The sequence below is a fragment of the Streptomyces sp. SP17BM10 genome (assembly GCF_036322405.1).
Taxonomy (GTDB): domain Bacteria; phylum Actinomycetota; class Actinomycetes; order Streptomycetales; family Streptomycetaceae; genus Kitasatospora.
This window is the reverse complement of sequence record NZ_JAQYXB010000480.1, coordinates 1-227,154: the sequence shown is the minus strand read 5'-3', so window position 1 is coordinate 227,154 and position 227,154 is coordinate 1. Positions and strand designations below refer to the sequence as shown.

General features: G+C 73.1%; 205 protein-coding genes and 4 pseudogenes (1 of these 209 only partly in view). 99 read left to right on the top strand and 110 right to left on the bottom strand.

The annotated features are described in order from the left end of the window. Positions 1-290, bottom strand: partial view of a cupin domain-containing protein gene (locus PUR71_RS08655; protein WP_329925792.1) — the 5' portion only. Its footprint begins 193 nt before the window's first position; the window shows 290 of its 483 coding nt (coding positions 1-290); its start codon is at positions 288-290; its stop codon lies beyond the left edge, outside the window. A gap of 149 nt (positions 291-439) precedes the next feature. Between PUR71_RS08655 and PUR71_RS08650 the strand changes: the two genes are divergently transcribed. The 9 genes and pseudogenes from PUR71_RS08650 to PUR71_RS08610 all read left to right on the top strand — a co-directional run bounded on the left by PUR71_RS08650 (position 440) and on the right by PUR71_RS08610 (position 7,638). Then, positions 440-859 carry a RidA family protein gene (locus tag PUR71_RS08650; RefSeq protein ID WP_329925791.1) on the top strand — a complete coding sequence of 140 codons (420 nt, stop codon included), beginning with the start codon at positions 440-442 and terminating at the stop codon, positions 857-859. Positions 860-968: 109 nt separating this feature from the next. After that, entirely contained in the window at positions 969-1,856 is an 888-nt protein-coding gene (locus PUR71_RS08645) for a fumarylacetoacetate hydrolase family protein (RefSeq protein WP_329925790.1), read from the top strand. Positions 1,857-1,932: 76 nt separating this feature from the next. Next, positions 1,933-2,778: a PaaX family transcriptional regulator gene (locus tag PUR71_RS08640; protein WP_329925789.1), complete on the top strand. Its 846-nt coding sequence runs from the start codon at positions 1,933-1,935 to the stop codon at positions 2,776-2,778. A 317-nt stretch (positions 2,779-3,095) separates the two neighbouring features. Next, positions 3,096-3,560 (top strand): winged helix-turn-helix transcriptional regulator, encoded by a 465-nt coding sequence (locus tag PUR71_RS08635; RefSeq protein ID WP_329925788.1) that lies wholly within the window; start codon positions 3,096-3,098, stop codon positions 3,558-3,560. Positions 3,561-3,618: 58 nt separating this feature from the next. Then, on the top strand, positions 3,619-4,473 hold the full coding sequence (locus tag PUR71_RS08630; protein ID WP_329925787.1) for an alpha/beta fold hydrolase: 855 nt from the start codon (positions 3,619-3,621) through the stop codon (positions 4,471-4,473). A gap of 5 nt (positions 4,474-4,478) precedes the next feature. Further along, positions 4,479-4,880, top strand: coding sequence for a nuclear transport factor 2 family protein (locus PUR71_RS08625; RefSeq protein WP_329925786.1), 402 nt, complete (start codon positions 4,479-4,481; stop codon positions 4,878-4,880). Positions 4,881-5,122: 242 nt separating this feature from the next. Next, positions 5,123-5,359, top strand: a pseudogene (locus tag PUR71_RS08620) (hypothetical protein); the annotation flags it as partial. Between the two features lie 63 nt (positions 5,360-5,422). Continuing rightward, on the top strand, positions 5,423-6,793 hold the full coding sequence (locus PUR71_RS08615; protein ID WP_329925785.1) for a DUF2254 domain-containing protein: 1,371 nt from the start codon (positions 5,423-5,425) through the stop codon (positions 6,791-6,793). A 101-nt stretch (positions 6,794-6,894) separates the two neighbouring features. Then, a complete protein-coding gene (locus tag PUR71_RS08610) occupies positions 6,895-7,638 on the top strand; it encodes an AfsR/SARP family transcriptional regulator (protein WP_329925784.1) in 744 nt (247 codons plus the stop codon). Positions 7,639-7,644: 6 nt separating this feature from the next. On the opposite strand, the gene PUR71_RS08605 is transcribed toward PUR71_RS08610, so the two are convergent. The 19 genes from PUR71_RS08605 to PUR71_RS08515 form a co-directional block, all read right to left on the bottom strand. Then, positions 7,645-8,535: a DUF2268 domain-containing protein gene (locus PUR71_RS08605; RefSeq protein WP_329925782.1), complete on the bottom strand. Its 891-nt coding sequence runs from the start codon at positions 8,533-8,535 to the stop codon at positions 7,645-7,647. 61 nt (positions 8,536-8,596) lie between these two features. Then, on the bottom strand, positions 8,597-9,976 hold the full coding sequence (locus tag PUR71_RS08600; RefSeq protein ID WP_329925780.1) for a DUF6519 domain-containing protein: 1,380 nt from the start codon (positions 9,974-9,976) through the stop codon (positions 8,597-8,599). Positions 9,977-9,997: 21 nt separating this feature from the next. Continuing rightward, on the bottom strand, positions 9,998-12,130 hold the full coding sequence (locus PUR71_RS08595; protein WP_329925779.1) for a hypothetical protein: 2,133 nt from the start codon (positions 12,128-12,130) through the stop codon (positions 9,998-10,000). Next, complete coding sequence (locus tag PUR71_RS08590; RefSeq protein WP_329925778.1) at positions 12,127-15,396, bottom strand: putative baseplate assembly protein; 3,270 nt, start codon at positions 15,394-15,396, stop codon at positions 12,127-12,129. Before PUR71_RS08590 ends, PUR71_RS08595 begins: the two co-directional genes overlap by 4 nt. Beyond that, complete coding sequence (locus PUR71_RS08585; RefSeq protein WP_329925777.1) at positions 15,393-18,257, bottom strand: putative baseplate assembly protein; 2,865 nt, start codon at positions 18,255-18,257, stop codon at positions 15,393-15,395. The genes PUR71_RS08590 and PUR71_RS08585 overlap by 4 nt, the downstream gene beginning before the upstream one ends. Next, positions 18,254-18,616: a GPW/gp25 family protein gene (locus PUR71_RS08580; RefSeq protein WP_329925776.1), complete on the bottom strand. Its 363-nt coding sequence runs from the start codon at positions 18,614-18,616 to the stop codon at positions 18,254-18,256. Before PUR71_RS08580 ends, PUR71_RS08585 begins: the two co-directional genes overlap by 4 nt. A gap of 3 nt (positions 18,617-18,619) precedes the next feature. After that, entirely contained in the window at positions 18,620-18,925 is a 306-nt protein-coding gene (locus PUR71_RS08575) for a hypothetical protein (protein WP_329925775.1), read from the bottom strand. 48 nt (positions 18,926-18,973) lie between these two features. Then, positions 18,974-19,504 (bottom strand): phage baseplate assembly protein V, encoded by a 531-nt coding sequence (locus PUR71_RS08570; RefSeq protein WP_329925774.1) that lies wholly within the window; start codon positions 19,502-19,504, stop codon positions 18,974-18,976. Next, positions 19,501-20,622, bottom strand: coding sequence for a hypothetical protein (locus PUR71_RS08565; protein ID WP_329925773.1), 1,122 nt, complete (start codon positions 20,620-20,622; stop codon positions 19,501-19,503). The genes PUR71_RS08570 and PUR71_RS08565 overlap by 4 nt, the downstream gene beginning before the upstream one ends. Continuing rightward, positions 20,615-20,932 carry a LysM domain-containing protein gene (locus PUR71_RS08560; RefSeq protein ID WP_329925772.1) on the bottom strand — a complete coding sequence of 106 codons (318 nt, stop codon included), beginning with the start codon at positions 20,930-20,932 and terminating at the stop codon, positions 20,615-20,617. Before PUR71_RS08560 ends, PUR71_RS08565 begins: the two co-directional genes overlap by 8 nt. Before the next feature lie 22 nt (positions 20,933-20,954). Beyond that, entirely contained in the window at positions 20,955-21,587 is a 633-nt protein-coding gene (locus PUR71_RS08555) for a hypothetical protein (protein WP_329925771.1), read from the bottom strand. Further along, positions 21,584-23,629, bottom strand: a complete 2,046-nt coding sequence (locus PUR71_RS08550; RefSeq protein WP_329925769.1) for an eCIS core domain-containing protein — start codon at positions 23,627-23,629, stop codon at positions 21,584-21,586. The genes PUR71_RS08555 and PUR71_RS08550 overlap by 4 nt, the downstream gene beginning before the upstream one ends. After that, positions 23,619-23,867, bottom strand: a complete 249-nt coding sequence (locus PUR71_RS08545; RefSeq protein ID WP_329925768.1) for a hypothetical protein — start codon at positions 23,865-23,867, stop codon at positions 23,619-23,621. Before PUR71_RS08545 ends, PUR71_RS08550 begins: the two co-directional genes overlap by 11 nt. After that, the gene (locus PUR71_RS08540) at positions 23,864-25,864 is read right to left on the bottom strand and encodes an ATP-binding protein (protein WP_329925767.1); all 2,001 of its coding nucleotides are present in this window, start codon (positions 25,862-25,864) and stop codon (positions 23,864-23,866) included. Before PUR71_RS08540 ends, PUR71_RS08545 begins: the two co-directional genes overlap by 4 nt. Then, positions 25,861-27,051 carry a DUF4255 domain-containing protein gene (locus PUR71_RS08535; RefSeq protein ID WP_329925765.1) on the bottom strand — a complete coding sequence of 397 codons (1,191 nt, stop codon included), beginning with the start codon at positions 27,049-27,051 and terminating at the stop codon, positions 25,861-25,863. The genes PUR71_RS08540 and PUR71_RS08535 overlap by 4 nt, the downstream gene beginning before the upstream one ends. Next, a complete protein-coding gene (locus PUR71_RS08530) occupies positions 27,048-27,740 on the bottom strand; it encodes a hypothetical protein (RefSeq protein ID WP_329925764.1) in 693 nt (230 codons plus the stop codon). The genes PUR71_RS08535 and PUR71_RS08530 overlap by 4 nt, the downstream gene beginning before the upstream one ends. A gap of 141 nt (positions 27,741-27,881) precedes the next feature. After that, positions 27,882-28,652, bottom strand: coding sequence for a T4 family baseplate hub assembly chaperone (locus tag PUR71_RS08525; protein ID WP_329925763.1), 771 nt, complete (start codon positions 28,650-28,652; stop codon positions 27,882-27,884). 2 nt (positions 28,653-28,654) lie between these two features. Then, complete coding sequence (locus PUR71_RS08520) at positions 28,655-29,179, bottom strand: phage tail protein (RefSeq protein WP_329925762.1); 525 nt, start codon at positions 29,177-29,179, stop codon at positions 28,655-28,657. A gap of 37 nt (positions 29,180-29,216) precedes the next feature. Beyond that, positions 29,217-30,869 (bottom strand): phage tail sheath family protein, encoded by a 1,653-nt coding sequence (locus PUR71_RS08515; RefSeq protein ID WP_329925761.1) that lies wholly within the window; start codon positions 30,867-30,869, stop codon positions 29,217-29,219. 190 nt (positions 30,870-31,059) lie between these two features. Between PUR71_RS08515 and PUR71_RS08510 the strand changes: the two genes are divergently transcribed. From PUR71_RS08510 to PUR71_RS08480, 7 genes are all read left to right on the top strand, one after another. Next, positions 31,060-31,728 carry a hypothetical protein gene (locus tag PUR71_RS08510; protein WP_329925760.1) on the top strand — a complete coding sequence of 223 codons (669 nt, stop codon included), beginning with the start codon at positions 31,060-31,062 and terminating at the stop codon, positions 31,726-31,728. 116 nt (positions 31,729-31,844) lie between these two features. Further along, a complete protein-coding gene (locus PUR71_RS08505; protein WP_329925759.1) occupies positions 31,845-33,062 on the top strand; it encodes a cytochrome P450 in 1,218 nt (405 codons plus the stop codon). A gap of 298 nt (positions 33,063-33,360) precedes the next feature. Continuing rightward, a complete protein-coding gene (locus tag PUR71_RS08500) occupies positions 33,361-34,254 on the top strand; it encodes an endo alpha-1,4 polygalactosaminidase (protein ID WP_329925758.1) in 894 nt (297 codons plus the stop codon). A gap of 243 nt (positions 34,255-34,497) precedes the next feature. After that, positions 34,498-35,220 carry a molybdopterin-dependent oxidoreductase gene (locus PUR71_RS08495; RefSeq protein ID WP_329925805.1) on the top strand — a complete coding sequence of 241 codons (723 nt, stop codon included), beginning with the start codon at positions 34,498-34,500 and terminating at the stop codon, positions 35,218-35,220. Further along, a complete protein-coding gene (locus tag PUR71_RS08490; protein WP_329925757.1) occupies positions 35,204-35,809 on the top strand; it encodes a cytochrome b/b6 domain-containing protein in 606 nt (201 codons plus the stop codon). Before PUR71_RS08495 ends, PUR71_RS08490 begins: the two co-directional genes overlap by 17 nt. A gap of 214 nt (positions 35,810-36,023) precedes the next feature. Next, positions 36,024-36,236, top strand: coding sequence for a cold-shock protein (locus PUR71_RS08485; RefSeq protein ID WP_329925756.1), 213 nt, complete (start codon positions 36,024-36,026; stop codon positions 36,234-36,236). A 352-nt stretch (positions 36,237-36,588) separates the two neighbouring features. Then, positions 36,589-37,098 carry a hypothetical protein gene (locus PUR71_RS08480; RefSeq protein WP_329925755.1) on the top strand — a complete coding sequence of 170 codons (510 nt, stop codon included), beginning with the start codon at positions 36,589-36,591 and terminating at the stop codon, positions 37,096-37,098. A 227-nt stretch (positions 37,099-37,325) separates the two neighbouring features. On the opposite strand, the gene PUR71_RS08475 is transcribed toward PUR71_RS08480, so the two are convergent. Beyond that, complete coding sequence (locus tag PUR71_RS08475) at positions 37,326-37,721, bottom strand: cupin domain-containing protein (RefSeq protein WP_329925754.1); 396 nt, start codon at positions 37,719-37,721, stop codon at positions 37,326-37,328. Between the two features lie 52 nt (positions 37,722-37,773). Between PUR71_RS08475 and PUR71_RS08470 the strand changes: the two genes are divergently transcribed. Continuing rightward, positions 37,774-38,766: a GlxA family transcriptional regulator gene (locus PUR71_RS08470; RefSeq protein WP_329925753.1), complete on the top strand. Its 993-nt coding sequence runs from the start codon at positions 37,774-37,776 to the stop codon at positions 38,764-38,766. 106 nt (positions 38,767-38,872) lie between these two features. Here the strand turns inward: PUR71_RS08470 and PUR71_RS08465 are convergent, their stop codons facing one another. Together PUR71_RS08465 and PUR71_RS08460 are read right to left on the bottom strand one after the other, a co-directional pair. After that, positions 38,873-39,814 (bottom strand): hypothetical protein, encoded by a 942-nt coding sequence (locus PUR71_RS08465; RefSeq protein WP_329925752.1) that lies wholly within the window; start codon positions 39,812-39,814, stop codon positions 38,873-38,875. Then, positions 39,814-40,149: a hypothetical protein gene (locus PUR71_RS08460; protein ID WP_329925751.1), complete on the bottom strand. Its 336-nt coding sequence runs from the start codon at positions 40,147-40,149 to the stop codon at positions 39,814-39,816. The genes PUR71_RS08465 and PUR71_RS08460 overlap by 1 nt, the downstream gene beginning before the upstream one ends. A 334-nt stretch (positions 40,150-40,483) precedes the next feature. On the opposite strand from PUR71_RS08460, the gene PUR71_RS08455 reads away from it, so the two are divergent. Next, a complete protein-coding gene (locus PUR71_RS08455) occupies positions 40,484-44,317 on the top strand; it encodes a CHAT domain-containing protein (RefSeq protein WP_329925750.1) in 3,834 nt (1,277 codons plus the stop codon). A gap of 259 nt (positions 44,318-44,576) precedes the next feature. Here the strand turns inward: PUR71_RS08455 and PUR71_RS08450 are convergent, their stop codons facing one another. The 8 genes from PUR71_RS08450 to PUR71_RS08415 form a co-directional block, all read right to left on the bottom strand. Continuing rightward, positions 44,577-45,704, bottom strand: a complete 1,128-nt coding sequence (locus PUR71_RS08450; protein WP_329925748.1) for a glycine amidinotransferase — start codon at positions 45,702-45,704, stop codon at positions 44,577-44,579. A gap of 62 nt (positions 45,705-45,766) precedes the next feature. Beyond that, positions 45,767-47,701 (bottom strand): methyltransferase domain-containing protein, encoded by a 1,935-nt coding sequence (locus PUR71_RS08445; protein ID WP_329925747.1) that lies wholly within the window; start codon positions 47,699-47,701, stop codon positions 45,767-45,769. Next, complete coding sequence (locus PUR71_RS08440; RefSeq protein ID WP_329925746.1) at positions 47,698-49,170, bottom strand: hypothetical protein; 1,473 nt, start codon at positions 49,168-49,170, stop codon at positions 47,698-47,700. The genes PUR71_RS08445 and PUR71_RS08440 overlap by 4 nt, the downstream gene beginning before the upstream one ends. Then, on the bottom strand, positions 49,167-50,465 hold the full coding sequence (locus tag PUR71_RS08435; RefSeq protein WP_329925745.1) for an MFS transporter: 1,299 nt from the start codon (positions 50,463-50,465) through the stop codon (positions 49,167-49,169). Before PUR71_RS08435 ends, PUR71_RS08440 begins: the two co-directional genes overlap by 4 nt. Further along, the gene (locus PUR71_RS08430) at positions 50,462-51,727 is read right to left on the bottom strand and encodes an ATP-grasp domain-containing protein (RefSeq protein ID WP_329925744.1); all 1,266 of its coding nucleotides are present in this window, start codon (positions 51,725-51,727) and stop codon (positions 50,462-50,464) included. The genes PUR71_RS08435 and PUR71_RS08430 overlap by 4 nt, the downstream gene beginning before the upstream one ends. Positions 51,728-51,737: 10 nt before the next feature. Further along, positions 51,738-52,382 (bottom strand): 2OG-Fe(II) oxygenase family protein, encoded by a 645-nt coding sequence (locus PUR71_RS08425; protein ID WP_329925742.1) that lies wholly within the window; start codon positions 52,380-52,382, stop codon positions 51,738-51,740. Next, positions 52,379-53,464: a tRNA pseudouridine(13) synthase TruD gene (gene truD / locus PUR71_RS08420; RefSeq protein ID WP_329925741.1), complete on the bottom strand. Its 1,086-nt coding sequence runs from the start codon at positions 53,462-53,464 to the stop codon at positions 52,379-52,381. The genes PUR71_RS08425 and truD overlap by 4 nt, the downstream gene beginning before the upstream one ends. Further along, positions 53,457-54,935, bottom strand: a complete 1,479-nt coding sequence (locus PUR71_RS08415) for a hypothetical protein (RefSeq protein WP_329925740.1) — start codon at positions 54,933-54,935, stop codon at positions 53,457-53,459. Before PUR71_RS08415 ends, truD begins: the two co-directional genes overlap by 8 nt. A 183-nt stretch (positions 54,936-55,118) precedes the next feature. Here PUR71_RS08415 and PUR71_RS08410 point away from each other — a divergent pair, with 183 nt between their 5' ends. The 7 genes from PUR71_RS08410 to PUR71_RS08380 all read left to right on the top strand — a co-directional run bounded on the left by PUR71_RS08410 (position 55,119) and on the right by PUR71_RS08380 (position 62,356). Then, on the top strand, positions 55,119-56,201 hold the full coding sequence (locus PUR71_RS08410) for an aminotransferase class I/II-fold pyridoxal phosphate-dependent enzyme (RefSeq protein WP_329925738.1): 1,083 nt from the start codon (positions 55,119-55,121) through the stop codon (positions 56,199-56,201). Positions 56,202-56,341: 140 nt separating this feature from the next. Next, the gene (locus PUR71_RS08405) at positions 56,342-56,968 is read left to right on the top strand and encodes a 2OG-Fe(II) oxygenase family protein (RefSeq protein WP_329925737.1); all 627 of its coding nucleotides are present in this window, start codon (positions 56,342-56,344) and stop codon (positions 56,966-56,968) included. Between the two features lie 2 nt (positions 56,969-56,970). Beyond that, entirely contained in the window at positions 56,971-57,645 is a 675-nt protein-coding gene (locus PUR71_RS08400; protein ID WP_329925736.1) for a hypothetical protein, read from the top strand. A gap of 22 nt (positions 57,646-57,667) precedes the next feature. Next, positions 57,668-59,044 (top strand): B12-binding domain-containing radical SAM protein, encoded by a 1,377-nt coding sequence (locus tag PUR71_RS08395; RefSeq protein ID WP_329925735.1) that lies wholly within the window; start codon positions 57,668-57,670, stop codon positions 59,042-59,044. Continuing rightward, on the top strand, positions 59,041-59,829 hold the full coding sequence (locus PUR71_RS08390; RefSeq protein ID WP_329925734.1) for a tyrosine-protein phosphatase: 789 nt from the start codon (positions 59,041-59,043) through the stop codon (positions 59,827-59,829). The genes PUR71_RS08395 and PUR71_RS08390 overlap by 4 nt, the downstream gene beginning before the upstream one ends. Further along, positions 59,817-61,094 (top strand): acyl-CoA dehydrogenase family protein, encoded by a 1,278-nt coding sequence (locus tag PUR71_RS08385; protein WP_329925733.1) that lies wholly within the window; start codon positions 59,817-59,819, stop codon positions 61,092-61,094. Before PUR71_RS08390 ends, PUR71_RS08385 begins: the two co-directional genes overlap by 13 nt. Next, the gene (locus PUR71_RS08380) at positions 61,091-62,356 is read left to right on the top strand and encodes an ATP-grasp domain-containing protein (protein WP_329925731.1); all 1,266 of its coding nucleotides are present in this window, start codon (positions 61,091-61,093) and stop codon (positions 62,354-62,356) included. Before PUR71_RS08385 ends, PUR71_RS08380 begins: the two co-directional genes overlap by 4 nt. On the opposite strand, the gene PUR71_RS08375 is transcribed toward PUR71_RS08380, so the two are convergent. The 4 genes from PUR71_RS08375 to PUR71_RS08360 form a co-directional block, all read right to left on the bottom strand. Beyond that, entirely contained in the window at positions 62,281-62,877 is a 597-nt protein-coding gene (locus PUR71_RS08375; RefSeq protein WP_329925730.1) for a hypothetical protein, read from the bottom strand. The genes PUR71_RS08380 and PUR71_RS08375 overlap by 76 nt on opposite strands. A gap of 182 nt (positions 62,878-63,059) precedes the next feature. Further along, positions 63,060-63,710 (bottom strand): class I SAM-dependent methyltransferase, encoded by a 651-nt coding sequence (locus tag PUR71_RS08370; RefSeq protein ID WP_329925729.1) that lies wholly within the window; start codon positions 63,708-63,710, stop codon positions 63,060-63,062. Continuing rightward, positions 63,707-64,192, bottom strand: a complete 486-nt coding sequence (locus tag PUR71_RS08365) for a hypothetical protein (protein WP_329925728.1) — start codon at positions 64,190-64,192, stop codon at positions 63,707-63,709. Before PUR71_RS08365 ends, PUR71_RS08370 begins: the two co-directional genes overlap by 4 nt. Further along, complete coding sequence (locus PUR71_RS08360; RefSeq protein WP_329925727.1) at positions 64,189-64,542, bottom strand: ATP-binding cassette domain-containing protein; 354 nt, start codon at positions 64,540-64,542, stop codon at positions 64,189-64,191. The genes PUR71_RS08365 and PUR71_RS08360 overlap by 4 nt, the downstream gene beginning before the upstream one ends. On the opposite strand from PUR71_RS08360, the gene PUR71_RS08355 reads away from it, so the two are divergent. Together PUR71_RS08355 and PUR71_RS08350 are read left to right on the top strand one after the other, a co-directional pair. After that, positions 64,541-65,893, top strand: a complete 1,353-nt coding sequence (locus PUR71_RS08355; RefSeq protein ID WP_329925726.1) for a sensor histidine kinase — start codon at positions 64,541-64,543, stop codon at positions 65,891-65,893. The two genes, PUR71_RS08360 and PUR71_RS08355, sit on opposite strands and share 2 nt — an antisense overlap. Continuing rightward, positions 65,890-66,576: a response regulator transcription factor gene (locus tag PUR71_RS08350; protein WP_329925725.1), complete on the top strand. Its 687-nt coding sequence runs from the start codon at positions 65,890-65,892 to the stop codon at positions 66,574-66,576. The genes PUR71_RS08355 and PUR71_RS08350 overlap by 4 nt, the downstream gene beginning before the upstream one ends. Before the next feature lie 358 nt (positions 66,577-66,934). Here the strand turns inward: PUR71_RS08350 and PUR71_RS08345 are convergent, their stop codons facing one another. After that, entirely contained in the window at positions 66,935-67,516 is a 582-nt protein-coding gene (locus tag PUR71_RS08345; RefSeq protein WP_329925724.1) for a TetR/AcrR family transcriptional regulator, read from the bottom strand. 62 nt (positions 67,517-67,578) lie between these two features. Then, a complete protein-coding gene (locus PUR71_RS08340; protein ID WP_329925723.1) occupies positions 67,579-68,604 on the bottom strand; it encodes a saccharopine dehydrogenase NADP-binding domain-containing protein in 1,026 nt (341 codons plus the stop codon). 102 nt (positions 68,605-68,706) lie between these two features. On the opposite strand from PUR71_RS08340, the gene PUR71_RS08335 reads away from it, so the two are divergent. Then, positions 68,707-69,660, top strand: coding sequence for a helix-turn-helix domain-containing protein (locus PUR71_RS08335; protein ID WP_329925722.1), 954 nt, complete (start codon positions 68,707-68,709; stop codon positions 69,658-69,660). Here PUR71_RS08335 and PUR71_RS08330 read toward each other — a convergent pair. Continuing rightward, the gene (locus tag PUR71_RS08330) at positions 69,650-70,684 is read right to left on the bottom strand and encodes a PucR family transcriptional regulator (RefSeq protein WP_329925721.1); all 1,035 of its coding nucleotides are present in this window, start codon (positions 70,682-70,684) and stop codon (positions 69,650-69,652) included. The genes PUR71_RS08335 and PUR71_RS08330 overlap by 11 nt on opposite strands. A 118-nt stretch (positions 70,685-70,802) precedes the next feature. On the opposite strand from PUR71_RS08330, the gene PUR71_RS08325 reads away from it, so the two are divergent. Then, positions 70,803-71,696: an alpha/beta hydrolase gene (locus PUR71_RS08325; protein WP_329925720.1), complete on the top strand. Its 894-nt coding sequence runs from the start codon at positions 70,803-70,805 to the stop codon at positions 71,694-71,696. 53 nt (positions 71,697-71,749) lie between these two features. On the opposite strand, the gene PUR71_RS08320 is transcribed toward PUR71_RS08325, so the two are convergent. Further along, positions 71,750-72,403, bottom strand: a complete 654-nt coding sequence (locus PUR71_RS08320; RefSeq protein WP_329925719.1) for a LuxR C-terminal-related transcriptional regulator — start codon at positions 72,401-72,403, stop codon at positions 71,750-71,752. 189 nt (positions 72,404-72,592) lie between these two features. On the opposite strand from PUR71_RS08320, the gene PUR71_RS08315 reads away from it, so the two are divergent. Together PUR71_RS08315 and PUR71_RS08310 are read left to right on the top strand one after the other, a co-directional pair. Then, the gene (locus tag PUR71_RS08315; RefSeq protein ID WP_329925718.1) at positions 72,593-75,829 is read left to right on the top strand and encodes a bifunctional cytochrome P450/NADPH--P450 reductase; all 3,237 of its coding nucleotides are present in this window, start codon (positions 72,593-72,595) and stop codon (positions 75,827-75,829) included. 195 nt (positions 75,830-76,024) lie between these two features. Beyond that, the gene (locus PUR71_RS08310; RefSeq protein WP_329925717.1) at positions 76,025-76,159 is read left to right on the top strand and encodes a hypothetical protein; all 135 of its coding nucleotides are present in this window, start codon (positions 76,025-76,027) and stop codon (positions 76,157-76,159) included. A 13-nt stretch (positions 76,160-76,172) separates the two neighbouring features. On the opposite strand, the gene PUR71_RS08305 is transcribed toward PUR71_RS08310, so the two are convergent. Then, on the bottom strand, positions 76,173-76,541 hold the full coding sequence (locus tag PUR71_RS08305; RefSeq protein ID WP_329925716.1) for a hypothetical protein: 369 nt from the start codon (positions 76,539-76,541) through the stop codon (positions 76,173-76,175). A 159-nt stretch (positions 76,542-76,700) separates the two neighbouring features. Beyond that, positions 76,701-77,273, bottom strand: a complete 573-nt coding sequence (locus tag PUR71_RS08300) for a TetR/AcrR family transcriptional regulator (protein ID WP_329925715.1) — start codon at positions 77,271-77,273, stop codon at positions 76,701-76,703. A 118-nt stretch (positions 77,274-77,391) separates the two neighbouring features. Between PUR71_RS08300 and PUR71_RS08295 the strand changes: the two genes are divergently transcribed. Continuing rightward, a complete protein-coding gene (locus PUR71_RS08295) occupies positions 77,392-77,832 on the top strand; it encodes a nuclear transport factor 2 family protein (protein WP_329925714.1) in 441 nt (146 codons plus the stop codon). On the opposite strand, the pseudogene PUR71_RS08290 reads toward PUR71_RS08295, so the two are convergent. Next, positions 77,827-78,054: pseudogene (locus tag PUR71_RS08290) on the bottom strand (IS982 family transposase); the annotation flags it as partial. The gene PUR71_RS08295 and the pseudogene PUR71_RS08290 sit on opposite strands and share 6 nt — an antisense overlap. Positions 78,055-78,067: 13 nt before the next feature. Further along, positions 78,068-78,943 carry a hypothetical protein gene (locus tag PUR71_RS08285; RefSeq protein ID WP_329925713.1) on the bottom strand — a complete coding sequence of 292 codons (876 nt, stop codon included), beginning with the start codon at positions 78,941-78,943 and terminating at the stop codon, positions 78,068-78,070. A gap of 149 nt (positions 78,944-79,092) precedes the next feature. Here PUR71_RS08285 and PUR71_RS08280 point away from each other — a divergent pair, with 149 nt between their 5' ends. The 7 genes from PUR71_RS08280 (at position 79,093) to PUR71_RS08250 (ending at position 85,506) form a co-directional block, all read left to right on the top strand. Further along, the gene (locus PUR71_RS08280; protein ID WP_329925712.1) at positions 79,093-79,788 is read left to right on the top strand and encodes a ribonuclease H family protein; all 696 of its coding nucleotides are present in this window, start codon (positions 79,093-79,095) and stop codon (positions 79,786-79,788) included. Positions 79,789-80,060: 272 nt separating this feature from the next. Beyond that, a complete protein-coding gene (locus PUR71_RS08275; protein WP_329925710.1) occupies positions 80,061-80,663 on the top strand; it encodes a hypothetical protein in 603 nt (200 codons plus the stop codon). Then, positions 80,591-81,688: a YncE family protein gene (locus tag PUR71_RS08270; RefSeq protein WP_329925709.1), complete on the top strand. Its 1,098-nt coding sequence runs from the start codon at positions 80,591-80,593 to the stop codon at positions 81,686-81,688. Before PUR71_RS08275 ends, PUR71_RS08270 begins: the two co-directional genes overlap by 73 nt. A gap of 59 nt (positions 81,689-81,747) precedes the next feature. Then, positions 81,748-82,473 carry a hypothetical protein gene (locus tag PUR71_RS08265; RefSeq protein ID WP_329925708.1) on the top strand — a complete coding sequence of 242 codons (726 nt, stop codon included), beginning with the start codon at positions 81,748-81,750 and terminating at the stop codon, positions 82,471-82,473. 73 nt (positions 82,474-82,546) lie between these two features. Then, a complete protein-coding gene (locus PUR71_RS08260) occupies positions 82,547-83,743 on the top strand; it encodes a phosphodiester glycosidase family protein (RefSeq protein WP_329925707.1) in 1,197 nt (398 codons plus the stop codon). 308 nt (positions 83,744-84,051) lie between these two features. Beyond that, positions 84,052-84,501, top strand: coding sequence for a hypothetical protein (locus PUR71_RS08255; protein WP_329925706.1), 450 nt, complete (start codon positions 84,052-84,054; stop codon positions 84,499-84,501). A gap of 417 nt (positions 84,502-84,918) precedes the next feature. Continuing rightward, on the top strand, positions 84,919-85,506 hold the full coding sequence (locus PUR71_RS08250) for a hypothetical protein (protein ID WP_329925705.1): 588 nt from the start codon (positions 84,919-84,921) through the stop codon (positions 85,504-85,506). A gap of 275 nt (positions 85,507-85,781) precedes the next feature. On the opposite strand, the gene PUR71_RS08245 is transcribed toward PUR71_RS08250, so the two are convergent. Beyond that, positions 85,782-86,168 (bottom strand): hypothetical protein, encoded by a 387-nt coding sequence (locus tag PUR71_RS08245; RefSeq protein ID WP_329925704.1) that lies wholly within the window; start codon positions 86,166-86,168, stop codon positions 85,782-85,784. A gap of 206 nt (positions 86,169-86,374) precedes the next feature. Here PUR71_RS08245 and PUR71_RS08240 point away from each other — a divergent pair, with 206 nt between their 5' ends. After that, positions 86,375-87,220 (top strand): polysaccharide deacetylase family protein, encoded by an 846-nt coding sequence (locus PUR71_RS08240; protein ID WP_329925703.1) that lies wholly within the window; start codon positions 86,375-86,377, stop codon positions 87,218-87,220. A 281-nt stretch (positions 87,221-87,501) separates the two neighbouring features. Then, positions 87,502-88,377, top strand: coding sequence for an SGNH/GDSL hydrolase family protein (locus tag PUR71_RS08235; RefSeq protein WP_329925702.1), 876 nt, complete (start codon positions 87,502-87,504; stop codon positions 88,375-88,377). Here PUR71_RS08235 and PUR71_RS08230 read toward each other — a convergent pair. The 4 genes from PUR71_RS08230 to PUR71_RS08215 form a co-directional block, all read right to left on the bottom strand. Continuing rightward, positions 88,374-88,796: a hypothetical protein gene (locus PUR71_RS08230; RefSeq protein WP_329925701.1), complete on the bottom strand. Its 423-nt coding sequence runs from the start codon at positions 88,794-88,796 to the stop codon at positions 88,374-88,376. The two genes, PUR71_RS08235 and PUR71_RS08230, sit on opposite strands and share 4 nt — an antisense overlap. 42 nt (positions 88,797-88,838) lie before the next feature. Further along, a complete protein-coding gene (locus PUR71_RS08225; RefSeq protein WP_329925700.1) occupies positions 88,839-89,306 on the bottom strand; it encodes a GreA/GreB family elongation factor in 468 nt (155 codons plus the stop codon). 122 nt (positions 89,307-89,428) lie between these two features. After that, on the bottom strand, positions 89,429-90,016 hold the full coding sequence (locus tag PUR71_RS08220; RefSeq protein ID WP_329925699.1) for a TetR/AcrR family transcriptional regulator: 588 nt from the start codon (positions 90,014-90,016) through the stop codon (positions 89,429-89,431). A gap of 44 nt (positions 90,017-90,060) precedes the next feature. Further along, complete coding sequence (locus tag PUR71_RS08215; protein ID WP_329925698.1) at positions 90,061-90,951, bottom strand: SDR family NAD(P)-dependent oxidoreductase; 891 nt, start codon at positions 90,949-90,951, stop codon at positions 90,061-90,063. Between the two features lie 62 nt (positions 90,952-91,013). Between PUR71_RS08215 and PUR71_RS08210 the strand changes: the two genes are divergently transcribed. Continuing rightward, positions 91,014-91,841 carry a nucleotidyltransferase domain-containing protein gene (locus tag PUR71_RS08210; protein ID WP_329925696.1) on the top strand — a complete coding sequence of 276 codons (828 nt, stop codon included), beginning with the start codon at positions 91,014-91,016 and terminating at the stop codon, positions 91,839-91,841. 216 nt (positions 91,842-92,057) lie between these two features. Here the strand turns inward: PUR71_RS08210 and PUR71_RS08205 are convergent, their stop codons facing one another. Next, positions 92,058-92,642 carry a helix-turn-helix domain-containing protein gene (locus tag PUR71_RS08205; RefSeq protein ID WP_329925695.1) on the bottom strand — a complete coding sequence of 195 codons (585 nt, stop codon included), beginning with the start codon at positions 92,640-92,642 and terminating at the stop codon, positions 92,058-92,060. Positions 92,643-92,749: 107 nt separating this feature from the next. Between PUR71_RS08205 and PUR71_RS08200 the strand changes: the two genes are divergently transcribed. Continuing rightward, positions 92,750-94,132: an MFS transporter gene (locus PUR71_RS08200; protein WP_329925694.1), complete on the top strand. Its 1,383-nt coding sequence runs from the start codon at positions 92,750-92,752 to the stop codon at positions 94,130-94,132. A 48-nt stretch (positions 94,133-94,180) separates the two neighbouring features. Then, positions 94,181-94,774 (top strand): HD domain-containing protein, encoded by a 594-nt coding sequence (locus PUR71_RS08195; protein WP_329925693.1) that lies wholly within the window; start codon positions 94,181-94,183, stop codon positions 94,772-94,774. A gap of 1 nt (position 94,775) precedes the next feature. Here the strand turns inward: PUR71_RS08195 and PUR71_RS08190 are convergent, their stop codons facing one another. Then, a complete protein-coding gene (locus PUR71_RS08190; RefSeq protein ID WP_329925692.1) occupies positions 94,776-95,237 on the bottom strand; it encodes a MarR family transcriptional regulator in 462 nt (153 codons plus the stop codon). Between the two features lie 65 nt (positions 95,238-95,302). On the opposite strand from PUR71_RS08190, the gene PUR71_RS08185 reads away from it, so the two are divergent. Further along, positions 95,303-95,893, top strand: a complete 591-nt coding sequence (locus PUR71_RS08185) for an SMI1/KNR4 family protein (protein ID WP_329925690.1) — start codon at positions 95,303-95,305, stop codon at positions 95,891-95,893. Positions 95,894-95,915: 22 nt separating this feature from the next. Here the strand turns inward: PUR71_RS08185 and PUR71_RS08180 are convergent, their stop codons facing one another. Together PUR71_RS08180 and PUR71_RS08175 are read right to left on the bottom strand one after the other, a co-directional pair. Further along, a complete protein-coding gene (locus tag PUR71_RS08180; protein ID WP_329925689.1) occupies positions 95,916-97,031 on the bottom strand; it encodes an ABC transporter substrate-binding protein in 1,116 nt (371 codons plus the stop codon). A gap of 387 nt (positions 97,032-97,418) precedes the next feature. Beyond that, on the bottom strand, positions 97,419-97,910 hold the full coding sequence (locus tag PUR71_RS08175) for a flavodoxin family protein (RefSeq protein WP_329925688.1): 492 nt from the start codon (positions 97,908-97,910) through the stop codon (positions 97,419-97,421). A 366-nt stretch (positions 97,911-98,276) separates the two neighbouring features. On the opposite strand from PUR71_RS08175, the gene PUR71_RS08170 reads away from it, so the two are divergent. From PUR71_RS08170 to PUR71_RS08145, 6 genes are all read left to right on the top strand, one after another. Then, positions 98,277-98,636 (top strand): hypothetical protein, encoded by a 360-nt coding sequence (locus tag PUR71_RS08170; RefSeq protein WP_329925687.1) that lies wholly within the window; start codon positions 98,277-98,279, stop codon positions 98,634-98,636. Positions 98,637-98,725: 89 nt separating this feature from the next. After that, a complete protein-coding gene (locus PUR71_RS08165) occupies positions 98,726-100,243 on the top strand; it encodes a carboxylesterase/lipase family protein (protein ID WP_329925686.1) in 1,518 nt (505 codons plus the stop codon). Between the two features lie 400 nt (positions 100,244-100,643). Continuing rightward, positions 100,644-101,927 (top strand): family 2 encapsulin nanocompartment cargo protein terpene cyclase, encoded by a 1,284-nt coding sequence (locus tag PUR71_RS08160; protein ID WP_329925685.1) that lies wholly within the window; start codon positions 100,644-100,646, stop codon positions 101,925-101,927. Between the two features lie 149 nt (positions 101,928-102,076). Then, positions 102,077-102,958 carry a geranyl diphosphate 2-C-methyltransferase gene (locus PUR71_RS08155; protein ID WP_329925684.1) on the top strand — a complete coding sequence of 294 codons (882 nt, stop codon included), beginning with the start codon at positions 102,077-102,079 and terminating at the stop codon, positions 102,956-102,958. Positions 102,959-103,447: 489 nt separating this feature from the next. Continuing rightward, positions 103,448-105,343, top strand: coding sequence for a putative Ig domain-containing protein (locus PUR71_RS08150; RefSeq protein WP_329925683.1), 1,896 nt, complete (start codon positions 103,448-103,450; stop codon positions 105,341-105,343). A 178-nt stretch (positions 105,344-105,521) separates the two neighbouring features. Continuing rightward, positions 105,522-105,977 carry a hypothetical protein gene (locus PUR71_RS08145; RefSeq protein WP_329925682.1) on the top strand — a complete coding sequence of 152 codons (456 nt, stop codon included), beginning with the start codon at positions 105,522-105,524 and terminating at the stop codon, positions 105,975-105,977. Between the two features lie 203 nt (positions 105,978-106,180). Here PUR71_RS08145 and PUR71_RS08140 read toward each other — a convergent pair whose 3' ends face one another. Continuing rightward, positions 106,181-106,774, bottom strand: a complete 594-nt coding sequence (locus PUR71_RS08140; protein WP_329925804.1) for a DUF4291 domain-containing protein — start codon at positions 106,772-106,774, stop codon at positions 106,181-106,183. Between the two features lie 53 nt (positions 106,775-106,827). Beyond that, the gene (locus PUR71_RS08135) at positions 106,828-107,262 is read right to left on the bottom strand and encodes an SSI family serine proteinase inhibitor (RefSeq protein ID WP_329925681.1); all 435 of its coding nucleotides are present in this window, start codon (positions 107,260-107,262) and stop codon (positions 106,828-106,830) included. A gap of 120 nt (positions 107,263-107,382) precedes the next feature. Between PUR71_RS08135 and PUR71_RS08130 the strand changes: the two genes are divergently transcribed. After that, the gene (locus PUR71_RS08130; RefSeq protein ID WP_329925680.1) at positions 107,383-108,501 is read left to right on the top strand and encodes an alpha/beta hydrolase; all 1,119 of its coding nucleotides are present in this window, start codon (positions 107,383-107,385) and stop codon (positions 108,499-108,501) included. A 233-nt stretch (positions 108,502-108,734) separates the two neighbouring features. Here the strand turns inward: PUR71_RS08130 and PUR71_RS08125 are convergent, their stop codons facing one another. After that, entirely contained in the window at positions 108,735-110,372 is a 1,638-nt protein-coding gene (locus tag PUR71_RS08125) for an alpha/beta hydrolase (protein WP_329925679.1), read from the bottom strand. Positions 110,373-110,564: 192 nt separating this feature from the next. On the opposite strand from PUR71_RS08125, the gene PUR71_RS08120 reads away from it, so the two are divergent. The 5 genes from PUR71_RS08120 (at position 110,565) to PUR71_RS08100 (ending at position 116,509) form a co-directional block, all read left to right on the top strand. Beyond that, a complete protein-coding gene (locus PUR71_RS08120) occupies positions 110,565-111,926 on the top strand; it encodes an MFS transporter (protein WP_329925678.1) in 1,362 nt (453 codons plus the stop codon). 55 nt (positions 111,927-111,981) lie between these two features. Next, positions 111,982-112,845, top strand: coding sequence for an SAM-dependent methyltransferase (locus PUR71_RS08115; protein ID WP_329925677.1), 864 nt, complete (start codon positions 111,982-111,984; stop codon positions 112,843-112,845). 466 nt (positions 112,846-113,311) lie between these two features. Next, positions 113,312-114,925: a purple acid phosphatase family protein gene (locus PUR71_RS08110; protein ID WP_329925676.1), complete on the top strand. Its 1,614-nt coding sequence runs from the start codon at positions 113,312-113,314 to the stop codon at positions 114,923-114,925. 485 nt (positions 114,926-115,410) lie between these two features. Continuing rightward, positions 115,411-115,944, top strand: a complete 534-nt coding sequence (locus PUR71_RS08105; RefSeq protein WP_329925675.1) for a pyridoxamine 5'-phosphate oxidase family protein — start codon at positions 115,411-115,413, stop codon at positions 115,942-115,944. A 37-nt stretch (positions 115,945-115,981) separates the two neighbouring features. After that, positions 115,982-116,509 (top strand): transcriptional regulator, encoded by a 528-nt coding sequence (locus PUR71_RS08100; protein ID WP_443077407.1) that lies wholly within the window; start codon positions 115,982-115,984, stop codon positions 116,507-116,509. A gap of 65 nt (positions 116,510-116,574) precedes the next feature. Here PUR71_RS08100 and PUR71_RS08095 read toward each other — a convergent pair whose 3' ends face one another. The 5 genes from PUR71_RS08095 to PUR71_RS08075 form a co-directional block, all read right to left on the bottom strand. Further along, positions 116,575-118,032 carry a cytochrome P450 gene (locus PUR71_RS08095; RefSeq protein WP_329925674.1) on the bottom strand — a complete coding sequence of 486 codons (1,458 nt, stop codon included), beginning with the start codon at positions 118,030-118,032 and terminating at the stop codon, positions 116,575-116,577. Between the two features lie 80 nt (positions 118,033-118,112). Next, positions 118,113-118,727, bottom strand: coding sequence for a GTP-binding protein (locus tag PUR71_RS08090; RefSeq protein ID WP_329925673.1), 615 nt, complete (start codon positions 118,725-118,727; stop codon positions 118,113-118,115). Next, on the bottom strand, positions 118,708-119,073 hold the full coding sequence (locus PUR71_RS08085) for a DUF742 domain-containing protein (protein ID WP_329925672.1): 366 nt from the start codon (positions 119,071-119,073) through the stop codon (positions 118,708-118,710). The genes PUR71_RS08090 and PUR71_RS08085 overlap by 20 nt, the downstream gene beginning before the upstream one ends. Positions 119,074-119,092: 19 nt before the next feature. Beyond that, positions 119,093-119,500 carry a roadblock/LC7 domain-containing protein gene (locus PUR71_RS08080; protein WP_329925671.1) on the bottom strand — a complete coding sequence of 136 codons (408 nt, stop codon included), beginning with the start codon at positions 119,498-119,500 and terminating at the stop codon, positions 119,093-119,095. Continuing rightward, a complete protein-coding gene (locus PUR71_RS08075) occupies positions 119,497-121,191 on the bottom strand; it encodes an ATP-binding protein (protein WP_443077409.1) in 1,695 nt (564 codons plus the stop codon). The genes PUR71_RS08080 and PUR71_RS08075 overlap by 4 nt, the downstream gene beginning before the upstream one ends. Before the next feature lie 538 nt (positions 121,192-121,729). Here PUR71_RS08075 and PUR71_RS08070 point away from each other — a divergent pair. After that, complete coding sequence (locus PUR71_RS08070) at positions 121,730-122,662, top strand: class I SAM-dependent methyltransferase (protein WP_329925669.1); 933 nt, start codon at positions 121,730-121,732, stop codon at positions 122,660-122,662. Then, positions 122,649-123,224 (top strand): GNAT family N-acetyltransferase, encoded by a 576-nt coding sequence (locus PUR71_RS08065; protein ID WP_329925668.1) that lies wholly within the window; start codon positions 122,649-122,651, stop codon positions 123,222-123,224. The genes PUR71_RS08070 and PUR71_RS08065 overlap by 14 nt, the downstream gene beginning before the upstream one ends. A gap of 49 nt (positions 123,225-123,273) precedes the next feature. Here the strand turns inward: PUR71_RS08065 and PUR71_RS08060 are convergent, their stop codons facing one another. After that, the gene (locus PUR71_RS08060) at positions 123,274-124,797 is read right to left on the bottom strand and encodes a hypothetical protein (RefSeq protein WP_329925667.1); all 1,524 of its coding nucleotides are present in this window, start codon (positions 124,795-124,797) and stop codon (positions 123,274-123,276) included. A 54-nt stretch (positions 124,798-124,851) separates the two neighbouring features. Then, a complete protein-coding gene (locus PUR71_RS08055) occupies positions 124,852-125,229 on the bottom strand; it encodes an ArsR/SmtB family transcription factor (protein WP_329925666.1) in 378 nt (125 codons plus the stop codon). Between the two features lie 115 nt (positions 125,230-125,344). Here PUR71_RS08055 and PUR71_RS08050 point away from each other — a divergent pair, with 115 nt between their 5' ends. From PUR71_RS08050 to PUR71_RS08030, 5 genes and pseudogenes are all read left to right on the top strand, one after another. Next, positions 125,345-127,327, top strand: coding sequence for a heavy metal translocating P-type ATPase (locus PUR71_RS08050; protein ID WP_329925665.1), 1,983 nt, complete (start codon positions 125,345-125,347; stop codon positions 127,325-127,327). Positions 127,328-127,331: 4 nt separating this feature from the next. Further along, positions 127,332-127,714, top strand: a pseudogene (locus PUR71_RS08045) ((2Fe-2S) ferredoxin domain-containing protein); the annotation flags it as partial. A gap of 101 nt (positions 127,715-127,815) precedes the next feature. Beyond that, positions 127,816-128,502 (top strand): hypothetical protein, encoded by a 687-nt coding sequence (locus tag PUR71_RS08040; protein ID WP_329925664.1) that lies wholly within the window; start codon positions 127,816-127,818, stop codon positions 128,500-128,502. 116 nt (positions 128,503-128,618) lie between these two features. Beyond that, a complete protein-coding gene (gene murJ / locus PUR71_RS08035) occupies positions 128,619-130,187 on the top strand; it encodes a murein biosynthesis integral membrane protein MurJ (RefSeq protein ID WP_443077408.1) in 1,569 nt (522 codons plus the stop codon). A gap of 75 nt (positions 130,188-130,262) precedes the next feature. Beyond that, positions 130,263-131,021: an AAA family ATPase gene (locus PUR71_RS08030; RefSeq protein ID WP_329925662.1), complete on the top strand. Its 759-nt coding sequence runs from the start codon at positions 130,263-130,265 to the stop codon at positions 131,019-131,021. A 442-nt stretch (positions 131,022-131,463) separates the two neighbouring features. Here the strand turns inward: PUR71_RS08030 and PUR71_RS08025 are convergent, their stop codons facing one another. Beyond that, a complete protein-coding gene (locus tag PUR71_RS08025) occupies positions 131,464-131,637 on the bottom strand; it encodes a hypothetical protein (RefSeq protein WP_329925660.1) in 174 nt (57 codons plus the stop codon). On the opposite strand from PUR71_RS08025, the gene PUR71_RS08020 reads away from it, so the two are divergent. From PUR71_RS08020 to PUR71_RS08010, 3 genes are all read left to right on the top strand, one after another. After that, positions 131,618-133,102: an LCP family protein gene (locus PUR71_RS08020; protein ID WP_329925659.1), complete on the top strand. Its 1,485-nt coding sequence runs from the start codon at positions 131,618-131,620 to the stop codon at positions 133,100-133,102. The genes PUR71_RS08025 and PUR71_RS08020 overlap by 20 nt on opposite strands. Positions 133,103-133,335: 233 nt before the next feature. After that, positions 133,336-134,337: a GlxA family transcriptional regulator gene (locus PUR71_RS08015; protein WP_329925658.1), complete on the top strand. Its 1,002-nt coding sequence runs from the start codon at positions 133,336-133,338 to the stop codon at positions 134,335-134,337. A 44-nt stretch (positions 134,338-134,381) separates the two neighbouring features. After that, complete coding sequence (locus tag PUR71_RS08010; protein ID WP_329925657.1) at positions 134,382-135,134, top strand: MBL fold metallo-hydrolase; 753 nt, start codon at positions 134,382-134,384, stop codon at positions 135,132-135,134. Between the two features lie 10 nt (positions 135,135-135,144). Here the strand turns inward: PUR71_RS08010 and PUR71_RS08005 are convergent, their stop codons facing one another. Further along, positions 135,145-135,459, bottom strand: a complete 315-nt coding sequence (locus PUR71_RS08005) for a DUF6980 family protein (protein ID WP_329925656.1) — start codon at positions 135,457-135,459, stop codon at positions 135,145-135,147. 26 nt (positions 135,460-135,485) lie between these two features. Continuing rightward, a complete protein-coding gene (locus PUR71_RS08000) occupies positions 135,486-136,094 on the bottom strand; it encodes a hypothetical protein (RefSeq protein ID WP_329925655.1) in 609 nt (202 codons plus the stop codon). A gap of 240 nt (positions 136,095-136,334) precedes the next feature. Here PUR71_RS08000 and PUR71_RS07995 point away from each other — a divergent pair, with 240 nt between their 5' ends. Continuing rightward, positions 136,335-137,891, top strand: a complete 1,557-nt coding sequence (locus PUR71_RS07995) for an ATP-binding SpoIIE family protein phosphatase (RefSeq protein WP_329925654.1) — start codon at positions 136,335-136,337, stop codon at positions 137,889-137,891. Positions 137,892-137,972: 81 nt separating this feature from the next. Here the strand turns inward: PUR71_RS07995 and PUR71_RS07990 are convergent, their stop codons facing one another. After that, on the bottom strand, positions 137,973-139,355 hold the full coding sequence (locus PUR71_RS07990) for an amino acid permease (protein ID WP_329925652.1): 1,383 nt from the start codon (positions 139,353-139,355) through the stop codon (positions 137,973-137,975). Between the two features lie 184 nt (positions 139,356-139,539). Continuing rightward, a complete protein-coding gene (locus PUR71_RS07985) occupies positions 139,540-140,547 on the bottom strand; it encodes an NADP-dependent oxidoreductase (protein ID WP_329925651.1) in 1,008 nt (335 codons plus the stop codon). 78 nt (positions 140,548-140,625) lie between these two features. On the opposite strand from PUR71_RS07985, the pseudogene PUR71_RS41180 reads away from it, so the two are divergent. Further along, positions 140,626-140,916: pseudogene (locus PUR71_RS41180) on the top strand (Uma2 family endonuclease); the annotation flags it as partial. Positions 140,917-141,245: 329 nt separating this feature from the next. Here the strand turns inward: PUR71_RS41180 and PUR71_RS07980 are convergent. Next, positions 141,246-141,653 carry a hypothetical protein gene (locus tag PUR71_RS07980; RefSeq protein ID WP_329925650.1) on the bottom strand — a complete coding sequence of 136 codons (408 nt, stop codon included), beginning with the start codon at positions 141,651-141,653 and terminating at the stop codon, positions 141,246-141,248. 9 nt (positions 141,654-141,662) lie between these two features. Continuing rightward, entirely contained in the window at positions 141,663-148,745 is a 7,083-nt protein-coding gene (locus PUR71_RS07975; RefSeq protein ID WP_329925649.1) for an RHS repeat-associated core domain-containing protein, read from the bottom strand. Between the two features lie 331 nt (positions 148,746-149,076). On the opposite strand from PUR71_RS07975, the gene PUR71_RS07970 reads away from it, so the two are divergent. Then, positions 149,077-153,042, top strand: coding sequence for a LamG-like jellyroll fold domain-containing protein (locus PUR71_RS07970; protein ID WP_329925648.1), 3,966 nt, complete (start codon positions 149,077-149,079; stop codon positions 153,040-153,042). Between the two features lie 53 nt (positions 153,043-153,095). Here PUR71_RS07970 and PUR71_RS07965 read toward each other — a convergent pair whose 3' ends face one another. From PUR71_RS07965 to PUR71_RS07945, 5 genes are all read right to left on the bottom strand, one after another. After that, positions 153,096-154,148, bottom strand: coding sequence for an LLM class flavin-dependent oxidoreductase (locus PUR71_RS07965; protein ID WP_329925647.1), 1,053 nt, complete (start codon positions 154,146-154,148; stop codon positions 153,096-153,098). Positions 154,149-154,322: 174 nt separating this feature from the next. Beyond that, a complete protein-coding gene (locus tag PUR71_RS07960; RefSeq protein ID WP_329925646.1) occupies positions 154,323-154,712 on the bottom strand; it encodes an SCO5389 family protein in 390 nt (129 codons plus the stop codon). 209 nt (positions 154,713-154,921) lie between these two features. Continuing rightward, a complete protein-coding gene (locus PUR71_RS07955) occupies positions 154,922-156,466 on the bottom strand; it encodes an MFS transporter (protein ID WP_329925645.1) in 1,545 nt (514 codons plus the stop codon). 100 nt (positions 156,467-156,566) lie between these two features. Then, complete coding sequence (locus PUR71_RS07950) at positions 156,567-157,340, bottom strand: bestrophin-like domain (protein WP_329925644.1); 774 nt, start codon at positions 157,338-157,340, stop codon at positions 156,567-156,569. Positions 157,341-157,369: 29 nt separating this feature from the next. Next, complete coding sequence (locus PUR71_RS07945) at positions 157,370-157,549, bottom strand: hypothetical protein (protein WP_329925643.1); 180 nt, start codon at positions 157,547-157,549, stop codon at positions 157,370-157,372. Positions 157,550-157,868: 319 nt separating this feature from the next. Between PUR71_RS07945 and PUR71_RS07940 the strand changes: the two genes are divergently transcribed. Beyond that, positions 157,869-158,072: a hypothetical protein gene (locus tag PUR71_RS07940; protein WP_329925642.1), complete on the top strand. Its 204-nt coding sequence runs from the start codon at positions 157,869-157,871 to the stop codon at positions 158,070-158,072. 771 nt (positions 158,073-158,843) lie between these two features. Then, positions 158,844-159,344 (top strand): thiol peroxidase, encoded by a 501-nt coding sequence (tpx, locus tag PUR71_RS07935; protein WP_329925641.1) that lies wholly within the window; start codon positions 158,844-158,846, stop codon positions 159,342-159,344. 58 nt (positions 159,345-159,402) lie between these two features. On the opposite strand, the gene PUR71_RS07930 is transcribed toward tpx, so the two are convergent. Beyond that, positions 159,403-161,559 carry a bifunctional polysaccharide deacetylase/glycosyltransferase family 2 protein gene (locus tag PUR71_RS07930; protein WP_329925639.1) on the bottom strand — a complete coding sequence of 719 codons (2,157 nt, stop codon included), beginning with the start codon at positions 161,557-161,559 and terminating at the stop codon, positions 159,403-159,405. A 46-nt stretch (positions 161,560-161,605) separates the two neighbouring features. Continuing rightward, a complete protein-coding gene (locus PUR71_RS07925; protein ID WP_329925638.1) occupies positions 161,606-162,235 on the bottom strand; it encodes a hypothetical protein in 630 nt (209 codons plus the stop codon). A gap of 235 nt (positions 162,236-162,470) precedes the next feature. On the opposite strand from PUR71_RS07925, the gene PUR71_RS07920 reads away from it, so the two are divergent. Continuing rightward, positions 162,471-162,851 carry a VOC family protein gene (locus tag PUR71_RS07920; RefSeq protein WP_329925637.1) on the top strand — a complete coding sequence of 127 codons (381 nt, stop codon included), beginning with the start codon at positions 162,471-162,473 and terminating at the stop codon, positions 162,849-162,851. Between the two features lie 27 nt (positions 162,852-162,878). Here the strand turns inward: PUR71_RS07920 and PUR71_RS07915 are convergent, their stop codons facing one another. Next, positions 162,879-163,847 carry a helix-turn-helix transcriptional regulator gene (locus tag PUR71_RS07915; RefSeq protein ID WP_329925636.1) on the bottom strand — a complete coding sequence of 323 codons (969 nt, stop codon included), beginning with the start codon at positions 163,845-163,847 and terminating at the stop codon, positions 162,879-162,881. Between the two features lie 283 nt (positions 163,848-164,130). On the opposite strand from PUR71_RS07915, the gene PUR71_RS07910 reads away from it, so the two are divergent. Further along, positions 164,131-165,078, top strand: a complete 948-nt coding sequence (locus tag PUR71_RS07910) for a hypothetical protein (protein WP_329925635.1) — start codon at positions 164,131-164,133, stop codon at positions 165,076-165,078. 89 nt (positions 165,079-165,167) lie between these two features. Here the strand turns inward: PUR71_RS07910 and PUR71_RS07905 are convergent, their stop codons facing one another. Continuing rightward, entirely contained in the window at positions 165,168-166,433 is a 1,266-nt protein-coding gene (locus PUR71_RS07905) for an NAD(P)/FAD-dependent oxidoreductase (protein ID WP_329925634.1), read from the bottom strand. Positions 166,434-166,626: 193 nt separating this feature from the next. Beyond that, on the bottom strand, positions 166,627-167,472 hold the full coding sequence (locus PUR71_RS07900; RefSeq protein ID WP_329925633.1) for an alpha/beta hydrolase: 846 nt from the start codon (positions 167,470-167,472) through the stop codon (positions 166,627-166,629). 117 nt (positions 167,473-167,589) lie between these two features. Here PUR71_RS07900 and PUR71_RS07895 point away from each other — a divergent pair, with 117 nt between their 5' ends. Beyond that, on the top strand, positions 167,590-168,522 hold the full coding sequence (locus PUR71_RS07895) for a LysR family transcriptional regulator (protein WP_329925632.1): 933 nt from the start codon (positions 167,590-167,592) through the stop codon (positions 168,520-168,522). 617 nt (positions 168,523-169,139) lie between these two features. Here the strand turns inward: PUR71_RS07895 and PUR71_RS07890 are convergent. Continuing rightward, a complete protein-coding gene (locus tag PUR71_RS07890; protein WP_329925631.1) occupies positions 169,140-169,829 on the bottom strand; it encodes a C40 family peptidase in 690 nt (229 codons plus the stop codon). 238 nt (positions 169,830-170,067) lie between these two features. Here PUR71_RS07890 and PUR71_RS07885 point away from each other — a divergent pair, with 238 nt between their 5' ends. Then, complete coding sequence (locus PUR71_RS07885; RefSeq protein WP_329925630.1) at positions 170,068-171,243, top strand: hypothetical protein; 1,176 nt, start codon at positions 170,068-170,070, stop codon at positions 171,241-171,243. Positions 171,244-171,291: 48 nt separating this feature from the next. On the opposite strand, the gene PUR71_RS07880 is transcribed toward PUR71_RS07885, so the two are convergent. Then, positions 171,292-172,314, bottom strand: a complete 1,023-nt coding sequence (locus PUR71_RS07880) for a serine hydrolase domain-containing protein (protein WP_329925628.1) — start codon at positions 172,312-172,314, stop codon at positions 171,292-171,294. A gap of 818 nt (positions 172,315-173,132) precedes the next feature. Between PUR71_RS07880 and PUR71_RS07875 the strand changes: the two genes are divergently transcribed. Then, complete coding sequence (locus tag PUR71_RS07875) at positions 173,133-174,686, top strand: Na+/H+ antiporter (protein ID WP_329925627.1); 1,554 nt, start codon at positions 173,133-173,135, stop codon at positions 174,684-174,686. A 234-nt stretch (positions 174,687-174,920) separates the two neighbouring features. Continuing rightward, positions 174,921-175,055 carry a hypothetical protein gene (locus PUR71_RS07870; protein ID WP_329925626.1) on the top strand — a complete coding sequence of 45 codons (135 nt, stop codon included), beginning with the start codon at positions 174,921-174,923 and terminating at the stop codon, positions 175,053-175,055. A 9-nt stretch (positions 175,056-175,064) separates the two neighbouring features. Here PUR71_RS07870 and PUR71_RS07865 read toward each other — a convergent pair whose 3' ends face one another. Continuing rightward, the gene (locus PUR71_RS07865; RefSeq protein WP_329925625.1) at positions 175,065-176,315 is read right to left on the bottom strand and encodes an MFS transporter; all 1,251 of its coding nucleotides are present in this window, start codon (positions 176,313-176,315) and stop codon (positions 175,065-175,067) included. A 312-nt stretch (positions 176,316-176,627) separates the two neighbouring features. On the opposite strand from PUR71_RS07865, the gene PUR71_RS07860 reads away from it, so the two are divergent. Next, the gene (locus PUR71_RS07860; protein ID WP_329925624.1) at positions 176,628-177,455 is read left to right on the top strand and encodes a HEAT repeat domain-containing protein; all 828 of its coding nucleotides are present in this window, start codon (positions 176,628-176,630) and stop codon (positions 177,453-177,455) included. A 356-nt stretch (positions 177,456-177,811) separates the two neighbouring features. After that, positions 177,812-178,798, top strand: a complete 987-nt coding sequence (locus PUR71_RS07855; RefSeq protein ID WP_329925623.1) for an Acg family FMN-binding oxidoreductase — start codon at positions 177,812-177,814, stop codon at positions 178,796-178,798. Between the two features lie 47 nt (positions 178,799-178,845). On the opposite strand, the gene PUR71_RS07850 is transcribed toward PUR71_RS07855, so the two are convergent. Further along, entirely contained in the window at positions 178,846-179,697 is an 852-nt protein-coding gene (locus PUR71_RS07850) for a LysR family transcriptional regulator (protein WP_329925622.1), read from the bottom strand. An 80-nt stretch (positions 179,698-179,777) separates the two neighbouring features. Here PUR71_RS07850 and PUR71_RS07845 point away from each other — a divergent pair, with 80 nt between their 5' ends. Together PUR71_RS07845 and PUR71_RS07840 are read left to right on the top strand one after the other, a co-directional pair. Next, positions 179,778-180,260 carry a cupin domain-containing protein gene (locus tag PUR71_RS07845; RefSeq protein WP_329925621.1) on the top strand — a complete coding sequence of 161 codons (483 nt, stop codon included), beginning with the start codon at positions 179,778-179,780 and terminating at the stop codon, positions 180,258-180,260. Positions 180,261-180,277: 17 nt separating this feature from the next. Continuing rightward, complete coding sequence (locus PUR71_RS07840) at positions 180,278-180,625, top strand: hypothetical protein (protein ID WP_329925620.1); 348 nt, start codon at positions 180,278-180,280, stop codon at positions 180,623-180,625. A gap of 1 nt (position 180,626) precedes the next feature. Here the strand turns inward: PUR71_RS07840 and PUR71_RS07835 are convergent, their stop codons facing one another. The 5 genes from PUR71_RS07835 to PUR71_RS07815 form a co-directional block, all read right to left on the bottom strand. Beyond that, positions 180,627-180,839 carry a hypothetical protein gene (locus PUR71_RS07835; protein ID WP_329925619.1) on the bottom strand — a complete coding sequence of 71 codons (213 nt, stop codon included), beginning with the start codon at positions 180,837-180,839 and terminating at the stop codon, positions 180,627-180,629. A 12-nt stretch (positions 180,840-180,851) separates the two neighbouring features. After that, positions 180,852-181,571 (bottom strand): hypothetical protein, encoded by a 720-nt coding sequence (locus PUR71_RS07830; RefSeq protein ID WP_329925618.1) that lies wholly within the window; start codon positions 181,569-181,571, stop codon positions 180,852-180,854. Beyond that, entirely contained in the window at positions 181,568-182,734 is a 1,167-nt protein-coding gene (locus PUR71_RS07825) for an NAD(P)/FAD-dependent oxidoreductase (RefSeq protein WP_329925617.1), read from the bottom strand. Before PUR71_RS07825 ends, PUR71_RS07830 begins: the two co-directional genes overlap by 4 nt. Continuing rightward, positions 182,734-184,674: a LodA/GoxA family CTQ-dependent oxidase gene (locus PUR71_RS07820; protein ID WP_329925616.1), complete on the bottom strand. Its 1,941-nt coding sequence runs from the start codon at positions 184,672-184,674 to the stop codon at positions 182,734-182,736. The genes PUR71_RS07825 and PUR71_RS07820 overlap by 1 nt, the downstream gene beginning before the upstream one ends. A 381-nt stretch (positions 184,675-185,055) precedes the next feature. After that, a complete protein-coding gene (locus tag PUR71_RS07815) occupies positions 185,056-185,949 on the bottom strand; it encodes a LysR family transcriptional regulator (protein WP_329925615.1) in 894 nt (297 codons plus the stop codon). 102 nt (positions 185,950-186,051) lie between these two features. Between PUR71_RS07815 and PUR71_RS07810 the strand changes: the two genes are divergently transcribed. From PUR71_RS07810 to PUR71_RS07785, 6 genes are all read left to right on the top strand, one after another. Continuing rightward, positions 186,052-187,140, top strand: coding sequence for an alcohol dehydrogenase catalytic domain-containing protein (locus tag PUR71_RS07810; RefSeq protein WP_329925614.1), 1,089 nt, complete (start codon positions 186,052-186,054; stop codon positions 187,138-187,140). Positions 187,141-187,229: 89 nt separating this feature from the next. Next, positions 187,230-188,060, top strand: coding sequence for an isocitrate lyase/PEP mutase family protein (locus tag PUR71_RS07805; protein WP_329925613.1), 831 nt, complete (start codon positions 187,230-187,232; stop codon positions 188,058-188,060). Between the two features lie 207 nt (positions 188,061-188,267). After that, positions 188,268-188,432, top strand: coding sequence for a hypothetical protein (locus tag PUR71_RS07800; RefSeq protein WP_329925612.1), 165 nt, complete (start codon positions 188,268-188,270; stop codon positions 188,430-188,432). A 239-nt stretch (positions 188,433-188,671) separates the two neighbouring features. Next, a complete protein-coding gene (locus tag PUR71_RS07795) occupies positions 188,672-189,121 on the top strand; it encodes a hypothetical protein (protein ID WP_329925611.1) in 450 nt (149 codons plus the stop codon). A gap of 137 nt (positions 189,122-189,258) precedes the next feature. Then, positions 189,259-189,612 (top strand): hypothetical protein, encoded by a 354-nt coding sequence (locus tag PUR71_RS07790; RefSeq protein ID WP_329925610.1) that lies wholly within the window; start codon positions 189,259-189,261, stop codon positions 189,610-189,612. Positions 189,613-189,794: 182 nt separating this feature from the next. Beyond that, positions 189,795-190,523: an SDR family oxidoreductase gene (locus PUR71_RS07785; protein WP_329925609.1), complete on the top strand. Its 729-nt coding sequence runs from the start codon at positions 189,795-189,797 to the stop codon at positions 190,521-190,523. Between the two features lie 13 nt (positions 190,524-190,536). Here PUR71_RS07785 and PUR71_RS07780 read toward each other — a convergent pair whose 3' ends face one another. Further along, positions 190,537-190,926 carry a hypothetical protein gene (locus PUR71_RS07780; RefSeq protein WP_329925608.1) on the bottom strand — a complete coding sequence of 130 codons (390 nt, stop codon included), beginning with the start codon at positions 190,924-190,926 and terminating at the stop codon, positions 190,537-190,539. Positions 190,927-191,445: 519 nt separating this feature from the next. On the opposite strand from PUR71_RS07780, the gene PUR71_RS07775 reads away from it, so the two are divergent. The 3 genes from PUR71_RS07775 (at position 191,446) to PUR71_RS07765 (ending at position 194,475) form a co-directional block, all read left to right on the top strand. Continuing rightward, on the top strand, positions 191,446-192,267 hold the full coding sequence (locus PUR71_RS07775) for an SDR family NAD(P)-dependent oxidoreductase (RefSeq protein ID WP_329925607.1): 822 nt from the start codon (positions 191,446-191,448) through the stop codon (positions 192,265-192,267). A gap of 356 nt (positions 192,268-192,623) precedes the next feature. Continuing rightward, complete coding sequence (locus PUR71_RS07770; RefSeq protein ID WP_329925606.1) at positions 192,624-193,898, top strand: competence protein CoiA family protein; 1,275 nt, start codon at positions 192,624-192,626, stop codon at positions 193,896-193,898. Between the two features lie 307 nt (positions 193,899-194,205). After that, positions 194,206-194,475, top strand: a complete 270-nt coding sequence (locus PUR71_RS07765; protein ID WP_329925605.1) for an SH3 domain-containing protein — start codon at positions 194,206-194,208, stop codon at positions 194,473-194,475. A gap of 132 nt (positions 194,476-194,607) precedes the next feature. Here PUR71_RS07765 and PUR71_RS07760 read toward each other — a convergent pair whose 3' ends face one another. Together PUR71_RS07760 and PUR71_RS07755 are read right to left on the bottom strand one after the other, a co-directional pair. Further along, positions 194,608-194,946, bottom strand: coding sequence for a hypothetical protein (locus tag PUR71_RS07760; RefSeq protein ID WP_443077406.1), 339 nt, complete (start codon positions 194,944-194,946; stop codon positions 194,608-194,610). Between the two features lie 62 nt (positions 194,947-195,008). Continuing rightward, the gene (locus PUR71_RS07755) at positions 195,009-195,746 is read right to left on the bottom strand and encodes a VOC family protein (RefSeq protein WP_329925604.1); all 738 of its coding nucleotides are present in this window, start codon (positions 195,744-195,746) and stop codon (positions 195,009-195,011) included. Positions 195,747-196,160: 414 nt separating this feature from the next. Here PUR71_RS07755 and PUR71_RS07750 point away from each other — a divergent pair, with 414 nt between their 5' ends. After that, positions 196,161-196,901 carry a class I SAM-dependent methyltransferase gene (locus PUR71_RS07750; RefSeq protein WP_329925603.1) on the top strand — a complete coding sequence of 247 codons (741 nt, stop codon included), beginning with the start codon at positions 196,161-196,163 and terminating at the stop codon, positions 196,899-196,901. Positions 196,902-196,973: 72 nt separating this feature from the next. Here PUR71_RS07750 and PUR71_RS07745 read toward each other — a convergent pair whose 3' ends face one another. The 4 genes from PUR71_RS07745 to PUR71_RS07730 all read right to left on the bottom strand — a co-directional run bounded on the left by PUR71_RS07745 (position 196,974) and on the right by PUR71_RS07730 (position 202,676). Beyond that, positions 196,974-198,449 carry a hypothetical protein gene (locus tag PUR71_RS07745; protein WP_329925602.1) on the bottom strand — a complete coding sequence of 492 codons (1,476 nt, stop codon included), beginning with the start codon at positions 198,447-198,449 and terminating at the stop codon, positions 196,974-196,976. An 11-nt stretch (positions 198,450-198,460) separates the two neighbouring features. Further along, on the bottom strand, positions 198,461-199,450 hold the full coding sequence (locus tag PUR71_RS07740) for an alpha/beta hydrolase (RefSeq protein WP_329925601.1): 990 nt from the start codon (positions 199,448-199,450) through the stop codon (positions 198,461-198,463). A gap of 251 nt (positions 199,451-199,701) precedes the next feature. Beyond that, entirely contained in the window at positions 199,702-201,759 is a 2,058-nt protein-coding gene (locus PUR71_RS07735) for an eCIS core domain-containing protein (RefSeq protein ID WP_329925600.1), read from the bottom strand. 176 nt (positions 201,760-201,935) lie between these two features. Beyond that, the gene (locus PUR71_RS07730; RefSeq protein WP_329925599.1) at positions 201,936-202,676 is read right to left on the bottom strand and encodes a TetR/AcrR family transcriptional regulator; all 741 of its coding nucleotides are present in this window, start codon (positions 202,674-202,676) and stop codon (positions 201,936-201,938) included. A gap of 147 nt (positions 202,677-202,823) precedes the next feature. On the opposite strand from PUR71_RS07730, the gene PUR71_RS07725 reads away from it, so the two are divergent. From PUR71_RS07725 to PUR71_RS07715, 3 genes are all read left to right on the top strand, one after another. Beyond that, positions 202,824-203,951: an FAD-dependent oxidoreductase gene (locus PUR71_RS07725; protein ID WP_329925598.1), complete on the top strand. Its 1,128-nt coding sequence runs from the start codon at positions 202,824-202,826 to the stop codon at positions 203,949-203,951. Positions 203,952-204,232: 281 nt separating this feature from the next. Next, positions 204,233-204,652 (top strand): peptidase inhibitor family I36 protein, encoded by a 420-nt coding sequence (locus PUR71_RS07720; protein ID WP_329925597.1) that lies wholly within the window; start codon positions 204,233-204,235, stop codon positions 204,650-204,652. An 89-nt stretch (positions 204,653-204,741) separates the two neighbouring features. Further along, positions 204,742-205,722 (top strand): hypothetical protein, encoded by a 981-nt coding sequence (locus tag PUR71_RS07715; RefSeq protein ID WP_329925596.1) that lies wholly within the window; start codon positions 204,742-204,744, stop codon positions 205,720-205,722. 258 nt (positions 205,723-205,980) lie between these two features. On the opposite strand, the gene PUR71_RS07710 is transcribed toward PUR71_RS07715, so the two are convergent. After that, positions 205,981-206,421 carry a VOC family protein gene (locus tag PUR71_RS07710; protein WP_329925595.1) on the bottom strand — a complete coding sequence of 147 codons (441 nt, stop codon included), beginning with the start codon at positions 206,419-206,421 and terminating at the stop codon, positions 205,981-205,983. A 281-nt stretch (positions 206,422-206,702) separates the two neighbouring features. Here PUR71_RS07710 and PUR71_RS07705 point away from each other — a divergent pair, with 281 nt between their 5' ends. Then, the gene (locus tag PUR71_RS07705) at positions 206,703-209,234 is read left to right on the top strand and encodes a collagenase (RefSeq protein WP_329925594.1); all 2,532 of its coding nucleotides are present in this window, start codon (positions 206,703-206,705) and stop codon (positions 209,232-209,234) included. Positions 209,235-209,385: 151 nt separating this feature from the next. Here PUR71_RS07705 and PUR71_RS07700 read toward each other — a convergent pair whose 3' ends face one another. The 9 genes from PUR71_RS07700 to PUR71_RS07660 form a co-directional block, all read right to left on the bottom strand. Beyond that, entirely contained in the window at positions 209,386-210,399 is a 1,014-nt protein-coding gene (locus PUR71_RS07700; protein WP_329925593.1) for a hypothetical protein, read from the bottom strand. Next, the gene (locus PUR71_RS07695) at positions 210,396-210,995 is read right to left on the bottom strand and encodes a SigE family RNA polymerase sigma factor (RefSeq protein ID WP_329925592.1); all 600 of its coding nucleotides are present in this window, start codon (positions 210,993-210,995) and stop codon (positions 210,396-210,398) included. The genes PUR71_RS07700 and PUR71_RS07695 overlap by 4 nt, the downstream gene beginning before the upstream one ends. A gap of 144 nt (positions 210,996-211,139) precedes the next feature. Further along, entirely contained in the window at positions 211,140-211,652 is a 513-nt protein-coding gene (locus PUR71_RS07690) for a dihydrofolate reductase (protein ID WP_329925591.1), read from the bottom strand. A gap of 20 nt (positions 211,653-211,672) precedes the next feature. After that, positions 211,673-212,470, bottom strand: coding sequence for a thymidylate synthase (locus tag PUR71_RS07685; RefSeq protein ID WP_329925590.1), 798 nt, complete (start codon positions 212,468-212,470; stop codon positions 211,673-211,675). A gap of 236 nt (positions 212,471-212,706) precedes the next feature. Next, the gene (locus PUR71_RS07680; RefSeq protein ID WP_329925589.1) at positions 212,707-214,170 is read right to left on the bottom strand and encodes a SulP family inorganic anion transporter; all 1,464 of its coding nucleotides are present in this window, start codon (positions 214,168-214,170) and stop codon (positions 212,707-212,709) included. Between the two features lie 44 nt (positions 214,171-214,214). Then, complete coding sequence (locus PUR71_RS07675) at positions 214,215-214,805, bottom strand: carbonic anhydrase (RefSeq protein WP_329925588.1); 591 nt, start codon at positions 214,803-214,805, stop codon at positions 214,215-214,217. A 192-nt stretch (positions 214,806-214,997) separates the two neighbouring features. Continuing rightward, complete coding sequence (locus PUR71_RS07670) at positions 214,998-215,348, bottom strand: hypothetical protein (protein WP_329925587.1); 351 nt, start codon at positions 215,346-215,348, stop codon at positions 214,998-215,000. A gap of 427 nt (positions 215,349-215,775) precedes the next feature. Beyond that, a complete protein-coding gene (gene ptsP / locus PUR71_RS07665; protein ID WP_329925586.1) occupies positions 215,776-217,434 on the bottom strand; it encodes a phosphoenolpyruvate--protein phosphotransferase in 1,659 nt (552 codons plus the stop codon). Then, on the bottom strand, positions 217,431-217,703 hold the full coding sequence (locus tag PUR71_RS07660; RefSeq protein WP_329925585.1) for an HPr family phosphocarrier protein: 273 nt from the start codon (positions 217,701-217,703) through the stop codon (positions 217,431-217,433). Before PUR71_RS07660 ends, ptsP begins: the two co-directional genes overlap by 4 nt. Before the next feature lie 338 nt (positions 217,704-218,041). On the opposite strand from PUR71_RS07660, the gene PUR71_RS07655 reads away from it, so the two are divergent. The 3 genes from PUR71_RS07655 to PUR71_RS07645 all read left to right on the top strand — a co-directional run bounded on the left by PUR71_RS07655 (position 218,042) and on the right by PUR71_RS07645 (position 221,854). Further along, positions 218,042-218,803, top strand: coding sequence for a DeoR/GlpR family DNA-binding transcription regulator (locus PUR71_RS07655; protein WP_329925584.1), 762 nt, complete (start codon positions 218,042-218,044; stop codon positions 218,801-218,803). Further along, positions 218,800-219,744, top strand: coding sequence for a 1-phosphofructokinase (gene pfkB / locus PUR71_RS07650; protein WP_329925583.1), 945 nt, complete (start codon positions 218,800-218,802; stop codon positions 219,742-219,744). The genes PUR71_RS07655 and pfkB overlap by 4 nt, the downstream gene beginning before the upstream one ends. A gap of 106 nt (positions 219,745-219,850) precedes the next feature. Further along, positions 219,851-221,854, top strand: a complete 2,004-nt coding sequence (locus PUR71_RS07645; RefSeq protein ID WP_329925582.1) for a PTS fructose transporter subunit IIABC — start codon at positions 219,851-219,853, stop codon at positions 221,852-221,854. A gap of 179 nt (positions 221,855-222,033) precedes the next feature. On the opposite strand, the gene PUR71_RS07640 is transcribed toward PUR71_RS07645, so the two are convergent. From PUR71_RS07640 to PUR71_RS07620, 5 genes are all read right to left on the bottom strand, one after another. Then, the gene (locus PUR71_RS07640) at positions 222,034-222,807 is read right to left on the bottom strand and encodes a hypothetical protein (protein ID WP_329925581.1); all 774 of its coding nucleotides are present in this window, start codon (positions 222,805-222,807) and stop codon (positions 222,034-222,036) included. Continuing rightward, positions 222,804-223,334 carry a SigE family RNA polymerase sigma factor gene (locus PUR71_RS07635; RefSeq protein ID WP_329925580.1) on the bottom strand — a complete coding sequence of 177 codons (531 nt, stop codon included), beginning with the start codon at positions 223,332-223,334 and terminating at the stop codon, positions 222,804-222,806. The genes PUR71_RS07640 and PUR71_RS07635 overlap by 4 nt, the downstream gene beginning before the upstream one ends. Before the next feature lie 131 nt (positions 223,335-223,465). Continuing rightward, positions 223,466-224,434: an expansin EXLX1 family cellulose-binding protein gene (locus PUR71_RS07630; protein WP_329925579.1), complete on the bottom strand. Its 969-nt coding sequence runs from the start codon at positions 224,432-224,434 to the stop codon at positions 223,466-223,468. 257 nt (positions 224,435-224,691) lie between these two features. Next, complete coding sequence (locus PUR71_RS07625; RefSeq protein WP_329925578.1) at positions 224,692-225,696, bottom strand: LacI family DNA-binding transcriptional regulator; 1,005 nt, start codon at positions 225,694-225,696, stop codon at positions 224,692-224,694. A gap of 243 nt (positions 225,697-225,939) precedes the next feature. Then, positions 225,940-227,154: cellulase family glycosylhydrolase (locus tag PUR71_RS07620; RefSeq protein WP_329925577.1), on the bottom strand; the 1,215-nt coding region annotated here is incomplete at its 5' end.

The following is a 227,154-nucleotide window of genomic DNA, read 5'->3' as shown; positions in this document are numbered from 1 at the left end:
CCGAAGTAGATCCGGCCCCGGCCCTCCAGGACGTAGCCGCCGGTCTCGGCCTCGCCGTGGTGGTGGGTCACCGAGCGGTAGCCCGGCTCGTTGCTGACCTGGCCGAACCAGAGCCGCCGGGCGGGGGTGTGCTGGATGCTCACGCCCGAGATCCGCACGGCGCCACCGGAGTCGGCGGTGCCCGGGTCCTCCATGCCGCGGCGGGTGACGACGGGGGCGACCAGACCGCTGGGGAGGCGGTACATCGAATTGTCGCCGTCTAGCTGGTACTTGCTGAGATCGGGCTCCATGCGGACGGCTCCGTTTCGTGGGGCGGAGGTTCCTGTGGCAGGGGTTCGCGGCAGAGGGTTCCGGCGGACGTCGCGATCGGTATCTCGTTTTTTTCACGACCGTCATCTAGTGTCAATACATCTCGCCGCGACACCATGATGGAGGCCGCATGACGCCGGTGCCCGTGAACCCGAGCTCCCTGCCGAAACCGAGCGGCTACTCCCACGGGACCCTGGCCGGCAACACCCTCCACCTCGGCGGCCAGACCGCCCTCGACGCCGACATGCGGATCGTGCCGGGCGGTATCGTCGAGCAGTTCCGGCAGGCCTTCGGCAACGTCCTCGCCACCCTGCGCGAGGTCGGTGGAAAGCCGCAGGACCTGGTCAGCGTCACGATCTACCTGACCGACATCCCCGACTACCAGGCGCACGGCAAGGAGATCGGCGAGGTCTGGCGCGAGCTGGCCGGCCCGGTCTACCCGGCGATGGCGGGCATCGGCTGCACCGCGCTGTGGCAGCCCGAGGCGCTGATCGAGATCCTCGGCGTCGCGGTGATCCCGGACGAGCGGCTGGTGCGCCCCGAGGCGTGAGGCGATCACCGTGCGTGGATCGCCGTCGATCGGGCACCTGAACCGGGCACCGTGGCGCGACCACGGTGGATCGATCCTTCCTGACGGTCGCAACGGAGGTACCGGAACGATGAAGCTCGCAGCCCTGACGGTCGACGGCCGGCCCCGCGCCGGAGCCGTCGACGAGGACGCGAAGGCCGTGGCCCTGTTGCCGGAGTGGCTCGGCACGGTCGACGTCATCGTGCGCGGCGGGCCGGACGGCCTGGCGGCGGCGCGGGCCGCGGTGGCGGACGCCCACCGCGTCGCGCTCGCCGACGTCCGGCTGGAGGCACCACTGCAACACTTCAACCGCGACATCCTGTGCACCGGCTGGAACTACTGGGACCACTTCGAGGAGTCCCGGGGCAAGCGCGGCGGCCAGGAGCCGACCGAGCGGCCCGTCCGTCCCACCTTCTTCACCAAGGGCCCGGACACCGTGATCGGCCCCGCCGACGACATCGCCTACGACCCCACGCTCTCCGGGCAGTGGGACTACGAGGCCGAGATCGCCCTCGTCATCGGCCGCGAGGGCCGCTCGATCCCGGAGTCCGAGGCCCTCGGCCACGTCTTCGGCTACCTCGTCGCCAACGACGTCTCCCAGCGCGACCTCCAGCGCGCGCACGGCGGCCAGTGGCTCAAGGGCAAGAGCATCGACGCCACCATGCCCCTCGGTCCCTGGCTCACCACCGCGGACGAGGTGCCCGACCCGGGCGCGCTCCGGGTGCGCTGCGAGGTCAACGGCGAGCCGCGCCAGGACGCCTCCAGCGCCCAGATGGCCTTCCCGGTGGCCAGGTTGATCGCCGAACTGAGCCAGGGGATGACGCTGCGCGCCGGCGACGTCCTGCTCACCGGCACCCCGAGCGGCATCGGCAGCGCCCGCGAGCCGCAGGTGTTCCTGCGGGACGGGGACGTCGTCGTCACGCGCGTCGACGGGCTCGGCGAGCTGCGCAACCGGGTCGTGCGGACGTCGCTGATGTGATGATCCGCAGAGGCGATAGGCTGCCCGCGGATGGGCTTGATCCACGAGGCCGGCCCGAGACGAGGAGAGCACACCAGTGACGGCCGGGCACGAGGAGTCCCCCGCGGCGGGTCGCGACGCGCGGCACGGCCCCCTGATCACCACGACCTTCGGCCTGTACGCGCGCGGCGAGGAGAACTGGCTCTCCGTCGCGTCGGTGGTCCGGCTCATGGGCGACCTCGGCGTCGAGCCGCCCGCCGTCCGCTCGTCGGTCTCGCGCCTCAAGCGGCGCGGCGTCCTGGAGAGCGGGCGGCACGGCGGCGCCGCCGGGTACTCCCTCGTCCCGTCCGTGCTGGAGACGCTCGCCGAGGGCGACGTCCGGATCTTCGAGCGCGTGCGCGCCGTGCCCGAGGACGGCTGGATCGTCGTCGTGTTCTCCGTCCCCGAGTCCGAGCGCCAGAAGCGCCACGAGCTGCGCACCAGCCTCACCCGGCTCGGCCTCGGCACCGCGGCGCCCGGCGTCTGGGTCGCGCCCGGCAACCTCGCGGCCGAGACCCGCCGCACCCTGGAGCGCCGCGGGCTCGCCGCCTACGTCGACATCTTCAGCGGCGACCACTACGCCTTCGGCGACCTGCGTTCCAAGGTGCGCAGCTGGTGGGACCTCGACGAACTCGCCGAGCTGTACGCGGAGTTCCTCGCCCGCCACCGCCCGGTCCTGGACAAGGTGAAGACCTCCGGCGTCACCCCGCTGGAGGCCTTCCGGGTCTACGTCCCGATGCTCACCCAGTGGCGCCGCCTCCCGTACCGCGACCCGGGCCTGCCGCTCTCGCTGCTCCCCCCGGGCTGGAACGGGGTCAGCGCCGGCGCCCTGTTCGACGAACTCAACGCGCTGCTGAGCACGGGCGCGCGGGAACACGCGCTGTCGGTGATCCACGCCGAGTAGCGACGGGCGCTCGACATGGCCACGGTCCTGCTCCTGTGCACGACCCCACGTGCTCGTCCGCACGTTCGATGGTGCCGGTGGCCCGGCAGGTCGGCCACGATCGACGGGAACACCGGTTCCTCCGATGACCACCGGGCGAGTGATCATCCGTTTCGCCAAGCGGCTCCCCCTGCTGGCTGGTCATCCCTGTCGCTGCGGTGGTCGTCGCCACGTTCCTCGGCCGGCGCTTCACCATGGCTCGGACTGCCGGAGCCGGCGGTGTCGTCTTGCCCGGTAGCGTGGTGAAACCAGTCTCGAAATGCAATCGGGGAAGCACCATGACGAACGACTCAAAGCCCGTCGTGTTCCAGCACGGCCAGGCGTTTCTCGCGACGATCTCGGAGCGCTGGAACTACCAGATCTTGCGCGAGGTCTTCTTCGGCACCGTGCGGTTCGGCGAACTCAAGCGGGCACTGGGCATCTCGACGAACATCCTGACCACCCGCCTGAACACCCTGACCGAGCTGGGCTTGCTCACGCGGCGGGTCTATCGCGAGGACAAGCAGTGGTTCGAGTACGAGCTCTCGGACACTGCTCGCGAGCTGGTCGTGCCGGCGATCGTGGCGATCACCCGCTGGGCGGAGGAGCACGGGCCGGACTCGCAGGCCGTCGGCGCCGGCCCGCGTCGGCCGCTGTTGCACACCGTGTGCGGCAAGGAGACCGAGCCCTATCTGGCGTGCGGTGTCTGCCACCAGCCAATCCAGGCGTCAAACCTGGTCCCAGTAGTTGCAGAGGAGAAGTAGTTGCAATACGCTCCCAGTTGAGAGTGGCAGAACGACCCTCACTGCGAGAGGAATCGCCATGACCGCGACCTGGCTCGACGGCGTCACCGAGCGGCTCGTCCCCACCTCGCTCGGTTTGATCAACGTGCGCGACGGCGGCAACGCGGACGGCTCGACCCTGATCTTCTGGCCGAGCTTGATGATGGACGGCACCATGTGGCGCTACCAGTACGAGCACTTCGCCCCCACCCACCGCGTGGTGCTCGTCGACAGCCCCGGACACGGCAAGTCCGACGCCCTGCGCCGGATCATCGACCTCAAGCAGTGCGCCGACGCGCTCGTCGAGATCCAGGACGCACTCGGCATCGACAAGGCGGTGCTGATCGGCAACAGTTGGGGCGGCATGCTCGCCGGCGTCTTCCCGGCCTATCACCCGGACCGCTCGGCCGGGGCGGTCGGCATCAACTGCACCGCCTCGCTCCCTACGACCTTCGAGAGCATCTGGGCCACCGCGCTCGTCGGCTACCTGTCGCTGAACTCGAAGATGCCGCAACTGGCCCTGAAGGCGGCCCGCGGCGCCTTCGCCGGGCCGACGGCGGAGGCCGAACGCCCGGAGTTCGTCGAGTTCCTGAAGTTCGTACTCACCAACGACCCGAAGTCGGTCGCCTGGGCGCTGCGCAGCATCCTGATCGGCCGCCGCGACGAACACCGCCTGCTCGCCACGATCAAGGACGTGCCCGTCCTCGTGATCGCCGGCGAGGAGGACAGCCAGTTCCCCGTGCACGCCGTGCGCCGGATGGCCGACGCGATCCCCACCGCCACCTTCAAAGTGCTGCTGCACACCGGCCACCTCGCCGCTCGCGAGAACCCGCAGGCCGTCAACGCCGAGATCGACGCCTTCCTCGCCGAGCTGCCCGCGCTGGAGAGGATCTGACGACCATGACCGCCACCGACCGCGGCGAAGCCCCCGTATGGGTCAACGACTTCCTGCACGAGATCGACACCCTCGAGTTCGCGACCGCGTTCGCCACGAACCTCGACCAGGACACCGAGATGATCTTCGGCACGGCTCGCGTGCAAGGGGTCGAGGCCATCAAGGACTTCTTCGTGAAGATCGACGCCCCGCTCATCACCACCCACGAGGTGATCGAGACGTGGACCGTCGGGGACGTGCTGATCCTTCGGGGCGAGGCGACCGTCGCCAAGAGGACCGAGCCCGACAACGTCGTGTGCGCCCCGTTCACGCACATCTTCTACCTCGACCGGCGTGACGAAGCGGCGCCGCGGATCCGCCGCCTGCACATCACGGCAGGGCCCGTCCACACCGACGCCCTGCTCTGAGCATCCCGTGGGCGTGGTTCCCCCCCCGGCAAGGGCGGGCAACCCGGACGAGCAGACCTGGGCGGCAGTGACGAACCGTCGTCGGTCCCACAACGGGCGCAGTCCGTGAGAAGTGACCTCCGGCCCGGGTCCGCCGGCGACTCTCCTGCCGCCACTGACGGCCTCCTCCTGCTTTGCTCCGGGAGGAGGCCGTCAGCAGTAGGTTGGCCCGATGACCGAATCCCTGCCGCCCGGCGGCCGAGAGCCTGCGGCTGCCGTACGACGCCATCATCGAACGGACGGCGGACGGCATCCCGTACCTGGTGCCCGAGGTGGTGCTGCTGTTCAAGGCGAAGGCGGCCCGCCCCAAGGACCGGGCGGACTTCGACGGCGTGCTGCCGCTGCTGGACCGCAGGCGGCGCGACACCCTCGGCGGGTGGCTGGGACGCGTCCGCCCCGGCCACCCGTGGGTGGAGGGGCTGGCGGCTCCGGCCGGGTGATACCGGTCCGTTCACTTTAGGGTGGAAATGTTCCGCTGGGCCGGGCGTCGGGAGGTGGGCGAGGTGATCCGCGGGGTCCACCTGGAGGCGCAGTGGCGGCAGGAGGCCCTGCGGACGAACCTGTGGGTCGTGCCGATCCTGGAGGTCGGGCTCGCCGGGCTGCTGTTCGTCGTCACGTTCGCGCTGGACAAGGCCGCCTACCGGGGCGACGTGGAGCTTCCCACCTGGGTGATCAGCGGGACGGCGGACGCGGCGCGGCAGATCCTCGCGGCCATAGCCGCGGCGCTGATCACCGTCGTCGGCGTGGTGTTCTCCATCATGATCGTCACGCTGACGCTGGCCTCCACCCAGTTCGGGCCGCGCATGCTGCGCACCTTCATCCGGGACCGGACCACCCAGCTCACCCTCGGGACCTTCGTCGGGACGTTCTTCTACGCGATCCTCGCGCTCGTCGTCATCGGGCCGGGTTCGCACGGCGACTTCGTGCCGCACCTGTCGATCACCGTGTGCATGGCGCTCGTCATGGCGGACCTCGCCGTACTGATCTTCTTCATCCACCACATCGCCACGTCGATCCAGCTGCCCCGGGTCATCGCCAGCATCGCGACCGAGCTGTCCGAGGCGATCGAGGCGAGCACGGGCGGGCCCGGGCCGGCGGCGGGGGTCACGGCGAAGGGGCCGACGGTCGAGGAGCTGAACGTCCGGCTGGACACCTCGGGGGCGGCCGTCCCGGCGCCCGCCAGCGGGTACCTCCAGTTCGTCCGGCACCGCACGCTCGTGCGGATGGCGGCGGGACTGGACGCCGTCATCCGGTTGGACCACCGGCCCGGCCACTTCCTGGTGCAGGGGCACCAGCTCGCCACCGTCTGGCCCGCCGAGGCCGCGCCCGAGGTGGCCCGCAGCTTCGCCCGCGCCCACATCACCGGCTCGACCCGCACCCTCGCGCAGGACATCGCCTTCGCCGTCGACCAGCTCGTGGAGATCGCCATCCGGGCGCTGTCCACCGCCGTCAACGACACCTTCACTGCCCTGACCTGCATCGACTGGCTCGGCGAGGGCCTGTGCCGGATCGCCGCCCACTGGAGCCCGAACCCCGTCCACCGGGACGAGGACGGCTACATCCGGGTGATGACCGCCCCCGTCAGCTACGAGCGGCTCGTGCAGCGCGGTTTCGAGAAGATCCGCCAGGCCGCCCCCGGCATGCCCGCCGTCCTGATCCGCCAGCTCGACGCGCTCGTCGAGATCATGGCCGAGACCAGGACCGAGCAGCAGCGCCGGGTGCTGATCGCCCAGGCCGAGATGATCGAACGCCTCAACCAGGAGTCGGTGAGCGAGGCCGCCGACCGGGACGACGTCCGCCGCCGCTACCTCGGGGTCCTGGCCGCGTACGGCGAGGCGCGGGCCCGGCGCGGGCCCGACGTCAGCCCGGAGTGACGCGATCGCTCGAAAGGGTGAATTCGTGGCGTCCGGGGTGAGGGCGCCGCAGCGGGGCATGATCGTACGCGGAGTTCCGTGCCGGCATGAGGGGGCGGTGTATGGGCGGTTCCGCTCGGCTGAGGCTGCTCGACGGCTTCGCACTCGACTGCGGGGCGAAGCCCCTCCACCTGACCAGGACGCTCCAACGCCTCCTCGCCTTCGTCGCGCTGCGCCGCGAGGCCCACCGCTCCCTGGTGGCCGGCACGTTGTGGCCGGAGTCCGACGAGGCCAAGGCGCTCGGGCGACTGCGGACGGCGCTGTGGCGGCTCCAGCAGTCCGGCGCGCCCGTGCTCCCCGCCCCGGTGCTCGCCGCCGCGGGCGAGACGCTGCGGCTGCACGCCTCGGTGCGCCTGGACGTCGACGACCTCCTCGGCAGCACCGGTGCCGCCGGAACGGCCGACCGGCGCGTGCTGCTCGCCGGCGGCCCGCGCGAACTGCTGCCCGGCTGGTACGACGACTGGGTGCTGCTGGAACGCGAACGGCTGCGTCAGCTCTACCTCCACACCATGGAGAAGCTCGCCGTGCGCGACCTCGGCGCCGGCGACTACGGCGGCGCCCTCGAAGCCGTCCACGCCGCGCTGCGCGCCGAGCCCCTGCGGGAGAGCCCGCACCGGCTGCTGCTGGAGATCCACCTCGCCGAGGGCAACTACAGCGAGGCGATCCACACGTACCACGCCTACCGCCTGCTCCTCCGGAGGGAGCTGGGCGTGAACCCCTCCCCGGGGATGCGGCGCCTGCTGGACGCGGCGGTGGAGGCGGCCCCGGGCGCGGACGACGGGACCGCCCGCGCCCGGTTCCACTGACCCGGGCTACGCGGTGGTCGCCACGCCCGCGTTGCGGAGGACCTCGCGGGCCGGCAGGGCGACGCTCTCGGCGGCCGTGAGCCCGGAGGCGGCCAGGTGGGCGTCCACGATGCGCAGGCCCGTGCCGTAGCCGGCGAAGTCGGGCAGGCCGACCGGCTCGTGGCCCATGAGCTCGGCCGTCGCGTCGCCGAAGACGTACGGGAGGAGGTTCCGCATGCCGGCCACGTCGATCCCGGCGGTGACCTTCGCGTAGGCGGCGTCCAGCTCGGGGCCGGTGAGCGAGGTCGACCACGGGCCGAGGGCCTGCTCGCCGGCGAGCTCGCGGACGAACGCCTCGGCCAGGCCCTCGGCGCCGACCTGCTCGCCGACGGTGACGGTCGCCGGGTTCCAGACGACGTTCGCGTAGCGCACGTTGTGGTGGAGCTCGTGCGCGGCGGCGTGGCCGATCTTCGCGAGGCTCGTCTCCGTGGGCCACATGACCAGCTGGATCGCGCCGGGGAACCCGCCCGACCCGAAGTAGCCGTGGCTGCGGACGGTCAGGTGCTCGTCGTCCGGGTTGCCCAGCACCAGGACGACGTGCACCGTGTCGGCGTGCCCGACGCCGGGGGCGGAGGCGGAGATCCGCTCCCACGCGGCGTCGAGCGACTGCGCGACCCGCTCCCACACCCGGGCCTCCCGCATCCGGTGCAGGGCCGGCGCGTGGCGCTCGTCGTCGTGGTCGAGGCGGAAGCCGCTGCCCATCCGGTGCATCTGCACGAGGTCGACGTCGCCCATGACCCTGGACATCACGCCGTGCAAGGAGCCGTACAACTCCCGCAGGGCGTCGGGTCGTTCGTCGATCGGTCGCTGGAGGAGGTCGAGCATCGCGCTCGCCGTGTCGTGTACAACGATCTGCATGCGCAGGACGGTAGGGCCTCCCGTTGCGTGAGGGTCAACGGCGTTCGAAGGGGGTTGCCGCTCAGCTCCCCAGGGGCCGGAAGGTCTTGCGGGGCGACGCGTCGATGGTGGCGCCGCTGACGAAGGCGAGCGGGGCGTAGTGGTACTGCACGCCGGCCGGGTCCTGGGCGGCGGGGCCGTCGGCGCCCTGGGGCCACAGGACGTCGCCGGTGGCGGTGCGGGCGGGGACGAGCCAGTGGTCGCCCTGTCGGTAGGTGCCGGTCTTGGCGCCCCGGGCGGGCTGGAAGCGGACCTGTACCCCGTCCTCCAGGTCGAGCCAGGTGTTCTCGACCAGCGGGAGCGCGCCGTCGTCTGCCCCCGAGAGGTGGTCCCAGCGGCGCAGGAACGGGTGCGGGCCGAGGCCGCAGTCGTCGTCGCCGTCCCGCTGGTCGAGGGTGACGAGGAGGGCGACGGCGTCGATCGCGAGGACCTGGCGCAGGCGGGGCGCCGGCCGGGGCGGGTCGGTGAGGACGGTGTCGTCGGCGACGTGCCCGGCGGTGGTGTCGTCGACGAGTTCGACCCAGTCGCCCACCTCCAGTCCGAGTTTGCCGTCCCGGCCGAGGGCGGTGACGGTGGCGACCGCGCCGTGGAGGGTCGTGACCGGGAACACCACGGAGGCGTTCTCCCGGGACCACTTGAAGGTCGCGCCGGGCAGGTGGCCGCGACGGGCCTTCGGTGCGTCGGTGGTGCTCGCGGGCCAGGCGCGGCCGCCGGTGTGGACCTCGATGCGGTAGAGCTGGTTCTCCGGGCCGCGGAACCGGCTGTCCGGCGGCAGCTCGCAGCGCCCCTCGGGGACGGCGGGCGGATGCCTGACGCCGGCGCGCAGCTGTCCGGTGGGGCGGAAGGTGGCGAGGCGGGTGGCGAACTCGGTCAGTGCGTCGGCCGTCGTGGTGGCGGCCACGGGGAGCGCGGCGACCTGCCAGACGGTCTTCGCGCGGGCCGCCGTGTCCGGTCCGGGGTCACCGAGGGCGACCTCGCGGATCGCCGGGTCCTGGAGGGAGGTGATCAACCGGTCCCACACCCGCAGGTACACCACGAAGGGCTTGTCCTGGGGGAGTCGGGCGGTGGGGTCGGTCGGGTCGAGGTGGAGGTCGGGCTGGGTCCAGTAGGTGGTGTCGAACTCGTTCTCGACCAGGGCGCCGTCCACGTACATCCGGCCCGCCGGGATCTCGAGGTCCTCCTGCGGTTTCCTGCCCGTCACCGCGTCGATCGCGAAGCCGCCGCCGGTGGCGGGCGCGACGGCGGGGCCGAGGAGGTCGGCGATCGTCGTGCGCAGCTGGTGCAGGAGGAGCGCGCCCTGCTCGTTGAGGTCGGCGTCGAGCTGGACGCGGCCCTGCTGCGTGAGGACGGCGCAGTAGTGCTTGCGCGGGTCGAAGGTGGCGCGGGAGAAGTCGCCTTGCATGGACGGGCTCCTAAAGGGCGGTCACGTGACGATCACGAGGCCGGCGTCGCAGCCGGCGGGGGTGTACTCGGCCAGGCGCAGCCGGAGGTTGTCCTCTCGTTGGGGCTGGAAGAGGTCGTGGAAGGCGCCCGGTTCGGAGCCGTCGTCGGCGCCGCGCCGGATCGCGTCCGGGCAGTCCAGGGCGAGTTGGGCGTAGCCGGGGGTGCCGTAGCGGGTGCTGGTGAAGCGGGGCAGGGGCGTGCCCTCGAGGCAGTGGAAGCGTCGGGGCGTGCGGGAGCCGGCGCCGAGCGAGGTGAAGCGGACGCAGCCGGACTGGCGGTGGTCGACGTGCAGGCGGCCCGTGATGATCGTGTTCTCGACCAGGCCGACGGCGTGGGAGCGGACCGAGCCGAGGACGGTGGTGCGGCGGAGGTCGACGACGGCGTGGGCCGGGCGGAGGTCCGGGGCGGACAGGGCGGCCAGGCCGTGGGTGGTGGCGTCGAGGACGCTGTCGGACAGGAAGACGCGGTTGGGCTCGGCGTGGACCTCGTCGGCGTTGACGACGACCGGGCCCAGGACGCTCTGCTCGATGCGGAGGCAGGCCGGGGTGTCGGCGAGTTCGACGCTCGCCTCCTCGACGTGCTCGGGGTTGCACTCCTGGTCGAGGGACCAGCCGGGTACGAGCGTGCAGTGCCGGATGACGACCGCGCCGACGTCGCCCGAGACGCGCAGGCCGCGGCCGGCGATCAGGAGGCCGTCGAAGGTGATGCACGGGGGCTTCCCGCCGGGTGCCGGGTCCGGGCCGACGACGTGCAGGGCGTCGGGGCGGTTGCTGCTCCGGTCGAGGACGCGGACGAGGGGGCGGGTCCGCTGGGCGGCGCGGACGGTGAGGCGGTCGCCTGGGTCGAGCGTGACGGCGAGGTGTTCCAGGTAGTCCCCGTTGTCGGTGATCTCGATGACGGCCTCGTGGCGGCCGCCCGGGTCGGCTGCCTTGTCGGCCTGCCAGCGGCGCAGCGCGGCGTCGAGGCCGGTGAGCTCGCGCCCCTTTCCCACCTGGTAGAACGCGGGCGGGCGGCGGAGGTCGAGCGGGCGGACGTACTCGCCGCCGCCGAGGTCGGCGCTGAATCCGTAGTGGTAGTCCACCCAGACGCCCTCGGTGGGCGCGCGGCGGACGGGGAAGGCGATCCGGCCGAGGACCGGGTCGACGGCGACCTGGTCGTTGGCGGGGTGGTGGCGCCAGCCGGTGAGGTCGGCGGGCACGATCCGGTGGAGGGGCACGGGGTCGTCGCCGACGTAGACGCACAGGCTCTTGCCGGGGCCGTAGAACTGCGCGGTGCGCTCGGCGAAGGCGCGGCGGCGGATGAACGCGGGCACGGCGCTCTCGTCGGCGAGGCGTGCCCCGGGAGCGGCCACCGGGCTGACGATCAGCGGGGCGCTGTTGCCGAGCACACTGAAGGTGAAGTGGGTGCGGGCGCGGTCGTCGCAGTGGGCGGGGGCGCGGGTGAGGGGGTACGGGCGCAGCCGCCACAGGAACAGGCCGACGGCAGGGATGCCGTAACGGCCCTGGGTGCGGGCGGAGTCGATGCGACGGACGTCGACGGTGCGGGCGGTGCGCTCGAAGGGGCCGCCCAGGCGGTCGAGTTCGTCGACGGCGTGGAGGTCGGCGGTGCGGCCGCGGGCCAGCCGGCGGCGGTCGGCGCGGGGGTCGCGGCCGAGGGGGCGGACGGGCTGGGTGAGGCCGAGGAGCGTGCGGAACTCCACGGCGTGGGCCGGCCAGGCGGCGACGTCGGCGGCGAGCTGCTCCAGGAGGGCGAGGGTGCCCTTGCGGCGGCGGTTGGCGACGGTGTGGGCGACGTCGCGGCGGCCGGCGACGGCGGCGAGCAGGCGGCGGGCGGCCTCGGTGGGGGTGCTGCCGGCCGGGGTGATGAGGGCCTCGGCGGAGCCGGGAAGGACGCGGTAGCCGACGAGCTCGCCGAGGTAGGGGGTGACCCAGTCCTGGCAGGTCTCGATGAACCAGTCGTCGGCGAGCTGGTCGATGTCGGCCTCGATGAGGTCGGCCTGCTCCTGGATGACGCCGATCAACGCCCGGAGCGGCCAGCCCTGTTCGGCGTCACGGGAGCGGACGACGGCGGGGAGGAGGTCGTAGAGGCGGGCGGCCTGGCGGTCGGCGGTCACGGGAGCCTCCGGAGGGTGAGGGCCTCGGGGACGTCGGCCGGGAGGACGGCGAGTTGGGCGGGGCGGATGCCTCGGTGGATCGTGAGGTGGCGGCCGGTGTGGAGCTCGGGCGAGTCCAAGGCCGGGTTGAGTTCGGCGAGTTCGGCGAGGCTCAGGCCGTAGCGCTGCGAGATCGTGGTGAGCGTGTCTGTGCGCGCGATCCCGTGCTCGATCTGCTCGAAGTGGGCCGGCAGCGCGGGCAGACAGGCTTTGGCCGTGGTCAATCCGGCGGCTAGCTGTGCGAGTTGGATCGCCGTGACGTCCCCCGGCACGTCCGCGAAGACGTGCACGTCCGTGTAGTCCACACCCTCGACGCCCTGGATCGTCGCGATCGCCTCGCTCAGGTACGCGGGCCGTCCGAGCGTTCGCGCGGCGAAGCCGAAACGGGCCGTCAGCGCTGCCCGGACGGCGGGTTCCACGAGCTCCCACGCGTGGTCCGCCAGCACCTTGACGCCCGCGTCCAGCACGATCAGCCGCAGTTCCCGGGTGGCCACCCGGACCGGGACGCCGATGTCCCCGAAGCCCAGCAGAGACCGTTCGAGGGTCGTGAGCAGGCCGGACGGCGGATCGATCGGCGCGTCGCCGACCGCCGCGACGGTCACGTGCACGACCTCCCGGGTGCCGTCGAAGAGCTTGACGGCGCTCGCCTTGCCGATGCCCGCCCGGGCCCGGGTGAAGTCCTCGTAGTCCTGGACGGACACCAGCCGGTCGAGCGCCCGCAGCCGCAGCGGGATGACGCTGCGCGCGTCGTCGGGGCCGTCGCCGTCGGTGCCGCCGGTGGCGGGCAGCGGGTTGGTGACGGCGCTGACGCCGAGCGGGCGGGCGGCGAGCTGGTTGACCTTGCCGGGCGGGAGGTTGCCGGAGGCGCCCGCGCCGGTGCGGTAGCGGGCGGTGACGTTCTGGGTGCCGGTGGGGAGCCGGGCGCCGTGCTCGCCGTCGCCGAACGTGACGGTGGCGCCGCGCAGTTCGTAGGCGTGGTCGTTCGGGCCGTTGAGCGCGAGGGCCGGGGTCTCGTGCCAGGCGACGCCGTTGACGCGGGTGGTGAGGGAGCTCTGCGCACCGAGGGGGTTGTCGGCGGCGGTCCGGGTGAGCGGAGTGGCGTCGGAGACGAAGTGCAGCGGGAACGCCTGGCCCGGGACGCTCGCGTCGCCGCTGCCGAGGACGTCGTCGCGGGTCTCGCCCTGGGTGGCGGCGACGACGTTGCCGAAGATCGCGACGCCGGAGCGGCGGTAGGTGTACGCGAGGTCGTTCGCCAGCAGGAGGCGGGTCTGCGGGCCCTGGCCGCGCTGGAGCACCGGGGAGCCGTCTACCGTCCGGTCCAGCCGCTGGGCGACGCCGGCGATCAGGGCGAGTTCGGCGGCCTGCACGCCGCTGGTGTGCGGGACGTCGGTGCGCTCGCCGGAGACGACGATCCAGCGGCCGGGCTTGAGGCCGTCGTAGCACTGGGCGAGGTCGATCGCGGCGCCGCCGACGTCGTCGGTGACCGGCGCGCCGACGGGGGTGAGCGGCTCGCCCTGGGCCCGGAGCGGGGTGCCCCCGGCGAGCTTGGACCCGTCGACCGGGGTGTCGAACTCCAGCATGGTGACGGTGACTTCGCCGATCTTCCGGCCGCTCGGGTCGGTCACGTCGAGCTGGGCGGGCAGGACGCGGTCGGGGAAGAGGACGAGCGTGTCCGTTCCGTCGCCGGTGCCGACGAGGACCGGGCGCCCGGGGAGGATCGTGTCGTGCAGCGAGTCGAGGAGGATCTGGTCGACGCGGTTGTCGGAGGCGGGTGTCTTCCGCCGGGCCAGCGCGACGGCGGCGCGGACCCGCAGGACCACGAGCGCGGCGAGCGGCGGCGGGTCGGTGATCCGCTCGCGCCGCCAGGCGTCGTACAGCCGGGTGAGCCGGAGGTCGGCGGCGGCGAGCAGCCGCAGGTGGGCGTCCGAGTCGGGCTGGAACAGCTGCTGGACGGACGTGTCCAGGGCGCGCGCCGAGGCCGGCGGGCGGGACGGCGGGCGGCGCAGGGCCGGGAGGACGGGGGTCAACGCGACCAGCCCGATGGCCTGGTACGGGTCCGGGCAGGTGTCGCCGCCGTCGTCCGCGATGTCGGCTTCGCAGCTCACCGGGCAGACCGACGAGCGGGCGAGCGAGCGCAGTCGGGTGAGCTCCGGGTCCGTCCGGCGGGCCAGTCGGGCGGCCAGGACGAGCAGCGCGGCGCCGTCCCGCCGGACGGTGGCGAGGTCGCCGTCGAGCCAGTCGGCGAGTGCGCAGGCGGCGCCGCCGGCCGCCAACGCGACGGCCTCCGTGAGGCGTTGGAGCTCGGGTGCGACTTCGAAGAGTGCTGCGGCCGGGGTGAGTGTGGGCAGGAGGAGGGCCGCCAGGGGGGTGAGGACGTCGGCGACGATGCGGCCCGCCGCCGGGTCGGTGCGGGTCACCGCGTCCCCGGTGGCGGTGCGCACGGCGTCGGAGAGGGTGGCGACGGCGGCGGAGAAGGTGCCGAGCGGCGTGGTGGGGGAGACCAGCGTGACCTGGGTCCGTCCGGCGGTGAAGTCGACGGCGGACTCGGCCACCGTCCGGGCGTGGACGTCGGGGGCCAGTCCGCTCGGCGCGAAGGCGAACAGCAGCCGGTCGCCCTGGCGCAGGTTCGCGGTCGTCCCGTCCACGGCGAAGGTCACCAGTGTGTCGACGTTGTCGCGCGAGATGTCCGGCGGGTCGGTGAGGCGGACGGCGAGGGTGTTCCACTCGGCGCGGGCGACGAGGTCCTCGCTCGTCTCGAAGGTCTGCGGCAGCTGCCCGGCCGCCGCCTGGCTCTTCACCCCGGACCCGGCCGGGATCAGGGTGTGCGCGCCCGGGTCGAGCGTGTACGCGAGGTGGGTACCGGCCCCGAGCGGCGGGCGGGGACGGTGGCCGGCGAGCAGGCCGAGGTGGCCGAGGGACTCCGGTTCGGTGGCGGTGCGCAGGTAGCCCTCGTTGGCGATGCGTTCCTGGTAGAAGGTGAGCACCTCGCCGACCACGGCCCAGCAGTCGAGCAGGGCGATCGCGGGGTCGTCAGGCTCGCGGGTGGTGAGCGGGTCGAGGGCGCGGCGGCTGGAGAGGCGGGCGAGCATGGACTCGCGGAAGGTCGCGTAGGTGCCCGCGCGGTAGGCGAGCGCGGGCTGCCCGGGCGGGTTGAAGACGGGCGTCGGGGTGACGGCTGCCACGCCCGTGCAGCAGGTGTCGGCGCAGGAGCCGGACGCGCAGGTCATCGGCCGCCCTCCACGTCGAGCGCGAGGTGGCCGTGTTCGGGCCGGGACGGGTCGTTGTCGAGCTGGGCGACCTCCAGCGGCCCGATCGGCAGCACCCCGGTTGCGAGCGCGTCGCCGCGGTCGGCCGGGCCGGCGAACAGGCGGCGCAGGCGGGTGACTTCGGCGTGCTGGACGCCGGGCACGGACACCGCGGCGGTGACCAGCCGGCTCACCCGGACGGGGTCGCCGAAGACGAGCGCGTCCGGGGCGAACAGGGCGGCGAAGGCGGCCAGCAGCCCGGCGCGGACGTGCCCGGCGACGTGGTCGGACTCGACCCGCACGCGGAGCGCGACGTCGAGCGGGACGAGCGCCGCCGTGAACTCCGCGAGGTCGTGGCCGATCCGGCGGAAGCGGAACAGCGCCGCGCGGACGGTGTCGAGCAGGGCGTCGGGGGCCGTCTCGGTGCCGAAGGCCTCGACGGCCACCTGCGCCTCGTACCAGCTGCCCGTCCAGCGGAGGTCCGCCGCCGCCCGTCGGACGCCCGGGACGGTGGCGGCGAGCGCCGCGTAGTCGTCCGCGGTGATCGCGCGCAGGAGCCGGGTGGTCGGCACGACCGGCGCGAGGCGGCGGACGTCGTCGACGGGTTCGGGGTCGAGACCGCCGGAGGCGGGCAGCGGGTTGCGGACGACGCGGATGCCGTGCCGGTGGGTGGCGCAGAGGACGATCCGGGCGATCGCCTCGGGGCCGACGTTGCCGGGCGTGCCGTTGCCGACGCGGTAGCGGGCGGTGCACTGCACGCCGGGGGCGTCGGAGAGGGGGAACGCGGCGCCGTTGAGGCCGTCGCCGAAGCGCAGCCGCAGGACGCCGTCGTCGTCCGTCTCGCCGACGAAGTGGCGGTCCGCCGGGCCGCTGTCGAGGAGGTCGCGGCGGGGGTGCCAGTCCTGGCCGTCCTGGTCGGTGAGGTGGACGGCGGGCAGGGCGGTGTGCGGGTCGGGGGCGGTGGCGAGGGCGGCCGGGCCGCGGAACGCGGGGTCGTCCTCGCGGAGGCGCCCGGCCTCGTCCTCGCCCCAGCTCTGGCCGAGCTCCCAGCCCTCGGCGTCGTGCCGGAGGACCTGGCCGGCCCGCGCCCGGCGGACGAGCTCGCGCCAGCGCGCGAGCTTGGGCGTGAGGAGGTCGTCGAAGCGGGCGAGCAGGGTGCGCAGCGCGTCGCGCGGGTGGTCGTCGGCGCCGAGGCGCCGGAGCACGGCCTCGCCGAACAGGACCCCCAGGTAGGCGCGTTCGGCGGTGGTGAGGGTGCCGCCGTTCGGGGGGAGGCGGTGCCAGACGGCGGTGAGGCGCTGCCGGGCGCGGTCGGGCAGGCCGAGGAGGCGCGCGGCCTGGGCGGCGGCGATGACGGCGGCGGTGGGGAAGGGGGCGCTCTGCGCCACGGGGACCTGGCGCAGGGCGGGGGAGAAGCGGACGGGCAGCGGCGGGTGGGCGGGACGGCCGGGGGCGGTGCCGGAGGCGCACGAGGAGCAGCAGGAGAAGCAGCCGGGCTCCTGCGGCGGTGCGACGGGCACGTCGATCGGCTCCGCCCGCTGGTGGCACCAGGTGATGCACGCGCCGTGCTCGACCAGCACGGTGTTGCCGCGGGCGACGCCGACCTCCAGATCCGCGCAGTCGGGGCCACCGCGCGCGCTGACGCAGAGGGGGAAGGTCAGGGCGTCCCCGGTCGCCCAGGTGACGTGCAGGAGGGGCTGGTCGTAGAGCGGGTCGTGGTCCTCGGTGACGGAGACGAGCCGGACGGCCTGGCGGTGCGTGCGGTCGGCGTCGGCGGGGGCGCCGGTCCGGGCGCCGAGGACCTCCTCGAAGACCAGGACGTCGCCGGGGCGCAGGCACAGGGCCCGGCCGTGGGCGTCGCCGTCGACGAGGGCGGCCGAGGTGGTGCCGGCGGGGAGGCAGCACTCGGCGTCGCCCCACGTCCACACGTGGATCAGGTTGTGGGCGGGGCGCAGTGGCAGCGCCTCGGCGTGGACGGGCTCGAAGACCTCGTACGGTGGCAGGTGGCGGCGGTGCTGGAGGTCGCTCGCCAGTAGGGCGGCGCCGAGCTCGGGCAGGACGGTGGGGGCGAGGGTGAGGAAGCGGAAGTCCCCTGCGGGCAGGGTGAGTTCGTCGTCGGTCGCCAGGCAGACCCAGGCGCGGGCGGCGCAGCCGTCGTGCATGGCGTAGTCGACGAGCCGGGCGTGGCGGCGAACGGAGACGCGGTGGCGGGCGGTGTCGAGGTAGGCCTCGGTGGCGGCGGCGTCCTGGCGGTAGCCGAGGCGGTCGGCCTCGTAGGCGAGGAGTTCGACGAGGGTGGTGCCGAGGTCCGGCACGTGCCGCTCGGTCCACGTCGGCATGGTCAACGCGAGACGGTCGAGCATGAGTCGGCGGAAGCTCGCGTAGTCCTTGGCGAGGTAGTCGATCTCGGGCGCGGGCGGGTGCACCGGCGGGCAGGCGTCGGTGGGGGCGCAGTCGAGGGTGGCGCACTCGGGCCGGAAGGTGAACGCGGCGCTCGCGTGGCGCGGGTCGAAACCGGGGTACGGCTCGGTGCCGGGGCGCCCGTGGGGGTCGGCGCGGACGATGCTCAGGCGGTAGGCGGAGAGGTCGCCCTGACGGTCGACAGTGAGGATCAGGCGATCGGCCGACTCCCGTTCCGCGTCGGCCTCCCGGCACACCGCGGTGACGGTGACGCCGGTGATCCGTTCACCGCCGTCGATGCGGAAGTTGGCGGGCGCGAGGCCCTCGGGGGCCTTGCCGAAGAGGACGACGACGAGGGCGCCGTCGAGGACGTCGACGCTGTCGATGCCGTTGAGGTCGCAGGCGCGCAGTTCGGCGCGGCGCCGTCGGTCGGAACAGCTCACCGGGCCACGCTCCCTTCGAGGACCTCGGTGCGGACCTCGCCGGTGGCGATGAGCAGGTAGCGCAGCTCGATGCGCAGGGTGCTCTCCTCGGCCGTCACCCGCAGCGAGTCGACGACGATGACGTCGCCGAGCCAGCGGTGCAGGGCGCCCTCGGCGGAGACCTGGAGGGCGGCGGCGAGTTCGACGCTGTCGGGCTCGAAGACGAGGTCGAGCAGGCCGCAGCCGAAGTCGGGGCGGTTGACGCGCTCGCCGGGGGTGGTGAACAGGACCTGCTCGATCATGTCGCGCACGTGGTCCGGGTAGGCGGCCTCGGCGGTGCGACCGCGGCCGTCGACGCGGAACGGGAAGGCGAGGTCCATGGCTCACAGTCCCGTGACGAGGATGTGCATCGCGAGGACGAGCGGCGGAGCGGGCGTCGGCGATCCGATGCACACCCCGCCGCCGGGCACTGGCGGCGGGGTCGGCGGCGGTGCCTGCACCAGCAGCGGCGCGCCGTTGACGAGCACGGAGGACACGTTCGCCCACTGCACGGTCGCACACGGCGGCGTCACGGGGCACCCCGCGACCACGATCCGGTTCGCGCTCGTCGCGACCGGCATGCCCTGGACCAGCGCCCCGGGCGCCCCGGCGGGCAGGATGGTCACGGTGCCGCCGTGCGGGCAGGTCATGGTCGCTCCGGTGTGGAGGGCGAGGCCGGGCATGTGGTCCCCCAAGCGCTACTGCGGCACGACGAGCGTGCCGTTGTTGATGATCACGGAGGTGCCGGCGAGCCGGATGCTCGCGAGGCCCGGGCCGCAGGAGAGTTCGATCCCGGCCTCGCTGAGTTTGATGTACGGCCCCGCGGCGCCGTGCAGTTGGAGCCGGATGCCGTCGGTGGGCTCGGTGGCGTCGGTGAGCAGGACGAAGTTGCCGCCCGGGGTGCTGAGTACGACCTGCGGCACCTCGGGCGGCACGAGCGCGGCGACCGGCGGCTGCTCGATCGTGCCGCCGCGCCAGAACCCGGTCCACACGGCCCGGTTGACGTCGCCGTCCTCGAACGTGACCCACACGCCGGACTGCACGGCCGGCACGACGTGCATCCCGGCGGTCGCGTACTGCGGGACGGCCCAGATGCACGGGTCGCCGCCCAGGACGTCGTCGACCCGGACCATGACGCGGTTCTGCTGCAGCGGGTCGACGTTGGAGACGACGACGCCGCGGTAGAGGTCCCGGAAGTCGGGCTGCTGGTTGGCGCTGGGCGCGGTCACGTGGCCACCCGGTCGGCGAAGGGGACGAAGCCGTCCCGGGCGAGGGTGAAGCCCTGGGTGTACTCGCCGCGCTTGATGTCGTGGGTGACGCTGCTGACGTAGTACAGGCCGTCGTACGCGGGGCCCGCGCCGCGGACGCCGACGAGGCCGCGGGCGGCGAGCACCCGGCCGTAGCGCAGGACGTCGAGCTTGCCCTGACCGGACACGGCGTCGGCGGCCTGCGACGTGACGCTGACGGCGCGCAGCATCGCGTCGGTGAGCGAGCGGTCGGTGACTTTGACGAGCGGCTCCTCGCGCAGGGCGACGGCCGGGCGGGCGGCGAGCGGCGGCTTGAGGAGGCTGAGGCTCGGGATCGGCACCGAGACGCCGACCTTGGTGGTGGGTTCGGTGATCCGGACGGTGTACCGGGTGCGCGCGAGCCCGTCGAAGGAGAAGGACAGCTGCTCGACGTTGTCCGCCGCACCGGAGTTGACGGTCAGCGCGGGCTGCGGCACGCCGACGCGCACCTCGGGCCCCCAGTAGGCGATGGTCGTGCCGGGGGCCGGCCCCGGCACGAGGTAGAAGGTGTACCCGACCTCCTCGCCGAGGCTGCGCAGGTACGCGAGATCGGTGGAGGACTGGACGGGGATCTGGTCGAGCGGGTTCGGGATCGTCGGGATGACGGGCGGGACGGCGACCGGGACGACGCCGTACAGCGCGTACTTGAGCAGGACGAGCGTGGCCCGGACGTGGTGCGGCATGGCCGGGTAGCAGGCGTGCTCGGTGCGCAGGTCCATGAGGAGGGTGAGGTCCTCGCCGGTGACGGTGAGCGTGCCGGTGCCGGGCGCGTCGCCGGGGTTGAGCTCGTGCCGGGTGATCACGCCGTCCATCAGGACCTCGGTGGAGCCGGCGACGATCACGGAGATCACGACCCGGGCGGGCGGGTCGAGCAGTCCGGCGGGCAGCAGCGTCTGCGTGATGACGGACTTCTTGCTGACGGCGAAGGTGAGTTGGAAGCCGCTGCGGGCTCCGGCGCTCGACGTCACCCGGACGGACTGCAGCGCGTCCATGAGTGGCTGCGGGGCGGGGGCGGTCACGATGTCCCCGATCCGGAGAAGGAGTTGGATACTCCTAGCCATTGAGTGCTCCCGGGAGGAGCGTGGGAGTGGCGGGCAGCGTCACGCGCAACCTGCGCCCGGCGACGGCGAGTTCGTGCGGATCGTCGGCCCGGTTGGCGTCCGCGAGCTGCCAGGCGAGCTCGGCGTCGCCCAACTCGGCGAAGGCGATCCGGTCCGCCCGCTCGCCCGCCGTGACGACGTGCTCGCGCAGGAGGGTGAGGTCCTCCGGGTGCGGAAGGAAGCGCCGGCGGACGTACGTCACCGTCCGCCCGTCCGGCAGGCGGTGGGTGGCGGTCGGCAGGGCGCGGTAGCGGCTGGTGAGGGCGAACACGGCTGTCTCCTGGTGGGATTGGTCAGACGCGCGGGGTGCCGACGTCGGAGACCGGGTTGCGGACGGACTGGGCGAAGCCCTCCTTGCGGCCCTGGTAGGTCAGGTAAAGCACCCCGCCGTGGTGCTGGTGCCCGAGGTCGTCGACGGTGAGCACCCGCACGCCGATCCCGACCTTCGCCCGCACCGGGTTGAGCGCCTGGTCGAAGAACTCCTCGGTGACGGTGAACTCGGTGATCCGCACCGGCACCACGCGCTTGGGCCCGAGCACCAGGACCAGCAGCGGCGACTCCATCGGTGCCACCTCGATCTGCCCGGCCCTCGCGAGCGCGTCCTCGTGACGCAGCTGCTCGACCGTCGGGTACATGCTCAACTCCAGTGCGGAGAGCACCGGGTGGAGCCCGTCCGGGTACTTCTCGGGTGCGTCGGCGGCGTCGAACTCGGCGTCGAAGCGGAACTGCTCGTGCGCCGGCCCCTTGAGCCGCAGCACCTCCAGCCGATCGCCGGGCTCGGCGCCGATCCCCTGCGGGGTGAGCGTGCGGGTGAGCGTGTCCGGGTTGTACTGGAACGGGATCGTGCGCCGGACGGTGCCGCGATCGGGGTCGACCAGCACGAAGCCGCCGCGCACCGGGTTGAACGCCTCGGGGAACGCGGTCACGGCCCCTCCTCTCCCGGCAGGAAACGGATCCTGGACGTGCCGACGAACGGGATCTCCAGGGTGGCCTGGGAACAGGCCCCGCCGCGGAGGCAGGTGTCGAACAGGGCGTCGCTCCAGGCCGTGCCGAACGCGATGTCCGCGGAGACCGTCGCGTCGACGGCGCGCAGGGCGGTCAGCGTGGTGTCCAGGGAGTTCCCGATCCGTTCGAGGTCCACCGAGGCGGCGAAGAGCTCGGCGAGCTCGCCGGTGCCCTGGGTGGCGGTCGCGATGGCCGCGCTGGCCGACTGCGACTCCAGGATCGCGACGGCCGCCCGGTGCTTGGCCCGGACGGCGGTCAGGGCGCCCTCGACCTTCGCGATCCGGGCGGGCAGGTCCCAGCGGGACGAGGTGAGCTGGTCGACCCGTTCGGAGAGGCGGCCCGCCGTCCGGCCCGCCGAGGCGGGATCGGCCGCCGCCCCGAGCAGCCGGAAGGACTCGCCCTGGAAGCGGCCGGAGAAGTCGGCGGCCGCGTCCCGCCAGGCCTCCGCCTCCTTGGCCATCCGGGCCGCCGCGGCCACCTCGTTGGGCAGGACGAGGCCCTGGCCGGCCAGTCCGCGCTGGGCGATGGCGGTGAACTTGTCCAGCAGGTCGAGTGCGCCCTTGACCTGGAGCACCTGGGGGGCGATCACGAAGACGCGGGCGGCGGCCAGCAGGCGCAGGTTGGTGCGGGCGGTCCGGCCGGTCTCGGCGGCGAGTTCGAGGGCCTCCGCGGACGGGGCCGTCGCCGCGCGGCCGGCCGGTGGCACCCGGCCCGCGCCGGTCGCGAGGACGGTGCGGGCGGCCGCGGTGGGCCCGCCACCGGCAGGGGGAGGCGTGCCACCCGGCGGAGGGGTGCCACCGGCGGGAGGCGCGCCGCCGCCCGGGGGTGTGCCGCCGCCCCGTCCGCGGGTGATCGTCCCGGTGAGCGAGATGTCCACGGGCTGGAGGTTCAGCAGCTGCCGAGCCACCCGGTAGTCCTTCGCGCCGGCCACCAGGGGCACGCTCGTGCTCTCGGGCGCGACGCGGACCCCGACGGGCTTGAGGTTGCCCGGGTTGTTCCGCACCACGCGGTCGAAGCTCCACAGCTCGCCCCCGCCCGCCACCGCCTCGCCCGCGATGATCGCGTCGGCCGGTGCGATCGGGACCTTGGCGGCCTTCACCTGCCGGAGGAAGGACTGTGCGCCCCCGGCGGGCAGCGCGGGCGCCCGGCCGATGCCGAGTTCGTCGAGGAGCAGTTGGTTGGCGACGGCCTGGCGAGGGATCGCCCGGTTGACGATCAGCTCCTGGTAGGCCTGCTCGGAGATCAGCACCCGGACCCCGGACGACAGCATCGACCGCAGGGCGCCCGCGGCCCCGGTGTTGCCGCGGGCGATCTGGTCGAACACGCTCGGGTCGAGGAAGACGGTGCGGGCCGGGGCCGGGCCGCCGGGCTGGGTCTGCCGGGCCACCACCCCGACGGTGCGCGCGGTGCTCCGTACGGGCGCGGCCGGCCCGGTGGTCACGGCGTGCGCCACCTGCTCGGCCTCGCGCTCGGCCGGGGCGTCCGCAGCGCCCACCTCCAGCGGCGCGGCGGCGAGCCCAGGACCGGCCTGGCGCTGCTGGACGACGTGCGCGAGCTCGTGGGCCAGCAGATGACGGCCCTCGCCGGTGTGCGGCGCGTAGTGGCCGGCGGCGAAGACGATGTCCGGGCCGACCGTGTAGGCCCGTGCCCGGACGGCCTCCGCCGAGGCCGCCGCGCGGTCGTCGGTGTGCACCCGCACGCCGCTGAAGTCCTGGCCGAAACGTGGTTCGAGCAGCTCGCGGACCTCCGCGTCGAGCGGCGCCCCCGGGGATCCGAGCACCGCGTGGACCTCCGGCGGCGCGAGCGCCGGGCCGCCGCCGGTGGCGTGGCGCCGCAGCTGCGGTTCGGCGCTCTCGCACTCGCACGGGTCGGGACCGCAGCGCCGGAGGAGGGGTGCGCGGTCGGCGGGCCCGGTCGTCTCCCGGGCCGGGGCGGCGGGGCCGTGCACGTGCTCAGCGCCCATCGCGCACCGCCCGGTAGACGGCGTCTGCGAGGTCGCGCCCGGTCGCCGCCGGGCCGGTGACGGTCACCTCGGGGCCGCGCAGCACGGTGGCCCGGGCGGGGCGCCAGGTCGCCGCGGGGGTGGACGCGAGGAGGCGGGCCAGCTCCGCGCGCAGGGCGGCGGACAGCGCCCGCGGATCGCCGGCCGCGCCGTCGAAGCCGTCGAGGACGAGGTGGTCGATGTGCAGCTCGATCGTCACGGCCGCTCTTCCTTCCAGGCGAAGTCCCGTTCTGTCATGGGCAGTTCGAGCTTCTCGAACTCGCTGCGGGCGGCCGACAGGACGTGCGGCATGGTGATCGGCGTGCCCGCCGACGCGGCCAGGAAGGCGGCGTTGACGGCGATGTTGCGGATCATGCCGCCGCTCGCCTGGAGCCGGGCGAGCCGGTCGAGGTCGAGGCGGCCCCGCGGGGCCGGGTCCGGGAACGCCTTCGCCCAGATCGCCTGCCGCTGCTGGGGGCCCGGGAACTCGAACTCGACGACGAACCGCAGCCGCCGCAGGAACGCGCCGTCGAGGGCCGAGCGCAGGTTGGTCGCCAGCACGGCCAGACCCCGGTAGGCCTCCATGCGCTGGAGCAGGTAGTTGACCTCGATGTTGGCGTAGCGGTCGTGCGCGTCCCGCACCTCGCTGCGCTTGCCGAACAGTGCGTCCGCCTCGTCGAAGAACAGGATCGCGCCGCCGTCCTCGGCCGCGTCGAACAGGCGGCGCAGGTTCTTCTCCGTCTCCCCGACGTACTTGCTGACGACGGCGGACAGGTCGATCCGGTACAGGTCGAGGTGCAGGTGGTGGGCGAGGACTTCGGCGGCCATCGTCTTGCCGGAGCCGCTCGGGCCGGCGAACAGCGCCGCCACGCCGAGGCCCCGGGTGACGCGCTCCCCGAAGCCCCAGGTCTCGTAGATCGTGGTGCGGTGCGCCACCTGGTCGGCGATCCGCTCCAGGGCGCTGCGGCCGGCCCCGGGCAGCACGATGTCGTCCCAGGTGACCTTGGGTTCGAGGCGCTGGGCGAGGGAGTCCAGGCGGGGCCGGGTGCGGATCCGGCAGGCCCGCCAGGCGGCGGCCTGGTCCCCGTCGGCGACGGCGGCGGCCGCGCGGATGGCGGGCAGCTCCAGCCCGAACTGGGCGGCGAGGGCATCCGTCCCGGGCCCCGGGCCGTAGTACTCCCGCCAGACGCGGGCCCGTTCGGCCGGGGTCGGCGGGGCGACGTCGAGCAGCCGCGCCTCACCGTCCGGGTCGGGGCGGCCCTCGCGGGCGGCGAGCAGGCGGGCGCCGCCGGCCCGGGCGAGGAAGCGCTCGGGCAGCGGGTCGGCGGGGTCGGCGTCCTCGGCGTCGAGGTAGAGCGCGAGCGGCAGGAGGGCGGCCTCGCGGCGCCAGAGCCGGGCGAATCGGTCGAGCGCGGTGGGGTCGGCGGGCAGCAGCGCGGCGGGCAGGCGGTAGACGAGCAGGCCGCTCTCGGCGGCGGCGCGGACGGCGACGAGCCGTTTGCCGGGGACGTCGGCGCCGGCCAGTTGGACGACGGGCGCGCCGGGCCGCCGCCAGGTGCGGGCGATCTCGTCGGCGACGGCCTGCTGGGAGGGCGGCAGGTCGGCGGGGGAGCCGGGGCGCAGGCGCTCGACGAACGGGGTGAGGCGGTCGTCGAGGTCGCCCAGGCCCTTGAGGTGGTTGACGATCCGCTCGTCCGCGCGCAGGGCGCTTCCGACCAGGCTCTGTCCGGCCGGGCGGGCTATCTCCACCAACTGCCAGTATCGCAGGCCCCCTTGCGGGGAGACGACGTCCCAGGCGGGGGCGGGGAGGATGGCGAGGGCGAGGCCGAAGGTGGGGTGGGCGAGTCGGTCGTCGCCCTGGGCGAGGGCGTAGAGGCGGGAGATGGAGGGGTCCAGCTCGACGGCCGCGCACAGGAGGAGGGTGTCGCGCTCGAAGCGGGTGAGGCCGAGGCGGTCGGCGAGTGCGGCGAGGGGTGGGGTGAAGGCGGCTTCGGCGTCGCTCACCTCGGCTGCGGCTGCGTCGAGTTGACGGTCAGTCACTTTGGCGACGGGGGTCGGAGTGGCCGCGGCGCGGCGGAACCCCCGGGTGCGCGGGGGCTCCGTCCGCGTCGGACCGTCCGCGAGCGCCCGGTGCAGCAGCAGCCGCAACCACGTGAGCGACGCGGCGAGGAACCGCCCGTTCGCGGCCTCCTCCTCTTCACCGGTCCCACGGTTCACCGGACCGTCACCGCCTGGCTGGGGTCGAACACCGGCCGGGCGCCCGAGCGGTCGACGAGGAGGCTGTCCACGCCCGCGACCCGCAGCCGCACCAGGTGCCGCCCGGGGGCGGCGTCCGGGACGGTGAACCGTGCGTGGCCGGGCGGGCGCGGCACGGCGTGGGCCGGCGGGTCGGGCGGGACGGCGCGGCCGTCGAGGACCAGCAGCACCGGCTGGCCGGGCAGCGCGGCGGGGGAGTAGCGGACGTCGATCTGCGCGCTCCCGTCGGCGTGCCGCTCGACCTGAGCGGGCAGGTGGGCGATCCGGGGCGCGACGGCGAGCGGGACCTCGTTGGTGACCTGCCCGGAGAGGGAGAGCCCGGCCGACCAGAGCCCGGCGGCCGTGCCGGCGGGGACGGTGAACCGCACCTGATCACTGGTGAGTCGATCCGGGGCGACGGCGACGGGCGCCGGGAGCAGCGGGTGGCTCAGCCGCACCTCGGCGGGGGCGGTGAGCCCGCTGCCGCGCAGCACGACCGCCTCGCCGGCCCGCACGGCGGGCTGTCCGCCCGGCGGCACGGCGGCGTCGAGGGAGGGCGGTCCGAGCGGGAGGAAGCCCTGGGCGACGGGCCCGCGGTCGTCCGCCCCCCGGGTGAGCACCGGTACGGGAACGGTCGGCGGGCGGCGGCCGTCGATCAGCACCACGCCGACCTCGTAGGCGACGGACATCCGGTACGGGGTCTGGAAGGCCGTCCAGAGCGAGTAGACGTCCTTCTCGCCGAACGGCTGCCAGGTGATCCGGATCCGGTCGAGTTGCTCGGCGACGTCGCTCTCCGGCGCGAACGCGGCGAGTTCGCCGCGCTGGAGCACCGGGTTGTCGTTGAGGACGCGGACGGCGCGGGCCAGCAGCCGCTGGGCGTCGAGCCCGGGGTCGCGCTTGACGAACGGTGTGACCAGGTAGTGCAGGGTGAGCGGGACCGGCGGCCCGCCGCTCTCGCCGGGGGCGAGGTCGGTCCGGTCGGCGTTGCGCAGGGCGCCGTCGACGTCGGCCTGGAAGAGGTAGAGGTTGACGAGCTTGTCCCGGGTGCCGTCGGTGAGCTCGTCGAGCGGACGGGTGTCCACGCCCGCGCCGGGCACGTCGGCCAGGGCGCCGAGGACGAGTCCGCTCAGGGTCTTGGTGACGGCGGCGATGGCCTCTTCGTCGCTCATCTCGCGCCGCCTCCCCCCGCACGGGTGCGCAGGTAGTCCTCCAGGCTCATCGCCGGGCGCCGCCCGGGGATCCGGCGCGGCGGCTGCGGGGTGGGCGGCTGGTGCCCGGCACGGACCTCGACGCGGCCGATGGTGATCCGCACGTCCGGCGCAGCGGAGGCGCGCTCGCGCCGGGGGACGAGGAGCGGGTCGACGATCGAAGCCGGTACGGGGTGCGCGCGGACGGGGTCGGGCACGGGCGCCGTCGGGACGTCCTCCGCCGGGGGCTCCGCGGACGCGGCGTGCTCCTCCTCGGGCACCGTCCGCCCCGTCGGCTCCTCGGGCGAGGCGTCCGCGCGGCGGGGCTTCGGGAGGGCGACGGCGGGTTCCGCAGGCCGCCCGGGGCCGGTGGGGGGTTCCGTCCGGACGGCCTGCGGAGGTTCGGGTGCGCGCCCGGCAGGCGGTGGGAGTTCGGCGGGTTCGGGTGACGGTGGCAGCAGGCCCGGCGACTCGGCGGCGGGGAGCTCGTGGCCGACGGCCGGGGGGCTGCTGTCCGCGGACTCCGCGGCAAGAGGCGATGGTTCGGTGGGGGGAAGCCCTACCTGCATCCGCCGCCGGGGCTCGAAGAGCGACCCGATCAGCGGCCGGACCGGCGGCCCGTCCGCGCCGCCGGCGCCCAGCAGGCGGTTCACGAAGTCGTTCTCGCTCATGCGCCCACCTCGCTGCGCTCGGCGGTCGCTTCGCGAAACGCGCACCTCTTGATGATTCTCTCGCTTCGCTCGCTCATGCGCCCACCTCCCTGCGCTCGGCGGTCGCTTCGCGAAACGCGCACCTCTGCATGATTCTCTCGCTCATGCCGTCACCAACTCCAGGTACAGCTGCCGCCGTTCGGGCCCGACCGCGAGCACCTCGGCCTCCGTCCAGCCGTAGGCGGTGGCGAGGGCGTGCACGTCGTGGAGCAACCGCCGGGCCTGGGCGTCGAGTTCGGCCCACAGGTAGCCGGAGGCGTCGAACGGGGACGTCCAGGCGTGGCCGCACTCGGCGCAGTCGAGGTCCAGCCGGACGTCCGCCTGCGGGTCCCGTGCGGCCAGGGCGTCGGCCACGGCCTCCAGGACGTCCGCCGGGAGCGCCTCGGCTGCGACCGGCAGTCCGTCCGCGACCGCCGAGGTCACCACCCGCCGGAGCAGCGCCCGCCGGGCGGCGGCGCGCGGCGCGCCGCGGACGGCGAGCAGGTCCCGGGTGGTGACCAGGCGGAAGGCGAGCTCGAAACCCCCGGCCCGCGCGACGCGTTCGCCCTCCGGTGCGGCGGCCGTCACGTCCGCAGCGGTCAGTTCCAGCTCCAGTTCCGTCCGGCAGGACGGGCAGGTGACGGCGCACGGCAGGCCGGGGCCGAAGCACCGCACGCGCAGGCCGAGGACCAGTTCCTCGCGCCGCCCGACGGCCAGGTCGGCGACGGCCGCCGGGTCGCCGCCGCCCGCCGCGGCGAGCACCAGGGCGCGGCGGAGCGGGTCCTGCCCGCGCCCGGCCTCCCAGACGGCGAGCAGGCCCTCCTCCGTGAGCGGACCGACGTCCGCGAGCAGGCCCTCCTCCGCGAGCGGGCCGGCTTCGGTGAGTGCGTCCATCGTCAGGCCGGGTCCTCGAAGGACGGCTCGACCGGCTCCGGCAGGTCCTCGCGCACCCAGCCCTCGTTCTCCAGCCTGATGTGCTGGATGGCGACCGCGTTGGCGTTGGCGTCGAGGTCGGAGACCGGCTGGTACTCCGACACCCAGCAGTTGAACACCTGGTAGGAGAGCACCTTCTGACCGGCCTCGTTGAAGACGTCGACGATGAGGTCCCGCCGGAAGTCCTTGAGCGAGGACTCCAGCCCGCCGCTCGCGTTGGTCAGGCTCCAGACCCGGTTCGCCCACTGCTCGAACACCTTGTCGCTCGTCACCCCGCGCTCCAGCGTGATCGCGTCGTACTCGGTGCGCCCCGGCAGCTTGGTGCTGGTGGCCGGGTCGCCGCCGCTGCGGTGCTTGATCACCTCGGTGCTGCGCTTGAACCCGGTGACCTTGCTGACGCCCGCGATGTAGTCGGTGCCGCCGCCGAACTTCACCCGGAAGCGGAAGTTCTTGTACGGGTCTCGGCGCTTCGTCCTGCTGTCGGCCATGGCCTGCCTCTCCGCGGAGCTCTCTTCGAGGGTGCGCTCAGACCTGGATCTGGCCGGCGAGCTGCTGGATGTGGATGATCACGAACTCGGCGGGCTTGAGCGGGGCGAAGCCGACCTGGATGTTGACGATCCCGCGGTCGATGTCGTTCTGCGGGTTGTTCGTCGCGTCGCACACCACCTGGTAGGCGTCCCTGGGCGTGCGGCCCTGGAACGCGCCCTGGCGGAACAGCGTGTTCATGAACGCGCCGACGTTCAGCCGGATCGAGGACCACAGCGGCTCGTCGTTGGGCTCGAACACCACCCACTGGGTGCCGCGGAACAGGCTCTCCTCGATGAACAGGGCGGTCCGGCGCACCGGGACGTACTTCCACTGGTCGGCCAGGACGTCGGCGCCGACCAGGGTCCGCGCGCCCCACACGAGGTTGCCGAACACCGGCCGTTGACGCAGGCAGTTGACGCCGTACGGGTTGAGGATGCCGTTCTCGGGGTCGGTCATCGGCACGAGGGGCGCGACGACGCCGGCGAGGCCCGCGTCGGTGCCCGCCGGGGCCTTCCACACGCCGCGCGCGACGTCCGTGCGGGCCCACACCCCGGCGACGGCGCCGCAGGGCGGGAAGTCGCGGACGTGGTTGTGCTGCTGGGTGTCGGCGAGCAGGACGCGCGGGAAGTACACGGCGGCGTTGCGGGCGGCCGGGTCGCCGGCGAGCGGCAGGCCGGTGCCGCCCGGGGCGGCGGCCCTGGCGACGTCGGCCACGTCGTGCCAGGCGTCGGGCGGGTCGACCACGAGCATCGCGCGGCGGTCCAGGCACAGCTTGGCGGCCTGGGGGAGGATCCCGGCCGCACCGGCCTGGCCGGGCGGGCCCGGCAGGCAGAGGATGGTGAAGATGTCGGTCTTGAGCAGCTGGTAGATGCCCTGCTTGCCGTCCTTGACCGGGGAGCTGTCGCCCAGGTAGTCGGCCACGACCGGGGTCGCGGTGCCGTCCAGGCCGTCCGTGGCGGTGACGTACCAATTTCCGTGGCCCGGGCCCTTGTCGTCCGGGAACGGGTCCCGGCCGGCCGGGACGTCGGCGTCGGCCGCGGGCAGCTTGCCGTCCGCCGAGGCCGGGACGGTGACGAGGGCGGAGGCGGCGAGGGCGACGCTCAGCCGGTCGGGGCTGCCGGGCGCGGTGCTGACGTTGAGGTAGCTCTCGGTCGCGCCGGTGGCGGCGTCGCGCAGGGTGAGGTTGAAGCTCTTCTGGTCGGCGGCGTCCGGGGCCTTGTCGCGCGTCTGGTAGTCGACCCGGGCGCGCAGGTGGTTGCCCCAGTCGCCGGGGCTGAGGGCGGTGAGCGTGACCGCGTCGGCGGCGACGCCGGAGGCGGCGGGCAGGACGAGCGCTGCGGGCGCGGGATAGGTCGGCCCGTCGGCGGGCGGGTTCTTCGGCTTCACGGCGGCGATCCGGACGATCTCGGCCTCGGCGCCGCCGTTCTGGAAGAACTGGTGGACCGCGTAGCTCATGTCGGAGGTGCGGTCGAGGCCGCCGAACTCCCGCTCGTAGTCGGCCCAGCCGGTGATGTGCACCGGGTCCGTGACCGACCCGCGTGGCGCCGTCCCGACGAACGCGGCGATCGACGTCGGCACGCCGACGATCGTGCGCACGGCGCTCGGCAGCTCGTCGATGTACACGCCCGGATTGGTGGGGCTGATGGGCATCGTGGCTCCCTTCGCGAGGGCAACGGCTGCGCCCGCGGACACCGCCCAGCGTCCGGGCCGGCCATCACGGCGGCGTCACGCCCGCAGTTCGCTACCGTGCGGGGACGGTGACGCCACGGTGACGCCGGGAACCTCCGCCCGCGCCGGGACGTCTGTCGGGCGGCAACGATCACGCGACGAAGGAGCGTTCATGGCGTACTGGCCGCCGAGCCCGCAGGAGTCCTGGCTCATGGGCGGGGTGATGGCCGTCGTGCAGAGCGGCATCACCCACCAGTTGGGCTACTGGGTGGACGCCAGGGAACTCAGTCACGACGACGGCAGCAGCAACCACTGGCAGCTCCGGTGGGTCGACGGCGGCCGGGCGGTGCTCACCGGTTTCGACGTCGACTACAGCACGGAGCGCGCGCTCGACGAGCTGCTCCAGGGCGCCCCGGACTGGCTGCCGCTCGGCTGGTACGGGCTCACCGACCGGATCGCCTTCTGCTTCTGGTGGGAGCGCGGCGCGGCCGACTGGGACTGCGCCCCCGTGGAGGACGACGGGGTCCGGATCACGGGCTCGGTCCACGGGGCCGAGGACCTGCTGACCGACCGGGTGATGGAGCGGATCCCGGAGCCGGAGGACGAGGACGACGAGGAGGTGGACGAGGGCGAGTACCTGGAGGAGTTCGGGAGGAAGCTGGCGGAGCTCGTCGAGGCGGCCCGGGAGCACCGGCTGACCGAGCGCGAACTCGCCCCCGTGCTGGGCTTCCTGGAGGACCCGGGGCGGCTGAAGCTCGCCGCGGCGCTCGACACCGCCCGGGAGGCCGGGTTCACGCCGGGCGGCTCGCACCCGTGGGAGCGGCCGGCCGCGCGGGCGTGACACGGACCCGGTGTCGAATGCGCATGTGGGCGCCTCGCGGAGGTGACGGGTCGGTGCTGGTGAAGGACCGGCGCGCCCCCTCCGCCCGGCGAGGAGGGGCGCGCCGCCGCGCATCCGTGACCGGCTGTATCCGGTTACGTCATATTTGGGGGAAACGCCCGGACCTGGAGGCCCCCATCACCCCCGCCCTGCCCCCGCTGCACCGGCTCCCCTTCGCACCGGCCCGCCCGCCGCGGCCGACCACGCTCGCCGACGGCACCCCGGCCTGGCTGGTCACCCTCTACCACGACGTCCGCAAGGTCCTGACGGACGCGCGGTTCACGCGCGACGACCTGCACGCCGTCGGCAACGGCGGCGGCAACGCCGAGATCACCGGCAATCCGGCGTCGATGTTCAACCTCAACGGCGCCGACCACCGCCGACTGCGCCTCACCATCCAGCGCGCCTTCACCCCGCGCGCCGTCGAGTCCTGGCGCCCGTGGGTCGCGGAGTCCGTCCGGCGCGCGGTGGACGACCTGGCGGCCGGCGGACCGCCGGCGGACCTCGTCGCCGCGTTCACCCGGCCGGTCCCGTTCGCCGTCACCAGCCGGCTGATGGCCCTGGACGGCGTGGACGAGGCCCGGCTGCACCACTGGTCGCGCGCCATCGTCGCCGAGGACGAGTACCGGGACGACGCCGCGATGGCCGAATTCACCGACTACGCGGCCGAGTTGATCGCTCGACGGCGCAGGGCGCCCGGCGACGACCTGGTCAGCGGCCTGGTCCGCGCCGCCGACGAGGACGGCGGGCTCCCCGAGGCCTGGCTGGTCTACCTGGTCTGCGGTCTGGCGGGCAGCGGCAACGACAGCGTCACCGGCGCCCTCGGCAACGCCTTCGTCCACCTCCTCGGCGACCGCCCCTCCTGCTGGCCCCGCCTCGCCGACCCCGCCGTCGCCGAACGCGCGACCGAGCGACTCCTGCACCACATCCCCCTCGGTGACGACGACGTCACGACCCGGCGCGCCGTCGAGGCGGTCGACCTCGGCGGCGTGCCGATCCCGGCCGGCGCGGTCGTGGCCGTCAGCCTCAACAGCGCCAACCGCGACCCCGCCGTCTTCCCCGACGGCGGCCTCGACGCCGACCTCGCCGCGCCGCTCGCCGCTCCCACCCTCGCCTTCAGCGCCGGCCCGCACTACTGCCTGGGTGCCTGGCGGGTGCGCATGGAGATGTGCGAGGCGCTCCGGCATTTGGCCACGGCGCTCCCGGGTCTTCGCCTCGCCGACCCCGGAGCGCCGATCGGCTGGCAGCTCGGCGGCACGACGCGCAGCCCGTCCGGCCTTCCCGTGGTGTGGTGACCGGATGGTGGAATCGCGGGCGGGGGGTCGGCGGACCGTCGTAACGTCCGCAGACCGTGGGCACCGCCGCCGCCGCGCCTTCTTCGGCGTCGCCTCCGTGGCCGCCGAGCTCTCCGGCCTCGGCCCGTTCCAGCGCTTGGCCGACGGTCTCGCCGCCCTCTGCGGGGAAGGGGATCGGGCGTGAACGGAGCATTAGGCGATCGTTGGGATTTCACCCGAAGGCCGTTCGCGGGGCGGTGCGTGATCCACCGGCCGGTAAGGTGAACCTCAGTGCCACCACCCCGCTTGGAGAGCGCCGATGTCCGACAGCCCTGCCCGTGACGGCGGTTCCCGTCGTCGCCTCGCCGCCGCGCTGGCGGTCTCGGCCGCGGCCGCGCTCGTGCTGTCGTCGTGCAGCTCGTCGTCCGACGGCGGGGACGACTCCGGCTCGGACACCTCCACGACGGCCCCCGCCCCCGGGCCGTCCCTGCCGCCGCCCACCAGCGTCACCCTGCCGCCCGAGCACGCGGGCTTCGACTACCAGATCTCCTCGCCCTACCAGCCCCCGGCCGGGGTGCAGGTGGTCAGCCGCGACCACGACGCCGCGCCCGCCGCCGGGATGTACAACATCTGCTACGTCAACGCCTTCCAGGCCCAGACCGGCGCCGAGAAGGAGTGGGAGCCGGACCTCCTCCTGCGGGACGGCGGCGGCAAGGTCGTCTACGACAAGAACTGGAACGAGGCCCTCCTCGACGTCCGTACGGAGGCCAAGCGCCAGCGCATCGCGGCGAAGGTGAACGGTTGGATCGACGAGTGCGCGGCCAAGGGCTTCAACGCCGTCGAGCCGGACAACTACGACAGCTACACCCGCTCCGACAACCTGCTCACCGCAGCCGACGTCGAGGCGTTCCAGACGGTGATCGCCGCCCACGCGCACGAGAAGAAGCTTGCGATCGGCCAGAAGAACACCGTCGAGCTGGCCGGTGACCGCCAGAAGGTCGGGCTGGACTTCGCCGTCGCCGAGGAGTGCGGCGAGCAGGACGAGTGCGGCGGCTACGTCGACGCCTTCGGCAACCGGGTCTACGTCATCGAGTACACCGACAAGGGCCTGTCGAAGGCCTGCAAGGGCTGGGGCGACAAGCTGAGCATCGTGCGCCGGGACAAGAACGTGCTGCCGGAGGGCAAGTCCGGCAATGTCCGCAAGACCTGCTGAGTGACCAGGAAGATCTGCGCAGGGCCGGGGGCGACGGCTCCGTCGTCGGCACCGTGGAGTCGTACAATCCCCTGACCAACCCGGACGACGCTGTGACCGGCACGCTGGAAACCCTCGATCCGCCGGAGGCGCCCGGAGAGACGGCCGGATGACCACCGAGCGGGCCCCGGTCGGCGGGCGGAGATGACGAAACCCTGACGGATCGGCTCCGGCCCTGGTCAAGACGGGGGCGGGCCTGGTCGAATCGGCGGCGTGGACAGTACAGCGCACACCAGGAAGGGCACCCCGGTCGGCCGCCGGGTCGTGCTCGGGCTGCTCGGCCTCGGCGCGGCCGGCGTCGCCGCCGGGCCGTACCTGCAGAAGGCCCAGGACACCGTGGCCGGCAAGGACCCGACCGGCCTGACCGGGCTCCTCCCCGGGGGCGGCGGCTTCCGGTACTACTCGATCACCGCCTCCGTCCCCGAGCGGACCGCCGACACGTACACCCTGAGCGTCGACGGCCTCGTCGACCGCCCCGGCACCTTCCGCCTCGCCGACCTCCAGGCGATGCCCCAGCGGCGGATCGTCCACGACGTGCAGTGCGTGACCGGCTGGCGCGTCCCGGACACGCCCTTCGAGGGCGTCCCGCTCGCGCACCTGCTCGACGCGGCCGGCGTGCGGGCCGGCGCCCGGGCCGTACGGTTCAGCTGCTTCGACGGCGCCTACACCGAGAGCCTCACCCTCGACCAGGCCCGCCGCGACGACGTCCTCGTCGCCCTGCGCATGCAGGACGCCCCGATCTCCCACTCCCACGGCGGGCCGGCCCGGCTCTACGTCGCGCCGATGTACTTCTACAAGTCCGCGAAGTGGCTCTCCGGCATCACCGTCACCGAGGCGGTGCAGCCCGGCTACTGGGAGCAGAACGGCTACGACGTCGACGCCTGGGTCGGCCGATCGAACGGACGCGATGATGCACCGACCTCCTGACCTCCTGCTCCGCTTCACCCGCGCCGAACGCTGGGTCCACCGCGTCACCGCCGCCCTGATGCTGATCTGCCTCACCACGGCCGCGTTCCTCTACGTGCCGCCGCTGGCCGAACTCGTCGGCAGGCGACGGCTCGTGGTGACCGTCCACGTGTGGTGCGGCCTCGCCCTGCCCGTCCCGCTGCTCCTCGGCCTCGCCTCCCGCGCCCTGCGCGCCGACCTCTCGCGGCTGAGCCGCTTCACCCCGACGGACTGGGCCTGGCTGCGGGCCCTGCGCTCCCGCGCCGACGACCGCCCGGCCGGCAAGTTCAACGCGGGCCAGAAGCTGTACGCCCAGTGGACGCTCGGCGCGATCCTCGTCATCGTCGGCACCGGCCTGCTGATGTGGCTGACCCACCTCGCCCCGCCGTCCTGGCGCACCGGCGCGACCTTCGTCCACGACTGGCTGGCCGCGGCCATCGCCGTGGTCACGGTCGGCCACATCCGGATGGCCGTCCGCGACCCCGAGGCGCGCCACGGCATGCGCACCGGCCTGGTCGACCGGAGGTGGGCGGCCCGCGAGCACCCGGAGTGGGATCCGGAGCGCCCGTGAGGTCGCGGTCAGGGCCCTGAACCGTCCCTCCGGCGGCATCCACCAGGTGGAGCCGACGGCCGTCGTGGTGTTCCTCTCGACGCTGCCCGTCCCCCGCTGACCCGTCGGGTTCACCTGGGCCACCCGGATGGCTCAACTACCGTTCGTGTTTGCGGACGCGCTCTGCGTGAGAGGATCGCGGGGCAAGGCGATCCGCGTGCGACAAGGAGAAGACATGGCCGAGCGTCAGAACGGCACCGTGAAGTGGTTCAACGAGGAGAAGGGCTACGGCTTCATCAGCCCCGAGTCCGGTCCGGACCTCTTCGTACACTTCAGGGCGATCGAGGGGCAGGGCTTCAAGTCCTTGATGGAGGGCCAGAAGGTCTCCTTCGAAGCCGTTCAGGGCCAGAAGGGCATGCAGGCCGACAAGGTCCGCGTCGAGCAGTAGGGGGTTCCCGTCCGCGGGCCGCGGCGCTGGCGTGACGGCATGGACCATGACGAACGGTCGGTTCACGCCTCGTCGTTCGACGCGGCCGCGGCCGCGGAGCCGTTTGATCTCCACGTGTTGACCCGAGACGGATCTCCTGCTGCTGCCTCCTCTTCTCTGTGCTGGTGACGGCCGATCGAGGACTGCGGGCCTTCTTGCCCTCGGCGCCGGAGGTCCGGACCCGAGGTAGTGCGTGGCTGTCAGTAGCTCGACCGTGCTGTCGCCCGCATGGGGGTGAAACTGCGCTTCAGCAGCCGTTCGCCGTGCTGGAGCGGTACGTTGACGGCTGCCAACCGTGGGAAGGATCGCCGACGTGACCATCGACAAGGCTGCCCTCGGCAGCGCGGTGAGGGCGGTCGCCGCCGCCGCTCATGCCGATGACGTGGCAGCGCTGTACCGGGCGGTGATGCCGCCGGCGGGTACGGACACGCCTCCGGCGGAGGCGGCTGCCTGGTTCGGTTCGCTCGTCATTCACCTGGCGCTCACTGCCGCGACCGCTTCGGACCTGGAGCGGGGCTGCTCCCGGGAAGCGGTCTCGGAGTGGATCGGGGAGGTGCTGGGCCCGGTGCCCACGCCGGCGCTGCTGCGCGCCGAGGACCCCGGTCGCATCGACCACGTCGAAGCGGTGAGCGCCGCGGCGGACTGCTCCCGGCTCCGCGAGCACGCCGTCGACCTGATCCGGGTGGGCCTCATCGAGCCGGACGAGGACCCGGATCAGCGAGCCGTCGACGCCCACTGCGCGGTGACGAACGACAAGCACGCGCGGATCGTCGTGATGGCGATGCTCGGCCGCCTCGCTGCCGATCCCGGCGGGCGAGGCTGACGTGCCGCCCCGGCGCACTGGTTCCCGGCCGCCGCCGGGCTGTTCGGCGCGGTGGCTCGGAAGCGGCCCGATCCATCGCAGCAGCGCCGAAGTGCAGGACTGCGGCACAAGGGCCTCCTGATCTGCCCGTTGCGAATTCGACAGTCCCGAACCGGCCAGGAGGCCCACCGTCATGTCTGGATCAGGGCGGGATCACCCGTGGGTGATCCCGGCCTCTGTCTGCCCGCTCACGGGTTGAGGATGTGCCCAGCCGTCGCGTCCACGTGGGCGGGGATCTCATCGTGGCGGTCGCCGACGGTCGGCGTCCCGGTCGGCTCGAACATGAGGATCGCGGCGCCGGACGGCGCGGACGGCTTGTGCTCCGTACCTGCGGGAACGGTGAAGACCGCCCCCCGCGGCAGCAGGACCGTGCGCTCGCCCTCGGGCTCGCGCAAGGAGATGTGCAGCTCACCGTCGAGCACCAGGAAGAACTCGTCGGTGTCGTCGTGGGCGTGCCAGAGGTGTTCGCCCTCGACTTTGGCGACCCGGACGTCGTAGTCGTTGACGCGTGTGACGATGCGTGGACTCCACAGCGTGTCGAAGGAGGCCAGTGCCTGGGAGAGGGAGATCGGCTGGTTGTTCATGGCCCCATCCTCGGCCGCTTCGCACGGGCAGTGTGAGTGCTAGGAATTGCACATGGCGAAAGAATCCTCGCACCGAGCTCGCGCGGCGGGCGTTCACCGGGTGGTCGTGATCGTGGACGAGAACTCGAATCCGTTCGAGCTCGGCTGCGCGACCGAGATCTTCGGCCTGCGCAGGCCGGAGATCGGGCGCGAGCTCTACGACTTCCGGCTCTGCTCACCCGAGCCCTCCATCCCGATGCGAGACGGATTCTTCACCCTCACCGCAGTTGCCGACTTGGTGGCGGCCGATACGGCGGACACCCTGATCGTCCCTAACCGCCCCGACGTTGAGGTGCCCCGACGGCCTGCGGTGCTCGACGTCATCCGCCGGGCGCACGCTCGCGGCGCACGCCTGATCGGCTTCTGCAGCGGCGCGTTCACGCTGGCCGAGGCCGGCGTTCTCGACGGACGCCGGGCCACGGCCCACTGGCAGTGGGCGGATGCCTTCCGCGCCCGTTTCCCCGCCGTCCACCTCGAATCGGACGTGCTGTTCGTGGACGACGGCGACATCCTCACCGCCGCGGGAAGCGCGGCCGCACTCGACCTCGGGCTGCACGTCGTCCGCCGCGACCACGGTGCCGAGGTGGCCAACTCCGTGAGCCGACGGCTCGTCTTCGCGGCGCACCGCGACGGCGGGCAACGGCAGTTCGTCGAACGTCCCATGCCCGACCTGCCCGACGAGTCCCTGGCGCCCGTCATGGCCTGGGCACTGGAACGGCTCGATTCACCACTGACGATCGCCGACCTCGCAGCGCGCGCGGCGGTCAGCCCGTCGACGCTGCACCGCCGCTTCCGAACGCAGCTGGGAACGACTCCGCTGATGTGGATCACGGCGGAACGGCTCGCCCTGGCCTGCCGGCTGATCGAGCGCGGCGAATCACGCTTCGAGGTGGTCGCACGGCGGTGCGGGCTGGGCACGGCGACCAACCTGCGCGCGCTGATGCGCCGCGAGACGGGCATCACGCCGTCGGCGTACAAGCGCCGGTTCGGGTCCGAGACGACCTGAGGACAAGGCGTCCATCCTCGCCGACCAGCCGGAAGGTCACGCGATCGCATCCGCGGAGTCGAGCCCGTTGCTGGCGGCGACGTTGAGGCCCGCAGGGGCACTGAACCTACGGCGCCCCGGTGGCAGGTGCCGGAACCGCGGGGTGCTGGGGGCGGGTCAGGCGTTCGGCGATGGCATGTCCGGTCTCGAAGGCCGAAAGAGTCGCGGTGGGAACGCCGAGTCCGCCCGCCAGGTCGACCAGGTGCAGATCGGTGGCGGTGTCGATGAGATCGGCCAGGACACCGGCCGAGGTGCGGGCTCGCGTGGTGGCGGCGGCGACCACGACGGCACCCGGCAGAACGGCAGGCCACCAGAGGAGCCCCAGGGCGGCGTACAGCAGGCCCCAGCCCGCGAGGCGGGCGGCCGAGGCGTACGCGTCGCGGGCGGCGGTGACGTCGGCGCGCAGTCCGTCCGGCAGGACGCTCCACAGCCGGGGCCACGCCAGGATCAGGTCCAAGCCGTACAGGGCGCGGGACCGGGCGGCGCTGACGTCGAAGCGTTCGGCGATGCTCGTCGGCCGTTGCGGCGGTCGCGGCGGCCCGGCCAGGCGGCGGCGCTGGGCCCGGCGGGCCTGGGCCCGGGCGCGGGTGAGTGCGGTGCCGGTGCGGCTCGGGTTGTCGGCTTCGGCGATCCAGAAGCGGGCCGAGGCGCGCACCGCGTTCCACCGCCGTTGGCGGGCGCGCACGATCCAGGCCAGCGGCGGGCGGGTTCCCGGGGCGGCCCACAGGTGCTCCAGGGCGGAGCCGAGGCCACCGGCGGCGAGCCCGGCTCCCGCCGAGACCAGGACGCCGACGGCGCCGGCGACCGCGAGCCAGGTGGTGCGGTGCTCCGCCGGCTGCGCGGCGATGCTGCGGAGCCAGTCCACCAGCGGCTGCGGATCGAAAGCGTCGGCCTGCCCCACTCGGGAGGCGGCGGCCGCGGCGGCGGCCCACAGCATGCCGGGCAGAACCAGCAGGGACAGCCACCGGTCCGCCAGGCTCGTGCCCAGTTTCGCGAGGAAGCCGGTCATCACAGGACCCGGGTCGCGGCCATCGGCAGTCCGGCCGCGGCGCAGGACGGGGGTTCCGTGACCTCGTCGTCGAAGACGGTCCGGCTGCAGCGGCGCAGCGGGCAGGTCCAGGTGACCGGCTCGTCCCGGCCGGACTCCGCGAAGCCCGCGGGGAGGGGGGTGTACTGCTTCGAGGAGGTGGTGATCCCGGCCAGGCCGTCCCGGCTACAGGCCTCCTCGATCTCGTCCAGCAGCACGAGCAGCCGGTCCTCGTCCGGCGCCCGCTCGGAGACGACGGCGTCGAGCAGTTCGGCCAGTTGGGGCCCGGCGCCGGCGTCCCCGATGGCCTGACGCATATCGTGATGCCTGGCGACCTGGTCGCACAGGGCGGCCAGACGCCCTCGAACCGCGCTCACCCGTCGTTCCTCCCACAGCCTCGTGCCGGCAGGACCGACCATGCGAAGTCGCAGTCACGGCAGGCCCATTGAGGCGATCCTACGTGAGCGGCAGGCTGCAACGGATAGGATCCGCGGAGCCCGGTGCGCTGCCAGGGGCGCCGCGGCGGACCGGCTCGCGGCGGCACCGCCCGGTGGGCTCGAGGGGGTCGTGGAAGTGTTCCGCAAAGACGGATCGGACGGGTCGAGGCGGGGCCGCGCGGTGGCGGCGCTTCAGCGGCGCATGCTGAGGGTGATGAGCGAGGGTGAAGACCCGGTGACCCTTCTCACCGCCCAAGCCCTCCGGGAGGCAGCGGAGTTGGCCGAGGTGGGTGGCCCGGACGAGGACCTGCGGGTGGCCCACCTGCTGGGCACGTTCCACTGGTACCGGTACCAGCTGCTCCCCGAGGGCGAGGACCAGGAGGCGTTCGGCGAGGCTGTGCGCTTCCTGTACCCCGTGTACCGCTCCCATCCGGAGGTCGTTCCGGATGCCCTGCGCGCCCTGTTCGCCCAGGCCGGCACGCCGAACGCCCGTCGTCTGGCGGCGATCGAGTCGGCGCTCGCCACCGCGCGGGCACTGTTCGTGTCCTACCAGCGGAGCCGGAGCCTTCCCCGACTCGACGAGGCCATCGCACTGGTGCGTGAGGCGGCGGCCGATACTCCGCACGACGACCCCGACTACCCAGGGCGCCTGAGCAATCTGGCCCTGATGCTGCGCGCCAAGTCCGAACACACGGATGACACCGGGCCGTTGGCGGAGGCGGTGGAGCTGGGCCGACAGGCCGTGGACGCTGCCTCGAACGACCGCGCCGACCTCCCCAAGTACCTGGCCATGCTCGGTCTCGCGCTCCGCGCCCTGTACGAACGGACCCACGACGCCGGGGCGTTGGCCGAGGCTGCGGACGTGGGGCGCCGGGCGGTCACCGCGGCCCCGATCGGCCACCCCGACCACCGGTCCTGCCTGAGCAACCTCTGCATCACCTTGCGCTTCCAAGCCGGATCGCTGCAGGACGCCGAGCTGTTCGGTGAGGCGGTGGAGGTCGGCCGACGGGCCGTCACGGGCGGCCGACCGGGTACGTCGGAGCGTGTCGCCCACCTGGTCAACCTCGGCCTCGCCCTGGAGGAGACGTCCCGATTCACCGGAGAGGGCGCCCTCCTCGCCGAAGCCGTGCCCGTGTGCCGCGAAGCCGTCGCCTCGGCCCCGCACGACCACCCGTACCACGCGGACGTCGTGCGGCTGGTCTCCGCTGTCCTGGAATCGCTGTGCGTGGTGTCCCAGGCCGCCGATCTGCTGGGGCTGCGGGGTACCGGGCTTCAGGAGTCGTTCGAGCGGACCGGAGGATCCGGTCCGCTGGCCGACGCTGTGGAGGTCGCCCGTCTGGCCGTCGCCGCGATGCCGCACGGCCACCCTCGCCGCGCCGGGCTGGCGGCGCTGCTGGGCACCTCGCTCCAGGAACTGTTCAAGCGGACCAGAGGACCCGGCCTGCTGGCCGAGGCCGTGGAGAGCTGCCGCGAAGCCGTCGCCGCGACGCCGGACGGCAGTCCCGACCTCGCCTCGTACCTGGTCGGCCTCGCCGCCGCGCTGAGCGCGCACGCGGAACAGACCGCGGACCGGCGCCTGCTCGCCGAGGCCGTGGAGGTGGGCCGTCGGGCCGTCGCCGCCACGCCGGACGCGAGTCCGGAGCGGGTGACGCGGAAGAGCAACTTCGGCCTGGCCCTTCGGATGTCCGCCAGGCGTACCCGAGACATCGGTCAGCTGACCGAAGCGGTCGAGGTCTCCCGCCAGGTGGTCGCCGAGGCGGCGGACGGCGACCCGTTCCTCCCGTCGTACCTGAGCAACCTCAGCCTCGCCCTGCTGGCCCTCTTCGAAGAGACCGGGGACACGGCCCCACTGGTCGAGGCGGCGGCGGCCGGTCGCCGGGCCGTTCTCGCATCGCCGGCCGAACACCCGCACCGGGCCGGGCATCTGAGCTACCTCGCGACCGTCCTGCTGGCGCTCGCCACGCGCACCGACGACGTCGAACTCCTCGTCGAGGCGATGGACGTCGGCAGCCAGGCCGTCGCCGCGCTGCCGGAGGACCATCCCGACCGCGCCGGGTACGTGAACAACCTCAGTGCCGTGCTCCGGGTCAGCACCCCGGAGATGCGTGCCCGGGCGCTCGACCTGAGCCGCGAGGCCGTGGCCGGCACGCCGCACGACAGCCCCTATTACGCGCGACGCGTGAGCAACCTGGGAGCCCTCCTCCAGGAACACGCCGAACAGACGGGGGACCAGGGCCTGCTCGCGGAAGCCGTGGAGGCCGGCCGCAGGGCCGTCGCCGCCGTGCCCGAAGACCACCCCCACCACGCCTCGTTCCTGAACAACCTCGGCTACGCGCTGCAGGCCCTGGCCGAACAGGCCAAGGACCCGATGCTGTCAGCCGAAGCCCTGGAACGGTTCCGGTCGGCCGGACGAAACACCACGGCCGAGGCACTCGTGCGGGTCCGGGCCCTGCGAGAGGTCGCCGTCCTGGCCGGCGCGACGCCCTCCGGCAGCGCAGTGGCACTGGCCGCGATGGAGACCGCCGTCGGCCTGCTTCCACGGCTCAGCCCCCGGACCTTGGCCCGTCACGACCAGCGCCACCAGGTGGGCCGCCTGGGGTCGCTGGCAAGCGTGGCAGCGGCGGCCGCACTGGACGCAGGCCGTCCCGAGCGCGCGGTGGAACTCCTGGAGGCGACTCGCGGGACGCTCGCCGCCGGAACCATCGACACCCGCGGCGACGACCTCACACGGCTGGGCGAGCAGCACGAGGGGCTCGCGCGGGAGTTCAGGGATCTCCGGGACCGCCTCGACGCTCTCGACGACCCCGCCCTCGTCCCCGGGGCGGACATCGTCCTCGCCCGCAGGCTGGCCCACGAGGAATGGGAGCGCCTCGTCGAGCGGATCCGCGAGCTGGACGGCTTTGAGGGCTTCCTTCACCCGCCGCGGCTCGTCGACCTCATAGGGAAGGGCGACTCGGGTCCCATCGTGTACCTCACCGCCGGGCCGGGCCGCTGCGACGCGCTGGTGCTCGACGGCACCCAGCCGGACACGGTACGGACCGTCAGACTGGACGAACTCACCGCACACGACGCTGCCGCCCGGGCCGAGCAGCTCGCCAACGCCCGTCGGGCGGCCACCGATTCCGACCTCTCACCCAGGACGCGCAAGGACGCCCAGCGCGAGATCCTCGACATCCTGGCCTGGCTGTGGGACACCGTCGCGGGGCCGGTGATGACCGCCATCGGCGCCGACGGCACGCCGGACGACGGGGCGCCGCTCCAGCGGATCTGGTGGTGCCCGGTCGGCGTCATGTGCGACCTGCCGATCCACGCGGCAGGCCACCATCGTGACCTCGACAGCGCCGATCCACTCCTCGTGAGCAATCCGCGCACGGTCCTGGACCGGGCGGTCTCCTCCTACACCCCGACGGCACGCGCTCTGAACTACGCCCGTTCCCACCCGTCGGCGGCGACGGAGCGTGCGTTGATCATCGCGGTTCCCGACGCGCCCGGCACGAAACCGCTGTACGGCGCGCGTTTCGAAGCCGACACCGTGCACGCACTGATACCCGACGCCCTGCGGCCCGACCACCCAGCGCGCTCCGACGTCCTGGCCGCACTCCCCACGTACCCGGTGGCGCACTTCTCGTGCCACGGCCTGGCCGATGCCCGGGATCCGGCGGCGAGCCGACTGATCCTCCACGACCACGAAACCGCCCCGCTGACGGTCAGCGACATCAGCGCCCTGCGATTGACCGGCTCGCTGGCCTTCCTGTCGGCCTGCGACACCTCCGCCACCACCCTCCGACTGGCCGATGAGGCAGTGCATCTGACCGGGGCGTTCCACCTGGCCGGGTACCGGCACGTCATCGGCACGCTGTGGCCGGTCGACGAGCGTTCCGCCGCCGAGGTCGCCGCCGACTTCTACGCCCGCCTTACCGCGGGCGGCACGACCTCTCCAGACACCGCCGAGTCGGCTCGGGCCCTGCACCACGCCGTCCACTCACTCCGCGCCCGCTTCCTGCTCTCACCGACCCACTGGGCGGCACACACTCACACCGGGCCGTAGAGGAGCGAACACAGGCTCGGATGCGCCGGTAGGTGATCACGCAGCAGGGGGCGCCGGCGCCGACCGCGGCGTTCGCGGGCGGTAGGCCGGACAGCGTCCAATCGCGCCCGAACGCGCTGGTGAAGGACGACGGCCTGCCCGCCGCGCTGGCCTCCGTCAAGGGCCGCGAAGGCCACACCCACACCTACACCCTCTTTCCACGAGCGCGCGGGCCCCGGCAAACCGGGTGCACCCCCGACGAGCCCGTGCTGTCGTCACGTCAGACCAGCGGCCGGTAGGCGATGTTGGGGAAGTAGTCCTCCCGGACGCCCTCGCGGTGGATGTCCCAGGTGGCGCAGTGGAGGGAGCCGCCGTACTCGAAGACGTTGCGGAAGGGGACGGTGAGGACCTCGAAGTCGAGCTTGTCGAGGAGGTCCTGGAGCGGTTTCTCCTGTTCCTCGCAGACGACCGTGGTGGGGGAGAGGCTGAGGACGTTCATCGAGAGCCACTTGGAGGACTGGCAGAAGTCCGGCATCTCGTCGTTGCCGGTGGTGGGCTGCGGGGCGTCGACCAGTTCCCAGTCGTTGTCGTGGAACAGCCGCGCGTCCCGCTCCAGGAGGGGGCGTTCGGGGTTGGTCAGGACGAGGCCGGGCCGCAGCGGGACGAACGTGCAGTCGACGTGGGAGGGGAAGTAGTCGAGGGGGAAGTGGACCGGGTGGACGCGGAAGCCGCGGGGTTCGAGGTGGCGCTTGAGCCAGGTGATGCCGGTCCGGTTGGTGGTCATCGACTCCTGGACGATGAGGTCGCGCCCGAAGCGGCTGATGTCGGCGGCGTCGAAGACGACCTCGTCCTGGGTGATGCAGAACTCGAAGGAGTGCATGCGGCGGTGGCGCTCCTCGACGGGCCAGTCCCAGAACTCCTGGCGGTACATGTCGTCGTCCATGGACGGTTTGGGGGCGGTGGTCCAGGTGACGCGGGGGTCGGCGTTCCAGTACTCGTAGACGAGCCTGCGGTAGGGGCGGTACTCGAAGTAGCGGGCGCGGCGGGACATGGGGGCCTCGATGATGTCGTGGCCGACGGTGATCATCACGTCCCGGGGGCAGACCGCGCAGTACTGGTTGGGGACCTCGAAGTCGGGCGTGCGCACGGGGGCGCCGAAGTCGTGCGGGTCCGGGCGGCGGACGGTGATGCCGCGGGATTCGAGGAGGGCGACGAGGCCGGCGAGTTCCTCGTTGGCCCGGTCGATGGCCTCGGGCGATTTGGGGCCGGTGGGGAAGGGGGTGCCCACCGGGGCGTTGCGGATGGTGGGGCGGTTGCCGGGTTCGGTGGGCTCGAAGTGCGCGCCGTCGGCCGAGCCGACCACGATCTCGCGCAGCGGGTCCCACTCGTTCCACGAGTTCACGATCATGGTGGTGTTCCCTGGTCCTTTCGTCTGGGGCATGGCGGCATGGCGGTACGCGGGCCGGGGCACTAGGCCGCGCGGGCCAGGATGTAGGTGCGCCGCTCGTCGAGGAAGCGGTCGAAGCGCAGCCCGGAGGCGCCGAGGACGTCGGGGAGTTCGTCGTCGCCGAGACGGTGGAAGACGCCGGAGAAGGTCCAGGTCCGATCGCCGACGCGGTACTCCTTGGTGCAGGCCACGATGCCGTCGTCGAGCTCTTCGACGTCGTAGTTGCGGAAGCGGGTGCCGCGGTTCTCCCATTCGGCCGGGCCGACCTTCTCGAAGAAGGCCGGGTCGGTGCGCTGGACGATGACGGCGCCGTGCGGCGCGAGGTGGCGGCGGCAGGCGTCCAGGAGCGGCTTCCTGGACACGTAGTTGATGAGCGAGGAGAGGAGCACGACGGCGTCGAAGGTGCGGTCGAGCCGGAGGTCCTCGATGCGGGACAGCACGGTTTCGACCTCGGTGGTGGCCGGGGCGCCGCCGGTCAGGCGGGCGAGCATCTCGGCGGACTCGTCCACGGCGACCACCGGGTGGCCCAGGGCGGCGAGCGGGTGGGTGACCCGGCCGGCGCCGGCGCCGAGTTCGAGGACGGAGGCGCGCTCGGGGATCGCGCCGTGGACGGCGGCGGCCGTTCCGGTGCCCGGGGGCAGGGTGGCGAAGAACTCCACGGCGGAGCCGTCGGGGGCGATGGTCCCGGGGCCGGTGCCGCGGGGGGTTCGCGGGCCCTCCGGTTCCACCGTCATCCGGAAGTCCGCCGCGGTGGCGCGGATGCCCGCCTCGACGGCGTCGCTGGACGGGCCGCGGAAGCGGAACCGGCCGCCGACGTGCTGGTGATAGGGGTCGGTGCGGGGCAGCACCCGGCCGACCGGCAGGAACGTTTCTGCGTACGGCCCGCCCTCGCGGCCGAGCATCGAGCTGCTGCCGGTGATGCGGCACGGGCGCAGCCGGGGCGCGGGGACGATCAGCCAGCCGCCCACCTCCCCGTCCTCTCCGCTCGCGGAGGTCTGGTCGACCGGCAGGTCGAGCTGGGTCCGCGCGAGCGTCTCCAGCAGGTCACCGCGGCCCGACTCGCGCCACAGGACCGGGATCTCGGCCCCGCCGGCGCGGGCGGCGACCTCCAGGAAGGCGCAGTCCCCGGTGGCCCGGTCGACGAAGAGCTCCAGGTGGAACACGGTCGGCCGGTCGGTCAGCGCCGCCAGGACGCGGGTGGCGAACTCCCGGATGCTGCGCAGGAGTCGGGAGTCGTCCTCCTCGACCGAGCCGAGCGGGATGCCGTCGGCGCGGAAGGCGAGGCAGTTGTTGACGTAGCGCGAGACGCGGTGGTCGGCCAGCCGCTCGCCGGTGAAGAGGCCGTCCACGTGGTAGGTCGGGTGCGGGTTGAACTGCTGGACCAGGTACGGCTCCTGGAAGGACCCGTCGGAGGCGGGGGCGGCGGCGTCGAGGTCGGCCGCCCCGGTGAGGAGCAGGACCCCGCTGGCCCCGCGGCCGGCCAGCGGCTTGAGGACCACCGGCCAGCCCGTGGACGCGGCGAACGCGCGCACCGAGGCGGCGTCCGTGACCCGCTCGAACCGGGGCACCGCCAGACCCGCGCCGGAAACCCGGCCGGCCATCGCGTACTTGTCGCGGAACGGGACCACCTGGTCGGTGCGCGGGCCCGGACAGCCCCACTCCTCGCGCAGGGCCGCGCCGGTGAGCAGATCGAGTTCCTGCATGGCCACGATCCGGTCCGGTGCGCCGTGCCGGCGCGCCAGGGCGGCGACCGCCGTCCGCACCTCGGCGAGGTCGTCGAGGTCGGCGACCTGGACGACCTCCGCCGCGTCGGCGGGCACCGCTGCCCGCCCGGCCGCGCTGGTGACGTAACCGACGCGGTGCGCGCGGTGGTCGAGGTAGCGCGCATAGTCCGCGAAGTCCGTGCGCGACCAGCGGTTGACGATCACGACGTGCGCGGAGTCCGGCAGCCCGGTCATCGGGGACCTCCAGGAGGGGATTGGTCGGCGGGGCTTTCGGGGCGGTCTGCGGCGGGGCTCGCCGGAGCGCTTTCGGTCGGGCTTTCGAGGTCGGGCCGGCCGAGCCGTCGCGCGAGCGCGGCCGTGCCCGGCCCGTAGAGGCCGTCCGCGGTCGGCGGGTCGAGGACGATGAGCCGCACGCCGTGGCCGTCGGACCGGAAGGACGCGACCTGTTCGTGTCCCCGGGCGATCACCTTCGCGCAGCTCCCCCGGTCCGCTTCGACGGGGACCGGAATCGTCACGCTGTGCGACGGGCGTCGGCGGATGGCATCGCGGAACTGCGTCTCCACGTCCTGCCACGGCAGGTCGGCCACGCCCGGGACCGCCTCCTGTACGGCACGCTGGAACAGGTAGCCCGGGAAGTCGGGCCAGGCCGCCCGCAGGCCCAGACCGGACGCCTGGCGAGGGTTCAACTCGGTGGCGACGAAGCCGTGTTCGCCCAGCCGGCCGTCGCCCCGCCTGCCATCGCCCAGCCGGCCGTCGGCCAGCAGGCCGTCGACGCTGAACATCCCGCGGAAGCCGGCGTTGGCGGCCAGCCAGTGCCCGGCCCGCCGGACGTGCTCGCGCATCCCGTCGGCGACGGCGGGATCCGGCCGCCACCGGGTGGAGGAGCCGCAGAAGGTGAGCCGTGCGCTGTCGCGGTCGCGCAGCGTCACGATCTCGATCGGGTCGAAGACCGCGACCCCGTCCGCCAGCACCAGCCCGAGGACGCTGCACGGCGTGCCCTCGACGAACTCGGCGACCCGGACCGTCCTGGCGCGCTCGCCCGCCCACCGCAGCGCCTCGGCGAGCGCCCGCGGATCGCCGTGCGGATCGCGGACCCAGCGCAGCCCGGTGGCGTTCCCGTAGTGGGCCCGGCTGGAGTCGATCGCGACGACGACGCCCGAACCCCGGTCGAGGTCCCGGACGTGACCGGACAGCGCCGGGTCGTCCGCCCGGGTCACGACGTGGCGCGGCGAGGGGACGCCGGTCGCCTGCCACAGGGCCTCGACCCGGGTCTTGTCCTCCCACGCGGACCAGGCGGGCCGGCGCCAGCCGTGCACCGGTCGGCCGTGGAGGTCGCCGGTCTCCAGGAAGTTGTCGCCCAGCGCCGTCCAGGTACGGTCCGGGTCGACCTGCTCCAGCCAGGAGCCGAGGGCCGGTGGTGAGCCGTCCAGCCAGGTGTAGAAGTCGCGGGGCGACACGTCGAGGCCGCGCTCCGCGCAGCTGAAGACGTACGGGACGGCGGGCGGGACCGCGTCCGGATCGGTCGCGGTGACGACCCCGGCGACCGTCGCGCCGCACGCGGTGAGCTCCTCCAGCACCGTCCGGGCCGTCCGTGTGAAGGACGGCCACAGGAGAACGGCCGAGCGGCCGGACCAGTGCTCCCGCAGGGTCTCGGCCGCCGCCTCCCCGACGAACCGCACCGGACGCTTCCTCTTGGTGCTCATGTGCTCTCCGGGAGTGGGGCGGGGGCCGGTGGGACGACGGCCGGCGGTGCCGGCGTGAGGTGGGCGCCCGGCAGCCGAACGGCGGCCACCCGCAGCACCGGGACGATGAGCGCGCTGGAGGCCACCAGGGCCAGCCACAGCACGGCGTTGCCCACCGCGAGCAGGGCCGTGAAGACGGCGGGCGCGAGCGCCCCGGACGCGCCGTAGGCGGTCTGGAAGAGCGCGTTGTACCGGCCCTTCAGCCCCTCCGGGGCGGCCTCGTACGCGGCGGCGCTCATCACCGACCCGAACAGCGCCTCGGCGGTGACCCCGAGCACGGAGACGAGCAGCACCAGCGGCACCACCAGGGCGGGAGCGGCCAGTTGGGCGGGTGCCATCAGCAGGAACGTGACGGCGAACACGGCTGCGGCCGCGGTCAGCGCCCGCAGCCGGGAGGTGCGGCGGCCGTACGCGATCGCGGGCTTCACCGCGACCATCAGCACGATGTTGCCGACCAGGACGGAGGCGCCGGCCAGCCACACCGGCCCCCGCAGCGTGCGCACGGCCACCAGGGGCAGGGCGACCGTCAGGCTGTTGGCCGCGAACGTGAACAGCACCTGGACCAGGCAGAGCACGAGGTACGGGCGGTCGCGCAGCACCGTCCCCCAGGTCCGTCCCGGGCCGTCGGGCGTGTTCCCACCTGTACGCGAAGGACCGGGCACCCGCAGCACCGCGCACACCAGGACGGCGGCCACCGCGAAGCTCGCGCCGTTGGCCCACGCCAGCGCGTGCAGTCCGGCGGTGCTGCGCCCGACCAACCCGGCCAGCCCGGCGCCGATGCCCAGCCCGGCGATCCGGACGATGCTCATGTTGCCGAGCGCCCCGACGAGCTTGCGCTCGCCGGCCAGCCGGGCCAGCAGCGGCGTGTTCGCGGTCCAGAAGATCCGGTCGCCGGCCGAGTTCGCCGCCGCGATCAGGGCGACCTGCCAGACCGTCCCGACCAGCGGGTAGAGCAGGAAGCCGACCGCCCGCACGACGTTGCTGACCAGCACCACCGGCCCCGGCCCGAAGCGGTCCACCAGGGTGCCGCCGAACGGGCCGGCGACCAGGCCGAACACCGCGCCCGCGGTGAGCGCGGCACCGACCTGCTCGACGGGCAGGCGCTGCGCCTGGACGAAGAAGAACAGGGAGATCGGCATCCACAGGCCGCTGCCGACGGCGTCGATGCTGCGGGCCGCGAGGTAGAGGCGGACCCGGGTCGGGCTGCCGGGGGCGTCGGCGGCCGCGTCGGTCCTTGTGGTCGCCGCGCCGCTCACGCGTGCTCCGGCCGTGCCGCGGGAACCTCCGCCGCATCCGCGAAGTCCCACTGCGCCGCCCCGGCCCACCAGCGGTCGACCTCCCGCAGCCGGTCGGTCAGCCCGTCGCCCGTGCCGCCGTCCGGCAGCCGGAAGAACAGATCGGCGACGCGGTGGGAGGGCGAGTCGGGCCCGTGGTAGCGGTGCCCGACCCGCCCGCTCGGCACGTACTTCACGGTGCCCGGCAGCGGGCAGTGCCGCGGCAGCCGCCGCAGGGTGGCCGTCTCGACGGGCGGGTACCACGTCGCGTACCCGTGCCGGAGGACCGTCCCCGGTCCGGGGAGGTCGACGGCGCGGCCGGCCTGGCCGAGCAGCGAGGCGCCGTGCAGGTTGACGCCGGTGGCGAGTTCGAACGCCTCGACGATGCTGCCGCCGCCGGCCCGGCAGGCGATCTCGCACAGCACGATTCGGTCGTCGGCGGTGCGGAAGAACTCGGCGTGGAACGCGCACGCCCCCGCCGGGCCCGGCAGCGCCCGCACCACGTCGCGGACCGCCCGCTGGAGCCGGGCGAACAGCGGGTCGTCCGGGGCCAGCATGCCGCTCACGAGCGGGGCGCTGCCGTGGTGGGTGAGCCACTGGCTGTTGAGGTACCGGGACGGGTGGCTCAGCAGCACCGCGCCGTCGGCCATCAGGCCGTCGACGTGGAACGTGTCGCCCTCGATCCAGGCCTCGGCGAGCAGCGGGGCCGGCCAGGGGCCGGTTCCCGGTTCCCGCAGCGACCGCTGGTCGGTGAGGACCCGCTGGCCCAGGCAGGCGACGCCGTCGACGGCCTTCACGACCACGGGCAGGCCGTGCTCGCGGGCGAAGTCCGCGAGCTCCGCGCCGTCGTGGACCAGCCGCATGGGCGCGACCGGCACGCCGGCCGCGCCGGCCAGGGACTTCATGACCTGCTTGTCCCGGTACGCCAGCGCGCTCGCCCCGGTCTGGCCGGGCAGACCGAGGCGGTGGCGCAGCCGGGCGGCGCGCAGCACGTCGCTCTCGGCCGTGGTGAGGATGCGCTCGACGGCGTGCGCGCGCACCAGGCGCTCGACGAGGTCCCCGGTCTCCGGTGCCGCGTAGTCGTCGACCACCTCCAGGTGCCGGAAGCGTCCGGACCACGCGGCCGGTCCGGCGTCCCCGAGCGCCGACGGGTCGGTCACGACGACCAACTCCTCGGCGCAGTCCGGGAACCAGGACGCGAGGCGGTCCAGCAGGGGCCGTCGGTTGAGCAGCAGGAGAGTCATGGCCGTCCGATCAGTAGCGGCGCTTGGGGTTGTCCACCAGCCAGTACTCCAGCTGCACGGTGAGCCTGGTCTGGGTGACGTCGGCGGCGACCTCGGACACCGAGTGCCAGGACGTCTCGGACGGCGGGAAGGCGAGCAGCTGCCCGCCGGTCGGCGGGATCCGGCGCACCGGCGGCACGGCCGGGTCGGAGCTGGTGCGCACCTCGTACGCGCCGCCGCCGTCGGCGGGCCACTCGGGGTTGAGGTAGAGGATCGCGGTGATCGCCTTGTAGGGCTTGTCCTTGTGGACGGAGATGAAGTCGCCGGCCCGGTAGGTGTAGATGGCGATGTCGGTGGGCAGCTCGCGCAGCTGCAGCCCGGTGCCGCGCTCCAGCCAGTCGACGAACTCCTCGCTGCGCAGCGATGCCAGGAGCTCGGCCCAGGCGGGGGAGAGGTCGGCGGCGGCGGGGCGCGGCTCGTTGTGCTCCTGGAGGTAGAGGAGGTTCATCGCGTACTGCTTGTCGTGGTCGGGGTCGGTGACCTTGACCGGGTCGTAGCCGTCGACGGGGGCGGTGGCGAAGAGCGTGCGGATCTGGTCGTCGGTGAGCACCCCGTGGGCGAGGTGGATCGCGAAGGGCTCGGTGATCTGCTCGAATTCCTGCTCGGTCCTGATCAACTGACTTCTCCTGCCTTGGATTCGACGGACGCGGTCGTGGTGGACGCGGTCGTGGTGGACGAGGCCCCGTGGGCCAGTAACTGGCGGACGGCGGCGGTGGCGTAGCTGCCCGACGGGAGGAAGAAGCCGAGGCCGATCCGGCTGCGTCCGGGGTTGAGCTCGTCGGGGGCCGCCGCGGAGAGGGACACCGTGGTCTGGACGACCGTGGGGCGCGCGGAGGTCCGGGCCGTGGCCGTTCCGTCGGTGAACGTGTACTTGGCGTAGGGGAGTTCGGCCGCCGTCGCGAGCACGGCGAGCGGCTTGTCGGCGTAGCGGTACTCCAGGCCGTCGAGTTCGACGGTACTGGTGTGCGGACCGCAGCTGTCGTCGACCGCCCGGCGCAGTGCCGCGTTCCAGTCGGCGGAGGCCTGGGCGGCGAGGTAGAAGGACGCGGTGCGCGGGTCGAGGGTCCGGAAGAACTCCTCGGCCGGGCCCTGCCACTGGGCGGCCTGCGGGCTCTCCGGCGCGCGCAGGCCGGCGAGTTCGCGCAGGGCGGTGTCCCAGTCGCCGGCGAGCATGGCCCGGCCGACCAGGTGGGTGCGCTTGGGCCCGCCGGGCACGCCGAAGCGCTGGGTGTCGTAGTAGTTGAGGAAGAACATGGTGTGCTTGCGCAGCCCGGCCAGCCGCTCGGCGCGCCCGGGGTCGAGGTTGCGCACGGTGATGCGGAAGCCGTTGCCCTCCAGCCGGCCGATGGCGAGCGGCTCGGCGCCGTAGCCGTGGTGGTGCAGGTCCAGCCAGTCGTCGGCGCGGTCGGCGACCCGCCAGCCCTCGGGGCCGAGTCCGGGTAGCGGGACGCCGGCGGGCACGGCGATGAGCTGTTCGGTGATGCCGTCCTCGTCCTTGAGTCCGCCGTAGGTGACGTCGGCGGTGGGCAGGGCGAGTTCGGCGGCGACGAGGCGGATCGCCTCCATGGTGGTGTAGCCGCTCTTGCGTAGCAGCAGGTAGCGCCACTGGGCGCCGGCGGACCCAGTGTGTTCGACCACCATGGCCTCGCGGACGAGGAAGTCGTGCGGACGTTGCTTGAGCACGGGCCGGTCACTCATGCGCGTCTCCGTTCCGGGCGGGCTCGCTCAGGTCGATCGGATCGGCCAGGTCGGTGGGCTCGGCCGTGCGGACGCGGGCGCCGAGCCGGTGCAGGGCGGCGGGGAGGTCCGGGTAGCCGCGCCGCAGGTGGTGGGTGCCGGTCACGACCGTGGGGCCGGGCACGGCGAGGGCGGCGAGGAGCAGGACGGCCGCCGCGCGGAGGTCGGGCGCGTGCAGCGGCGGCGCCGGGCGCGAGGGGGCCGAGGGGCCGTCGACGGTGAGGGTGCGGCCGTCCTGGCGCAGCCGGACGCCGAGCGCGGCGAGGCCGGGCGCGTAGCCGAACCGGCCGCTCCAGACGGTCTCGGTGATGGTGGACGGGCCCTCGGCGAGCGCCGCCAGCAGGGCGAGGAAGGGCTGGCTGTCGCTGAACACGCCGTGCGAGGCGACGGTGACGTCCACCGGGCGCAGCCGCTGCGCCGGGCGTACGGTCAGCGCGTCGTCGCCGCCCGCGCCGCCGAGGCCCAGGTCGACGCCGAGCCGGTCGAAGACCTCCAGCTCCGGGGCGAGCGCCGTCACGGCGCGCCGCATCCCGGTGCCGCGCACGGTGAGCGGGCCGGTGCTGAGCAGGGTGCCGGCGCACACCCAGGTGACGACCTCGATGAGGTCGGGCACCAGGACGTGCCGGGCCGGCCGGTCCAGATCGCGCCCGCCGCGCCCGGCGACGACCAGTGCGCCGTCGGCGCGCACGGTGATGTCGGCGCCCAACTCCCGCAGGACGTCGACGAGGTCGGTGACGTCCGGCTTGGGGTACGGGTTGCGCAAGGTGCTCACGCCCTCGGCGACGGCCGCCGTGAGGACCGCCATCTTGGTGGCCCCGGAGTAGTGCGGGCCGGTGCGCAGGGCGCGGTCGGCGGTGTGGTCGAGCAGGTCGATCTCGCAGCCCAGAAGCTTGTCGGCGGTGACCTGGAGACCGCCGCCGGCGAGGACGGCGGCCTGGGCGCCGAAACGTTCCAGCACGCCGACGTACTGCTCGACGGGCCGCTGCCCGCCGGGATCGTCCCCGATCCGGCAGCCGCCGGTGGCGGCGACCGACGCTCGCCCGAACCGGGACAGCAGCGCCGGCAGGAGGTACACGGAGCCGTGGATCGCGGCCGCGTCGGCGGGCAGTTCGGCGGTGTGCAGGCCGTCGGCGTCCACGGCGAGGGAGTCGCCGGTCCGCTCGGCCCGGCCGCCGAGGCGCCGGACGATTTCGGCCAGCACGTCGGTCTCGGCGATGTCCGGACAGTTGTCGATTCGTACCGGGGCACGCGCCGCCAAGGCGGCGGACACCACCGTCACCAGTGAATGTTTGAATCCGGACACAAGGGTGTCACCGGCGATTCGGGATATTCCGTCGGCGACCAGTGCGTCGTTATTGCGGACGGATAGCAGAGCCTGCGGTGCGGTCAACTGAAGCACTCCCCCCGTTGGGTCGGCAACGGAGCTTGACATGATCCCGTAGTGATCGTCAACAGGATTGTGCGTCGTCAACTGGCCGTCGCAGCACCGATTGTGAACCAGCGTTACGCGATCCGGAGGCACGTTGACTTGGATCTGGAGCTGTGCTTGCCTGGGAATCGGACGCAAGCGTCCGGTTGGATGGCCGTGAATGCGGCCGGGCAACTTGGGGGACAATTGACCGTCGTCGACGGTGAAAAGGTCAGGCATACGTTCTTCGACCGGCGGGGGCACGACGCCCGGCTCAATCTGAGCAGCAACGAGCTGGTCCATCCCGCCGCGGAAAGGCTTCTCGCGGCGGTCGCCGCGGAGTTCACGCCGGACCTGCTGCGGCAGTATCCGTGCAGCAGGTCCACGATCGACACACTTTCCGGGTACGTGCAGTGCGATTCCGACGAATTGCTCGTCACGCCCGGATCGGACACCGCGCTGCGCCTGGTCTGCGCCTATTTCGCCCGCCGCACGGCCGGGCAGGGCGAGGTGATCCTGCAGGATCCCAACTACGCGGCGTGGCGCGAGACCGCGGCCCTGCTCGGCCTGCCGCTGCGGCCGGTGCCGACCACCGGCCTGGACCTGGACGCCCAGGCCCGCGCGCTGATCGACGCGGCGGCCGGCAGCCGGGGCGCGCTGATCGCCGTGAGCGTGCCCAACGGCCCGATCGGCGGCTGCCTGACCGGTGAACAGCTCGACCGGCTCGGCGAGTTGGCGCGCGAGCGCGGGCACCTGCTGGTGATCGACAGCTGCTACCAGGTCTTCCACGGGCCGCTCACCGCCCAGTTGGCGCGCCGCGGCGCGAACGTGCTGGTGGTCCAGTCGCTCTCCAAGTCGCACGCCCTGGCCGGCGCCCGCGTGGCGGTCCTGTGCGGCGAGACCGGACTGCTCGCGCAGCTGGCCGCCGTCCCGCTGGAGCACGCGGTGTCGGCGCCGGCCCTGCTCGCCCTCCGGGTGGCCATCGACCAGCACGACCGGTTCGAGGCGGTCTGGCGCGAACTGCGCGAGGTGCGCGCGGGCGCGGCGGCCGATCTGCGGTCCTGGGGCGTGCCCGTCGCCCCGTCCGGCGGCAACTTCCTGTCGCTGCGCCTGCCGTCCGCGTCCGCGGCCGCCGGCGTGACCGGCGCACTGTCCGACGCCGGCTACCGCGTGCGCGACCTGTCGGACCTCCCGGGCCTGGCGGGCTGGCTGCGCTTCACCGTCGCCGACACCGCCACCACCGAACGGTTCCTGCCGGTGCTGAAGTCCGCCGTCGAGCGGGTGGGTTGAGATGCGCGCAGCAGGGATTCCGGCCGGCTCGATGGTTGGCATGTCCGGGTCTACGGCCGTCGTCCCGGGGACGGTCACCCCGAAGGCCGCCGCTCCGAAGGCCGCCGCCCCGACGACCGCCACCGGCCGGGAGCGCTGACATGCCCGTGCTCGCTCCCGACTGGACCGGCACCGCGTCCTGCCGCACCGCGCCCTACCGCTGGCTCGCCACCGCACCCGGCCACCTGTACGACGAGGACACCGCGGCCGAACTCGCCGCGACCTTCCCGCAGGACGGCTACGCGCGCCTGGACGCCACCGGCGCGGGCCGCGACAAGACCTACCGCAACTACTCCCGCCCGGTGCTCGGCCCCGGCCACGACGCCCCGGCCGACCTGCCCGCGCCCTGGCGCGACCTCGTCGCCGACCTGGCCGGCGAGCCCTACCGCCGCCAGGTCGCCGACCTGCTGGACCAGCCGGTCGCCGGCGCCGTCGAGATCCGCCTGGTGCGGCACGCCGACACGGACTGGCTCGGCCCGCACACCGACCGCGCTGACAAGCTCTTCAGCCACGTCCTGTACTTCAACCCCGGCTGGCAGGCCGAATGGGGCGGGTGCCTGGAGATCCTCGACGGCGACGACCCCGCCGCCGTCCACGACCGCGTAGTGCCGCGCCTGGGCGCCTCCGCACTGCTTGTCCGCTCCGAGCGGTCCTGGCACCAGGTCGGCGCCGTGACGGCCGGCCGCGGCCGCGAACGGCGCTCCCTCGTCCTCCACGGGCTCTGCTGAGCATGTCCGCGGCTCCCCACCCGGCCCTCCGCCCCGCGGACCCGCCGTGGCCCGCGACGGCCGCCCGGTCCGAGCGGATCCTCGTCCTGGGCAGTCCGGGATCCGGCAAGACGACCCTGGCCACCCGTCTGGCCGGCGCCACCGGACTGCCGCTGCACCACCTCGACGACCTGTACTGGGCGGCCGACTGGAGCCGCCCCGACCCGCGGGCGTGGGAGCGGACGCAGCGCCGGCTGGTCGCGGGCCCCCGCTGGATCATCGAGGGCAACCACCTCCCGACCATCCCCGTCCGGATGGCGCGGGCGGACCTCGTCGTGCTGCTCGACGTCCGGCCGCGCACCTGCGCCGCCCGCGCCGTGCGCCGCGCCGCGGCCATCCGCCGCGGCCGTCACGACGGCCTGCCCGCCCTGGTCCGGGCCCGCGCCGAGGCCGGCCACCCGGTGGCCGCCACCCAGGACTTCCCCCGGCTGCTGTGGAAGATCGCCCGGTTCCGGGCCCGCTCCCTGTGGCCGGCCATCGAGCACGCCCGCGACAACCCCCACACCACCCTCGTCATCGCCGTCGGACCGGGCCGCGCCCGCCGGCGCCGCGCCCGGCTGCGCCGACGGCTGCGCCGGGCCGGCGTGTCCGCGCTGGTCCTGACGATCCGTCAACTCGACGCCGACGGCGAGGCCTGAACCCCCGACAAGGAGCTCCACCGTGCGCGTACTGGTCCTGTGGCCACCCCACGTCCCCAGCTACTTCAACGCCGGCCACCACCTGCCGGTCTTCAGCATCGCCGCCTACCTGCGCACCAAGGGCCACCACGTGGACGCGCTGGACGCCGGCGCGCTCAACCGCACCTGGAAGGAACTGGCCGACCGCCTCCACCAGGGCCGCTACGAGGCCGTCGTCCTCGTCAACGAGTACGACGTCGTCGAGGGCGTGCGCCGGGCCGCCGACTACACCCGCGCCCTGCTGCCCGAGGCGCTGCTCGTCACCGTCGGCCGGCTGAGCTACCAGAACCCCGGCTTCTTCCACACCCTCGACCTCGACGCCGTCGTCGCGAGCGGCGACTACGAGGCCGGCACCGCCGCCGCACTCGACTGGGCCGGCGCCGGCCGCCCCCCGGTCGACGGCCTGCCCGGCGTGCACCTGCGCCACACCGGCGAGTGGCACCGGCCGAGCGCCCCCGGCACCTGGCTGCCCGCCGAGGAGTGGGCCCTGCCGGACGTCACCGAAATCCCCTACACCGCCTACGAGAACCTCTACCGCACCGACGAGAACAAGTTCTGCGGCATCCCCGAACGGCTCGAACTCGTCGCCCCCGTGGCCCGCGGCTGCCCCGTCGGCTGCAGCTTCTGCGACGTCCCGCCCATGCAGGGGCTGCGCGAACGCCGGCTGACCGTCGAACGCACCGTCGACTACATCCGCGACTCGTTCACCCGGCTGCCCTTCGAGTACGTCGCCTTCTACGCGCCCACCTTCACCCTGAACCGCGGCTGGGTCCTCGACCTGTGCACCGCCCTCGAAGCCGAACCGCGCCACTACCCCTGGAAGTGCGCGACCACCCTGCACCACCTCGACGAGGAACTCGTCGCCCGCATGGCCGCCGCCGGGTGCATCCGGATCAGCGTCGGCGTCGAGACCTTCGAGGAGAACGCCGAACCGGGACTGCCCCGCGTCAAGCGCCGCGCCGAGACCCGCACCGAGGAGGTCGCCCGCTGGTGCCGCGCCCACGGGATCGAGCTGAACTGCTTCGTGATCGTCGGCCTCCCCGGCACCACCCCCGAAGGCGCCCGGCACACCATGGCCGCCGTCAAGGACCTCGGCGCCCGCGTCCGCCCCACCCTCTACACCCCCTACGAGCAGATGCGCGCCGACATGACCGAGGCCCAGCTCAGCGCCTACAACCGGCAGACCTTCGTCGACCCGGAGGCCGTCCGCGCCACCACGGGCCGCGAACCGGGCGAATTCCTCGCCCTGCTCTACGGCGGCGACGACTACCGGACCCCCGCCACCGAACGGATCCCCACCACCGAGCGCGTCCGCGTCGTCGAGCTCCTTCCCACCGTTGACGCCGGACAGCCCGGGTGAGCGACCGCCGGTTGCTGCCCGACCACCTGCCCAACCTCCGCGACCTCGGCGGGCTGCCCACCACCGGCGGCGCGCGGCTGCGCCCCGGCGTCCTGCTGCGCAGCTCCGCCCTGTCCGCCCTCGCCCCGGCCGGCGCCGAGGAGCTCACCCGGCTCCTCGGTCCGGGCGGCTACGTCGACCTGCGCACCGACCGGGAGATCGAGCGCGACGGAGGACCCGGGCACCTGCTCGCCCGCGGCTGGACCTGGCACCGCCTGCCCGTCCGCGACCGGGCCCCCGGCGACCACGGCGACACCCCCGACGACCAGCTGCGCCGCCACCTCGCCACGCTGCCCCGGTACCTGGCGACCGCCGAACGCGTGGCCCGGCTGCTGCCCGCCGCCGGCCCCGTCATCGTCGGCTGCTCCCTCGGCAAGGACCGGACGGGGATCGTGGTCGCCGTGCTGCTGCGGGCCCTCGGGGTCGGGGGGCCCGCCATCGTCGACGACTTCGCCCTGAGCAACGACCACCTGGCGGCCGGCCGCCACCACCTCCCGCCGCGCTGGCGCGACGCCGCCACCGTCAACGCGGCGCCCGGCCGGGTCTGCGCCGCGGTCCTGGACGCGTTGGACCACACGGACGGAGCCGGCGGCTCCGGCGGCCGGCCTCCCGCGCTGCGGCGAATCGCCGACGCGCTGGACGCCGTGCGTCCGCACCTGACCACGACCCGTCCGAACGCCGGACCGGCAGTGCCCCCGCTGACGGCCCGCTCACGAGACCGACAGGATGACCGATGTCCCCACTGACCGTCCCCCCGCCGACGGCCTACGCGCGAACACTGACGGCGCGCCCGCGACCCGTCACCGAGGCCGGAGGGCGGCTGTGCGCGGTCGTCGACGACCTCGCCGGCCCCCTCGCCGACCGGGCCGCGGAGAACGACCGGGCCGGCCGCTTCGCCGCGCCGAGCGTGCGACTCCTGGAAGCGGCCGGAGTGCTGGCCGCCTGCGCACCGGTCGCGGACGGCGGAGCCGGCCTGGAGTCGGTGCACGACCTCGGCGTCCTCACCGCCCGCCTCGCCGAGGCGGACGCCTCCGTGGCCACCGCGGTGTTCATGCACCTCGCCCTGTCCATGCACTTCGCCCGCACCGCCGCCGCGGCGCCGACCCGGGACACCCCGCAACACCGCTGGAACCGGGCGATCGGCGAGCGCCGCATGATCGTCTGCTCCACCGTCACCGAACCCGGGACGAGCGCCTGGCGCCCCGCCACCACCGCGGTCCCCGAGGACGGGGGCTGGACCGTCACCGGGCGGAAGGCCATGGCCTCCCTCTCGCCCGCGGCGACCCACTTCTACACCCGGCTGCGCGCGGAGACCCCCGACGGCCCGATGATCGGCTCGGTGTTGATCCCCGGCGACCTGAAGGGAGTCGACGTCCACGACAGCTGGGACGGCCACGGCCTGCGCGGCTCCGGCAGCGGCACCGTGGCGTTCGACCGGGTGCGCCTGCCCGGCGACGCGGTGGGCTACCGCGGCCGCTGGGGAGAGCGGCCCGGCACCGCGGCCCTCGGCGGCAAGGTCCGGGTGGCCGCCCCGCTGCTGGGCGTCCCGCTCGGCATCGCCGAGGCCGCGCACCGCACGGCCCTCGCCGCCCTGTCCGGGGACGGCGCCGGCGCCCCCGGCCGTCGGCGCACCGGCACCGCCGGGACGACGGCGGCCCTGGCCGAGCTGGAGACCGCCCTCGCCTCGGCCCGCGGCGTCCTGCGCTGCCTGCTGCTCGACGTGGACGCCCACGACGCGGACGCGCACGGGCCCGACCTCATGCGCGCCTGCATCGCCGCCGGCACGGTCGTCGAACGCGCCGCCCTGTCCGCCGTCGACCTCGCCATGCAGCTGTGCGGGGGCCGCAGTTACCGCGCCGGCCACCTGCTCGGCCGCCTCGCCAGGGACGTCCGGGCCACGATGTTCATGCGGCCGCACGCCCCCGCCGAGGAGTGGGCCGACGCGCTCGCCGACCTGGCCCTCGCCGCCGCTCAGGCCACCGTCGTCCGCACACCGGAGGGGACGCCGTGACCGCCCGCCGGGAGAACGTCCTGCTGCTCGACCGGGTCGGCTACGACCGGTACCGCCTGCCCGACGGCTCGCCCGTCCTCGACCCGGACCGCTACCGCGTCACCCTGCTCACCCGGACGCCGCTGGCCGGCCAGGCACGCCCCGGCGAGTGCGCCGAGGTCCTCGGCGTCCGGTTGTCCGACGCGGCCCTGCGGGACGCGCTCGTCCGGGCCGTCCACCAGGAGGTCGGCCTGGACCACCTGCTCGCCTTCAGCGAGAACCTGCTGCTGCCCGGCGCCCGCCTGCGCGAGCAGACGGGCGTCCGCGGCCCCTCCACCGCCCGGCTGCTGCCCTTCCGCGACAAGTCGGCGATGAAGCGGACCGCGGCCGGGGGCGGCCTGCCGGTGTGCGACTGGCGGCCCGTCGAGCGCGCCGCCGACGCCGCCGGCCTCCTCGACCGCCACGGCCGGATCGTGCTCAAGCCCAGGTTCGGCAGCGGATCCGCCGGCATCCACGTCGTCGACTCGCGCGCCGCGCTGGCCGCGCTGGACGGCCACGCCCTCGCCGGGCACCAGGCCGAGGAGTTCGTCGACGGCGGGATGCTCCACGTGGACGTCGCCGTGCACCGGGGCGAGCTGCTCACCTGCGTGGTCTTCCGTTACCTGACCAGCACCCTGTCCCACGTCGACAACCGGCCGATGCTCTCGGTCACCGTCGACGACCCGCAACTCGTCGAGCGCGCCACCGAGTTCACCCGGAGGGTGGTCAAGGCCTTCGACGTCACCGACGCCGTCCTCCACCTCGAACTCTTCGAACTCGCCGACGGCGCACTCGTGTTCAACGAGGTGGCGGTTCGCAACGGCGGCGGCGGCATCGTCCCGGTCGTCCAGGCCCTCACCGGCGTCAACCTCTACGAGGCCATGGTCCGCCTCGCTCTCGGCGAACGTCCCAGCACCGGATATCCGCGAACCCACCGGGCCGCCGGCGAGTTCATCTGGTACAGCCGGCCGGGACGCCTCGCCGCCATCGACGACGAGGCGATCCCGAGGGACTGGCTGATCAGCCGGCGCGCCACCGCGGCACCCGGCGACCTCCTCCGGGCCTCCGGCTTCTCCGGCGCCGGCCTCGTCACCTACGCCGTCGGCGGCCGTGACGAGGCCGAGGTGCGCGCCCGGCTCGAGTTCATCCGGACGCACACCGGGATCACCTACGCCGACGAGCCCGCCCGCCACTCGTCGAACCCGGCCACCGTCCGCACGCCGTCGTCGAGCACCGACCGGTAGACGTCCCAACTGCGCACGCCGCGCCCGTACTCGGGGTTGTCGGCCCACGCATGCTTGATCAGCAGGATCGCCTCCCGGGCCTCGGCGGTGAGCCGCGGCGGCAGCGTCCGCAGGTGCGCCAGGTCCGGCTGGCGGTCCGGCTCGTCGACGAACCAGATGTCCAGGGACCACCGTCGGCCCTGTGGCGAGCGGTAGTCCAGCCCGAGGTACAGCCCGTCCGGGTAGCCGGGGTCGGTGTTCCAGGCGCCGGTGTCATTGCGGAACCGCACCTGCCGCACCCGCTCGTGCAACGCCAGCCGCGCCCCGATCCCGGCCACGGCCTCGTGCACCCCCGCGTCGAGTCGGGGGCACACCACCGTGACGTCCAGGTCCCTGCGCACCATCAACCCCAATGCCGCACTGCCCACCCGCACCGGATCCCCGAGCCGCCCGAGCGACTCGTCCAGCCCCAGGTCCTTGCCGACCTCCTCCGCCTCGGCCTGGAGCTCGTCCTGTCGCTGCATCAACTGATTCGTCGTCATGTCACCATTGTCCCAGGCCCGCCGTGGGCGGGATGTGCAGCGCTGTCCACGCCGAGGAGCAAACCGCATGGTGCGGACACCGCCCGCAAAGGAGCGCGTGGTCGGGTCCACGGACTGAGCACGTTCATCTGTCCGTGGCTGAGCACGTCGCCGGGCACGCGTAGGCGACGGTCGTCGGCGCGCTACGGGGCCGACGGGACCGGTTCGTTCCGGTGGCAGGGGTGGAAGCGGGCCAGGTAGGCCATGGTGGGGCCGTGTCGTGTCTCCAGGTGGAGGCCGGAGGAGTCGGCGAGGCGGTGGAGTCGGCTGAAGGGGATCCAGTGCCGGTCGAAGAACTCGCCCACCACGAGCCTGCCGGTCGGCGCGAGTACCCGGGCGGCCTCACTCAGGACCTGGTCGGGTTCGGGGATCTCGCCGAGTGCGGTGACGAGATAGACCGCGTCGAAGGTCCTCTCATCGAAGGGCAGGGTCCGCGCGTCGGACTCGGTGGCGGTGATGTTCGTGATGCCGCGCGCTTCGGCACGACGGGTCACGTGGTCGAGCATCTCCGGCTGGATGTCGACGATGTCGAGCCGCCCCTCCGGGCCGAGCTGTGGTGCTGTGTGCAGGGACTGCAGGCCGGTGCCGGGGCCGATCTCGAGGATCCGTTCCCCGGGCCGGGGGCGGAGTATCCCGTCGAGACGCCCACAGGTCAGGTAGGGCAGGGGGATGTCGAGCAGGCCTCGCTGGGCGTACGGGTAGGGCGCCTTGTCTCCGAACCACCAGGCTGCCGCCGCGGCGCCGCCGGCGGCGGCCAGTCCCCAGCGGGTACGGCGAGCGGTCAAAGCAGTCATGATCTCTCCAGGGAACGAAATCGGTAAGAAGCAGAGGTGCTGCGAGGTCGGCCGAGATCTGAGTGTGGGAGCGTTCGGATGGCCAGGACGGCACAGACGACCGCCAGGGGCAGCTCGGGGAACACCGCCATGGCCACCGCCACAGCCCGGTCCCCATCCGGTGCGGCCGTGACGACGTCGAACCAGGCGTCCACCACCGGTAGCGGCGCGGTCGCGGCCGCCGCCAGGCAGCCGCGGGGGTCACGTCGTCTGAGGAGCATGCCGGTGGTGATCAGGCCGAGCGCCTCCAAGCCGTCGAATCCCGCCCACGCCGTCGACCAGTGCGCGGCCACCGCCGTGGCCGGAAGCCCGAACGCCAGCACGAACAGCCACGGGACCAGCGCCAGACCGGAACCGATCAGCACGAACGCCGGCCAACGCGGCCCGAGCCGCCGCGCCGGGCGGCCGGGACCGGCGCGCTGGACGGACATGAGGGTGCTCATCGGCCGGCTTCCCGGAGGGTCGTGAAGTAGTCCGCGGTGGCGAGGACGTGCTCCCGGTCGTCGATGGCGGCGAACAGACCGTCGGAGTCCCGGCGCGCCGGCTCCAGCAGCAGCTGGCGCACGTCCTCGACCGAGCTCGAGTCCAGCGCGCCGGTGGGCTCGGTGCTGCTGGAGGGCTCGTCCGGACCGGCGATCAGGTTCGGCAGCGTGGACGTGCCGCTGCCGGAATGGCCGAGGATCGCCACACATTCACCGGACGCCACGGGCCAGGTCACATCGGCCAGCGCGGGCGGGCCGCCGTCATATTTCTTCGTCGTGTCGCGAAGATCGATCACCGGCGCATTCGTCATGGCCCTGAACCTACGAACAGAACGCTATCCGTCGCGTCGGCCGGTGGATGTCACCGTTCCCCAGGCCATCGGCCGGGCGGTGTACCCCGCGTACATCCCCGGGGCGACGCGAGGAGCCGACGTCGCTGAATACGATCTCCGTATGGAAGAGCTTCTCCAGCGCCTCTCGACATCGGAGCGCATGACCTGGCTGACGGACCAGGCCGTGGTGCTGGCCACCGCCTGCTTCTACACGGTGATGCTCTGCTGGTCGATCGCTCAGGTGCGGGACCACGACGGCCTGTTCCGGCTTCCCGGCCTCGGGCCCTTCCAGCAGATAGGTCTGTGCGTCGTGCTCGCCCTTCCGGTTCTGCTGATGCGCCGTCTGCCGGCGGCGGTCTTCGCGGCGATCCTGGGCGAATCGGTCCTCGGCGACCTCTTCGGCGTGCGGCCCTGGATCGTGTTCGTCCTGCTCGTCGTCTTGGGAGGGAACCTCGCCGTCCGGCGGCCGAAGGCCGCCGCCGTCGGCTCCGTCGCGGCCGTCGCGGCCGCGTTCGTCGAGAACATCCACGTCTACCCCGGGGAGACCCTCAGCGACGCGGCCCAGTGGGCCGGGCAGTTCGCGTTGTGGTTCGCGGTCGCGTGGGTCTTCGGGGGGGTGTATCGCAAACGCCGTGAATACCTCGGAGCCTTGCACGAGCAGAGGGCGGCCCGCGCCGTCGTCACCGAGCGGCTGCGGATCGCCCGCGAGCTGCACGACAGCGTCGCGCACAGCATCGGGATCATCACGGTGCTGTCGGGAGCGGCGGCGCGGGTCGTGGACACCAAGCCCGAGCAGACGCGGCAGGCGCTGACCGGCATCGAGTCCACCAGCCGTCAGACGCTGCTCGAGCTGCAGCGCATGCTCGGGGCGCTCCGCCGCGCCGAGCCGGACGACGCCATGCCGGGGGCCGCTCCGCTGGCGCCGGCCGGCAGCCTGGCCGATATCCCGCGGCTCGCCGAACGCACGGCCGACGCCGGGGTGCGGGTCCACGTGGCCTGGCAGGGCGAGCGGCGTCCGCTGCCGCCGGAGATCGAGCTGTCGGCGTTCCGGATCGTCCAGGAGTCGGTGACGAACGTGGTGCGGCATTCCGGTGCGCGGACGTGCCGGGTCGCGGTGGGTTACGAGCCGACAGGAGTGACGATCGAGGTGGTGGACGACGGGGATGACGCGACCGGCAGGCCCGGCCGTCCGAGGCCCTCGGCGGCGGCCGGCGGGAGCGGCTTCGGCCTGCTCGGCATGCGCGAGCGGGTGGCGTTGCTGTCCGGCCAGTTCAGCGCGGGCCGGCGTCCGGAAGGCGGATTCCGGGTGACGGCGAGGCTCCCGGCATGAGCGTGCGGGTGCTGCTGGTCGATGACCAGCCGCTGATGCTGCTCGGGCTCGGGATCCTGATCGGCGACACCGCCGACCTGGAGGTGGTCGGCGAGGCCGGCGACGGCCGCGAGGCGGTGCGCCTGGTGCGTGAGCTGCGGCCGGACGTCGTGGTGATGGACATCCGGATGCCGGACATGGACGGGATCGAGGCGACCCGGCAGGCGACCGCCGAGCCGGACCCGCCCAAGGTGCTGGTGCTGACGACCTTCGACGACGACGAGTACGTCTACGGCGCTCTGCGCGCCGGCGCCAGCGGATTCCTGCTCAAGAGCATGGCCCTGGACGCGATCCTGGACGCGATCCGCGTGGTGGCGGCCGGCGACGCGTTGATCGCGCCGAGCGTCACCCGACGGCTGATCGCCGACTTCGCCGGAACCTCCGCCACCCCCGTGGCCCCCGCACCGGACACCGAGCCCGCCGCGGACTCACGTCTCATCGCGGGGATCACCGACCGGGAGCGCGAGGTGCTGGCCCTGGTCGGACAGGGGCTGTCGAACGGTGAGATAGCCGAGCGGTTGGTGATCAGCGTGGCGACGGCGAAGACCCATGTCGCGCGTCTGTTCGCCAAGCTCGAGGCCCGGGACCGCGTCCACCTGGCGATCATCGCCTACGAGAACGGACTCACGCCGGGTAGACGGTAGGGCAGGGTGAGAAGAACGATCGCCGACCACGAGTTCGCCGCGTTCGCCAGAGTGGCGGATCATCCCGACAATTACTCAGCTCGTCGTTTGACCTTCGGTGTTGACTCGATGGTGTTCGAGCTGGTCACCCACATGGGGGTCTGCCGGACACGGCGACGGCCTTCGTCTCACGCTGTGTGATGCCGAGTCGCACAACGGAGCCGCAGGCCGTCGGTGTCGAGCGTCGCCAATGAAGCCGTTCGCCAGCAGGCAATCGCGGAACTGTCCTCGCGGGCAGGCCGGAGACCGCCGAGGGTGAGTTCACCCTGCCCATGCTGACCGGCGTGCTGCGCGTCCGGCGGGTGTGACCCCGGGGCCCTTACGGAGCTGTCCCGGCGAACCGGGTCACGAGGAGGTCGAGGCGCTCCTCCTGCCAGCCGGAGGGGATGCGGCCGCTCTCCGAGAGGACGGCCATGCCGTGCAGCGCGCTCCAGGCGACTTCGGCGAAGAGTTCGCGCCGCTCGTTCTCCGGGGGGAAGCAGGCGACGAACTCCTCGAAACAGGCCCGCATCGGGGCCGGCGTCTCGGTGCTCGCGAACTTCAGGTCGGTGGGCAGGATGAACATCGCCTGGTAGAGGGCGGGCCGCTGGACCGCGAAGTCCAGGTAGGCGCCGCCGACCGCCCGCAGGGCCTGCCCGGGGCCGGCGGCGGCGTCCTGTCGGGCGCGGTGCAGGTGGGCGGCGAGCTCGGCGAACGCGTCCAGGGCGACGGCGCTCACGATCGCGTCCTTGCCGTTGAAGTGGCTGTACAGCACCGGCTGGCTGTACTCGACGCGTTCGGCCAGCCGCCGTGTCGTCACGGCCTCCCAGCCCTCGGTCTCCGCGAGCTCGCGCGCGGCCGTGATGATCAGTCGGTGGCGTTGGGCGCGTTCGCGTTCGCGGCGCTCGCTGATGGCGGACATGTCGCCATTGTAGCGGCGCTAGACATCCTGTCGCAGGCAGAGCGCCGCGGCGCACCGAGGCCTCAGACCGCCAGGCCGACGGTGATGTGCGGGGCCAGGGCGCGGAGGAACGCGGGGGCGTCGAAGAGCTCGCCGGCCGACGCGACGCCGGCGGCGCCGGCCTCGCCGTTCAGGAGCCGGGCGACCGCCTCCACCGCCAGTGGGGCCGTCACGGCGTAGATGTCCCGGCCGGTGGCGACGGCGCGGCGCTCGGCGGCGCCCCTGCGGACCACGACGTCGACGACGAAGGTCTGCGCCGAGCGGCCGTCCGCGTCGACCGGGGCCGGGGCGGGGGTGTCGGGGGCGACGACCTGCGTCGCGGCCTCGACCGTCATGTAAGTGCGGACCTCGGGGATCCGCAGGTGGCTCGGGATCGTGATGACGTCGGCCATCGTGAACTCGGCGACGACGGCGCGCGTGCCGGTCGGGTCGGGGAACGTCCACTCGGTGGTCGCCGGGGCGTCGTGGCGCCGCTCGATGGCGCCCTTGGTGTAGACGAGCCGGCCGCTGCCGCGGCGCTCGCGGGAGACGGCGCTGGAGCGGCGGGTGCCGGCGGTGGGGTGCCAGCTGTCGAGGGCGTAGGCGACGTGGGCCTCGTCGGCGTCCGTCCAGTCGGCCATCGCGGCGGTGGCGAGGAGGTCGCCGAGGCCGCCGTAGAAGGCCATCGCGGGCAGGACGGTGACGCCGGCGGTGCGGGCGCGCTCGGCGAAGTCGGCGAACGTGTCGATGTTGGCCTCCAGCTCGGCGGCCACGTCGACGTACGGGATCCCGGCGCGCAGGGCGGCCTCGATGACGGGGGCGGTGGTCGAGGCGAACGGGCCGGCGCAGTTGATGACGGCGGCGGCGCCGGCCAGGGCCGCGTCGAGGGCGGCCGGGTCGTCGACGGAGGCCGGGCGCACGTCGAGGCCCGTCCCGTCGGCCAGTTCGTGCAGCTTGGCGGCGTCGCGGCCGGAGAGCACGGGGGTGAAGCCGCGCTCGCGCAGGTGGGCGACGACGAAGCGGCCGGTGTGTCCGTAGGCGCCGTAGACGGTGACGGTGGTGTTCGACATTGGGGTTCCCCGTGCTCGTTCCTTGATCCGACGCGTTCATCCTGCCGGGGGCGGACCACCACTGACAGTGTCCGGAACGACAGGACCCGTACACTTCCGGACATGGGGACTGTCGCACTGGCCGTCACGGACGGCATGCTGCACTTCGAACTGGGGCTGGCCTGCGAGGTCTTCGGGGCCGACATGACCGGGCGGGCCGAGTCCTGGTACCGCCTGGAGCTCTGCGGGCCGGGGCCCGTGCAGGTCGGGCGGTTCCGCGTCCAGCCCGACCACGGGCTCGACCGGCTCCCGTACGCGGACACCGTCGTCGTCCCGGGCTGGGCGGACGTCGACGAGGAGCCGCCCCGGGAGCTCGTCGAGGCCGTGCGCGCGGCCCACGACAATGGCGCGCGTGTGGTGTCGCTCTGCACAGGTGCGTTCGTCCTCGCCGCCGCCGGACTGCTGGACGGGCTGCGGGCGACGACGCACTGGGCGCACACCCGCGTCCTCGCTGCGCGCTTCCCCGAGGTGCAGGTCGACCCGGACGTCCTCTACGTCGACAACGGGCGCGTCCTCACCTCCGCCGGCAAGGCCGCCGCGATGGACCTCTGCCTGCACCTCGTCCGCCTCGACCACGGCTCGTCCGTCGCCAACGCCCTCGCCCGCCTCCTCGTCGTGCCGCCCCACCGGGACGGCGGCCAGGCCCAGTTCGTGCCCACCCCGGTGCCCGCGCCCGGGAACCACCCGCTCGCCGACCTCCTCCCGTGGGCGATCGAACGGCTCGACCAGCCGCTGACCGTCGAGGACCTGGCCCGCCGGGCCAACATGAGCTCGCGCCACCTCGGCCGGCACTTCCGCTCCGTCACCGGCACCAGCCCGCTCCAGTGGCTGCTGACCCAACGGATCCGCCACGCCCAGGAGTTGCTGGAGACCACCGAGGACAGCGTCGACGCCATCGCCGCCGCCACCGGCATGGGCACGGGCACCACGCTGCGCCGGCACTTCAACCGCACGGTGGGCGTGCCGCCGGACGCCTACCGGCGGACCTTCCGGCTGCGCACCAAGGTCACCCGCTGAGCAGCCGCCACGCGGTGAGGGCGACGGTGGCGCGCAACAGGCCGGCCGGCTCGGTGAGTTCGAGGCCGAGCACCTTGCCGAGCTGGTCCAGGCGGCGGGCCACGCTGGTGTGGTGCAGGTGGAGGACGGCGGCGGCGCGGCGCAGGGAGCCGGTGGTGCAGTAAGCCTCCAGCGTCTCCAGGTCCTCCGGGTCGCACGCCTCGACGCGGGCGATGGCGGCGACGTCGGGGTCGGCCCGGACGGCGTCCTCCGGGAGCTGGGCGAGGAGGGCGACGGCGCCCAGGTCGGCGTGGTGGACGACGGGTCGGCGCGTGGTGGTGAAACGCAGTGCGGTGCGGGCCTCGCGCCAGGATCGGGCCGGTGTCCCGGCGGCGCCGATGCCCGCGCGGACGCCGGCCGGGAGGTGGGACGGGTCGACGGTTGTGGCCAGGACGGCTCCCACGTCGGCGAGTTGGGCTGCCTTCACCGGACGGCCGAGGCACAGGAGGGCGCCGATCCGGTCGAGGGGGAGCTCCGTGCGCACGGCGACGGCGCGCACCGGCAGGTCGGCGGCGAAGCCGAGCAGGCGCAGCGCGCGGGCGCGGGCGGCCTCGTCGGTGTCGGCGCCGATGACGAGCTCGACGAGGGCGGGGTCGGCCATGGTGGTGTGCGCGGGGCCGTAGCGTTCGACGGCCGTGGCGACGGCGATGGCGAGGCGGTCGAGGAGGAGCTCGTCCAGGAGGCCCGCGGGGGTGGGGCGTTCGAGCCACACCGTGCCGATCTCCTCCTCGTCGAGGGTGATCGGCGTGGACGTGGTGACGGAGGGCGGCCCGGGTGCCTCGCGGCCGTCGGGGGTCATGCGGATCGTCCGGCCGGTGCCGGTGAGGCGGATGCCGGCCGTGCACTCGGCGAGGTTCGCGGAGGCGCGGGCGAGGGCGGGGAGGTCCACGCGCCGGCGCATCAGGGTGTCGTAGAACATGACGACGCGGACGGCCGCCTCGACGTCCGAGCCCAGTTGCGACATGCGTACCGCCAGTGCCTCCATGGGCCCGAGGATATGCGGGCACGGGGGAGCGCGGGCGCGCCGGTCGGTGCGCGATCCCGGCGCAACGCACGACGGTCGGCGGAGGACCGGGCGGGCGGCGGCCGGGACGATGGTGGGCATGGATCCCGAACTCGAAGCATTCGTCCCGTTCTTCCCCGACGTCGACCTCGACGACCCCGCCTCGGCCCGGAAGAGTCTCGCCGCGCTGGCCGGCGGCGTGCCGGCAGCCGAGGTGCCCGCCATGGTGATCGAGGACCGCACGGCGCCCGGAGACCCCGGCGTGCCGGTGCGCGTCTACCGGCCGCAGGAGGCGCGCGGCGCCGTGATCTGGCTGCACGGCGGCGGGTTCGTCATGGGGGGCCTGGACACCGAGCACCCGTGGGCGGCCCGGATCGCCGCCGACTCCGGGGCGGTGGTCATCTCGGTGGGCTACCGCCTGGCGCCCGAGCACCCGTACCCGGCGGCGCTGGACGACGCGTACGCCGTCCTCGTCTGGGCCGCCGAGAACGCCGCCGACCTCGGCATCGACCCCGAGCGCATCGCGATCGGCGGCCACAGCGCCGGTGCCACCCTCGCGGCCGCCACCGCCCTCCTGGCGCGCGACCGGCAGGGGCCGGCGATCCGCTTCCAGCTGCTCAACCAGCCCGGCCTCGACGACCGTCAGGACAGCTGGTCGGCGCGGAACTTCACGGACACGCCGTGGATGACCCGCGACAAGATCGGCGCGGCCTGGCGGCACTACCTGAGCGGCGCACCCGCCACCGCGTACGCGGCCCCGGCGCGCGCCGAGGACCTCACCGGCCTGCCGCCCGCCCACCTCGCCACCGCCGAGTTCTGCCCGAACCGCGACGAGGGCATCGAGTACGCGCTGCGCCTGCTGCGGGCGGGCGTGCCGGTCGAGCTGCACCAGTGGGCCGGGACGTTCCACGGCTCGCAGGCGCTGCTGTCGGCGGAGGTGTCGCAGCGGCAGATCGCCGAGCTCGGCGCGGTGCTGCGGCGGGCGCTGGCGTAGGGGGTTCCAGGGCTGCGGTGCGCTCCGGCGGGCGCCGGCGTAGCAGTGGACCCTCAGGCGGGCTCCGGCGGCCACGTGTCCGGCGCCAGGACGCCGGAGGCGTAGGCGCGGGCGACGAGGGCCGTGCGGTTGGGGACGTGCCAGCGGCGGGAGAGGCGGGTCAGGTGGTAGTTGACGCCGTCCCTCGTGAGGCCGATTTCCCGGGCGATCAGGGCGGTCGTCGCACCCCTCGCGGCGGCGGCCAGGATCCGGGCCTCGGTGGGGCTCACCCCGGTGCGCGGCACGGCGGTCTCGGACACCTCGGGTGCGGGCTCGGTGGGGAGGTCGGCGAGGACGCGCAGCGAGAGCAGCAGGTTCGGCGTCTGGTCGGGGGTGTCGCTCACGAGGGCGACGTCCATGACGCCGTGCCGTTCCGTACCGTCGCCGGCCGTCCACGACACCTCGACGCTGTACTGGGAGCGTCGGTGCTTGTGGACGGCCTCGGCGAGTGCCGGGAGGGTGTCGGCGGCGCTGCCCTGGAGCGTGAAGAACTCCAGGATCTTGCGGTGGTGCAACTGCCCCGTGAGCAGGCCGAACTCGGCGGCCATCGCGCGGTTGACGATGAGGATACGGCCCGCGTACTCGCACACGGCGATCGGCACCGGCACGTGGTCCAGCAGGCGCAGCGTGCGGTTGCGCCAGACGATGGCGCTGTCGCTGGGATACACGGGCTATCTCCTTCAGCAGATCTGACGTCACGTGGGCAAGACGCGGGTGCCACCGGGTACTACACAATCATGTAGTCGGCGGCGCCCGGTGCGCCGGGTGTCGGGCGCACAGTGGAACACGTCGCCCCGATCGTCGGCCCGACTCCCGTCACGGAACCCGTGTCACGGAATACGGAAGGTGAATCACGCATGACCGACACCCTGCCCGAGAGCCTGCCCGCACCCCGGGCCGAGCGCCCGGAGCCCGCCCCGGCCCCGCGGACCCCGGCGGCCGCCCCGGCGCACCTCCCCTCGGCCGCCGCCGGGGCCGTGCCGCTCGTCGACGTCTCCGCGCTGCCGCCGGTCGCCGCGCCGGTCCTGCGGATGATGGACCTGCTCCGCGAGCACGGCCCGGCCTACGTGCAGCGCGTGCACGGGCGGGACCTGCTGATGGTCGGCGGCCTGGACCTGGTCGAGGAGCTGGCCGACGAGGGGCGCTTCACCAAGTCGGTGGGCCCGGGCCTGGTGAACGTCCGCGAGTTCACCGGCGACGGCCTCTTCACCGCCTACAACGACGAGCCCAACTGGGCCCGCGCGCACGACATCCTGATGCCCGCCTTCGCGCTCGGCTCGATGCGCACCTACCACCCGGTGATGCTCAGGGTCGCGCGCCGCCTGATCGACGCCTGGGACGCCGCGTCGGCCGCCGGGCAGCCGGTGGACGTGCCCGGCGACATGACCAGGATGACCCTGGACACCATCGGCCTGGCCGGTTTCGGCTTCGACTTCGGCTCCTTCGAGCGCGACGAGCCGCACCCGTTCGTCGAAGCGATGGTGCAGTGCCTGGAGTGGGCGATGGACAAGCTCGGGCGCGACCCCGAGCTCGACCACACCGAGCGCGACGCGGCGTTTCGGGAGGACGCCGCGTACCTGGCCCGGGTGGTGGACGAGGTGATAGCCGCTCGCGTGGAGGCCGCAGCCGGGGGCGCCGGAGCCGCGGAGGCCGAGGACCTGCTCGGTCTGATGCTCGGCGCCGTCCACCCCGGTGACGGCAGCAGACTGGACGCCGAGAACATCCGCAACCAGGTGATCACCTTCCTGATCGCAGGCCACGAGACCACCTCGGGCGCGCTGTCCTTCGCGGTGTACTACCTCGCCAAGCACCCGGCGGTGCTGCGCGAGGTCCAGCGCGAGGTGGACGCCCTGTGGGGCGACCAGGCCGACCCCGAGCCGTCCTACGAGGACGTCGGGCGCCTGCGCTACACCCGCCAGGTGCTCAACGAGGCCCTCCGGCTGTGGCCGACGGCCCCCGCGTTCAGCCGCGAGGCCCGCGAGGACACCCTGATCGGGGGCCGCATCCCGCTGCGCGCCGGGGAGACGGTCACCGTGTCGACGCCGATGCTGCACCGCGACCCCGCCTGGGGCGACAACCCCGAGCTGTTCGACCCCTCCCGCTTCGACCCGGAGCTGGAGGAGGCCCGCTCGCCGCACGCCTTCAAGCCCTTCGGTACCGGTGAACGCGCCTGCATCGGGCGGCAGTTCGCGCTGCACGAGGCCACGATGCTGCTCGGCATGCTGGTGCACCGCTACCGGTTGATCGACCACGCCGACTACCGGCTGACCATCAAGCAGATGCTCACCATCAAGCCCGACGGGTTCACGCTCGCCCTCGCCCCGCGCACCCCCAAGCCACCGGTGGCGGCGCAGGCCCCGGCGCGCGCCGCCGACCTGCCCGGCCGCGTCCGCCAGGGCACGGCGGTCCTGTTCCTGCACGGCTCGAACTACGGCGCCTCGCGCGACTTCACCCGCCAGCTGGCCGAGGCCGCCGGGGAACTGGGCTGCGAGACCGAGGTCGCCCCGCTGGACGCCTACGCCGGCGGGCTGCCGGCGGGCCGTCCCGTGGTGATCACCGCCGCCTCGTACAACGGGCAGCCGACGGACGACGCGGCACGGTTCGTCCGGTGGCTCCAGGAGGCCGAGGGCGCGGCCGCCGACGGCGTCGAGTACGCGGTGCTCGGCATCGGCGACCGCACCTACGCCGCCACCTACCAGCGCATCCCCACCCTCATCGACGAGCGCCTCGCCGCCCTCGGCGGCACCCGGCTGCTGCCCACCGGCGAGGCCGACGCCTCGGGGGACCTCGCCGGCGGGGTGCGGGCCTTCGCGACGGCGCTGCGCGGCCTGCTGCTGGAGGAGCACGGCGACGCGGACGCCCCCGCCGCCGGGCTGCCGGAGGCCGCGTTCACCGTGACGGAGGTCGTCGGCGGCCCGCTGGACGCCCTCGCGGCGCGGCACGGCATGACGGGGCTCACCGTCACCGAGGTCGCCGGCCTGACCGACCCCGCCTACCCCCGGGTCAAGCGCCTCGTGCGGCTGGCCCTGCCGGACGGCGTCGAGTACCGCACCGCCGACCACCTCACCGTGCTGCCCCAGAACGACCCGGCGCTGGTCGAGCGCGCGGCCAAGGTGCTCGGCGCGGACCTCGACACCGTGCTGTCGATCGTCGCCCACCGGCGCACCGGCCTCTCCGTCGACCGCCCGCTGACCGTGCGCGAACTGCTCACCCACCACGTCGAGTTGCAGGACCGGCCGACCGCCGAGCAGCGCCTGCGGCTCGCCGACCTCAACCCGTGCCCGCCCGAGGCCGCCGCGCTGCGGGCCCTGCCCGACGACGACCCGCGCACCCTCCTCGACCTCGTCGAGGACAACCCGGCCCTGCGCGAGGCCCTCACCTGGCCGGTGCTGCTGGAACTGCTCCCGCCCATCCGGCCGCGCCACTACTCGATCTCCTCGTCCCCGGGCCAGGACCCGGCCCACGTCGACCTCATGGTCTCCGTGCTGAGCGCCCCGGCCCGCTCCGGCCGCGGCACCTTCCGGGGCACCGGCTCCGGCCACCTCGCCCGCGTCGCCGTCGGGGACACCGTCCTCGCCCGCGTCCAGCCCTGCCGGGAGGCGTTCCGGATCGGCCACGGCGCCACCCCGGTCATCATGATCGCCGCCGGCACCGGCCTCGCCCCGTTCCGCGGTGCGGTCGCCGACCGCCACCGGCAGGTGCGGGCCGGCGCCGAACTCGCCCCGGCGCTGCTCTACTTCGGCTGCGACCTGCCCGACGCCGACTACCTCCACCGCGTCGAACTGGAAACCGCCGAACGCGTCGGCGCCGTCAGCCTGCGCCCGGCGTTCAGCGAGGCCCCCGAGGAGGGCCGGCGCTTCGTCCAGGACCGCATCGCGGCCGAGGCCGACGAGGTGTGGCAGCTCCTCGCCGCCGGCGCCGAGGTCTACGTGTGCGGCGACGGCGCCCGGATGGCCCCCGGCGTGCGGGAGGCTTTCCGCGCCCTCTACCGGAGCCACACGCCGGGCGGCGCCGATGAGCAGCAGGCGGAGGCCTGGCTGCAGTCCCTGATCGACGCCGGCCGCTACGTCCAGGACGTGTACGCGGCGCGGTGAGCTGGGTGCCCGGGAGCAGGGAGTCGGCCCGGCCGACTTCCTGCTCCCGGCCGTTCCTCGGCAGCCCCGGACGAGCAGCCCGACCCTCGCCTGGGGCCAGGTGGTGCGGAGGTAGTGGTCCTCGGCGGCCCGCCAACGCCGGATCCACTCCTCGGAGGGCCGAACGCCGTGAGGCGCAGGGACGGGGCGCGAAAGATGATGGGTGCGCCCCACCCTGCACCGAAGGAGCGTCGTGCCCAGGCCGTGCGGGCGGGCGAGACGGAGATGCTCGACCACGGCTTCGCGGCGGTCGGGACGTCGACCCGGCACCACGCCGGCGACTTCTCGTAGCCGGGTGCCCCGGCTACTCCGCCGGATACTCCTTCGGCCGGAAGGCCGGCCCCGCGGCCTCGACATAGCTGAGGAAGGCCGCCCCGGCGGAGGAGACGTGCAGGTCGACGACGACCTCCTCGCCCTCCCGGCGGCCGCGCTCCGAGATCGCGAGGCCGATCAGCGCCAGGTCACCGGCCTGGCCCCGCAGTTCGTACTGCTCGCGGGTCTCCTCGCCGATGTCACCCGTCTCGTCACGCTCCCAGGCGTCCACCGCGGCCTGCGCCACCGCCCCGGGCAACCGCACCGTGACGCGGCCGACCTGGGCGTGGACGCGCTCCCCGATCGCCGCCAGCAGCTTCGAGTCTTCCCGGTACCGGACGTACTGCTCCTCATCCACCACGCGGCGAGGCTACCCGGACCACCGCACCCGGCTCGAGCGAATTGTGGCGGTCCCTGGCTGATCGATTCCAAGGGGTCAGTCGCTTGAGTCCATGCCCTCGTTGGCTGTCTGGCCCACATTCCCTTCGGCAAGGGCACGGCGAACGCGGCACGTGGCCGGTCAGTGCGGTCGGAGGCCGTCGAAGACCACACTGAAGATCCGTTGCCGGGACGCCGGGTCTGCTCCGAGGTGGTCCATCGTCGTGCTGGTGCCGGCCAGCAGGGCGAACAGTTCCGGCAGGCCAAGGTCCGGGCGAACGGCTCCGGCCTGCTGTGCCGCGTCCAGAAGAGCGGCGAGCTGCGCCTGGATCACCTCGCTGGACTCCCGTAGGGCTGCATGCGCGTCCATGCCCGCTGCGGCGAGTGCCTGGGTGAACTCGTTCTTGCCCGCGGATTGTTCGACAACCAGGCGGAAGCAGGCGAAGAAGGCATCGGCGGGCTGCATGTCGGCGGCCAGGCGCGCGGTTTGGGCGGCGATCGCCCCCAGCCTGCGCACCATCACGGCTTCCAGCAGCGCTTCCTTGGTCGGGAAGTGCCGGAAGAGAGTGCCGACTCCGACCCCGGCGGTCCGGGCGATCTCCTCGGTCGGCACGCCGACGCCACGGGTGGTGAACACCTCCGTGGCGACATCGAGCAGCCTGGCACGGTTACGGGCCGCGTCCGCCCGCAGCGGGCGCTCCTTGGCACCACTCATCCCCTACAACCTTCCTCGCCGGGCCGCTGAGCTCCTCGACAAACGGAGTATCCAGTCCGTATCGTCAAAGCGGACTCGCTAGTCCGATTCTAGCGACGGATTCCGACGGAGGCTGACCATGCCCGAAGCGCTGTCACCGCGCGAGGTCTTCCTGAAGCTGCTCGACGGCATCGCCGCAGGCCGTTACCGCGACCTGGCCGGGCTCTACGCCGAGGACGCTGTGGTGGAGACCGTCTTTGAGCCCGTCGGCCCGCGCCGCACCCAGGGGCGGGCCGCACTCGAGGAGCGGTTCGCGCAGGTCGCCGCATGCACTCCGGTGGAGCTGACGCCGGCGAACGTGGTGATCCGGGAGACCGACGATCCGGAGGTGATCGTCGCCGAATGGGACTACCAGGTGCACCACCGGCCGACTGGGAGGACCTTCGAGTCCGCCAATATCCAGGTACTGAGGGTCCGCGACGGCCTGATCGTCGGTAGCAGGGACTTCCACGACCACTTGGCCCTCATCGCGGCCACTGGCGCCCTGCCGCAGTTGGTGGCAGCACTGGACGGCAAGTAACGCAGTCAGTGAGCGCAAGAGCTTGTTGTAGCCGGGCTGCTTCGGCAGGTACGGGAACGGATGCCGCAGGTGAGCGCGCGCATGACGCAGCCACCTGGCCTCGGAGGTGAAGCCCGGCATCGCCTGCATCATCGCCAGCGTTACCAGCTCGGCATCGCTGAGCCGCGGCGATTCACCGACCGCCGGACGCCACGGAGCGAACTGCGGCGGATCCTTCAACATTGGGCTCGTTCATCTAGGAGATCCGCAGGGTGAGCTCGGCCGTGTGGAGCCGGCCGGCGGTCTGGAACTGGAGGAAGACGCGCCAGTCGCCGGACTCGGGGAGCATGGCCTGGAAGGTCAGTGTCGGGCCGCCGTCGTCGCCGGTCACGGCGTTGGCGGGATGGAGGTGGGCGAGGGCCTGGTCGCCCTCGTGAAAGGCGCTGAGGTGGGCGTAACTGTCCAGGTAGGGCTGGAGGTCGGTGACCGGGCGGCCGTCCTGCTCGAGGGAGGCGGTCAACTGGTAGGCCCCGGCCATGGGTTGGGCGCGGAGCGTGACGGTGTAGCCGTCCACGGTGGTGCGCTCGGCGGGGGCGGGCAGGGGGACGGGGGCGGCCTCGCCGGGGACGGTCACGGTGCGGCTGAGGACGTACTCCGGGCTGTGGGCGCCGGTGGCGGGGATGAAGTCGGCGTACAGGCGCCAGGTGCCGGGGGCGAGGGGCGCGAGGTCGGCGGTCCAGCTGCCGTCCGCGGCCTGTTCCGGGTGGAGGTGCTGGAAACCGGTGAGGTCGGTGCGGATCGCGTAGAAGTGCAGCTTCTTCGTCTGGTGGACGGTGAGGTCGGTGACCGGCGCGCCGTCGGGGCCGGTGATCGTGAAGCGGACCGGCGGGGTCGTGGTTTCCAACGCCAGCCGGTACCCGTCCTGTTCCGACGCGAGGCCACGGGCGGGCGCGGCGGCCTGCGGGGGTGCCATGCCGGGCATCCCGGCCATGTCGGCCGCCGCAGGAGCGGGCGCTGCCGCGGCGGGCTGCGGGCTCCGCGGGACGGAGAACGCCATGCCGAGCACGATCAGCGTCGGCACGCAGGACGCGAGCAGCCAGCCTCGGGAGAACGGACGGGCGGCAGCGGTCATCGGCGGGTCCTTCGAGTCGAGGGCGTTTGGGGTCGAGGGCGTTTCGGCCTTCTCGAACAGGAGACCTCCGGCCGGGGCCGAGATCACACAAACTGGGCGACGGGAACGCGTGGTCGGGAGGCCTGCCGGACCCTGGCATGATCGGAGGCATGCACGAACGAGTCATCGCAGCCTGTGACGGAGCTGCCAAGGGGAACCCCGGCCCGGCGGGCTGGGCGTACGTCGTCGCGGACGCCGCCGGGGCGCCGCAGCGCTGGCGGTCCGGCGCGCTCGGGCACAGCACCAACAACATCGGCGAGCTGACGGCCCTGCGCGAGCTCCTCTCCTCGACCGACGCCGCCGCCCCGCTGGAGGTGCGCCTCGACAGCACCTACACGCGCGACGCGGTCACCAAGTGGCTCGTCGGCTGGAAGCGCAACGGCTGGAAGACGGCCGCCGGGAAGCCGGTCGCCAACCGCGAGCTGATCCAGGAGATCGACGCGCTGCTGGCGGGCCGCGACGTCGCCTTCGTGTACGTCCCCGCCCACCAGGTCGACGGCGACCCGCTCAACGCCATCGCCGACAAGGCCGCCAGCGACGCCGCCCGCACCCAGCAGGGCGCCGACGGCACGGCCGCCGACCTCCCGGTGCCGGACCCGGTCACGGCGTCCTCGCGCCCGGCGAAGTCCACCGTCAAGGCGACGAAGTCCGTGGTCAAGAAGACCTCGTCCTCCGGCACCTCCCGGACCCTCGCCGCCCGCTACCCCGGCACCTGCCCCTGCACCCGCCCGTACGCCAAGGGCGACACGATCACCAAGGTCGGCAGCAGCTGGGGCCACCCGGAGTGCGCGGCGGCCCACGCCTGACATCCGGTCGACCCGCGCCCGACATCCCTTCGGCACGGGCTTCTTGCACGTCTTTGCCGTGGCGCTCCGGGAGCGGCTGAGCCGGATTCCGTCACGGCCTCGGAGTGGGAGGTCGGTCACGCCGACGTCCCACTCCGAGGCCGTACGCCGCCCCGCGCCCCCGTGGGATGATCACCGGCATGCGGGGGAGGACACCGAGACAGCGGGTGCACCGGCGACGCCTGCGGTGGTGGCGGCGGCGGAGCCCCGGCACGTGGTGGACGATCGGGCTGATGGTCGTGCTGGGCGTCGGCATGCTGGCCTCCGTCGTGCGGATGGAGCGGCAGTACGTCTCCCTCGAGCGGCACGGCGTCCACACCACCGTGACCATCGCCCGGATGCGCACGGAGAAGCGTTCCACCGGCTACCTCGTCCACTTCGCCCCCGACCCGCGTGCCCCGGCCGACATCTGGACGAGGAACGTGAGCGGCGGCATCGGCGGCACGGTCGCCGTGGTCTACGACCCGGAGGACCCCGGCCAGGTGATGGGCACCGACACCCTCGGCTGGGCCGAACTGCTCGTACCGGGTCTCCTCGGCACGGGCGGTGCCTTCTGTCTCGTCGTCATGTGGGCCTCGGCGCACGACCGTTCGGACCAGTGCAACCGCTGTCGCGGCTCGGGTCGGCCGACCGTTCTGCCCCGCGGCCTGTCCGAAAGTCGTTGGCGCCCCGGGCCGGAGGGGTGCGAGGTCATGCCCTGGTCAACGGCCCCCGTTAGTCTGCCCACCACACCGCACATCGCGGTGCCGAGGAGGGGGGACCCATGCCCATCAAGGCCTTGGCCGCGGCGCGCACCGGCGTCGCACTGGCTGCCGCAGGAGCGGTGCTGGCGCTGACGAGCGGCGCCGCGGAGGCGGCCGGTCCGGTGTCCGGCGCGGAAACGGTGGTCACCGTCGGCAGCCAGATCGCCGCTCCGGTCGTCAGCCCCGACGGCGCCACCGCGTACGTCGTCACCGCGACCGCGCAGGGCGACCTCGTCCTGAAGGCCGTCGACACCCGCACCGGCGCCACCGCCGGCGGGCTCGCGCTCGGGTCCAACCGCTGGATGGTGTTCACGGCGCTCAGCCCGGACGGCTCCAGGCTGTACGTGCTCAACTACCTCACCCTGAGCGTGATCGACGTCCGCTCGATGTCCCTGCTCGGCACGGTCGCGCTGCCCGACCAGCCGCGCCCGTCCGGGTGGAGCGTCGGCTGGCCCGCCGGCATCGCGCTCGGCCCGGACGGGACCACCCTCTACGTGGCGCAGTCCGGCGCGCAGACGGTCGGCCACCTGGGCGACGGCCGCGTGCTCGCCTTCTCCGCCGCGCAGCGGGCGTTCACGTCGGCCGTCGACTACCCGGCATCCATCCCGGGCAACCTGGCCGTCCGCCCGGGCGGACGCGACCTGTACGTCGGCAGCGAGGCGGGCGTCGTCCACCTCGACCTCACCGGCGCCGCTCCCGCCGTGACCCGCGTCGTCCCGGGCACGGCCGCGGGCCACGACTCGCAGCTGGCCTTCAGCCCGGACGGCACCCGCCTGTTCGCCCTCAACGGCGCCAACGGCGGCGCGGGCGACGAGATCGACCCGGCCACGGACACCGTCACGACCCACTTCACGCTCACCACCGGCGGCGTCGACTTCGCCTACCCGCAGGTGAGTCCGGACGGTGCGCGGCTCTACGTCGTCGACAACACGATCGAGGGCGCCGGTCCCTCGGTGTACGTCCTCGACACGACGACCGACACGGTCGCCCCGGGCGAGGCCCAGGCGCTCAACGAGGAACGCGTCAACGGCTTCGCCGTCGGCCCGGACGGGCACACGCTGTACGCCGGTGGGACGGTCGCCTCGACGGCCAGCCTGCAGATCGTCGCGCTGCAGTAGGGGCGGGGCGGCCGCGGAGCGTAGTGGGGTTGTGGGCGAGGCACGCTACGTTGCGTCGCATGACAGCCGCTCACGTGCCCATAGCCGAGTTCCTCGACGGGGACGAGGTCGTCGCGGGGGAGCACCTCGCCGACGACCTCGCCTTCTGGTTCACCCACTTCGTGATCTCCTTCGGCGTCGAGGACGAGGCGGCCGAGGAGTACGGCGTCGACGCGGACGCCTACGAGGCGATGATCGCGCGCCTCGGCGACACCGACGAACCGGGCATCGCCCTGCGCGTGCCCTTCGACGGCGGGCACACGGCGTACGTCCTCTGGCAGAACTGGGAGGACGAGAGCACCGTCGACTACCTCGTCCACCACCCCGGGTGGGGCCGCCTCGGCTTCCTCGCCCAGGACGGCCCGCACGGCTCGGGCCCCGGCCTGGCGTGGCCGGAGCTGGTGAAGCTGGCCGGCAGCGCGCAGGACGGCGTCGAAGGCTTGGACGATCCGGCCCGCCGCCTCCTGCTCCTGCTCCCGGCCCTCGGTGACGCGGACATCCCGGCCGAGGCCCGTGACGTCGTGGCGCACGCCCTCGCCGAGGTCGGCTTCCGGGCCGACGTCGTGGACGAGCTGGCCGCCCACCTGCTGGGCGAGACCGGGAGGGCCGGCCGGCCCACGTGGAGCGTGCGTGAGGGCAGCCCGATCCCGGTCTGCTCGTCCGACCACAGCCCGCGGCAGGTACCGCTGGCCCTCGGGATCACCGCGGAGCAGACCGACGCGCTGGCCGCCGCGCTCGGCTGGTGACGTTCCGCGTTCCGGGGGAAAGTCCACCGGAGCCGGTCTGTACGCGGTCTGCCGACAGGTAGACATGCCCGCCATGGAGCGAAGCACGAGGTGGCGCTCGCTGGTGGCGGCCGTCCTGCTGGTGATCGGGCTGGCCGGGCCGGCCACCGCGACCCCCGACGGGGCCCGGGTGGCGCGCGGTGTGACGTACCGCCTGCTGGAGGTGCCCACGGCCCGCGGGCCCGCCCGGCTGCACGTGGTGACCGTCGACCTCGACCGGCCCGGGGTGTCGGTCGGCCTGCTGCACCCCGGCGCGGTGGCCGCGCGGGAGCCGCTCACCCGGCTGGCCGGGCAGCACCACGCGGTGGCGGCCGTCAACGGCGACTTCTTCAACGTCAGCGAGGAGCAGCACCCGGGCGTCCCGGCCACCGGCGCGCCGGTCGGCCCGGAGGTGGCGGAGGGCCGGCCGCTGAAGGGGGCCGTACCGACGGCTCAGCGCTTCGGCTGGCCGTTGCCGCCGGGCGGGACGGTCGAGGACGTCCTGGCGGGCGGCTTCGACGGCCGTCCCCGGCTCGGGCGCCTCCACCTGCGCGGTACGGTGGACGGCCCGCAGGGGACGGTCCCGCTGCGCGGGCTGAACCAGTACGCGATCGCGGAGGACGGAATCGGCGCCTTCACCCCGGAGTGGGGCGCCACCTCCCGCGCCCGCGCCGTCTGTGGCACGGACCTCCACCGCTGGGCACCGTGCAGCGGCGAGGCGTACGAGGTGACCGTCCGCCACGGCCGGGTGGCCGCCGGGCAGCCGGGACCGGGCAGCGGCCGGGTGCCCGAGGGCGCGGTGGTCCTGCTCGGCCGCGAGGCCGGCGCCCGCTACCTGCGCGGCCTGCGGGTGGGCGACCGGGTCGAGGTCGACTACCACCTGGCCGACGAGGACGGCCTCCGGCCGCACTGGGCCCTGGGCGCCTCGCCGATTCTGCGCGACGGCCGCCCGCTCACCGGCCAGGACGCGAGCCAGCGGGAACCGCGCGCCGCAGCCGCCCTGACCGGGGGCGGCCACACCCTGCTGCTGGTCACCACGGACGGCCGCAGCGACGACGCGCCGGGCCTGACGATGAGCGAGCTGGCCGACACCCTCCAGAACCTCGGCGCCACGACAGCCGTCCAACTGGACGGCGGCAGCTCCGCCACGATGGTCACCCGCACCCCGTCGACCGCCCGCCCGGCGGTCCGCAACCGACTGGACGGCGGCGAACGCCCGATCGCGAACGGCATCGGCGTCTTCGTGCGGTAGGCGGCGCCGTCACTCCGCCGCCGTGGGCACGAGGTACACGCGGGCGAAGTGCCGGCCGACGCTGGCGCGCCGGACGTGACCGCCGACCACCTCGTTGATCTCGAAGATGCGCACCGCGGGGCCTCCGTTCGCCGGGATCGGGGCGCTACGGGCGAACGGACGGCGGTGGCGGGGGATCCGGGGGCGGGCACCCGAACGAGTGGTGGTCCGGGTGCCGCAGGGATCTTGCCCAGGGCCGGGTCGGCGATCTCCAGTGACCTTGATCACACATCCGTGACCTCGTCGGCAGCCGATCGATTGGGAAGATCATGACGACGACGGCCGGCTCCCGCCGCACCCTCCAGCCCTTGGCGCTCGCCGAGGACCCCGGCATGTACCGCCGCACCGAGGCGCCGCTCGCCGACCAGATCGCCGACTCCTACCGCCGGTTGCACGCCGTCAACGCCGCCACCGACGCCGCCGCACTGGCCGCCGACCCGCGCCGCCTCGCCGCGCTGCACGCGTGGGCTGCGCCGCTCGACGGCGGGCTCACCGTGCTGGCCGGCATCCACTACAACCTGTTCCTCGGCAGCCTGCTCCTCGCGGCAGGTGACCTGACGCCCGCCCGGGTACGAGAGCTGATGCCCCTGACGGAGCGTTCCGTCGCCCGCCTCGCCGACCACCCGCGCACCCTCGTCGACGCCTTCGACCTCCCCGAGGCCTTCTTCGCCACCCGCCCCATCGCCGGCCAGGCTTACCAGGAGGTGTTCACCGCATGAAGCCTGCCCGGGGGCCGTGTGGTGCCGGCATCACGGATCCATGCCCACGCCGAGCCCCCGCCCGATCGGACGGTGGTTCCAGGGGCGGGTGCGGGTCGGGTGACGAAGGCGAGGGAAAGCGATCGCTCGTCGGCCCGCGTGCTCGATAGGGTGCTCGTCTTTCGGCGGGGGACGGACGGAGGTCGCGGGTGAGTGCCGTGGAGGGTGTCGATCCGGCGCGCAGCAGGGTGTTCGGTGAGGTGGCGCAGGCGTACGACGCCTCGCGGCCGGGGTACGCGGACGCACTGGTGTCGGAGGTGCTGGCGTACGCGGACCTCGGGGGCCGTCCGGCGCTGGAGGTCGGTGCGGGCACGGGGAAGGCCACCGTGCAGTTCGCCGCGCGCGGGGTGCCGCTGACGTGTGGAGCCAGATCCGCGCATGGCGGAGGTGCTGCGGCGCAATGCGGCGCCGTACCCGGACGTGCGGGTCGAGGTGGGCGGGTTCGAGGAGTGGGACGCGGCCGGGCGGCGGTTCGGGCTGCTGTTCGCGGCCACGTGCTGGCACTGGTTCGACCCGGAGCGGCGCTGGGACCTGGTGCACGAGGCCCTCGAACCGGGTGGCGCGGTCGCGCTGTTCTGGAACCCGCACGGCGTCCTTGACCCCGGGGTGTACGAGGAACTGGCGGAGGTCGACCGCCGGTTCGGCGTCGCCGGCTCGCCGCACGGCGTGCCGGCCGCGACCTTCGGCGCCGAACCGGGGCAGGGCGAGGAGCCGTTCTGGCCGGAGGGGGAGTGCCGGGCGGACGGCCGGTTCACGGACTTGAAGGCGTTCCGCTTCCGGCAGGAGACGCGGTACGCGACGGAGCGCTACCTCGGGTTCCTGGCCTCGGTCTCCTCCTACCGGGTGCTGCCTGCCGAACAGCTCGACGGCGTTCTCGCCGAGACCGCGAAGGTCCTCGACGCCCGGGGCGGAGGCATCGACATGCTGCACGTCAGCGACCTGTTCCTGGCCCGCCGCCGGGCGTAGGCGGCGGCGAGAAAGGTCGTAGAAGAAAAAAGTGTTATCCACCGGGCCGCGCCGGGTCTCCGAGGCGTGGGACCGAACGCGGCCCGCGTCGCGGCTGGAGGGTCTGCGGCGAGGGTGCGGGGATGTGCAAGATGGGGCTGCCCCGAACGCGTCCGGTCCCGCCGCGCGGCCGGTTCTCCCCTTCCGCCCCGCGCGCCCCGGCGGTCCGTTCGCATCCCCCACAAAAGCGACGGACCGCCGGGCCCGGCCCGCTCGGCCGTCGCGTTGGCGTCGGTTCAGGACCGGTCGGCCCCGCCGAGGCGGTCGCGTACCCGACGGATGCGGGCTTGGGCCCGTTCCTCGGTGTCGATGCCCTTGCGGACGCGGCACTCCAGCAGGCCGATGACGTCCTGGCCGAGGGGGAGGTCGGGCGACTTCTTCCACCGCTTGGGGCGGTGGCGGTGCAGGGCGCGATCGATCGTGTCCGTGCCCGGTTCGCCGGCCGCAGCGGCTCCCGCGAACGCGGCCAGGGCCATGTGCTCACGCCGCCGGTTGGCGCTGTTGGCCGCCCGCTTGTTCCTGCGGATGTTCCTGCGTGAGCTCTTGTCGTTCTCGCCGTAGTTGTTGCGTCCGTCCCTGAGGTAGCTCAGCAGCTTCTTCTGCTGGGGCGACTTGCGCTCCATGACCGGCCCCCGTTCGTGCTCCGATCGGGTCAGGCTAGCCAGTCCGGTGGACCGGGGCGAATATTCTGCCGGCGTCGACAACCTGCGCGTCCTGTCCGTTTGCGTTCTCACTATGCGCGTCGAACTGCGGGAACCTGATCAGGTGCGGTTCACGTCATGGTCATGTGAGAGAGCTTGCAACCGGACGTCGGGGGGAGTGGTCGTTGATGGACATCAAGGCGCGCGTGGGGAATCTGGGCAGCCGTTCGCGGGTGACCCTCGCCGTGGGGGTCGTTGCCGTGGTGGTGGCGGCCTGGGCGGTGCCGTCGGTCACCGGGACGCTCCACGCTCCTCAGCAGAACGTCGCGCGGGAGCAGGGCGGCGGCACTGCCACCGACGGGCACAACAGCGACGGCAGCGCCCAGGGCGGCGATGGCGGGACGCAGCAGCAGAGCGGGATATCCGACGGCATAGCCCATGCCTCCGAGGCGGGCGGGAACGCCGTCAACATCACGATCGACGACGGCCCGGACCCCGTGTGGACGCCGAAGGTCCTCGACGTGCTCAAGCGCCACGGCGTGAAGGCGACGTTCTGCATGATCGGGCCGCAGGCCAAGGCCCACCCCGACCTGGTCAAGCAGGTCATCGCGGCCGGGCACCGGCTGTGCGACCACACCGTGGACCACGACACGTCGATGGACAAGAAGCCCGTCGCGTACCAGGAGAAGGAGATCCTGGACGCGAAGAAGATGATCGAGGACGCGGCCGGCGGCGGTGCCCAGGTGCTGTACTACCGGGCTCCGGGCGGTGCGTTCACTCCCGACAGCCGGCGCATCGCCGCCACGAACGGGATGCGTCCGCTCGGCTGGAACATCGACTCCAAGGACTTCGACAAGCCCGGCACCGCCGCGATCGTCAACACGGTCAAGAAGGAGATCGGCAACGGCCCGACCCTCCTGTTCCACGACGGCGGCGGCGACCGCCAGCAGACCGTCGAGGCCCTCGACCAGGTGCTCACCTGGCTGAAGGCCCAGGGCCGTGCCACCGGCTTCCCGGTCCGCACCACCCCGTGACGCGCCGTCGGGCGGCGGGCGGCTGATGGCGGGCGGGACGCGGAGGTAGCGGGCAGAGGGGGATCCGCACAGGGGGTCGTACGGGGTTCCAGCAGGCGGGGCGGCGGGGCGAACGGGGTTCGTCCCGCTTATTGACGCCCCGTCTAACCCGTCGGTAACTTCGAGGACATGCCAACGAAACCCCCGTCCCACCGGGGGTGTTGAGCGAGCCGCAGTTCGTGCCGTCCCCACCCCCATCACTCCGGGTGCGACACGACACCCCCCACCGAAGGAGCACCCCCATGCCGCTCCGTGCTGCCGCATCCCGTGTGTCCGCCATCGCCGTTGCCGCCGCCGCAGGGTTCGCCCTCGTCGCGGCGAGTCCGGCGTCGGCGGCCGCCCCGGTGAACTACGTGGCCCTCGGCGACAGTTACAGCGCCGCCTCAGGCAACTTCCCGCTCGACCCCGCCGCCCCGCTGCTGTGCGCCCGTTCGACGAAGAACTATGCGCACCTCATCGCCGCCCGCACCGGCGCCCGCCTCACGGACGTGAGCTGTGGCGGCGCCCAGACGAAGGACTTCGCCGGAGGCCAGTACCCGGGCGTCGCGCCCCAGCTCGCCGCCGTCGGCGCGAACACCGACGTCGTCACCCTGACGATCGGCGGCAACGACAACAACACCTTCATCAGCTCGATCCTCGCCTGTGGCAGCCTCGGCGTGCTGACCGCCGGCTTCGGCAGCCCCTGCAAGGACATGTACGGCGACAGCTTCGACCAGACCATCGACACCAAGACGGGCCCGGCCGTCGAGGCCGCGCTGCGCGCCGTCAGGAACAAGGCGCCGCACGCGCGCGTCGCGATCCTCGGCTACCCGTGGATCGTCCCGGCCACCGCGGACCCGTCCTGCTACCCGAAGATGCCGCTCGCCTCGGGCGACGTCCCGTACCTGCGCGACCTGCAGACCCACCTGAACCAGGCCGTCAGGAAGGCCGCCGCCGCGACCGGGGCGACCTACGTCGACATGAGCGCCGTGTCGAACGGCCACGACGCCTGCGCGCCGGTCGGCACGCGGTGGATCGAGCCGCTGTTCTTCGGCACGAGCCTCGCGCTCGTCCACCCCAACCCGCTGGGCGAGTCGAAGATGGCGGACCGGGCGATGGCCGCCCTGCATCTGTCCTAACCGCGGGGTCCCGAACCCACCTCCAGCCACCGCGCCGGCAGATCGATCGGGCGGCCGTCCGCGGCGGGCTCCGTGAGGGTCAGCGGCATGTCGCCGGACGCGAGGACCGTGAGCCCCGCGTCGTGGAACAGTTCGGCGGACGTTCCGTCGGCGACCTCGGCGGGCGCGAGGCCGTGCGCGAAGACGGGCCGCAGCTTCGGCGGCGGTCCGTCGGGGCGTTGGGCGAGGCCCCTGAGGACGGGCTTCGCCGCCTCGGACGGCTCGACGACGAAGGCCCGGCCGCGCCGCCCGACCAGCGTCGCGACGTGGCGTGCGGCCGTGCGCGACGGGTCCGCGTCCCAGATGACGCCGCCCGGCTCGTCGGGCGCCGCCTGCCAGAAGCCCTCCCAGGCGTTCCGGTACCGGGTCGTGACGCTCATGCGGGGAACCTTCCGCTGAAGAGGAGGACGGCGGCAGGGCGTTCAGGCGCGGGGGCCGAGGGAGAGGATCTTCGTGCGGGTGGTGCCGTCGGGGGTGTCGTAGGTGACGGTCTCGCCGGCGTGGCAGCCGAGGAGGGCGCGGCCGAGCGGGCTGTCGGCGGTGATCAGGGCCTCGTCGAGGTCCTCGGCCAGCTCGCCGAGGTGGAACGTCGCCTCCTCGCCGTCCGAGAACCGCACGGTGACGGTGCTGCCGACCCCCACGGCGTCGGTGGACGGCGGGCCGGCCACGGCCGCCTCGCGGATGCGTTCCTCGATCTCGGCGATCCGGCGGTCGATGCGGGCGACGTCGTCCGCCCGCTGCAGTTCGTCGGCCTCGTCGGCGCGGTCCCCCGTGGGCTCGCCCTCGCGCAGGGTCCCGGCGACGGCGTCCCGGCCGACGCGCAGCTCGGTGAGTTCCTGCCGGAGGGCGTGGAGGGCGTCGGCGCTGATGGGCTCGGGTCCGTCGGTCATGACGTGCTCCCGTGGGTGCGGGTGGGTGCTGGTCGGACGGGACGGGACGTACGCGCACGCCTCCATTAGCTCATCGGGCGGTGGGCGGGGCAACTCCGCTTGCGTTCCGCTGCGCGGTGTGGTCACGCGTGCAGGCCGCCGAGGAGTGCGGCGAGGTAACGGTGGGCGGTGCCGAGCCGGTTGGAGCGCGCGGAGGCGGGGGCGGTCGCGTGGTGGACGTCGACCGCGTGGGCGACGCCGCACATGAGCGGGACGAGGTCGGCGGCGGTCACGTCGCGGCGGAGGACCCCGGCCTCGTGGGCGCGGCGGAGGAGCGCGGTGCCGGACTCGAAGAGCGCCGCCTTGAGTTCCGTGGTGCGCGGTAGGGCGTCCCTGGCGGCGGCGGTGACGGGGGCGAGCGAGGCGTCGGTGACCTGGGCCTCGACGGTGCGGTAGAGGAAGCCCTCCAGCGCCGCCCAGGCGTCCGCGTCCTCCTTCGCCTGCTCGCCGTGGGCGACCAGGGCCTCCAGGCACGGCGCGGCGACGGTCTCCAGCAGCGCCTCGGGGGTGGCGAAGTGCCGGTAGACGGTGCCGACGCCGAGCCCGGCCCTGCGCGCGACGTCGTTCAGGTGGAGCGGCTCGCCCCGGTCGACGAGGCCGCGGGCGACGGCGACGATGTGCTCCCAGTTGCGGGCGGCGTCCTTGCGCAGGGGCGGCGTCGGGATCGGCATCCGGTCATCCTAACCGGATGGACGATCCGGAACGCTTCGGGTGTTCAGGGCGACTCGAGCAGGGTGTGCGCCTCGCTGAGGCGGCGCACGGCCGCCGCGATGCGCGGGTCGGTCGCGGCGCGGAACGGTGCCACCGGACGGGTGTCGGCACCGATGACGACCCCGGTCCGGCCGGCCAGGCCTTCGTCCGTGGCGGCGACGATCGACGGGCGCGCGGCGACGGCCGCGGGCCCGGACGTCGAGCGCTCGAACTTCCGCCGCACCAGCGGCCAGAGCAGCCGGAGCGCGGGCGAGACGATCCGCGGATCGGTGAGCGTGCCGTCCGTCATCTCCGTCGCCGCGCCCCCCGGATCGGCGGCGAAGACGGACACGCCCGTGCCGTCGAGCCGCGCCGCCAGGTCGAGCGTGTACGCGAGGTTGGCGAGCTTGGCGCGGCCGTACCAGTGGAACCCGTAGTACCCGCCCGGCGGTTCGGCCGCCTCGAACGTCCGCTTGGCGAGCCCCACCGCGGCCGACGTCACGTTGACGACCCGGCTCGGCGCGCCGGCCGCGAGGGTCGGCAGGAGGAGCTCCGTCAGCAGGTACGGCGAGAGGTGGTTGACGACGAAGGACGCCTCGACGCCGTCCAGGACGCGGCGTTCGGGGAACATCGCCCCCACGTTGTTGACCAGGACGGTGAGCGGTTCGCCCGAGGCGGCGTGCTCGGCGGCGAACCGCCCGGCGAGCGCCCGCACCTGGGGGAGGGAGGAGAGGTCGGCGGCGACGAAGCGGGCGGGGTGCGCCGGGCGCGTCGCGTCGATCCGCTCGACCGCCCGGCCCCCGCGGTCCGCGCTGCGCCCGACCACGGTGACCGCGTAGCCGGCCGCGGCCAGGCCGAGTGCCGTCTCCAGGCCGATCCCGCCCGTTCCGGCCGTGACGACTGCCGTCTTCCTCATGCTGCCCCTCCTTGGAGCTATTCGGATGGATCATCCGTTTCGTGGGCTCGACGGTAACACAAGTGGATGACCTATCCGTTTGTCGGGCGTCGGTACGCAGCTGCGGGAAAGCGGCGCGCCGCCGCCAGGACGGCCGCGTGGTCTGCGCGCTTGTGGACGAGGAGCGCAGTGCCCGGCAGCGTCGGTTGATCGGCGACGTGGTGGGGATCGCCGACGGCGTGGGGGTGGAGGTGTGGCTGCGCGGCGGCTGGGCGACGGACTTCTTCCTCGGCCGGGTGACCCGTGACCACGAGGACGTCGACTGGTTCGCCTGGGCCGTAGACGCTCCCGCGCTGACGGCGGCCCTGACGGCAGCCGGTCACGAGCCGCTGCCCGGCCGGCCGCCGACCAGCAACTCGACTTCCGCCGGGACGGCGAGGACAACAGCTTCGCCCTCCTCGACCGCGACGCCGCCGGACGCGTCGTCGTCGCCGGCGTTGACCCGTCAGCGGGCGGAGCCGAACCCGTCCGGGCGGAGCGCATCGATCCAGGACGTGAAGTCCCGCGACTCGATCTCGAAGCCCTCGGGGCCGAGATCGCCGAGGTCCGACGAGAACACGGCGGAGCCCGGATCGCCGGCCCGCACGAGGAAACCGCGGCCGCCGCTGTCGTCGCCGATCAGGACGAACCCCGACGCGTACCGGGCGACTTCGTACGTGGCGTTGCGCTCGCCGATGCAGTCGGCCGAGTACACGGTGACCCCGGCATCCGTCATCAGGTCGGCCGACTGCCGCCACAGCGCCGGCAGCGCGGCCGGGCCGCTGCGCCTTCTCGACGGGGACTTCCCCGCGCGGGAGGCCATGGCGGCGATCGCCGAGCACAACCTGGTGCTGACGCTCGGAGACTGGTGAACGGCTGGTGGTCGGCCGGCGCCAGGTGCCGGACGAACGCGCCGACGCGGATGTGGAGCCTCGAGGGCGAGGGCGGCGACGATCTTGGAATCGGCGTTCCAGGTGAGCGAGGGGCGACGTGCCGGCCATCGAGCACTTCGATCCGGACGCCGCGCCGGCGACCGTCGGGTCGGCTTGACAGGGCGCCACCGGCTGCCGCTCTTGGACGGCGGCGGGTCAGGGCGTTGCCGGGCCCCGGGGGCTCGCGCGGACGACGGCCTGGTCGCCGCGCGGTCCGAACAGGTGCAGGATCTCCACGGCGCCGGTGCCCGTCGGGCCGAACCAGTGCGGTTCCGCGGTGTCGAACTCGGCCACCTCGCCCGGCCGGAGCGTGTGTTCGCGGTCGCCGAGGATGAGGCGCAGCTCGCCCGCGAGGACGTAGAGCCACTCGTAGCCCTCGTGGGTGACGAGCTTCGGCTCGCGGGGGGCCAGGAGGTGCTTGAACACCTGGACCCGGCCCGGGTATTGGGTCAGGGGCACGAGGACACTGCCGTCGTCCTTGCGCAGCGGTGTGAGGTGGACCCGGGGGTCGCCGGTGGCCGGTGCGGCCACGAGCTGGTCGAGGGGGACGCGGTGCGCACGCGCGAGGGGGATGAGCAGATCCAGGGTGGGGCGCCGTAGGCCCGACTCGAGGCGGGACAGGGTGCTCACCGAGAGTCCGGTCGTGGTGGCCAGTGCCTCCAGCGTGAGGCCCCGGTCGCGGCGCAGGGTGCGCAGCCGCGGTCCGATGGCGTCGAGGATCCGTTCCAGTTCTGCGTCCACGCCGTCCAGTCTCCACACGTTTGCGGTCTTCGCAAAAACACTGGTCGGTGGCGGTCGGCCTGCCCGAGCCTGGCCGGGTCGGTACTCCCGTACGTGAAAGGCGGACCATGACCGCGACCGTCACCCACCCCGTCGAGCCCGTCCTGAGCGCGCGCAACCGCTGGACGGTGCTGGCGGTGTGCTGCCTGAGCATGTTCCTGGTGGGCCTGGACACCACCGTCGTCAACGTGGGCCTGCCCGCCATCGGGCGCGGCCTGGGCGTCGGCGTCCGCAGCCTGGAGTGGACCGTCGACGCCTACACGGTCGTCCTGGCCGGCCTGCTGATCTCCTCCGGCGCGCTGGCGGACCGCTTCGGGCGCCGCCGGGTGTTCCGGACCGGACTGGCCGTGTTCGGCGCGGCCTCGCTGCTCTGCGCGGCGGCGCCCTCGGTGGGCTGGCTCGTGGCCGCCCGTGCCGCGCAGGGCGTCGGCGCCTCGATGCTCAGCCCGGTGGCGCTCGCGATCGTGGTGAACGCGATGCCGGACCCGAAGGAGCGGGCGCGGGCGATCGGCATCTGGGCGTCCGTCTTCGGGCTCAGCATGGCGGTGGGCCCCGTCACCGGTGGTGCGCTCCTGGCCGGGCTGGGCTGGCGGTCGCTGTTCTGGATCAACGCTCCGGTCATCCTGGTCGCCCTGGTGCTCAGCGCGCTGTTCGTGCCCGAGTCCCGGGGGCCGCGGGCGCGCCGGCTGGACCTCCCGGGGCAGGCACTGCTGGCGGTCGTCATCGCGGCGGGGGTCGGCGTCCTGATCGAGGGCCCGCGCATCGGCTGGACCTCACCGGCCGCGCTGGCCGCCTACGCGCTGGTGTCCCTCGCGACTGCCGCCTTCGTGTGGGTCGAGTCGCGTCGGACCGAGCCGCTGATGGACCTGGGGCTCTTCCGCAGCCCGGTGTTCAGCGGTGCCGTCCTGGGCGCCGTGGCCGTGTTCGTCGCCCTGAACGTCACGCTGCTGCTCACCACCCTCTACCTGCAGCACGCGCGGGGTTTCACGCCGCTGGAGGCCGGTGCGGCGACCCTGCCGATGGCGGTCGGCGCCACGGTGTGCGCGCCCTGGTCCGGCCGTCTGGTCGGCAGGCACGGAGCGCGACGGCCTTTGACCGTGGCCGGTCTGTTCATCCTGGCCGGCGGCCTGTGCCTGGTGGGGCTCGACCGGAACACGAGCGTGGCCCTGCTGCTGGGCGCCTACCTGCTCATCGGCATCGGCTTCGGCTTCGCCAACGCGCCGATCACCAACACCGCGGTCGGCGGACTGCCGCCCGCCCGGGCGGGCGTGGCCGGCGCGATCACGTCCACCGCACGGCAGGTCGGCTCCGCCCTCGGCATCGCGCTCGCCGGTGCCCTCGTCGCGCACGCCGGCCCGGCGGAGCTCGCGCACGCCTCACGCCCGGGGTGGGTCCTGGTGGCGGGCTGCGGATCGCTCCTGCTCCTCACGGCCCGGGCGCCGCGCTCGTAGGATCCTCGGAAACGTGGAGTACGTGGAGTACGAGGCGAGGGGGACGCGATGGGCACGGCGTTGCGGACGTTCGAGGCGGCGGGCGGATGGCCGGAGGTCCGGGGACAGGCGGCCGAGCTCGCCGAGCTGGACGAGGCGGTCGAGTTCGCGGTGCGGTGGCACGGCGACCAGCGCCGCCCGGCGGGGGAGCCGTACCTGGAGCACCTGTTGGAGGCCGTCCGCGTCCTGGTCGAGGGCGTCGGCGTGACCGACGCGGACGTGCTGCGGGCGGCGGTCCTGCACGACGTCGTCGAGGACACCGGATGCACGGCGGACGAGGTGCGCGAGCGATTCGGCCCGCGCGTCGCGGAGTTGGTCGCGTGGGTGACGAAGGACGAGCCCGCCGAGGGCCAGTCCAAGGCGGAGGCCAGGGCGGCGTACCTCGACCGGCTGCGCGACGCGCCCGAGGACGCGGTGGTGCTGAAGCTCGCCGACCGCCTGAGCAACGTCCAGCGCCTGGACACCCACCCCCGCCCGGAGAAGCGCCGCACGTACTACCGGGAGACGCTGACCACGATCGTCCCGCTGGCCGAGGCACACCCGTGGTTCCACGCGTGGTTCACCGCCTGGGCCCGCGAGTTCGCGTATCTGGACGCTGCCTAGCTCAGCCGGTCAGGGCCGCGAGTTCGGCGTCGGCGCGCCGGCGGACCAGGGTCAGGACGCGGCCGGCGGCGGCCAGGTCGTCGGCGGGGATGCCGGCCCAGACGCGGGCGCTGACGGGGGCCGTCTGCGCGGTGACGGCGGCCATCACCGCGCGACCCGCGTCCGTGGGGCGCAGGTGCGGGCCCTCCTCGACGAGCGGCTGCTCGGCGAGCAGCTCGTCGAGCGTGGCGCGGATGTCGGCCGGGGCGGCCTTGAGGGAGGCGTGGACCTGGGCGACGAGGTGATCCGGGGTCTGCGGGGCGTCGGCGGTGAGGGCGGCGCGCAGGGCGGTCTGCTGCTGGCAGGAGCTGCTGTAGCAGGTCCTGGACGACTGCGATGGCCCGCCGTGTGACGTCCTGCCCCTGTGCGGTGAGGGCGAGTTGGACGGCGCGGGGGTCGCGTGGGTCGCGGGCGCGATCGACATGGCTACTATTTCCGCGAGGGTGGGCGCCTCGGCCCGGCCGGGCGGGCGGTGGGAAGCTGTGAGCCATGATCGACATCCCGCGCTTCGGTATCAGTCCGGTGGTGGCCCCGGTGGCGGACTCCTGGCATACGATCGACGCCTGGCTGGGCCGGCACGCACCAGCCGGCGCCGCCCGGCTGCGCCCGCCCGCGACACCGGAGGTGATCGGGCGGGCCGAGGAACGCCTGGGCTTCGCCCTCCCCGCCGATCTGCGGGAGTCGCTGCTCTGCCACGACGGGGAGGAGGGCCGCCACTTCGGTTCGCTCCCGAGCGGTCCGCTCTACTCGACCGAGCGGATCGTCGAGACCCGCGGGACGAGGATGCGCCACTGGGACGCCGACGACCCCGACGAGGCGCAGACGCCGTGGTGGGGCACCCTGTGGGTCCCGTTCGCGGGCCGGGACGGCGACGACCACTTCATCGACGCCGGCCCCGGCCTCTGGCGCGACCACCTCGGCTACGCCGCCCACGACGACTGCGCCCACTTCCTCGGGTGGCCGACCCTCGGGGCGTGGCTCCAGGCGGTGGCGGAGGCGATGCTGCACCACGACGATCCCGACCACGCCACCCAGCTGCACCGGCCGGTGCTCCGCCGGGACGGGACGGTCGAATGGTGACCCCGGCTCGGCGGGAGCTGGTTCAGCCGGAGCGGAGGATCCGGAAGCGTCCGAGGTCCGCCGGGTCGCGGTCGACGACCTGGACCGGTGGCCAGGCCCACTGGTGGACGCTCACGCCCGATGCGCGCGAGAAGCGGATCCGGCCGCGGGTGCCCTCGACGTCGGTGCTCGTCCAGGCATCGGCGATGTGCTTCCGGTCCGTGCCGTGAGACCGGAGGACGTCGGCGAGCACGGTGATCGTGTCGTGGCCCTCGAACGCGACGAACGAGGGCTCCTGGCCGAGTTGCTCCCGCAGCGCCGTCTCGACCCGTGCGCCGAGCGGGCCGAGGCGCTCGGGCAGGTAGCGGAGGAACGGTACCGCCGCGCCTTCGTCGCCCAGCAGCTCCGTCCACTCCGCGAACTCCGGTTGCCCCGCCGGAGCGCCGATCAGCACCTCGGTGAGGCGCTCGTCGCCGCGCACGGCCTTGACCACCGACACGGCCGGCTCCGGGGCGCCGGTCAGCAGGAGGAGCACCGTCGCGCCGTCGTGGGCGAGGTGGTCGCACACGGCGTCGGGGGACAGCTCGCCGACGTCGAGTTCGACGACCGTCCCGCCGCGCGGAGCGAGGTGCTCCCGAAGGATGCGGGTCCCGGAGGCCCAGTAGACGCTCGGCTGGATGGCGACGGCGATCCGGCGGTGGCCCGCGCCCAGGAGGAAGTCCGCGTAGACCCGCCAACTGTGCGACTGCGCCGGGCAGATCCGCGCGACCCTCTCCGTCGGCCGCTCCGTGAGCGCGTCGAGGACGGCCGACGAGCAGAGGTACGGCAGCCCGCGGGCGTCGGCCCTGGCGGCAGCGGCGCGGGCGACGACGCTGTGGTACTCCCCGGCCAGCGCCACCGCACCCAGGTCCGCCAACTCGTCCACCGCCGCCTCGGCCCGCTGCGGATCGGCGGCGGTGTCCCGGGCCAGCAGTTCGAGCGGCCTGCCGTCGATCCCGCCGGCGCCGTTGACCTCACGGACGGCCAGCTCCAACCCGGCGAGCAGGTGCCGGCCCGCCTCGACCCAGCCCGGTCGCGTCAGCGGGGCGAGGGCGCCGATGAGGATGGACGAGCCGTCAGCGTGCGGAGGAGGTAGGGGTGACGGCGCGGGCGTAGTCATGCGTGGGAGTCTTCCCGTGGGGCCGGGGTCGCGCAAGCGATCTTTCCCTTACGCCGGGCGTCACGCTCGGCGCGCGTCACGACGACCTGTCGAGCGGATCCGCCCCTGGGGTCGGCGGATCCGCTTCGTGACCGCGACGAACACGCGCAGCTTCGGCGACGCCGTGGCCCGGCCGACGCTGAGGGCTCATTCCTGGAGTTCCGGCGGGGCGCCAGCCCGGCGTCCCGCAGGCCCGGCGGGCGGAGAACCTCGTCGGCGGTGCCTTCGAGCTCGTGAAGGACGAGGAGCCCAGGGCCGGCCTCGTGACGTTCCGCGCCGAGGGGTCCAACGGGGTGGGGCTGGGGCGCGGAGTCCGTGTCGTCGCCCGGTCGTCGTGGCCTCCGGTGATCACATGTCCGACCGGAAATCGCCGTTCTGAGCGGCCCGGACGCCCAGGCCTTCGGCGAAGGCGTGCGCGGCGGCGAGGTCGTCGGCGTTGGGGCGGGCCTTGCTGATGCCGCCGACGAGCTTGAACGGGAGCCAGGTGTCGAAGCCGCGGCACGAGAAGGTGTCGGACACCGCGAAGCCCTTCCGTTCGAGCCGTCGAACGAGGGGCCCGGTGAAGGGCCGGAACCCCGGCTCGGGAAGCCCGCTGGTGGTGAACACGAACGCCTTCCCCCGCCCGCCCTCGGGCAGCGCCGAGACGAACCGGCGCAGCCGCGGGTGGCACCGCCCCGAGAAGATCCCCGACCCGAAGCCCACGAGGTCGTAGGCGGAGAGGTCGGCGACGTCCACCTCCTCGGGCGCGACGACCGGGGCCGCCAGGGCCCGCCCCATGACGTCGGCGACCCGCTGGGTGTTCCCGTGGGACACGGACGTGCACACGATGATGGCCTTCATGGCTGATTCCCTTCCGCTGCCGGAGTTCCGTCCGGGTGCGGCCGCCGCCTCGCGCAACGGCCACACCCAACGGGTAGACCGGGCAGCGCCGACGGACGTGACATCGCCGGGGAGGAACTTCAACAGCCGGTCGCGGAGGCGGAAGGGTCCTGGACCGCGGTGACCTGTCCGGGATCTCCGTAGCCGGCTCGGCCTGCACGAGGTCCTCCAGGTCCCGGACCGCGCCCCGGAGGCCGGACCCGGCCGCGAAATTCGGCGGCCTGCACGCGTCCGGGCGGCTATCGTCCCCACCGATGAAAGCGCTGACCACGACGCACCCGCCGTAGGTACCTCCGGAAAGCCCGGAGGGCCTTACGGAGGCTCTCGATGTCCCGAACAGCCCGCACGACTCCCCGGCATCTCCGCGTCCGCGAGGGCATGGCGGAGTCCGTGTCCCTGCGCGACCTGCGCTACTCGACCGCCGAACTGTCCGACGCCGCACGCGAAGGCCGTCGGCCTGCCCCGACGGCGACGCGTCGCCGGATCATTACCTGGGAGTACCTCGCGCTCGACTACCGGACGGCCTCGTTCCCGACCTGGATCGCCGCGGCCGAGGCCGGCGCCCGCCTCCGGGGCCGGCTCGACGCGCAGCGGATCCGCGGTCTCCACCGTGCCGGTCACTCCGTCGACGGCGCGGACATCCCGCCGGTCCGCCACCGGCGCGGGCTGCGCTGGCTCCTCCTGTAGGCCCGGCGCCCCGCGAAATCGACTGGCGCGCCGCCTGCGACGGCGGGATGCTCCGGGGGAGTCCCGAGTCGTCCAGCCATGGAGTCGAGATGATCGCAGGTGTGCCCGTCGTCGATGCGCCGGCCGGGGTGGTGCGCGGTGGCTGGGAGGGCGGGGTGGCGGTCTTCCGGGGGATGCCCTTCGCGAAGGCGCCCGTCGGTGTCCGCCGCTTCGGTGCGCCCGAGCCCGTCGGGCGGTGGGGCGGAGTGCGGGACGCGACGGCGTTCGGGCCTCCTCCGCCGCAGGGCGGCGCGCTGGGCATGGGGGCGCTGTCGCGCGACCAGCCCGGCGACGACTGGCTGACGGTGAACGTCTGGACGCCCGAGCCCGGTCCGGGCGCCGCGCTGCCGGTGATGGTGTGGATCCACGGCGGCGGCTACACCGTCGGTACGGGCGCCCTCCCCGAGTACGACGGCGGACGCCTCGCGCGCGAGGGCGGGGTCGTCCTGGTGACGCTCAACTACCGGGTGGGGCTGGAGGGGTTCGGGCACGTCGAAGGGGCACCCGACAACCGGGGGTTGCTCGACCAGGTCGCCGCACTGACATGGGTGCGGGACAACATCCGCGCCTTCGGCGGTGATCCGGACCGCGTGACCGTCTTCGGCCAGTCCGCCGGGGGCGGTTCGGTGGCGGCACTGCTCGCGATGCCGCGCGCGGCCGGGCTCTTCCGGCGGGCCGTCGCCCAGAGCGCGCAGGGCACGTTCTTCACGCGCGGGCTCGCCGCCGACATCGCGACCGTCTGCGCGGCCGAGCTGGGCCTGCGGCCCACGGCGGCCGACCTCGCCGGGGTGCCGCCCGCCGAACTGGCCGCCGCCGGGGACGCGGTCGCCGCGACGATGGCCCGGTGGGCGGAGCGCTGGGGCCCGATCGCGCACCGGTCGGTGCCGTACTCGCCGGTCGTCGATGGTGACTCCCTGCCCGTAACCCCCTGGCAGGCCCTGGCCGCCGGCGCCTGCGCGGACGTCGACCTCCTCGTCGGCCACACGCGCGACGAGCAGCGGCTGCTCACCGCGCTCGAGGGCCTCCTCGGCCAGGTGACGCCCGAACAGGCCGCGGCCGCCCTGGCGGCCTTCGGCCCGGATGCGGGCGCCGCCCGGCGCTACCGGGACGGCTACCCGGCGGCAGGCCCGGACGAGCTGCACGAACTGGTGCTGTCCGACTGGCTGTTCCGCATGCCGAGCCTCCGCCTCGCCGAAGCCCGGACCGCTGCCGGCAGCACGGCCCACGTCTACGAGCTGACCTGGCCCGCCCCCGGCATGGGCGGCGTCCTCGGGGCGTGCCACGGCCTCGACGTGCCCCTGGTCTTCGGCAACCTCGACCGCGGCCAGCCCGCCCTCCTGCTCGGCGAGAGCCCGCCCCCGGAGGCGGAGGCCGTGTCGGCCCAACTGCGCGCCGCGTGGACGTCCTTCGCCACGAGCGGAGACCCGGGCTGGCCGCCGTACGACGCCGGGCAGCGTCGCACCCGGCGGTTCGACACGGTTCCGGCCGTCGTCCCGTACCCCGAGGAGACGTCCCGCCGGATCTGGCAGGACCACGACTTCCGCGCCCTGCCGTTGCTCGGCGGTTAGCGTCCTGGCCCGGGGCCTCCGAGCCGCCGCCCTTGACGACGTACTGGGCGAGCACGCTCGCACCAGCCAGTCGGAGGCCACGCGCAGGCTCGGCCACGCACAGTCGAGTGACGTTGACATGCGGCAGACACGAACGTTCACCTATTCGGGTGTAGAAGATCGTCCGAAGCGCTGCTGAACCCGCCCGTCCGCCTACGGTTGGGGGCGAGCGAGAGGGTCGGCTCCGGATAAATCCGTTCGGAGTGGTCTGTTCCCTTTCTCACTGGGCGAGATGACGCCCCGTCACGTCCTTCGCAACCCCCTACTCAGTGGGAGGCCCCTCCATGCCCATGGGCACCACACCGGAGTCACCGTCGGCGCAGCGGCCTCGGACCCGCGCCACCCTCGCGGCGGTGCGACCATGAGCGCCGCGGCCACGACCGAATCCGCCATCGGCCGGATCCTGCGCGGCCCGACGGGCCTCGGGACGGCGAGCCTCTACCCGACCCCGCCGGCCGTCGAGGCCCCGATCGCCGAGACCGCGATCGCCGAGGTCCCGGCCGTCGAGGCCCCGGCTGCCGAACTCCCCGTCGCCCCGGCCCCGTCCGCCTCGATCCCCGGGGTGCCGGTCCTGGACGTCCCGCTGCTCGACCCCACGAGCAGCCCGTCGCCGAGCACGCTCGCCCGGGCCGCCGAGGCCCCGGCCGGGGGCGGCAAGCCGAAGGTGGGCGACCCGGTTCCGGGTCTGTACCACCACCCGATCGTCGAGCCCGATCCCGTGCGGGTCGAGGAGCTGAGCCTCAGGATCAAGGCCTGGGCGATCGACGAGGTGCAGCTCTACCCGCCGGAGTGGGAGGACCAGTTCGACGGCTTCTCCACCGGGCGCTACATGGTGGCCTGCCACCCCGACGCGCCGAGTGTCGACCACCTGATGCTGGCTGCACGGCTGATGGTCGCCGAGAACGTGGTGGACGACTGCTACTGCGAGGACCACGGCGGGTCGCCGATCGGCCTCGGCGGGCGCCTGCTGATGGCGCACACCGCGCTCGACCGGTTGCACACCACTGCGGAGTACCACGGGCCGTGGGAGGAATCGCTGTCCGCGGACGCCCCCCGGCGGGCGTACCGGTCGGCGATGGACTACTTCACCCGGGCCGCCACGCCCTCGCAGTCGGACCGCTTCCGGCACGACATGGCGCGGCTGCACCTCGGGTACCTCGCCGAGGCGTCGTGGGCCGAGACGGACCACGTCCCGCAGGTGTGGGAGTACCTGACGATGCGTCAGTTCAACAACTTCCGCCCCTGCCCGACGATCACCGACACCGTCGGCGCCTACGAGCTGCCGTCCGAGCTGCACGCCCTGCCCGCGATGCAGCGCGTGATCGCCCTCGCGGGCAACGCCACCACGATCGTCAACGACCTGTACTCCTACACCAAGGAGCTCGCCAGCCCCGGCCGGCACCTGAACCTGCCGGTGGTGCTCGCCGAGCGGGAGAACCTCTCGGACCGCGACGGCTACCTCAAGGCGGTCGAGGTCCACAACGAGCTCATGCACGCCTTCGAGGCGGAGTCGGCCGCGCTCGCCGCGAGCTGCCCCGTTCCGACCCTGCTGCGCTTCCTCCAGGGCGTGGCGGCGTGGCTCGACGGCAACCACTACTGGCACCAGACGAACACGTTCCGGTACACGTTGCCCGACTTCTGGTGACGTCCGGGGTCCCGGCCCGGAACCGGGTGCCGTCCCGGGCCCAGCGCCAGTCCCCGTCCCGGGCCCTGTCCCCGCCCCGGTGACCACCCACGACCACGTTCCGACACAACTGATCACCTTTTTCCCCTGTCCTGCAAGGAGTTCGACGCATGTCCCTCACCGACGACCTCGCCACTCAGTCCGGCGCCTCGATCCCCGGCCCGGCGACTCCCTACCAGGGCGACATCGCGCGCTACTGGGACCATGAGGCCCGGCCCGTGAACCTTCGCCTGGGTGACGTCGACGGCCTCTACCACCACCACTACGGCATCGGCGCGATCGACGAGGCCGCCATCGGCGACCCCGAGGACAGCGAGCGCGAGAAGAAGGTCATCGCCGAGCTCCACCGCCTGGAGTCCGCCCAGGCGGACGTGCTGCTCGACAACCTCGGCGCGATCTCCCCGGACCACACGCTCGTCGACGCCGGCTGCGGGCGCGGCGGCTCCATGGTGATGGCCCACCAGCGCTTCGGCTGCAAGGTCCAGGGCCTGACGCTCTCCACCCAGCAGGCCGAGTTCGGCAACAACCGCGCCCGCGAGCTGGGCATCGGCGACTTCGTCCGCTCGCACGTCCACAACATGCTGGACATGCCGTTCGAGACCGGCTCGATCGCCGGCTCGTGGAACAACGAGTCCAGCATGTACGTCGACCTGCACGACCTGTTCGCCGAGCACTCGCGCGTGCTGTCGGTCGGCGGCCGGTACGTCACCATCACCGGCTGCTGGAACCCGCGCTACGGCCAGCCGTCCAAGTACGTCTCGCAGATCAACGCGCACTTCGAGTGCAACATCCACTCGCGCCGCGAGTACCTGCGCGCCATGGCGGACAACCGCCTCGTGCCCCAGGCCGTCATCGACCTGACGCCGGACACCCTGCCGTACTGGGAGCTGCGCGCCACCACCTCGCTCGTCACGGGCATCGAGGAGGCGTTCATCAACTCCTACAAGGACGGCTCGTTCCAGTACGTCCTGATCGCCGCCGACCGGGTCTGACCGGCCGCCACCGACGCCGCCGACGGCCGTCCCGCACCCGCGGGGCGGCCGTCGCCGTTCGCGCGGCCGGGGGGGCTTGAAGGCGTGCCCCGCCGTGGTCCAAACCTGTTGGGGGAAAAGTGGGTTGGGTGCGCCCGGTCCGCCGAATCCGGAACAGTATTCCGAGGCTCATTCAGTGAATGGCTACACGCGTAAACTTCGGGTCAGGTCGGCTCGAATCAGCCGCGGATCCGCCCTGGCATGCCACTTCACCTGCACGAACACCGCTCTTAATCGTTCCTTACCCTTTCCCGTTGACCCGCGTTCATCAGCTCTGCTTTCCTTCATGCCCAGCAGACGGCGGAACCGACGCGCAGTCAATTCCCAAGGGCGTAGCGAACCCGCTGAATTGGCATGGGCGAATTCACCGTCGGTCCCTTCCCCACAAGGGATCGCCCGCGGCCCCCCAGCCGTGCCGGGCGATCGGAACGAGAGAGGCACCCTCACCCCATGGGTCACTCCCGCACTATTCGTCGCGTCAAGTACGCGGCACTCACCGGCGTGGCGTCACTGGCGCTCGCCGCCGCCGGTCTGGCCGGCGCGGCCGGCACCGCCACCGCGCAGGACATCTCCGGGGCGAAGGCCGACACCGGCAACGAGTTCAACCCCTGGAGCCCGCAGAACGGCCACGAGTACCGCCACGGCGCGGTGCCGGGCATGAAGCAGCACGAGAACTACAAGAAGTTCGTCGCGGCCCAGCAGCAGGCGGCGGCCACCGGCCAGCAGACCCTGTCCTACGGCGGCGGCGTGGACGGCATCGGCGTCCAGAGCGGCCACTCCAAGGTCTACCTGGTCTTCTACGGGAACCAGTGGGGCACCCAGAGCACCGACTCCAACGGCAACGCCGCCTTCTCGAACGACTCGGCGGGCGCCGCGGGCGCGACCCAGCAGATGTTCAAGGGTATCGGCACCAACGGCGAGACCTGGTCGGCCGACCTGACCCAGTGGTGCGACGGCCCCAACGTCGCTACCGGCGCCACCAGTTGCCCGTCGAACGCCAACTTCGTGCCGTACCAGAGCGGCGGCGTGCTGTCCGGCGTCTGGTACGACAACGCGGGCGCCTCGCCGCAGCAGTCGACCGGCAACCAGCTGGCCCAGGAGGCCGTCAAGGCCGCCGGACACTTCGGCAACACGACGGCCGCGGCCAACCGCGACGCGTACTACGTCATCCTGTCGCCGCACGGCACCAACCCGGACGACTACCAGAACCCGACCACCGGGTACTGCGCCTGGCACGACTGGAACGGCGACACGACGCTGAACGGCGGCGCGGCCTCCTCGCCCTACGGCGACATCGCGTTCTCCAACCAGCCGTACAACATCGACGCGGGTGCCAACTGCGGCGTCGGCTTCGTCAACTCGCCCGGCACGCTGGACGGCTGGACGATGACCCTCGGCCACGAGTGGCACGAGATGATGTCCGACCAGAACCCGGCGGGCGGCTGGACCAACCACGTCAGCGGCAGCAGCTACAACGGCCAGGAGAACTCCGACGAGTGCGCCTGGCTCAAGCCCGGCACCACCGGCGGCGCCGCGAACGTCTCGTTCGGCTCCTTCGGCACCTTCGCCGAGCAGGCCAGCTGGTCCAACGACACCAACTCCTGCGCGATCTCGCACGCCATCCTGACCCACGGCAACACGGTGACCGTCACCAACCCGGGCGGCCAGAGCGGCACCGTCGGCACGGCGGCGAGCCTGCAGATCCACGCCACCGACTCGGCCTCCGGCCAGACCCTGACCTACGCGGCCACCGGCCTGCCGGCCGGCCTGTCGATCAACTCCTCGACCGGCCTGATCTCCGGCACCCCGACCGCCGCCGGCACCTCCAGCGTGACGGTCACCGCGACCGACACCACCGGCGCCGCGGGCAGCACCTCCTTCAGCTGGACCGAGAACGGCACCGGTGGCGGCAGCGCCATCACCAACGGTGGCTTCGAGGCCGGCAACACCTCCGGCTGGACCGCCGCGGGCTCCACCTCCGCCCCGGCCGCCGCCGCCCACTCGGGCAGCTACGGCGCGATGGTCGGCTCGACCAACCCGACCGGTGACTCCAGCCTCGCCCAGACGTTCACCGCCCCGGCCGGCTCCAGCAAGGTCTCCTTCTGGTACAGCAACACCTGCCCGGACACCGTGACCTACGACTGGGCCACCGCCACCCTGAAGGACAACACCACCGGCACCACCACCACGGTCCTCGCCAAGACCTGCGCCGCCTCCGCGGCCTGGACCAACAAGACGGCGACCGTGACCCCGGGCCACAGCTACACCCTCACCCTGTCGAACCACGACGACAACTACGCAGGTGACCCGACCTTCACCTACTACGACGACGTGACCGTCTCCTGACGCCCGTCTGACAGCCGGTACCACCGACCGCACCGGGGCGGGCCACAGGGCCCGCCCCGGTGCGGCGCCTTTCCCCCGGCTTTACCGCTTCTTTCCTGGTCAGGAGGGATCCGACCGGGCCCCGGCCGCGTCCAACCGGCACCACAGCAGCTCCCCACCAGCACGAGGGAACCCCACCGTGAACCTGAGACGACCCGCCGCCCTGGCCCTGGCCTCCGCCCTCCTCGCCCTGACCGGCTGCGCCTCCACCGGCGCCTCCACCGCCTCCTCCACCGGGGCGGGCGCATCGGCGACTCCCACCCCGAGCCCCGCGGCGGTCACGGTGGACGAACACGCCGACCGCACCACGGTGAAGATCCCGGTCGGCTCGACCGTCACCGTCCAGCTCCACAGCACTTACTGGTCCGCCCCGGCCAGCTCGGCCGCCGACATCGCCGCCCCGAGCGGCACCCCGACGACCGCGCCGTCCCCGTCCTGCCGCCCCGGCGGCGGCTGCGGTACCGTGACGACCGCGTTCACCGCCCACGCGGCCGGCACCGTCCACCTCACCGCGACCCGCACCGTCTGCGGTGAGGCCCTCGCGTGCGGGCCGGACCAGCGCACGTACGACGTCACGGTGGAGGTCACCGGCTGAGCGCCGGCGTCCGACCTCCGGACCCGTGGGCAGCGGCCCGGGCCCAGGCCCGGGCCGGCACCGTGCGGGCGGGCCTCCTGGAACAACCGGCCCAGCCGCCCTGCTTCGTCGCCGGCGCCCATCCCGACCACCCGGATCCGCCCGCGTGCCCCCCCTCCGACGACGGCCACGCGCTGGAGTACCTCGCGCCACCGATCGGCTGATCAGCCGCGCAGGTGGGCCAGGAGGTCGTCGCCCGCCGGATACGGGGGCTCCTCGGGGAGCAGCGCGCGGGCGGCCGTCAGGTCGCGGGCCCGGACGAGCTCATGGACCTCGTGGGCGAGGGCCGTCACGTCGGTGATGCCGACGATCCACTCGTCCGCGTACCGGTGGGCGGCCTCGCCGGAGAGCCCGAGCTGCAACGCCCGGTGGGGGAGCGCCTGGAGGTGGAGGTCGCGCTCCGGATCCCACTGGACGCGGGCGGGAGCGGTCTTCAACGCGCGCTGCCAGGTGGCCCGGTCGGGGTGGAGGCCCCGCGCGTAGTGCGAGAGGCACGCGTTGCGCAGCGCCCACTCGAAGCCCTCGCGCGTGATCTCGACGGCGAGGACGGTCTCCTGGCCGGCCTTGGCACCCCATCCGCAGCGGTACATCATCCACAGGAACGACGGCTTGATCCACGTCATGCGGTCCCGCTTCCACGCGGGCGGGAAGCGGCCGTCACGGGCGGCGGGCAGGCCGATCGCCGGGGAGTACGCCTGGTAGACGGTGAGCGTCTCCGGCGTTCGGCGGGCGCGGATCTGGTGCAGCGGTACGTCCATCACGGGCCCGAGCATGCCGCCCTTCGGCCCGTTCCACCAGGGATTTTACGGGCTCACCCGGCGGCGGGCACGGAGAAGTCGAAGACGGCGCGGGTCTGCGCCTTCATCACGCAGTCGTTGGCGAAGGTCTTGCCGTACTCGACGTGCCGTCCGTTCCACGTGCCGTACGCCTTCGCGGTGACGGCGCTGTAGATCATCGGGCACATGCCGTCCCGGTGGGCGATCCGGGCCACGTCGCCGTCGGCCGCCGCGAGGTCCCGGCAGGCCTGGGCGGCGTGGGGGTGACCGGTCGCCAGGCCGTCGTCGGGGCAGTGCAGGGTGGCGCTGTCACGGCCGATCAGCTCCCGGTCGCCGGAGCCGGTGAAGACCGCGACGTTCAGCCAGTTCGCGGACGTCGTCCGGGCGTGCGCCGCCGTGGCCGCCGTGGCCGGCGCGGCGAGGGCGAGCAATGCGAGGACCCCGGCGGCGGTGGTGCGGGGCTTGGACATGGGGGTGCTCCCTCGGGGACGGCGACCGGCCGGACGGACAACGAGTCACCCGTGCCACGAGACACGCATCCTTACCCGGAAAGAGGCAACCGGACACCTGTTCTCGCCGTCAAGAAGGGTGTGAAACTGACAGGCACGCCCTTCTTCGTCCTCTCGCTCGTCCTCGTCCCGCTGTCCATAGGCCTCCTGATGTACTTCTGGAACCGGGTGCGCGGGCCGCAGCCGCTCCTCTTCGGGACGCGGTTCGCGATGGTGCTGTTCGCTCAGGCCACCGCCGTGACGCTGGTGTTCGTGATGGTGAACAACGACAACCACCTCTACGGCGGCTGGGACGACCTGCTCGGCACCGGCAACCACGTCCGGGCCGTGCCGGTGCCGCCCGCGGGCGACGCGACGGCGGCGGCGAATCCGCCCGGACAGGCCCGGGTGATCCAGCAGTTCGGGCCCGTGGACGACAAGGCCGTGCCGAAGGACGTCAAGACGACCGACCTGAAGGGCCGCGTCTCCGGGGTGGACGGCGAGGTCCTGGTCTGGACGCCGCCGCAGTACGACGACCCGGCGTACAAGGACAAGAAGTTCCCCGTCGTCGAACTGCTCGCCGGCTTCCCGGGCTCGTCGAGCGCGTGGTTCGGCAGCATGAACGCCTCCAAGCAGCTGGCACCGCTGATGAAGTCCGGTCAGGTCGCGCCGTTCATCCTGGTCTCGCCGCGCGTCGTGCTGCTGCCCGGGCACATCGACACCGGCTGCGCGGACGTGCCCGGCAAGGTCAACGCCGAGACCTGGCTGGCGCGGGACGTGCCGCAGATGGTCCTCGACAACTTCCGCGCCGAGCCCGGCCCCGAGAACTGGGCCGTGGCCGGCTACTCGGCGGGCGCGCACTGCGCGGCTCGGCTCGGCATCGCGCACTCGAACCGCTTCCACGCGGCCGTGAGCATGTCCGGCTACAACGACCCGATGGGCGAGAACGACTCGCTGACCGCCAAGGACTCGCACCTGCGGGAGATCTCCAACCCGCTCTACATGCTGCAGCACGCGCAGACCCCGCCGAACGTCGCGCTGTACGTGACGGGCAAGAAGGGCGACGGCTACGAGGACGCCGTCGCGCTGCAGAAGGCCGCGAAGGCGCCGACCGCCGTCACCCCGGTCGAGGTGAACGGGCCGCACCTGACGTCCACGTGGGAGCCGATGGTGCCGTCGGTGTTCGCGTGGCTGACCCAGGCGGTCGGGAAGACGGGCTGATCACCGGAGCAGGTCCACGGATCGACGGCGACGGCCGCGTAGGCGAAGACCTGCGCGGCCGTCCTCGCGACGCATCGACATGGCGGCATCCCTTTCCGGAGCGGACACGAGAAAAGCCTGGGCGGCACCGCGAAGCGCGGCACCGCCCAGGCGGTGGGGTGTCAGCCCCTCAACCTCTCAATCCCTCAATCCCTCAATCCCTCAACCCGTCAGCCGGTCAGCCGGTCAGCCGGTCAGCCCGTCGGGGCGTCCGACGGGCAGCGCGTCCCGGCGGCCGGGACGGTGCCGTCCACGAGGAAGGCGTCGACGGCGGTCCGGATGCAACTGCTCTTGCCGTAGCCGGTGTGCCCCTCGCCCTCACGGGTCAGCAGGACGGCGTTGCCCAGCTCGGCGGTGAGCTTCTCCGCCCACGCGTACGGCGTGGCCGGGTCGCCGGTGGAGCCGACGACGACGATCGGGTTGGCGGCGGCCGACTTGATCGCGTGCGGCTTTTCGGCGGAGGGCGCCGGCCAGGTGCGGCAGTCCGGGTCGAACAGGGCCGCCGTCGGGTTGTGCTTGCTGACCAGCGGGGCCTTCGCGGCGAGGTCGGCGAGTGCGGCCTGGAGCTGGTCGGCCGGCGGGGTGTTGGTCGCGCCGTCGGCGCAGTGGATCGCGGTGTACGCGTCCGCCGAGGCCTTGTAGTGCCCGTCCTTGTCGCGGCCGGAGGCGCCGTCGGCGAGCTGGTAGAGGTAGTCGCCCTTGCCGCGCATGGCGGCCTTGATGATCTCGCGCAGCGGCTTCCAGTCGCTCTCGCCACCGTAGAGGTTGTCGAGCACGCCGTTCCAGGCGGCCGTGGCGGTGAGGGTGCGGCCGTCGGAGGTGGTGAGCGGCTTGTCCTTGAGGCCGTCGAGGAAGTCGGCGAGCTTCTGCGGGGCCTGGTCCGGGTCCTGGCCGAGCGGGCAGCCGTCCTTGCCGGCGCAGTCGGCGGCGAAGGCCCTGAGGGCGCGCTCGAAGCCGGCCTGCTGCTCGACGTTGTGCTGCACGAGCGAGGTCGAGGGCGAGGTGGCGCCGTCGAGCACCAGGTGGCCGACGCGGTCCGGGAACTCCTCGGCGTAGAGGGAACCGAGGTAGGTGCCGTAGGACATGCCCAGGTAGTTGAGCTTCTGGTCGCCGAGGACCGCGCGCAGGACGTCCATGTCGCGGGCGGTGTTGCGGGTGCCGACGTACGGCAGGAGGCTCGCGTACGTGGCCTTGCAGGCGTCGGCGAGCACCTTGCCGTGGTCCTCGCCGGACTGGTCGGTGGTGAGCCAGCCGTCGCGGGTGTGGTCGTCCAGGCAGTTGAGCGGGCTGGTGGCGCCGGCGCCGCGCGGGTCGAAGCCGACCATGTCGAAGCGGTCGTGCAGCGTGGTGCCCTTGGCCTGCTTGGCGCCGGCCTTGACCATGGTCACTCCGGAGCCGCCGGGGCCACCGGGGTTGAGGAGCAGCGAGCCGACGCGCTGGTCGGGCTTGGCGGCGGGGTCGCGGACGACGGCGACGTCGAGCGTGCCGGTGGCCGGGTTCGCGTAGTCGAGCGGCACCTTGAGGGTGGCGCACTGCAGGGCGGAGCCGTCCGTCGTGCCGGTCTTCGGGTCGGGCGGGCAGGCCGCCCAGGCGAGCTGCTGGCCGTAGAACGCCTTGAGCGCCGGGTCGGCCGCGCCGGTGGGCCTGGGCGTCGGGGTCGGCGTGGCGGTCGGCGTCGCCGCGGTGGTGGCCGCGGTGGCGGGCGAGGGCGTGCCCGAGGCGGCGGTCGTGCCGCCGCCCGAGCTCGTGCAGCCGGCGAGGAGTGCCGCGCTCAGGGCGGCGGTGACGGCCACGGGCAGGGCGGCGCGTCGCGAGGGACGGAGGATCTTCACACGGCCACACATATCATCCGACTGCGACATCGATCGTACGGGGAGGGCCCTTCCGGTGCCGGGGCTCGCGGTGAAAGAGGGACAAAGGGCGACGAAGCGCGCGCCGGCTCGGTTCGCAGGCGGTCGGGCGGCGTCGCGGCGGTTGCCGCGAAGTGCATTCCCAGCCTTGTCGATCAGTGGGACTCTGTGGCCATGACAGATCAGACCGCAGCCCTGCCGCTGCGCGACCCCGCACCGGCCGCGGGCGGACGGCGGCGCGAACTGGCCGCCGCCACCGTCGGATCGGTGGTCGAGTCCTTCGACTGGAACGTGTACGCCGTCCTCGCGCCCTCCTTCGCCGCGGACCTCTTCGGCCACGGCAAGGGCGGTGTGAGCGGGCTGCTCGCGGCGTACGTCGGCTTCGCGGTCGGCTTCGTGGCGCGGCCCGTCGGCTCGTTCCTCATCGGGCGGCTGAGCGACGGCCGCGGGCGCCGCTTCGGGCTCACGCTCAGCATGTCGGTGATCGCCGCCGCCAGCCTCGGGATCGCGCTGCTGCCCGGACAGCAGACGATCGGCGCGTGGGCCGCCGTCCTTGCGGTCGCCGCGCGCGTCGTGCAGGGGCTCGCCTTCGGCGGCGAGACGCCCACCGTCGCCGCGTACGTGACGGAGACCGCGCCGCCGCGCCACCGGTTCGCGTTCAGCTCGGTGTCGTACGGCGGCATCATCATCGGCTCGCTGATCTCGTACGGCGTCCTCGCGGTGCTCCTCCACACCCTCGGCAAGGAGGGGCTGAAGCACGGCGGCTGGCGCTGGGGCTTCGTCGTCGCGGCCGGGCTCGGCCTCGCCGCGGTGTGGGTGCGGCGGGTCGCGCCCGAGAGCGCGGAGTTCCACCGCGACCGCGCCGGGGGTGAGGGCGAACGCCCGGGGTTCCTGGACACGTTGGGCCGCCACCGCTGGGCGGTGCTCACCGTCTTCCTGCACACCCTCGGCGGCACGATCGGCTACTACTTCGCGCTGGTCTACCTGCCGCAGTACGCCGCCGCGTACGGCGTCATCGGCAAGGAGGAGGCGGCCTCGTTCATGACGGTCGTCCTCGCCGTCGTGCTCGCCACCATGCTGCTCGGCGGCGTGCTCGCCGACCGGGTGGGCCTGTTGCCCGTCATGCGGACCGCCTTCGCCCTCACCGTCGTGCTCGTGCTGCCGCTGCTCGCCGGGATGCGGCACGGCTGGCTGTCCTTCCAGCTCGTCGCCGTCGTCCTGGGGATGCTCGTCGCCACCCAGCTCGGCACGCTCAACGTCTTCACCGGCATGCTGTTCCCGACCGCCGTGCGCGCCGTCGGCGTCGGCGTCGTCAACGCCGCCACCATCGCGGCGTTCGGCGGCACTTTCCCGCTGCTCGCCGAGTGGCTCAACGGCGGCCACCACCTCGGCGTGATCCCGTACTACGTCACGCTCTGCTCGCTCGGACCGCTGCTCGCCACCTTCACCGTGCTGCGCGTCCCCGCGTTCACCGCCGCGATCCGGAACTCCGGCCCCCGCACCGCGGGTGGTCGTGTACAGTCCGAAGCCGGCTGACGTTCGGTCATCTTCCGCAACCGAAACGGCCGAAGAGGTCATCCCGGGAGGAACCATGGCACAGCGCGACGCATCCGGCGACTGGCTCGGCCTGCGGGCGTCGGAGCAGCCGGCGGAGCCGCTGCCCTCCCTGGACCTGCGCACCGACCGCGCCCACCCCGCCCGGGTCTACGACTACCTGCTCGGCGGCAAGACCAACTTCCCGGTGGACCGCGAGGTGGGCGACCGCATCCTCACCGAATGGCCCGGGTCGCGCACCGCCACCCGCGCGGCCCGGGCCGTCATGCACCGGATGACCCGCCACCTCGCCCGCGCCCACGGGGTCCGCCAGTTCCTCGACATCGGCACCGGCATCCCCACCGGGCCCAACCTGCACGAGGTCGCCCAGTCCGTCGACCCGACCAGCCGCATCGTCTACGTCGACAACGACCCGATCGTGCTCGCGCACTCCCGCGCCCTGCTCACCAGTGCCCCCGAGGGCCGCACCGCCTACGTCGAGGGCGACTTCCGCGACCCGGAGCACTTCCTGGCCGACCCGGCGGTCGCCGGCACGCTCGACTTCGACCGGCCGATCGCCCTGATGCTCGTCAACCTCGTGCACTTCCTCTCCGACGAGGCCGCGCACCCGCCCGTCCGCAAGCTCCTCGACGCCCTCCCGTCCGGCAGTTTCCTCGCCCTCAGCGCCGGCACCGCCGACACCGTCCCCGAGCTGGTGTCGATCGGCTCCAAGCGCTACTCCGAGGCGGGGATAGAGAACCACCTGCGCACGCGCGCGGGCGTGGAGCGCTTCTTCGACGGGCTGGAGCTCGACGACCCCGGCGTGGTGCTGATCAACCGCTGGCGGCCCGAGCTCGACGACGAACCCGCGCTCGCGGACCACGAGGTGTCGGCGTACGCGGGCGTGGCCCGCAAGCCGTGACGCCGGCCGGGCGGCCCGTCGCCCGCACCCGTCGGGGCCAGGCCCGCGGCTAGCGGCGCGGCGTCGTCGTCCGCTTCCCGGGCATCCCGTACGCCGAGCCGTTGGTCAGGGCAGGGCGGCGGTTCGCGGCGTCCGTCCCGGCTCGGCCGCAGGTGGAAGGCGACCCGTTCCGCGATCTCCGGGACGTCTGGAACGCCTGGTGGCGGGGGACCATGGGGAGCACCCGGTGTGCGTCTCCTGTCACTTCTACCGCACCCCGGGGCACGGCCACCGGCGCCCCGACGGTCCCCCGACTGGGCGCGGCCCTGACGGAGGCCGCCGGCCGGCGGTAAGGGCGATCGGCGGGCGCGGATTGGGCTTCTCACCCCGGCCGGCGTGAACCGGGCGGGCTCAAACCATCGCCATGACATGAACATGCGAGTAAAGTTCTGCGACACCACAGGTCCGGGTGACGCAGGGGGAGTCCGTGAGCATCGCGCGCAGACAGTTACTCAAGGGATCGTCGGCGGCCGGGGCCGCCCTCGTCGCGGGGGTGGCGGGGCCCGGGTCCGCCGCGGCGGCGCCCGCGCCGCTGCTTCAGTCCACGCCGCACCGGCTCGGGGCGCCGAGCGTGAGCGGGATCCACCTCCAGTTCGGCAACGACCCCTCCGGCGAGATGACCGTCTCCTGGATCACCCCGCAGTCCGTCCGGCGGCCGCACGTGCGGGTCGGGTCGCTGGACGGCGGGCTCGGCAAGGTCGTCGAGGCCGAGACCCGCACCTACCGGGACGCGCTCTCCAAGGACGAGGTCTACGTCCACCACGCCCGCCTCACCGGGCTGCGGGCCGCCACCACGTACCTGTACGCCGCCGGGCACGACGGCGCCAACCCCGAGACGGGGTCCTTCACCACCGCGCCGCGCGGCCGGGCCGCCTTCACCTTCACCAGCTTCGGCGACCAGGCCGCGCCCAACCTGCGCCGCAAGGTCGACTTCCCCGACGGTGTGCCCTCCCCGCTCGGCAAGTACCCCGTGTTCACCAGCAGTCAGGTCGGCACCGCGGCCTCCGCCGACATCGTCGCCGCCGTCGAGCGCGTCGGCCCGCTGTTCAACCTCGTCAACGGCGACCTCTGCTACGCCTCCTACAGCGGACGCCACGGCCAGAGCCGCACCGCGACGTGGGCGGACTGGTTCATCAGCAACAGCCGCTCCACCCGGCTGCGTCCGTGGATGCCGTGCGCCGGCAACCACGAGACCGAGGGCGGCAACGGCCCGATCGGCGCCCTCGGCTACCAGACCTACTTCGACCTGCCCGACTCCACCACCTCCTCCGACGAGGAGACGGCCGGCATGTGGTACGCGTTCACGGTCGGCGCGGTGCGCTTCATCAGCCTCGCCAACGAGGACGTGGCCATCCAGAACAGCAGCGAGATCTACGTGCGCGGCTACTCGGGAGGCGCCCAACTGCGCTGGCTGGAGCGCGAGTTGCGGGCGGCCCGGAGCAGCCGGGCGATCGACTGGATCGTCGTCTGCATGCACCACCCGATGATCTCGACGTCCAAGCACGGCAGCGGCAGCGACCTCGGCATCCGCGAGGCCTGGGGCCCGCTGTTCGACGAGTACGGCGTGGACCTCGTCGTGAGCGGCCACGAGCACTACTACGAGCGCTCCCACCCCGTCCGCGGGACGCTCCCCAACGACGTCCGCACACCGGTCCCGTCCGGCACGGACCCCGACTTCGCCGACACCGACCACGGCACCGTCCACATGGTCATCGGCGCCGGCGGCAACGCCGCGACCACCCAGGACGACCTGTTCGAGACGCCGCACGGCCGCGTCGTCGTCGCGCTGGAGGACAAGCCGCGCCCGGGAGCGCCGTACCGGGAGTCGATCTGGGTGACGGAGGACGCCCCGTGGGCCGCCGTCCAGGACCGCGAACACCCCCACGGCTTCGCGGCCTTCGACGTCGACCCGGGCGACCGCCGCAGCGGCCGCACCCGGATGAGGGTCACCTACTATACCTTCGACGGCCCGCACGGCGACCTCACCCCGGTCGACACCTTCACGCTGGAGCGCTCGCGGGCGGACGCCTGGGACGACTAGTGCCACGGCACTGCGCTCGGGCCGTAGCGCTCCGCCCGGAGGTCTACTGCCGGCTCTGCCCCGGCGCCCCAGGGCGCCTCCGGCACGCGGCCGTCCACGTGGCGGGCGGTCAGCTCGTCGGTGACCGGGCGGTCCGTGCCGGGGCGCGGAGTTCGAGGCGGCCGAGGTTGCCGTCGGCGTCGCCCCAGGGGTGAGGTGCGAGTCCCCGGCGGGACCCGTGCGCGGCACCGGGCCGGAGAGGACGTCGTAGGGGTGGCCGTCCAACTCCTCGTCGCGGAGCCAGCGAGCGCCGGACACGCGGTGCCGGCGCGGGTGGACGCGGTGCCGCCGACACCCTGAGCGGGTTGGCACCGAAGACGCGGCAAAACACGACAGGACGTGTCGGGTTTTGCCGGGACGATGAAGGAAGCCGCTCGGCGCCGCGGTGGTGCGGGCCGGGACGACACACGGACAAGGCACGGACAACGCACGGACAAGGACGCCCCATGCACGAAACGCCCGACGAGCTCCGCCGGCTCCAGGCCCTGCTCGACGCCTCGCTCACCCGCTCCACGGCACACCTGCGCTCGATCATCAGCAGCGAGCGCACGCTCACCGCCGAGCAGCTCACGGGCGTGCTCACCGGCATGTGCACGCTCGCGCTCTCCACCGTGACGGCGAAGGGTGAGCCGCGGATCAGCGGTGTGGACGGCCACTTCCTGCACGGGAAGTGGTACTTCGGCACCGCCCGCGGCGCCGCCAAGGCCCGGCACCTCGCCGCCCGGCCCGCCGTCAGCGCCGCGCACATGCGCGGGGAGGAACTGGGCGTGTTCACCCACGGCACGGCGGAGGTCCTCAACCCCCTCGACGGCGAACCGGCCGCCGACTGGCCGGAGCTCCTCGCGTACTTCCGGGCCTTCTACGGCGCCGACGCCTTCGACTGGGACAACGACGTGGTCTACTACCGCCTCCACCCGCAGTGGATGGCGGTGTTCGCCTCCGACCCCGCCGAACTCGGCGCGAAACCGGAGCGGGCGTGACGCCGTCGGCCTGAGAGTGGTGCCGGGCGACGACTGAATGAACGGGGGCAGCGACGTGCGGGCGAGCCGGGCCATCACGCTCATGCTGCTCCTCCAGTCCCGGCGCGCGATGACCGCCGCCGAGCTCGCGGCCGAGCTGGAGGTCTCCGAGCGCACCGTGCAGCGGGACGTCGCCGCCCTGGCCGAGGCCGGAGTGCCGGTGTACGCCGAACGCGGCCGCGTCGGGGGCTACCGGCTCGTCGACGGCTACCGCACCCGCCTCACCGGCCTCGAGCGCGCCGAGGCCGAGGTCCGGGAGCGGGCGCGGGTGCGCCTGAGCCCGCTCGCCGTCGAGCACCTCTCCGCGCTGCTGGAGCCGGTCGCCGCCGCCGACGCCCTCGCCACCGCGGGCCCGCCGGACGCCGACGGCTGGGTGACCGTGACCCTGCCGGTCGAGGACTGGGAGATCGGCTACTCCGAGCTCCTGCGCCTCGGCCCGGAGGCCGAAGTCCTCGACCCGCCGGAACTCCGGGCCCGCCTGGCCGAGGCGACCCGCCGCGCCGCGGCGCTCTACGCCCGGCCGTGAGCCGGCGCTTGACGAGAGTGCCCCCGGTGGCGGGCCGGGGGCACGGGACGGCATCGGGCAGTACGTCAGCGGCGGATGAGCGCCGTCAGCCTGCTCCACCAACCGCCGCGCTGCTGCGGGATGGTGACCGTCACCGGCTCCGCCGCGACCTCGGCTTCCGGGGCGAGGGCCTCGACCTCGGGCTCCGAGGCGGTGGCGGGTGTTTCCTCCGGCTCCGGCGCCTCCAGCGTCACCGGCGTGAACTCGACCGGGAGTTCGACGAGGTGGCGGGCCAGCCACGCCGACGTGTAGTCCAGGTCCTGTTCCTCCCCGGCGAGCCGCAGGTCCGGCAGCCGGGTGAGGAGGTGGTCGATGCTGGTCTCGGCGATGGCGCGGCCGATGTCCTGGCCGGGGCACTCGTGCGGGCCGCTGCCGAAGGACAGGTGGGAGCGGTTGCCGTGCAGCGGCGCGTTCCGGTCGGGCCGGACCATCGGGTCGAAGTTGCCGGCCGCGAGGCCGAGGAGGAGCAGGTCGCCCGCCTCGATCTGCTGCCCGCCGAGCTCGGTGTCCCCGGTGGCCCAGCGGCCGGCCACCAGGATCATCGGCGGGGAGTCCCACAGCACCTGGTCGAGCGCCTCGGCGAGGGTCATGTGCCCGCCGGAGAGGCTGGCACGGAAGCGCGGGTCGGTGAGGACCATCTTCAGCGTGTCGGCGATCAGGTTGACGGTGGTCTCGTTGGCCGCCAGCAGCACCACCCGCAGGTGCTCCAGGACCTCGTCGTCGGTGAGCCCGGCCGGGTGCCGCATGAGCGAGGTGACCAGGTCGTCGCCCGGCTCGACGCGCTTGCGCTCGATGGCCCGGCGCAGGCTCGCCACGACGTACTCGTTGCTCTCGATCGCGGTCTCGGTGCCCCGCATGAGGTCGCGCGCCGCGTCGACCAGGCGCGGACCGTACTCGCGCGGCATGCCGAGCAGCTGCGTCAGGACCAGCATCGGCAGGTGCTCGGCGAACTGGCTGACCAACTCGGCGTGCCCGGTGGGCCCGAAGTCCCGCACCATCGCGTCGACGAAGCCGATCACGTGCCGGCGGATGCCCCGGTGGTCGAAGCCGCCGAGCCCGTCGTTGAGGGCACCGCGCAGCCGCCGGTGCTCCTCGCCGTCCGCGAACACGCACAGCGGCTGCCACGCGACGACCGGCATGAGCGGCGAGTCCGCGCCGACGGTCCCGTCCTTGAACTTCGTCCACAGTCGGGAGTCGCGCGAGAAGAGCGACGGCGTGCGCATCGCCGTGAGGTTCGCCGCGTGGCCGAGGACCAGCCAGGCGGGCACGTCGCCGTACAGGAGCACCGGCGCCACGTCGCCGTGCTCGGCGCGGAGCTTCTCGTACACCGCCCACGGGTCGGCCTCGGCCTCGGGCCCGTACAGGCGCCGCACGCCGTTCGGGCCGATCGGACCGATCTCGGGGCGGACGTGCGCGGGGCAGCCGGGGGGTGGGGACAGTGCGAGATCGTCGGGAAGTGCACTGTCGGAGTGCGGAGTGGTCACAGGGTCTCCGGGATCGGACGGGATCGGAACGGGCGGGGGGAACGGGTGGAACAGCGGGATCGGACCGGCGGGGCGCCGGCTCACGCCCGCTTCGCGGCGCAGTCGTACAGGTAGCGCATCAGGGCCATGAGGACGTCCCGGCAGGAGTCGCGCCGCCGGGCGTCGCAGGTGACGATCGGCACGTCCCGCGGCAGGTCGAGCGCGGCCCGCAGCTCCTCGACCGGGTGCGCGGGCGACTCCGGGAAGCCGTTGATCGCGACGACGAACGGCACGCCCCGGTCCTCCAGACGCCCGATCACCTCGAAGCTGACCTCCAGCCGGCGGGTGTCGACCAGCACCACCGCGCCGAGCGCGCCCTCGAACAGGCCGTTCCACAGGAACCAGAACCGCTCCTGCCCGGGGGTGCCGAACACGTACAGCACCAGTTCGTCACTGATGCTGATCCGGCCGAAGTCCATCGCGACGGTCGTCTCGGTCTTGCGCTCGACCCCGGCGACGTCGTCGACGCCCTCGCCCTCCTGGGTCATCGTCTCCTCGGTGGTGAGCGGACGGATCTCGCTCACCGAACCGACCAGGGTCGTCTTGCCGACCCCGAAACCTCCGACGATCACGACCTTGACCGCCGCGGTCGCGGTGGCCGGCAGCAGGTCCGAGGCCGCCGGCCCGACCAGCGTGTCAGAGTCGCTGTAGTCCATGGATCACCGCCTCCAGAAGGGCACGGTCGGGGAAGTCCGCCGGGGGTACGGCGGCGCGGGCCTCGATCAGCTCGTCGTCGAGCAGGTCCGCCAGCAGCACGGTCACCACGCTCGTCGGCAGCCGCAGGTAGGCGGAGATCTCGGCGACGGACAGGGGTGCGGTGCACAGCCGCAGGATCGCCGCGTGCTCGGGCTGCATGCCGGGCCGCGGGTCCCTGCGCGTGACGATCAGCGTGACCAGGTCGAACGGGGTCGGTCCGGCCGGCCCGCTGCGCCCGCCGGTGATGACGTACAGGCGCTCGGGATCGTCGTCGTCCCGGCGCCCGCCGGGGCCGGGGTCAGTCATGAATCCACCTTTCGCTCGCTCATGCGACCTGCTCGCCCTTGCGCGGCGGCGTGGTCAGGTGCTCGCCGATCCGGGCGACGAGGTCGCGCATCTGCGAGCTCACCAGCCCGGCGTCGACGCCCTCGTCGGCGAGCACGGCGAGGTACGCGCGGGAGCCGGCCGCCATCATGTAGAAGAAGCCGCCGCTCACCTCGATCACGACCATGCGCATCCCGCCGTCCCCGTGCGGGAACTCGTGCGCCACGGCCGTCGCCAGGCTCTGCAGGCCGGCGCAGGCCGCCGCGAGGCGGTCGGCGGCGTCGGGGTCGGTGCCGTACTGGGCCATCCGCAGGCCGTCCGAGGACAGGACGATCACGTGGCGGGCGTACGGGACGCTCAGCGCCAGGTCCTTGAGCATCCAGTCCATGTTGGTGCGCTGCTGAATCACTGCTCGCCTTTCCCTGCCGTGTTGTCTCTGGTCTGGTCGGCTCCGCCGGGGCTCTCGCCCGAACCGGTGGGCGACGCCTCGCCGTTGATGCCCTCCAGGAAGGCGGTGAGCCAGATGCCGGGCTGCACCGGCTCCTTGGCCGTCTCCTTGGGCGCGGGCTGGGCCGGTCCCGCCGTGTCCCGGGCGGGCGCGGGGTAGCCGGTGCGGCCGAGCGTCTGGCGGTGGCGCCGACGCTGGGGCAGCCCGTTGGGGCCGCGTTCGGTCACGACCGGGAGGTCGTCCATCGGTCCGGGCCCGTGCCCGTTCGCCCGTATCGGTCCGGGCACCTGGCCCGGCGTCAGCGCGGCGGAGGACACCTGACCGGACGGGACCGGGCCGTTGGGCATCGGACCGGTGCCGGCCCACGGGGAGTTGGCGAAGGCCGGGCTGTTGACCGACAGCGGCGGCGGACCCCACGGCCGCGACGAGGACTTGGACCGCGGCTGGTTGGCCGGCAGCGGGCGGGGGCCGGAGATGGAGCCGATGCCGTGCGCGCGTCCGGTGGCCGGCGCGGTGGTGATCAGCTCGCGCGGCACGACCAGCACCGCACGGATGCCGCCGTACGCGGACGGGCGCAGCGTGACCTGGAAGCCGTACGCGCGGCACAGCCGCCCGACGACGGCCAGGCCGAGGCGCGGGGTCTCGCCGAGGTCGTTGAGGTCGAACTCGCCCTGCGCGTGCCGCAGGACCTCTTCGGCGCGGGCGTAGCCGTCCTCGCTGAGGCCGAGGCCGCCGTCCTCGATCTCGACCGCTATGCCGGTCTGCACCTCGGAGGCGGTGAGGTGCACGTGGGTGTGCGGCGGGGAGTAGCGGGTCGCGTTGTCCAGGAGCTCGGCGACCGCGTGGATGAGCGGCTCGACGCCGGGGCCGATCACGGCGACCTCGGGCGTGGGGTGCAGCGAGACGCGCTGGTACTCCAGGATGCGCGACATGCCGCCGCGCAGCACGCTGTAGAGCGCGACCGGGCGGCTCCACTGGCGTCCGGGGCGGGCGCCGGCGAGGACGGCGATGGAGTCGGCGAGGCGGCCGGTCAGGGCGTTGCCGTGGTCCAGGCGCAGCAGGTCGTCGAAGACGGCCGGGTCGTTGCCGTGCCGGTCCTCCATCTCGCGCAGGTCGCGGGCCTGGCGGTGGATGATCGCCTGGACGCGCCGGGCGATGTTCACGAAGGCGCGCTGGGAGGCCTCGCGCTGGGCGGTCTCCTCGTCGACGGCCCGCAGGACGCGGTGCAGCAGCTCGTCCCGGGCGGCCCGGTACTCGGGGCTGAGCATCGGGTCCCTGGACTCGTAGGCGTGCATCGCCGTGTCGACCGAGTTGGTGGCCCGCAGGCGGGCCAGCGCGGCCGGCAGCTCCTGGCGGGAGAGGGCGACCATGGTGGCGTCCTGCCGGAGCATCTTCTGGCGCAACTCGTCCGTCTGTCGGGCGTGTTCGCGGCGCAGGAGGGACAGCGCCCGGCCTCGGCGGCCCGCCTCGGCGGCCACCAGGGCCACCGCGGCCGTGGCGGCGATGCCGCTCCAGATCACCTCGGGGCGGGCGCCGGAGACCGCGATCGCCACGGCGGCGACCGCGGCGGCGGCGAGCACGGCCGTGGGCAGCAGCCACCCGGGACGAGGCGCGGTGGGCCGTCTGCCGGGGGACGATCCGGGTTGAAGCATCAGCATCCTCAAACGGTCGGAAGGGGACATCGGAAGGGGTCGGGGGGCGGTGGTCCGAGGCAGCATAGCCGGGCCGCGACATTTCTGAACGAAACTCAAAATTACTGTGGCAGTGCTGACTTGTGCGATCTTGGCGGACATGTCAGACATGTCGCACGTGCGCTCGACCGCTCGCGCCGGTCGCGCCCCCGTGCCACCGGGTCCGGCGCCCGCACCAGGTTTCTCGCCCCGGGGCGCTCGCACCGGCAACCTGCCGGGGATTCGCTCATGCGGAGGGTTTCTGCGCGAAGTGACTTTCGGGGAGCCGGAGTTCGTGCTATCGACGGTCAAAGGCGTCGGACTGTTCCCACTCGAAAGAGTGAGGTGTCGCGCGCGTACGCGAGGACGCCGCCCCGGGGAGGTTCCTCGGGGCGACGTCTGGTGGGGCGTCGTCGTGCGGGTGCGGGTACTCAGCTGCTCGGCGGGCGGGGCAACATCTGTTGCATGCCGAGCAATGGATGTTGACGCCCGGCGCGGGGCGGCCCTACAGTGCGGGGCCGTGACTATCGATGATCTTGCCGGCCGCATCGCCGCCGACGTCGCGGGCGAAGGCGGCCTCGCCGGTCTGCACCGGCTGTCCGAAGTGATCACCGCCCTGGAGGACCGCCGCACGGCGGTCATCGAGGAGCTGCGCCGCGGCCGCCACGCGACCTGGGAGGAGATCGGCCGCGCCTGCGGGATGACCCGTCAGGGCGCCACCCGGCGCTGGTCCGGCAAGCTGCGGGCCCGCTCGTTCGGCGCCGCGGCCGACGCGTACCAGCAGGGGCGGCCCGGCTACCCGCTGGCGCTGATCGGCTCGGCGGTGCCGCGCGAGGCCCGCCGGGTGCTCGACCTCGGTGCGGGCACCGGCAAGCTGACCCGCCTGCTGGTCGACGCGGGCCTGGACGTCGTCGCCGTCGAGCCGGACGGGGCGATGCGCGACCGACTGGCGGCGGCCGTCCCGAAGGCGGCCGTGCGGGGCGGCTCGGCGGAGCGGATCCCCCTGCCGGACGGCAGCGTGGACGCGGTGGTCGTCGCGCAGGCCTGGCACTGGTTCGACCAGAGCGCCGCCGTCCCGGAGATCGCCCGCGTGCTCGCCCCCGGTGGCACGCTCTCCCTGATCTGGAACGTCCGCGACGAGTCCGAGCGGTGGGCCGCCGAACTCGGCGCCCTCATGCACCGCTCGGCGAAGCGGACGATCGACACCGAGCCCGTCGTCCCCGCCCCCTTCGGCGCCCCCGAGCGGCTGGAGATCCGCTGGGAGCACCTGACGACGAGGGCCGGGATCCTCGACATGGTGGCTTCCCGCAGCTACGTCATCACCCTCCCCGAGGACGAGCGCACCCGCCTGCTCGCGGACGTCGAACACCTCCTCGACACCCACCCCGACCTCGCGGACCGCGACGAGATCGCGATGCCGTACCTGACGAGGTGCACGCGTGTCCGCCGTTGACGCCGGCGGCGTGACGATCCGGCGGCTGGGTGCGGGCGACGCGGAGGTGTACCGGACCTTCCGCCTGGAGGCCCTCCGGGAGACGCCCGAGGCCTTCACGTCGAGCTACGAGGAGGAGCGCGCGAAGCCCGTTGCGGCGTCCGTCCGCCGGCTGGCGGAGGGCGTGCTGCTCGGCGCGTTCGCGGCGGGCGGCGGGCTGATCGGCACGGCGGGCCTCAGGCTGCGCGCCCGGAGCCAGGAGCGGCACAAGGCGACGCTGTTCGGCATGGCCGTCGCCCGTGCGGCCGGCGGCCGGGGCGTGGGCCGCGCGCTGGTCGAGCAGGCGCTCGAACTGGCGGCCGCCGAGGCGGAGTTGCGGCAAGTGCTGCTGACGGTCTCGGAAGGCAACGAGGCGGCGGTCCGGCTCTACACCTCGTGTGGCTTCGAGGTGTGGGGCCGGGAGCCGAGGGCGGTCCTGGTCGGCGGCCGGGCCGTGACGAAGCTGCACATGGTGCGTTTCCTCGGCTCCTGCCAGTCCCGCTCGGCGATCAGCTCCTCCACGTCGGCGTCCGCGAGCCCGTAGGCGTCGGCGACGAACCTGACAGCGCGGAGACGGCGCGGAGCGGGCGCGGCTACGGCAGCCCGGCGAGGTCGAGGAGGCCGTGCAGCCGCTTCGCGGTGAGCGCGGGGTTGGCCGCCGCGGCCTCGGCGAGTGCGGGGTCGGTGAGGAGGGCGTCCAGGACGTCGGGCGGGAGCAGCGGGTTGGTGGCGGCGGCCCGGCGGACGCGCTCGTCGGGGTCGGTGAGGAGGCCGACGGGTGCGTGGTCGAGGGACGGGTCCGCGGCGGCCAGGGCGCGGACCTCGGGGTCCTCGTGGCCGAGGAGGTGCTGAAGGCCCGTGCGGGGCAGGGTCGGTAGCGTCCGCAGGTACGCGCGCTGGGCGGGGCTCGCGAGGAACGCCGCCAGGACGGTCCGAGGCGGGGCGAGGGGGTGGTGGTAGGCCAGCAGGTGCCGCACCCCGGCGTCCGGGTCGTTCGCGAGCCGCTCGACGAGGTGCGCGGGCAGGCCGGGCCAGGTGGCCGCGGCCCGGCGCAGCGACGGGAGTTCGGAGACGGCGCCGGCGAGGTACCAGTCCGGCTCGGCCACGGCCCCCGCGCCGATCGGGCCGAGCTCCGCAGGGTCGTCGGCGAGGACGCTGCGGATGACGGCGGCCTGAGCCCGAGTGCGGGGGAACGGGTGCGCGAGTGCCCGGGTGCGGACGGAGGGGTCCGGGTCCGCCGCGAGTTCCGCGAGCAACTCGGCCGGGACGTCGATCCGTTCGGCGACGTGTCGGCGCAGCGCCGGGTCGGGGTGGCGGGCGAGCCGGCCGACGACGTGTGCGGGGGTGTACGGGCTGGCCGCGAGTGCGGGCAGGCAGCCGGGATCCTCGGTGAAGCAGTACTCGGCCACGGTGTCCGAGGCCGCGTACATCCAGAGCAGGGTGCGCCGGTCGCGCTCGCTCAGGTCCGGGCGGTGGAAGCGCGCGTCGAGGGTGGCCGGGTCGAGGCGGCTGGCTTCGCGACGGGCCCGCTCGCGGACGGTTTCGTCCGGATCCGCGAGCAGGGCTTCGCGCTGGGCGGGGGTGAGGAACTGCCAGCTGCCGGCGGCGTGGGCCCTGATCCGGGGGTGAGGGTGGTCGACCGTGCGGAGGGAGAAGGCCTGCGGTATCTGGCACGAGAAGCCCAGCTCCTGCCGGATCTCGTCCGCGGTGAGGATTCCGCCCCGGTCGGGATCGTCCTGCGCGCAGAGCAGGGCGACCAGCGCCTCGTCGGGCAGCGGCACGGTGCGGGAGTGGCGTGGACGCGGCCCGGCGGCCAGCGCGACGCGCACGAAGTCGAGCGGGTCGTGGACCAGCCGGCTGCGGATCTCCACCGGGACGTACCTGTTCCGGGCGATCGCCCGCCGGACCCCGGGTTCCGGGTGCGTGATCGCGGCCTCGACGACGTCGTCCGGCAGCGGACGCCGCTCGCACAGGTCGACGCGCGCGGGCTTCGCCTCCGGCGCCAGCAGCCGCAGCAGGACGTCCGAAGGTGCGGCGCGGTTGGCGGCGACGCCGCGCAGCAGCGCGTCGGCGGTGACGGGCGAGCCGGGGGAGTCGAGCGAGTCGGGGGAGGGCATCGCGCCATCGTCCCAGCGGGCTCGGTCCGCCGTCCAGGTGCGGGCGCCCGGCCGTCAGTCGGTCGCGTCGGCCAGGCCCAGGCGCAGGTGCTCGATGTGGTAGACGGCCTGGTCGAGCAGTTCGGCCACATGGTCGTCGTACAGCGCGTAGACCACCGAGCGGCCCCGGCGGGTGCCGGTGACGAGGCCGAGGTTGCGCAGCAGGCGGAGCTGGTGGGAGCAGGCGGACTGCTCCATGCCCACCTCGGCGGCGAGTTCGGTGGCGGCGCAGGGGCCCTCGCGCAGGCGGGAGAGGATCAGCAGGCGCGAGGGGGTGGCGAGGGCCTGGAGGGTGGTGGCCACGCGGGCGGCGTCGTCGGCGTCCAGGCGGGTGCGCGGGACGGCCTCGGCGGCGGTCCCGGCGGATCGGGTGGTGGCGGCTCCGTGGCCCATGGGAGCCATCGTACAGCCCATGAATGAAGGAGCGTTCATATGTTCATGTATCGTGGAGACGGCCAGGGCCCAGCCCTGCCCTCGTCCTGTCGTGTCCGAAGGGTCCCCGCCTGCCATGCCCGCCACCCTGATCGAGCGCCCGGCGCCCACCGCGCCGCCGCGTCCGGACGCCGCTCCCCGCCGCCGCACCCGGGTGTTCGCCCTGCCCGAGGCCCGGTGGGCCGCCGCGGCGACGGTGCTCTTCCTGCTCGCGCTGCCGCTCCAGCTGACCGGCGCCCCCGCCTGGGCCTGGGGCCCGCTGTACGCCCTCGCGTACGTGACCGGGGGCTGGGAGCCCGCCTGGGCCGGCCTTCGGGCGCTGCGGGAGAGGACCCTCGACGTCGACCTGCTGATGATCGTCGCGGCCCTCGGCGCCGCGGCCGTCGGGCAGGTCATGGACGGCGCGCTGCTGATCGTCATCTTCGCCACCTCCGGCGCCCTGGAGGCGCTCGCCACCGCCCGCACCGCCGACTCCGTGCGCGGGCTGCTCGACCTCGCCCCGGCCACCGCCACCCGTCTGCTCCCGGGCGGAGCCGAGGAGAGCGTCCCCACCGACGCCCTCGCCGTCGGCGACACCGTCCTCGTGCGGCCCGGCGAGCGGATCGGCGCCGACGGGCGGGTCCTGGACGGCGCGAGCGAGGTCGACCAGGCCACCATCACCGGCGAGCCGCTGCCCGTCGCCAAGGCCACGGGCGACGAGGTCTTCGCCGGCACCCTCAACGGCACCGGCGCCCTGCGGATCCGCGTCGACCGGGACGCCCGCGACTCGGTGATCGCGCGGATCGTGACGATGGTCGAGGAGGCGTCCGAGACCAAGGCACCCACCCAGCTCTTCATCGAGAAGGTCGAGCAGCGCTACTCGATCGGCATGGTCCTCACGACCCTGGCGGTCTTCGCCGTCCCGCTCGCCCTCGGCGCGGCCCTGACCGACTCGCTGCTGCGCGCGATGACGTTCATGATCGTCGCCTCGCCGTGCGCCGTCGTGCTGGCCACCATGCCGCCGCTGCTCTCCGCGATCGCCAACGCCGGACGCCACGGCGTGCTCGTCAAGTCCGCCGTCGTCATGGAGCGCCTCGGCCACAGTGACGCCGTCGCGCTGGACAAGACCGGCACCCTGACCGAGGGCACCCCGCGCGTCACCGACCTCCGCCCGCTCACCGGCTCCGGCCTCACCCCGGACGGGCTGCTCGCCCTCGCCGCCGCGGCCGAGCACCCCAGCGAGCACCCGCTCGCCCGCGCCGTCGTCGACGCCGCCCGCACCCGGGGCCTCGCCCTCCCCGCCGCCGAGGACTTCACCTCGACCCCCGGCATCGGCGTCAGCGCCACCGTCGACGGCCGCATCATCGCCGTCGCCGCGCCCGCCCGCCTGCTCGACGGGCGCAGTAGCGCAGAGGTCGACCAAGCCGCCGCGCACGTCGGTGCGTTGGAGGAGGCCGGCCGCACCGCCGTCCTCGTCGAGGCCGACGGCGTCCCGCTCGGCGTGCTCGGCATCGCCGACCGGCTGCGCCCCGACGCCGCCGCCACCGTCGCCGCGCTCGCCTCGCTCACCGGCGGGGCGCCGATGCTGCTGACCGGCGACAACCCGCGCGCCGCAGCGCACTTGGCGGCCGAGGTCGGCATCACCGACGTGCGCGCCGCGCTGCTGCCGCAGGACAAAGTGGCCGCCGTGCGCGAGCGCGAGGCGGCGGGCCGCAAGGTGCTGGTGATCGGCGACGGGGTCAACGACGCGCCCGCGCTGGCCGCCGCCCACACCGGCGTCGCGATGGGCCGGGCCGGCTCGGACCTCGCCCTGGAGACCGCGGACGCGGTGGTCGTGCGCGACGAACTCGCCACCGTCCCGACCGTGGTGGCGCTCTCCCGGCGAGCGCGCGGTCTCGTCGTGCAGAACCTCGTGATCGCGTCGGTGTTCATCTCCGTCCTGGTGGTGTGGGACCTCGTCGCCACCCTCCCGCTGCCGCTCGGCGTCCTCGGCCACGAGGGCTCGACCGTCATCGTCGGCCTCAACGGCCTGCGGCTGCTGCGCGAGGCCGCCTGGACCCGCGCCAGGGCCGGCCGGTGAGCCGCTGCGAGGAGAGGAGGAGGAGGAGCCCGCGGCCCGCACCACGGTGACGGTGTGCCGGAGCTGCTGCGGCACCCCGAAGGTGCCCGGCGTGGACCACGCCACCCAACCCGCCCGACTGCGCGGCGCGTTGGACGGGGTGGCGACCGTCCGCCCGAGCACCTGCCTGGACGCGTGCGAGCAGGCCTACGTGTGGTCGTCCACCCGTCCGCCGAGGGCCGCCGCGCCGGCGGCCGCCCGGTGTGGCTCGCCGGCGTCGACGAGGCGGACGCCGTCGCCGACATCGTCACGTGAGTCGCCGACGGCGGCCCGGGACCGGCGGACCCGCCGGGCGTCCTCGACCTCTACGAGTTCCAGCCTTCCCGGCGGATCCGGGAGGCGCTCGACCAAGGCGGATCCCGCGCGGAATTGCCGGCGCCCGCACGGCTGGAACCCGGTAGCATCGGCTGGCCTGATGTCGGGTCAGATGGGGCGGGGGACGGGGACCGATGGCCGGAACGATCACTCTGTGGGTCTTCGGACTGCTCTGCTTCGTGGTGGCCTTCGCGAGGGAGGCCGCGAGCGGCGCCGGGATCAGCCTGCCCGGGCCCAAGACCCCCGGGGCGCGGTTCGGCGTCGTCGCGGTCGGGGTCCTGGCGCTGATCCTCGGGACGGCGGTGCGGCCCACGAGCGACGATCCGAAGCGGCTGCCGCTGCCGATCTCGGCTGCGACGCCATCGGTCTCCGCACCCTCCGTGCCCTCCGCGGCACCGGCGCCCGCCACCTCCGTCGCCGCGCCGCCGTCCCCGTCGGCCACCGGGCCCGCTCAGCTCTGGAGCGTCCCGGTCGCCATCACGATGGACCGCGGCATCGACTTCGACCTCGACCCCCCGACCAGCGCCTCCGGCTTCCCGCACGGGATCTACGCCACCGGCTTCACCCCCACGACCGCGGTGCTGCGCGAGGAGATCCAGCCGGACCACGACCAGTTCGGCCTCTGGGACGGCCAGTCGGCCCCGACCGGCGCCCAGTGCCGCGAGTGGGCGATGACCCACCCCGGCCAGAGCGCCCACGTCAGCGTCGGCTCGCTCGTCTGCCTCCGGACCCCCGGCGGCCGCACGGCCCTGATCAAGATCGACTCGATCGCCCCGGCGGACTACGCGCTGAACGCCACCGCCACCGTCTGGAAGGACTGACCGGGGAACCACCGGCCGTCGTCCGGGCGTCGGTTCATTCCGTGATCGGACGCAAGAGCCACGGACGGCACGCCTCCCCGGGACGGACGAGCGGATCACCGCGCTCGTCGGCGCTGATGGCCGCCGGGACGGTGGTCTCGCGCGCCACCGGCCTGATCCGCCAGGTGCTCCAGGCCGACGCCCTGGGCGTCGGCCTGCTGGCCACCACCTACAACCTGGCCAACACCGTCCCCACCAGCCTGTACTTCCTGCTGATCGGCGGCGCGCTCAACTCCGTGCTCGTCCCGCAGCTCGTCCGCGCCCACGCCGAACACCCCGACGGGGGCACCGCTTTCGAGCAGCGCCTCGTCACGCTCGTGCTGTGCGTCCTCGCCGCCGGGACGGCCCTCGCGGTGTGGGCCGCGCCGACGGTCATCGCCCTCTATCAGAGCGACACCCCGGACACGCACGCCGCGTTCGAGCTCACCGTCGTGCTCGCGCGCTACCTGCTGCCGCAGATCTTCTTCTACGGCGTCTTCAGCATCTTCGGCCAGGTCCTCAACGCCCGGGACCGCTTCGGTGCGATGATGTGGACGCCGGTCCTCAACAACGTCGTCCTGATCGCCGTGTTCGGCCTCTACGTCGGCTTGCTGAACGCCCCCGACCAGGTCTCCGGCATCACCCCCGAACAGGTCGCCCTGCTCGGTACCGGCACCACCGTCGCACTCGCCGTCCAGGCGCTCTCCCTCGTCCCGTACGCCCTCGCCGCCGGCTTCCGTCCGCGCCCGCGCTTCGACTGGCGCGGCACCGGCCTGCGCAAGAGCGTGAGCGCCGCCCGCTGGACCCTCCTGTTCGTCCTCACCAACCTCGTCGCGAGCACGCTCGTCACCCGCTTCGCCTCCGCCGCCGACACCGCGCTCCCGAAGGACGGCGTCGGGTACACCGCCTACACCTACGCGCAGCAGATCTGGACGATGCCGCAGTCGATCGTCACCGTCACCCTCGTCACCGCCCTGCTGCCGCGCATGAGCCGCGCGGTCGTGGAGCACCGCATCGGTGCCCTCCGTGCCGATCTCTCCCGCTCGCTGCGGATCAGCGGCGTCGTCATCGTGCCGGCCGCGTTCGCCTTCCTCGCGTTCGGCCCGCAGATCGCGCAACTCCTCTTCGCGCACGGCGCCACCGACCCCGCCACGACCCTCCCGCTCGGCCACATGCTCCAGGCCTTCGGACTCGGCCTCGTCCCGTTCTCCGCCCAGTACCTCCTCCTGCGCGGCTTCTACGCGTTCGACGACACCCGCACCCCGTTCCGCCTCGCCCTGTGGATCGGAGCCACCGACGTCGCCCTCGCCGCCGCCTGCCACCTGCTGCTCCCGGCCCGTTGGGCCGTCACCGGCATGGCGGGCGCGTACGCGCTCTCGTACGGCGTCGGCCTGCTCCTGACAGCGGTCCGGCTGCGCCGCCGCACGGAGGGCCTGCTGGACGGCCGCCGGATCTGCCGCACCTACGGCAAGCTCACCGCGGCGGCGGCCCTCGCGGGCGCGGCCGGCTGGCTCGTCGGCCTGGGCTGCACGGACGGCGCCGTGGCCGCGCTCCGCACCCCGGTCCTGTCCCTGGCGGCGGGTGGCCTCACGATGGCGCTCCTCTTCCTCCTCCTCGCCCGCCTGCTCCGCATCACCGAACTGCGCGCCCTCCCCGGCCTGCGCTGATCGTCTCCCGGAGGCCGTCGTCGGTGCCCCTGTTTATGGTGAGCCGGACCGTGTACGAATCAGGGAGCGTGAAGAGTGATCGTCGAGAGGATGCGCGTCCACCGGGAGATGCTCGCCGAGCGGCAGCTGTCGCAGTGGCCGTGGACGGTCCCGTGCGTGCGGGGCCTGCTCGGCGGCGGCATCTCCTTCCCCGCGCCGGTGACCTTCCTGGTCGGCGAGAACGGCTCCGGCAAGTCCACGCTCGTCGAGGCCCTCGCCGAGGCGTACGGCGTGGACAACTACGGCGGCCGGGCCGGCGCCCGCTACGCCGGCCCCCGGGAGCGCGGGGTGCTCGGCGAGCACCTGCGCCTCGACTACGCCGAGCGCGGGCGGGCGATGGCCTCGGGCCCGCGCTCGCGGCGCAACGGCTTCTTCCTGCGGGCCGAGACGGCGCTGCAGATGATGGAGGAGAAGCAGGGCCGGGGCCGGTACTGGAGCGAGCGCACCGACCTGATGAGCCACGGCGAGGGCTTCCTCACCGTCTTCGAGTCGATGTTCCGCGAGCCGGGCCTCTACATCCTGGACGAGCCCGAGGCGGCGCTCTCCTTCACCTCCAGCCTGCGACTCGTCGGCCTGCTGCACGAACTCGGCCGCACCGGTGCCCAGGTCGTCTGCGCCACCCACTCGCCGATCCTCGCCGCCACCCCCGGCTCGGCCGTCCTGGAGGTCGGCGACCACGGCATCCGGCCCACCCACTGGCGCGACCTCGCCCTCGTCGACCACTGGCGGCGCTACCTGGAACGCCCGGAGGCGTACCTGCGCCACATCACCGGCCCAGGGGAGCCGCCGTCCTGACCGGCCGCCGAGGAAACCGGGGCCCTTCGTTTCCCGACCATGAAGATCAACTCGGCGCTCGCCGACCTCCTTGCATCGTCTCGTCCGCCTCGCTCCCGGCGACGTCGTCAACGGCCTCGGCGACTTCGGCGCGGGCCCCGTCGAGCGCCAACTCGCCTACCACCCGCCGTACACGTGAAGGCCGAGCGCCCGGGGGCATTCGGCCCCCGGGCGGCCCGGCCGGTCAGCCGACCGGGTGCGCGGCGAGGTCGACCAGGTCGAAGCCGTGGCGGCCGGCGTCGCAGCACATCATCGGCTCCAGGTGCTGAATCCAGCCGCTTGGGGCGCCAGAGGCTCTGCCGGGCGCTCGTGATCCGCGACACATCGTGCAACATGAACGGTAGGTCAGCGCCTCTGGGAATTCAGAGGAGTCGTCGGTCGAGGATGGGGGCAGCAGCGTGGGTCACAGGCGGAGCGGTGGACGGGTCACGGGCAGTGCGGCCGGACGGCGGTCGCCGGCGCTGATCGTGGGCCGGACGGTGGCGTGCTCGGTCGGGCTGTCGGTGTTCGTCGCCAGCGGTGTGGTCTGGTACGAGTACACGTCCCTGACCGACGGGATGACCACGTCGAACGCCATCGCCGAGACGAAGAAGGACGCGCCCAAGCACCTCGACAACTCGGTGAACCTGTTGCTGATCGGCCTCGACAGCCGCAAGAACATGGACGGTTCGGACGTCGACCCGGCCATCGTCCAGAACGAGCTGCACGCCGGCGCCGACTCCAGCATCGGCGGTTACAACACCAACTCGCTGATCCTGCTGCACATACCGGCGGGCGGCGGCAAGGTGCAGGCGGTCTCCATCCCGCGCGACGACTGGGTGATGACCTACGGCGGCGACGGCTCCGAGATGGGCATGGCCAAGATCAAGGAGGCCTACGGCAACGCCAAGGACCGGTTCGACAAGAGCGCCAAGGCCAAGGGGCTCAAGGGCGCGGACCTGGAGAAGGCCGGCCGCGACGCCGGGCGCGCGGCCACCATCCGGACCGTCCAGAAGTTCGTCGACCAGCCGGTGGACCACATCGCCGAGGTCAACCTGATGGGCTTCTACGACATCGCCAAGGCGCTCGAGCCGATCGACGTCTGCCTGACCCACCCGGTGAACGACCCGATCATCGCCCGGACGCCGGGCCACGAGGGCGGCGGCACCGGCCTCAAGCTCCCGGCCGGGGTCAGCCACCTCAACGCCGCCGACGCCCTCTCCTTCGTCCGCCAGCGCCACAATCTCAACGACGGGCACGGCAATTCGGACGACTTCGCCCGCACGCACCGTCAGCAGGCTTTCATCTCCTCGGTGATGCACAAGCTCAAGCAGCAGGGCGTCATCGGCGACCTCGGCGCGATGCAGAAGCTGTTCGGCGTGGTGCAGAAGGACCTCGTCATCGACAACGAGTGGAACATCCTCGACTTCGCCCAGCAGGCCCCGGCCCTGACCGGCGGCAACGTCGAGTTCAACACCCTGACCTACGACACCGGCGGCAAGAAGGGCGACCCGCCGCAGGACGTCAACCTCGTGACCCCGGCGAAGATCCAGAAGGTGGTCAAGCAGGTCTTCACCGGAGCCGACGCCGCCGCCGCCGTCCCCGCCCCGGGTGACACCCCGACCGCCGACGCGACCGCGGCCCCGACCTCGCCGCCGACCCCCACGCAGGCTGCGGCCCCGGCCACGGTGGACGTGTTCAACGCCTCCTCCGCCGCCGGGGTGTCCTCGTCCAACGAGGTCAAGGTCCTGGTCGGCATGGGCTTCAAGGAGGGCCGGACCGGTCCGGCGGCCACCAAGCCGAAGACCACCACCGTCACGTACGGCAAGGGGGCCAAGGAGGCGGCCGACCAGATCGCCGCCCGCTACGGCGTCACCGCTGCCGAGTCCTCCTCGGCCGGCGCCGGCCACGTGGTGGTCACCCTCGGCACGACCTTCGACGGCGTGGCCTCCGACCGCCCCGCCACCCCCACCGCCGGCCCCACCGACCCGACCGCCAACCTCCCGATGCAGGGCCCGAAGGTCGACGCCCAGTCCGACGGAGGGATTCCCTGCGTCTTCTGACGCCCCGGTCCCCCTGTTGACGGGCTCCGGTGGCGCCTCACCCTCCCTCGAGGTCTGGCGGAATGTGAATTCCGCAATGCGGATCTCCTCCGGCGCGGCCGGGCCCTGCCCGGCAAGCAGGCCGCCGGCCCTCTCGACGGCCGGCGGCCCACTGCCGCCGCTCCGCCCCGTGTCCGGATCCTGCATACTCCCGTCATTGCCGCCACCACGGTTCCCGGGCGAGGCTTGGGGACATGAGCAAGCCCGCACCCCTCCCGCACCTCGTCGTGATCCCGGTCTTCGCCGGGATCAACGCGCTGGACGTGACCGGACCCGCCGAGGTCCTCGCGCTCGCCACGCGGTTGCTGCCGCCGGGAGCGGCCGGGTACGACATCCGGTTCCGTGCCGAGCGGGCCGGGCTGGTGGACACGTTCTCCGGCATCCCGCTGCACGTCGGCGAGACGCTGCGCGAGCCGCCGGTGCGCCCGGACACCGTCCTGGTGCCCGGACGGGTGGACGTCGGGGCGGACGGGCCCGTGCCGCGCGTCGACGACGCCGTCGTGGCGTGGTTGCGCGAGGTGGGGCCGGAGGCGGGGCGGGTCGCCTCCGTGTGTGCCGGCGCGCACGTGCTGGCCGCGGCCGGGCTGCTCGACGGGCACCGGGCGACGACCCACTGGGCCACCGCCGCCCGCCTCGCGGCCGACCACCCCGCCGTCGAGGTCGACGCCGACCCGGTGTTCATCCGCTCCGGGCGGATCTGGACGAGCGCGGGCCTCACGGCCTCCATGGACCTGACCCTCGCCCTCGTCGCCGAGGACCACGGCGACGACCTCGCGCTCGACATCGCCCGCGTCATGGTGATGTACCTCCAGCGATCCGGCGGCCAGAGCCAGTTCAGTGTCCCGCTGACCCACTGCACCGGCGGCCGCGCCGACCTGCGCACCCTGCGCCGCTGGATCGCCGACCACCTCGAGGCCGACCTCTCGGTGTCCGTGCTCGCCGCCCGCGTCACGATGAGCGAACGGAACTTCGCCCGGGTCTTCCGCGCCGAGACCGGCACCACACCCGGCGCCTACGTGGAGCAGCTGCGCCTGGAGGCCGCGCGCCGCCTCCTCGAACGGACCGACCAGCCCCTGCCCGCCGTCGCGCGCGCCTGCGGCTTCGGCTCCGTCGAGACCGTCCACCGCGTCTTCCGCGACCACCTCGGCGCCACCCCGACCGAATACCGACGCCGCTTCCGCGTCGCCACCACCTGAGCCACACCTGACCACACTGACCACACCTGACCCACGGAGACCACGTGACCATCACCGTCACCCACATCGGCACCGCCACCGCCCTGCTGGAGATCGGCGGCCTGCGCCTGCTCACCGACCCGGCCTTCGACCCCGCACCCGCCGAGTACCGGCGCGGCCCCGTCACCCTGCAGAGCACGGCCGGCCCGGCGATCGACGCCGACCGGCTGCCCGAGGCGGACGCGGTCCTGCTCAGCCACGACGAGCACCCCGACAACCTCGACGCCACCGGCCGCGAGCTGCTGGACGGCCGCCCGGTGCTCACCACGGTCAGCGGCGTCGGCCGCCTCGGCGGGGGAGCCGTCGGCCTGGCGCCGTGGGCCACGCACGAGTTGACCGTCGACGGCCGCACGCTGCGCGTCACGGGCACGCCCTGCCTCCACGGCCCGGTCGGCGACGTCACGGGCTTCGTGATCGAGGTGCCCGGCGAGGAGGAGGCCGTCTACATCTCGGGCGACACCGTCCACATCCCCGAACTCGACGAGATCGGACGGCGCTTCCGCATCGGCACCGCGTTCCTGCACCTCGGCGCCGCCCGCATCGAGGCGTTCGGAGGCGGCGAGCTCATCACCATGGACGCGGCCCAGGCCGCCGCCCTCACCCGCTCCCTCGGCGCCCGCCGGGTGGTCCCGCTGCACTACACGTCGTGGGAGCACTTCACCGAGGGCCGGGAGGAGACGACCGCCCACTTCACCGCCGCCGGCCTCGCCGACCGCCTCCACTGGCTCACCCCGGGAGTCCCCGAGACCCTCGGATAGGGGGCCGACACTACTCCCGAGGCAGCGAGGCGAGCCAGCGCCCGTCCTCGAACTCCTCCGGCACGTCGTCCTCCCACGGATCGATACCGCGGCGCTCCAGTTCGTCGAACCACCGGTCCCGCTGCGACTCCGGGAGACGCCGACCGCACCACGGGCAGAAGCCGATCTCGATGACCGCCGCACCGCCGTCGTGGACGATCAGCCCGTACTCCTGGAACGTGGCGCTGAAGTGGACCAGGGCGTCCGGGCATTCGAAGGGGTCGTCGTGCTGGTCGCAGCGCCAGTCGACCCGGGTCGTCATCAATTCGCAGCAGTGCTCGGTCATGGGAGGAAGACTACGGGCTGAAATGATCACCCTCCGCCCAGGCAGTTCCGCCGCAGCATCTCCTCCACGGCCTCCGCGATGACCTCCTCCCGCCGCGCCGCCGGGGCCTGCCGGATCCGTGCGCTCATCCGCTGTGCCTCCGCCGTCGTCGGCAGGTGGCCCGCGAGGAGGAGGGGGAGGGTCAGGCGCCGGGCGAGGAGTTCGTCGGGGGAGGTCACGTGGGGGCGGCGGACGACGGAGACGTTGACGCGGACGCCGTGTTCGTTGCCCCACGGCACGCCCGGCCGGTCGGTCTCGATCGCGGCGTACCGGAAGCCGTGGGCGAGGTCGCAGGGGGCGCAGCCGAGTGGGCCGCGGGCGAGCCGGTCGCCGCAGTCGGGGCAGATGAGGCGGTCGAGGGCGGCGTCGACCACGCGCCAGTCGTGCTGGTCCGGCTCGGCCGCGACGAGCTCGGCGAGGGCCGTCGCGTCGGGTTCGCCGGCCGCTTCCATGCGGGCCAGGAAGGCCGCCCACTCGTCCTCGACGATGCCGTCGACGAGTGCGCGGCAGGCCGAACAGGTGGGCGCGCCGCCGTACTCGTAGCCGCCGCACTCGATGCAGCGGTGCGGCGTCGCTCCGACCGCGGGTCGTGCCATGGTTCCCCCTCCTCACCGTCCGGTCGAGTCTCTCCCGGGCGGGCGGTCGGCGGTACCGGTTTGTCGGGCCTGCGCCGGGGGCGTGCCGCAAGCGCGGAGCTCGCTGAACGGTTGGTTGCGTTCAGATGGCGTCCAGTTCCGTTCGTGATGCGACAAATGGGGTCAAGTGTCCTGGAAAGCAGCCCTGTTGCGGTGGTATTGCTCTCGAAACTCGTACAGTACGACGCATCTGGGGTCGACATGGGCAAGGCGCACGGATCAGCGAAGGCCCAGGGGGAGAGCGAGGGCGGCTCACCGGCCGCCGAGGAGCGGTTCCGGGGACTGCTCGAAGCGGCGCCGGACGCGATGGTGATCGTGGACGACACCGGGACGATCACGCTGGTGAACGCCCAGACCGAGGCGCTGTTCGGCTACGGCCGCGAGGAACTCCTGGGGCGGAAGGTCGAGTTGCTGATCCCCGGCCGGTTCCGCGCCCACCACGCCCGGCACCGCAACGGCTACGCGGCCAACCGGCAGGTGCGGCCCATGGGCGCGGGCCTGGACCTGCGGGGGCTGCGCAAGGACGGCACCGAGTTCCCCGTGGAGATCAGCCTCAGCCCGCTGGAGACCAGCGACGGCCTGCTGTTCTCCGCCGCCGTCCGCGACGTCAGCGACCGCAAGGCCGCGGAGGCCGAACTGACCGTGCTCTACGAGCAGCAGCGGCACATCGCGCTCACCCTCCAGCGCAGCCTGATGGGCACCCCGCCCGCCATCCCCGGCCTCACCGCCGCCCACCGCTACCGGCCGGCGACGCAGGGGGCGGGCGTCGGCGGGGACTGGTTCGACCTCATCCCGCTGGGCGCCGGCCGGGTCGGGATCCTCATCGGGGACGTCATGGGCCGCGGCCTGGAGGCCGCCGCCGTCATGGGTCAACTCCGCTCGGCCGCGCACGCGTTGGCCATCACCGGGATGGGACCGAGGGAGCTGATGCAGTCGCTGGAGACGGTCGTCGGCGACCTCGCCGTCCCCGACCAGCTCGTCACCTGCTGCTACCTGGTCATCGCCCCCGACACCCGGGAGGTGTCCGTCTGCTCGGCCGGCCACCTCCCGATCCTGGCCGCGACCCCCGGCGAGGGCGCCCGGATCCTGCCCGCGCCGGTGAGCGCGCCGCTGGGCGTGGGCGGCGTCCCCCATCAGCAGACCTCCGCCGTCCTGCCGCCGCACACCCTGCTCGCGCTGTTCACCGACGGCCTGATCGAGGCCCCCGGGTGCGACATCGAGGACCGCCTCGACACCCTCATGGCCGCCATCGACACGGCCCCCGACCCCGGCAACCTGGAAGCCGCGGCCGACCACATCCTCGCGACGCTGCTCCCGCCCGTGCCCGGCTACGACGACGACGTCACGCTCCTGCTGGCCCAGGTGCCCGCCGCGCCGGACGCCACGGCCACGATCGAGCTGCCCGCCGTCCCGACGTCCTCCGCCGAGGCGCGGGTGTTCGTCGAGAAGGTCCTCGGCTCCTGGAACCACGGCCACCTGACCGATGACGTCAAACTGCTGACGTCGGAGGTGCTCACCAACGCGATCCAGCACGGCAAGGGCCCCGTGCGGCTGCACCTGCGCTGCCACCCGGCCGAACTGGTCGTCGAAGTCACCGACCACAGCCCGCACCTGCCGCACCCCAGGCTCGCCGAGACGGACGAGGAGTCGGGCCGCGGCCTGACCCTCGTCGAGGCCATCGCCCACCGCTGGGGCACCCGCCCCGCCGAGCTGGGAAAGACCACCTGGTTCACGGTGCCACTGGGCGAAGCCCCCTGACCGTCCCCGCGGCGACGGGGAAGCGCCCGGCGGTACTTGCGGCGGACAAGTACCACCGGGCGCTCCCGGCATGGGTGTTGGCTAATCCTTGCGGCGCCCGGCCATCCAGACGAACACGAGGACGCCCGCGAACAGGAACAGCACGCCCTGGTAGACGGCCGCGTACCCGGCGCCCGCCACCAGCCACAGCGAGAAGCCGAACGCGCCCAGGCCCAGCACCGCGTCGCGGACGAGGCGGCCGCCGGCCACCTCGCGGCCGTCGCGCACCAGCCAGTAGAGCTGGGCGGCGGCGGAGAGCAGGTAGGGGACGGTCGCGGTGAAGGTGGTGATCAGCACGAGGGCGTCGAACGCGCCCTTCGCACCGGACGCGAAGTTGAGCACCGTCAGCACCGAGGCCAGCGCGACGCTGACGACGACGCCGAGCACCGGCACCCCGCGCTTCTCCTTGGCGAACGCGGCCGGGAACAGCCCGTCCTTGGCGGCCGCGTACGGCGCCTGCGCGGCGAGCAGCGTCCAGCCGTTGAGGGCGCCCGTCATCGATATCAGTGCCGCGACGGCGATGACCGTCCCGCCCCACGAACCGCCGAACATCGCGTTGACGGCGTCCGAGAACGGCGCGGAGGAGTGGACGAGCTTGTCGTGCGCCACGGTGCCGAACACCGCCAGCGTGCCCAGCAGGTAGACCAGGGCCGCGCCCGCCGTGCCGAGCACACTCGCCCGGCCGACGTTGCGCTCGGGGTCGCGGACCTTGCCGGCGCTCATCGCCGCCGACTCGACGCCGAGGTAGCTGAAGAGCAGGATCGCCGCGGCGGCTGTCATGCCGCCGACCACGCCCTGGCCGGAGGCGTCGAACGGGCCGAGGTTCTTCGGGTCGAAGAAGCCGAGCCCGCCCACCGCGACCAGCGCCAGCGGGATGAACTTCAGGACGGTGGAGACGAGTTGGACGGCCCCGACGTACCGGGTGCCGGCCAGGTTCGCCAGCGCGGGCAGCCACTGCACGGTCAGCGCGGCGGCGATGGTGACGGCGGTGGAGTGCTGCACCGGCACCAGTACGTCGAGGTAGCCGACGGCCGCCACGGCGAGCGCCGCGTTGCTGACCCACGTGGTGATCCAGTACGACCAGGCCGAGATGAACCCGGCGAAGTCACCGAACGCCTCACGGGCGTAGACGTAAGGCCCGCCGGTGCGCGGGTTGCGGCGGGCCAGCTGTCCGAAGACGAGTGCGAGTGCGATCGCGCCGACGGTCAGCACCGCGAACGAGACCAGGCTGACCGTCCCGAACGGCGCCACGGCCGCCGGGATCATGAAGATGCCGCCGCCGATGATGTTCCCCATCACGAGCGCGGTCGCGGTCGGCAGGCCGAATCGCCGGCCGGAGGGGGCGGGGACGGGGGTGGCGGGCTCCGCGCCGGTGGGCGGGGTCGGCCGGGGAGCCTGCCGGGTCACGGCCGGGCTGGTCTGCATGGGGGTGGTGCGCCTTTCCTGGTCCTGCTGCGCTCGGTGGAGCGACCGCCCATGCTCACAGAGAGATACCGCTCTGTACCAAATCGGTGGTTTTCGTCCTGCCTACCCTGGCCCGCCACCGCAAGATTTCCTGTTCGGCGCCCCTCGCACCGGCACTCGTCCGGCGGGGCGCCGAACCCGGTGATCACGGCAGTTGCAGCACCAGCTTCCCGGTGTTCTCGCCGCTGAACAGCATCCGGAACGTCTGCGGGAAGTCGTCGACGGTGCCCTCGACCACGTGCTCCTTGACCTTGATCCGGCCCTCGCCGATCCAGCCGGCGATCTCGGCCGCGGCCTCGGTGTAGCGGCTCGCGTAGTCGAAGACGACGAAGCCCTCCATGCGGGCCCGGCGCACCAGCAGGGACAGGTAGTTGGAGGGGCCCTGGACGGCGGTCTCGTTGTTGTACTGGCTGATCGCCCCGCAGATCACGACGCGGGCGTGCATCGCGAGCCGGGTGAGGGCGGCGTCGAGGATGTCGCCGCCGACGTTGTCGAAGTAGACGTCGATGCCGTCCGGGGCGTGCGTGCGCAGGGCCTTGCGGACGTCCTCCGAGCGGTAGTCGATCGCGGCGTCGAAGCCGAGCTCCTCGGTGAGCAGGGCGCACTTCTCCGGCCCGCCCGCGATGCCGATCACCCGGCAGCCCTTGACCTTGGCGATCTGGCCGGCCATCGTCCCGACGGCTCCGGCCGCCCCGGACACCACGACCGTCTCGCCCTCCTTGAGCGCGCCGACGTCCAGCAGGCCGAAGTACGCCGTCATGCCGGGCATCCCGAGGGCGCCCAGGTACGTCGAGAGCGGCGCGAGCGACGGGTCGACGCGCAGCGCGCCCTTGCCGTCCGACACGGCGAACTCCTGCACGCCGAACGCGCCCACGACGTGGTCGCCGACCTTGAACTTCGGGTGCCGCGACTCGACGACCTCGACCACCGACCCGGCCCGCATGACCTCGCCGATCCCCACCGGCGGCAGGTACGACGGCCGGTCGTCCAGCCACCCGCGCATCGCGGGGTCCAGCGACACGAACCGCGTTCGCCCGACGAACTGCCCGTCGCCGGCCTCGCCGACCGCGCCGTCGACCAGCTCCCAGTCCCCGTCGCGCACCTCCCCGACGGGTCGGCGGGCAAGACGGACCTGGCGATTGACAGCGGACATGGGGGCGCCTCCAGTCGACACGGCGATGACACGTGAGCGTGAGTCTAAGCAAGCGCTTAGTCATCTGGCCAGAGGGGTGTGCCAGACGCCCCTCGGCAGCGGCTCCGTCCTCGCATCCGCGAGCTCGGCCGGCTCGCGGGCTCCGGCGCCCTCGACTGCCCGGGCGCGGCGAAGCGCTATGTGCCGCACCTGGCCGTCGTACCAGCCGATTTCGTCAAGTCATCGGGGGGCGCTGATCCCCGATCGGACGTCGAGGTCCTCTCGCCGTCGACCACCGACCCGGGGCACACCGTGAAGCGCCGCCGCTACGCGCAATTCGGCTCTCCGGTCTACCTGCTGGTCGACCGGAGGGAACGCGGGTGGACGCTGTTCTCCCGGCTCGGCGAGCCCGACTGCGCCCTCATCGAGGGCTCCCGCCCCTTCGGCGTCCGGCTGCGGCTGCTGGAGCCGTTCGCCGTGGAAGTTGGACCCCGGCGAGTTCTGAGAGGGTCTTCGAAAGGGGATTCCTCCCAACTGGCCGGTTCTGACCGATGTGGCACGGACCCGGTTCCGAGGCTCTCGTGGCGGCCGCTCCGCGTCCGCCACGTTGATGGCACGACACCGGGAGCGATCGACCCGGGAAAGCCGCGGAGGGGCGCCGCCGTGTGGGGTGGCGCCCCTCCGGGCGTCAATGGATCAGGGTGTCAGGTTCCCCCGATTCAATGCTGCTTCGCTCGCTTGGACCAGGCTCCCGGCTCGTCGCGAAGGTACCTGGGCACGCACCATTTCGGGCGGTTGAACGCCGCCACCGAAATGGCCATCAGGAAGCCGGCCACGAGAACCGCGAGCGGTATCGCGGCAATCAGCAGGGAGTCGGCAGACACTGCCGTCCGACCTCCCATGACAACCGCCGTGCACATGAACGCCGCGAGCGCCCAGCTGGCGACGGCCATGGGGGCGGATCCACGCACCATTCCCCGCCTGAACCTCGGGCTGAAGATGCTGAGCGGCTCCTGCTGGGCGTACGGCTCGAACAGGTCCGGCCGCCTGGCCACCATGACGGCACGCCACGTGTTGAACACCGCCCCACCCGAAATCAGGAGCAGGACGAAGATTCCCTGACTCAAACCAGCCTCCTAAAACCACTTGCTAGGCGGAATCATTCCATACGCATTCGATATGAGGTCATTCGTGTAGTTCGTGACGTAGGTCGTCACGTACGCGGCGGCCACCGCTCCGGCCACCCCACCGACCACGGCACCAGGGACGCCTCCTCCCACGAGACCGCCGCCTGCGATTCCGGCTCGGACCAGGGTTGTCCCCACCACGTCAGCGATGACGAAATCGACACCGGCCTCGGTGATTCCGATCGCCGCCGACCTGGCAACCGTAGCTCCGTTGTCCCTGGCGCCGTCATAGCCGGACATCGCAGCCTGAGCGGCGCCCACTCCACTGAGCGTTCTGCCGAAGAGCGTCCAGCCATCGGACCGGCCCAGGCTCCCGAACTTCTGGACGTCCGAATTGCGGCGGAGGTAGTTCATTCCCTGCGCGCCTCGCGAACGGATCTGGGAGGTCTTCCCCGCTCGCATCTGCTGGCTGAACGTCGTGCTCGCGCTTCCGACCGCCTGGACCGTTCCCTGCGCCAGACCCAGGGGAATGGCTGCCATGGCTATGGCAGTGCACGCCATCTCGGAATAGGTCCTCTCACTGCCGCATTCCAGGGAATCGTGGAGTGGCTGCGAAGGGGCGGGGAACAGGGTCTTCTTCGGGAGGACGGGCCCGTAGCACCCTGACGTGCCGGGCCTGCAGACCGGCGTGGGCGTGGACGTGGACGTGGACGTCGGGACGACGGGCCCGAAGCACCCCGGTGTGCCTGGCGTGCAGATCGGATCGGGCGCCGGATGGTCGTTGTGGTAATCGTCCATCTGACTGACCGTGCCGAAGCCGAGCCCGGTGGTGGGGTCGGCGACCATCAGGCCGCTCGGGTCACTGCGGTTGACCGGGTCGTTGTTGCCGTAGCCGTACCCGTTCCACTGCTGAGGGTCGTCGGTGTTCAGCAGGAGGTCCGGGTTGATGAACCGCCCGGTGGACGGCTGGTACTCGCGGGCGCCGAGGTTGGTCAGGCCCGTCGTGTCGTCCTTGGTGCCGCCGACGAAGCCGTGGTCGCCGGCCCAGGTGGCGGGCTGGGGGCCGCGGGGGTTGCCGAACGGGTCGGTCGGGCGGCGGCTCTCGGTGAGCGTGGTGCCGTCCAGGGCCAGGGTGCCCGTGCCGTGCGGGTCGTTGATCTGGAAGGTGGACGTGCCGCCCTGGCGGACCAGGGTGATGCCACCGGGGATCTGGTAGTAGCGGACGCCGGTCGGGGTGCCGCCGCTGTAGACCAGCTCGTCACCGCCGAGGGTGATGGTGACCTTGCCGGGGTCGCGGCGGATCAGCTGGTTGCCGGAGGCGTCGTAGACGTAGCCGGTGTGCTGGTCGGGGACGCTCCAGCCCTGGCCGGCCGGGACGGGCGTGCCGCAGTCCGCGATGACCACGGCGGTGCCGTCGGCGGTGACACCACCGGGGACCGCGAGGCATTCGTTGGCGGCGCCGTTGAGCATGGTGCCGTCCGAACGGCTCGTCCAGGTCTGCGTCGAGCTCCCGCTGCAGGGCTGCAGCTGAACCGCGGAACCGGCTGTGGTGCCCATCGCGGTCAGGCACTGGCCGTAGACCTTGAGGACGTTGCCGGTGGTGTTGAACTTCTCGGCGGGGGTGCTGGTGCAGCCGGCGATCGCCGCCGGGGTCCCGGAGGCGCTGCTGCTGTTCTGGAGGTAGAGGCACTTGCCGCCGACGCCGGTGATCTGGACGGTCGGGTTGACGGTGTCGAGCTTGCCTTCGGCCGTCCAGCCGAGGGTGGTCGTGCCGTTGGCGTAGGTGTAGAGGCTGGCGGTGTTGCCCGCGGCGTCGTAGGCGTCGTGGGCGTAGCCGGTGGAGTTGCCGTTGACCGCGGTGGTGCTGGTGGTCAGGGAGTGCGGTCCGCCGCTGCCGCTGTTGACGGTTCCCGCGGCCGGGAAGGTCTGGGTGCTGGTCGCGTCCTTGGTGGTGTCGCCGGACGGGTCGTGCTGGACGAGCTGGGTCCGGTTGCCGGTCAGGTCGTAGCCGTAGGTCTGCCAGTAGGCGGCCGGGCCGCCGACCGTCGTCCTCGACGGGGCCTGAGCACCGCCGGTGGGCGTGGAGTTGGTGCAGGAGCCGACGCCTCCCACCGTCGGCTGCGCGGCCTGGGTGAGCGTGCCGGTGTCGGACCAGGCGGCGTTCAGTCGCCCGAGGTAGTCGTAGCCGAAGCACTGCAGGTCGGTGGACGACGGGGTGTTGTCCGGGATGTTGCGGGCCGCGGTGACCTGACCTGCCGCGTTGTAGGCGTAGGTGGTCTGCTGGACTGCGCCGGTGCCGGCGGTCTGCTTGTCGACGAACTGCTGGAGCGGGCGACCGGTGGACTCGTCGTAGGTGTTGGTGACGACGATCTGGGTGCCCCACGGGTTCACCGTGGAGCGGATGTTGCGCCCGTAGGCGTCCCAGGCCGAGCCGACGTCGTAGGTCACGCCGCCGAAGGCGCCGAAGCTGCTCAGCGGACCGTTGGTGTCGTAGGAGTAGAGGTCCGTCTCGGCGGCGATGTCGCCGACTGCCGGGCGGCTGTCGGCGGTGAGTGCGCCGGTGATGGGGTCGTAGGACGCCTGGTAGACGTACTTGAACGGCTGCGCGGAGCTGATCTCGGATCCGGGGATCGTGGTGGTCGTCTGGGTGGGGTGGTAGTCGGTGTCGTAGGAGTCGATGGAGGTGGTGTAGGCGGTGCCGGTGCCTCCGCCCACGTATCGGGTGGAGGTGGCCGGCTGTCCGGGCAGGACGGTGTCGTAGGTGAAGCCGGTCAGCTGGTTGGCCGTGGTGGCGGCGCCGGCGAAGGAGCCGGTCTTCCGGCCGAGCAGGTCGTAGGCGTAGGTGACGGTCTGGTTGCGGGCGTCGGTGGTGGAGGCCAGGCGGCCCGCCGGGTCGAAGGCCTTGGTGGTGGTGCCGGTGTCCGGGTCGGTCGTGGAGATCTCACGGCCGCGCAGGTCGTAGGCATGGGTCCAGGTGTTGCCCGCGGCGTCCTTCTGCGTGGCGAGGTGACCGTCGGTCGTGTACGTGTACGAGGTCACGTCCGCGTCGGTCTGGTTGCCGGTGGCGGTGGCCGTCCGGTATTGCCACAGCTGCACCTTCTGCCCGCGGGCGTCGGTGAGCAGGGAGGTCGGCGTGGCCCCGGCGGGCGGGGTCACGTCGGTGCGGTCCACGCCGGGGTAGGCGTTGGTGGTGGTGCTCTGGACCGCGCCGAAGGCCAGGGACTGGATGGTCACCGGGCGGCCGAGCCCGTCGTAGACGGTGTAGGTCTGGGCCGGGGCCCGCTGGATGGTGGTCTGGTACAGCGTCGTGCTGGGTGCGGTGTCGTTGTTGTACCAGGCGGCGTTCGCACGGGCTATCCGGCCCTGCGAGTCGTAGACCGCATCGGTGATCATCCGCCCGCTGTAGGCGGAGCTCGCCGGCGAGGACTGGGTCTGGACCGTGCGGCCCAGGCCGTCCGTGATCTGGATGCCGACGCTGTGCGATCCGTCCGATCGCAGGATGGAGGTGGTGATCGTTGGTGGCACCGCGCTGTTGTTGGCGATGCCCGGGAGGGAGTAGGAGAAGGTCTTGTTCGCGCTGGACGTGGTGGGCCGGCCCGGTAGCCAGACACTGGTGAGGCGCCCGAGCTGGTCGTAGGCCTCGTTCACGGTCCGGCCGTTGGGGTCGGTGGCCGCAGTCGGGAGCGCGCGGGCGCTGTCCAGTGTGGTGGTCGTCGTCCGGCCCGTGCTCACGTCACTCGCGCCGGCGGGGGCCGGGATGGTGACGGTCATGCCGGTCGGCAGCTCACCGGTCTGTGCGGCGGAGTACCTGGTGGTGGTGATCGCGCCGCTGGTGTGGGCGCTGTCGGTGGAGAACGGGTCGGTGACGCTGCTGACGCGGCCGTAGGCGTCGTACGTCTTGGTCTGGACGGTCGGGTAGACCGGGTTGCCGTTGGCGTCCCAGCTGTCGAGGACCTGGGTTCCCGTGGGATCGCCGACCGCCCCGGCCTGCCCGAAGGGGAGGCCGTCGTAGAGCGTGCGGGTGGCGGAGACCGTGTTGGGCTGGAGGGCCTGGGCGGTACAGGGGTTGGTGCCGGTCTCCACGATCGTGCGGGACAGCAGGTCAGTCTGCTGGGGGTTGGCACCGGTCGCGTAGGTGTACTTGTTGCAGATGTCCGGCAGTCCGTCGGCGCTGTGAAGGTCGGTGGACAAGCGGTTGTTGTGCGCGGAATCGCTCGTGGTCGTCCTGGTCGACGTGCGCCAAGTGTTGTCGGCCTTGAGGTCCTTCGACGTACCGACCGAACCCGTCGCCGCGTAGCGGGCGACGAGGGAGGGCAGGCTGCCCTGACCGTGCGTGGCGGTGGTGACCGGACCGCTGAACGTGTTCACCGTGTAGGAGGCGATGCCGCCGCCGGCCTGGGTGTAGGTGTCGGACTCCAGGGTCTGGCCCGACAGCCAGTCGGAGTCGGTGACCGGGTTGCTTCCCGTGACCTGGCCGCTCATCGGGCCCGCGAGGTTGGTGATGCTGCGAGCGGAGCCGTTGGCGAGCCGGTCGCCGTCCATGCCCTGGTAGTAGGTCGTGGACTTCTGCGCCTGGGGGCCGTCGGTGCCGCTGCCGGTGACGGCGGTGACGCTCGCGTAGCCGCGGAACTGGTCCCAGGTGCGGTCGACGTCCCGGGTGAGCGGGGAGTCGTTGCGGTGCCAGGCCGCCTTGCCGTAGCTGTAGCCGGTGACCTGGGGGGTCGCGCCCGGGGTGTTCGGGTTCACCGTGACGCTGGTGACGGGGTACCTGAGGAACCAGTCGTCGACCGGTGCGTCGCCGGGCTTGGAGTTCGGCGGGTACCACTTGACGTTGTAGCAGGACCGCGTGTCACTGTCCGCGGTGGCCGGCATCACGTTGTTGTTGCGCGAGCAGCTGGTCGAATTGGCGACGAGGACGTCGCTGTCGTAGTTGACGCCGATGGTCGAGCCGGTTTCGCTGGTGATCATCTGGATGCGCGGCCGGTTGTACGCGGGCCGGGCGGGCACCAGGTTCGTGCCGTCGACGCGGTTGGGCAGCAGCTGGGAGGTGAAGGACACCGGCGGCAGCGGCGGGACCGCACCACCGGTGGCCTGGGCGTCCTGGCCGGTGCGCTGGACCGAGGCGAGCCAGGCGACCTGGGTGTTCTCGGTGGCGTTCTGGACGTTGGCGAACGTGTGGTTCAGGGCGTACGAGTCGACCGTCTGATAGGCGCCGTTGGCCCTGACATACGTGGTGACGTTGTTGAGCCACTTGGTGGTCCAGTACGTCGGCCCGTAGACGGTGCAGGTGCTCGTCCCGTCACACTGCTGGTCGAGCGGGACGTCGGGCCAGTTGGTGGCGTTCGCGAGCGTCCGCTGTGCGGGGTCGCAAGCCGTGCCGATGCAGCGCTCGCCCGACGTGAAGACGATCTTCGCCGCCGGGTTGTAGGAACCGTTGTTGCCCAGCTGGTCCGACAGGCGCTGGCCGTAGCCGATCGTGGAGGGCACGCCGCTTCGGGTGTAGGAGGTGCTGGCGCCGGTCCCGTTGTTCTGACCGCCGCCGAGGGCGTAGTAGTTCGTCTCGGGCGTGTAGGTGTAGGTGGTCAGGTTGCCGTGCGTGTCGACGACGAAGTCGAGGTTCCAGCGCCACGCCGTCCGGCACCAGGACGCCTGGCCCTTGGTGGAGTCGTAGCACGGGTCGCCGGAGTTCGGGGAGAACACCGGCACCGTCCACGCCGAACCGCTGTCCGCACCCAGCGTGCTCGGGTTGCCGTTCGCGTCGGGAAGGTGGCTCAGGCCGAAGTAGTAGGCCGTGCCGTGCGTGTCGGTCAGCTTGATGTAGGAGCCGTTCCACGTGCCGTTGGTGGCACCGGTGAGGAACTGGATCTTCGTGCCGTCGTCGCCCTTCAGCCGCCAGGTGCAGGCCGACTGTTCCATCGAGGCCGGCGCGCTCGCGGTGCAGGACGCGTCGTCCGGGACGAGCTGGCCGGAGTGGCCGGCCATCGACAGCGTCAGGTTCGCGCCGCCCCAGCACTCGTCGCCGGAGCCTGTGATCCCGTCCTGAGAGCACGGCTTGTAGGAGCGCTCGACGAAGCCGGGCTGGTAGTCCCAGCCGTCACCGATCCAGGACGCCTGGGAGTTGGTCGACGAGGTCTTGCCGTCGACCGAGGACGAGTCGTAGCCGAGCGCCACCGATGGCGCCGAGCCGCCCAGGGCCGGTGGTGACTGGACCGGGTACGAGTAGGTGAACGCCCCCGAGGAGCCGCCGGCCGTCCATGCCTGCGACGGGTTCAGCGAAGTGGCGGAGTACGTGCCGGCGCCGCTCGATGAGCCCGACACCGCGACGACGGTGGTCGACGTCGTGGTGCTGTCGGCGTACACCGCCCGGGCCGCGCCGTCGGCCGTGGTGGTCGAGGCCTTCACCGTGGCGGACTTGGCGGTCCCGGTGCCGGTGAGCGGGACGTCGGCGACGAGCTTCTTCGTCGACGGGTCGTAGTGCGAGTCGAGCGGAGTCTGCTTCAGACAGCCGGGCACCTGAGGCGTCGTCGTCGCGCACTCCGGCATCACCACCAGGTGTGCGCGGGCCGCCCAGTTCGCGCCGAAGGCGGCGTCGAGGCTTGACGCGTCGATGTCGAGGCGCACGGGTGCGTCGTCGCCCGCGCCCGGGCGGGTGATGGTCACCGCGACGCCGGGAAGGCCCGCGGCCGCAGTGGCCTTGGCGTCCGCGACGTCGACCTGGACGGTCTGGCCCGCCATCGACGAGCCCGCGAGCGGCGCGACGGTGACCGGCAGGCCGGACGCCTTGGACTCGTCACCGGCCTCGGGTCGTTCACCCGTCGTGAGGGCCTTCGGCCCGGGCGCGGATCCCAGCCGGACCGAGGCGTGGCCGGCCGGGACCAGTTGCGGGCTCTTCGGCGGCGTCCAGACAGGCGGAACCGGGTGTTCCGGCTTGGCCACCGGCACCGGCGCGACGTTCGCGCCCTTGACCGACGGTGTCTTCGGCAGGGCCGTGTTCGGCGGCGACCAGATCTTCGAGTAGTCCGGACCCGCCGCGGTGGCGACCGACACCGGCGCGAGCATCGAGCCCAGGACCGCCGCGACGGTGACCGCCACCGCCTTCCCTCTCAGATGGCGGGCGGTTCGTGTGCGCGGAGTTTCGGATGGCGTCAATGCCATCACATCCCCCCATTTCCGACCCGGCATCAGCCGCCGGATCCCCGATATATTCTAATGGTGGGATGGGAGAGTAAGCATTAGAATGACAATGCGTCAATTCGCACCACTGTGATCAATTTCATGCACCGGTCATAGCGGCAGCCTCTGGTCAAAACGGACAGTCAGACCACTGTGGCACTTGCCGAAACGAACGTTCGGACGACACCGTTCTCATCGGCCGCACGGACCATATCCGCAGGTCATAGCGCTTCTCAAGGGGAATCTCACCGTGAACAGACAGCGAGCGCGCCACGCCGCGCTCCTTCGACCACTGACCGTCGCAGCGGCTCTCGTGGCCGCCTCGGCCGTCGCCCTGCCGCCCGCCGTCGCCGACCAGCCGTCGGCCACGCCGTCCACCGCCGCAACGGCGGCGAACGACGCGCGGCACCTGAAGGACGTCCCCCAGGGCGACGTGGTCGGACAGGCGATAGCGAAGGCGAAGTCGACCCACCAGCAGGTGCCGGTCGACTCGCTGACCACCGCGTCCAGCGAGACCGTGGCCACGCCCGACGGCCACCTGAAGCTGACCTCGCACGCCGAGCAGCAGCGCACCAAGCGCAACGGCAGCTGGCTCCCGCTGGACGCCACCCTCGCCGCGAACCCGGACGGCACGTTCTCGCCCAAGGTCTCGGCAGCGCCGCTGGTCCTCTCCAAGGGCGGTGACGGCCCGCTGGCCACCCTGACCGACGCGGACGGCAAGAACCTGGCCCTCACCGCGCCGTTCAAGCTCCCGGCTCCCACGGTCAGTGGCGACACCCTGGTCTACCCGACCGTCGCGCCGGACACCGACCTCAAGGTCACCGCCACCAAGGCCGGCGGCCTGAGCACCGTACTGGTCGTCAAGACGCAGGCGGCCGCGGCCAACCCGCAGCTCGCGAACCTGCATTTCGACGTCGCTGGTGACGGCATCTCGGTCAGCGGGGACAAGGCGGGCAACCTGGTCGCCAAGTCGGCCGACGGCAAGCCGCGTTGGGCGTCGGCCGCGCCCCTGATGTGGGACAGCTCCACCTCGCCCGCAGGCGTGCGCCCGCAGGCCGCGGCCGCCAACGCCCCCGCCCCGTCGGCGGCGTCCGGGAACGCGCACGAGCAGAGCGACCCCACCGCCCCCGGACGCGCCGCCCGGACCGCGCAGGTGCCGGTGACCGCGAACGCCGGGGGCGTCGACCTGGCGCCGAGCCAGGACCTGCTGGCCCACGGCACCGCGCCCTACTACATCGACCCCGACTTCGTCCCGGTCAGCGAGGACGGCTACGCCTGGACCTGGGTCCAGTCCGCCTACCAGACCACGCAGAACTGGATGCAGAGCGGGTCCAGCGACGCCTCGCACCCCGGCGTCGGCGTGTGCGGCTACTACGCTGCAGGTGGCAGCTGCCCCAACGACATCGAGCGCACCTTCTACCAGTTCAACGTCAGCGGCATCGAGGGCGATGTCATCGGCAACGCCACGGTGACCCTCCAGGAGTACGTCTCCGCAAGCTGGAGCTGCACCACCACCTACCCGCTCGACCTCTACTGGACCACGTCCATCAGCAACAGCACGAGCTGGAACAACCAGCCCGCCAAGCAGAGCGGTTCGCTCGGCACCGACCAGGTCGGCGGCTCCGGCCAGACCGGCTGCCACGACAACGTGCCGTTCAGCTACACGGTCACCAGCGCGGTCCAGCAGAACGCCAACGCCAACAACGGCACGATCACCTTCGGCGTCTACGGCGACGAGTCCAACGCGAACGCGTTCAAGCGGCTCACCTACCAGCCGTCGATCTCCGTCACCTACGACCGCACCCCCAACACCCCGAGCGGCAACAAGACCACCCCCGAGCCCAAGCTCGTCAGCCCGTCGCAGACCTACGAGGCGTGCGAGAACAGCCCGATGAGCTCCTGGGGCTGGCTCGGCGCCGGCAGTGACCAGGCCAACGCCGTCAGCCTCAGCGCCACCGTCTCCAGCCCCGTCCAGTCCCAGCTCTACGGCCAGGCCAGCGTCTGGGACGACAGTGCCAACGGCAACGGGGTCTTCTGGGGCTCCACGGCCCTGACCGCGAGCGGCGGCACGGCCTCCGTCTCGCTGCCGGCCGGCACGCTCAAGGACGGGCACGACTACGGCTGGTACATGTACGCATACGACGGCGTGCCGAACGTGCCGTGGTCCAGCCCGAGCACGGTCTGCCACTTCCGGGTCGACCTGACCCAGCCGACCCTCTCCCTCGGGTCGACCACCGGCACCTACACGTCCTCGCAGTTCCCGCCGTCCGGCAGCGGTGTCGTTTCGACGGTCTACGTCGGCCAGCAGGGCAACATCCCGTTCACCGCCAACGACCCGACCCCGGTCGGGGGCGGCGACGTCTCCGGCGTGGCCTGCGTGATCTACGGCTTCGACCCGCTGCTCGCCGACGGCACACCGGTGTGCGGCAGCTCCCTGTCCGGCAACCAGATCCCGGTGACCGCGAGCCACTGGGGCACCAACATCGTCTACGCCCGGGCCGAGGACAACGCCGGCAACCTCTCCCCGATCACGTCGTACTCGTTCTACGTGCCGTGGAACCCCTCGGGGCCGAAGCCGGTGTTCGGCGACGTCACCGGTGACGGCGTGCCGAAGATCGTCGCGCCGGACAGCGCGGGCAACCTGCGCGCGTTCAGCGTTCCGGGCAACCCGCTCGCGCCCAAGGGCGTGGACTTCGTGTCGGCCAAGCCGACCAACACGCCGCCGGTCGACAACGGCAGCGGCTCCGCGGGCGACTCATGGGCCAACTACCAGACCACCCACCGCGGCAGCCTCAGCGGCGGCGTGAACGTCGACGACCTGTTCGTCCACAAGCCCGGCAGCCTGAACCTGTACTGGTACAAGAACGTCGGCAACACCAGCGGCATCCCCGGCAAGTTCGACAGCAATATTTCGGTCACCAAGCCGGACTGCGACGCCGGTCAGACCGACTGCACCGGCTACGTGAAGAACTGGTCCACGACTCTGGAGATCGCCGCCAGCGGCGACCCCACCACCAGCCAGCTCAACGCGGGGACCTTCAAGGACCTCACCGGCCTGTTCACCATCGAGACGAACTCCGCGGGCGACGCCTCCCTCTGGTACTACCCCGGCGTCGGCAACGGTGCCCTCGGCACGCCCAAGCGAGTCGTCGGCACCGGAATGAAGGGCTGGAACCTCATCTCCCCGGGTGACTGGGCCCAGCAGCCCAACCAGTCGCAGCCGGGACTGTGGGTGCGCAACCCGGGCAGCGGTGACCTCCGCGGCTACGTCCTCACGGCCGGGACCGTCAACGTCCCCAACCCCATCGGCAGCGGCACCACCGCCTTCCCCACCTTCACCGGCATCGCCAGCAACACCCTGATCGGCTGCGGCGTCACCTCCGCCGCCTACCCGCGGGTCGGCTCCGACGGCGACCTCACCGGCAACGGTCACTCCACCCTCTGGGGAATCACGTCGTCCGGTGACGTTCGGATCTGGACCGGCTTCCCCGACTTCCCGACCACCACCGGTTCCAGTTGCAGCCCCGGCTACACCTGGACGGCCAGCAGCGTCGTCCTGAACACCGCCTTCGGCGCCGACCGCTGGCAGCTCACCGGCGCCACCAGCAACAACGGCGTCGCCACCGACACCAGCACCCTGGCCCCCGCCACCATCAACGGCAACGTCCTTTGGACCACGGGCCCCAACAACACCGCACAGGGCGCCGCCAACTTCAGCAACGGCGGCTACCTGCGGACCGCGGCGCCCGTCGTCGACACGTCGCAGAGCTACACCCTCTCCGCGTGGGCCTACCTCGGATCCGCCCCCACCGCGAACCAGACGGTCCTCGCCGAGGGCGGTACCAACCACCAGGCGTTCTACCTCTGGTACGGCACGGACGGCGGCTCGAACACCTGGGCGTTCACCACCACCGGCAGTGACAACCCCAGCACCACCTGGAACGGCGTCCAGTCCACGATCAAGCCGAACATCGGCAACTGGGACCACCTCGTCGCCACGTACAGCGTCGACACCCACGTCATGACGCTCTACGTCAACGGCAAGTACGCCGGCTCCGCCACCAACACCAGCCCCTGGAAGGCCCCCAACGGCCTCTCCATCGGAGCCTCCGCCGCCGCCGGCGGCAGCTCCTACAGCAACCTCACCAACGGCGCCGTCACCGACGTCCGGACCTTCCCGTACGCGCTGACCGCCGACCAGGTGGCCGCGCTCTGACCGACCGGCCACGGCCACGAGGGCCTGCGGAGAACCTCTCCGCAGGCCCTCTCTCAGTTCGCGGCCGTGTCCCGGTCCGCCGGCTTCCAGCCGAGGGCGGGGGCGAGGCGGGTGGCGAGGTCGGTGAGGATCTGGACGTAGTCCTCCGGGGCGAAGGTGAAGGGCAGGGCGAACGCGACCTCGTCGATCTCCCGGAACGAGGCGTGGGCGTGGAGCTGCTCGACGAGTTCGTCCGTCGTGCCGACGAAGTCGCGCTCGAACAGCAGTCGGGCCGGGCCCTGCGGCATGCCTGTCCGGTGGGCCCTGGAGGCGGCGTAGGCCTCGTACGTGGCGCGCTGGGCGGGTGTGGCGCTGTCGGTGGGGATCACGACGAGCCCCTGGGAGATGCGGGCGCGCTCGCCGTCCGGGTGGGCGGCGCGGAAGGCGCGGACGTGGGAGAGCTGGATCGCCGCGAAGTCGTACGCCTCGGCCTCCTCCTCCGGCTTCACCACGCTGCTGATCAGCAGGTTCAGCCCGTTCTCGCCCGCCCACCGCACCGAGCGCAGGCTCCCGGCGCCGTACCAGATCCTGGAGCCGAGCCCGGGGGAGTGGGGCTGGACGCGCCGTGAGTACACCTCGATGCCCTCGGTCCCGGCGAAGTCGGAGGCGGGTTCGCCCCGGACGAGGTCGAGCAGGCGCCGGGCGCGGGCCGGGCCGAACTCCTGGTGGTCGCCGGTGTCGGGGTAGAGGGCGTCGCGCACCCGGTCGTAGTGGGCGGGCGGGCCGGAGCTGATGCCGGCGTTGAGCCGCCCGCCCGAGAGCACGTCGACGGTGGCCAGGTCCTCGGCGAGGCGCAGCGGGTTCTCCCAGCCGAGGGGCGTGACGGCGGTGCCGAGCTCGATGTGGCGGGTGCGCTGGCTGGCGGCGGCGAGGACGGCGACGGGGGAGGAGATGCCGTACTGGAGGTGGCGGTGACGCAGCCAGGCGCTGTCGAAGCCGAGGCGTTCGCCGAGTTCGATCAGTTCGAGGGTGGTCTCGTGGCCTCGGCGCGGGTCGGCCTCGTCGAAGAGGCCGATGGTGAGGAAGCCGAGCTTGCGCAGCGGTCGTGGGGTGGTCGACGACGGCATGGCGGGCCTCCGCGGGGACGGGACGATCGAGGGGTACGGACCGAACCTACGCATGCCGCCGGCCGCCCCACAAGATCGCCGACGGACCGTAAACGTGGCCGCAACCCGCCCGCCACACGGTGCAACACGACGGGGCCCCCGCTCACGGAGCGGAGGCCCGTCGTCACGCGGCGGTCAGCAACTGCGCAGCTCCGGGCTCTGGTTGCGGATCTGGTTGTGCAGCGACGTGAACTCCCGGTACGCCTCGCTGGTCTCCGCACCGGGCCGGAACGCGCCGACGCGGTGGCAGTTGACGAACGCCAGCGTCACGTCGAAGTGCCGCTCCAGGCTGCCGCGGATGGCGTTGCTGGCGAGGGCGCGCAGCAGCTGGGCGCGCTCCTCGTCGCTGGGTGTGGTGTTGTCGTTGACGAACTCCTCGTCGGTGGCGGCGAGTTCGGTGCTGAGGCCGGCGACCACCTGGTAGGCGTAGGGGAGCGACGTGCGGACGGTTTCGACGAAGTCGGCCTCGTCGACCTCGCCGTGCGCGGCCTGGGCGAGGAGGGCGGGGGAGACGTCGAGCGACATGGGGGTGTCCTTTCGCAGGGGAGGGCGGGGCTGGTGGTGCCGAAGGTGTCAACGGTTAACGAAGATGAAAACCATTGCTATATGGACTGTCCTGGACGCCCTGATGTCCTGTCAAGTGCGGCGCGGTGTGACCGACTCCGGCGCGCGCCCCCTCCGTCTCGCTCCCCGGGAGGTCCGCCACGAGGTCGCCCGGGGCCGCCGGGTGACCCTCACCCGGCGGGTTCGGACGCCTTGTCCGCGACCGGGGCCGGAACCTTCGGCAGCTTGATGACGAACACCGCCATCACCACCGCCAGCACCGCGAACACCAGCCCCATCTCGAACGCCCGGGAGATGCCGTGCACCAGCACCTCCGACGAGTACGGCTCCGGGAGCTTCCCGGTCACCCTGAACTGGAGCGCCTGCTGGGGCGTCGCCTCGTGCAGGAACTTCGCGACCTGGTGCTGCGCCTCGTTGCGGCTGGCCGTGCCGAAGACCGTCACCAGGATGGACAGGCCCAGCGAACCGCCCACCTGCTGCATGGCGTTGAGCGTGCCGGTGACCGCGCCCGTCTCGTGCGGGGCCACGTGCGAGACGACCGTCAGCATCACCGGGACGAAGATGGACCCCATGCCGAGGCCGAACAGCAGCGTCGGCCCGAGGATGCCGGAGGCGTAGGTGGTGTCCAGGGAGATCCGGCTCGCCCAGAACACCCCGCCGAGGACCAGGAGCGAGCCGACCACGAAGAACGGCTTGGCGCCGAACCGGACCTGGCTGCGGGCGGCGAACTGGGCCGCCGCGACGATGGCGACGCTGATCGGCAGGAACGCGAAGCCCGCCCGCAGCGGACTGAACCCGAGGATCTCCTGCACGAACAGGGTGATGAAGAAGAAGATGCTGAACATCGCCGCGGCCAGGCACAGCATCAACCCGAAAGCGCCCGCGCGGTTGCGGTCGCGCAGCAGGTGGAGCGGCGTGATCGGCTGTGGCACCCGCCGCTCGTTCAGCAGGAACGCGGTGAGCAGGACGACGGCGAGGCTGAACGCGAGGAGCGTCACCGGGTCCGTCCAGCCGTGGTCGGAGGCGCGGATGAAGCCGTACACCAGGGACACCATGCCCGTGGTGGCCGTGAACGCGCCCAGGAGGTCGAAGCGGCCGGGGTGCCGTTCGGACTCGTTGATGTAGAGCGGGGCCAGCAGGGCGATGGCGATGCCGATCGGCACGTTGACGAACAGCACCCATCGCCAGGACAGCCAGGAGGTCAGCATGCCGCCGAGCAGCAGCCCGATCGCGCCGCCCGCACCGGCCACGGCCGAGTAGACGCCGAACGCGCGGTTGCGTTCCGGGCCCTCCTTGAAATTGGTCGCGATCAGCGCGAGCGCCGTCGGTGAGGCGATCGCGGCGCCCACGCCCTGGAGCGACCGGGCCGCGAGCAGCCACGGCGCGTTCTGCGCGATGCCGCCGAGCAGCGAGGCGGACGAGAAGACCAGCACGCCGACGATGAACACCCGCCGGCGCCCGAGGATGTCGCCGGCGCGGCCGCCGAGCAGCAGGAGCCCGCCGAAGGTCAGGGTGTAGGCGTTGATCACCCACGACAGGTTGGTGGTGGAGAAGGCCAGTGCCTGCTGGATGTGCGGCAGCGCGATGTTCACGATCGTGATGTCGAGGACGACCATGAGTTGCGTGGCGGCGATGACGGTGAGCGCTATCCCCGGGTGCTGGCCGCGGCGGGCGGACGCCGGCGGAGCCGAGGCCAGGGCGCGGGAGGTGGCCATGGCAGATCCCCCAATGGCTTTGGGAGCGAACGACGGAAGGGAACGGTTTCGTTCACTAACACCGACACTAATCCCGGGCGCAAGGGGAGCACAACGGGTACTAACCGTTTCCGCTGAGGTTCAGGTGGGGGAACAGGTCGACGAAGGGCTCGGTGGTGACGCGGACGCTCCCGCCGAACGGATCGTCGAAGTCCCAGATCATGAACAGCAGGAAGGCGATCAGCGCGCTGAAGCACCCGGCCAGGACCAGTTCCCGCGGCGTGTGGCGGATCTGGAGGGCGAAGAGCATGCCGATGGTGATGGCGGCGCCCGCGATCAGCCCGGCCCAGACCAGGGCGGGCATGGTGGCGCCGGCGTACTGGCCGCGGGCGCTGCGGGCGTCGTCCGCGGCGGTGACCCGGTCCAGGATCGGCAGGTAGGACTGCGCCTCCAGCTCGGTGGTCGGTGGTCTGGTGGCGATGTCCGCACGCACCTGTTCGAGCAGCTGGGTGCCCTTCTCGGAGATCGTGCCGTGGTCGCGCATGTACCTCCACTCGACCTGGTCGACGTACGTCACGTAGGCGTCCACGTCCGCCCTGATCTTGTCGCGCACCTCGACCGGGTAGACCGCCGCCCGGTCGCTGACCTCGTGGAGCGCCTGGGCCTCGCGGAGCACGTCGTCCTCGGCGGACACCCGCGCCTGCCAGACGCCCGCGATCGCGAGCCCGAGGACGATCGCGTAGACGACGCCGATCATCATCGTGATGTACTCGATGACGTCCGGCGTCTCGTCGTGCCTCGGCTCGGTGCTCTGGTGGCGCCGTAGGAGCACCACCGCCCCGGCGACGAGGCACGCTGCGGCCGCGGCGACGGCCAGCGCCACCCAAGGACCCATCGGAACTCCTTCTCACTGGCGGACGGACGTCATCGGCGTTCGTGCTTGGGGCCGCCGCCCCTGCCGGCCTTGCCGTGCCCCGGGCGCAGCGCCGCCGCGGCGAGGACCGCGGGCACGAGGATCAGCAGCAGGGTGGCCGTCATCGGGATGCCCTGGTGGTACGAGCGCGCGGCGGTCGGGCGGGCCGGGGGCGCGCGGAACGTGGGCACCGGGGTGGGCGCCTGGGTCGGCCACACGGGGGTGGGGCGAGGGGTGGTCGGTGCGGCCGGGCTCGCTGCGGCCAGCTGGGCGGGCTGGGCGGGCTGGGCGGGCCGAGCGGTCGGGGGCGACGGCTGTCGTTCGGCGACGGGCTGCGCCGCCGGGCCCGCCGCGGCGGGGGCGGGCCCGGCGGCGGTAGCAGCAGCGTCCGGGGCCGGGATCTGCGGTGCCGGTGCCGGATCCGGCGCTGGTGCTGGCAGTGGGGATGCAGCCGGCACAGGTGTCGGACTCGGAGGCGTAGGGGTGGGAAGCGCCGCCGCAGGCGTCGGCGTGAGCGTCGGCGCGGGTGAGTTGGTGGGCACCGGTGAAGCAGTCGGCGCGGGGGACAGGCTGGGCACCGGCGTGGACGACGGGCTTGGTGTCGGCGTCGGCGTCGGCGTCGGACTCGGACTCGGGGAAGGCGTGGACGCCGAGGACGGCGTCGGTGTCGGCGTCGGGCTCGGACTCGGGCTCGGACTCGGACTCGGACAGTGAAGCAGATGGTGGTGATGATGGTGACCACCGTGATGGTGACCACCGTGGTGGTGCCCACCGTGGTGGTGACCGCCGCGCTCGTCCTCGCCGTCCCGGCGCCCCGGGGTGGAGCACGGCCGGTGGTGCCCGTGCTCCGGAGCGGTGGTCACCTCCACCTGAGCGGTCTCGCTCGCCTTGACGCACACGCAGAAGCCGGCGACCGGATCCGTCGGATGCCCGCCGCCGTGGTGCCCGCCGTGCGCCGCGGACGCCCCGCCCACCAGTACGCCCACGGCCACCACGCTCGCCACCGCCCCTGCCGTGCGCACCCACCGTCCGGGGCGGAGGCGTCCTGCGCCTCCTGGCTGCGGCCGCTCGACCTCTGGGCACTGGGGAATGGTGTCCACACCTCCGGGGCGACGGCACGGTGCGCGGCGGGCTTCCATCGGGCGCCGCAAGGATCTCCCCGGCGGTGCTTCGGCGACCAACAGGCGCGCCGTTCACCTGCCGCCGGTCGGCCCACGGGCGGACAGGTTCAGCCGCTCGGCCGCACGGCCCAACGCGGGACGGAGACGGTGGTGACCCGCCCCGGGCCGAGCGGGCCCGGTCCGCGGAGCCCCTGCCGGCGGCGGGCGCCTCGCGCAGGGCCGTGGCCCGGGACGGATGTCCGGTGGCTGGGCACGCACTCCCACCACGTGGGCACACTCAGTAGGATCTTCGTGTTCCCCGGTCACCCGAAGCGGTTCGCGGTGTGGCCGTTTCGTAGCAGGTCCATCTGGAGGAGAAACCCTCATGGCTCAGGTCACCCTCAAGGGCAACCCGGTTCAGGTCGCGGGCGAGCTGCCGCAGTCGGGCAGCCAGGCGCCCTCGTTCACCCTCGTCGGTGCCGGTCTCGTCGACGCGTCGCTGAAGGACTTCGCGGGCAAGCGCAAGGTCCTGAACATCTTCCCCAGCGTCGACACCCCGACCTGCGCGGCCTCCGTCCGCAAGTTCAACGCCGAGGCCAACGAGCTCGGCGACACCGTCGTGCTGTGCATCTCGGCCGACCTGCCGTTCGCGCAGGCCCGCTTCTGCGGCGCCGAGGGCCTGGAGAACGTCAAGACCCTCTCCACCTTCCGCAACCGCGACTTCCACGCCGCCTACGGCGTCGACATCGCCGCGGGCGCCATGGCCGGCCTGACCGCGCGCGCCGTCGTCGTGCTCGACGAGAACGACAACGTCCTGCACACCGAGCTCGTGGCGGAGATCGCCGACGAGCCGAACTACGACGCGGCCCTGTCGGCCCTGAAGTAAGGCGCCTCCCGGCCCCGACCGGTGGGCGCGGCCGGTTCTCCGGCCGCGCCCACCGCCGTCAGCCGCCCGCCGGGACGCGGAGGGTGCCGTAGCGCTGCATGCGCTGCCAGCGGAGGCGGGAGCCGGCCAGGGCGGTGAAGACGGACTGGATCACCACCAGGTACATCAGCTGGCGGTAGACGAACTGCTGTAGCGGCAGGCTCCACAGCGGTCCCAGGCGTTCCTTGTCGAGGCGGAACGCGTACGCGCCCATCAGCAGCTGGACCAGCAGGAAAGCCGCCCACGTGCCGATGATCCGCACCGGGTCGAGGAAGACCACGCCGTACAGCGCGAAGACGTCGACGACCGGGGCGAGCAGGGGCAGCAGCACCTGGAACATCAGCAGGTAGAGCAGGCCGCGGCGGCCGAGCTTGCCCGCCTGGCCGCGCTGGACGAGGGCGCCGCGGTGCTTCCACATCGCCTGGAGGGTGCCGTAGCACCAGCGGTAGCGCTGGCGCCACAGGGCGCCGAGGGAGGCGGGGGCCTCGGTCCAGGCCTTGGCGCGCTCCTCGTAGACGACCCGCCAGCCGGCGCGGCAGAAGGCCATGGTGAGGTCGGTGTCCTCGGCGAGGGTCTCCTCGCCCACACCGCCGACGGCCAGCAGGACGGAGCGGCGGAAGGCGCCGACGGCGCCCGGGACGGTGGGCATGCACTCGGCGAGGTCGAACAGGCGGCGGTCGAGGTTGAAGCCGACCACGTACTCGATGTGCTGCCAGCGGCCGAGCAGGCCGCCGCGGTTGATCACCTTGGCGTTGCCGGAGACCGCGCCGACCGAGGGGTCGGCGAAGGGCTGGACGAGGTGGCGGACGGCGTCCGGCTCGAAGACGGTGTCGCCGTCGACCATCACCAGGAGCTCGGCGCGGGCGGCCGCGATGCCGGTGTTGAGCGCGGCGGGTTTGCCCGCGTTCTCCTGCCGGATCACGCGCGTGTAGGGGAGGTCGAGGGACTCGACGAGGTCGGCGGTGCCGTCGGTCGAGCCGTCGTCGACGACGATCAACTCGACCGGGTGGTCGGAGGCGAGCAGCGAGCGCAGCGCGGCCTCGATCCCGGCGGATTCGTTGTAGGCGGGCACGATGACGCTGACCGGTTCGGTGACGGGCGGCCCCCAGGGCCGGCGGCGCAGCCGCTTGTGCCGGCGGGCTGCGACCAGGAGGGCGACGGCGCGCAGCACGCTGATCGCGCCCGCCGCCCACAGCAGCCAGCCCAGCACGGTGAGCACCCACCCTCCGCCCCGGAGGATCCAGATCAGCGCGAGCCCCTGGAGGTGGTCGGCGGTGCCGGCGGCGTGGACGGGGTCGGACAGGCCGACGGCCTGGCTCACGGTGGCGAAGTGCAGGCCGCGCGACTTGAGTTGGGGCAGCAGGGTCTTCAGGGCGGCCACGGTCTGCGAGCGGTCCCCGCCCGCGTCGTGCATCAGCATGATCTGGCCGGGGCCGCCCGGGCGGTCGTCGAGCGCCTTGAGGATCTGCGGGACCCCCGGCCGCCGCCAGTCCTCGCTGTCCTGGGTGGTGAGCACGGTGAGGTAGCCGGAGCGCCCGGCCTGCTGGACCGCGTCCCACTCGCGGTCGTCCAGGGCGTCCGCGCTGGAGGAGTACGGCGGCCGCAGGAGCGAGCTCGTCACCCCGGCGGATCCGGCGAGGGCGAGCTGGGTCTCGCGCAGTTCCAGCGAGCGGCGCCAGGCGGGAGCCGGGCCGAGGTCGGTGTGGGTGAAGGTGTGCACGCCGATCTGGTGGCCCTCCGCGACGATCCGCCGGACCAGGTCCGGGTTGGCGGCGGCCTGGGTGCCGACGACGAAGAACGTCGCGTGCACCCCCTCCTCGCGCAGGACGTCGAGGACCTGCGGCGTCCACGTCGGGTCCGGGCCGTCGTCGAAGGTGAGGGCGACTGTGCCGGGCTCGGGCGCGGCGCTGCGCGGCTGCGGGCCGGCGGTGTCGATCACCGGGCCGCCGTTGCGGACGGCCGCCGGCACGGCGTCCGCGGCCGTGGGCGTGGCGGCCTGATCGGGGCGGTCGTCGAAGCTGTGCTGGGTGTAGCCCTGGAGCGCCAGGGCGCCGGTGAGGGTGAGCAGCAGGGCGCCCAGCAGGAGCCAGTGGGTGCGCAGCGGGCGCTGGCGGACCACACCGCGTCGGCCTCGGCGGGCGCGGTCGGGGGTACGTCGTCGGCGGGCAGTGCTCATGGTGCGGCTTTCGGCGGTGCGGGCGGGGGCGTTGCGCGGGCGGCTGTCATGGCTTGAGGGGCTTGCCGGTCGGGTTTCCCGGCGGAGCGGTCGGACGGCCGTGCCCGGGCGTGGGCGTGGCGGCGGGGGTGGCGCCGGCGGACGCCGTCGGCGTCGTGGCCGGCACCGGGGCCCTGGTGGCCGCCGTGGGAGCGCCGGGCGCGGGGGTACCGGTCCCGGGCTCGGCCGCCATCGCCGCGCCGGCCGTCGGCGGGTGCTGGACGCTGGCCGGGGTGACGGTGTGCTGGTGGGTGGGCGCCGCGGTCGGAGCCGGGCCGGGCGCGGCCGCGGCCTCCGGCCCGGCGGCGGGCGCCCCGGACGGGGTGGCCGCCGGGTCCGGCGTGCTCGCGGCCGGGGGCTGGGGCAGGAACGGCGCGTTCACCGTCGGGCCGCCGAGCAGCGCGCTCGTCAGCAGGGCCAGGTACCCGCCCGCCGGTACGGCCAGCGCCACCCCGAGCCGGCGGATCCGGCGCTGCCGGCGCCCTGAGGAGTCCACGAACACGGGCGGCGGCGGGGCCGGGTCCTCGGCCTCGGAGGCGGAGACGGCGGGCAGTTCGACGGTGGCCTCGCCCGCCTCGTCCCCGGTGAACGGGACGTGCTCGGCGGTCGGCCACGGTTCGTACGGTGTGACGGGCACGGTGTCAGGTCCAGGTCTTCTCGGTGCACGGGCTGCCGGGCCGCACCTACGGGTCCCGGGTGGAACCGGCGGTGCAGTGGTCGTGATCTGTACAGCGCCGGGAGCCGGAGTTCTGTCACACCTTTCCGGCCGGTGGCGTTCAACTGCTTCCGCGCCGCTGTCGGCTGCCGGGGCTTCGCGAGGGGTGCCCGAGAACGTCGGGGCGGGCGTCGCCGACGTCCGTCAGAATCTGGGCATGCTGACTATCGGTTCCGTCGTGCTGGGTGCCTCCGACGTGCCTCGGGCGGCCGCCTTCTGGATGGAGGCGCTGCGATACGTCCCGCGCGAGGAGGCGGCCGGGACGACGGAGGACGACTGGGTGGTGCTGGTGCCTGCGGAGGGCCCCGGGGTACAGGTGGCGCTCGGTCTCAGCGAGACGCCCGTCCAGGAGCGTCCTCGGGTCCACCTGGATCTGTACGCCGCGGACGCGGCCGACCAGGCCGCCGAGGTCGAACGGCTGGTGTCCTTGGGCGCCGAACGCGTCGACTGGGACCTGTATCCGCAGGACGCCGATTTCGTCGTGCTCGCGGATCCCGAAGGCAACCGCTTCTGCGTCATCGACACCAGCCGGAGCTGACGGAGGGCGCCGGGCAGCGCGGGCGGCTCAGATCCAGCGCCGCTCACGGGCCGCCAGGGCCGCCTGGAAGCGGTTCGGCACGTCGAGGCGGCGCAGCAGCGAGGCGACGTGGCCGCGGTAGGTGCGCAGCGACATGCCCAGTTCCCGCGCGCCCGCCTCGTCCTTGTCGACCCGCGCCATGACCCGGAGGACCTGCCGTTCGGCCGTGGTGGGCAGTTCGTCCGGGACGGCGCACGACTCCGACCAGCGGCGTTCGAACAGGCCGAGGAGGTGGGCCAGCAGGCCGGGCTGGCGGACGACGAGGGCGCCGCGGGTGATGTCGTCGGGGTCGGTCGCCACCAGGGCGGTCCGCCGGTCGAAGATCACCATCCGCTCCAGCGGGCCGGTCGTGCCGCGCACGCGGGCGCCCTGGCCGATGAGCTCCGCGGTGTAGCGGTCGACCTGCGGGCAGTCGAGCGCGTCGGTGTGCACGATGGTCCGCATCCGCAGACCGCGCCGCAGGTACTTCAGGTCCGAGGCGCGGACGGCGTCGAGGGCCGCGGCGAGGATCGGGCCGGGGTGGGTGGTGAGGCGCTCGTCGCGGGCGAAGAAGGACAGCTCGTCGACGCACGCGATCACCTGCTCCAGGCCCTCGACGCGCTGGAGCTCGCTGACCGTCGCGCGCCGCCCCGCCCGTTGGTCCTCCGCCAGGCGGTCGACCAGGTGGCGCGACGAGGCGACCTGCCGGATCTCGCTCTGCAGTCCGTGGATGCGCAGCCGCGCGAGCCGTTCGACGGCGGTGGGCGGGTCGACGCTGCTGAACGTGTCCGGGTCGTCCGCGGCCCGCACCACGCCCAGGTCCCGCAGCCGGGCGAGGGCGGCGGCGGCGTCGTCCTCGCCCGTCCCGCAGGCGTGGGCGATCACGGCGAGGCCGATTCCGGGCGAACGCAGGAGCAGCCGGTAGACGGCCTCCTCCTGCGGGCTCAGGCCGAGCACCGCGAGTGCGTTGCCTTCCATCGGACGGACTCCCGGGTGCGGCGCGGACGGGCTGCGGCGACCCGGGTCGGGCGCGCCACCGGAAGGAGATCGTGCCCCAGGGGGCCCGGCGGTCCCAGAGGCGTCCGCCCCGCATTGGTCAGGACCAATGTCACGGACGTTGCAGGAGGATGCAGGCCGGTTCTGCAGGAAGTTGCCCGGGATCACGGCGCCTTCGGCCGTATGTGTACGGATAGGTTTGACCGGTCTTCAGGAATGGAGGCGCAGGAACCCGTCAACTGCACGTCGTCAGAAGGTTGTTCTCGTGTATCACGCGATTCGTCGGACGATTCCCGCTCTCACCGCCCTCGGGATCGCCGCGGGAGCCCCGCTCCTCTCACCCGGCACCGCACACGCCGAGCCCGCGCCCGAATGCGGTGCGGCCGGATTCTCGTACTCCACCGACGGTGGCCGCACCTGGCAGGTCGAGCCCCGGTTGGACAAGCCCTACGGGGTGATCATGGTTGAGGGCGACTTCCAGGCGGAGTCCGAGGCCAACTGCTCCTACGAGGTCTCCCTGGCCGCGTACGGCACCGAGGGCCCGACGTGGCCGACCTCGGGGCAGCAGACCTTCCTCGGCCGGGCGACCGGTACGGTCACCCGGGCCGAGCCCAGGGCGACCCTCGACGTGTCGTCCCACCTGCCGGAGTGCTACGGCCAGATCGACCTGTACCTCGGGGGCGAGACGTACGACGGGGTCGAGCAGCCGCTCCCGCACTACCCGAACAGTGTCCTGGCGGATGAGGACCGACTCCTCGCCGCCTGGAACGGCGGGCACGCGTGCGAGCCGACGCCGACCGCCTCCCCGACGGCCACCCCCACGACCGATCCGACCACCGGGCCCACGGCCACCCCGACCGCGACGGCCACGGCGACCGCGACCGCCACCCCGACCGCGACGGCCGGTCCGACCGGGAGTCCGACCGCGACGAGCAGTCCGACCGCGACCCCGAGCAGGACGGCCGGTCCGACCGTGTCCCCGACGGGGACCCCGACCGCCACGGGCTCGCCCTCGGCGGCTCCGGGTCACGGGGAGTCCCCGTCGGCCCCGTCCCCGTCCGCCTCCGGCAGCCCCGCCGCCCCGGGCGGCAGCCTCGCCCACACCGGCGGCGACGGCGGCCGGACGCTCGCCTACGGCGCCGCCGGCGCGGCCCTGCTCGCCGCCGGCACGGGAGCCGTGGTCGTCGCCCGCCGCCGGACCGCCCGCCGCTGAGGCGCCCTGTGCACGCGGTAGCCGCCGTCGAGGATGGGGTCGCTCGTCACGGTCCCGCCGAGGTCTCGGCACCGTTCGGAAGGACACCCCTAACCCGGCGACCCGCCGGAGCGCTCGCCGCGGTGCCTGAGGTTGACGGCCGACGCCTTGGCGACCGCCACAGGGTTCAGGAAGCGCGGCGGGCCGATCAGGCGGGACCCGAACATGTGCATGTGCCGCGCCAGCGCGCCGTCGCGCGCCGCCGCGGAGAACATCAGCCGCTCCAGCGGGTTGAACGGGCGGGCCTTGGCGAAGTCGGCGGCCAGGTACTGGTGCCCGCGCATCCGCCGCCGGTGCGTGCGGGCGTACGCCGCGAGCGCCCGGTCGAGATCGCCGCGCCCGGCGGCGGCCGGGGCCACGGCCTGCGCCAGCCACTGCGCGGACTCCAGCGCCCACCCGCAGCCCACGCCCCACAGCGGGTCGCTGGTGAGGGCGGCGTCGCCGATGAACGCGAGGCCCGGCGCGGTCGGGGCGCGGTCGGCCAGTGGGTAGTCGAGTACGCCGATGACCTTCGAGACGCGCTCGGCGGAGTCGATGGGCGGCGCCTCGGGCAGGGCCCGGACGAAGGCGGTGAAGCTGCCCTCCAGGTCCTTGCGGAAGTCCGGCAGCCGCTTCTTGTCCGGGACCACCGCGACGACCGTGATCCCGCCGTCGTTGGGGAACGCGTACGCCATGTCCGGTTCGAGGAACCAGGTGTGGGCGATCCCGCCGGGCAGCGGAAGGCCGCGGAAGTGGGCGAAGTACGCGAAGCGCGTGTTCTCGTGCAGCCGCGCCGGCACCCCGGCGTGCTTCGCCACGGCCGAGTCCTTGCCGTCGGCGCCGACCACCAGGCGCGCCCGGAACTCGCGTTCGCCCTGCGGCGTCGACGCGCGCACCCCCACCGCCCGCCCGCCCTCCCGGATCAGCCCGGTCACCTGGTGGCCGAGGAGCAGGTCGACGCCGTCGGTCTGCGCCGCGCGGGCCCTGATCATCGGGTCGAGGGTGCTGCGCCGCACGTTGAACCCGTACGGCAGCGCGGGGCCGGGCGCGGCGCCGGGCTCTATCCAGCCCCAACGCGTGTACCAGCGGGCCTCGTTGCGGACGGCGCCCGCCTCCTCCAGGGCGGGGACGAGGCCGAGTTCGTCCAGCACCGGGCGGGCGTTGGCGGTGAGGGAGTGGGTGCAGAGGACCTTGTACGCCGAGGGGTCCGAGCGGCGTTCCAGCAGGGCGACGCGGACGCCGCGCCGTGCGAGCAGGATCGCCGCGGCGCTGCCGGCGAGGCTCGCTCCGCTGATGACGACGTCGTGGTCCTGTCCCGTGCTCTCGTCTCCGGTCATCTGCTGATGTCCCCCTTCGGAGTGGCGCTGTGTGTTCGTCGCGTTCGTGCAGAGCCACTGCTCCCAGGAACATGAGTTGTTGTCAAGTCCCTTTGCCGGGAAGGGATCGAGGATCCTCGCACCGTCGCATCCGGTGGGCCGCGATCAGGTCGGGCGTAGGTGCGGCCGCTGCTTTTCACGGTGCGCCGCCGGCTCACGAGGCGAGGAGCGCGGCGAGCTCGCCCGGCCGGGCCGCGAACGGGCTGTGGCTGCCGGGCAGGGTGTGCACGGTGAACGGGTTACCGGGGAAGGCCCGGTCGGCTTCCGCGATCATCAGGTCCTGCGCGGCCGGTGCCAGCGCCCGGTCCTCGGCGCAGCGCAGGAAGGTTCGTGGAATTCGTCCCCACCGTGCCGCGGTCAGGGCGACCGGAGCCGTTGGGATCGCCAGGGGCAGATCAGGGCTCAGCGCGGACCGCCACCGGTCGAAGCGGTCCAGCGGGGTGTCGTGGTAGTGGGTTTCCCGCAGTTCGGTGAGGTAGGCGGGAACCGGTGAGAGCGGATTGATCCGTACGGCGCCCAGGGCCTCGGGGTCGCCGAGGTTCAGGTTCCGGCCCAGCGCGGTGGCGTTCTCGGGTGAGCCCAGGTAGTCGAAGAACCGCGGCCGCCCGCCCGGGACGAACGCGGACAGGTAGACGATCCGGTCCACCAGCTCGGGCGCCCACTCCGCGGCCAGGGACGCGGGACCGCCGCCCGCGCTGTGCGCGACGAGCACGACGGTGCGATGGTGACGCACCTGGCGCAGGACGTTCAGCACTGCCTCGGCGCAGTCGTCCATCGTCAGGGGGGCGAGCCGTGACTTCTCGGTCAGCAGGCCCGGCTGGCCGGGCAGCAGGTATCCGGTGGGCAGGGGTGCGTCGAAGCCGTGCCCCGGCAGGTCGACGGCCACGCTCGCAGCGCCCAGTCCGGCCAGCGCGCGCTGCGTCGCTGCCCACTGTCCGGAGCTGTGCCAGGCGCCGTGCACGAGAACGAAGACGGTGCCGCTCAGAGATGCGTTCTTCATGGCTCCATTCCAGACAGGAACCACAGCGCCATCCATTCCTAGATCTGGTAAGTGGCATGGCAATATCTTTGAGGTCTTGTCGGCGGCCGAGGGGACCGATGGGAGGGAGGGCGAGCCATGGAAGCGCGACACCTGCGGTACGCGGTTGCTCTCGCCGAGCACGAACACTTCGGCCGGGCGGCCGGCGAGCTGGGCATCGCGCAGCCGCCGCTGTCCAAGCAGATCGCCGACCTGGAGCGCGAGGTCGGGGCCCGGCTGTTCGACCGCACACGTCAGGGGGTGTTCCCGACCGCCGCCGGTGAGGCGTTCCTCGCGCGGGCACGCCGGGCGCTCGACGAGATCGCGGCGGCCACGGTCGATGCGGGCCGGGCCGCGCGCGGCGAGACGGGACGGCTGCGCCTCGGCTTCGTCGCCTCGGCACTGCTCGGCCCGCTGCCGGGCGTCCTGAGCCGGTTCGGCCGTGAACGGCCCGACGTGAGACTGGAACTGCACGAGATGGCGACCAGCCGCAGCAGCTCGGCTCTCGTCGCCGGTGAGCTGGACGTGGCCCTCACCCTCGGCCCGCCACGGGGCGCCGGAGCAGAGCATCTCGTGTCCGTCCCGATCGGACGCGACCACGTGATCGCTGTGGTAAGTACGGTGCACCCGTACGCGGGTCAACAATCCGTAACGGCCGACCAGTTGCGGCGACAGCCTCTGATCGTGTCGGCCGGCGAGGACGAGCCCGCCGTAGTCGCCGGACTGCGCACCCTGCTGGGCACGGACTCCTCGGCTCTCGGCGGCGCGACCGTCGCGAGGGACGTGCACACGATCATCGGCCTCGCCGCCTCGGGCGTGGGCGTCGGCCTGGGCCCGTCCCGCATGAGGGCGGTCCCGCGTCCGGGAGTGCGGTTCTGCGAAGTGACCCCGCGCACGTCCCTGCCCGATCTCGTCCTGTCCTTCGCGGGCCGCGATCACTCCCCGCTGCTGCGCGCCTTCCTCGACACCATCCGGATGAACTGCCCCGACGTCGGTGCCGCACTCAACGACCGGCTCCGGCACCACACTTGATTCGGGCGGGCATCCTTCGCCTGCGCGTGCGGCCTTCCGGCACGGGTCGGCCTCGGCGTGAGGCGCACGGCCGGTTCGTCGGCAACGTCGGTTTCATGTGCCGAGCCGCAGCCCCAGCTTGATCACGATCTACGGCTGGAGTGCAAACCCTTGATCATCTCGTGGTGGTCACACGCATCAGGCGTCGTCGTACTCGCCGCCGTCACCCTGGACCTTCGCCTCCAGAACATCCGCCACTTCGCACACCGGCCGCACCGCGCCTGCGCGTCGGCGGCTCGATCACTTTCAGCTCCGGCGTCCTCGCGATCCGCCCCTGTCCGGAACCGCGCTCACGGCAGGTATCAAAACGGCTACGTCACCGGCACCACGCTCGCGATAGACGGCGGCGCGGCACTGGTGTGACACCGGCGCCACGGGAACCAGCCGTCGAACTGGCGCAGAAGCCACCAAGCTTCGGCACGTCGCAGCCATGACCGACAGCGGCTCTCCGCCCCCGAGGTGGTGCCTCGCCCGGGTGATGTCTCGTCGCGACCCCTGCTGCCGGCCGTCGGTCGTTCGCGGTGGACGGGCCCGGACCACCAGGGGGTGGCGGTCCGGGCCCGGCGGAGGTGGGGCGGTCAGGCGGTCGGCGGGGTGACGTAGCCCGCGATGTGCAGGTCCTGGGCGCCGCCGACGGCGGTCCTGGGGTTGAGGTGGGTACGGAGGGTGACCTTGTCGCCGTAGTTGCCCTCGACGGTGTCGAGGGTGCCGTCGCCGTGCACGGCGGCCACGACGCCGACGTGGCCGCCCGGGGTCTCCTTGGCCGGCTCGCCGTAGACCACCAGGTCACCGGGCTCGGGGCGGGCCGAGCCGATGGGGTGCCACAGGCCGTGCTGCTTGCCCCAGTGGCCGACGCCGCGGCCGGTCAGGTCGGTGGGGACCTCCTTGACGCCCGCCTCGCGCCAGGTCCATTCGACGAAGGCCGCGCACCACCCGGTCTTGCAGGTGTGGCTCTTGTTCGGGAAGTACTTGTTGCACTCGGCGCTTCCCTCGCGCACCCCGATCTCGCCCCGGGCAACCGAGACGATCCGGTCGCGGAGCGCGGCGGCGGTCCGCGTGCCCGAGGCTTCGGTCACGGTCCGCGCGACGTGCCGGCCGTCGGACGGCGGGGTGGCCGCGCCGGCCGCTTCGGTGCCGAGGGCGCCGCTGACGACGAGGGCGGCGGTGAGCGCGACGGCGGTGCGGGCCCAGCCGGTGCGGGCCCAGGAGGTGCGGGTGGTACGGGACTTGAGCGCGAGGGGCAGGTCGCCGCAGTGGTTCGGGCGCATGGGAGCTCACTCCTTCGGGTGATGCCCAGGTCCGGGCATGACGAGGAAAGCCCGGTTGGGGCTGGGGGTTTGGGAACGGCCGGCGAGTGCCGACGGCAATCACGATCTCATCGGTCCGGCTTCGTTGGTAGCCTCGGCCCGTCCCAGTTGTCCCATCGCCCGTCGGACTGTCCCATACGCCTGTGACCTGCGGAAATGCAGGTGGTTGGGACAGCGGGAGCCATCGAGGAGGAGGCAGATGACCGGCCCCAGGCCAGCGCGAGGGCGAGCCATCCCGGTGCCGCACCCGCCGGACGTCCAGGACTGGACGCAGCTGATCGCCGCTGTGACGACGGAACTCGACCTCCAGGGCCGGGCCTTGCAGAGCAGGTCCGCCAAGGCCGGCAGCCCGGTGGGGAAGAGCACTTGGCACCGCGTGCTGTCCGGTCACACCCTGCCCTCGGCGGCGGTCCTCGGGCTGATGGTCGGCAGCGGCAGGTTCACGGAGGAGCAGCGCCGCGCACTGGTAGCGGCCTGGGAGAAGGCCTCGGACTGCCTGGACCGGATCGACGCCGCCCGGCGTTCGGGCGCGGCAGCGCTCCGGGGGCCCGATCGGGGGAAAGTGGAGCTGCTGCCGGACGGGCCGCAGGGGGGCGAACCGCATCGAGTGCCCGAGGTGGCGTCGGAACCGGGCCCGAGGCGCACACGGAGGCCGGTCGGCCGGCTCGCGTGGGCGGCCTCGGCCGCTGTCGCCTGTGCCGCGCTGACGATCTACCTGGTGGGCCGGGGTGTCGACCCGATCACGCCAGAGGACTCCGCCGACACCGTCGCCAGTACGACGGCCACAGCCGGCGGACCGGCCTCCACGGCTACCCCGACACCGCCCGTGGCGAGCACAGCACCCGTGGCGAGCACAGCACCCGTAGCGGGCACGCCCGTCGCGGCGAGCCCACCGGCAGACCCGGCCTCGCAGCCGCCGCTGAGCCAGCCCGCACCGCTGACCGAGCGCCCCGGAGTCGAGAAGAACTCGCTGGGCGAGGACAGCCGTTGCAGTGGTCCGTACCCGGGGCCCGCCGTCGTCACGTGGCGGGTCTGCGTGCGGGTGGAGGCCGACCGGGTCTCCATCGCGCTCAAGGTGACGAACCGGGCGAGCGTGCCCACCAAGGCCAAGGTACGGCTGGAGTTCGCCCGGGCCGGGAAGGTCTACCCCTGTCCCGGGGCGCCCGGCGCCCACGTCATCGACCTCGACGCCGGAACGACCGTGATCACGCCGCCCGCCGACTGCGCCACCGTGCGCGAGCCCGTGTTCCTCGCCTACCAGGGCCTCGGCCGGGTGGTCGCCGCCGACGCGACCGACGCCGCCTACAACGTGTCACCGACCGCGTCCGTGGCCCCGGACCGGCCCACGATCTGGCGGCCCGACCTCATCGAGTAGCAACGCGGTCACCCACCATGTCCTGGCCCGCGTCACCTCGGGCGTGTGTCAGTTCTGGTCGGACGCGTCGCCGTAGACGTTGCCGGGGCTGATCACCTGGGTGATGGCCCGGCCGAGCAGGGTGCTGGGATTCTCGCCGTTCGAGGGGATGTCGGTGTTGAGCAGGATCACCATCGTCGCCTTCTGGGCGGGCAGGTAGACCGTCAGGCTCTGGTAGCCGGGCAGGGAGCCCGCGTGGCCGATCCACCCGTGGTTGATGTCGATGCCCAGCCCGTAGGCGTCACCCGGCGCGCCGGTGGGCTGCGCGTCGAGGCGCTCCGCCTGGGTCTGCGGGGTCAGCAGTCCGCCTGTCGCGACGTTCTCCGCCCAGGACCGCATGTCGTCGAGGTCCGAGATCATCGCGCCGGCTGCCCAGCCCCAGCTGGGGTTGAAGTCCGTGGCGTCCGCCACCGTGCCGTCCGGCGTCACGTCGGTGTAGCCGTGGGCGTGCGGCAGCGGAAACTCCGCCGCCTCCGGCAGGAAGGTGCGGTCCAGGCCGCTCGGCCGCGTGATCAGCTCCCGGATCACGTCCCTCAAGGGACGGTGGGTGATCTTTTCGACGACCAGGCCGAGCAGCACGGTGTTGGTGTTGGAGTAGTCGAACTGCGTGCCAGGGGGGAACTGGTTGGGGTGCTCGAAGGCGATGCCGAGCAGCTCGCTCGGCGACCACTGGCGATGCGGCTCGGTCGCCAGCAGGTGCTGGAAGCCCGCGTCCTTGCTGTAGGCGAACAGGCCGCTGCGCATATCGGCGAGCTGACGCAGCGTGATGTGCTCGCCGTCGGGCACCCCGTCGACGTACGCGGAGATCGGGTCGTCCAGGCCGACCTCTCCGCGGTCGACGAGCTGGAGCAGCGCGGTGACGGTGAAGGTCTTGGTCTCACTGCCGATGCGCATGTTCAGGTCGGTCCGCATCGGCTCGCAGTCGCTGTTGTCCGCGATACCGAAGGCCCGCACGTAGCGTGGCTGTCCAGGCTTCCAGATGCCCACGATCACCCCGGGGACCCCCGCGTCGGCGGCCGCCCGCTGGATCACCCGGTCGAGCTCCGCCGCGGTCGCATCCCACGCATGTGACGGGGCGGCCGACGCCCTGGGAACCGGTACGGCCGCTGCGGGAGCGACAATCGGGGGCAGGGAGGCCGCCACGCAGGCAGAGACGACCATCGCGATGCGAAGCAGGGCAGTTCGGCCCGTCCGGATGTCCATGCGTCCCAGGTAAGGCCCTCCAGGTCCTTGTCCGCAGCGCCACGCCGCCCCCCAGCGCGCATTCATCCGAACGCCTTCGGGCTCGCTCCGCGAGGAACTCTCACCGGCCCTGGCTGATGTTCGTCGGACGGCTCTGGAGAATTCCTGGAGATGATCTCGGGATGGAAGCCCCCCGGGCCTCGACGCAGGCCAACGCATAGCAGCGCTCTGAGCTGCACCTTTGGCACTGGACGCAGGTCGGCGATCTTCCAGGGCCTACTTCGGGACGAAGAGGCCGTGGGTGCAAATCCCGCTACCCCGACCCAGGGCAGAGAGGGTGCCGGTAGAAATGCGTGCCTCGATGAACAGGCTTGCGGCTCTGCGGCGGGTCGGCGACGACCGCCGCCACGCTGGTGACGAAGAGGAGGTCCATGCCGGGTGGCACTCTCTTCGGGGCGGGTGGCGGTCAGGCCATCCGGCCCGCGGCCGCGCCGGGCGTGCGCCACTCGGTCGGGGGCGCCCCGACGGCCTGCGGATACGTGCTGTCGCCACCGCTAACGCACCGATAAGATGACCGTAGGTGTGCCGGGAAGCCTGGTCGGCTCGGGGGACTACTGCGGCATTCGGGCGGCGGTGACCCCGTTCGTCGTGGTGGGGTTGTTCCGTCGATGCACGTAGTGGGGATCGTTCTCGTCCTGGTGGTTCTGGGCACGGCCGTGGCCACGTTCGCGGGGCGTTTGCGGGTGCCCGCACCCTCGTTGCTCGTCCTGGCCGGGGTCGGGGTGGCCCTGATACCCGGCGTTCCCGCGCTGCACGTTCCGCCGCAGGTCATCGGCATGGTGGTCCTGCCGCCGCTGCTGTACGCCTCCGCGGAGGAGCTGTCCCTGCGGGACCTGCGCACGGTGTGGCGCCCGGTGACGATCCTCTCCTTCGGCCTGGTCTTCGCCTCCGCCGCCGCGGTCGGCTTCGTGGCCGTCGCCGTCGCCGGTCTGCCGCCCGCGATGGCGTTCGTGCTCGGCGCCGTGCTGTCCAGCACCGACCCGGTGGCGGTCACCGCACTCGGGCGCCGCCTCGCCCTGCCCGGGCGGGTCCAGGTGCTGGTGCAGGCCGAGAGCCTGTTCAACGACGCCACCTCGCTGGTGCTGTTCAAGGTGGCCGTCGGCATCGCGGTGGCCGTCGGCGCGGCGGTGAGCGTGCCGGCGGCGGGAGGGGAGTTCCTGCTGCTCGGCGGGGGCGGGAGCCTGGTCGGCGCCGCCGTCGCTGGCCTGGTGTGGCTGGTGCGCCGCCGCACAGCCGATCCCGTCCTGGAGACCGTCATCGCGCTGGTCACCCCGTACGCCGCCTACGTCCTGGCCGAGTCCGTACACACCTCCGGCGTGACCTCGGTCGTCGTCGCCGGCGTGCTCCTCGGCCGCTCCGGCCACCGGCTCACCGACGCCCACATCCGCCTCCAGCTGAGCGCCGTCTACGCGGTGGTCGTGTTCCTGCTGGAGAGCGTCGTCTTCAGCATCGTCGGCCTCGAACTGCCCACCCTGGTACGGGACCTGCCCGCGGGCACCGGCTGGTGGCCGCTCCAGGCGCTCACCCTCGCCGCCGTCCTGATCGCGGTGCGCGTGCTCTCCACGCTCCCGCTGACCCGGGCGGTCAGGCCCAGTCAGGGTCGCGGCCGGCTGTCCTGGCGGGTGGCCGGGGTGGTCACCTGGGCCGGCACCCGCGGCGTCATGCCACTCGCGGCCGCCCTGTCGATCCCGCTCCTCACCGACGACGGCACGAAGCTCGCCGGACGCCCGCTGGTCCTCGTCCTCACCACCGCCGTCGTCGTGTTCACCCTCGTCGTGCAGGGCCTCACCCTGGCCGCCGTGGTCAACCGCTCCGGCCTCGCCCTCGAACCCGAGCACACCGCCCGCGAGGAGGACGACGCCCGCGACACCCTCAACCGCACCGCCCTCGACCACGTCGAACACCTCGCGGAACTGGAAGCGCTGCCCGACACCGCCGTCGACCGCGTCCGCCGCGCCCTGACCGCCCGCCTGGACCGCACCCCGGAAACCCCCGACGGCACCACCGCCGACGCCTCCTACCGCCAGCTGCGCCGCGAGGTCATCGCCGTCCAGAGCACCGAACTGCGCCGCCTCTACGACGAACACCGCATCAGCGACACCACCCGCCGCCGCCTCCAGCAGGACCTCGACCGCGAGGAGGCCGCTCTCGGCACCCCGTGATGTCCGGGACGGCGGTGAGCCGACCGGATGACGGCCCTGGCGGGCCCGGGCGCTCCGTGACAGGACGTCGGGCGAGCGTCGTCGTCCGCCGTCACGCCCCTGCGGGTCCGGAGCGAGGGAGCCGCCAGCCGTGAGGACCGGGAACCACCTGACGCGGATGGTGTGTTCGGCGCGCGAACGGTACACGGGCTCGTGGGCCGAGGCGCTGTGGAAGCGTCTGGAGGACCGATCGGCGTGGTCTTCTTCCTCATGTCCTGGCTGATCGCCCACGGCGTGGTGATCAGCTTGGGGGCGGTCACCGGGATCGTGTGGCGGGAACGGGGCCTCTCGCTCCGGGCGGCCCTGCGCCGGCGGCCCCGGCGGGGCTGAGGCAGGAGCTCAGGGGACCGGTGCGGGCTCGGGCACAGCCGGGGCGTCGGCGACGGTCCTGCGGGTGAGACGGCGGACCTGGGGTTCCAGGAGCACCGCGGCGCTCAGGACGGTGCAGATCACGGCGCACGCCCACAGCGCGCCCGAGATGCCGAGCGCGTCCGAGACCGGGCCGGCCAGGGCGATGCCGAGCGGGGCGAGGGAGAGCGAGCCGAGGTGGTCGTAGGCGCAGACGCGCGAGAACATCTCGGCAGGGATCTCCTGCTGGAGCGCGACCATCCAGTTGACGCCGAAGACGGTGACGCCGACGCCGGAAAGGAACATCGCCGCGATCAGCACCGGCAGCGGCGCCGCGAGGGCCAGGGCGAGCGCGGGCACTCCGAACAGGAACACGCCCCAGTTGCCCACCAGCAGGATCCGGCGCGGCTGCCAGCGCACCATCAGCAGGCCGGTGACGACGAGCCCGACGCCGTAGGCGGCCATCGCCAGCCCCCAGTCGGCTGCGCCGCCGAGCCGCTTCTCCGCGACGACCGGACCGTACACGGACTCCACCGCACCGACGCAGGCCACCAGGACGGAGAACTGGAGGACGACCATCCAGAGCCACCGGCGGGAGGCGAACTCCCGCCAGCCGTCGCGCAGTTCGCTGAGCATGGTGGCGCCGGAGGCGGCCGGGGCGGCCTCCGCCTCCAGGAGGAAGCGCAGGCCGGCGGCGATCAGGAAGCAGACGGCGTCGAGACCGAGCACCCAGCCGGGCCCGACGGCGGCGGTGAGCGCGCCGCCGAGCGCGGCCCCGCCGATCTGGCTGGCGTTCTGGCCCATCCGGAAGACCGAGAAGGCCCGGGCGGCGTGGTCCGGCGGGACGCTCTGGAGGATCATCCCCTCGGCCGCGGGGGCGTAGAGCGCGAAGCCGGCGCCGCCGGCGGCGGAGAGGACGAGTAGCTGCCAGAGCTGGGTGTGGCCGTTCAGCACGAGCGCCGCGAGGACGGCCTGGGAGAGGCCGCTGAAGAGGTTGGCCGCGACCATGACGTGATGGCGCGGCAGCCGGTCGGCGAGGGCGCCGCCGATCACCAGCAGGAGGACGGTCGGCAGGAGGCGGGCGGCGGTGACGTACCCGACCTCGGTGCCGGAGCCGCCGTCGCCGAGCACGGCGAAGGCGGTGGCGATCGGCGCTCCGGCGTTGCCGAGGCCGCTGACGACGGTGGCGGCCGTCTGGATCCGGAAGTTGCGGCCCGCCCAGGCGAAGCGACGGGCGGGCACGGGAGGGTGCGGGTGCGGGGGTGGGGCTTGGCTCGGCACCCAGCGACTATGGCCGAGGGTTCGTACAGCCGTCCATCGGGTTTTCGCACCGTGGTGCCGCGGGTGAGGACGCCGGTGGCCGTCCGGTCCGATCGGTGGCGAGGGGGTACTGGTCGGACATCCACGACGCCCCGAGGCCCCACCGACCGGGTACCGAGCGTGACCTGACGGGGCCCCCGGCCGTTTCGGGCGGCTTGGTAGAGTGCCGCAGCCCGAAAGGTCGGGCACTGACGGCAGCCGGCCCGGTGCGGCCGGAGAGACGAGGGGGACGACGTGCGGGACCTGTCGGCGGACGACCAGACCGTGCTGCTCGACGAACTCGCGGCCGGACTGCTCGACCCCGACGGCGACCTCGACGAGCTGGCCGCCATCGAGACCCACCTCACCGGCACCCTGCGGGCCGACCTCGTCCCGCGCCTGGAAGCACACCTGGAGACGGCCGTCGCCGCGCGCAACCGGTACGCCCGCTCCGTCCTCGCCGACCTCCTCGCCGAGACGGCCGGCCGATCCTCCCTGCCCGTGCTGCTGCGGGCGTGGTCCCGCGACCTCGGCGACGACCAGGACGGGCTGACGACCATGATCACCGTCCTCGCCCAGGACGATCCGGCGGCCGCGCGCCGCACCCTCCTGCCCTGGACGGACAGCCCCGACGCCGACCTGCGCCGGGCGGCGCTCTGGCTGCTCGGCTTCGTCCCGGACCCGGCGGACGTCGCCGTCCTGGGCCGCGCGGCGCACGACCGGGACGAGCGGATCCGCAGCGTGGTCGCCGGCACGCTCGGCAGCCACGGCACGGACCCTGCGGCCGTCGACCTGATGGTCGCTCTGTTGCGCGATCCCTCCGAGCGGGTGCGCATCTCCGCCCTCGGCTCGCTCGGCTACCGCCGTCAGCCGCGCACCCTGCCGGACATCTGCCGCCTCGCCGACGACGACAGCCCGCACGTGCGGGCGTGGGTGGCGATAGCCCTGCGGCGCTTCCCCGCGACCGAGATCGGCGACGAGCCGGTGGCCGACGTCCTGGCCAGACTGGAGCGGGACTCGGAGCCGCACGTCCGCGACCAGGCACTGGCGGCGCGGCACGGGGCGGCACGCCGCGGCCGGTGAACCACCCCGCGCGGCGGCGCCGGACTGCCGGGGGATGTCGGGCGGCGTCGGCCGGCAGCCCGGCGAGCTCCGCCGCCACCAGGTTCGGGTTGAGGTGCGACGGAAGCGCCGTCTGGTTTTCCTTCGCGGCCCTGGCGGCGACCGCGGGACTGCTGTCCTGGGCGATCGTGCGCCTGTGACCGCCGGGCCGGTACGCGAAACGTTCGACCAGCGACGGGAGTTCGGTAGACCCGCTGTCCCGCCGAAAGTCGGGCCCATCCGCCGCCGCCGTAGGGCCCTTGGGCCCTGCCGTCCCGCCCCCCGGCCGCAGGATGATCGGTAGCACCGGAGCCCTTGCCGCGAGGGAGTGAGCCACCATGATCACCGAAGCCGCCGCGCTCACCACGGCCGATCTGCACCTGCTCGCCGAGGCCGGCGGCCGGGCACCCTCGCTGCACAACAGCCAGCCGTGGCGCTTCCGCCCGACTCCCGACGGCCGCGGCCTGGAGGTCCATGCGGACCCCACCCGCGCCGTCCCGGCCGTCGATCCCGACGGGCGGGCGCTGCACGTCTCGATCGGTGCCGCGCTGTTCAACCTGCGCGTTGCCGCCGCGCACCTCGGCCGCGACGCCGCAGTCCGGCTGCTGCCCTCCGGGGAGGACGCGCAGCCGAGGGCCGTGCTCGACCTCTCCGCGCCCGGCGGCACGAAGCACCCGCTGGGCGACCTCTACCCGGCCATCGCCGCCCGCCACTCCAGCCGCCAGCCGTTCGCCAACCGGGACGTCCCCGAGGCCCTCGTCGCCGAGCTCATCACGGCGGCTCTGGCGGAGGGCGTCATCCTCACCGTGTTGGAGGAGCACGGCGTGCGCCGTGTGCTCGCGCTCACCTCCGAGGCCGAGGACCGCATCGCCGCGGACGCCGCCCGTGAGGCCGAGACCCGCTCCTGGCTGCGCCTGGAACCCTCGGTCGACGGCATCCCGCTCACCGCCCTCGGTTCGCACGACCGCGACGCCCGCGTCCCGATGCGCGGCTTCACCGGCCACCCGCCGCACCCCGCCAGCCCGGCCGAGCGCTTCGAGGCACTGCCCCAACTCGCCACGCTCAGCACCCACTTCGACGGCCGGGCCGACTGGCTGCGCAGCGGCCAGGCGCTGGAGCGCGTCTGGCTGCTGGCCACCGCCCACGGCCTGCGGGCCTCCGTCCTGCACCAGGCCGTCGAGCTCCCCGACACCCGTTGGCGCCTGCGCGACCCGGTCGAAGGACCGGGCCACGTGCAGCTGGTCCTGCGCGTCGGCTACGGCCCGCCCGGAGCGGCCACCCCGCGCCGGCCCGTCGAGGACGTCCTTGACCCGCCCGAGGGGTGAGACGCGCGGCGCGCGCCGAACGCGGCGCCCGCGCAGCGTGAAAGCGCTCAGCGTCGGTACGCGGCCGCCGCGATCTCGACGAAGGAGCGGATCAGCGGGTTGGTGTCGCCCTCGTTCCACACCGCCACGACGCGGCTCGGCGCCATGTCGATCAGCGGCACCACGGCCAACTCCTGCGGCAGATCGTGTCCCAGCGGCGCCAGGCCGACCGTGCCGTTCCACAGCACGGCCTGCAGGCACTCCTGGACGGCGCGCACCACCGGGCCCTCGCGCGGCGTGCCGCCGTTCCAGTACGACTGCCAGAGCGGATCCGTGCCCGGCGGGAACTGGAACCAGCGGCGGTCGCTCAGGTCGGCGAGCCGCAGCCGGTCGCGGCGGGCCAGCGGATCGTCGGCGCGCAGGACCACGCCGACCGGATCGGCCCGCAGCGCGCGCACGGTGAGGCCGGTCCCGTCGAACGGCGCCCGGGTCAGCGCGACGTCGACCAGTGCGGCGCGCAACCCGCAGGTCGGGTCGGTCAGGTCGGTGTCGCGGACGCGGATGTCGATGCCCGGGTGCCGTCGGCGGTAGGCGGCGGCCAGCCTGGCCACGCCCGGGTCGGTGCCGTCGCCCAGGATGCCGATGGTGAGCGTCGCGGCGCCGGCCGCCGCGCTCACGCGAGCCCGGACGCGGTCGGCGTGAGCGAGCAGGGCCCGCGCCTCGTCGAGCAGCACCGCGCCCACCGGGGTGAGGGTGACGCCCGCGGGCGAGCGGACGAACAGCAGGGCCCCGACGTCGGCCTCCAACTGCTTGATCGCCCGGCTCAGCGGCGGCTGGCTCATGTGCAGCCGGGTGGCGGCCCGGCCGAAGTGCAGTTCCTCGGCGACCGCCACGAAGTACCGCAAGGTCCGTAGCTCCACGCTGCAACGATACTCACCGGGTATCGCCGCCGCGGAACGGGTCTTGGACACCGGAGGGCCTCGGCGGTGGACTCGTGGGCATGACCGAAGAAACGAAGAGCGGCGAGCCCGCCGTCCACGTGGTGAAGCCCGGCGACGGCGAGACGATCGTCCTGGGCACCACGCGCATGCGCGTGCTGGAGGACGGCAGCCACACCGGGCACCGACTCGCGATCGCCGAATCCGTCCTCGCCCCGCACACCCAGGGGCCGCCGCAGCACCGCCACGCCCGGCACGACGAGGGCTTCTACATCCTGTCCGGCACGGTGCGCTTCACCGTCGGGGACGAGGACCACGACGCCACCGCGGGCACGCTCGTGATGGTCCCACCCGGCACCCCGCACACCTTCGCCAACCGGACCGACCAACCCGCCGTCATGCTCAGCACGTTCACCCCCGACCTGTACGTCCAGTACTTCCGGGACCTCCAGGCGGCGCTCGCCGACGGCCGGCCGCTCACGCCGCAGGCCAACATCGCCGCGATGGAGCGCTACGCGACCGAGCCCGCCACCGACCGCGCCTGAATCACCGAACGGGAACCATGAACACCATCGCCTACGGGCTCGTCGCGGGCTTGCTCGCGCTCTTCTCCCTCTACGCGGGCACGCTGAAGATCGTCCGCAGCCGGGACCAACTCCGGCCGATGATGGCCTGGGTGGACCGGGAGTGTGGTGCGGCAGGATGGCCGACAGAAGGCGTCCGTGTCACTGTCACGCCGTGCGGAGCGCCGGTCGAAGGGGACGGTACGAGGCGGCTCGTGCCTCCCGCCTGCGGGGCTCGCTTCGAGACCTGGCAGCGGATCGACCAGGTCCTCGCGCTGGAAATGGCTCGCCGGATCGGGCGATGGCGCCCGATCCGGCGGTCGGCGGCCCCGCTGCGGGGTCAGTAGGTCAGGAGTAGTCCTTGACGACGTGTTCGGCTGCCTTGACCTCGGCGGTCTGCGGATCGAGCTCGTCCAGGGACAGCAGGTCGGTGTCGTCGGTGAGGTAGGTCTCCCACCTCGCGGCCATCTCCTCCTGGGTCTCGTGGGGAAGTCGCCGCACATTGTCCCGGCTCGTCGGGGCGAGCACGTTGAGGAACCGGGACAGCGGGTCGGTCTGCACGGTCCTACCTCGTCAGGCGTTGAGCGTGGTGATGTTCCACCAGCGTTCGTCACTGAGGTCGAGGGTGATCGGCACGGGGGCCGCCTTGCCGCGGTGGAGCATGGCCGGGTAGCTACGGTCGGGCAGTGGCCTGGTGGTCCACGGCTGGCCGTCGTGCCCGTTGTCGGGCACCGAGGGGATGGTGATCTCGACGGCGTTCGCCAGGTCGTCCGCCGTGACGCCGTCGGGCACCTGCCGGAGGGTGAAGATCTGCTCGAAGTGGGGGCGCTTGACCAGGCGGTGGGCGATGTGGGCCTCCTTGCCCCGGCCGTAGAGCAGGTAGGTGAGATGCGCGGGGAAGGGCTCCTCGCTGAACCGCCGGAAGTTCAGCACCCGCTTGATCCGCACGGTGAAGCCGCCCGAGATGGGCTCCCAGATCCGGTCCTCGCCGTTGCCCGTCTGGGTGACCCGGTCGAGGCGGGCCGGGTACTCGGTGACCGACCCGTCACCGATCGGGGGCAGCACCATGTCCTCCGTGTTGCGCACCGCGTGCCAGCTGGCCGGGCGTTCCGCCTGGTCCTTGAGGTAGGTCTCGACGATGTCGGTGGGCAGGTCGTACTCGACCACGACCTGGTAGCGGTGCTCGGCCATGCCGAACATGGCCAGGTGGTAGCCGAAGACCGTGTCCCGGCCGGACAGGATGAAGGAATGGACCGACGGGTCCTCGTGCTCGTGGTCGTGACGGGTGGTCATGCGAACTCCTTTCGGATGCTGTGCTGTGGTGCGCAGGGATGCGGTAGGGACGTGTGCCGGCGCTGCCAGAAGGGCCGGTCGCTCCAGCGGTTCTCCAGGCGGTACACCGTGCGGTGGTTGCGGCGGTAGGCGGAGTGGATCGCGGCCACCTGGGCGCGGTAGGACTCCAGCGCCTGGCCGTCACCGTCGAGGTGGGCGGCCAAGGCCGAGGCTCCGGCCATACCGGTGTGCAGGGCGGTGAGGACGCCCTGGGAGGAGATCGGGTCGAAGGCGATGGCCGCGTCGCCGACGGCGATCCAGCCGTCGCCGGTGGGGGTGTCGAGGTGGGAGGAGTGGGCGGGGGCCCGCCGAGGAGTCGCGTCGGCGGGCAGCGGGTGGGCGCCGGCCCGGGCCGCGACGTGCCGGGTCTGCCGCAGCAACCGGGCGAAGTCCGAGCGGGTGCGCGGTGCGGGCGGGGCGAGGTCGGCGTCGGTGAAGTAGGCCACCAGGCGGCGGCCGGTGGGCAGCAACGCGGTGTACCACCAGCCGTCCTCGGCGGATTCGACCAGCGAACAGGTCTCACCCGCTCGCCCCGTGGACTCGGGTGCCAGTTCCAGGCAGGTGGCGACCAGCCCGTCCGTGCGCTGAGTGGCGGCCCGGCCGGCGGAGGCTACCGCCCTGCGGCGGCCACTGGCGTCCACCAGCCAGTCGCACCGGACCATCCGCTGCTCCGCCGGTCCGCGCAGTGTGACCGCCCAACTTCCCTCCGGGTTTCCGGGCTTCGGGCGGACCGTGGTGTGCTCGGCTACTTCGGCGCCGGCCGAGCGGGCCGCCTCGCGCAGGCACCGGTCGAACCGAGCGCGGTCCAGGTGCCAGCCGGGACCGTTCGGGTCGTTGATGAAGTCCGTGCGGCCCAGCGCGGTCGATCCCCAGGAGGAAAGGTTGGCGTAGCAGGTCAGGTGTCCGGCTGCGACAGGCCGTTGACCGGCGCCCAGGTCGCCGAGCAGGACCTTGGCCACCGAGGGCAGGGACTCGCCGACCTTGGGAGGGCCGCTCCCGGCGTCCGCGAGCAGGACGGTCCGGCCCGCGCGCGCCAGGGTCAGGGCGGCGGCGGCGCCGGCCGGGCCCCCGCCGGCGACCACCACGTCGTAGTGGTCGCCGGCGGCGGTGCGCCGACCGCTCATCAGACGTTGTCGCGGAAGGGCGCGACCTTGTCGATGAAGCCGGCCGTCACCTCTTCGGCGGTGTAGCCGCTGACCGCGATCGCCTGGTTGATCGCCACCGACGCGAGGGTCGGGTCCGCGGCCTGGGGCACGTGCAGCGTCACCAGGTTCTGGGTGAGCGGAACGCCTTCGAGGTCGATGGAGGGCCTGGACTCCACCTGGATCCGGGCTGGGAAGTCCTTGGCGCCCTCGCGCACCTCCACGATGCCGAGCCGGTACCAGTCGTCGATCATCTGGTTGAGCTGATCGGTGTTCTGCCCGCGCAGTCCGCGCAGCCACACGGCCCGCCGCTCGAACGCCTCGGTGCGTTCGGCCAGCGGCCGGGTCTCGTCCACGACCACCTGGTAGTCGTCCTCGGTGAGGACGTGGTTGGGGACCCGGGCCGGCCAGAACGTCGGCAGGTACGGGTCGTGGCGCGGACCCAGGGACATCTCGTAGCCGGAACGGCAGCTGGCCGTGTCGCTCTGCCACGGGACGGCCATCCACCGGGAGAGGTCACCCGGCGCCTGGGCGTACAGCGGTCCGTTCACCGACAGCGCGGTCTCGGGGGTGAGGACCGTGCCGTACGAGGGCTCGGGTTGGTCGGCCGGGCGGTGGCGGATCCGGAACGGCGCCATGTACATCGAGGCGTGCCGGATCGGCCAGGTGACCTCGCAGCCGGGGTGGAAGGCATCGGCGAGGCAGAAGTCCAGTGCGGCTCGGTCGAGCGCGGCCGGCTGCTCGGCGAGGCACACCTCGGCAAGTGTCCGGGGCGGCGCGGTGGCCCCGAGGGTGCCCCAGTCGTCCTCGAAGTCGCCGTCGGCCCAGCACTGGAACATCCGGTACTGGGTCGGGGAGAACGCCATGTGGTGCAGCGGCGAGCGCGGCGGGATGGCCATCGCATCCCCGTACAGCCAGGGCCAGGGGACGGGCGAGGCGCCGTCGCGCCCGAAGTCGCGCAGCGCGTTGAACACCTGCCGGCGCAACGCGCGGCGGTCGGGGGTGTTGCTGCTGAGCCGTGCCAGCATCTGCGGGGTGGTGAACTGGCTGAGGCCGTCGTGCCCGTAGCAGCCGGCGAAGCCGTGGTTGACCCACTGGTGGTCGGTGAACCGCTGGAGTACCGGTGCGATGTGGCGGGTGAAGGAGACCCTGTCCGGGAACGGCAGCGATCCGTCGCAGACGAACACGTCGTACAGCAGGTCGTAGAGGGTGCGGATGCCTTTCAGCGCGGGGGCGTAGTTGGGTGGGGCGACCAGGACCCAGGCGGGGTCCACCGGCAGCACGCGGCCGCCGACGGTGACGGTCGCCGTGACCGGGCCGTCGCCGATGTCGTCGTGCCAGCCGTCGTTGTTGGCGTAGGTGGTGATCGGCTTGCCGTTGTAGGAGGCCGACTGGCCGAAGCCGCCGAACACCAGCAGGTGCCCGTCCTCGTCGGTCCGCAGCTCCCCGAGATAGACCTCCTTCCCCATGAACTTGCCGTCACGGAAGTGGAAGTCCGGCCCTGAGACATTTCTCCCGCCGATGCTGATCGGGCCCGGGTCGATGATCAGGTCTTTTCGGAGGTCGCCGGTGATCTCCTTGTTGCGAAGCTCGGACGCGTTGGCACTCGCCGCGTCGGGAATATCGAGAGCGAGCTGGAACTGGTACCAGGCCGCCTTCTTGTTCGCCAGGTGCGCGCTCCAGCGGATATCGGCGTTGTCCGCCGTGAGCTCGGCCACCACCTCGCCCAGTGCGTTGTACCCGTAGACCCGAAAGCGCGCCGCCTCGCGTTTGATCGCGCCGGCGGAGTCCTTGTAGAAGCCCGGGTCCTGCGGCGCGGGGTCGGGTACCTCAGGTGCGGTGTAGTACTCCTCCAGCGCGTTTCCGACTCTGGCGATTCCGATGGCAGGGTGGATCGCAGCGCGGACGATGTCGTCGGTCATCTGGCTCGGTGCCTCCAATTCCGGGGATCCGGCTTCGATCTGAACGTTCGTAGGCAAAACGCTACGGCAGGAAGCTCTGCTCCGATTGGAGGGACACGGACCACCACTCGCAAGAGTGAGGCCGACATCCATGCCTGGACCGTCTGGGGGACATCTGCACCCACTCGGCCGGTGGACGTCGGTGGTGAGCGCCGCACACTACCTCTGGATCGCTAAGACCGTGTCCTACGTGGAGGCTGGTCAGTCGCTTGTTTCGCCGAAATGCTCGACGCCGAGCGTGACTCCGTCGGGCGTGCGGAACGAGCGGACCGTCGAGTGCATCGTCAACCTCCGGCGCGGGTGCGTGACCGCGCGCCACGCTACTCGCGCTTCGGGCGTGATTCAGGCGGCCGACGCGATCGCCCGGATGACGGCCCTGATCGCCGGAGCGGGCCGGCCCGGCAGCCGCGCCACGAGCACCCGGCGGACCTCGGCGGGCGCGCCGTCCACGCGCAGCAGGCTCACCCCGGGCGGCAGCAGCGGTGCGAGCCGGGACGGCACCGTCGTCACGCCGAAGCCGCCGGCGACCAGCCGGAGCTTCGTCAGCCAGTCGCGGGCGCAGTGGGCGACGCGCGGGCGTCCCGGCAGGCCGGGCCAGACGCCGAGCAGGGGCTCGGAGCCCGAGGACGGGGTGGCGATCCACGCGGCGTGGACCAGTTCGTCGACGTGGACCGTGCTGCGTCCGGCGAACTCCCCGCTCGACGGCACCGCCACGACGAGTTCGGTGTCCGCGAGGGTCTCGACGTGCAGGCGCGGCGAGTCGCCGTCGAAGGGCCGGTGGGGCGGGCGGGACGTCAGCACGGCGAGGTCGAGCGAGCCCGCGCGCAGCGCCCGGACCAGGGCGGGCGTGGTGCCCTCGCTCGTGGTGACCGTGATCCGTGGGTCGCTCGCCGCGAGGTGGGCGAGGGCGGCCGGGAGGATCGCGGCGCCCGCGCTCAGGAACATCCCGAGCCGCACGAGTTCGCTCCGCGGGGCGGTACCGGTGAGCTCGCGCTCGGCCGCCGCGAGTGAGGCCAGGACCGTGTGGGCGTGCCGCAGCAGGGTCAGGCCGGCGGGGGTGAGGCGGACCCCGTCCGGGCGGCGCTCGAAGAGGGTGGTGCCCGCACTGCGTTCGAGGGCGGCGGCCTGGCGGGAGACCGCCGACTGCGTGTAGCCGAGCCGGGCGGCCGCCGCGGTGAAGCTGCCGGACTCGGCGATCTGCCGCAGGACCCGCAGTCCCGTGCTGGAGATGTCCATGCGGCCTACGCATACCACGGATGCGCATCCTTCGCTTCCCGCATGCTCCTCCGGCTCCTAGGGTCGATTCCCAGGAGCAGGGACGAATGCGGAGGTCATGACGTGCGAGCAGCAGTTCTGACGGAGTTCGGCGCGCCGCTGGCGGTGCGGGAGGTGCCCGATCCCGAGGCCGGCGGCGGTGAGGTGGTGGTCGAGGTCCTCGCCGCGTCCGTGGCGCCCTACGCGGCCGACGTCTTCGCCGGCAGGCGGAAGTACCCCCTCGTCCCGCCCGTCGTGCCCGGGACCGGCGGCGTCGGGCGGATCGTCCACGTCGGCCCGGACGCCACCCGGCTGCGCGTCGGCGACCTGGTCTGGTGCGACTCGACGGTGCGCTCGCGGGACGACGCCCTGACGCCCGACATCACGCTCCAGGGCTGGAGTTCGCGCGGCGAGGGCGGCGCGCGCCTCGCCCGCCACCTGCACGACGGCTCGTTCGCCGAGCTCATGCGGGTCCCGACGGAGAACGCCTACCCGCTGCCCGCCGAGGCGGGGGAGGACCCGGCCCGCTGGGCAGCGCTCGGCGTGCACGTCATCCCGTACGGCGGGCTGCTGGCCGGTGGCCTCGCGGCCGGCGAGACGCTGCTCGTCAGCGGAGCCACCGGCAACCTCGGCAGCAGCGCGGTCGCGGTCGCCCTCGCGATGGGCGCGGGCCGCGTGATCGCCCCGGGCCGCAACCGCGCCGCGCTCGCCCTGCTGGCCGACCGCTTCGGCGCGCGGCTGCGCCCGGTGCCGCTGACCGGGGACGAGACCGCTGACCGCGCGGCGATGTCGGCGGCGGCCGACGGCCCGATCGACATGGTGCTCGACCTGCTCCCGCCGAGCGCCCCCAGCTCGGCGGCCCGCGCGGCGGCGATGACCGTGCGCGAGTACGGTCGCGTCGTCCTCATGGGCGGCGTCGGCATGCTCGGCGGCGAGGACCTCGCGCTCCCGTACCCGTGGATCATGCGCAACTCGGTCACCGTGCGCGGGCAGTGGATGTACCCGCGCACGGCCAACGTCGGCCTCATCCGGCTCCTCACCGCGGGCACCCTGGACCTCGCGCCGGAACGGGTCCGGTCGTTCGCCCTCGAGGCCGTCAACGACGCCATCGCGTACGCCGCCGCGCACGGCGGGCCGTTCGACCGCACGACCCTTACGCCGCGGATCAGCTGACGCGTCGTCCCGACGACAGGTGGAGGTCCTGACGATGCTGTCGCAAATCCGCCAGTCCGTGGTGGGCTTCCGCTGCTGAAATACCGACCATGACTTCACAGCACGACAGCGCAGAGCTGTTCCACGCGCTCCACGACCCCGCCGCCCCGCTGGCCCTGGCCAATGCCTGGGACGCCGCGAGTGCGCGGCTGGTCGAGGCGGCGGGGGCGCGGGCCGTCGCCACCACGAGTGCCGGTGTCGCCTGGGGGCTCGGGGCGGCCGACGGCAACCGGCTCGACCGGGACCAGGCCATCGCGTTGATCGGCCGCGTGGTGGACGCGGTGTCCGTCCCGGTGACCGCCGACATCGAGAGCGGGTTCGGCGTCACCCCCGCGGAGGTCGCCGACACGGTCGCCCGGGTCATCGGCGTCGGGGCGGTCGGGATCAACATCGAGGACGGACTCCCGGTCGGCGGTTCGGTGTTGCGGCCGGTCGCGGACCAGTGCGAACGGCTCGCCGCGGCCCGCGCGGCGGCCGAGCGGGCCGACGTCCGGCTCTACGTCAACGCCCGGGTCGACACGTACCTCTTCGGCGTGGGCCCGCAGGAATCCCGCCTCCAGCAGACCCTCGACCGCGCCCGCGCCTACCTCGATGCCGGGGCCGACGGCATCTTCGTCCCCGGCGTCACGGACGTCGACGTGATCGCGGCCCTCGCCGCCGGGATCCCGGCGCCGTTGAACATCCTGGCCGGCCCGGGCGCCCCGTCCGTCGCCGAGCTGTCGAAGCTGGGCGTCGCCCGGGTCAGTCTCGGCTCCGCAGTCGCCGAAGCGGCGTACGCGGTCGTCCGGCGCGTGGCGGCGGAGCTCGCCGCCTCCGGGACGTACGCGGGTCTGACGGACGCCGTCGACTACGGCGAGTTCAACGCCCTGATGCGCGGCTGAGAGAAGGGGGCGGGCACCGATCTCACCGTGTGCGTAGCTCCGGTGACGCTCCACCCGGCCTTCGGCAGGCGCAGCGTCATGCTGTCCCTCCTTGCCGGGCGCCCTCGTGGGGTGGTTCGGCATGAGGACACCGGCCGGCCCGCCCCCGTGACAACCGTCCACGCGTCGCCTGGTAGGCCAGAGCCGCGGCTCTGGCCAGGCAGGTCGATGCTCGACGCGTTCCTGGAGGAGCTGGCCCTGGCCCCGGTGGCCGAGGTCGACAGCACCCGGCTCGGGCTGCGCCTGCCGCCGACGGAGATGGCGGATCTCCGGCCCCGGCTCCACGCCCTGCTGGAGGAGTACGCCGCCCGCCCGAACGACCCGACCATCTAGGCAGGAGCCGTCGGGCATCCTGCGGGCCGAGGCCGTGGCGGGCACCTTGGAGGGGCTGCCGGGTTCCTCCGACACCTGCTTGCTGCGACCGAGTACGGGACCACGTCCTCGACCCCCGGCCGGACAGGGCGCACGACAGGGCGCACTGTAGCGGTCCGGAGCGACAGTTGTGCAACGGGTCGTCAACGGAAACCGCTGTTCCTCTCCCTCGCCGGACGCCAGCGGTCGATCATGCAGGAGTGCCGAAAGACGACGACCTGCCCACGCCACCCCCGCCCACCACCTGGCCCGCCCGCCACGCACGGCACATCGTCCGCTGCGCACGCGAGTTGTCCCTTTGGGGATACGACTGGGCCGAGGGGATCCCCGACGCGCAGGACCTCGCGATCCTGCTGCGCCGGACCGCGGCGGAAGCCCGGAGTTCGCAGGTCAGCCGGTCGATGTCGGCGGCCGGGACGCTGCTCGGCGCGGCGGCCGCTGCTGCGGCGGCGGCCGCGCGGTGGGACCGGCCGGTGTGCGCAGCGTCCGTCCCCCTGTCCGCCTGGCACCTGCGCCGTGCCACGGCGCACCTGGTGGCGGCCCGGCGGGTGCTGGCGGCCGGCGCCGCGGAAGCCGGTCCGACCTTCCTGCCGCCGCAGCGCGTGGCGCCCTGTGACGGCCCGGTGCCGGAACCGCGACCGAGCCGGTGATCGTCGGTCAACCTGCGGGCGCGCCGCCGTTGTCACCTGGGCGGGTGACAACGGCGACATCCTGATCGTGCTGATCCTGCGCCGTCTTGCAGTAGTAGGCTGCCTTGGCAGTGGCGTCGGCGGGGAGGGACCGGAACATGCTCGGCTGGTGGATCGGCATCGCGGAAGTGGATCCCGAGGAATACGACCGGGTCACTCCCGAACAACGTCGTGCGGCGCTCCTCGCCAGGTGGGAGGTCGGGCTCAACGGTCTCGACTGGGTGGAGGACCTGGTGGCTGCGGGCAAGGCCGAACAACTGCTGCGCGGCGGCTACCCGAGCCGCTACGCCGCCCGCGCGGAGCACGTCCTGCCCCTCCTCGCCGAGGGTGCGGTGCCCGGCTCCGGTGCCGGACAGCTCTCCCGGGTCCGCGCCCTGGAGACGCACCCGGAGCGGATCGCCGCGTGCCCGGCCGACCGGGCGCTGACGATCGAGGTCTGGGACCAGTCCTGAGGACGCCTGCGCCAGGGGCCTGTCAGTGGTGTCCGGTTGACTGACGGGCATGGACGGCACCACCGACCTCCAGCCGTACGAGGTCCACGAGCCCTATGACCCGTTCGAGGAACGGCGGTTGCCGTAGGACAGGCGGGCGCCGGCCACAACGTGCACGCAGGGGGGAAAAGGGGTATGTCTCCATGAGATTCGACGATCACCGCGTGGTCATAACTGCCGCCGGCCGCGATTTCGGACGCACCCTGGCCATCCGCCTCGCGGACCTCGGTGCCGAGGTCTTCCTCTCCGCGCGCACCCTCGCCGCCGCCGAACGCGTCCGCGACGAGATCCGCGGCCGGGGCCATCGGCAAGTCCACGCCTACGCCTGCGACCTGACGGACCCGGCCTCGATCCGCGCCTTCGCCGCCGACGTCGGCCGGGACGCCGACCACATCGACATGCTCATCAACAACGGCTCCCGCTACCTCCACGGACCTGACCTCCTGTCCACCGCCGACGCCGACATCGTCGACACCATCGCCTCCGGCGCCACCGGCACGGTTCTGACCGTGAAGAACTTCCTCCCTCTCCTCCTCGCCTCGGACAAGCCGGACGTGGTGAACATGGTGTCCGCCTGCGGAACGGCAGGTCATCACCGCTCGGACGCGCACGACGCCTTCTACACGGCCAAGAGCGCCCAGGCGGGGTTCGCCGAGATCCTGTCCAAGCGCCTGCGGCCCCAGGGGGTTCGGGTGATCTCCCTCTACCCGCCGGACTTCGACAACCCCGATCCGCTGTCGGACGATTGGGAGAACACACCGCGCGAGGCCAAGGACGCGCTCACCGCGCAGTCGCTCGTGGAGTGCATCCTCTTCGCCGTCGGCCAGCCGCGCGACTGCTTCATCAAGGCGTTCCACTTCGAGCAGGTCTGATCGCCGCTGCCCTTCATCGAGCGGCGTGGTGCCGCCACCTCCCGGGGGCGACCGCGCACTCGAGGATCTCCCGGAAGGTCGGGAAGAACGCCGGGTCCCCGTTGCCGAACCAGAAGAACCTGCCGGGACCGGCCCCGGGCGGGATCATGAAGGTCCCCACCGAACCGTCGTCGTCGACCGACACCGGCGCCAGCGGAACGTCGGGGCCGAGCCCGCAGTCCCCGCTGAGCTCGCCCTGGACCAGGCCCCGGAACTCCCGCGCGGGTGCCGGCGGATCCCGTCGGTCCAGTCGCGCCGGCCGAGCACCGGCATGCCGTGGCAGGTCGAGGGCGGGCCGGTGGCCGCACGTCCCGAGCGCCATGACCATCTGGCACTGGGTCTCCCACGTACGTGCGTCACGCACCTCCCGCTGCAGAGCCGCCAGCAGAGGCACCCCGGCGGCCGGGTCGGCGAGCCGGCGCAACCTTGGCGGGCCCCGGAGAAGCACGGACGTCAAGGACGCGTCGGCGGTGCGTCAGGAGGCCGTCAGGAGTGCGTCAGGGAGGCCGAACGGGCTTGCCCGGGGGATCCGGGGAGGATTTGATGATGGGCATGCACCGCTCGACACGCCACCACGACCGTCCGCCGCATAGTCGGCCGCGGATCGTTGCTGTCGCGGTCGCCACCGCCGTCCGGTAGGACCTGGCTCCTTCCCGCTGGTCCCCGGCCGCGCGCACGGGCGCGCTTCCGTTTGCCGTCGCCCGTGCGGATCACCGCTCGTCCGCCCCCGGCCCGCAAGGCTCCGAGGTCCGGGGGACGGGCGGGCGCTGCCCGCACATCACACCCTGCAACACACCCTTTTCGCACCGGCGGCCCCGGAGGCGTGCGGCTTCGTGCTGCGCGCCTCCGCACCCCGCCGGTGCCCTCCACCCTTGGATGGGTCATGTCCGACGCTGTTCTGTCCGCCCGTACCGCCCTCGTCACCGGCGCCTCCTCCGGAATCGGCTGGGAGACCGCCCGGCTGCTCGCCGAGCACGGTGCGACCGTCCTGGTGCACGCCCGCACCACCGCCGAGGCGGAGGCCGCCGTCGGGCGACTGGTCGACGCCGGCGCCCGCCGTGACCAACTCGTCGAACTGGCAGCGGACTTCACGAGGCTCTCGGAGGTCGCCGTGTTGGCCGGCACGGTCGTCAAGCACTACCCGTCGCTGGACCTGCTGGTGAACAACGCCGCCGTGATGGCGCCCGAGCGTTGCACGCTCACCGACGACGGCAACGAGGTCTCGCTGCAGGTCAACTTCCTTGCCGCCCACCTGCTTTCCAAGCTGTTGCGCGCCCCGCTCTCGGCGGCCGGCGACGCGCGGATCGTCAACGTGTCGTCCTCGCTGCACCGCACCGCGTCGATGAACTGGTCGGACCCGCACCGGGTGAAGAAGTACTCGCGGGTCGCCGCGTACGCGCAGTCGCAGCTCGCGCTGACGATGGCGACCGCCGACATGGCCCCGGCCGGCTCCGGCATCACCGCCGTCAGTCTCAACCCGGGCCTGTGCGACACCGCGCTGCTGCCCCTGTACGGGCGGGTCGGCGCCCCGGCGGCGGAGGGCGCGGCGGCCGTCGTCCGGCTCTGCCTGCCGGAGACGGCCGTCGCCAACGGCGCCTACTTCGACGGCGGCGTCCTCGCCCCGACCGCGCAGGCCGCCCAGGAGCAGCGCTCGCTGAAGCGCCTGGCCAAGCTCGCCGACCAGTTGGTCGGCGGGGCCGCCTGAACCGGACCCGCCCGACGCTCATCAACCCGCAGCCCATCAACCCGAAGCCCAGGAGAAGGAGCAGGATGTCCAAGCGCGCCCGCAAGAAGAAGGCCCGGCGGAAGAAGAAGGCCAACCACGGCCGCAAGCCCGCATAGGCCTCTCGGCCGCTGGGGCCCGCCATCCGGCTGAGCGGACGGCAGGCCCCAGGGGCCGATTCGCTTCCTCCGCCCGAACCGGTGCCCGAGCCGCCGTCGAGCCGCCGGAGCGAAACTCGCCCCTTGCGGCGACCGCGTCAATTCGCGAGATTCTTTCGGTGGATTTTAAACATTCGCGATGGTATTTAAATTTCCGGCTGGTCTTTCTACTCTCCGGATATGGCGAACGGCGTCTTCCACACCGCGTACGGCATCGAGATCAACCTGACCCTTCCCGACCTCGGACACCCCGACCGCCCCGGCCTGCTGGCGGAGATCACCGCCCCGATCGACCGGCGCGAGCGCGAACTGCTGGAGTGCCTGGAACACCACCGCGACGGCTGCTGCCAGGCCGAAGAGGACGACCGCGCTCCCTGGATGACGATCCGCAGGAGAACCGTCGGCGGCCGCACCGATTGGGTGGCCGCCCACCTGCCGGTGCGTCACGCCCCCACCGCCGAGGAGAACGCGAAGCGCAACGCGATGAAGGAACGCATTGCGCGGGTGGCGGAGCGCCACGGCCTGCACGCGGACGTCGAGGCGCGGGCCGCCGACGGCCGGATCCGCACCGACGTCCTCGTCACCGGCGGATCGGGCCTGCGGATCGGCTGGGAGGCCCAGTACGCGCCCATCAGTGCCGAGACGGTCCGCCGTCGTTCCCGCAGGGCCGCGGAGCACGGGATCGTCCCGCTGTGGGTGACCGACAGCGACCGGTCCACCGTCGTCGAGCGGGCGCCGTGGGCCCGTGTCGACAAGTTCGGCTGGCGGGAGATCGCCTCCTCGCTCGCGATGGTGGTCCGTGCGGGGGTGCGGCACCTTCAGCAGTGGAAGTGCCTGCCGAGCAGCGAGCGGCCCTGTCCGGTCAACGGGAGCCACTGCAACCGCTTCCACACCGGGTGGTACCTGCCGGCGCTGTGCCTGCCGGCCAAGCCGCCCACCGAGGTCGATGAGCTCGTCGTGGCCAGCGCCGACGGCGAGTTCGTGCCGATGCGGGTGCCGAGCCAGGGCGACCCGCGCTCCGTCTCGCGGATGTGGGTGCCCGCGGCCGACCGGGACCGGTGGCACGAGGCCTTCGGCCCGGGCGACGACGCGGAAGGCAGCGCCGACCAGCTGCCCCCGGATGCCGCCACCACCCGCACCCGCCAGGAGCTCGACCCGACCTGCCGCTACGGCGAGGAGACCTTCACCTTCGACGATCCCCGCCCCCGGCGCGCGAACTCCGCGGGCACCGGCCTGCACACGCTCGACGAGGTCCCCGAAGGGCTGTTCAGGGTGCCCCGCCAGGAGCGCAGGCTCGTCGTGACCGAGCCCCAGCGCCAGGCCGCCGCCGTCGCACAGGGCTGCGAGGCGTGGCAGATCGGACCCTGCGCGGGGTGCGGGACGCCGATCCACCGCTACGGCGCCCGCGGCGTCCACGCGTGCGCGGGGTGCCGGGCACGCGTCGCGGGGCGATGACGGTCCAGGGCGTGCCGCGCTGAGCGCGCACCGCCTCCGGCGCCCAACGCGCCATGTGACGGGGGCGGTCCGGCGTTGCCTTCTCGTCGTGCCGTGGCCGGACCGACCGGTAGGCCTCCTCGGCGCCGTCCGCCACCTCGGTGAGGAGGGGCTGTGAAGAAATGTGATGATCCGTCAATCGCAGTCTCTCGACCGCCCTTGAAGATCATGAACATGTTATGTTTCCTTCTGGCCAAGATCATCTGACTTGGCGTCACATGGTTCATGAGGAGAAACTGTGTCTTTCGCAGCACGGGGGAAGCGCACCATGGCAGCGGTCGGCCTCGCGGTCGCGGTCGCCATCGGCGGCGCGACGCTGGCCACGCCGGCTTACGCGGACGACGTCTACGGCCACTGCACCGGGGACGGTGTCCGTCTCCGGTCCGACCCGAGCACCTCGGGGGCCATCCTCGGCCTCTGCTACACCGGCCAGCGCCTGGCGCACCGCGACGTGTCCGGTGACGGTCAGTGGGACCTGGTCTACGACGTCGACAGCGGCGTCACCGGGTGGATGTCGCACGGCTACTTCAGCTGGTGACACGTCCCGCTGAGGGACTGACGACGACGTAGGGAGAGGCCGTCCCCGCCCGTGAGGCGGGGGCGGCCTCTTCGCTGATCGTGGCCCCGGCGCCTGCCGCGCGACGCCTGGGAGGGCGAACGGGCGCCCCGCTCACTCGTGGGCGCTGATCTCCCCGCCGGCGCCGAGCACGATGTACACGCCGTTGGCGTCGAGTCCGGCGTCGTGCTGGTTGGCCTCTATGGTGCCGTTCACCGAGCCGTCGAGGCCGAGGACGTCCGCGCGGTAGTGGAGCTCACCGACCTTGGTGACCTTGGCGGTCCAACCGCCCGCGAGCTTGAAGGTGCCCGGGCCCTTGTGCGAGCCGCCCATCCAGGCGTGCACCGTGCCGTCCATCGAGAGCACGACGAACATGTCGTTGGCGTCGAGCCCGGCGTCGTGGCCGTTCCCCTCCAGGGTGCCGTAGACCTGGCCGTCGTGGATCCGTGTCACCGGATCGTCACGCCCGTGGTCGGATGCGCCCTGCGGGCCCGGCCCGTCGCCCGCACGCGAGGTCAGCGGGGGGAGAGGAGGCAGAACTCGTTGCCCTCCGGGTCGGTCAGGATCCGCCAGGAGATCTCGGACTGGTCGATGCCGGGGTCGCTGGCGCCCAGGGCGCGCAGCCGGGACTCCTCCGTCGCCGGGTCGTCGCCGCGGTAGGGGCGGACGTCGAGGTGGACGCGGTTCCACCCGCTCTTGGCGTCGGGCACGCGGAGGAACTCCAGGTAGGGGCCGACACCCCGGGCGGAGCGCATCGTCGCGTGGTCGTCCGCGACCTCGTGCACCGTCCAGTCCATCGCCCCGCCCCAGAAGCGGGCCATCTCCCGCGGGTCGGCGCAGTCGACCACCACGGCGGCGATCGGGCCGGTGTCCCGGTAGACCTCGCGGGGCTCCAGGACGCAGAACTCGTTGCCCTCCGGGTCGGCCATGACCGTCCAGGGGACGTCGCCCTGGCCCACGTCGGCGAGGATGGCGCCGAGCTCCGTGAGGCGCGCCACCACCTCGGCCTGATGGGCGGCCGACGTGGTGGCCAGATCGAGGTGGACCCGGTTCTTCGCCGTCTTGGGCTCCGGGCGGGCGACGATGTCGATGCAGACGGCCGCGGGGTCGGGGTAGGCGAAGCCCACGGGTTCGAGGTTGGTCACGCCGGGCGCCTCGTGGTCGATCCCCCAGCCGAGCGCCTCGGCCCAGAACCGGCCGAGCGCGATGTCGTCGTGGGCCTTCATGTTGATCTGCACGAGTCGTGTTGCCATGGTGCGGATCCTAGGAGCGGAGCCGGCCGGCCGCACCTGATTTCGATCACCACGGCGGGTGTTCCGAGCAGGCGTTCCAGCCGGCCCGACCGGCGCCCCTCGCCGTCGGCGCCGCGATCGCCGCCGGTCTTCCTCTCCCGGTGCGCCGCCGCCGGGACCTTCCACGGCAGGCCGGGCCGGCGGGCCGTCGTCGAACCCGCGGGGAATCGCCCGAACGGCCGCACCCTGATGCCCGCGCGCGGTGCGGGACCGTCCACCAGCCGTCCGGCGCGAACGCGACGAGAACGGCGGCTGTTGCCGCGGCACATTTGTGGCTTCCGCCAGTACGACGCCCGGGCGGGCGGACGCGAGACTTCCGTGCAAGGCGCATCGGCCCGTACGGACGGCCGATGCCGAGGAGGGACGGGGAACACGATGACCGGTCAGCTGTACGACGAGATCGGCGAGGCGTTCGAGGGCTTCAAGACCCTGCCGCTGATGCGCTACGGGGAGGTGCCCGGATTCCTCGCCCTGGTGGGCGACGTGGCCGGCAAGTCCGTGCTGGACCTGGCCTCCGGGACGGGCTTCTACAGCCGGGAGTTCAAGCGACGGGGCGCGTCCCGCGTCCTCGGCGTCGACATCTCCTCCGAGATGGTCGGCGCGGCCCGGGCCATGGAGGCCAAGGACCCCCTGGGCGTGGAGTACGAGGTCGGTGACGTCGCCGAACTGCCCTTCTACGAGCAGCGGTTCGACCTCGCCGTGGCGGTGCAGTGTTTCAACTACGCCGACGACGTCGCCACCATCGAGCGGATGTGCCGCACCATCCACCGCAGCATCGCGGACGGCGCCGACTTCTTCGCCTTCGTGCAGAACCCGGACTTCCGCTTCGACGGGCCGTCCCTCGCCAAGTACGGCTTCCTGTGCGAATCGCTCGGCGGAGTGACCGAGATCGGGCCGCGGGTGCGGATCACCGCGCTCCTCGATCCGCCGATCTCCTTCGTCGCGAACCCGCCCAGCCGCGAGACCTACGAACGCTCCCTGCGCGCGGCCGGGTTCAAGCACCTCACCTGGGTGCCCCTGGAGATCTCCGAGGCGGGTGTGCGCGAGTACGGTGAGGAGTTCTGGGCCGACTACGTCGCCAACCCGCCGCTGACGATGCTGCGGTGCCACGCCTGACGCCGTACCCGAAGGCGCCCGGGTCACCCGACGGGGGCGGGGACCCGGGCGCCTTCGGACACCGGAACGCCGTCAGCCGACGGCGGGTCCGGCGTCGGTGCTGAGCCAGGCCCACTCGGACCAGGTGGCGAAGCCGGTCTGCCACCTGTGGTGCACGCCGGAGGTGTCGGCGCCGAACACCTCGATGCGGCCGTCGGCGTTGGCCGCCGCCGTGATCTCGGTGCCGGGGCCGCCGAAGGCGACCCACTTGTCGTACGGCGCGTTGACCCCGGTCTGCCACATGTGCTGCGCGGTGGTGCCGTTGATGGCGAACACCTCCACCCGGCCGTCGGGCGAGCGCTCACTGGTCAGTTGGGAGTCGGCGGGTCCGCCGGTGGCCTCCCAGCCGGACCACGTCGTCGGGTTCGTCTGGTACCTGTGGTAGACACCGGCCGGCCCGGAGGCGAAGACCTCGATGCGGCCGTCCTGGTTGTGGTCGACGGTGAGGTCGTGCCCGCCGCCGCCGAAGGTCTCCCAGGTGGACCAGGCGCCGTTGGCGGCGGTCTGCCACTGGTGCTGGAAGGTGGCGCCGTTGAGCGCGAAGACCTCCAGCCGTCCGTCGGGGGACTTGCCGAGCCCGATCTCGCTGTCGGCGGGTCCGCCGCCGGCCGGTTCCCATTCCGACCAGCCGCTGTTGGGCGCGCTCTGGTACTTGTGGAAGATCCCGGCCGAGCCGGAGGCGAACACCTCCAGCCTGCCGTCCTGGTTCGATCCCACGGCGAGGTCGTGGCCCCCGCCGCCGAAGGTGTCCCAGGCCGACCAGGCGCCGGAGGGCTGGAGCTGGTAACGGTGCTGGAGCGTACTGCCGTTGAGGGCGAACATCTCCAGCCGTCCGTCCGCGTCCGCGCCGATCGCCAGCTCGGCGCCGCCCGGGCCGCCGAGCGTCTCCCAGCCGGACCACGAGCCGTTCACCGCCGTCTGCCAGGCGTGCGAGACGCCGTTCGCCCCGGCCGCGAACACCTCCAGGCGGCCGTCCGCCGAACGCGCCGAGACCACCCGCCCGGACTGCGCCGGGTAGACGACCGGGGCCGGTCCGGGGTCGTGGTGCCCGACGCGGTCGGCGGCGGCCTGGGCGGCGCTCAGGTAGCGCAGGTGTGCGCGCTGGTTGTAGGTCGACCAGGGCTGCCAGTTGGTGCCCTGGTTGGAGATGACGTAGGCCGCGTTGGCGTTGCACTGGGCGTCGAACGCGCAGGCGTCGGTGACCTCGGGGTGCCAGTAGCTGTTGATCTCCCACAGGCCCCGGTCGGTGGACGGCGGCGTGTTGTTCTGGACGTTGGACGCGAGCGGGTTGCAGCTGGACTCGGCCATGCCGACGGCGATCGCGGTGACGAGGGCGTCGCCACGGAAGCCCGCGTTGTAGCCGACTTCGGCGCACAGGTCGATGCCGGTGGCGGAAACGGCGGCGGGGACGGCTACGGCAGTGGGGGCGACCGGTACGGCGACCGGCAGCAGCAGGGCCGCCGCGGCCACGGCCGGTCGCGAGGCGCGCCGGAGGAGGGAGGAGAGCACCGGTGCGGCCCTCACGCCTTGCGCAGGCGGTCGATGATGCCGTCCAGGTCCTGCCGGAACATGTCCGGTCGGATCTCGTGGCCGCCGGGCACCTCGCGTGCGTCGTACGGGATGCCCGCGCGGTCGAGCAGGGAGCGGAACTCGCGCTGCCCGGCCAGGACCTGGGTCTCGTTGACGGTGCTGAACCAGTCGACCGGGTTGGGGCTGGTGCCGGCCACCAGGAAGACCCGCTTGTTGCGGTAGCTCTCGATGCGCTCCACCGGGTTGTCGGCACTCACCCGCGCCTCGTCCCAGAGCGGCACGCCGTAGATCGTGCCGCCGTTCAGGTCCAGCGCGGCGGAGGAGGCGTTGGCCCAGTGCGCCACCAGGCCGCCGTCCCGGCGCAGGCTGGCCGGCCCGGAGTGGGCACTGACCGAGGCGAAGTGGCCGTAGTACTTGGCGGCGTACTTCAGCGCGCCGAAGCCGCCCATCGAGAACCCGGCCACCGCGCGGCCGTCGTACTCGGCGTAGGTGCGGAAGTTGGCCTCGACCCAGGGCAGCAGCTGGTTGATGTGGAACTCCTCCCAGTTGCGCGGGCCGGCGTTGGAGCTGACCGGGTTGGAGTACCAGCCGGCGTGCCCGCCGTCCGGCATCACCACGATGATCGGCTTGCCGGCGGTCCAGTCGCGGACGCCCGCCCGGTCGAAGGTGATGAAGTCCTGGTCGTTGCCGCCGCCGTGGAACAGGTACAGCACCGGATAGGTGCGGCCGCTCCACTGGTAGTCGTCCGGCAGCAGCACGTTGACGCCGGGGTTCCAGCCGATCGCGTCGGTGCGGAAGCGGTAGTACCACATCCGCGGGTCGCTCTCGTTGCGGTCGACGATGCTCAGGCCGAAGCCGTCGCCGGCCGCCGCCGCGGGACCCGCCGACGCCAGCGCGCCGGTGGCGCCCAGCGCCAGCGCGGCGCCGAGACCGCCGCCGGTCCTGAGGATGCTCCTGCGGGTGGGGTGCTGGGCGGTCAACCTGGCCTCCTGGGGACGCGCGTGACGGCGGCCCGTCCGGACCGCCCGGTGGTCGAGCGCTTGGGACGGTAGTCACGCACCGCCCGGCGCGGTACCCGGAACGATCCGGACTGACGGGGGAGGCCCGTGCCGTGGAGACTGTTGCGTCGGCCCGTGGGGCGGGGGAGTTCGCGGCCCTCAGTCGGTGTCGGCGGCGGCCGGCGGGGCCCCGCCCGATCGTCGAGCGGGGCACCTTCGGCCTGACTTCGCTGCTACTTGCGGTACTTGAGGGAGCTGCCCGCGTTCAGCAGCTGGACCAGGTCGAACGCGGCGACCGTGAGCGGTGTGAGGCTCGCGGTCCGCAGACCGTCCTTCATCCGGCGCAGCTCGGCGACCAGGGCGAGCTCCTGCGCGCCGAGCGGGCCGACCCGGTCGTCCACGCTGCCCAGCGCGCCGAGGGAGCCGTGGATGTGCACCCAGTCGTCCTCGGTCACGTCCGCCTGCTCCACGGTGTTCAGGTTCGTGTACTTGCGCAGCAGGTCCTTGCCGGCGGGCATGCCCACGAGCCACGCGTACCGGGTCAGCGGGATCGCCCGCTCCCGGCGGTCGCCGGCATCGCCGTGTTCGACGGTGTTGGGGTACACCGGAGCCTGCTTGTCGCCGGGGTCGAAGCCCGCCGCCCGGAGGATGAACGCGGCGAACTCGTCGGGGTGTTCGCGGAAGTGGACGCGGAGCGCGCGGGGCAGCAGGGTGAAGTTGTGGGCGAAGGACGTGCGGGACATCAGGCCGCCCGCGATCGACTTCGAGTTCGACTTGGGCGGCAGCTTGTCGCCGTTCACCAGGTAGCTGCCGACCAGGGTGGCCAGGCCGACCAGCGCGTCCGTCGACTCGCCGCCGGTGACGTCCTTGCCGAGCCGCTTGGCCTGCTCCTTCGCCCGTTTGCGGATCTGGTCGACCTCGCCGAGCGAGCCCGTGTGCAGGTCGTCCTTGGCCGCCTTCTGCTGCTCGAAGGCGGACGCGGAGGTGGTGAACGGCTTCTTGTTCGGCACGTTGAGGTACTTCACCAGCCGGGGCAGCTCGTCCAGCTTGAAGCCGCCGGTCATCTGCGGTGCGTAGACCAGCTCGCCGCCGAGCGGGAAGACCACGATCCCGGCGTCCGCCGTGAAGCCCCCGAGCTGCACGTCCGTGAGCGGGAAGGACTCGTCGTCCTTCCGGGCGTCCAGGGCCGCCGAGACGCGGGTGATCTCGCCCATCACGGCGAGCAGTTCGTCCTTCGTGGTCAGCGGCTCGGTGACCCACTCCAGGGCCGACCCGCCCGTCGGGCTGACGTCCGAGGTGAGCTTGTAGTCCGTGCCCCGGCCGACGACGCCCATCTTCGGGACGTCCCGGCCGCGGATGGGGGTCTCCCGGATCTCGCCGTTGGCCATCAGGGGGTAGGCGGCGCTCTCGGCGTGCCGCGCGTACTCGGCGGGCTTCTCCTGCCGGACCCGTTCCAGCCGCGCCCGGCCCGCGTCGGTGGGCTCGAACCGCGGCGGGTCGGCCGGGCCCTGTCTGGGCAGCTCGGCGATCCAGGCCGCCGCAAGCTCGTCGGGGGTTGTGGCCTGCTCGTTCTCGTCCAGGAGATCGGCGGCGACCTTCGCGGCCATGTTCCGGAGGATCTTCAGGCCGACGATGCCGTCGCGTCGCGCGACCTCGTCCTGGTAGGCCTGCTCGTCCTGCGCGGTGAGGTCGTTGTGGTCGCGCACCCGCCACTGCGACTCGAACTCGAAGCCGACCCGGCGCTGGAGCGCGGCCCCGTGCTCCTTGTGGCCGTCGGCGGCTCGGCGCTGGACGGCTGCACCACGGGCGACCCGGGCGCCGACGTCGGCGGCCTCGCGCTCCCACCGGTCGTTCGGGTCGCTGAGGCCGGCCGGGGCGTCGCGCTGGGTGGTGTGGTGGATCTCGTGGGCCATCGTCTCGACGTCGCGCAGGACGCCCGCGCTCTGCACGACGATGTTGCTGCCGACGGTGTACGCCCGGGCGTCGATGCTCGCGGCGGCCCGCTCGTCGACCGAGACCCGCACGTGGTCGAGGCTGGTGCCGAACGCGCTCTCCATGGACCGCTGCACGTCGTCCGGCAGCCGCCGGTTCGCCCGCCCGGCTACGGCGGCGGCGTCCCGCACCGCTGCGCCGCCGTCCGCGTCGCGCTCGCGCTCGATCATCCGCCCGACGGCGGCGTTCCCGATCGACCGCTGCAAGGCGGGCCCGCCTGCGGCCCGTGCGGCGTCACGGGCCGTGGCCTGCGCGCGCTCGGGAGCGGACTTCCGCTGTGACTCGGTGGTGTGCCGCATGCCAGATCCGTTCGGCCGAGATCGCGTGCAGAGCCTGACCCCCGAGCCTCCCACGGGAGGCGTCGCGCCGGAACGGCCGACAGGGCGGATCTCAGGGCACGTCGGACTGCCCGATGAGGCAGCCGATCACGTCGAGCAGTTGCGAGGCAGTCGCGGGACGGCCACGAGGTCGGCGCTCATCCGGTGCCGGGTTCCGGCGCCGAGCGGGTGAGGTTGTCCGTGATCAGGCCGAGGGTGAAGTCGAACCGGTCGTGTCCGGTGCCGGAGGTCAGCTCGGCGGCATGGCGTCGGGTCTGCGGAAACGTGTCGGCCGGCAGTGCGGTGAACCGGCGGATCAGCTCCTCGCGGCCGATGACCCATTCCTGGTCCGGGCGTGTGCGCCGCTGCTGGACCAGCGACTGCTCCAAGGCGTAGGCGCTGACGTAGAGGGACAGTGCATCGAGGACCCAGGCGGCGCTCTGCGGTGGGATTCCGCCGGCGAGCAGGATCGCCAACAGCCCTTCCCTGACCCGCAACGCGGAGAGGTTGGTGGGGACTACGCCCAGCGCGGCACGGGAGACTCCCGGGTATTTCAGGTACTGGTCGCGGATCTGCCCGTACACGTCGCGGATCTGCTCGCGCCACGTGGCCGGGTCCGGTTCGGGGAGCACGACCTCGGAGCAGAGCCGGCCGACGAGCAGATCGTCGATGTCCTCCTTGCTGACGATGTGCGCGTACAGCGACGACGGCCCGGTGCCGAGCACCGCGGCGACTCGACGGATGGTCAGTGCGTCGTAGCCCTCGGTGGCCACGACCTGCAGCGCGGCGTCGGTGATCCGGTCGACCGTGATGGGCTTCTTGCGTGGTGGCGCCGCTGCCGGGTCCCCAGCGGGCTGGGCGTGGCGAGCTGCTCGGCGTTGTCGGGGGTCGGAGGGCATGCCGATCACCCTACCTTGACACGATCTAAGTTCGCATCGTAGAACATTGATCGTGCCAGTGGAACTAAGTTCGTCTCCGCGTGGTGCGCTCACACCCCGCCCACGTACCCGGCCGGGGTTCGGAGGGGTCTGTCCAGGAGGTGTGTGATGCGAGTTTCCGTGGTCGGAGCCGGTCTGGGGGGTCTGGCTCTCGCACAGGGTCTGCGCGGTGCCGGGATCGAGGTCGCCGTGTACGAGCGCGACCCGGGGATCGCCGCACGGTTCCAGGGCTACCGGCTCGTGCTGAACCCGGTCGGTTTCCGGGCCGTGCGCGACTGCCTGCCGGCGCGCTGGCACCCGCTGCTGGACGCGATCGTCATGGACGCCTCGGCCGAGCAACTGATCTTGGACCCGCAGCTGAACGAGATCGGCAGGCTCGGCGCGGGTCGGACCGGCATCGTGGTCGACCGGCAGGTGCTGCGACACCTGCTGCTGGCCGGCCTGACCGTGCACACCGATGCCGCGCTGACCGGCTACGACGTCCTGGCCGACGGCACGGTTCGAGCCCGGTTCGCCCGCCGTGACCCGGTCACCACCGATCTGCTCGTCGGCGCGGACGGCGTCGCCTCCGCGGTCCGCGGGGTGTTGTCGCCGCAGACCACTCCGACCGACACCGGCATCCGGTTCGTCATCGGCCGCACCCCGCTGACCGACGAGTTCGCCGGCCTGTCCAAGGCCTACGGCTCGAAGATCGCGGGCGACGGCGTCAGCCTGCTGCTCGGCGCGATGCGCTTCCGTACCCCGCCGAAGCAGGCCGCCGAACAACTGGCCCCCGACGTCACGCTGCCCGACATCGGCGACTACGTGCGCTGGGCCATGATCCTTCCGCCGAACGGATCGCTCGGCGCTCCGACCGCGCAGGAGGCCGTGCTGTCCAGGATGGAGGGCTGGCATCCGGACCTGCGGGCGCTCATCGAGCAGGCCGACCCGGACAACAGCACCCTGCTGTCCATCCGGGTCGTCGAGCCCCGCGAGCGCTGGGCGCCCGGTCCGGTCACGCTGCTCGGAGACGCCATCCACGCCACCTCCCCGACCGGCGGCAACGGCGCGAACACCGCGCTGCGCGACGCCGACCTGCTGCGCCGCTGCCTGATCGGGGCCGTCGAGAGCCGCCGATCCCTCGTCGGCGCGGTCGGCGACTACGAGCGGCAGATGTTCGAGTACGGCGGCGAGGCCGTGCGCCACAGCCTTGCCGCGCTACCCGCCTTCGTCCCGAACCGGCGGAGGCGGGGGTAGCAGCTGTCCGCCGTGCATCCCCGCCGGAGCGCAGCGTCCGGGGAGGGCCGTTCCACGGGATCCGGAGTCCGGCCGTGCCGTTCCCAATCGCCAGCTCAGCGCTGTGGGAACGGGTTGGACGTCCCAAAGAGCCCGTCCCCTCTCGAAGTCGGCCCCGCTCCTGCCGCAGAGTCGTTCCCGTCAGGCCGAGCACGAGCGGCCTGATCACGAGCAGGGATTCGGCCCGCACCCGGGACGAGAGTGCGGGAATCCCACTTCTCCGACGATCGGAAGGCAGCGACATGAACAAGAAGATGGCGGCCACCGCCCTGGCCGCGGTCACCCTCGGCACGGTGCTCCTCGGCACCGCCACGCCGGCCCTCGCCAGCTCCGGCGGCTGCGTCAGCGGCGACGCGTGCGTCTACTACAGCCCCAACCTGCAGGGCGCCTTCTTCGGCAAGGGCGAGGCCGGAAACTACGACGGCTACTTCGGCGGCGGCGGGGCCGGCAACGGCCAGGCCGTCATGAACAACGCCGCCTCCGTGTGGAACATGGACCCGACCTGGAACGTCCGCGTCTACTACCGCGAGTACAGCATCCGCAACACCGGCCCGAACCAGTACATCCCGCACAACTCGTGGGCCAACCTGGGCGCGGTGCCGTGGAACGGCGGCTCCATCAACATGCGCAACAACAACCACTCCCAGGGCTGGGAGCTCTGATCGGGTCCTGACGCGGGTGCCGGGCCCCGCTCGTCGGGCCCGGCACCCGGCCGGCCACCACCGAACCGAGCCGACCGAGGAGCCCCGCCATGCCGTCCCCCCGCCGCGGCCGTCCACTGGCCGCGCTCCTGCTCGTCCCCCTACTCGCTCCCCTGGCCCTCACCGCCGGCTGCGCCTCCGGACCCGCCGCGCCGGGCGCCGCCACCGCCAGGCCGTCCGGGTCCCTGACGCCCATGGACCCGCCGCGGATCGGCGACGTCCCCCGGCTGACCGAGGCGGGTGACCGGACCCTGCCCATCGAGGCCTACCTGCTCAGCGGGGAGCAGTTCCGGCAGTACGACGCGGCACAGACCGTGCTCGTCACGCGGTGCGTCCGGGGGTTCGGCCTGGAGTACGCCCGGCCGGCCGGGGCCGGCTCGGCGCCCTCCCAGAGCCAGACCAGCCACCGGTACGACCCGGTCGAGCTCGCCGACGTCTCCGTGCACGGCTACCACGCGCCCGACCCCGGCGGCGCGAGGAAGCCGAGCGGAGGGCCGTCGATGAGCCCCGAGCTCACCACCGTGCTGGGCACGGGTCTCGGGCCGGGCGGGAAGCCCGCACCGGGGTCGGCAGCGGAGTTCCGGGGGAAGGCGCTGCCGCCCGGCGGGTGCGTCGGGGCCGCGCAGAGGGAGCTGACCGCGCGCGGCGGCACCGGACGGGACGCCGACGTGGCGGTCGGGATCAACTACGAGGGCTTCGAACGCTCGATGACGGATCCCAGGGTGAAGACCGTCTTCCAGGACTGGTCGCGCTGCATGGGGGACCGCGGCTACTCCTACGCCACCCCCGGGGACGCCCTCAAGGACTCCCGGTGGGCGGCCACCACCACGCCGTCCGCGGAGGAGATCGCCACGGCCACCGCCGACGTCGACTGCAAGGCCCGGACGAACGTCGTCGGGGTCTGGTTCACCGTCGAGACGGCCTACGAGAACGAGCTCATTCGTCAGCACCTGCCGGAGCTGACGGCGGTCAAGGCCGCCGACGACGCGATGCTGGAGCTCGCGCGGTCGGTGACCGCCACCGGTTCGTGAGCGGCCCGGGAATGCGACGGGGCCGTTCATGATTCGAGAAGCCCCGGCCACCGGGCCGCCCGTAGCGTCATGGGCGTCGGGAACCAGCGAGAGCACCGCGTCCACCGTGTCCCTCGCCTCCGTCACCCTCGAGGTGGCCGACGCCGGGGCGGTCCACCGCTGCCACGCCGCCTTCGGCGTGGAGCGGTACGTCCGCGTGCGGGAGTCAGCGGCGCCGCGTCCCTCACGGACCCGGACGGGTTCGGCGAGGCGCCTGCCTCAGCCCAGCTGTTGCGCCAGTGCGAGGATGATCCCGCCCGGCCCACGCAGGTAGCAGAGCAGGTAGCTGTCCTCGAAGCGCGTCACCTCGCCGACGAGTTCGGCGCCGTGCGGGCGCAGGCGGGTGAGCGTCTCCTCGATGTCGTCGACGGCGAACATGACGCGGTGCAGGCCCAGCGTGTTCGCCGGGGGGACCTCCGGCTCGGGGACGATCGCCTTGGGGGAGTGGTACGTCGCCAGTTCGAGCCGCCCGGCGGCGCCCGGGATCCGCATCATCGCGATCTCGGTCCGCAGGTCGTCGAGCCCGACGACCTTGCCCGCCCAGGGTCCGTCGATCGGCATCCGGCCCTCCAACTCCATGCCGAGCGCGGTGAAGAACGCGACGGCGGTGTCGAGGTCGTCGACGACGATGCCGACGTTGTCCATGCGCTGAATCGTCATGTCCCGAGGGTAGGCGCCGGGACCGACATCGCCGGTTCGGCCGACAGCGGCGGTGCCGGGCGCCGCCGTGTCCCAACGTCCCTGGCCTGCCGCGTCGTTGCCGTGGTGGCGGGTCTTTGAACGTTCCATGTCGGGATTCGGAACAGTCCGAGTGCGAACCTTGACGCCCAGGTCTTGACCCATGTGACCGGTGACATGTGTTATTTCACATGCCTCCGTGAGTACCCCCCCATGGACAGCGCGCGGAGGCAGCTTGACCCACCCCCCACACAGGAGTGTTGATGAGTCAGTTCTTCAAGCTGCCACGGTCCTTGGCGGTGCTCGCCGCGGCGAGCACCGCCGTCGTCGGACTGGGCACCGCGCCGGCCTTCGCGACCCCGGACGGCGCCCCGCCCGCGCCCCACACCGCGTCCGCCGGGCACGGCCCCCGCATCCTGCCGCCGACCGGCAGCTCCGCCCGGGACGCCGCGAGCCGCGAGGCCGTCCAGGACCACCCCCTCACCGCCGCCCAACTTCCGCCGCGCAGCCCCCTGACCACGCCCACGACCACGCCCGCGACGGCCCCCCACGCCCCCGCGGCCTCCCGCCTGACCGCGGCGTCCTGCTCACCGGCCGACTTCAGCAGCCGCACCGGGTCCGCGCTGGTCTCCTTCGTCGAGGCCTCGACCCCCGACTGCGCCAACACCCTCTTCGGGATCGCCGGCTCCGACGCCTCCGGCGTCTTCCGTGAGAGCCAGATGATGACCATCGCCAACGCCCTCCAGGGCGTCGCAGCCGCCTACCCCGGGGACAACTCGACGGGGATCCTGCCGCTGGTGCTCTACCTGCGCGCCGGGTACTACGTGCAGTACAACCACCCGGCGGACGTCGGCTCCTACGACTCCGCCCTCACCACCGCGGTGGCGGGCGGCCTGGACGCGTTCACCGCGAGCCCGCACTTCAAGGACGTCAGCGACGCGAACGGGCAGATCGCGGGCGAGGCCGTCATCCTCACCGACAGCGCGAACCTGCAGGCGCGCTACCTCGGTACGTACAAGCAGGTGCTGAACGGCTACACCAAGGCGTACGACTCGTCCTGGTACATGGTCAACTTCGTCAACGACGTCTTCACCCCGATCTTCCGCGGGCACCAGAACCAGGACTACGTCGACGCCGTCACGGCCGACCCGAGCCTCGTCGACACCCTCGACACCTTCGCGCTCGACCACCGCGACCTGCTCGGCGGCACCAACTCCTTCCTCGACTCCAACGCCGGCATCGAGACCGCCCGCTTCATCGAGCACCCCGCGCTCCAGGCCAAGGCGCGCCCGCTGATGAAGGGCCTGCTCGACGCCTCGTCCATCACCGGCCCCACCGCCCCGCTCTGGGTCGGCGTCGCCGGGCTGGCCGCCGCCTACGACCAGGCCCAGTGCTCGTACTACGGCGTCTGCGACCTGCCCCAGCGGCTGACGGCCGCCGCCCTCCCGATCAGCCGCACCTGCGACGCCACGCACACCATCCGCGCCCAGGACCTCACCGCGGCCGACCTCGACGCCGTGTGCGCGAGCCTGGAGAAGCAGGACCCGTTCGTCCACAACCTCGTCAAGGACAGCGGCCCGATACCCGGCCAGTACGAGTCCACGCTCCAGCTGGTCAACTTCGCCAGCCCGGCGGACTACCAGACCTACGCCGGGCCGATCTACGGCATCGACACCAACAACGGTGGCATGACACTGACGGGCGACCCCACGAGCCCCTCCAACCAACCCCTCTCGATCACCTACCGGCACCCCACCGACAACGGCTTCACGGCCCGCGTCTGGAACCTCAACCACGAGTACACGCACGCCCTCGACGCCCGCTACGACATGAAGGGCAACTTCTCGCAGCAGATCGCCGTGCCCGACGTGTGGTGGATCGAGGGCGTCGCCGAGTACGTCTCCTACACCTACCGCGGCGTCACCGACACCCAGGCCGTGTCCGAGGCGGGCAAGCACACCTACAAGCTCAGCACGCTCTTCCAGAACACCTACGACAACAGCGACGTCACCCGCACCTACCCGTGGGGCTACCTCGCCGTCCGCTACATGGTCGAGAAGCACCCGGACGTCGTCCAGGCGATGCTCGGACACTTCCGCACCGGTGACTACCCCGGCGGCTACGCGGTCTACAACTCCCTCGGCACCTCGTACGACGCCGACTTCGACGCCTGGCTGACCGCCTGCGCCGCCGGCGCCTGCACCACCACGGGCGGCGTCCCGAGCGCCGCGTTCGACAGCGCCGCCGACGGCCTGACCGTTCACTTCACCGACCGCTCCGCCGAGAGCGGCAGCGGCCGGATCGCCTCCTGGGCCTGGAGCTTCGGCGACGGCACCACCGCCACCACGGCCAGCCCGACGAAGACCTACACCGCGCCCGGCACCTACACCGTCACCCTGACCGTCACCGACGACAGCGGCCACACCGCCACCGCGAGCAAGGCGCTCACCGTCACCGACGGCACGACGGCCTGCACCGCGGCCGACACCCGGGTGATGGACCGCAACTGCTACCGCACCAACCAGTCGGCGGCCGCGGGCAACCTCGACTACCTCTACATCTGGCTGCCCGCCGGCACCACGACGCTGACCGTCACCACCAGGGGCGGCACCGGCACGGCCTACCTGCTCTACAATCCCAACTCCTGGGCGACGCCGAACGCCTACACGAAGGCCTCCTTCAACAACGGCACCACCCAGAGCCTCACCGTGACCAACACGACGGCCGGCTACCGCTACGTCAGCCTGTACGCGCAGACGGCCTTCAGCGGGGTGACCGTCACGACCCGGTACTGACCCCTCTCGCGCAGACGCAACAGCGGCGGCCCGGGACACCTCCTGGGCCGCCGCGCCTTGCGTGTGCGAGGTCACTGCTCGTAGCCGCCTCGCAACTGCGAGGTGTCTGACGTGGGCGATCATCCAACCCCGCCCCACGGGGAGCCCCGGTCTAGAGCTCCTTCTGGTAGCCCTTGTCGTCGTCGGAGTCGTAGACCAGCTTCCCGCTGCCGTCGTAGCCCTTGACGTGCGGAGCCCGGGTCACGGGGTTCGTGAGGACGCCGGTGGCCGCGAACCAGCCGTGGTCGAGCGCCGCGTCGACGGCCGGTCCGTCGCCGTACGAGACGGTGACGCGGGCGACCGAGGGGGCGAAGGTGCCGATGCTGCCCCAGCGGTAGGGCAGCTTCCAGGCGTGGTCGTCGATCATGGCCTGCCGGTACAGCTTGCCCGCGTTGATGTCCGGGTTCACCAGGCCCGCCGGGCCGCCCGCGCGGGGGTCGGCGGTGCCGGACTGGATGCCGGAGGCCTTGCCGTCGACCTGGTGGCAGATGACCTGACTCGGGTGCTCGCCCTGGCTGACGCCGACCACGGAGATGCCGTCGCCCGGGGAGTTGTCGTCCCCGGTGCTCTTCACGGCGAGTAGGACGCGGTAGTCGGTGAGGGCCCCGAGGTCGTGGACGGGCGGCCGGTTCGGGTGTGCGCCCTGCGTGCCTTGCGTTCCCTGCGCGCCTTGGACGGTCGACGGCGGCGGGCTCTGCCGACGGGCCTGCATCTGCCGGTCGAAGTCCAGGCACTGCCCGAGCGCGGTGGAGGCCTGCTCGAAGGTGATGCCGTCGGCCAACTGGGCGGCCGTCGACGGAGGCTGCGGCCCGGTCGGCGCGGGCGTGGGTGCTGCGCTGGGGGTGGCGCTGGGCGTCGAGGCAGGGGAGGGAACGGCCGCGCCGTCCGTCGTCGCGGTGAGCCCGGTGGCCGGGCGGGCGTCCGAGTGGCCGCGGGCGGTGAGGACCGTCGCGCCCGAGAGCACGGTCAGGACGACCACGCCGGCCGAGATCGCGGCGGTCCGGCGTCGGCGGGCCGCGCGCCCCTGCCGCCGGATGGCCTCGTAGGGCGCCTCGCCCGGCGTCCGGTCCGCGACCGTGGCGACGAGCTGCTCGCGGAGCGCCGACTCGAAATCCGGTGGGGTCATCGTCGTCCTCCAGACGCGGTGGTGATGAGATCGTCGAGTCCGGGCGAGATCCGGCCCGGTGCGGAACGGCCGTGTGGAGCCCCCGGGCCCGGATCGGCGGGCACGACGGCCAGCCCCGGGTGCGCCCGCAGTTTGGCCAGTCCCTTGGCGGCCTGGCTCTTGACCGTGCCGAGCGAGCAGCCCATCGCCTGGGCGACCTCCGCCTCCGTCCGGTCGTCCCAGTAGCGCAGCACCACGACGGCCCGCTGCCGCGTCGGCAACGTGGCCAGGGCGTCCATCAGCGTCCACCGCTGGTCGACCTGGCCGGCCGCGTCGCCGGACGCGGCGACCTCCGGCAGCACCTCGGTGAGCCGCTCGGCGACCCGCCGCTTGCGGAACCGGTCGCTGTTGCAGGACACCAGCATCCGGCGCACGTAGGCGTCCGGGCTGTCGGCCCGGCTGACCCGCCGCCAGGAGCGGTAGGCCTTGGCCAGCGCCGTCTGGGTCAGGTCCTCGGCGTGGTGCCAGTCGCCCGTGAGCAGGTAGGCGGTCCGTACCAGGTGCGCCCACCTGGTCCGGGTGAAGGCCTGGAAGTCGGCCTCGTCTTCTGTGTGCATCAGCACCCCCTCAGCCCTCCAGACCACGCTCCCGGCGCGCCGGGTTGCCCGGCCCGCCACATTTCCGTGGTCACGGCGTGCCCGCGCCGTCCTCGGCCGTGCGGGCTCGGCCCTGCGTCGGACCGGGGGTACGGAGTCGAAGGGTCAGTACGTGCGGTCGGAGCGCTCGTACGTGCGGATGCGGTAGCGCAGGCCGGTCCGCGAGGTCTGCGGGCCGTGGTCCTCGGCGACGGTCCAGGCGGGGCCGATGGCCGGGGCACGGGTGTCGCCGTCGACCGACAGGTCGATCTCGGTCACCGACAGGGTGTCGGCGTGGTCGATGGCCGCGCGGTAGAGCTGTCCGCCGCCGATCACCCAGGTCTCGCCGTCGGCCCCGGGAGCCGTGGCCGCGAGTCGCAGGGCCTCCTCGAGGGAGCCGGCGCGGTGCGCACCGTCCGCGGCCCACTGCGGGTTGCGGGTGACCACGATGTTGCGCCGGCCCGGAAGCGGGCGGAACCGTGGTGGGAGCGACTCCCAGGTGCGGCGGCCCATCACCACGGGGTGTCCGAGGGTGGTCGCCTTGAAGTGCTCCAGGTCCTCGGGCAGGTGCCACGGCATCGTGTTGTCCGCGCCGATCACGCCGTCCGGCGTCTGGGCCCAGATCAGTCCGATCCTCATGTCACTCCGCAGGTCGCCGCTCATACCGCGACCGGAGCCTTGATCGCCGGGTGGTGCCGGTAGCCGACCACCTCGACGTCCGGGTAGGCGTAGTCGAAGAGCGAGTCGGCCTGCCGCAGGCGCAGCTCGGGGAAGTCGAACGGCGTGCGCGTGAGCTGCTCCGTGACCTGCTCGACGTGGTTGTCGTAGATGTGGCAGTCACCGCCGGTCCAGATGAAATCCCCCGGCGCGAGGCCGACCTGCTGCGCGACCATGTGCGTCAGCAGGGCGTAGCTCGCGATGTTGAACGGGACGCCGAGGAAGAGGTCGGCGCTGCGCTGGTAGAGCTGGCAGGAGAGCCTGCCGTCGGCGACGTGGAACTGGAAGAGGGCGTGGCACGGGGCGAGCGCCATCGCGTCCAGTTCGGCGACGTTCCAGGCGGAGACGATCATCCGACGGGAGTCGGGATCGGTGCGCAGGGTGTCCAGGACCTGGCCGATCTGGTCGATGTGCCGGCCGTCGGGGCCCGGCCAGCTGCGCCACTGGACGCCGTAGACGGGGCCGAGGTCGCCGTTCGGGTCGGCCCATTCGTCCCAGATGGTGACGCCGTTCTCGCGCAGCCAGCCGACGTTGGAGTCGCCGCGCAGGAACCACAGGAGCTCGTACACCACGGACTTCAGGTGCACCTTCTTGGTGGTGATCAGCGGGAACCCCTGCGCGAGGTCGTAGCGCAGTTGGTGTCCGAAGACGCTCCGGGTACCGGTGCCCGTCCGGTCGGCCTTGGCCGTCCCGGTGGTGAGCACGTGCTTCAACAGGTCTTCGTACTGGGTGTCCGCCACGAGCGGTAAGTGTACGTGTTCGTGCTGGTCAGCCGCGCCCGTCGCAGCGGCGGAACGCTGCCCGGGGCCAACCGTTCCCTCGAGGTTGTCTGATGCCGATCGCCGTCGACATCGAGGTGATGATGGCCAGGCCCACGCGCGTCTGTGAGTCCCGTGCGTCGGCGGCTCGACGTGCAGGTCGGTGATGCGCCGCCGCGCCGAGACCCCGGTGCGGCGGCGCATCACTCGCTTTCGGGTCAGGCCTGACCGGCCAGTGCGGGGATCAGCCGCACGGCTTCGGGGGCGTGCGCGTTGTGGCGCTCGGCCCAGGTGGTCAGGGCGGTCTGGCAGGCGTGGTCGAGGTGCCGGAGTCCGGTGAGGTCCAGCTCGACGACGCGGTCGGCGGGGAGTGCTTCCAGGGCGTCCAGGAGTTTGGGCAGTCGGAGGAAGGTGGCGTTGCCGGTGAGCCGGACCCGGATGACGGTGTCCGGCTGCTCGTCCGTTTCCACGTGGAGGCGGGACGTCTCCCAGGCGGTCTTGGCGATGGACAGGCCCAGGCCGATCAGCACTCCCTCGAACATGTTGACGGTGACGATGGCGACGGCGGTGGCGGCGAGGACGAGTGCCTCCGGGCGGTGCTCGCGCCACAGCGGCCCGAGCTGCTTGAACGGCAGCAGCTTGAACCCGGCGTGGACGAGCACGCCCGCGAGCGCCGCGACGGGGATGACGGCGAGCGCCGCCGGGAGCAGTGCGGCGAAGAGCAGCAGCCACACGCCGTGCAGGACGCGGGACGCCTTGGTCCGGGCACCGGCCTGGACGTTGGCGGCGCTGCGGACGATGACGGCGGTCATCGGCAGGGCGCCGAGCGCGCCGCACAGCGCGTTGCCCGCGCCCTGGGCCATCAGTTCCTTGTCGTAGTCGGTGCGCGGTCCGTCGTGGAGCCGGTCGACGGCCGCCGCGCTGAAGAGGCTCTCGGCCGAGGCGACGAGGGTGAAGGCCACGATGGTGACGATCAGCGCGGGGCCGACCTGGTCGAGCACGCCGGTGCCGGGCGGCTGGATGGCGTCCAGGAGACCCTTGACCTCGACCTTCTTCAGCGGGTGGTGGAGCAGCCAGGCGGCGCCGGTGGCGAGGAGGACGGCGACCAGCGCTCCGGGGACGACCCGCACCCGGGCCGGCAGCTTCTGCCACAGCACGATCACGGCGATGGTGCCGGCGCCGATCGCGAAGGAGTAGCGGGCGGCGGGTGCGGAGACGAGCTGGGCCAGGAGTCCGGGCAGGCCGAGGAGCTTGTCGGTGCCGCTCGCGGGCGCGGGCCGGCCGGCCATCGCGTAGAGCTGGCCGGCGATGATGACCAGGCCGATGCCGGCCAGCATGCCCTCGACCACGGCGACGGAGATCGCGCGGAACCAGCGGCCCCAGCGCAGTGCGCCGAGCAGCAGTTGGAGCAGGCCGGTGGCGGCGACGACGAGGCCGAGTGCGGGCAGTCCGAACCGCTGGACGGTCTCGGCGACCAGGACGGTCAGCCCGGCCGCCGGACCGCTGACCTGGAGGCTGCTGCCGGGGAGCAGGCCGGTGACCACGCCGCCGACGATGCCGGTGATCAGGCCGAGTTCGGCGGGTACGCCGGAGGCGACCGCGACGCCCACGCACAGCGGCAGGGCGACGAGGAACACGACGAGCGAGGCGGTGAGGTCGTACTTGAGCGTGGGAAAGCGCATGGGAGCCCTCATCCGTGAGCGTTCGGTGGTCGGGGGCCGCGGCGTCACAGCGGCAGGAAGGCGTCGGCGCCGGGGCGGTGGGTGAGGACCGCGCCGGTGTGCACCTCGTAGAACCAGCCGTGCAGGCCGAGGAGGCCCTCGTCGACGCGTCGCGCCACGCTCGGATGGGTGCGGAGCCTTGCGAGCTGGTCCAGGACGTGGCGCTGCACGGGGCCGGCGAGGTCCTGGCCCGGTTCCTGGACGGACGTCAGGTCGGCGCCCTCGGCGAGCCAGTCCCGCACCGCGGGCACGCCGGTGAGGTCGTCGCCGCGCACGACGGCGCCCACGGCACCGCAGTGGGAGTGGCCGCACACCACGATGTCGGCGACGCCCAGGACCTCGACGGCGTACTCGATGGTCGCGGCCTCGGCCGACGGGACGCGCGGCCGGTACGGCGGGACGATGTTGCCGGCGGTCCGCATCTCGAAGAGGTCCCCGGGGCGGGCGCCGGTGAGGGCGGAGGGGATGATGCGGGAATCGGAGCAGGTGATGAAGAGGGCCTGCGGGTTCTGGCCGGCCGCGAGCCGTTCGTAGTCGTCGGCGGCCTGTGCGGCACGGCGGTGGAAGACGCGGGCGTGGTCGATGAATGCTTGCATGTCGGTGCCTCGGGCCCTTCGGAAGTCGTGGGGGGATGGAGACTTCGGGGACCGTGCCCGCTCGGCACGCAGGCAGCTCGCAGTGCTACGGAGACGGTCGGGCCGTCCCGCCGTGAACTGCTGCGGTGTGTGGTCGCGTGGACGTGTGGGTGTCCTGGCCACGGGTGAGCGCGCGGGCGCGGTCGGCGCCGATCAGCAGCGGAACACCTGGAGGACCGCCGCTCTGGGCTGTCTGCGGCCCCAGAACGGAGCGTCAGGCGCACCGGACGGGGACGCCGGGTGGGGGCAGGGCGCTTCATCGGCGAGGACCGCGGTCAACTCCGGTCGGCGCTCCAGGACTTCGAAGCTCCGGGGGCGGGTCCAGCACACGCCGGGCGTGTTCTTGGGAGTCGGAGCCTCCTCGGCGAGCTTCGCCTGCGTGACCACCCGTGGGCAGCCGTCCTCACGGAGGAGCGCGGACGCGGACTGGGAGAGGGTCAGCACGCCCAGCACGGCCAGGAGGGTCACGGCGACGACGCCCACCGCTCTCCGGATCAAGGACATTGCCGCCCCCTTCCCCACCCTTGACTGTTTCTTGGAACTCCTGTCGAGGATGACGACCGTGAAAAGGGTCCAGTTCCGCGAGGGCGGTAAACAATGCGTGAATCAGTACTGCGGGATGGTGAGGACTTGCTCCGCATTGCTCCAAAATGCGAGCAGCTGGTGAACTTTTTGCGATGCAAACCATCGGCGAGGCGGCTGGGGTGCCGGTCGGGGCGGATGCGAAGAGGTCGCACGAGCGGGAGTCGGGTACGTCTGTGCGATATTCGACGCCGCTTCTGACGGATTCCCCATCCGATTCTGACCGGAATCCGATAGTCCGGACGTTCGCCATTTCCACACGGGTGAGACGGGATGTCCGGGTGCCTGTGTAGGCGTTCATCGCGCGCCTGGCGCCGGGCCTGGGCGGGCCCGGCGCCGGGGAGGGTGATCAGCGTTCCGTCATCCTCGACCGGACCGTGCCGCGCGAGGTCACGGCGTCGTCGGCGAGCAGGGCCAGTTCCGCGAGTTCGCGGCACTCCGCGAGGGTGTGGGTGGCCAGCGCCGCCCGGACCTCCGGGAGCGAGGCGGGCGCGGCGGACAGGCTGGTGACGCCGAGGCCGACCAGGACCAGGGCGAGGGCCGGGTCGGCGGCCGCCTCACCGCAGACGCCGATCGGGCGGCCCCGTTCGGCCGCCGCGCGGGCGGCGGTGGAGACCAGCGCGAGCAGCGCGGGCTGCCAGGGGTCCAGCAGCTCGGCGAGGCTGCCGAGCGTCCGGTCGGCGGCGAAGGCGTACTGGGCCAGGTCGTTGGTGCCGATGCTGAAGAAGTCGCAGGACTCGGCGAGCCGGTCGGTCCGCAGGGCGGCCGCCGGGACCTCGATCATGGCGCCGGCCGAGGGCAGGCCGTGCGCGCGGACCCGCGCGGCGAACTCGGCGGCCTCTCGCGGGACCGACACCATCGGGGCCATGACCCAGACGTGGGCGGTGCTGTCCTCGGCGGCCTCGGCGATCGCGGCGAGCTGGGTCTCCAGGAGTTGCGGATCGCGGGCGGCGGTCCGCAGCCCCCGGACACCGAGGGCCGGGTTCTCCTCGTCGGCGGTGGTGGCGAAGGGCAGCGGCTTGTCCGCACCCGCGTCCAGCGTGCGGACGACCACCCGGCGGCCGGCGAAGGCCGCGAAGACCTTCCGGTAGGCGGCGGCCTGTTCGGCGCGGCCCGGCGCCTCGGCGCGGTCCAGGAAGAGGAACTCCGTGCGGAACAGGCCCACGCCCTCGGCGTCGGCGTCGGCCGCGCCGGTCAGCTCGTGCGGCGCACCCAGGTTGACCAGCAGTGCCACCGGGTGGCCGTCCGCGGTGCGGCCCGGGCCGCGGAAGCCGGCCGACAGGTCGCGGCGTCGGCGCTCGCGGTCGGCGGCCCGCTCGACCGCTGCCGGACTCGGGTCGAGTTCGATCACGCCGTCCGCGCCGTGCACCAGGACCCGTCGGCCGTCCTCCAGTTCCGCGGCCCCGGCGCAGCCGACCACGGCGGGTACGCCGAGCGCCTTGGCGAGGATGGCCGTGTGGCTGGTCGGCCCGCCGCGGAGGGTGACGAGGGCCAGCACCCGGCCGGGGTCGAGCAGCGCGGTGTCGGCGGGGGCCAGGTCATCGGCGACGAGGACGTACGGGTGTCCGGGGTCGGGCAGGCCGGGCGCGGGCAGTCCCAGCAGGCGCGCCACCGCGCGGTCGCGCAGGTCGTCCAGGTCGGCGGCGCGTTCCGCGAAGTACCCGCCGGCGGTGACCAGCGCGGCACGGAAGCCGTCGAAGGCGTCGGCGAGCGCGTGCGCGCCGTCGGTGCCCTGCTCGGCGAGGGCGGCCGCGCGGTCGGCGAGGACCGGATCGGCGGCCATCATGGCCTGGGCCGCGAGCACCTCGGAGCCGGTGCCGCTCGCCCGGGCGGCGCGCTCGTCGAGGTCGGTGACGACCGCACGGAGGGCCGCGCGGACGGCGGCGGCCTCGCCGGCGGGATCGGCGACGGCCCTCGGCGCGGGCAGCGGCGCCGCGGGCGCCATCCGGGCGACGGGGCCCGCCGCACTGCCGGTGCCGACGCCGATCCCGCGGATCGGATCGCTCATGCCGCTGCGTCGAGGTCGGAGGCGAGCAGGTCGGCGAGCTCCTTGAGCGCGTCCGGGGCGCCGTCGCCGGCGGCGACCAGCTCCAGGGTCTCGCCGCAGCCGGCGGCCAGGGCGAGGACGGACAGCAGACTGCGGGCGTCGACCGGCGCCTGGCCGGGGCGCCCGACGGTGACCTTGACCGGCTGCCGGGCGGCGGTCTGGACGAACAGCGATGCCGGGCGGGCGTGCAGGCCGCTGCGGGAGCCGACGGTGACCTGGATCGAGTGCATGGGAGTCCTCGCAGGAGATGAGCGCCGGCCCGGGTGGGAGCCGGGCCGGCTGGGGGGTGGGGCACGATGGCCCGCGCGGGGGGTGGAGCGGGGGCCACCGTGGTCGCGCCCGGTCTCCGCGGTACGGGGGCAGGAGCGGAGACCGGGCGTCAGTGGTTTCACGCCCGTTAGCGTGTTGTTTCGTTTGGTTCTACGCCCGGATGTCGGGTGATGTCAACACATTCGGGCAGGCTCGATCCTTCTGGGGCGGCGACGGCGAATCTCTTGCTTTTTCAGGCGGAGCGCGTATGGTCGGGCCTCATCAGGCGTAAACGGACATGAAACGGACTCGATCCCACATGTATGCACCAGAGCGGCAGCAACAGATCCTCCGCCTGGCCCAGGAGCAGGGCAGGGTGGACGTGCCGACGCTGGCCGAGGACTTCGGCGTCACGCAGGAGACCATCCGGCGTGACCTGAGCGCCCTGGACCGGGCCGGTCTGCTGCACCGGGTGCACGGCGGTGCCCTGCTCGCCGGCGCACTGCACCTGGAACCCGGCCTGGCCGAACGGGACTCCACCGCCGCCGCCGAGAAGGAGCGCATCGCCAGGGCGGCCCTGGCCCTGCTGCCCAGCGAGGGCAGCATGATCCTGGACGCGGGGACGACCGTCTCCCGGTTGGCCGGCCTGCTGCCCGCCGACTGCGCCCTCACCGTCGTCACCAACGCCCTCCCCGTCGCGGCCAGGCTCGCCGACCATCCGGCGCTCGCCCTCCACCTGGTCGGAGGGCGGCTGCGCCACCGCACCCAGGCCGCCGTCGACGCCTGGGCGCTGCGCGACCTGGCCGACGTCCACGCGGACGTCGCCGTCATCGCCACCAACGGCTTCTCTCCGGAAGGCGGGCTCTCCACCCCGGACCTCGCCGAGGCCGCCGTCAAGCGCGCCATGCTCACCGGCGCCCGCCGGGTGGTGCTGGTCGCGGACTCCTCCAAGTACGGCGCCCGCCACTTCGCCCGGTTCGGCTCGCTGGACCAGGTCGACGTGCTGGTCACGGACACTGGACTGACCGACGAGCAGACCGCAGAGATCGAGAACCTCGGACCGGAAGTCATCCGCGCATGATCGTCACCATCACCCCGAACCCCAGCCTCGACCGCACCTACGAGCTGGGAGCGCTCACACCGGGCGAGGTCAACCGCGCCGCGCGCGACCGCCTCGACCCGGGTGGCAAGGGCGTCAACGTCTCCCGCGCGCTCACGGCCGCCGGTCACCGCACCACCGCCGTCCTCCCGCTGGGCGGCCTCTCCGGGCAGCTGCTCGCCGATCTGCTGCGCCGCCAGGGGATCGACGTCGCCGCGGTCGAGATCTCCGGCGACACCCGCATCAACGTCTCGATCGCCGAGGACGGCGGTCGCCTCACGAAGGTCAACGCGGTGGGCCCGGAGCTCAGCGCCGCCGAGTCGGCCGCGCTGCTGGCGCTCGTCCGCGAGGACCACATAGGGGACGACGTCGACTGGCTGGCCTGCTGCGGCAGCCTGCCGCGCGGACTGGCACCGGAGTGGTACGCGGAACTGGTAGCCCAGGTGCACTCGCGCGGCGCCCGGATCGCCCTGGACACCTCGGGCCCGGCGCTGCTCGCCGCGCTCTCGGCCCGCCCCGACGTGGTCAAGCCCAACCGGGAGGAACTCGCCGAGGCGGTGGGCCGACCCGTCGTCACCATCAGTGACGCCGTGGACGCGGCGGGAGAGCTGCGCAAACGCGGCGCCCAGCAGGTCCTCGCCAGCCTCGGCGCGGACGGGATGCTGCTGATCGCGGAGGAGGGCACCTGGTACGGCAGCGCGCCGGTCACCGCCGTCCGCAGCGACGTGGGAGCGGGCGACGCCTCCCTCGCAGGTTTCCTCGGCGCCGGCGGCACCGGCGCGGAGGCACTCGCGGCGGCCCTGGCGCACGGCGCCGCCGCCGTCCAACTGCCGGGGAGCGTCATGCCGACCCCGGCCGATCTGGACCCGGCCGCGGTGGTCGTGACGGCGGACATCCCGCTCGAACGACCGCTCCGCGGTTGAGAACGGCCTCTCTCGTGAGGCACCACGCCCGACCGTGTGGGACGGAAGGGCGACCATTCCCGGGGGCAAGGGAACACCGTCAGGCACCAGTCGAAGGACCGACACGATGAGCGACACCAGCGGACTGATCACACCCGCACTCGTTGATCTCCACCTCGCCCCCCAGGACAAGAGCGAAGCCCTCCGGGCCCTCGCCCAGCGGCTGGTCGCCGAGGGCCGGGTCACCGACCTCGACGGCTTCCTCGCGGACATCGCCGCCCGCGAGGCCCAGGCCCCGACCGGCATGGGGGACGGGATCGGCATCCCGCACTGCAGATCACCCCATGTCACGCGGCCGAGCCTGGCCTTCGGCCGGAGCGCCAGGGGCGTGGACTTCGACGCCCCGGACGGGCGGCCCGCCGACCTGGTCTTCATGATCGCGGCGCCCGCCGGCGCGGACGACACCCACCTGCAGATCCTCGCCGCCCTGGCCCGCCGGCTGATGGACCCCGCGTTCACCGGCGCCCTGCGCGACGCCGAGAGCCCGGGCGCCGTCGCGGCCCTGGTCAACGGCGAGGAGGCGCCGGCGGCCGCTCCGAAGGAGACCGCCCCTGCGCAGACGGCAGCAGCCGGCGGTGGGCTGAGGCTGGTCGCGGTGACTTCCTGCCCGACCGGTATCGCTCACACCTACATGGCCGCCAAGGCGCTGGAGCTGGCCGCCGCCCGGGTGGGCGCGCGGATCCAGGTCGAGACCCAGGGGTCCGCCGGGACGACGCCGCTGGCCCCCGAGGTGATCGCGGCGGCCGACGCGGTGATCCTCGCCCATGACGTCGAGGTCCGCGACCGCGCCCGCTTCGCGGGCAAGCCGACCGTGGACGTGGGTGTGAAGGCCGCCGTCAACCGCGCCGACGACCTGATCGCGCAGGCCGCCGGGCTGGTCACCGGGACCGGCAGCGGCGCCGGGGCCGGGGCCCGGGCCGCTGTGGCCCCGGTCACCGCACCGAGCGCGCCGACGGGCGAGCACTGGGCCCAGCGGCTGCGCACGTACCTGATGACGGGCGTCAGTTACATGATCCCGTTCGTCGCGGCCGGCGGTCTGCTGATCGCCCTCGCCTTCGCGATCGGCGGTTACCGGATCGCCTCCGCCCCGTCCGTGCTGGGCCACTTCGACTGGACCTCCTCGCACAGCTGGGCGGCGATGCTGTTCCAGACCGGCAAGACCTCCTTCGGCTTCCTGGTCCCGGTCCTCTCCGGATACATCGCCTGGGCCGTCGCGGACCGGGCGGCGCTGGCCGCCGGCATCGCCGGCGGTGCCGTCTCGGTGGCCGTCGGCGCCGGCTTCCTCGGTGGCATCGTCTCCGGCCTGGCCGCGGGCTTCCTGGTGCTGTGGATGATCCGCTGGAACGTGCCTCGGGCGATCAGGGGCATCATGCCGGTCGTGGTGATCCCGCTCCTGTCCGTGGCGGCGGTCGGCTTCCTGATGTTCGTGCTGGTCGGCTCGCCGATCGCCTCGGCGATGAACGGCCTGACCGACTGGCTGAACGGCCTCTCCGGCTCCAACGCGGTCCTCCTCGGCGTGCTGCTCGGGGCGATGATGGCCTTCGACATGGGCGGCCCGCTCAACAAGGTCGCCTACACCTTCGCGGCCGGTGCGCTCACCGCCGCGGGCACCACCCCGGACGCCGGCAGCCTGAAGGTGATGGCCGCCGTGATGGCCGCCGGCATGACCCCGCCGCTGGGCATGGCCCTGGCGACCGTCGTCCGCCGCCGGCTGTTCACGCCCGAGGAGCGCGAGAACGGCAAGGCCGCCTGGGTGCTCGGAGCGTCGTTCATCACCGAGGGCGCGATCCCGTTCGCGGCGGCCGATCCGCTGCGGGTCATCCCGGCGAACATGGTCGGCAGCATGACCGCCGGTGGCCTGGTGATGGCCTTCGGTTCCACCCTGCGGGCCCCGCACGGCGGAATCTGGGTGCTCCCGCTGATCGGCAGCCCGTTCCTGTACCTGGTCGCGGTCGTGGCGGGCACGGTGGTCACCACGGCGGTGGTCGTCGTGCTCAAGGGGATGCGCAAGGCCGTCGCCCAGGCGGCCCCGGATGCCGTCGTCGCCGAGCAGGAGCTGGTCGGCGCCTGACCCGACGGTCGGCACGGTGCGGCTCGGGTGATCCGGCGGCCCCGCGTCCGAACCGGCCGATGGCGCCCGCTCGATCGAGCGGGCGCCATCGTCATGCCTGTGCCTGTGCCCGTACCGGCGCCCCTGCCCGTGCAGCGCAGGGGCAGGGGGGCGAACCCGTGTCCGCAGTGAACCGGCCCTCACCGTGCCGGGGTGAAGCCTCCACCGACGGACGCGGCACTGCCCGCGGACTGGGCGTCCACCCGGTAGCTGTCGTTCGCGGAACTGCGCACGCCGGTGGCGTGGTTGTACTGGCCTGCGAACTCGTACTGGCCGACGGGCACGCTACGGCCGGGCTTGAGGACCCAGCGGTAGACCAGCGCGCCGCCGGACTCCTGGACGGTGACGGTGAAGTCGTCGCTCGGCAGGGTCCGCCAGTTGCCGGTGTCGCGCACGTCGCCGGTCTGCGCGATGCGCAGTTCGACGGTGAGCGTGGTGAGCGGCTGGGTGGTCCTGAGGGTCAGGTCGTTCTCGGCCCAGTAGAGGTTGCTGTGCGTGCCGATCGATCCCTCCGACCACAGCGGCCCGTTCTGGGACCGGGTGCTCGGGGACGGGACCGGGCGCGTGGGGGCCGGCGTGGTGGCGGCCGGTGCCGGCGCCGAGGTGGCCGGCGGGGCCGACGGCGTCGGCGTGGGTGTGACCGTCGGGGAGGTGGCCGGCGGCACCGTCGGCGTGGTTTCCGGCGGGGGTTGGGTCCGCACGATGCCCGCCACCGCGAGGCCCCCGGTGGCCAGGATGCCGGCGGTGGCGAGGCCGGCGAGCGCGGCCCTGGGCCATGAGCGCAGTCCCGACCGCGCGCGGTGACGGGCGGGGGAGCCGGCCGCGCCGCGCTGCACGCGGGCCAGCATCCGCGCGCGGTCGGGCTGGTGGGCCTCGGCAGCCTCACGCAGCTGCCGGGCGATGTGCTCGTTCACCGGTTCCTCCTCCCTGCCGCCAGTTCGCCGACCGCTCGCGCGCCGAGCAGCTGTTGCAGCTCGGCCATGCCCTTCGAGCTCTGGCTCTTCACCGTACCGACCGATATGCCGAGCGCAGCCGCGGTGTCCTTCTCCGAGAGGTCGAAGGCGTGGCGCAGCACCACGCACGCCCGCTTGCGGAACGGCAGCCGGGCGAGCGCCGCACGGACGTCCAGCACGGCCGCCACGTCCGGCCCTTCGGTCTTCTCCGGGCTGCGGGTCCAGAACAGCAGGACCCGGCGCCGTTCGCGGATCGCGCTGCGGATCCGTGCGCGCGCCATGTTGGCGACCACCCCGCGGGCGTAGGCGAGCGGATGGTCGGCCGCGCGGAGCCGGTCCCAGCGTTGCCACAGGGCGATCAGGGCGTCCGCGGCGAGGTCGTCGGCGGCGTCCGTCTCGCCGGTCAGGAGGTGGGCGAGACGGGCGAGTTCGGCGTAGTGGCGTTCGAAGAAGTCGTGGAACTCCGCGGACGTGTCATCGAGGAGCATTTCCCCCGGTCGCCCTCTCCCTGCAATGTGAGCGTTAACAACCGGCATGAGCGTAGCAGTGCCCGTCTCCTGGGTGCATCGGTGGTGGCCCCGGAGGAGCGTCCCAGAGGGCCGGCGGGCGAGCTGCGCGGTCAATGCCGGGCGAACTGGACCTGGGTCGGCTGGACGACGTCCGGCTTCACCGCGATCCCGTCGACGGTCAGTTGCTCCCCGTAGACGTCCGTGATCCTGATCGGGGCGCCGCACCCGCTGCCGTCGGGCGAGAGGAAGTAGTTGTAGTCGGTGCGGGACAGCTGTCGCCAGCCGCCGCCGCTCCGGACCTCCAGTGTCGCCACCGGGTTGCGGTGGCCGATCACCTGGATCCCGCACCACCACTGGCTGGATCCGGTCTTGTAGCGGATCGACATCGTGGCGGGCGCCGTGCCGGGGCTCAGCAGCGTCCAGGTGATCGGCAGACGGCCGACCGAGAGGTCCGCGAGCTTGCCGAAGGCCTCGTGGCTCAGGTCGAGCTGCCCGGGCGCGCAGGGCAGGGGGCACTCGTTGACGATCCGCACCGTGATGCTCGCCCCGCCGGCCGCGTGGACGAGCACGTACGCCCCGCACGCGCTGGAGGACTCGTAGTCGGTGTGGTTCATCGCCGCGACCATGAGGTCGCCGGACGGGCCGAAGGAGCAGGCGCCGTTGCCGTCGGCGGCGTCGTAGGACGTCGCGACGCCCTGGTAGCTCGCGCCGGGCCTGATCCGTCCGGCCAGGGAGGCCGTGGCCTGTGCGGTGCGGGCACTGCTGGTGGCGGCCGCGGGGGCGGGGGCGGTCGTGCTGGCCGACGACCGCGGCGTGGCGGTGGCCGGAGGCGAGGGAGTACCGGTGGCCGAGGGAGAGGACGCGGAGCCGGTGACCGTCGGCGCCGCCGTGGAGGGCGTTGCGGCGGCCGGGACGGTGGTGCCCGGCGGGGAGCCGGGCGCAGCGCTCGGTTCGGTGGCCGCGACGGACGCGGCGGCCGGTATCCCGGCGTCGGCGCCGCCGCTCCCGCCGCCCGGCAGGAGCGCGAACGCCAGACATGCCAGCACACCGGCCGCCACCAGTGCCAACGGTATGCCCATGACCAGCCCCCGCCTGCGGTTCGCCTGCGGGGCCGCGTGCTTCGTTGCTTTCATTCCCGTCCATTCGGTAGGTCGACTCGGCGTCGCACCGACCAGTGGCCGCCGGGGACGGAAAGGTTGCCGTCGTGGTGAGGATTTCTTCGGCGCCGGCTCGGGGGCGGGTCACGGATGCGCGACGTGCCCCGCCGATGCCCCCGCCGCCGGGCGGCACCCCTCGGCGTCCTCCGGTCCGGGGTTTCGGCGGGAGCCGAGCACGCTCAGCCCGATGCCCGGACGACCAGGCGGGTGGGCAGCACCACCGACTCGTCGCGCTGCGGGTTGCGCAGGACCAGCTCCATGGCACGGGAGCCGAGTTCCTCCACCGGCTGGCGGACCGTGGTCAGCGCGGGCCGGCAACGCGCCGCGAGCGGGGCGTCGTCGAAGCCGATCAGCGCCACGTCCTCGGGCACCCGCAGGCCGTGCCGCCGCAGGGTCCTCAGGGCTCCTGCGGCCATCTGGTCGGAGGCGGCGAACACCGCGTTCAGCTCGGGGCGTTGGTCCAGCAACCACTGCATCGCGTGCTCACCGGAGGCACTGCTGAAGTCGCCGTACGCCACGGCGGGCCGTGCCGTGGCGATCGCGGCCATGGCCTGGTGGTAGCCGGCCAGCCGGTCCGCGCCGGCGGAGGTGTCGGGTGGCCCGGCGATGGTGGCCACCGCGCGCCGCCCGGATGCGCAGAGCCGCCGGACCGCGTCCCTCGCGCCCGTGAGGTTGTCGGCGTCGACGAACGCCACCGTGCCGGGCTCCGGCGGCCTGCCCAGCGACACCACGGGCACCCTGGCCGCGTGCAGCAACCGGGTGAGCGTGCTGTCCCCCCAGGGGCCGACGAGCAGTACGCCGTCGACGTGCCCGCCGCACAGGTAGCGCACCAGGGGTGGTCTCCGGGAGCGCCTCGGGACCGTGAAGACGGCCAGTTCCCGTTCCGCGCCGGGCAGGGAGCGCCGCAGTCCGGCCAGCAGTCGCACGGGGAAGGCGTCCGCGTGGTAGTGCGACGGATCCGCGAAGACCACGACGGCGACGACACCGGTCCCCCGGGCCCTGGCCGCCCGTCGGCGGACGTACGCGAGCTCGCGCGCAGCGCGTTCCACCCGGGCCGCCACGTCGACGGAGACCCGGGCGGACCGGTTCAGTACTCGGGAGGCGGTGGCGGTGGAGACACCGGCGCGACGGGCGACCTCGGCCAGCGTCGGAGCGGGATCGTCGCCGTGAACGGGCTGGGGCATGGGGCCGTCCTGGATCGGTCCTCGACACGGGGAACTGCACCCCGGACCCCGCCGCCCCACGCCGGGCCACCACCTCTGTCAGCTTGGTCGGTTGAACGACCGGCGTCAAGGGATCCGACGCCCCCACGCACGCGGGTCGGGCAGCGAGCCCCGACGGATCATCTCCGCGTGCCGGGAGCGGGTCGACGGTTCCGTCGGCAGACGGTCCTGCCGACGGAACCGGTGGTCCGGGAGGCGACGTGACTACGGGCCGACCAGATGGGCGCGGTAGCCGGCGCCGTAGGCCGTCGGAGTGCCGTCGTAGGAGCTGATCAGCGCCGGGCCACTGCTGCAGTCCCAGGTGTTCCAGGTCCAGGCGAGGTAGGAGACGCCGTGCCGGTCCAGCCAGGGCAACAGGGTGTCCAGGTAGCCGTGGGCGCAGTCGTTCTCGCCCAACTCCCCGGTCACGACGGGGACGCTGCTCGCCAGTGGGCCGATCTGCGCGTCCCAGCAGGAACCGGTGCTGCAGGTGTTGAAGTTGTAGGAGTGCCAGGACGCGGCGAGGTTGTGCAGGGGATCGGTCGGCCGGTGCGCGGCCCACTGGGTGAGGTCGTTGGCGTACTCCTGGCCTCCCAGCAGCAGGACGTTGTCCGCGCCGGTCGAGCGCACCGCGTCGACCATCGCCTGCATGCCGGCGACCTGGAAACCGATCCCGGGGCAGCTGCCGCCGTCCCGCCAGCAGGCCCAGCCGCTGGCCTCGCTCCCGGTGGCGCGGGACGGGTACGGCTCGTTGAACAGGTCGAAGACGGTCGCGTCGTCGCCCTTGAAGGTCTGCGCCACCGAGGTCCAGAACGGGAGCGCACCGGCCGCGTCCGGCATGGGTTTCTGGCAGGTGGCGTTGGCGTCCGGGCAGCCGGCCGACGGCCCGGTGTACGTTCCGTCGGTCCAGTGCAGGTCCAGGATCGCCACCAGGCCGTTCCGGTGCAGCAGGTCGACGTAGTCGCGCACCGCGCCGGCGTAGGCGGAGCCGGCGTAAGCGGGGTCGACGTTGGAACGGCCGAGCCAGCAGTCCTCGTTGAGCGGCACGCGGACGGCGTTGACGTGCCAGGACTTCATCGCCGTGACGGAGGCCTGGTCGGCCGGGCCGTCGAAGAAGCCGCGGCCCTGGACGCACATGAACTCGGCCCCGGAGCGGTTGACCCCGTGCAGGGTGATCGGGGTGCCGTCGGCCGTCGCCAGCGTGCTGCCGGAGACGTGCACGGCCGGCGCCGACCCGCTCGGTGGGGGAGTGGACGTCGGTGTGGGGGTGGGAGTCGGTGACGGGCTCGACTGCGGCCCGCAGGGTGTGCCGTTGACGGTGAAGGTGGTGGGGGCGGTGTTGGTGGCGGTGTAGGAGAAGTTGGCGCTGGTGGTGTAGGAGGCGCCGGGGTTGATGGTGGGGGCGTAGCCGGGGTTGGTGACGGTGACGGTCCGTCCGGT

Bases quoted from the DNA above. Each gene is read 5' to 3' on its own strand.
- PUR71_RS08430 (WP_329925744.1), bottom strand. From the start codon at position 51,727: ATGACTCTCCTGCTGCTCAACCGACGGCCCCTGCTGGACCGCCTCGCG.
- PUR71_RS08515 (WP_329925761.1), bottom strand. From the start codon at position 30,869: ATGCCCATCAGCCCCACCAATCCGGGCGTGTACATCGACGAGCTGCCG.
- PUR71_RS08575 (WP_329925775.1), bottom strand. From the start codon at position 18,925: ATGACCTGCCCGCACGGCGGCACCGTGACCATCCTGCCCGCCGGGGCG.
- PUR71_RS08510 (WP_329925760.1), top strand. From the start codon at position 31,060: ATGGCGTACTGGCCGCCGAGCCCGCAGGAGTCCTGGCTCATGGGCGGG.
- PUR71_RS07635 (WP_329925580.1), bottom strand. From the start codon at position 223,334: ATGCTCCTCGATGACACGTCCGCGGAGTTCCACGACTTCTTCGAACGC.
- PUR71_RS08565 (WP_329925773.1), bottom strand. From the start codon at position 20,622: ATGGCTAGGAGTATCCAACTCCTTCTCCGGATCGGGGACATCGTGACC.
- PUR71_RS08050 (WP_329925665.1), top strand. From the start codon at position 125,345: ATGCCCGCCACCCTGATCGAGCGCCCGGCGCCCACCGCGCCGCCGCGT.
- ptsP (WP_329925586.1), bottom strand. From the start codon at position 217,434: ATGAGCGATCCGATCCGCGGGATCGGCGTCGGCACCGGCAGTGCGGCG.
- PUR71_RS08135 (WP_329925681.1), bottom strand. From the start codon at position 107,262: ATGTCCAAGCCCCGCACCACCGCCGCCGGGGTCCTCGCATTGCTCGCC.
- PUR71_RS07915 (WP_329925636.1), bottom strand. From the start codon at position 163,847: ATGGAAGGCAACGCACTCGCGGTGCTCGGCCTGAGCCCGCAGGAGGAG.
- PUR71_RS07820 (WP_329925616.1), bottom strand. From the start codon at position 184,674: ATGACCGACGACATCGTCCGCGCTGCGATCCACCCTGCCATCGGAATC.
- PUR71_RS08015 (WP_329925658.1), top strand. From the start codon at position 133,336: ATGAGCAAGCCCGCACCCCTCCCGCACCTCGTCGTGATCCCGGTCTTC.
- PUR71_RS07775 (WP_329925607.1), top strand. From the start codon at position 191,446: ATGTCCGACGCTGTTCTGTCCGCCCGTACCGCCCTCGTCACCGGCGCC.
- PUR71_RS08155 (WP_329925684.1), top strand. From the start codon at position 102,077: ATGTCCCTCACCGACGACCTCGCCACTCAGTCCGGCGCCTCGATCCCC.
- PUR71_RS08470 (WP_329925753.1), top strand. From the start codon at position 37,774: ATGGCGAAAGAATCCTCGCACCGAGCTCGCGCGGCGGGCGTTCACCGG.
- PUR71_RS08525 (WP_329925763.1), bottom strand. From the start codon at position 28,652: ATGGACGCACTCACCGAAGCCGGCCCGCTCGCGGAGGAGGGCCTGCTC.
- PUR71_RS08190 (WP_329925692.1), bottom strand. From the start codon at position 95,237: ATGTCGATCGCGCCCGCGACCCACGCGACCCCCGCGCCGTCCAACTCG.
- PUR71_RS08350 (WP_329925725.1), top strand. From the start codon at position 65,890: ATGAGCGTGCGGGTGCTGCTGGTCGATGACCAGCCGCTGATGCTGCTC.
- PUR71_RS08625 (WP_329925786.1), top strand. From the start codon at position 4,479: ATGACCGCCACCGACCGCGGCGAAGCCCCCGTATGGGTCAACGACTTC.
- PUR71_RS08450 (WP_329925748.1), bottom strand. From the start codon at position 45,704: ATGATCGTGAACTCGTGGAACGAGTGGGACCCGCTGCGCGAGATCGTG.
- PUR71_RS08300 (WP_329925715.1), bottom strand. From the start codon at position 77,273: ATGAGTGGTGCCAAGGAGCGCCCGCTGCGGGCGGACGCGGCCCGTAAC.
- pfkB (WP_329925583.1), top strand. From the start codon at position 218,800: ATGATCGTCACCATCACCCCGAACCCCAGCCTCGACCGCACCTACGAG.
- PUR71_RS08160 (WP_329925685.1), top strand. From the start codon at position 100,644: ATGAGCGCCGCGGCCACGACCGAATCCGCCATCGGCCGGATCCTGCGC.
- PUR71_RS08485 (WP_329925756.1), top strand. From the start codon at position 36,024: ATGGCCGAGCGTCAGAACGGCACCGTGAAGTGGTTCAACGAGGAGAAG.
- PUR71_RS08105 (WP_329925675.1), top strand. From the start codon at position 115,411: ATGCACGAAACGCCCGACGAGCTCCGCCGGCTCCAGGCCCTGCTCGAC.
- PUR71_RS08650 (WP_329925791.1), top strand. From the start codon at position 440: ATGACGCCGGTGCCCGTGAACCCGAGCTCCCTGCCGAAACCGAGCGGC.
- PUR71_RS08075 (WP_443077409.1), bottom strand. From the start codon at position 121,191: ATGCTTCAACCCGGATCGTCCCCCGGCAGACGGCCCACCGCGCCTCGT.
- PUR71_RS08635 (WP_329925788.1), top strand. From the start codon at position 3,096: ATGACGAACGACTCAAAGCCCGTCGTGTTCCAGCACGGCCAGGCGTTT.
- PUR71_RS08230 (WP_329925701.1), bottom strand. From the start codon at position 88,796: ATGAGCGTCACGACCCGGTACCGGAACGCCTGGGAGGGCTTCTGGCAG.
- truD (WP_329925741.1), bottom strand. From the start codon at position 53,464: ATGAGTGACCGGCCCGTGCTCAAGCAACGTCCGCACGACTTCCTCGTC.
- PUR71_RS08220 (WP_329925699.1), bottom strand. From the start codon at position 90,016: ATGCCGATCCCGACGCCGCCCCTGCGCAAGGACGCCGCCCGCAACTGG.
- PUR71_RS07855 (WP_329925623.1), top strand. From the start codon at position 177,812: ATGATCACCGAAGCCGCCGCGCTCACCACGGCCGATCTGCACCTGCTC.
- PUR71_RS07710 (WP_329925595.1), bottom strand. From the start codon at position 206,421: ATGACGATTCAGCGCATGGACAACGTCGGCATCGTCGTCGACGACCTC.
- PUR71_RS08090 (WP_329925673.1), bottom strand. From the start codon at position 118,727: ATGGACTACAGCGACTCTGACACGCTGGTCGGGCCGGCGGCCTCGGAC.
- PUR71_RS08315 (WP_329925718.1), top strand. From the start codon at position 72,593: ATGACCGACACCCTGCCCGAGAGCCTGCCCGCACCCCGGGCCGAGCGC.
- PUR71_RS08170 (WP_329925687.1), top strand. From the start codon at position 98,277: ATGTCCCGAACAGCCCGCACGACTCCCCGGCATCTCCGCGTCCGCGAG.
- PUR71_RS08020 (WP_329925659.1), top strand. From the start codon at position 131,618: ATGACCACGTCGAACGCCATCGCCGAGACGAAGAAGGACGCGCCCAAG.
- PUR71_RS07995 (WP_329925654.1), top strand. From the start codon at position 136,335: ATGGGCAAGGCGCACGGATCAGCGAAGGCCCAGGGGGAGAGCGAGGGC.
- PUR71_RS08200 (WP_329925694.1), top strand. From the start codon at position 92,750: ATGACCGCGACCGTCACCCACCCCGTCGAGCCCGTCCTGAGCGCGCGC.
- PUR71_RS07660 (WP_329925585.1), bottom strand. From the start codon at position 217,703: ATGCACTCGATCCAGGTCACCGTCGGCTCCCGCAGCGGCCTGCACGCC.
- PUR71_RS07765 (WP_329925605.1), top strand. From the start codon at position 194,206: ATGGCAGCGGTCGGCCTCGCGGTCGCGGTCGCCATCGGCGGCGCGACG.
- PUR71_RS08225 (WP_329925700.1), bottom strand. From the start codon at position 89,306: ATGACCGACGGACCCGAGCCCATCAGCGCCGACGCCCTCCACGCCCTC.
- PUR71_RS08645 (WP_329925790.1), top strand. From the start codon at position 969: ATGAAGCTCGCAGCCCTGACGGTCGACGGCCGGCCCCGCGCCGGAGCC.
- PUR71_RS07805 (WP_329925613.1), top strand. From the start codon at position 187,230: ATGACTTCACAGCACGACAGCGCAGAGCTGTTCCACGCGCTCCACGAC.
- PUR71_RS08005 (WP_329925656.1), bottom strand. From the start codon at position 135,459: ATGACCGAGCACTGCTGCGAATTGATGACGACCCGGGTCGACTGGCGC.
- PUR71_RS08360 (WP_329925727.1), bottom strand. From the start codon at position 64,542: ATGACGAATGCGCCGGTGATCGATCTTCGCGACACGACGAAGAAATAT.
- PUR71_RS07960 (WP_329925646.1), bottom strand. From the start codon at position 154,712: ATGTCGCTCGACGTCTCCCCCGCCCTCCTCGCCCAGGCCGCGCACGGC.
- PUR71_RS08100 (WP_443077407.1), top strand. From the start codon at position 115,982: ATGAACGGGGGCAGCGACGTGCGGGCGAGCCGGGCCATCACGCTCATG.
- murJ (WP_443077408.1), top strand. From the start codon at position 128,619: ATGGCCGCCGGGACGGTGGTCTCGCGCGCCACCGGCCTGATCCGCCAG.
- PUR71_RS07965 (WP_329925647.1), bottom strand. From the start codon at position 154,148: ATGCCGTCGTCGACCACCCCACGACCGCTGCGCAAGCTCGGCTTCCTC.
- PUR71_RS07755 (WP_329925604.1), bottom strand. From the start codon at position 195,746: ATGGCAACACGACTCGTGCAGATCAACATGAAGGCCCACGACGACATC.
- PUR71_RS08365 (WP_329925728.1), bottom strand. From the start codon at position 64,192: ATGAGCACCCTCATGTCCGTCCAGCGCGCCGGTCCCGGCCGCCCGGCG.
- PUR71_RS08195 (WP_329925693.1), top strand. From the start codon at position 94,181: ATGGGCACGGCGTTGCGGACGTTCGAGGCGGCGGGCGGATGGCCGGAG.
- PUR71_RS08310 (WP_329925717.1), top strand. From the start codon at position 76,025: ATGATGGGTGCGCCCCACCCTGCACCGAAGGAGCGTCGTGCCCAGGCC.
- PUR71_RS08460 (WP_329925751.1), bottom strand. From the start codon at position 40,149: ATGCGTCAGGCCATCGGGGACGCCGGCGCCGGGCCCCAACTGGCCGAA.
- PUR71_RS08445 (WP_329925747.1), bottom strand. From the start codon at position 47,701: ATGACCGGGCTGCCGGACTCCGCGCACGTCGTGATCGTCAACCGCTGG.
- PUR71_RS08370 (WP_329925729.1), bottom strand. From the start codon at position 63,710: ATGACTGCTTTGACCGCTCGCCGTACCCGCTGGGGACTGGCCGCCGCC.
- PUR71_RS08500 (WP_329925758.1), top strand. From the start codon at position 33,361: ATGTCCGACAGCCCTGCCCGTGACGGCGGTTCCCGTCGTCGCCTCGCC.
- PUR71_RS08295 (WP_329925714.1), top strand. From the start codon at position 77,392: ATGCCCGAAGCGCTGTCACCGCGCGAGGTCTTCCTGAAGCTGCTCGAC.
- PUR71_RS08455 (WP_329925750.1), top strand. From the start codon at position 40,484: ATGAGCGAGGGTGAAGACCCGGTGACCCTTCTCACCGCCCAAGCCCTC.
- PUR71_RS07670 (WP_329925587.1), bottom strand. From the start codon at position 215,348: ATGTCCTTGATCCGGAGAGCGGTGGGCGTCGTCGCCGTGACCCTCCTG.
- PUR71_RS08345 (WP_329925724.1), bottom strand. From the start codon at position 67,516: ATGTCCGCCATCAGCGAGCGCCGCGAACGCGAACGCGCCCAACGCCAC.
- PUR71_RS08025 (WP_329925660.1), bottom strand. From the start codon at position 131,637: ATGGCGTTCGACGTGGTCATCCCGTCGGTCAGGGACGTGTACTCGTAC.
- PUR71_RS08270 (WP_329925709.1), top strand. From the start codon at position 80,591: ATGCCCATCAAGGCCTTGGCCGCGGCGCGCACCGGCGTCGCACTGGCT.
- PUR71_RS07890 (WP_329925631.1), bottom strand. From the start codon at position 169,829: ATGCGCCCGAACCACTGCGGCGACCTGCCCCTCGCGCTCAAGTCCCGT.
- PUR71_RS08530 (WP_329925764.1), bottom strand. From the start codon at position 27,740: ATGAGCGAGAACGACTTCGTGAACCGCCTGCTGGGCGCCGGCGGCGCG.
- PUR71_RS07990 (WP_329925652.1), bottom strand. From the start codon at position 139,355: ATGCAGACCAGCCCGGCCGTGACCCGGCAGGCTCCCCGGCCGACCCCG.
- PUR71_RS08325 (WP_329925720.1), top strand. From the start codon at position 70,803: ATGGATCCCGAACTCGAAGCATTCGTCCCGTTCTTCCCCGACGTCGAC.
- PUR71_RS08385 (WP_329925733.1), top strand. From the start codon at position 59,817: ATGTCCCCACTGACCGTCCCCCCGCCGACGGCCTACGCGCGAACACTG.
- PUR71_RS07785 (WP_329925609.1), top strand. From the start codon at position 189,795: ATGAGATTCGACGATCACCGCGTGGTCATAACTGCCGCCGGCCGCGAT.
- PUR71_RS07735 (WP_329925600.1), bottom strand. From the start codon at position 201,759: ATGCGGCACACCACCGAGTCACAGCGGAAGTCCGCTCCCGAGCGCGCG.
- PUR71_RS08140 (WP_329925804.1), bottom strand. From the start codon at position 106,774: ATGGACGTACCGCTGCACCAGATCCGCGCCCGCCGAACGCCGGAGACG.
- PUR71_RS07690 (WP_329925591.1), bottom strand. From the start codon at position 211,652: ATGAGGATCGGACTGATCTGGGCCCAGACGCCGGACGGCGTGATCGGC.
- PUR71_RS08490 (WP_329925757.1), top strand. From the start codon at position 35,204: ATGCACCGACCTCCTGACCTCCTGCTCCGCTTCACCCGCGCCGAACGC.
- PUR71_RS08165 (WP_329925686.1), top strand. From the start codon at position 98,726: ATGATCGCAGGTGTGCCCGTCGTCGATGCGCCGGCCGGGGTGGTGCGC.
- PUR71_RS08085 (WP_329925672.1), bottom strand. From the start codon at position 119,073: ATGACTGACCCCGGCCCCGGCGGGCGCCGGGACGACGACGATCCCGAG.
- PUR71_RS07680 (WP_329925589.1), bottom strand. From the start codon at position 214,170: ATGCGCTTTCCCACGCTCAAGTACGACCTCACCGCCTCGCTCGTCGTG.
- PUR71_RS07705 (WP_329925594.1), top strand. From the start codon at position 206,703: ATGAGTCAGTTCTTCAAGCTGCCACGGTCCTTGGCGGTGCTCGCCGCG.
- PUR71_RS08335 (WP_329925722.1), top strand. From the start codon at position 68,707: ATGGGGACTGTCGCACTGGCCGTCACGGACGGCATGCTGCACTTCGAA.
- PUR71_RS08375 (WP_329925730.1), bottom strand. From the start codon at position 62,877: ATGACGACGAATCAGTTGATGCAGCGACAGGACGAGCTCCAGGCCGAG.
- PUR71_RS08265 (WP_329925708.1), top strand. From the start codon at position 81,748: ATGACAGCCGCTCACGTGCCCATAGCCGAGTTCCTCGACGGGGACGAG.
- PUR71_RS08535 (WP_329925765.1), bottom strand. From the start codon at position 27,051: ATGAGCGACGAAGAGGCCATCGCCGCCGTCACCAAGACCCTGAGCGGA.
- PUR71_RS08610 (WP_329925784.1), top strand. From the start codon at position 6,895: ATGGGCGGTTCCGCTCGGCTGAGGCTGCTCGACGGCTTCGCACTCGAC.
- PUR71_RS07955 (WP_329925645.1), bottom strand. From the start codon at position 156,466: ATGGCCACCTCCCGCGCCCTGGCCTCGGCTCCGCCGGCGTCCGCCCGC.
- PUR71_RS07930 (WP_329925639.1), bottom strand. From the start codon at position 161,559: ATGAGCACTGCCCGCCGACGACGTACCCCCGACCGCGCCCGCCGAGGC.
- PUR71_RS07790 (WP_329925610.1), top strand. From the start codon at position 189,259: ATGCTCGGCTGGTGGATCGGCATCGCGGAAGTGGATCCCGAGGAATAC.
- PUR71_RS08250 (WP_329925705.1), top strand. From the start codon at position 84,919: ATGGCGGAGGTGCTGCGGCGCAATGCGGCGCCGTACCCGGACGTGCGG.
- PUR71_RS08245 (WP_329925704.1), bottom strand. From the start codon at position 86,168: ATGGAGCGCAAGTCGCCCCAGCAGAAGAAGCTGCTGAGCTACCTCAGG.
- tpx (WP_329925641.1), top strand. From the start codon at position 158,844: ATGGCTCAGGTCACCCTCAAGGGCAACCCGGTTCAGGTCGCGGGCGAG.
- PUR71_RS07715 (WP_329925596.1), top strand. From the start codon at position 204,742: ATGCCGTCCCCCCGCCGCGGCCGTCCACTGGCCGCGCTCCTGCTCGTC.
- PUR71_RS08255 (WP_329925706.1), top strand. From the start codon at position 84,052: ATGACGACGACGGCCGGCTCCCGCCGCACCCTCCAGCCCTTGGCGCTC.
- PUR71_RS08260 (WP_329925707.1), top strand. From the start codon at position 82,547: ATGGAGCGAAGCACGAGGTGGCGCTCGCTGGTGGCGGCCGTCCTGCTG.
- PUR71_RS07900 (WP_329925633.1), bottom strand. From the start codon at position 167,472: ATGAAGAACGCATCTCTGAGCGGCACCGTCTTCGTTCTCGTGCACGGC.
- PUR71_RS07800 (WP_329925612.1), top strand. From the start codon at position 188,268: ATGCTCGACGCGTTCCTGGAGGAGCTGGCCCTGGCCCCGGTGGCCGAG.
- PUR71_RS07645 (WP_329925582.1), top strand. From the start codon at position 219,851: ATGAGCGACACCAGCGGACTGATCACACCCGCACTCGTTGATCTCCAC.
- PUR71_RS08115 (WP_329925677.1), top strand. From the start codon at position 111,982: ATGGCACAGCGCGACGCATCCGGCGACTGGCTCGGCCTGCGGGCGTCG.
- PUR71_RS07875 (WP_329925627.1), top strand. From the start codon at position 173,133: ATGCACGTAGTGGGGATCGTTCTCGTCCTGGTGGTTCTGGGCACGGCC.
- PUR71_RS08150 (WP_329925683.1), top strand. From the start codon at position 103,448: ATGGGTCACTCCCGCACTATTCGTCGCGTCAAGTACGCGGCACTCACC.
- PUR71_RS08580 (WP_329925776.1), bottom strand. From the start codon at position 18,616: ATGGACCTCGCCTTCCCGTTCCGCGTCGACGGCCGCGGTCGCACCGCC.
- PUR71_RS07725 (WP_329925598.1), top strand. From the start codon at position 202,824: ATGCGAGTTTCCGTGGTCGGAGCCGGTCTGGGGGGTCTGGCTCTCGCA.
- PUR71_RS08600 (WP_329925780.1), bottom strand. From the start codon at position 9,976: ATGCAAGGCGACTTCTCCCGCGCCACCTTCGACCCGCGCAAGCACTAC.
- PUR71_RS08185 (WP_329925690.1), top strand. From the start codon at position 95,303: ATGATCGACATCCCGCGCTTCGGTATCAGTCCGGTGGTGGCCCCGGTG.
- PUR71_RS08285 (WP_329925713.1), bottom strand. From the start codon at position 78,943: ATGACCGCTGCCGCCCGTCCGTTCTCCCGAGGCTGGCTGCTCGCGTCC.
- PUR71_RS08240 (WP_329925703.1), top strand. From the start codon at position 86,375: ATGGACATCAAGGCGCGCGTGGGGAATCTGGGCAGCCGTTCGCGGGTG.
- PUR71_RS07950 (WP_329925644.1), bottom strand. From the start codon at position 157,340: ATGGGTCCTTGGGTGGCGCTGGCCGTCGCCGCGGCCGCAGCGTGCCTC.
- PUR71_RS07625 (WP_329925578.1), bottom strand. From the start codon at position 225,696: ATGCCCCAGCCCGTTCACGGCGACGATCCCGCTCCGACGCTGGCCGAG.
- PUR71_RS07770 (WP_329925606.1), top strand. From the start codon at position 192,624: ATGGCGAACGGCGTCTTCCACACCGCGTACGGCATCGAGATCAACCTG.
- PUR71_RS08550 (WP_329925769.1), bottom strand. From the start codon at position 23,629: ATGGGCGCTGAGCACGTGCACGGCCCCGCCGCCCCGGCCCGGGAGACG.
- PUR71_RS07845 (WP_329925621.1), top strand. From the start codon at position 179,778: ATGACCGAAGAAACGAAGAGCGGCGAGCCCGCCGTCCACGTGGTGAAG.
- PUR71_RS07825 (WP_329925617.1), bottom strand. From the start codon at position 182,734: ATGAGCGGTCGGCGCACCGCCGCCGGCGACCACTACGACGTGGTGGTC.
- PUR71_RS07840 (WP_329925620.1), top strand. From the start codon at position 180,278: ATGAACACCATCGCCTACGGGCTCGTCGCGGGCTTGCTCGCGCTCTTC.
- PUR71_RS08175 (WP_329925688.1), bottom strand. From the start codon at position 97,910: ATGAAGGCCATCATCGTGTGCACGTCCGTGTCCCACGGGAACACCCAG.
- PUR71_RS07655 (WP_329925584.1), top strand. From the start codon at position 218,042: ATGTATGCACCAGAGCGGCAGCAACAGATCCTCCGCCTGGCCCAGGAG.
- PUR71_RS08280 (WP_329925712.1), top strand. From the start codon at position 79,093: ATGCACGAACGAGTCATCGCAGCCTGTGACGGAGCTGCCAAGGGGAAC.
- PUR71_RS08475 (WP_329925754.1), bottom strand. From the start codon at position 37,721: ATGAACAACCAGCCGATCTCCCTCTCCCAGGCACTGGCCTCCTTCGAC.
- PUR71_RS08590 (WP_329925778.1), bottom strand. From the start codon at position 15,396: ATGACCTGCGCGTCCGGCTCCTGCGCCGACACCTGCTGCACGGGCGTG.
- PUR71_RS08440 (WP_329925746.1), bottom strand. From the start codon at position 49,170: ATGAGCACCAAGAGGAAGCGTCCGGTGCGGTTCGTCGGGGAGGCGGCG.
- PUR71_RS08275 (WP_329925710.1), top strand. From the start codon at position 80,061: ATGGTCGTGCTGGGCGTCGGCATGCTGGCCTCCGTCGTGCGGATGGAG.
- PUR71_RS08605 (WP_329925782.1), bottom strand. From the start codon at position 8,535: ATGCAGATCGTTGTACACGACACGGCGAGCGCGATGCTCGACCTCCTC.
- PUR71_RS08000 (WP_329925655.1), bottom strand. From the start codon at position 136,094: ATGGCACGACCCGCGGTCGGAGCGACGCCGCACCGCTGCATCGAGTGC.
- PUR71_RS07695 (WP_329925592.1), bottom strand. From the start codon at position 210,995: ATGCACACAGAAGACGAGGCCGACTTCCAGGCCTTCACCCGGACCAGG.
- PUR71_RS08405 (WP_329925737.1), top strand. From the start codon at position 56,342: ATGCCCGTGCTCGCTCCCGACTGGACCGGCACCGCGTCCTGCCGCACC.
- PUR71_RS08630 (WP_329925787.1), top strand. From the start codon at position 3,619: ATGACCGCGACCTGGCTCGACGGCGTCACCGAGCGGCTCGTCCCCACC.
- PUR71_RS08400 (WP_329925736.1), top strand. From the start codon at position 56,971: ATGTCCGCGGCTCCCCACCCGGCCCTCCGCCCCGCGGACCCGCCGTGG.
- PUR71_RS08060 (WP_329925667.1), bottom strand. From the start codon at position 124,797: ATGCCCTCCCCCGACTCGCTCGACTCCCCCGGCTCGCCCGTCACCGCC.
- PUR71_RS08040 (WP_329925664.1), top strand. From the start codon at position 127,816: ATGGCCGGAACGATCACTCTGTGGGTCTTCGGACTGCTCTGCTTCGTG.
- PUR71_RS08340 (WP_329925723.1), bottom strand. From the start codon at position 68,604: ATGTCGAACACCACCGTCACCGTCTACGGCGCCTACGGACACACCGGC.
- PUR71_RS07630 (WP_329925579.1), bottom strand. From the start codon at position 224,434: ATGGGCATACCGTTGGCACTGGTGGCGGCCGGTGTGCTGGCATGTCTG.
- PUR71_RS08415 (WP_329925740.1), bottom strand. From the start codon at position 54,935: ATGTCAAGCTCCGTTGCCGACCCAACGGGGGGAGTGCTTCAGTTGACC.
- PUR71_RS08520 (WP_329925762.1), bottom strand. From the start codon at position 29,179: ATGGCCGACAGCAGGACGAAGCGCCGAGACCCGTACAAGAACTTCCGC.
- PUR71_RS07720 (WP_329925597.1), top strand. From the start codon at position 204,233: ATGAACAAGAAGATGGCGGCCACCGCCCTGGCCGCGGTCACCCTCGGC.
- PUR71_RS08215 (WP_329925698.1), bottom strand. From the start codon at position 90,951: ATGAGGAAGACGGCAGTCGTCACGGCCGGAACGGGCGGGATCGGCCTG.
- PUR71_RS08180 (WP_329925689.1), bottom strand. From the start codon at position 97,031: ATGACTACGCCCGCGCCGTCACCCCTACCTCCTCCGCACGCTGACGGC.
- PUR71_RS07700 (WP_329925593.1), bottom strand. From the start codon at position 210,399: ATGACCCCACCGGATTTCGAGTCGGCGCTCCGCGAGCAGCTCGTCGCC.
- PUR71_RS07675 (WP_329925588.1), bottom strand. From the start codon at position 214,805: ATGCAAGCATTCATCGACCACGCCCGCGTCTTCCACCGCCGTGCCGCA.
- PUR71_RS08120 (WP_329925678.1), top strand. From the start codon at position 110,565: ATGACAGATCAGACCGCAGCCCTGCCGCTGCGCGACCCCGCACCGGCC.
- PUR71_RS07830 (WP_329925618.1), bottom strand. From the start codon at position 181,571: ATGACCACCCGTCACGACCACGAGCACGAGGACCCGTCGGTCCATTCC.
- PUR71_RS08355 (WP_329925726.1), top strand. From the start codon at position 64,541: ATGGCCCTGAACCTACGAACAGAACGCTATCCGTCGCGTCGGCCGGTG.
- PUR71_RS08235 (WP_329925702.1), top strand. From the start codon at position 87,502: ATGCCGCTCCGTGCTGCCGCATCCCGTGTGTCCGCCATCGCCGTTGCC.
- PUR71_RS07730 (WP_329925599.1), bottom strand. From the start codon at position 202,676: ATGCCCTCCGACCCCCGACAACGCCGAGCAGCTCGCCACGCCCAGCCC.
- PUR71_RS07815 (WP_329925615.1), bottom strand. From the start codon at position 185,949: ATGGACATCTCCAGCACGGGACTGCGGGTCCTGCGGCAGATCGCCGAG.
- PUR71_RS07895 (WP_329925632.1), top strand. From the start codon at position 167,590: ATGGAAGCGCGACACCTGCGGTACGCGGTTGCTCTCGCCGAGCACGAA.
- PUR71_RS07905 (WP_329925634.1), bottom strand. From the start codon at position 166,433: ATGACCGGAGACGAGAGCACGGGACAGGACCACGACGTCGTCATCAGC.
- PUR71_RS08465 (WP_329925752.1), bottom strand. From the start codon at position 39,814: ATGACCGGCTTCCTCGCGAAACTGGGCACGAGCCTGGCGGACCGGTGG.
- PUR71_RS07750 (WP_329925603.1), top strand. From the start codon at position 196,161: ATGACCGGTCAGCTGTACGACGAGATCGGCGAGGCGTTCGAGGGCTTC.
- PUR71_RS07920 (WP_329925637.1), top strand. From the start codon at position 162,471: ATGCTGACTATCGGTTCCGTCGTGCTGGGTGCCTCCGACGTGCCTCGG.
- PUR71_RS08055 (WP_329925666.1), bottom strand. From the start codon at position 125,229: ATGGGCCACGGAGCCGCCACCACCCGATCCGCCGGGACCGCCGCCGAG.
- PUR71_RS07885 (WP_329925630.1), top strand. From the start codon at position 170,068: ATGACCGGCCCCAGGCCAGCGCGAGGGCGAGCCATCCCGGTGCCGCAC.
- PUR71_RS08330 (WP_329925721.1), bottom strand. From the start codon at position 70,684: ATGGAGGCACTGGCGGTACGCATGTCGCAACTGGGCTCGGACGTCGAG.
- PUR71_RS07985 (WP_329925651.1), bottom strand. From the start codon at position 140,547: ATGTCCGCTGTCAATCGCCAGGTCCGTCTTGCCCGCCGACCCGTCGGG.